This window comes from Streptomyces sp. NPDC085596 (assembly GCF_044541565.1).
Taxonomy (GTDB): domain Bacteria; phylum Actinomycetota; class Actinomycetes; order Streptomycetales; family Streptomycetaceae; genus Streptomyces.
In genome coordinates this window covers 221,041-448,816 of the sequence record NZ_JBITTC010000002.1, presented here as the reverse complement: position 1 = coordinate 448,816, position 227,776 = coordinate 221,041, and the positions used below count along the sequence as shown (strand labels likewise).

Below are 227,776 nucleotides of genomic sequence, written 5' to 3'. Positions count from 1 at the left end.
CCCGATCTTCGGGGCGCCCGTTTCGCCGGAGCGGAAGCGGAGGAGACGTGGGACGGCGAGCGCGCGGAACCCGTCCCCGACGCCGACGATCACCGCGCTGTGGCCCACGCCGTGGCAGACCTCGCCACCCTCCGCTCCGCGGGCCGCACCGGTGAAGCGCACATACTCCTGGCGGAAGCCGCCCGCTGGCCCGCCGTCCGGTTCCCGCTGCTCGCGGAGGCCCTGGCGCGGGCCGGCCGCGACGCCGACTGGGCCACCCTCCGATGGGAGGCGGCCGCGCTGCCCCCAGGGCAACTGGCGGCAGCAGCAGCCGCGTTGGAGGCGGCCGGCCACGCCCAGGAAGGCCACCGCCTGCTGCGCGAGGGTGCCGCCCGCCCGCCCGAGGAGACCGGCGCGGCCGTGGCACGACTCGACGCCGAGGGGCGTCACGGAGCGGCCCGCGCCCTCCTGGACGCCTGCGTCCGGGTCCGTACCCCTGAGGACGCGGCCCGTACCGCCGCCGGGGACCCCGACCGGCTCGCCCCCCTCCTCCTGGAAGCGGCCCGGCACGTCTCCGAGGAGCACCACCGGGACCTCGCGCACGCGCTCCGGGCCGCCGGGATCACCCCCTGACCGGCACCCCGCTCACCCGCAGGGGTGTGAAACGGGATCGAATCAGCGGGTTGGCGACGATGGTCTTGGCAAGGGCGTCCAAGAGGCTTACTTTCGTCCCTCTACGGCCTGTTTCTACGGGCGTAGAGGCTCGGACGCCGCGTCGAAGGAGCAGCTCATGGCCAACGTCGTACGTGCCGCACTGGTTCAGGCCACCTGGACCGGCGACACCGAGTCCATGATCGAGAAGCACGAGGAGTACGCCCGCGAGGCCGCGCGCCGGGGCGCGCAGATCATCGGGTTCCAGGAAGTCTTCAACGCCCCCTACTTCTGCCAGGTGCAGGAGCCGGAGCACTACCGCTGGGCGGAACCGGTGCCGGACGGCCCGACCGTACGCCGGATGCGAGAACTGGCGCGCGAGACCGGCATGGTGATCGTCGCCCCGGTCTTCGAGGTGGACGGCTCCGGCTTCTACTACAACACCGCCGCCGTGATCGACGCCGACGGCAGCTACCTCGGCAAGTACCGCAAGCACCACATCCCCCAGGTCAAGGGCTTCTGGGAGAAGTACTACTTCAAACCGGGCAACCTCGGCTGGCCCGTCTTCGACACGGCGGTCGGCAAGGTCGGCGTATACATCTGCTACGACCGGCACTTCCCGGAGGGCTGGCGCCAACTGGGTCTCAATGGAGCACAGTTGGTCTACAACCCGTCAGCCACCCACCGCGGCCTCTCCTCCCACCTCTGGCAGCTGGAGCAGCCCGCCGCGGCCGTCGCCAACGAGTACTTCGTCGCCGCCATCAACCGCGTCGGCCGGGAGGAGTACGGCGACAACGACTTCTACGGCACCTCGTACTTCGTGGACCCGCGCGGCCAGTTCGTCGGCGAGACGGGGGACGACAAGGCCGAGGAACTCCTCATCCGGGACCTGGACTTCGACCTCATCGACGAGGTCCGGCAGCAGTGGGCGTTCTACCGCGACCGCCGCCCCGACGCCTACGAGGGGCTGGTGAACCCGTGAACGACCTGTACGCCCGCCACCGCGGCGTCATGCCCGACTGGCTCGCCCTCTACTACGACGACCCGCTGGAGATCACCCACGGCGAGGGCCGCCACGTCTGGGACGCCCAGGGCAACCGCTACCTGGACTTCTTCGGCGGCATCCTCACCACCATGACCGCGCACGCCCTGCCCGAGGTCACCAAGGCGGTAGCTGAGCAGGCCGGCCGGATCATCCACTCCTCGACCCTCTATCTCAACCGGCCGATGGTCGAACTGGCCGAGCGCATCGCCATGTTGAGCGGCATTCCGGACGCGCGGGTCTTCTTCACCACCTCCGGCACCGAGGCCAACGACACGGCGATGCTGCTCGCCACCACCTACCGCCAGGGCAACACCGTCCTGGCGATGCGCAACAGCTACCACGGGCGCTCCTTCGGCGCGGTCGGCATCACCGGCAACCGCGCCTGGTCCCCGACCTCCCTCTCCCCGCTCCAGACCCTCTACGTGCACGGCGGGGTCCGCACCCGGGGCCCGTACGCGGACCTGGACGACCGCGCGTTCATCAACGCCTGCGTGGCCGACCTGCGCGACCTCCTCGGCCAGACCCGGCCCCCGGTCGCGCTGATCGCCGAACCCATCCAGGGCGTCGGCGGCTTCACCTCCCCGCCGGACGGCCTGTACGCGGCGTTCCGTGAAGTCCTCCACGAGCACGGCGTCCTGTGGATCTCCGACGAGGTCCAGACCGGCTGGGGCAGGACCGGCGAGCACTTCTGGGGCTGGCAGGCGCACGACCGCAGCGGCCCGCCGGACATCGTCACCTTCGCCAAGGGCATCGGCAACGGCATGTCCATCGGCGGGGTGATCGCCCGCGCCGAGATCATGAACTGCGTCGACGCCAACAGCATCTCCACCTTCGGCGGCACCCAGATCACCATGGCGGGCGGCCTCGCCAACCTCGCCTACCACCTCGAACACGACCTCCAGGGCAACGCCCGCCGGGTCGGCGGCCTGCTCATCGAGCTGCTGCGCGCCGTCACCGCCAGGCTTCCCGGTGTCCGCGAGGTGCGCGGCCGGGGGCTGATGATCGGCGTCGAACTGGTGAAGCCGGGCACCGACGAGGCCGACCCGATCGCGGCCGCCGCGGTCCTGGAGACGGCCCGCGAGAACGGCCTGCTCATCGGCAAGGGCGGCGGCCACAACACCAGCGTCCTGCGCATCGCCCCGCCGCTGACGCTCACCGTCGCGGAGGCCGAGGAAGGCGCGGCGATCCTCGAAAGCGCGCTGGGGAGCACGTACTAGAGAACGAGGTTCCATCGGATGACCACCACCTCGGATTCCCGGCACGCATCCTGGCGGCCGGAGGAACCGGCCCTGTCCGTCCGGCAGGTGCTCACGCTGGAACGGGTACTCGCCGGGGAGCCCGAGGTGGTGGCCGGGGCCGACGGGCTCGACCGGGCCGTGCGCTGGGTGCACGTGGCCGAGGCCGCCGACGTGGGCGTGATGCTCAGCGGCGGCGAGATGGTGCTCACCACCGGGGTGCTGCTCGCCGGTGACGAGGCCAAGCAGGCCGCGTACATCCAGTCGCTGCACCGGGCGGAGGCCGCCGCCGTCGTCCTCGGACTCGGCCGCGCCTTCCCCACGCCGCCCGAGGTGATGCGCCGGGCCGCCGAGCGGTGCGGGCTGCCGCTGGTCGTGCTGCACCGGCCCTTCCCCTTCGCCGAACTCACCGAAGAGGTCCAATCCCGGCTGGTGCGGAGGAAGTTCGCCGCCGTCAGCCTGTCCGAGGCCGTCCGCACCAGCCTCACCGCGCTGATCACCTCCGGCGCCCCGCTGCAACGGCTGCTGGACGAGGTCGCCCAGCACAGCGGGTGTCCCGTCGTCCTCACCAACCTCGCGCACCGCGTCCTCGCCACGGCGGGGGAACGGCCTGCCGTGGACGACGTGCTGCGTGACTGGGAGCGCATCGCCCGGCAGGCATGGGGGCACCACCCAGGCCTTTCAGGCACTGGGGGAGGCAGCGAGGGCGACGGCTGGGTCCGCGCGGAGCTGGGCGGCCGCGGGGAACGCTGGGGCAGGCTGCTGCTGTGCGGGTACCGGGGCGACACGGCCACCGGGCGCCTCCTCGCCGACCGGGCCGCCGAGGCGCTGGTACTGCACCGGATGCTCGGCGGCGCCTCCGGGCGCACCTGGGAGGAGCAGTCCGCGCACGGGCTGCTGACCGACCTCGCCTCCGGGACCGTACCCGCCCGCCACCTGCTGCCCAGGGCCCGCGCGGCCGGACTCCCCGTCAACCGGCGGACGTTCGTGCCGCTCGTCGTGCCCGGCGCCGAGCCCGAGCGGCTCGACCGGGTGCTGCGCACGCTCGGCCTGACCGGGCTCGTCGCGGAACTGGCCGACGGCGCAACCGCCGTACTGCTCAGCCTCGCCCGCGACCAGGACGCCGAGGCGCTCACCGCCCGCCTCGCCGCCCGGCTGCGCACCCCGGACCTGCCGGACGCGGTGATCGCCGCCGCCGACCCGCGCACCTGCTGGGACGACGTCCCCGCCGGGCTGCGCGAGGCCCGGCACGTCGCGGACGCCGTCGCCGGGGGAGCCCTCGACCCGCCCGCCGTGGTCCGGCTGCGGGACGTACATCTGCGCGGGCTGATCCGGCTGCTGCGCGACGACCCCCAGGTGCAGTCCTTCGCCGAACGCGAGCTGGACGGCCTGCTGTGCGGCGGTGAGGGGGAGCTGCTGGACGTCCTGCGCACCTACCTCGCGACCGGCCGCAACAAGTCCCGCACCGCCCAGCTCCACCACGTCTCCCGGCCCGCGCTGTACCGCCGGCTGGAGGTCATACAGACGCGGCTCGGGATCGACCTGGACGACTTCGAACAGGCGGCCTCCGTGCACATCGCACTCCTCGCACACGACGCGCAACAGGGCTGAAACATGCCACGACCTGGGAAAACGGCGGTGAAACATGGCCACGGCAAGACGTGACACGGTGGCACGCCCGCACCCCGCAGACGTGACACGCTGCCACTCAAACCGGCCGCGCAACCTTCTTAGGCTCCCCCTACGTCGAGCTATCCGGAGGTCCCGATGAGCCGAGTGATCCGCGCCGCCCTCTTCCAGACGGCCTGGACGGGCGACAAGGAATCCATGATCCAGGTGCATGAGCAGGCGGCCCGCGACGCCGCCGCCCAGGGCGCCCAGGTCCTCTGCTTCCAGGAGCTGTTCTACGGCCCCTACTTCTGCCAGGTCCAGGACAAGGCGTTCTACGAGTACGCCGAGCAGATCCCCGAGGGCCCCACCGTCCGCCGCTTCCAGGCGCTGGCGAAGGAACTGGGCATCGTCCTGGTGCTGCCCATGTACGAGGAGGAGCAGCCCGGGGTCCTGTACAACACCGCCGCCGTGATCGACGCGGACGGCTCCTACCTGGGCAAGTACCGCAAGACCCACATCCCCCAGGTCCAGGGATTCTGGGAGAAGTTCTACTTCCGTCCCGGCAACAGCGGCTGGCCCGTCTTCGACACCGCTGTCGGCCGGATCGGCGTCTACATCTGCTACGACCGCCACTTCCCGGAAGGCTGGCGGGCGTTGGGCCTCGCCGGAGCCGAGATCGTCTTCAACCCCTCGGCCACCTCACGCGGACTCTCCCGCTACCTCTGGCAGTTGGAGCAGCCGGCGGCCGCCGTCGCCAACGAGTACTTCGTCGGCGCGATCAACCGGGTCGGCGTGGAGGACCTGGGCGACAACGACTTCTACGGCACCACGTACTTCGTGGACCCGGAGGCCCAGTTCGTCGGCGAGGTCGCCAGCGACAAGGAGACCGAACTCGTCGTACGCGACCTGGACATGGCCAAGTTGCGCGAGGTCCGCGACCGCTGGCAGTTCTACCGGGACCGCGAGCCGGGCACGTACAGCCCGCTCACGGCGCCGTAGCCGACAGACCTTCCGCAGAAGGCCGTTCGATCCAGGAGTAGGAGCATGGGCACCCGTACCCTCATCCGCAACGGTCTCGTCATCACCGCCTCCGACGAGATCCACGCCGACGTACTCATCGAGGACGGCCGTATCGCCGCCCTCGCCGCCACCGGCACCCCCGCCGCCGAGGCGTTCACCGCCGAGCGGGTCCTCGACGCGACCGGGAAGTACGTCATCCCGGGCGGCGTCGACGGCCACACCCACATGGAGATGCCGTTCGGCGGCACCTACGCCGCCGACACCTTCGAGACCGGCACCCGCGCCGCCGCCTGGGGCGGCACCACCACCATCGTTGACTTCGCCATCCAGAGCGTCGGCGGCACCCTGCGCGAGGGCCTGGACGCCTGGCACCAGAAGGCCGAGGGCAACTGCGCCATCGACTACGGCTTCCACATGATCGTCTCCGATGTGAACCAGGAGACGCTCAAGGAGATGGACCTGCTGGTCGAGGAGGGCGTGACCTCGTTCAAGCAGTTCATGGCCTACCCCGGCGTCTTCTACTCCGACGACGGCCAGATCCTCCGCGCCATGCAGCGTGCCGCCGAGAACGGCGGGCTGATCATGATGCACGCCGAGAACGGCATCGCCATCGACGTCCTGGTCGAGCAGGCCCTCGCGCGCGGCGAGACCGACCCGCGCTATCACGGCGAGGTCCGCAAGGCCCTGCTGGAGGCCGAGGCCACCCACCGCGCGATCAAGCTGGCCCAGGTCGCCGGCGCGCCCCTGTACGTCGTGCACGTCTCGGCGCAGGAGGCGGTGGCGGAGCTGACACGGGCCCGCGACGAGGGGCTGAACGTCTTCGGCGAGACCTGCCCGCAGTACCTGTTCCTGTCCACCGACAACCTCGCCGAGCCGGACTTCGAGGGCGCCAAGTACGTCTGCAGCACCCCGCTGCGGCCCAGGGACCACCAGGCCGCCCTGTGGCGGGGTCTGCGCACCAACGACCTCCAGGTGGTCTCCACCGACCACTGCCCGTTCTGCTTCTCGGGCCAGAAGGAGCTGGGCCGGGGCGACTTCTCCAAGATCCCCAACGGGATGCCGGGCGTGGAGAACCGTATGGACCTCCTCCACCAGGCCGTGGTCGACGGCCACATCTCGCGCCGCCGCTGGATCGAGATCGCCTGCGCCACCCCGGCCCGCATGTTCGGCATGTACCCGAAGAAGGGCACCATCGCGCCCGGCGCCGACGCCGACGTGGTGATCTACGACCCGCACGCCGAGCAGGTGATCTCGGCCGAGACACACCACATGAACGTCGACTACTCGGCGTACGAGGGCAGGCGGATCACCGGCCGGGTCGAGACGGTCCTCTCGCGCGGCGTACCCGTGATCACCGACCGGGAGTACACCGGCCACGCCGGGCACGGCGTCTACACCCCGCGCTCCACCTGTCAGTACCTCAACTAGGACCGGTGCTCATGGACTTCGGACTCGTACTCCAGACCGACCCGCCCGCCTCCCGCGTCATCGACCTGATGAAGCGGGCCGAGCGCAACGGCTTCACCCACGGCTGGACCTTCGACTCGGCCGTGCTCTGGCAGGAACCGTTCGTCATCTACAGCCAGATCCTGGCGAACACCGACCGGCTGACCGTCGGACCGATGGTCACCAATCCGGGCACCCGCACCTGGGAGGTCACCGCCTCCACCTTCGCCACCCTCAACGACATGTACGGCAACCGCACGGTGTGCGGCATCGGCCGCGGCGACTCCGCCATGCGCGTCGCGGGCCGCAAGCCCAACACCCTCGCCCGGATCAGCGAGGCCATGAAGGTCATCCGCGCCCTCGGCCGGGGCGAGGAGACCGACCTCGGCGGCACCCCGATCCGTCTGCCGTGGGTGCGTCCGGGCGCTGAACTCCCCGTCTGGATGGCCGCGTACGGGCCCAAGGCGCTGAAGATGACCGGCGAGGAGGCCGACGGCTTCATCCTCCAGCTCGCCGACCTCTACCTCACCGAGTACATGGTGAAGGCCGTCAAGGACGCGGCCGTCGCCGCCGGCCGCGACCCTGACGAGGTCACCATCTGCGTGGCCGCCCCCGCCTACGTCACCGACGACGACTCGCCCGAGGCGCTCGCCCACGCCCGCGAACAGTGCCGCTGGTTCGGCGGCATGGTCGGCAACCACGTGGCCGACCTCGTCTCCCGCTACGGCGAGCACTCCGCGCAGATCCCCGACGAACTCACCGACTACATCAAGGCCCGCCAGGGCTACGACTACGCCCACCACGGGCGCAGCGGCAACCCCGACACCCAGTTCGTGCCCGACGAGATCGTCGACCGGTTCTGCCTGATCGGCCCGGTCGAGACCCACATCGAGAAGCTGAACGCCCTACGGGCCCTGGGCGTCGACCAGTTCGCGGTGTACGACATGCACGACGCGCAGGAGGCCACCATCGACGCCTACGGCTCGAAGGTGATCCCCGCCGTCAACGCCTGAGCACGGCAGGCGAATCGAACTCCCCCTTCCCGCCCCGCGCGGGAAGGGGGCCAGGACGCCCGTACGGAACCCTTACGGGACGCACCCCCCCGCACGGCCTGTCCCGACCCTCCCATCCGATTGGCCTGCACCATGACCGACACAGCACCCCCGGCCATACCACCGGCCGACCAAGTCACCCTCGCCGACGGCCGGGTGGAGATCGCCCCCGGCGCGCCGGTGCCCAGCGGCCCCTACGCCAACGAGGACCTGCTCCCCGTACCCGCCGCCAAGCGGACCTGGACGACGTACAACTTCTCCGCACTGTGGGTCGGCATGGCCCACAACACCGCCTCCTGGACGCTCGCTTCGGGTCTGATCGCGGTCGGCATGGACTGGAAACAGGCCGTGTTCACCATCGCCCTGGCCAACCTGATCGTGCTGGTGCCGATGCTGCTCACCGGGCACGCGGGCCCCAAGTACGGCATCCCCTTCCCGGTGTTCGCCCGCGCCTCCTTCGGCGTGCGCGGGGCCAACCTGCCAGCTGTGGTACGGGCGTTGGTGGCGTGCGGCTGGTTCGGCATCCAGACCTGGATCGGCGGCGAGGCCATCTTCTTCCTCGCCGGCAAGCTGATCGGCGACAGCTGGTCCGGCGCCTCGCACATCGGCGGCTACGCCTGGACCATGTGGCTCTCCTTCGCCATCTTCTGGGCGATCCAAGTGGCCATCATCCTGCGGGGCATGGAGACCATCCGCCGCTTCGAGAACTGGGCCGCGCCCTTCGTGCTGGTCGGCGCGTTCGTGATGCTGTGGTGGATGAGCGACCAGGCCGGGGGAGTCGGCCCGCTCTTCGACCAGCCGTCCAAGCTGGGCTGGGGCGGCGACTTCTGGAAGCTGTTCTGGCCCTCCCTGATGGGCATGATCGGCTTCTGGTCCACCCTCTCCCTGAACATTCCCGACTTCACCCGCTACGGCCGCAGCCAGCGCGCCCAGACGCTCGGCCAGGCTTTTGGTCTTCCCACGACGATGACCCTGTTCGCGTTCCTGTCGGTGCTGGTCACCTCGGGTTCGCAGGCGGTGTACGGCGAGCCGGTCTGGGACCCGGTCCAGCTCGCCGCCAAGACCGACAACGTGGTGGGCCTGATCTACGCCCTGGTCACCGTGCTGGTGGCGACCCTCTCCGTGAACATCGCGGCCAACCTGGTCTCGCCGGCCTTCGACTTCTCCAACGTCGCGCCGCGCAAGGTCAGTTTCCGCACCGGCGCCCTGATCACCGCCGTCCTCGCGGTGCTGATCTTCCCGTGGCGGCTGTACTCCGACCCGCAGGGCTACATCTTCACCTGGCTCGGCCTGGTCGGCGGTCTGCTCGGCACGGTCGCGGGCATCCTCGTCGCCGACTACTGGTTCCTGCGCCGCACCCGCCTCGACCTTGCCGACCTGTACCGCGCGGGCGGGCGTTACTGGTACTCGGGGGGCTGGAACTGGCGGGCCGTGGTGGCCTTCGTGGTGGGCGGTGTCCTCGCCGTCGGCGGCGCCGACTTCCACCCGCTGATCGACGGCCGCCCGATCCCGGCCCTCAGCCCGCTGGCGAACTACGGCTGGGCGGTCGGACTCGGCACGTCGCTGGTGCTGTACGTGGTGCTGACGCTGGTGAGCGGCAAGAGGACTGAGCCGGCGCCGAGTTGATGGCAGGAGCCCCGGCAGCCGTACACCGGTTGCCGGGGCTGCGTCGTCACTTGGCGCCGCTCCGCAGGGACGCCACCGCGTCCTTGGCCGCCTTGATGGCGCCCTTGTTGATCGTGGCGGTCTCCGGGGCCTTCTTGCTCTCGAAGTCGCTGCCGCTGTAGGTGACGACCACCAGGGCGTTGGCGACCCGGGCCAGCACCACACCCTCGCGGGTCTGCTGCTTGTCCTCGGTGGTGAGGTTCACGACGGAGTAGCCGCCGTCACCGAGACCGGGCACGGCTCCGCCGCCGCTCTTCTCGGTGACCCGCTGCTGGTACTCCTTCTCCGCGGCCTCGTCGGTGGCGGTCACCTCGTAGGACACGTCCAGCCAGCGGTAGTCGTAGCCCTTGAGGGCGTTCCAGGAACAGGTGCGGCGCAGCTGGGAGTCGGTGGACGGTATCTCCTTGCCCGCCGTCTTCGCGCCGGGCACCAGGGACTTGACGGTGGCCACGGGCACGCCGGTGCAGGGTGCGGGCGCGTCGTCGTACGTCTTGGCGGCGGGCGCGGCGGAGGACGCGGCCGGGGCGGCGGAGGCACCCGTGGACGCCTGACTTCCTTGTGCCGAACCGGAGTTGGCGGTGGCGGCGGGGCCCGAGCTGAGGGCCCAGCCCGCGACGGCCAGCACGACGACCGGAGACAGACGAGCGGTGAGGGCGAGCGGCAGAGGCAGAGAACTCACGGCGCACTTCTCGTGGGAGAGGGGGTGACGGAAGGGGGCTGCGGGGACGGGGGACGCCAGTCTCACACGAGGGGTACGCGACGCGGAAGCCCGAACTCGCTGTGTACTCGGCCGGTGACTCGGGGCGGGCGTCAACCGGCGGAACGGATGGCGTGTGATTGGCATGGACCTGTTGTGAAGGTGCCGCTAGGCTCTGCCCCGCACTGATGAGAGCGCTCTCAGAAATCGGCTGTTCCACCCCCACCTCGTTGGAACGACGAAGGGCAACTCCCCATGAGACGCAAGAGAGTCATGCGCGCCGCCGCGGCCGCACTCCTCATGCTCGGCGGCCTCTCCGCGGCGGGCACCCTCCCCGCCTCCGCGCAGAACGCCGGCGAAGCACCCGCCTCCAAGAGCCTGCTGACCGCCATGCAGCACGACTTCGGGCTCACCAAGACCCAGGCCGAGGCCCGCCTCAAGGCGGAGCGCGCGGCCACCAACCTTGACCCGAAGGCCCGCGCCACCGCCGGTGCCGCTTACGGCGGCTCCTGGTTCGACGCCAAGAGCGGCCGCCTGACCGTGGCCGTGACCGACGACGCCTCCGCGAGCGTCCGCCAGAAGCTCCGCGACGCCGGGGCCACCGTCCACACGGTGGAGCACAGCGCCCGCGAGCTGAACGCGGCCAAGGCTCGCGTCGACCGCCTCAAGGCCCCCAAGTCCGTGACCAGTTGGCGCGCCGACCCGAGTGCCGGGTCCGTCGTGATCGACGTGGTCCGCTCCAAGGCCGCCGACAACGATGTCCAGCGCTTCCTGGCGAGCGCCCGCCGGGCGGGTCCCGTCACCGTCAACAAGGTCGCCGAATCGGCGAGCACCCTCGCGGCAGGCACGGTCGGCGGAGACCCGTTCTACACGGGCAACGTCCGCTGTTCCATCGGCTTCTCGGTGTACGGCGGCTTCGTCACCGCCGGTCACTGCGGCCAGCCGTCCGCCGCCGTGTACGGCTGGGACCGGTCCTACGTCGGTAACTTCCAGGGCTCGTCGTTCCCCGACAACGACTACGCCTGGATCAACGTGGGCAGCGGCTGGTGGACCGTACCGGTCGTGCTCGGCTGGGGCACCGTCTCCGACCAGCTGGTGCGCGGCTCCAACGTGGCACCGCCCGGCACCTCCATCTGCCGCTCCGGCTCCACGACCCACTGGCACTGTGGCACCGTCCTCGCCCTCAACGAGACCGTCAACTACAGCCAGGGCGCGGTGCACCAGGTCACCAAGACCAACGTGTGCGCCGAACCCGGCGACTCCGGCGGCTCGTTCATCAGCGGCGACCAGGCCCAGGGCGTCACCTCCGGCGGCTGGGGCAACTGCTCCAGCGGCGGCGAGACCTGGTTCCAGCCGATCAACGAGATCCTGGGCCGCTACGGCCTGACCCTGCACACCGCCTGACCCTGCGCGCACCACGGGCTCCGCGGGCGACCTGCCTGCGGAGCCTTCGCGCCCTCTTGCGCCGGCCTCGGCAGAACACGTTTCATCCTGCATGAGTCCTCGGTCAGAGAGAGACCGTGCAGAGAAGAGGCCGCATGTTCACCACCCGTCCCACCCTCCAGGGCACCTTCGGCATGGTGTCCAGCACCCACTGGCTGGCCTCGCAGTCGGCCATGGCCGTGCTGGAGGACGGCGGCAACGCCTTCGACGCGGCCGTGGCCGGCGCGTTCGTCCTGCACGTCGTGGAACCGCACCTGAACGGCCCGGCGGGCGAGGTGCCCATCCTGCTCGCCCCGGCCGACGGCGAGGTGCGGGTCCTGTGCGGCCAGGGTGTCGCCCCGGCGGGCGCCACCGTCGCGCACTACCGGGGCCTCGGACTGGACCTCGTACCCGCCACCGGTCCCCTCGCGGCCGCCGTGCCCGGCGCCTTCGACGCCTGGCTGCTGCTTCTGCGCGACCACGGCACCAAACCTCTGGACGAGGTGCTGAAATACGCCATCGGGTACGCCGAGCACGGCCACCCGCCCGTGGAGAACGTCACCGCGACCGTGGAGAGGATGCGGGAGCTGTTCGAGACCGAGTGGGCCGGCTCGGCCGAGGTGTACCTGCCCGGCGGCCACGCACCCCGCCCCGGTGAGCTGCTCCGCAACCCGGCCCTCGCCGCCACCTGGAAGCGGCTGCTGGCGGAGACGTCCGGCGCGGGCGACCGGGAGGCCCGTATCGACGCCGCCCGCGCGGTGTGGCGTACGGGCTTCATCGCCGAAGCCCTGCTCCGCCAGTCCCGCCGCCCCACCCTCGACTCCACCGGCACTCACCACACCGGCACCCTCACCGAGGCCGACCTCGCGGACTGGACGGCGACGTACGAGGCTCCGGCCACCTACGACTGGAACGGCTGGACCCTCTGCAAGGCGGGCCCCTGGAGCCAGGGCCCGGCCCTCCTCCAGCAGCTCGCCCTGCTCCCGGCCGACCTCCCGGCCTACGGCAGCGCCGACTACGTCCACCTGCTGACCGAGGGCTGCAAGCTCGCCATGGCCGACCGCGAGGCGTGGTACGGCGACGCCGCCGAGGTACCGCTCACCGAGCTGCTGTCGCAGGAGTACAACACCGCCCGGCGGGACCTGATCGGCGACGACGCCTCCTGGGAGCTGAGGCCGGGGAGCCCCGGCGGGCGTACGCCCTGCCTGCCGAAGCAGGTGCACGCGCGCGTGCCGCTCGGCGCCATGGGGGTGGGCGAGCCCACCGTGGCCGTACCGGGCGAGCCCCGCGTGAGCGCCGACGGCACCACGCGTGGGGACACCTGCCACCTCGACGTGGTTGACCGCTGGGGCAACATGATCGCCGCCACGCCCAGCGGCGGCTGGCTCCAGTCCAACCCGGTCGTGCCCGAACTGGGCTTCCCCCTCGGCACCCGGCTCCAGATGACCTGGCTGGAGGACGGCCTGCCCAACACGCTGATGCCGGGCCGCCGCCCCCGTACGACTCTCTCCCCGTCCCTCGCCCTGCGCGACGGTGTGCCGGTGCTGGCCTTCGGCACCCCCGGCGGCGACCAGCAGGACCAGTGGCAGACGCACTTCTTCCTCGCGGCGGCGCTGCGCGCACCGGTCCGGGGCGGCCTCGACCTCCAGGGCGCCATCGACGCCCCGAACTGGCACAACGACGGCTTCCCCAGCTCCTTCTACCCGCGCGGTCAGCAGCCCGGCAGCGTGACCGTCGAGTCCCGCATGCCGGAGGAGGTCGTCGCCGAGCTGCGCCGCCGGGGACACGACGTGACCGTAGGACCCGCCTGGTCGGAGGGCCGCGTGTGCGCGGTCGCCCGCGACCCGGCCACCGGCGTCCTGTCCGCCGCGGCCAACCCGCGCGGCATGCAGGGGTACGCGGTCGGCCGCTGAGCACCCCGGCCGGCCGGGAGGTTATCCACAGCCGGGAGGGGGATGTCGGCGGAGCGTGGTCTCATGGACACATGATCGACGACACCGGAACCATCGAGGAGTTTCTCGCCCACCACTCCGCCGACGTGGAGGAGGCGATCCGCAAGGCCGCGGCCACCGAGATCCTGCCCCGCTTCCGCCGTCTGGCCGAGCACGAGGTGGACCAGAAGAGCGGGCCGCACGACCTGGTGACCGACGCCGACCGGCTCGCCGAGCGGTTTCTCACCGAGGAGCTGAGCGCTCTGCTGCCCGGCTCCGTCGTGGTCGGCGAGGAGGCCGTGCACGCGAACCCGGCGACGTACGACGCCATCCGGGGCGACGCACCGGTGTGGATCATCGACCCGGTCGACGGCACCCGCCAGTTCGTGCACGGCAACGACGGCTTCTGCACCCTGGTCGCGCTCGCCCACCGGGGCACCGTGCTGGCCTCCTGGACGTACGCGCCGGTCCGCGACCAGTTCGCCACCGCCGTGCGCGGCCAGGGCGCCTTCCTGGACGGGGAGCGGCTGTTCGCCGGGCCGCCCGAGCCCGGCCGGGACCTGGCCGTGGCCGTCTCCCACCCCGACTACACCACCGAGGAGCAGAAGCGCGCGCTGCGCGCCCTGTGGACCGACGGGGTGGCCCCGCGTTCCTGCGGCTCGGCGGGCCTGGAGTACCTGGCGATCGCCCGGGGCGAGACCGACGCCGTGGCCTTCTCCTGGGAGGCCGCCTGGGACCACGCGGCGGGCCTGCTGCTGGTGGAGGAGGCGGGCGGCGCCCACCTCACCCTCACCGGAGAGCCCTTCCGCATAACCGGGGGCAACGCGCTGCCGTTCACCGCCGCCCGCGACGCCACCACGGCCCGCAAGGTCGGGGAACTGCTGCGCACCGCGTCCTGAGCCGTCCGGGGCCGGGGAGTGCCGAGGGCCCCGGCCTATGCTGATCCGAGTTGCCATCGGCTGACGAGGGGGTCGGAAGGTGCCGTCGATGCTGGACGCGGTCGTGGTGGGAGCGGGGCCGAACGGGCTGACCGCCGCCGTGGAGCTGGCCCGCCGGGGCTTCTCCGTGGCCGTCTTCGAGGCGCGGTCCACCGTGGGCGGGGGCGCCCGCACCGAGGAACTGACGCTGCCCGGCTTCCGGCACGACCCTTGTTCGGCCGCGCATCCCCTCGGGGTCAACTCACCCGCGTTCCGCGCGATGCCGCTGGAGCGGTACGGGCTGCGGTGGCTGCACCCCGAGCTGCCCATGGCCCACCCGTTCCTGGACGGCAGCGCGGCGGTGCTGGCCCGCTCGGTCGCCGAGACCGCGGCCTCCTTCGGCCCGCGCGACGCGGGCGCGTACCGCAGGCTGATCACCCCCTTCCTGCACCGCTGGGACACGCTGCTGCGGGACTTCATGTCCCTGCCGCTGACCGCCCTGCCGCGCGACCCCCTCACGCTGGCCCGCTTCGGCCTGGCCGGCCTGCCGCCCGCAACGGCCCTGATGAGCCGCTTCCACGACGAGCGGTTCAAGGCCCTGTTCTCCGGGCTGGTCGCCCACGCCATCGCCCCGCTGAGCGGCTTCGGCACCGGAGCCATCGGTCTGGTCTTCGCGCTCGCCGCGCACGCGCGGGGCTGGCCGGTGCCGCTGGGCGGCTCCCAGTCGATCTCCGACGCGCTCACGGCCTACCTCGTCGACCTCGGAGGCACGGTGCACACCGACTACGAGGTCAAACGGCTGGACGACCTGCCGCCGGCCCGCGCCTACATCTTCGACACCTCACCCACCGCGCTGGCCCGCATCGCCGGCTTCGGCGGCTACTACGACGGATACCGCTACGGCCCCAGCGTCTTCAAGATCGACTACGCGCTGGACGGCCCGGTTCCGTGGACCGCCCCCGAGGCCCGCCGCGCGGGCACCGTGCAGCTCGGCGCGAACCGGGCCGAGATCGACCGGGCCCTGCGCGCCGCGTCCCGCGAGGACCGCGCCCCCGACCCGCCGTTCCTGATCACCGTGCAGCCCAGCGTGGCCGACCCCACCCGCGCACCCGAGGGCAAGCACGTCTTCTGGGTGTACGGCCACGTCCCGAACGGCTGGCAGGGCGACCTCACGGACGCGATCGAACGCCAACTGGAGCGCTTCGCCCCCGGCTTCCGTGACCGCGTCCTCGCCCGCGCCACGGCGGGCCCACCCGAACTGGCGGCCCGCAACGCCAACTACATCGGCGGCGACATCGCCTGCGGCGCGGTGGACGGCCTCCAACTCCTGTTGCGCCCCCGCCCCACGCTGTTTCCGTACCGCACCCCGCACCCCGCCGTGTTCCTCTGCTCCTCCGCCACTCCGCCCGGCGCTGGGGTACACGGCATGTCGGGCCACAACGCGGCGAAGGAAGTCTGGAGGAGGCTGAGGCAACGATGACCACGATCACGCTTGTGCAGGGGGACATCACCGAGCAGCGGGTGGACGCGATCGTCAACGCGGCGAACTCTTCTTTGCTGGGCGGGGGAGGGGTGGACGGGGCGATCCATCGGCGGGGCGGGGCTGCGATCCTGGCCGCCTGCCTCTCGGTACGGCGGCGGCCTCCCCACGGGCGAGGCGGTCGCCACGACGGCGGGGGATCTTCTGGCCGAGTGGGTTGTCCACACGGTGGGCCCGCGCCACTCCACCCAGGAGGATGGCTCCTCCCAACTGGCCTCCTGCTACCGGGAGTCGCTACGTATCGCCGACGAGCTGGGCGCCCGCACAGTGGCGTTCCCCGCCGTCTCGGCCGGCGTCTACGGCTGGCCGCTGGACGACGCGGCCCGCATCGCGGTGGAGACGGTACGGGGCACCGGGACGGGGGTGGAGGAGGTGCCTTCGTCCTCTTCGACGAGCGGGCGTACGAGGCGTTCGCCTCGCGGGTGGGAGGCGAGGGCGAGTAGGCGGGCGATCGGGTCTTTCCGGGCCGAACCCGGCGAGGTTCACAGGTCGAGGTATTCAGGTAGGCGGTGGCCGAGTTCGCGCAGGCGGAGGGCCACAGCTCGGGGCGTAGTCCCGACGCGCTCCGCGGCTTTGAGGAGATGGAACGGCAGCACCGGCTCGTCAAGATCGAGCCAGGGCAGCATGCTGTCTAGGTCGCGACTCATGATGCGCAAGTCATCCGGTCCGGATGGACGCGCCGCGTTCGCAGGCAGGTGATAACCGAGCTCCTCCAGACGGTCGGCGAGTTCGGCGAACGGGCGAAGAGTGTTCGCCTCGATGCGTGCGACGTGAGCGGGGGAGACCGCCTTATCCGGCGAGAGCCACGAAGGCTGGGCATCCCCGCCCTCGCTCATCAGGCGCAGGTCGATTACTCCGTGGCGCAGGGCCGGGCGCACCGGTGGTGTGTAGCCGAGCCGCGTCAGTCGGTCGCAGATGACTGTGACGCTCTCTCCTACCAGGTTGGCGGCGTACGTGAGGTGGGCCGGGTGCAGCGGTACCCCCTCGTCGATCCACGGCCCTTCCTCAGTGAGATACCGGCTCATGAGACGGAGGTCTCCCCGCCCGACCGAAGGCACCGCGGCTGTGTCAGAAGTGCGGAATCCGAACTGCCGCAGGCGTTCGACGACGTAGTCGGCCGACCACCCGGTCATGGTGACCGCCCGAGCGACGTGCAGGATGCCGACGGGGTGCCGGGGGTCGAGCCAGGGGGCCTGTGCGTCCAGGTTGAGGCTAACCAACTGCCGGTCGTCCGGCTTTCTCGTCAGATCATCCGGGCTCATGGGGGGCACTGGGTGCTCGGGCGTGCGGAAGCCGAGCCGACGCAGGCGCGCGGTCACGTCATCGGTTGTGAGCCCGGTCGCGGCGGCGGCCTGGAGGATGTCGCCCGGGTGCACCGGCTGTTCCGGGTCTCTCCACAGGCCCCCCACGGTGAAGTCATGCCTCATCAGCCGCAGATCGACCGGTTCCACCTCTGGGAACGGCAGGGAGGCGGTCCGGAAACCGAGTTGTTCCAGACGAATGATCACTTGTTCCGGGGATCGTCCGGTCTCCCGGGCCATTTGATTGATCAGTCCATGGCAGACCACAGACGCGGGGCCGGAGACGGCATCGGAACGGGTGACGGGAAGGATTCTGGATCCCCAGACCGGTCCGAGGATCTCGTTGTCCGAGGGTATGGGCAGGACGACCGGATCACCTACCACTGTCGTGATCCCGGAGAGGAGCCCCGCCCGAGTCAGAGCCTCGGCCCTGAAAGCCGCCACTTCTTGTTCCTCCGGCGACGAATAGTGCTCATACCTCGAGGCGTTGGGCACCAGGGTGCTGTCGCGGGGACTGTAGCCGCACTCGGTGATGTCCACCTCTCGCCCGGCTATGCGCCACGGAGTGAACCGGGCTTTCACCGCAGCGGCGAAGACTTCATCGGCGAGGACCAGACTGTATTCCAGCAGCTCTGCCAGCCAATGGTGTCTCAGGACGGTGTCCCCTGCCGCGAGCAGGCTGGGGATCTCCTGGCGAAGCAGCCGTTCCACCTCTGCGGTGACCGACCCGATGATGCTTCGGCGGTCGACCGTAAGTCGTGGTGTTTGCGCGCCAGTCAGGTTCACCACCGCACCGAAGAAGTGCGTGCCGGCCCACAGACCGTCCGCGAGTACCGCACCGTCGGTGTCGCACCACCAGACAGCGTGTGTCGAGGTCGGCACCACGGTCACGCCGTCGGTGCGGCTCGCCTGCGGCTGGTGAGGATCTTCGTCCCCGAGCGGTGCCGCGTCACTGAGTACGCGGGCCGCCCATTCGTGCTTCGCGCCGCGCTCGTCGGCAGCCGTGACGTCGAAGTCGGACAGCCACAGGATGCGCCGCAGCACGTCGACGCACGAGACGGTGTCCGCCGACCGCAATCGCAGTCGGACGCTGGTGTACGCGTCGGGGCACCGTTCTAGGCGCTGGATGCGGAACAGTGAGCCCGGACCGGCGATCTCCACTCGGAGGTGTTCACCGGGCAGCCCCTCCGGCGTGAGTCGGCAGGTGGTGACGGTGATGTCGTCCGCCAGCATGAAGTAGCTGAGGACGCCCACCCCGAACTGGCTGTTGGGGTGGAGCTCGATGTTCTCCTTCTTCCACTGCGCCATCTCCTCCACGAACTCCGGCAGGTCGGCGAAGCGCATGCCGGCGTGGGAGAAGACATCCCGGAGTTCCGTCTCGCCCATACCGATGCCGTTGTCGCGGCACTCCAGGTAGGGGCCGTTCTCGTCGACTCCCTGGGTGAAGGAGATCGCGCCCTTGTACGGCAGGGGCTGCGCACCGGTGGCACGCAGGTACGCGGTCCGGGCGTCGCGGTACCGGCAGGCGTCCAGAGCGTTCTGGTACAGCTCTCGGACGGCGAGTGCCGGATCACCGTAGAGCTGCTCGCCCATCAGCAGTTCCTGGACGCGGTCGTCGGCGAGCCGGAAGCGCAGTTCCGTCGACTCGTAGGCCGCCCGGCCGTCGGGTTCGGTCGCCGGTGCCACCTGGTCCGCGGTGGCGTGCAGGGGGACGTTCCGCAGCAGCGCGGGCCGTTCCTCCTCGCCGATGCGGATGTCGATCCGGGCCAGGAGGGTGTCGAGGGCGACGGCGTGCTGTCGCAGGCCCAGCTCGACGGCGAGATGCCGGCACGTGGCGTTGAGCACGCGGGTCCGCCCGTGCGACTGCCAGCGCACGCCGTCGAGGGTGCGGTGCAGCTCGGGCAAGTCCACGGCGTAGCCGATCCCGATGTGGTCGGCCACCACGTCGGGCAGCGCCACGGGGTCGACGGCGAAGAGGTGGGCGATGCGCAGGAGTTCGGCGAGCGGCTGGGTCCGCACCCGCTGCGCGGTCTCCGCCGCGCCCACGCTGCGCGGTGGCACCTGGGTCTCCTGCGAACGGCCGAGGAGCTGCGGCGCGCTCAGCAGGCGGGCGATGAGTGACGGGTCCAGGACATCCGCCACGAGCCGCTTCTCCCGTGGAGAGTGCTTGCCCAGGGGCACGGCGACGCCGTCCAGCAGTACTTCCACGGCGGCGGCCTCGTACAGTCCCGGCTGGCGGAGCAGCCAGCGGTGGAAGAGCCACCAGCCGATCGCGTCCGACGCGTCGACGTCGTCGGTACCGCGCAGGGCGCGGCGTACGAGACGGGAATGGCGCCTCAGGAACGACTCGTAGTTGGACCGGGCGCGGGAGGTGTTGCGGGCGTCGGCGAGGTTCGTCGGGTCGATCGTCCGGTAGAGGCCGGTGTTGTGCCGCCGGAACTGGGCGTGCAGATACGGATGGGTGACGAGCAGGAACACTTCGGCGGCGGAGAGTTCCAGCTCCTGAGGCCGCACGCTGCTGTCCAGGAGCAGGCTGTCGATCCACTCGGCCAGCCGGTCGGTGAAGGCGGGGGAGTGCCACGGATCGCCGTCGGGGGACCCGCCCTCCCGGGTCGCCCCGGTAGCGATCGCGGCGGCGAGCGAGGTGGCGACGTCACGCAGCAGGGGCAGCCCGCGCTCGTCGACGACGTAGTTCCACAGTGGGTGATCGCGTACTGCTACCACCCAGGGGTGTTCGTGGGCGGCGGTCGCCTCCTCGACCCCGACGGCCGTCTCCGGTGGGCCGGTGTAGGCGCGGTTGCGGGCGATCACGATCTGGTGCCCGAGATCCCGCGTGCTCATCCGGGGCTGCGGGACCCGCAGCCCCTCGACCGTCCGGTCCTGGAGGCGCGTGTGCAGGGCGTTGAAGACATCGGTCATGGTGAGGTCGGGCAGATGCTCACCCCGGCGACCGCCGCTGAGTTCGCCGCGCAGACCGTCTCGGAGCAGGGTGGCCAGTTCCACGGTGAACACACTGCCCTCGGGGAGGCACAGTGACCGCTCGGTCTCCGCCGCCGAGGTGAGGACGCAGGCACCGGTGATCTCCACATCGAGCTGCGTGGGTGCCTGCTCGTCCGACATGGCCAGCGCCCTGCCACTGAAGCAGCAGTCGATGACGACCACCTTGCGCTGCGCGGGGGACCGGGAGACGAGGTCGCGGATGTCGCTGTACTTCACCGAGTGGTAGGGGCGCTGCGCGCTGGAACCGCGCGTGGCGAGGAGGAACGCCCGGTCGTGGCCGCCGAAGTGCCCGTGACCCGCGTAGTAGATCAGGAGCAGGTCGGTGGCCTCCCGCGCCGCGTCGTGGATGGAGTCCAGCAGGTGCTGCTGGGTCCCGTCGGCCGGCACGACGGTGCAGTCCTCCGGCGCAAGAGCGCCCACGTCGTCGCTGGTGAGGAGATCGGACAGGGCGGAAACGTTGTGGCGGACGCCGTCGAGAGAGGGGAGTTCGTCGAAGTCGTGAACACCGAACAGGACGGCCCTCGACCGGCCGACCTCGGAGGTCACGTGTCCGTTCCCGTGGGCGCGGCGGTGTTCAACCGCCGCAGCAGTTCGCCCAGTTCCTCCACGGAGAGGTGGCCCACGTCCACAGTAGTGTCCCCGTGCATGAGGCGCTGTCCGCCCGGGCTTCCGGTCGCCGGGGCGGACACCGGCTGCCCGTCCTTCCGGACGGAACGCCATGTCACGTAGGCGAGGGCGAAGTTGGCGATCTCCGTCGCGCTGCCTACGATGACGTCCAGCGCCTCCAGCGCGCCCATGGTGGGCGCGCGGCCGGTGACGGGCGTAGTGACCAGCCCGACGGTACCCGGGTCGCTGGCCAGCCAGGTCTCGAGGTCGGCCACGGACTCCTCGTCCCCGTCCGCCAGAATCCGCAGTCTCATCCCCCACCGTCCCGCCGTACGAACGTACACGTGCCGAGGAGAGCTTAGCGAGCGTGGGCCGGGGCGCGCGCGGATCACGCGAGGTGAGGTGTCGCTTGCGGCTGCCACGGGTGGTTGTGATGGATGGGCAACTATCCACATTCTTCGTGCGCGGGGCGTGACCGCGAGAGTCGAGTCATCTCCGCCCTGGCCCACCACCGTTGCTGGCACCGCGGATTCGCCCCCTTCGTAAGGCGTTGTGGGGGTCAGCGATGGCGCGTCGGCTCGCGGGGAAGATCGCTGGACATAGTGCAGGCGCCGCCACCGCCCGCGTTCTGCTCAAGCAGGGCCACCACGTGGCCGTCACCGGACGTGACGCTGACAAGCTGGCGCCTTCACCACGTCGGCCGGAGCGGGTGAGCGGCTGCTGACGGTCACCGGCGACACCAGTGACGCGCACGATGTCGCCTCCGCGGTGCGCCACGTGGGGCCGACTGGACAATGTCATCGCCAATGCCTGTTTCTCGCTCCCTGGCAACCTGGAGAGCCACGCCCCCGAGTACATGCGCGCTATGGTCCTCACTAACGTCCTGGGACCAGCCCTGCTGGTGCAGGGGCGCTGCCGCAGCTCAGCGAGTCCAGGGGCCGGATCGTGATCATCGGTTCGGTCGCCGGGGTGCGCAACACGCCTGGCAAGAGCGCGGCGGTACCCCCGACGGGTCGTCGGCGATGACCCCCGAGGAGATCGCGAACACGATCGCCTTCGCCATTAACCACATCACCGTACGACTGACCGGCCAGCTCGGTTGACGCCGCGCTCCCAACGACCGTACGACAGGACACCTTCTGCCTGCGCTGCGAGGAACCCGGCGGAGACCGACGACGTTTCGGGGTGTGCGGCGGACGTGCGGCGTCAGGGGGTTGCAACGGATGCACCGGTAAGAACTCTCTCAGTCTGAAACGCCATAGCGACTCATCCGCCTCACTACATAAGACAAGATCCAATGCCATTAGGTCGGCTCGTTATTACCCGGCTCGTCGCTCTCGAGGGCAGTATCTGAACCCGAGCCGCCCGCGTCGTTGGCAAAGGCCGTGCTGATGCGCAGGCAGCCGTCCGTGCCGAACAGGTCGATCAACTGGGACAGGTGTGCTCGAGCCACGCTGCGGCCTGGGGTCTCGCCGGTGGTCACCCTCGCTCCTCCAAGGCCGTCACGAGGAACAGACCACGCCCGATCTCCTCGTCATCCTTCGGCGTGCACAGCGAGGGCGCTGTACGGGAGAAGTCCGCCACGGCCACGCGGACGGTGCACGGTGCGGTGCGTTCCACGATCACGCGGATGGATTCGCGACGGGCGTGCCGAACGGCGTTGGCCACCAGCTCGGAAACGACCAGGGCACTATCCTGGGCAAGCCGCTCCAGGCCCCACGCGGTACAAGCCGCGCGTACAAGGCGCCGAGCCGTGCCGGCGCTCTCCGGCTCGCGTGGCAGGGTCTCGCTGTAGCCGGGGTGCCCGGTTGGACGGGATGTGGTGGTCATGGTCACCGGGCGCCCCCGTCCGGGGCACTCCGAGGTCGATACGAGCAGGCAGCGGAGCATGGGAAAAGGCTCATGCTCTCAACCGTGACGGAACCACCGCTGGGGCTCAATGACAGTCTGGCGGGCCGTCAGATTGAAGTAGCAAAAGCGTAGTTCAGAGCGGTAGGCCCACCAGGTCGGCAAGTTGACGGGTCTCGTCGGTGAGGGTGCGCCGCCGGGCGATGGTGTCGGCCAGGGTGTCACGGGCGTAGGGCTGCTCAGCGATCCACTCCGGCGCCTCGGCAGCCACTTCCCCCAGTACCTCCAGCGCGCGGCCGTGCTGCCGCGTCATCGTGTACGCCTTCGCCACATCAAGCCGGTGGCGGTGGTACTCGGAACCCTTGCCGCCCTGCAGTCGGGAGGCGATCTCCAGTACCTCGTCCGGCCTGTCCGTCACGACGCCCTGCTCGGCGGCCTTGTAAGCCACCGTGGCGGGGCCCCAGGTGGCGATCCGTACGTCACCGTGGCCCAGCGGGCCGGTGGCGACCGCCGCCGACCGGGCGAGGCGCAGCATGTCGGCGGCCTCGCCTCCCCGGTTGTCCCGGAGCGCTGCCGCCTGTCCCTGGATGAGCAGCCATCCCCACGCCGCGATCTCCTCGGCAGTCGCACGGGACAAGCGAGGTTCGGTGTCGTCCGCCCACTTCACCGCCAAGTCACGAGCGGCGTCGAATCGTCCTTGCCGTACGAGCAGCCACGTCCAGGTGGTGACGACGCTCGCGGCCCGGAGACGATCCGGGGCCTCGTCAAGGGCTCGGCGCAACGCGGTCTCGGCGGCGGCGAACTGGCGGGCACCCGTCAGGGTTGATCCAGCGATCTGGAGAAGCTGGGCGCGGGCCGCCCGCACGGCCGGGGAGTCTCCGAGGGCTTCAGCATCCCTCAGGAGCGGGACCAGAAGGTCCACGGCTTCGCGCATCCGCTTGCTGAAGTGGGCTGCTCTGACGCCCTCCAGGCCGGCCAGGACACCTTGGATCGTCGGTTCTTCGTCGGGCTGATGGGCGGGGCGCTCCACAGCGCGCTGGAGAGCCTGCCACGGTTCGGGCGCGGGATGGGGCTCAGCAGGAGCCCGTGTCACCAGCGCTGATGTCGGCACCCGTAGGGCGGTGGCCAGTTTCCGGGCGGTCTCCATGCGCGTGTCGGTGACCACGCCCTGCTCGAGCTTGGTGATCAGTGAGTGGCTGACCTTCGAAGCTTGCGCCAGTTCGCGTTGCGAGAGACCGCGCCGCTTCCGGATTTCGCGTAGCCGGTCCCCGAGGCCGTGTTCGTCGGACATGGGCCCTCCTTCGGTGCTCACTCCCGACGGTACCTAGGCAGCGTGGATATGTGGTAACAACCGGGAGCCTGGCTCCTATCGGGGCCCTGGGTGCCTCGGCAGTACTCGAAATTGCGGCACCTGCCTTGAGGCGAGAAGACGGGGGAGCTTTGGGGCTTCGCTACCTGCTGAGGTCACCGTGAACTCACATGTATGAAGCCCCGGTTCACCGTGGCCGAGAAAGTGCGGGCTCGCCGTGGTCCGTGCCGTAGCAGCTTCAATCCGCTGACCATCGCAGACCGTGATCTACTTCCGGCCGTGACCACCCACTGCTGCGAGGCGATGAGCCGCCAGGTCAACGCGTCCTGCGACCAGCACGACGACCCCCACTCCTGCCCGGACGCGTTGATCGAGTTCAGCGCCAAGTTCCAGGAGTACGGGCTGATCATCCATGACGGCGGCACATCGAGCAGCACCATCGAGTTCTGCCCCTGGTGTGGACGGCGGCTGCCCGAGTCGCAGCGTGACCGTTGGTTCGACGAGCTGGAGCGTCGGGGGATCGAGCCGGGGGAGGGCGACGTTCCCGAGGAGTTCGAGGACGAGCGCTGGCTCGCGCTTCCGTCCCGATAACCCGGTTCAGCGCGCCTCCGCCGCCACGGCCCGGCGGTCCTCCCCGGCGGGCACCGGCCGGGCCTTCCGCGGCCCAAACCCGCTCAGCCCCGCACTCACCGCGAGCGCGACCACTGCCGCCGCCAGCGCCGCCCGCAGCCCCGTCAGGAAGTGCCCCGAGGGCGCCTGCCCCACGAGCAGCCCCATCACCGCCACCCCGATCAGCCCGCCCAGCTGACGTGAGGCGTTGAGGACGCCGGAGGCGATGCCCGCGTTGGCGGGGTCCACCGAGCCGAGCATGGCGTTGGTCATGGACGGCACGACCAGCCCGAGGCCGAACCCGGCGACCACGAACTGCGCGACCATCCGCACATACGCGTCCGAGCCGACGACCGGGATGGTGGCCAGGTAGCCGAGGGCGGCCAGGGTGTTGCCGGTGATCAGTACGGAACGGGCGCCGTACCGCTTGACCAGCGGGCCGCAGGACAGGTTGGCGATCATGATGGCGGCCGTCATCGGCAGGAACGCCAGACCCGCGGTGATCGGCGAGTAGTCCCACACCTGCTGGAAGAACAGGCTGAAGACGAAGATCAGGCCGTAGAACGCGAAGTTGAGCAGCGCGCCGATGAGCGAGGTGGCGGAGAACGCGTGCCGGCGGAACAGGTGCAGCGGCAGCATCGGGTCGTGGGCGCGGAGCTCGGCGGCGAAGAAGCCGGCCAGTGCCAGGACGCAGACGACCAGGCAGGTCAGCACGGTGGCCGAGGTCCAGCCCCGCGCGTTGGCCTCCACGATCGCGCCGGTCAGCGCGCCCAGTCCGACCACGGCGAGCAGCTGGCCCGGGAGGTCCAGCGAGCGGGCCACGGAGGCGTCACGGGCGGGCGCGGGGCGGGCGTAGGCCCGGACGAGGACGATGCCGAGGGCGGCGATCGGGACGTTGACGTAGAAGATCGAGCGCCAGCCGAGCGCGTCCACCAGCAGGCCGCCCACCACGGGGCCGAGGGCCAGGGCGAGGCCGCCCGCGGCCGCCCACAGGCTCACCGCGCGGGTGCGTTCGGCGGGTTCGGGGAAGTTGGTGTTCACGAGGGACAGCGACGACGGCACGATCATCGCGGCGCCCACGCCCTGGAGGACCCGGGCGGCGATCAGGGCGACCAGCGTGGGGGCGGCGCCGCAGATCAGTGAGGTCGCGGCGAAGAGCGCGAAGCCCCATATGTAGATCTGCCTGGGGTCGTAGCGGTCGCCCATGGCGCCGGCGGTCAGCAGGAAGGCCGCGAAGGTGAGGGTGTAGCCGTTGATCACCCACTCCAGGCCGGAGAGGCTGCCGCCGAACTCGGCGCCGAGCGCCTTGGTGGCGACGTTCACGACACTCACGTCGAGGATGACGACGACGAAGCCGAGGCACGCTGCGAACAGGGTCGGTCCTGGCCGGGCCTCGTGCGGTGGGGTCTGGGGCACGGGTCTTCCTTCCATGCGAGCGGGAGGGGGCGACGTGAGGTGCGGGAGCAGGGCGGTACGCCACCGGCTCCGGTAGACTGTTCGCCGCTGGACGAACAGTCGGAGTGTACGCAGATCATCGAACACTCTGCAATCCATACGCGCCCGGCGTGTACGGAGCGAGCGAGACGGAACGGAGCGATCGGCCATGGCGGCACAGACCCCTCGGCGGCAGGACGCGGCGAGCCACCGCACCCCGCCGGTCCACACACCCCCGGACGAAGTCGCGCTGGAGACGGCCCTGCTCGCCCTCGCCGACCCCGTCCGTCAGACCCTGGTGCGGGAGTTGGCCGGCGCCGGGGACTGGGAGCGGGCCTGTGGCAGCTTCGACGTGCCGGTCACAAAGGCGACCCTGAGCCGTCACTTCACCGTGCTGCGCGAAGCGGGGCTCCTGGAGCAGCGGGACGCGGGGCCCAAGCGCCTCAACCGGCTGCGCAAGCCGGAGTTCGACGCCCGGTTCCCCGGTCTGCTGGATCTGGTGCTCGGGCACGGAGGCGCCGTCTAGCGGGCCCGAACACCGCTCTGGTGCACCGGAGTTGCAAGCGTCGCACCGGCGCTCCCTACGCCTCCGGCGCGCCGCCCCGCCGGGCCGAGGTGTCTTCGCCCGCCGTGCGCGGAGCCGGGATCGCCGGGGCGAGACGGGCGTTCACGCGGGTACGGCGTTCGTCTGACTTGGCGCACAACTCCCGTACGGCCGAGGCGAATCGCTCGGGAGAGGGCGGGTCCTCCGGGCCGAGCAACTGCTCCTTGAGCTTGGCGCGGTCGGCCGCGTAGCGGTCCTGGCGCGGGTCGCGTACCGAGTCCAACAGGTACCGTACGGTCGCCGCGTCCGGGGTGAGTACGGTGCCGGCCGACACCGTGGGGAAGGCGGCCCGGAAGTCGTCCTCGGGCAGCCCCGAGGTGTTGGCGACGGCGTACGGCTTCTCGCTGCTCAGCCAGTCCGAGACCACGCTGGACACATCGCTGATCAGCAGGTCGGCCACGTTGAAGCAGGCGTAGAGCGCCGGGCGGGGGCCGGTCACGATCAGGTGCTCCCACTCGGGGAACGACGCCCAGTACGCCGTCTCCCAGGCGGCCGTGGCCCGTGCGATACGGGACTCGCGGTCGCCGTCCGGGGTGCCCTGGAGCATCATCCGCTCCAGTTCGTCCGCCGCGCCACGGAACACGGTCGAGGTGACACTGTCCAACTCCACCGTGCGGCGCACCAGTTCGTCTTGAGCTTCCTGGCTGGGCCGGGTGCCGGAGCGCCTCGCGTTCGCCTCGCGGATCAGCGTCCTGATGCGTTCGTCGGCCGCGCCCGCGCGCGGGTCCACCGAGCCGGTCATCGGATGCGGCTTGTAAAGCACGCGCACACGGGGGTCGTTGAGCAGCTGCCGCATGATGTGCTCGCCCGCGAGCACTACCGAGGTGTTGCCCGGATTGCCGTCCCAGCCTTCCCAGGTCGGGGCGTACAGCACGGTCGTGTACGCGCCGGCGGGCGGCCCCGAGTACGAGTGGATCGGGGCCAGTTGGGGGCGGCCGACCTCCACGACGTCCTTGTCCTCCACTCCGACGTCGGCGAGCGCGTACCGCTCACGCGCCGCCTGTCCCGCCACCCACACCTCGTCGTACGCCTTGGCGTAGGGGTTGCAGGAGGACAGTTTGTCGCTCTCGCCGTGGTTGATGAACGCGTGCTTGATGGCGGGAATGCGCAACACCTGGGACGTCTTGCCGGAGTTGGCCGGGTGCAGCATCGCCTTCAGCGTCGAGTTCTCCAGCGCGAACAGCGTGGCGACCTTGGGGAAGCAGAGGACGGGTACGTCCGTCGCGTCGATCTTCTGCACCATGAACCGCTCGCGCAGCACGATCAGCGGCCGCTCCAGCCCGGCCAGCGTGGCGAGCCACATGTTGGCCTGGTAGGCGGAGGATGCGCCGCCGGAGAAGTACATAGCCACGGTCGGCCGGTACCCGGCCAGCCAGTCGTCCACCCACTCCATCACCTGCGCGTCGCTCGACGCGCGCTTCTCCGGCAGCAGCCAGGTGGCCAGGCGGGCGACGCCCATGCCGATCAGGGTGAGGGAGGCGGCGAGTCCGACCGCGCCCCAACGGGCGTGCTCGGTAAGGGCGGTGGCCAGAAGCCCTGCCGTGGCCGGGGCGGAGAACGCCAGCAGGCGGTGACCGGCGCGGCGGGCCAGGATGCGCGGCGGTGCGACGGTCGGGTTCAGTGCCGAGACGTCGATGTTGCGTGTCACGACCGGCAGGGTCCGGGCGCGGCGCACCAGCAGGGAGACCGCCTGGCAGGCGAAGTGCAGGACGTAGAACACGCTCAGCGCGCCGAGCAGCGCGGGCATCTCCCGCTCCGGGTCGATCCCGTCGGTCCGCAGCAGCGCCACCATCAGCAGCATGTCGCGCAGCAACTGCCGTACGGTCACGTCCAGTCGGATTCTGCTCAGCGGGGACAGCAGCGCCGGTTGCCGGTGCAGGAGGCAGGCGTCGAGCGCGAGACCGGCCGCGCCGGAGGCGACGAGAAGCGGGGCGTTCGGCAGCAGCGCGCCGACCAGCTGCCCGGCGAACAGCACGAACAGCGTGAATATCGCGCACAGCGCGGGTAGCTGGGTCCAGATTCTGGGGAGGAGTCCGGCAAGGGGCACGGTGGGAGCTCCTGCTGTTCGTACGACGGGACACGCGGCACCGGAACGACCCCGGCCACCCGCGCCCGCCCCAGCCCCACGAACAGCCAACGACCGGCCATACCCCCGGTCACGTGACCCAAGGCTTTCGCCAGAGCTTCCGAATCCCCTCGGCCTCCGCGAGCAGCGGCCCATGGTCCGAGCCGCCCCGACCCCGTGGCATCATCGGCCGGGGTTTCGGCGGAGAAAGGGTCGCGGAGGGTGATGGAGAGGGTTCTCGGGGTGTCCGGGCGGGTCGCGGAGTTGCTCGACGGGGTCTCCCTGGAGATGACCGGCAAGGACGTGCCGCGGCTTCAGGAGGCGCGGGCGGCCATGGACGGCGGGACCCGGATCAACGTCACCTATCTCGCGGGGGAGGACCCCGGCATGCGGCTCGCGGCCGCGCGGGCGGTGCGGGAGTGCGGGTTCGTGCCGGTGCCGCATCTGTCGGCACGGCGGCTGCCGTCCAGCGCGGAGCTGGAACGTTTCCTCGCCGGGCTCGCCGAGGAAGGCGCCGTGGAGAACGTGTTCGTGGTCGGCGGCGACCCCGCCCGCCCCGAGGGACCGTACGAGGACGCGCTCTCCGTGATCCGCGGCGGGCTGCTCCAGCGGTACGGGGTCCGGCACGTCGGCATCTGCGGTTACCCGGAGGGGCACCCGGCGATCGGCGACGACACGCTGTGGTCCGCGCTCACCGACAAGGCGGCCGCGCTCGAGGCGGCCGGGCTCGCGGGCGACGTCATCACCCAGTTCGGCTTCGACGCCGACGCCGTCCTCACCTGGCTGGAGGACCTGCGCGGGCGCGGGGTGCACCTCCCGGTGCGGGTCGGCGTACCCGGCCCTGCGGGTGTGCGGCGGCTGCTCGGCTACGCGACCCGGTTCGGCGTCGGCACCGGCGCCACCGTCGCCCGCAAGTACGGCCTGTCGCTGACCAACCTCATGGGCACGGCCGGCCCGGACCGCTTCCTGGACGACCTGGCCGGCGGCTACGAACCCGCCCGCCACGGCGCCGTCAAGCTGCACTTCTACACCTTCGGCGGCCTCCGCCCGACCGCCGAGTGGATCACCCGGTACCGGCAGGGCCGAGGCTGACCCCGCTCGACGTGCATGTCGGAAACTCGCCAGCGACCGGTGCCGACCTGCCCGATGCTTGACCCATGCGGAAAGCGACCACGGGCACCCAGGCCCCACCCACGGCTCCCCCCGACCGGGAGCACTGCGTGCACGCCGTCCAGTCCAAGGACGCCCGGTTCGACGGCTGGTTCTTCACCGCCGTGCTCACCACCTGTATCTACTGCCGCCCGAGCTGCCCCGCGGTCCCGCCCAAGGCCGAGAACATGACCTTCTACCCGAGCGCCGCCGCCTGCCAGCGCGCCGGGTTCCGCGCCTGCAAGCGCTGCCGCCCCGACGCCACTCCCGGCTCCCCCGAGTGGAACCACCGCGCCGACCTGGTGGCCCGCGCCATGCGGCTCATCGCGGACGGCGTCGTGGACCGCGAGGGCGTGCCCGGACTCGCCGCCCGGCTCGGCTACTCCGCCCGCCAGATAGAGCGCCAGCTCCTCGCCGAACTCGGCGCCGGACCCCTCTCCCTGGCCCGCGCCCAGCGCGCCCAGACCGCGCGGCTGCTGATCGAGACCACCGCGCTGCCCATGGCGGAGATCGCCTTCGCCGCCGGGTTCTCCTCCATCCGCACCTTCAACGACACCGTCCGCGAGGTCTTCGCCCTCGCCCCCACCGACCTGCGCGCCCGCGCACCCCGCGCCCAGGCGACCGGGACCGCCGGCACGCTCACGCTCCGGCTGCCGTTCCGTGCCCCGCTGAACCCCGGCAACCTGTTCGGCCACCTCGCCGCCACCGCCGTACCCGGCGTGGAGGAGTGGCGGGACGGCGCCTACCGGCGCACGCTGCGGCTGCCGTACGGGCACGGCATCGTCGCCCTCACCCCCGAGGCCACCCACATCGGCTGCCGGATCAGCCTGAGTGACCTGCGGGACCTCACCGTCGCCATCAGCCGCTGCCGGAGGCTGCTCGACCTCGACGCCGACCCGGTCGCCGTGGACGAGCGGCTGCGCGCCGACCCGCTGCTCGCCCCGCTGGTGGACGCCGGACCGGGACGCCGGGTGCCGCGCACGGTCGACGAGGCGGAGTTCGCCGTACGCGCGGTGCTGGGCCAGCAGGTGTCCACCGCCGCCGCCCGCACCCACGCGGCCCGGCTGGTCACCGCGCACGGCAAACCGCTGGACGACCCCGAGGGCGGCCTCACCCATCTCTTCCCCGACCCCGACGCGCTGGCCGCCGTGGACCCCGAGACCCTCGCCATGCCGCGCAGCCGCCGCACCACCCTGACCACCCTCGTCGGCGCGCTCGCCGACGGCACCCTGAACCTGGGCGTCGAGACCGACCGGGCCGAGACCCGCGCCCGCCTGCTCGACCTGCCCGGCTTCGGCCCCTGGACCGCCGACGTCATCGCCATGCGCGCCCTGGGCGACCCCGACGCCTTCCTCCCCACCGACCTCGGCGTCCGGCGCGCCGCCGAGACCCTGGGCCTGCCCGCCACCCCGGCCGCGCTCACCGCCCGCGCCGAGGCATGGCGCCCCTGGCGGGCCTACGCCGTGCAGTACCTGTGGGCGACCGACAGCCACCCGATCAACTTCCTCCCGGCCTGACACGCCTCAGGGTGAACCAGTAAGGAATTTCCGTGCGACACCACACCGTGATCGACAGCCCCTACGGGCCGCTGACCCTCGTCGCGGACGCCGACGACGCTCTGTGCGGCCTGTACATGACCGACCAGCGGCACCGCCCGGCCGACGACACCTTCGGCCCGCGCGACGACAGCCCGCGCGTCTTCGCCGAGACCCAGGAGCAGTTGGCGGCCTACTTCGCCGGAGAGACCAAGCGGTTCACCGTCCGGCTCGGCCTGCACGGCACCCCGTTCCAGCGCCGGGTGTGGGACCAGCTGAGCGAGATCCCCTACGGGGAGACCCGGAGCTACGGCGAGCTGGCCCTCGCCCTCGGCGCCCCCGGCGCCTCCCGCGCGGTCGGCCTCGCCAACGGCCGCAACCCGGTCGGCATCATCGTCCCCTGCCACCGCGTCGTCGGCTCCGACGGCAGCCTCACCGGCTACGGCGGCGGCCTGGACCGCAAGCGGCGGCTACTGGCCTTCGAACGCGGCTCGGAGCGGGCCGAGGCGGGGGTGCTCTTCTAGAGCCTGCCTTCCGGATCTTGCCGGGGTCGCGCCGAAGGCCCCGTCGGCCCGAGCCGGCCAGACCCGGCCCTAGCCGTCGCCCACCGGGGCGAGCGTCCGCAGCAGCGCCGGCAGCGCCGTGCCGATCGGCTCGCGCACCACCTCGTCCGCGAGGTCGTCGTACGGGGTCGGCTCGGCGTTGACGATGACCAGCCGGGCGCCGTGGTCCGCCGCTACCCCGGCCAGCCCGGCGGCGGGCTGCACCCGCAGACTGCTGCCCACGGCCACGAACACCGAGCACGCCTTGCTGATCGCCAGCGCCTCACCGAGGACCAGCGGGTCGAGGCTCTCGCCGAACATCACCGTCGCCGACTTCAGGATGCCGCCGCACGCCAGGCACGGCGGGTCACTCTCGCCCGCCTCCACCCGCGCGAGCGCGTCCGCCATCGGGCCGCGCGCCTCGCACCTCGTGCACACCACGCTGCGCGCGCTGCCGTGCAGCTCCAGCACCTTGCGCTCCGGCATCCCGGCCCGCTGGTGCAGGCCGTCCACGTTCTGGGTGAGCACCCGTACGGGAACCCCCGAGCGCTCCAGCTCGGCCACCGCCAGATGGGCCGCGTTCGGCTCGGCGCGCAGGGTGCGGTTGGAGCGCCGCAGCTGCCAGGACCGCCGGCGGATCTCGGGGTCGCCCATGTAGTACCCGTAGGTGACGAGCTTCTCCGCCTCGGGGTCCCGGCGCCACAGCCCGTTGGGGCCCCGGTAGTCGGGGATGCCGGAGTCGGTGGAGATGCCCGCGCCGCTGAGCACGGCGACCAGAGGCTTGGTCATGGCATCGAGGGTAGGCCGGGTCCGTCCCACCCGGCCAACGGATATCGCACGGGCGTACGGCTGTCCCTCGGCGGGCGCTCTCAGCCGCCCGTCGCCCAGCGCACCGCGGCGACCGCCCCGAGAAGCAGCGCGGGCAGCACCCACCACCAGCCCATGACCCGCCGCACCGGCGGCAGCACCCACACCGCCCCCGCCGTGACGGCCGCCCCGATGGTCATCACGCACGACAGCACGATGCCCGCACAGGCGTCGTCGTCCCAGGCCCCCGACGGGCGGATCGTCAGCGCCGTCCAGCAGAAGTACCCGGCGACGAGCGTGAGCAGCACCACCGGCACGGCGAGCACCATGACGAGACAGCCGCGGTCGTCGGTGTCCACGTGGGGGGAATCGGTCATCAGCGCAGTCCTGGAGGGAATCCTCCACCACGTTGCGCTGCTGGTCGGTGAGGTTCTCGGGGTCGTAGCCCAGGACCTCGGCCCCCCGGCGCACCTGGATGGCGATGGGGCCCATGGACGTGTTGTCGGGATCGCCCGCGAGACGCCAGGGCAGGCTTTCCGGGGCGACCGGGCTGAGCGGGGAGTCGGCCTGTTCGCGGATCGTGTCCGTCAGGTCGTCGAGGATGCCTGGCTGCCCGCCGACCTCCTGCAAGGCGATGCCCGCGACCATCTCCGGCGGAAGTCCGGAGTTGCGTGCCGCCGCCCTGATGATCTCCTTGTTCGCCGAGATCCAGTCGGCGCGCTCCTTGGCGCTGTCGGGCGGGTCCCGGTAACTGTCCTGCCCACCGGGGAGGCCGGCGATCTGGAGGCGGATGTTCCGCAGCGTCGGGGAGACGGGTTCGTTCCCGGCGGTGGGGTAGTAGTCCTGCTTGGGCCCGCCCCCGGCGGTGCAGGCAGAGCTCGCGTGCCTCGCGCTCCGTGACCCTGGCCAGGTGGAAGTCACCGCCGGCCGCGTCGTGCAGCCGGTTCGCGTCGTCGCGGGTGTCGTCGACGTCCATGGTCAGCTCGGCCAGGAAGTCCAGGGCGCCCGTGGTGGCCCGCATGTCCTCCCACTGACGCATCGGCTCGGCCTCCTGGGCGTCACGGGTGATCGCCGTGCCCTTGGTGTGGATGAGCCCCGCGAGTGCCTGCTCGTTGGCCTTGCCGTTGGAGTAGTGCCCCTTGGCGACCTCCAGCGCGAGCGCGTAGTCGATCAGAGCGGTGGCGGCCTTCTCGTAGCCCTCCGCGAGCTGTGAGAGGCAGCACCTCCGTCAGCATCGCGTACAGGCGATGGAACTCCTGGGCGTTGCGCTCCACGAGGGGAGGGCTGCAACTCTCCAGGAACGCTCGATCTGCACGAAGTCGGTGCCCGCTGTGCGGAGGCAGGTCGACAGCGCCGCGAGCAGGGCGACGGTGTCCAGGTACTGGTCATCGGCGAACCTTCGCCACGAGCACCCGAGGACGTTGCCAAGCAGGTGGCACGCTTCGCGAGATTTCATCCAGCCGCCCGGTGGCCGTTCTCCAGTTCCGCCGGGCCCGTGCCGTCGGTGAGGGCGTCCAGGGCGGCGAGGACTCGGCGGCCCAGGGGAGGGGGGAGGAGGTCGGGGAGGTCGGCGCGGGGGACGAGGCGCCAGGACAGCAGCTCCTCCTCCTGAAGGCGGATCGCCTTGAGGTCGGCCTCGGTGAGGACGCCGCCGTCGTAGAGGTACGCCACCAGCGGCATGTGTCCGGGCACCGGCACCCAGTCCACCGCCAGCAGCCGGCCCGGCACCCGGTCGAGACCGATCTCCTCCAGCGTCTCGCGGCGCGCGCCCAGCCGGGGCGTCTCACCGTCGTCCGACTCGATCGTCCCGCCCGGCAGCCCCCACCCCGGCCGGTAGTTCGGCTCGACGAGCAGCACCCGCCCCTCCGCGTCCCGGAACAGGGTCGCGGCGGCGGACAGGACGCGCGGCAGGCCCGCGATGTACGTGGCGAAGTCGTCAGAGGTGGTCATCCAGGCAGGGTAACCAGGGCGGGCGGGCGCGGGACTCGCGCGGACCGGTGTCGTGGTGTTCGGGCCGGTCAGAGGCTTGTGGGGGAGAGGCCCTAGGGTGGCAGCCGCGCCGGCCCACAGGGCGGCGGACGAGCGGTCGAGGGGACGTGGAGTGGTGGACGGTGTGGGCCGCGGGGTGCTCGTCGCCCCGGACAAGTTCAAGGGGTCGTTGACGGCCGCGGAGGTCGCGGCGCATGTGGCGGCCGGGCTGCGACGGGCCGTACCGGACGTCGAGGTCGAGGTCCTGCCCGTGGCGGACGGCGGGGACGGCACGGTGGACGCGGCCCTCGCGGCCGGGTTCGAGCGCCGGGAGGTACGGGTCGCCGGGCCGCTCGGGCATGCGGTGACCGCCGCCTTCGCGGTACGCGGCGACACGGCGGTCGTGGAGATGGCCGAGGCGAGCGGACTGCGCCGGCTCCCGGCCGGGACCCTCGCCCCGCTCACCGCGTCCACCCACGGCTCCGGGGAGTTGCTGCGGGCCGCGCTGGACTCGGGCGCCCGGACCATCGTCCTCGGGGTCGGCGGCAGCGCCACGACGGACGGCGGCACCGGGATGCTGACGGCGCTCGGCGCGCGGTTCCTGGATGCGCGGGGCGAGCCGGTAGCGCCGGGCGGCGGAGGACTCGCCGACCTCGCTCATGCCGACCTGACCGGCCTCGACCCCCGGCTGGCCTCGGTCGACCTGGTCCTGGCCAGCGACGTGGACAACCCCCTCACCGGGCCGCACGGCGCCGCCGCCGTCTACGGCCCGCAGAAGGGTGCCTCCCCGGCCGACGTGACCCTCCTGGACGCGGCCCTGACCCACCTCGCGGCCGCCCTGGCGCCCGACCTCGCGGCTGCGCCCGGTGCGGGGGCGGCGGGCGGTGTCGGGTACGCGGCGCTGCTGCTGGGTGCCCGCTTCCGCGCCGGGATCGAGGTCATGCTCGACGTACTGGGCTTCGCCGAGGCCCTGGCCCGCGCCGAGCTGGTCATCACGGGCGAGGGCGCCCTGGACGAACAGACCCTGCGGGGCAAGGCCCCGGCCGGGGTGGCCGCGGCGGCCCGCGCCGCGGGCAAGGAGGCCATCGCGGTATGCGGCCGCCTGACCCTGCCCCCCGAGGCCCTGCACCGGGCCGGCATCACCGCGGCCTACCCCCTGACCACCCTGAACCCCGACCCCACCGCCTGCATCACCCAGGCCGGCCCCCTGCTCGAACGCCTCGCGGCCCGCATCGCCGAGCGGCACCTGCGCTGATCCTGACGCCTACGGGCAACGGGAAGGCACCCGGACCGCACAGGCTCCGGGCGCCCCAAGACCGAGAGACAGCCGGGCGGCGCAAGGCGTCCCCGGCGCCCCACCCGACCCCCCTCCCGCAGGCAAACCAAAGGGGCCCCGGACCAAGGCAAACCAAAGGGGCCCCGGACCAAGGCAAACCAAAGGGGCCCCGGACCAAAAGGTCCAGGGCCCCGGAGTAAAACCATCCGCCCTACGGCAGCTGTGCCGCGCGGGCCTCCCGGCGGTTGTCGCGGAAGTTGTTCACCCGGCGGGCCGTGGCGAACAGGGGGATCACCGCGCCCATGACCAGCTGGAGCGCGCAGCCCGCCTGAAGGAGGAGCTGTCCGCCCGGGGCGTCGAAGGCCCAGGCGGCCAGCAGGCCCATGGAGAGGACGATCCAGCCGAGCACGGCGCCGGCGAGGCGGCCGCGCGGCTTCGGGTACTCGACCCGGCTCACCATCAGCCATGCGGTGCCCAGGATGGCCAGCAGCGTGGCCGGGAACGGCAGCTCCAGCAGCACGATCGACACGACCGTCAGCGCGCCGAACGGCGAGGGCATGCCCTGGAACATGCCGTCCTTCAGCGTCACGCACGAGAACCGCGCGAGCCGCAGTACGACGGCGAGCAGCACCACGATCGCCCCGAGTGCCGCCACCCGCTGGTGCGCGTCGTCCGCGACCATGCCGTAGACCAGGACGAAGTACGCCGGGGCCAACCCGAAGCTGATCAGGTCGGAGAGGTTGTCCAGCTCCGCGCCCATCGGGGAGGAGCGCAGCTTGCGCGCCACCAGCCCGTCGAACAGGTCGAAGACCGCCGCGCAGAGCATGAGGATGACCGCCGTGGCCGCGCTGTGGCGGGCCATGCCGGATTCCTGGCTGCCGGTGAGGTGCGGGATGAGGATGCCGGTGGTGGTGAAGTACACCGCCATGAAGCCGCAGGTCGCGTTGCCGAGCGTGAGGGTGTCCGCTATCGACAGGCGCATAGAGAGGGGCATCTCCTCCTCGTCGCCCGCCTCATCGGCCTCGGGCACCCAGCCCGCCTGTGTCTCTGGATCAATCACGGTCAATGCGAGTCACCCCAGCCACGGTCTTCTGACCGACCTCGACCGCGACCTCCACGCCCTCCGGCAGGTAGAGGTCGACACGCGAGCCGAAGCGGATCAGGCCGATGCGGTCGCCCTGCTCGACCTTCGTGCCCTCAGGGATGTAGGGCACGATGCGGCGGGCCACCGCGCCCGCGATCTGGATCATCTCGATGTCGCCGAGTTCGGTGTCGAAATGCCAGACTACGCGCTCGTTGTTCTCGCTTTCCTTGTTGAAAGCCGGAACAAAGCCGCCGGGGATGTGCTCGACCGACGTCACGGTGCCCGAGAGGGGCGCGCGGTTGACGTGGACATTGAGCGGGCTCATGAAGATGGCTACGCGGGTGCGGCCGTCCTTCCAGGGCATGATGCTCTGCACCACACCGTCGGCGGGCGAGATGACGCGGCCCGTGGCGATCTCGCGCTCGGGGTCGCGGAAGAACCACAGCATGCCCGCCGCGAGAGCGGTGGCGGGCACGGCGACGGCCTTGGCGACGCCCGAGCGGCGGGCACGCGCCAGGCTGAGGGCTGCGGTGGCGACGGTCGGGAGGAGCCACGGCGATGCTCCGCGCGCGAGGCGTACGCCGCCGGCTCGGCTGTCGCTGGGTGCAGAGGTTTGGCTGTGGGGCATGGATGACCTTCGTAGCGGATGATGCCGCGCAATGACGGGGGACGGCGGCTTTCCGGGGATCGTACCGGGCGCGGGGCGCAACTGGGCAAGCCAGGAAGCCGAGTCGGCGGCCGAAGAGCGTCGACGGGGTGTGATCTTCTTCTCGGAGAAAACACCCCGTCCCGGTACAATCAGCCCTGGAATCGATACTCTTCGAGCAGTCGGCGGCCGATGATCATTTTCTGGATCTCGGCGGTACCCTCGCCGATCAGCAGCATCGGCGCCTCGCGGTACAGGCGCTCGATCTCGTACTCCTTGGAGAAGCCGTAGCCGCCGTGGATGCGGAAGGCGTCCTCCACGACCTCCTTGCAGTACTCGGAGGCGAGGTACTTGGCCATTCCCGCCTCCAGGTCGTTTCGCTGCCCGGAGTCCTTTTTGCGTGCCGCGTTGACCATCATCGCATGCGCGGCCTCGACCTTGGTGGCCATCTCGGCCAGCTTGAACTGGATGGCCTGGTGCTGGGCGATCTGCTTGCCGAAGGTGTGCCGCTGCTGGGCGTACCGCACACCCAGCTCGAACGCGCGCTGCGCGACACCGCAGCCACGGGCCGCCACATTGACGCGGCCGACCTCGACGCCGTCCATCATTTGGTAAAAACCCCGGCCCGTGACGCCGCCGAGCACCCGGTCCGCGGGCACCCGCAGACCGTCCATGATCAGCTCGGTGGTGTCGACGCCCTTGTAGCCCATCTTGTCGATCTTGCCGGGGATGGTGAGCCCGGGCCGGACCTCGCCGAAGCCGGGCTCCTTCTCCACCAGGAAGGTCGTCATGGACTTGTGGGGCGCGGTGCCCTCGGGGTGTCCTTCGTCACTGCGGACCAGAACGGCCACCAGCGAGGACGTGCCGCCGTTCGTCAGCCACATCTTCTGGCCGTTGAGGACGTACTCCTCGCCGTCCTTCACCGCCTTGGACGTGATGGCCGACACGTCCGAGCCGAGCGCCGGCTCCGACATCGAGAAGGCGCCCCGGATGTCGCCGAGGGCCATCTTCGGCAGGAAGTGGTCCTTCTGCTCCTGCGTGCCGTGCTGCTTGAGCATGTACGCAACGATGAAGTGCGTGTTGATGATCCCGGAGACCGACATCCAGCCGCGGGCGATCTCCTCCACACACAGCGCGTAGGTGAGCAGCGACTCGCCCAGGCCCCCGTACTCCTCGGGGATCATCAGACCGAAGAGGCCGAGTTCCTTGAGGCCGTCCACGATCGCTTGCGGGTACTCGTCGCGGTGCTCCAGCTCGGTGGCGACCGGGATGATCTCCTTGTCCACGAAGTCGCGGACGGTGGAGAGGATCTCCTGCTGGATGTCCGTCAGCCCTGCGGTCTGGGCGAGTCGGGCCATGGCCTACTTCTCCTGCTGCTTGAGTTCCGGGCGGCCCGGCTGCTCGCCGCCGCGCTCCTTGATGTACGTCTCGGTCGGCACCATGACCTTGCGGCGGAAGACGCACACCAGGGTGCCGTCCTGCTTGTAGCCCTTGGTCTCCACGTGCACGATCCCGCGGTCGTTCTTCGACTTCGACGGCCACTTGTCGAGCACGGTCGTCTCGCCGTAGATCGTGTCGCCGTGGAAGGTCGGCGCCACGTGCTTGAGCGACTCGATCTCCAGGTTGGCGATCGCCTTGCCGGACACGTCCGGCACCGACATGCCGAGCAGCAGGGAGTAGATGTAGTTGCCCACCACCACGTTCTTGCCGAAGTCGGTCGTGCTTTCGGCGTAGTTGGCGTCCATGTGGAGCGGGTGGTGGTTCATGGTGAGGAGGCAGAAGAGATGGTCGTCGTACTCGGTGACCGTCTTGCCGGGCCAGTGCTTGTAGACGGCCCCGACCTCGAACTCCTCGTAGGTGCGCCCGAACTGCATGCTCACGCCTCCGGAATCTCGAACTTGGTCGTCCGCCGCATCCCGGCCGCGCGGCCCTTGCCCGCGATGACCAGGGCCATCTTGCGGCTGGCCTCGTCGATCATCTCGTCGCCGAGCATCGCCGAACCCTTCTTGCCGCCCGCCTCGGAGGTGCAGTACTCGTAGGCGTCCAGGATCAGCTCGGCGTGGTCGTAGTCCTCCTGCGAGGGCGAGAACACCTCGTTGGCCGCGTCCACCTGGCCGGGGTGCAGCACCCACTTGCCGTCGAAGCCGAGCGCGGCGGCGCGGCCGGCGACCTCGCGGAAGCCGTCGACGTTGCGGATCTGGAGGTAGGGGCCGTCGATCGCCTGGAGGTCGTTGGCGCGGGCGGCCATCAGGATCTTCATCAGGATGTAGTGGTAGGCGTCCGCCGGGTAGCCGGGCGGCTGCTCGCCCACGACCAGGGTCTTCATGTTGATCGACGCCATGAAGTCGGCCGGACCGAAGATGATCGTCTCGATACGTTGACTGGCCTGAGCGATCTCATTGACGTTGTTGAGGCCCTGTGCGTTCTCGATCTGCGCCTCAATGCCGATGCGGCCGACCTCGAAGCCCATCGTCTTCTCGATCTGCGTCAACAGCAGATCAAGAGCGACGACCTGCTGGGCGTTCTGCACCTTGGGAAGCATGATGCAGTCAAGGTTCGGGCCGGCGCCCTCCACCACCGTCACGACATCCCGGTACGTCCACTCGGTCGTCCAGTCGTTGACCCGTACGACCCGCGTCTTGCCGGTCCAGTCGCCCTCGTTGAGGAACTTGACGATGGTGTGCCGCGCCTCCGGCTTGGCGAGCGGCGCGCACGCGTCCTCCAGGTCCAGGAAGACCTGGTCGGCCGGGAGACCCTGCGCCTTCTCCAGGAACCGCGGATTGCTCCCCGGCACCGCGAGACAGGAGCGGCGCGGGCGAAGGCGGTTGACAGGGGACGTCATGCGGGGACCTCCAGGGGGTCGAGCTTGTTCGCTTTGCGGATCTCGTCGACGATACGGCCGATGATTCCGGTGATGTCGAAGTCCTTCGGGGTGAACACGGCCGCCACACCGGCCGACTTCAGCAGTTCGGCGTCCGCGTTCGGGATGATCCCGCCCGCGATCACCGGGATGTCGTGCGCCCCGGCCTCGCGCAGCCGGTCCAGCACGTCCGGCACCAGCTGGGCGTGCGAGCCGGACAGGATGGACAGGCCGACCGCGTGCACGTCCTCCGCGAGGGCCGCGTCCACGATCTGCTCCGGGGTCAGCCGGATGCCCTGGTAGACCACCTCGAACCCGGCGTCCCGGGCGCGTACGGCGATCTGCTCGGCGCCGTTGGAGTGCCCGTCCAGGCCCGGCTTGCCGACCAGGAACCGCAGCTTGCCCACGCCCATGTCACGGGCGGTGGCGTCCACCCGCGCCCGCACCCCGGCCATCGCCGAACCCGCCTCGGCGGGGACCGCCACGGGGGCGGAGGAGACACCGGTCGGCGCCCGGTACTCGCCGAACACCTCGCGCAGCGCCCCCGCCCACTCGCCGGTCGTGACGCCGGCGCGGGCGCACTCCAGGGTGGCCTCCATGAGGTTGGCGGTGCCCTTGGCGGCCTCCTTCAGTTTCTCCAGCGCCTTGCAGGGGCGCGGGTGGTTGAAGGGCGGCTGGTAGCGGGTGTCCCGCCAGGTGCTCAAGCCGGTGATCACCCGGTTCTCGACGGCCGGGTCGACCGTCTGGATCGCGGTGTCCAGGTCGGCGGTGAGCGGGTTCGGCTCGGTGGTCTCGAAGATGTTGACGCCGATGATCTTCTCGTCGCCCGACTCGATCCGCGCCCGCCGCTCGGCGTGCGAGGCCACCAACTGGGCCTTGAGATAACCGGATTCGACGGCGGCCATCGCGCCGCCCATCTTCTCGATCCGGGCCATCTCCGCGAAGGAGTCGTCGACCAGGGAGGCCACCTTCTCCTCGATGACGTGCGAGCCGGCGAAGATGTCCTCGTACTCCAGCAGATCGCTCTCGTGCGCCAGCACCTGCTGGATGCGCAGCGACCACTGCTGGTCCCAGGGGCGGGGCAGGCCCAGCGCCTCGTTCCACGCGGGCAGCTGCACCGCACGCGCGCGTGCGTCCTTGGAGAGGGTGACGGCCAGCATCTCCAGCACGATCCGCTGGACGTTGTTCTCCGGCTGCGCCTCGGTCAGGCCGAGCGAGTTGACCTGGACGCCGTAGCGGAACCGGCGCTGCTTGGGATTCTCGATGCCGTACCGCTCGCGGGTGACCTGGTCCCAGATGCGGCCGAACGCCCGCATCTTGCACATCTCCTCGACGAAGCGGACGCCCGCGTTGACGAAGAAGGAGATCCGGGCCACCACGTCGCCCATGCGCTCCTCGGGCACCTGGCCCGAGTCGCGCACCGCGTCCAGCACCGCGATCGCGGTGGACATGGCGTACGCGATCTCCTGGACCGGCGTGGCCCCGGCCTCCTGCAGGTGGTAGCTGCAGATGTTGATCGGGTTCCACTTGGGGATGTGGGACACCGTGTACGCGATCATGTCGGTCGTCAGCCGGAGCGAGGGTCCCGGCGGGAAGACGTGCGTCCCGCGCGAGAGGTACTCCTTGACGATGTCGTTCTGGGTCGTGCCCTGGAGCCGGGTGATGTCCACACCCTGCTCCTCGGCGACGACCTGGTAGAGCGCCAGCATCCACATGGCGGTGGCGTTGATCGTCATCGAGGTGTTCATCTGGTCCAGCGGGATGTCCTGGAACAGCCTGCGCATGTCACCCAGATGCGAGACGGGCACGCCGACCCGGCCGACCTCGCCGCGGGCGAGGATGTGGTCGGCGTCGTAGCCGGTCTGGGTGGGCAGGTCGAACGCCACCGACAGACCGGTCTGGCCCTTGGCGAGGTTGCGCCGGTACAGCTCGTTGGACGCCTCCGCCGTCGAGTGCCCGGCGTAGGTCCGCATGAGCCACGGACGGTCCTTCTGGCGCGCCTGCGGCGCCTGACGCTCTGTCACTTGCGCTCCTCAGACGTTCCGGAAGCGGTTGATCGCGTCGATGTGCTCGGCGCGCAGCTCGGCGTCGCGCACGCCGAGTCCCTCCTCGGGGGACAGGCACAGCACGCCGACCTTGCCCTGGTGGAGGTTGCGGTGCACGTCGTACGCGGCCTGGCCGGTGTCCTCCAACGAGTACACCTTCGACAGCGTCGGGTGGATCTTGCCCTTGGCGATCAGGCGGTTGGCCTCCCACGCCTCGCGGTAGTTGGCGAAGTGGGAGCCGATGATGCGCTTGAGCGACATCCACAGGTAGCGGTTGTCGTACTCGTGCATGTAGCCCGAGGTCGAGGCGCAGGTGGTGATGGTGCCGCCCTTGCGGGTGACGAAGACGCTCGCGCCGAAGGTCTCGCGGCCGGGGTGCTCGAAGACGATGTCGATGTCCTCGCCGCCGGTCAGCTCGCGGATGCGCTTGCCGAAGCGCTTCCACTCCTTCGGGTCCTGGGTCCGCTCGTCCTTCCAGAACTTGTAGCCCTCGGCGTTGCGGTCGATGATCGCCTCGGCGCCCATCGAGCGGCAGATGTCCGCCTTCTGGTCGCTGGAGACGACGCAGACCGGGTTGGCGCCGCCGGCCAGCGCGAACTGGGTGGCGTACGAGCCGAGTCCGCCGCTCGCGCCCCAGATCAGCACGTTGTCGCCCTGCTTCATCCCGGCGCCGTTGCGGGAGACGAGCTGGCGGTAGGCGGTGGAGTTGACCAGACCGGGGGCGGCGGCCTCCTCCCAGCTCAGGTGGCCGGGCTTCGGCATCAGCTGGTTGGACTTGACGAGCGCTATCTCCGCCAGCCCGCCGAAGTTGGTCTCGAAGCCCCAGATGCGCTGCTCGGGGTCGAGCATCGTGTCGTTGTGGCCGTCCGAGGACTCCATCTCGACGGAGAGACAGTGCGCGACGACCTCGTCACCGGGCTTCCAGGCGTTCACGCCGGGACCGGTGCGCAGGACGACGCCCGCGAGGTCGGAGCCGATGATGTGGTACGGCAGGTCGTGCCGCTTGGCCAGCTCGTTCGTGCGGCCGTAGCGCTCCAGGAACCCGAAGGTGGACAGCGGCTCGAAGATCGAGGTCCACACCGAGTTGTAGTTCACCGAGGAGGCCATGACGGCCACCAGGGCCTCGCCGGGGCCCAGCTCGGGCAGCGGCACCTCGTCGAGGTGGGTGGACTTGCGCGGGTCCTTGTCACGGGTCTCCAGGCCCGCGAACATCTCCGTCTCGTCCTTGTGCACGGTGATGGCGCGGTACGACTCGGGCAGCGGGAGCGCGGCGAAGTCGGCGGACGTGGCGTCCTGCGACTGGATCGCGGCGAGGATGTCCTTCACGGTCACGGTATTGCCTCCGGCGGTGAACGCCCCTGAGGGAGGGGGCGCTGGGGTTTCGTCGGTGCGGGAAGTGCGCTCGGGGTGCGAGGGGTGTGCCGTCTGTTGGGCGGCTGATGCTTCGGCGGCGCTTTGTGGCGCGGGAGGTTGCCTGTGACGCAGGCGTCCGGACGCGCGAGCCGGGTGGCTTGCGGGGACAGCCGACGCGCGGGATTTCGCTACGCGCCGGCCGTCCGGACACTCTCAACGTATGACACCGCGTGTCAGGCTGCAAGGCACTGAGTGCCAGAACTTCCCCTCACATGAAATCTTTACGTAACAAATGAGCGATGATCGATCGAATGAGGTCGGAGAGCCCGGTCAAATCGGCCCCCGGAATGTCAAAACGGCCACCCCGGAGGGTGGCCGTCGTCGCAGGGGGAGAAAGCCGCTCAGCGCTCCTTGAGTGCCTGCTCGATGGTCCGCATGACCTCGTCCAACGGCGCGTCGGTACGGGCGACCGTCACCAGCACCTCGCCGTGCGCGGAGGCCGTCGCCGGGGCCGGGGTGGTACCGGCGGCCGTGCTCCGGCCGGCGCCGATGCCGGTGCCGAAGGTCCGGCGGACGATGGCGAAGGCGTGGTCGAGCTGCGCCTCCACCTCACCCTGGCCGTCGGCCCGCAGCCAGCGCCGCAGCACATGGTTGTGGGCGGTGACCACGGCGGACGCGGCGACCTCGGCCAGCAGCGGGTCGTCGTTGGCGTCGTCGGCGTGCGCCCGCTCGTCGAAGTGGCCCAGCAGATAGCGGGTGAACAGCCGCTCGTAGCGGGCCACGGAGGCGATCTCCGCCTCGCGCAGGGTCGGCACCTCGCGGGTCAGCCGGTAGCGGGCCACCGAGATCTCCGGCTGGGCCGCGTACATCTTCATGACTTCCTTGATCCCGCGGCACACGGTGTCGAGCGGATGCTCGTGCGCCGGGGCGGCGTTGAGCACCGCCTCGGCCCGGATCAGGGTGTCGTCGTGGTCCGGGAAGATCGCCTCTTCCTTGGAGCGGAAGTGGCGGAAGAAGGTGCGGCGGGCGACCCCGGCCGCCGCGGCGATCTCGTCGACGGTGGTCGCCTCGTACCCCTTGGCCGCGAAGAGTTCCATCGCGGCGGCCGCCAGTTCCCGGCGCATCTTCAGCCGCTGGGCGGCGGCGCGACCGCCCACGGCGCTCTCCGGTGCGTCGGAGGATGCGGATGTACGTGAGGACCTGACGGGCTGGGACATGACCCGAACGTACTGCATGGACGCCGTCGCACGCGCGGGTGCCTGGTGGCCGGAGCCCTCGCCCTCGGGGCGGGCGGGAGCCCGGCCGGGCGGGGTGAGGCCGCCCGGTTCGAGCAGCCCGCCCCACTCCGGCCGGTCCCGGAAACCGTCGCCGTCAGCGGCGGGCATACTCGCGGAAGCCCCGGCCGGTCTTGCGGCCCAGGCAGCCCGCCGCCACCAGGTGCTCCAGCAGCGGCGCGGGGGCGAGACCCGGATCGCGAAACTCGCGGTGCAGCACCTTCTCGATGGCCAGCGAGACGTCCAGCCCGACCACGTCCAGCAGTTCGAACGGGCCCATCGGGTAGCCGCCGCCCAGCCGCATCGCCGCGTCGATGTCGTCCAGGGTCGCGTAGTGCTCCTCGACCATCTTGATCGCGTTGTTCAGGTACGGGAACAGCAGCGCGTTCACGATGAAGCCGGCCCGGTCGCCGCAGTCCACGGGGTGCTTGCCCAGCCGGGCGCAGACCTCACGGACGGTGGCGTGCGTGTCGTCGGCGGTGAGCACCGTGCGCACCACCTCGACCAGCTTCATCGCCGGGGCCGGGTTGAAGAAGTGCATGCCGATCACGTCCTGCGGGCGCGAGGTGGCGCGGGCGCAGGCCACGACGGGCAGCGAGGAGGTGGTGGTGGCCAGGACCGCGCCCGGCTTGCAGACCTTGTCCAGCGCCTGGAACAGCTGCCGCTTGACGTCCAGGTCCTCCGCGACGGCCTCCACGGCCAGGTCGACGTCGGCGAACGCCTCGTAGCTGCCCGCCGGGGTGATCCGCTCCAGCATCCCGGCGGCCGACTCGGCGGTCAGGCGGCCCTTGGCGACCGACCGGTCCAGCGACTTGCCGACGCGCGCCTTGGCGGCCTGCGCCTTCTCCTCGCTGCGGGCGGCCAGGATCACCTCGAACCCAGCCTTGGCGAACACCTCCGCGATGCCCGACGCCATCGTGCCGGACCCGGCCACGCCCACCGAGCGCACCGTACGGCCCGTCGTCGCGGCGCTGCCGGACGCCGGGGTGAGGGCGTCCGGGACGGTCTCGGCGCTGCCGGGGGCCGCGTAGGTGTAGAAGCCGCGCCCCGCCTTGCGGCCGGTCAGGCCCGCCTGGCTGAGCTGCTTCAGGATCGGCGCCGGGGCGTGCAGCCGGTCGCGGGACTCGGCGTACATCGCCTCCAGGACCCGGCGGGCGGTGTCCACGCCGATCAGGTCCAGCAGGGCGAGCGGGCCCATCGGCAGACCGCAGCCCAGCCGCATCGCCGCATCGATGTCCTCGCGGGAGGCGTACCGCGCCTCGTACATCGCGGCGGCCTGGTTCAGATAGCCGAACAGCAGGCCGTCGGCGACGAATCCGGGGCGGTCGCCGACCCGGACCGGTTCCTTGCCCAGCTCGAACGCGAGGTCGGTGACGGCGGTGACCGCCTGCGGCGCGGTCAGCACCGAGGACACGACCTCGACCAGCTTCATCGCCTGCACCGGGTTGAAGAAGTGCAGGCCGAGGACGCGCTCGGGGTGGTCCGAGCCGGCGGCGAGCCGGGTGACCGACAGCGCGTTGGTGCCGGTGGCCAGGATCGTCTCCGGCCGCACCACCCGGTCCAGTTCGGAGAGGATCTGCTGCTTGATCTCGTACGACTCCGGGGCCACCTCGATCACGAGGTCGGCGTCGGCCGCCGCCGCGAGGTCGGTGGAGGTGGTGACCCGGTCCAGCACGGCGGCGCGCTCCGGCTCGGTGAGCCGGCCGCGCTCGACGGCGCGGGCGGTGGAGCTCTCCAGCGCCTTGACGCACTTGGCGGCCTGGACGGCGTCGATGTCGATGCCGACCACCTCGCGGCCGGCCCGTGCCAGGACCTCGGTGAGACCGGTGCCCATGGTGCCGAGGCCGACCACGGCGATCGTCCGGAGCGGGGAGGGAGGGGTGTGGGACAGGGGAGTGGCCATCGCGGAACTCCAGGAAGAGTGGTGACGACGAGGGAACGCGCCGGACGCGTGAAGACGCACACGCGACGGAGCGCGGGGATGCGGGTGTTGCCGGGCCGCGAAGCGCACACGCCCGGTGCCGTCATGTCGGGCGCGCACACGCCCTGGACGGTCCAACTTGCCGACCGGCCCTGTCCCGGAGCCGGGTCGTGCTCTCGACGGTTGCGTCACCAGACCGTCGCCAGCCGAAGCGCGAGTGGGTAACTCGCTCGTCTGAGCTTAACCAGTGAGTAACGAGCGCGCCAGTGGCGGGCGCCAACTCGGCTTTGTGATGTACCTCCCTCTACCGTCATCACGCGCCTACGCTGGGTGCGTGGACGAAGAGTTGCGAGTGCTCACCGAACGCTTACGGCAGGAGTCGCGGGGCGGGGCCGCGTACGAGAGGCTGGTGGGCACCGGGGATCACGACGAGCTGGCCGACGTGCTCACCGCGCCCGGACAGCCTTTGTGGGCCAGGGAGTTGGCCGCGTACCGGCTCGGAGTCGGCGGGGACCGGCGGGCGTTCGAGTCCCTGGTGCTGCTCCTCAACCACCGCGACCCGCCCCGCTGCGCCTCGGCCGCCGAAGCACTCGCCGCCCTCGGCGACCCACGCACCGCCCGCGCGGCCGCCGCCCTCGCCACCAACGAACTCCGCGTCGCCTACGCCCTGCACCCGGTACGGCTCCTCGTCCGCCTGCGCGCCCCCGAGTCCGTCCCCGCCCTCATCACCACCCTCGAACGCCGCCTCCGCCCCCACGACCCCTACCGCCGCGTCGCCCTCGCCTGCGTGGACGGCCTCGGCACCCTGGCCGACCCAAGAGCAAAGCGAGTCCTGACAGAGGCCCTGGCCCACCCGTCCCTGGCGGAGGCGGCGATGACGGCACTGGGCCGCATTCCACGTCAGCAGCGGCGGAGTTGAGATCTCGCGTACCGCACCTCCGGGACCGACGTGCCGTCCTCCTCGCCGTCCGGGCGGAAGCCCGCCCGCTCGTAGAAGCGCCGGGCGCGGGTGTTGTCCCGCAGGACCCAGAGCAGCATGCGCGGTTGGGCGGCACTGCGGGCGAGTGCCTCGGTGAGCAGGGCCCGTCCGACGCCGGTCCCGATGTGTGCGGGGTCGGCGTAGAGCGCGTACAACTCGGCTTCCTCGGTGTGGGTTTCACCGTCCCGGTACGGTCCCACCGAGGCCCAGCCGACGACCCGTCCCGCGCGTTCGGCGACCAGGTGGGTGGTGGGGTCGTCCGTGCGCGCGAAGTGGGCCCGGCGGCGCTCGGCGTCCGCCTCGACGCTCAGCTCGTCGAGGTCCGACTGCGGCATCAGTCCCTGGTAGGCGTGCCGCCAGCCTGTCACGCGGATCTCGGCCACGCGGTCGCAGTCGGAGAGGGCCATCGGGCGGATGCTGAGAGTGTCCATGGCGGGGAGCCTAGGGAGGGGCATTGGCCGGCGCCCCGGATTTTCCGGTGCCCGCCGGAGCGGCGGGCACCGGCGGGGCCTCAGCGACGGAAGCCCAGCAACCCGTGGAGGGTCGAGCCCTTGGAAGCGGCGGGAGCCGATTTCGCGGTCAGGGGTTTTGGGGCGGGGGACTTGTCGCAGACGGCGTCGATCTCCCCGCGGCCGCGGGGGACCGTGCCGTTGGTGAGGTAGGTGGCGAGGTGGTCGTCCAGGCAGGAGTTGCCGGTGAGGGTCAGGCCGTGGTTGCCGCCGCCCTGTTCGACGATCAGGCTGGAGTGGGCCAGGAGGCGGTGGGTCGTCAGACCGCCCGAGTAGGGGGTCGCGGCGTCGTCCGTCGCCTGGAAGAGGAGGGCCGGGGGGAGCTTGCCGTTGGCGATGTTGACCGGCTCGCGAGGGGGCGTCGGCCAGAACGCGCAGGGGGCGTTGTACCAGGTGTTGTTCCAGGTCATGAAGGGCGACTTGCGGTGTGCCGCCCAGGTGTCCCGCGACCAGCGCCGCCAGTCGCGCGGCCAGGCCGCGTCCCGGCACTGAACGGCCGTGTAGACGCTGTAGTTGTTGGCCCCGGCCGCGTCGACGGCGGCGAAGTTCTCGTACGCCTCCTCCAGCGGCCCGGTGTCCTTGTCGTGGACGTAGGAGGCGAGCGCCTCGGCGAGGTAGGGCCAGTAGCCGTCGTAGTAGCCGCCCGGCATATAAGTGTCCTCCAGCTCGGCGGCGCCCACCTTGCCGCCCGCCGGGTCCTTCGCCAGCGCGGCCCGCATCGCGTACCAGTCGGCCTCGATCCGCGCGGGGTCGGTGCCCAGGCCGTACGCCTCGTCGTGCCCGGCGATCCACGCCATCAGGGCCTTGTGCCGGGCGTCGAAGGCGTGGTCCTGGGTGAGGTTGTCCTCGTACCAGACGCCGGTCGGGTTCACGATCGAGTCCAGCACCAGGCGGTGCACCCGCGTGGGGAAGAGCTTGGCGTAGACCGCGCCGAGGTAGGTGCCGTAGGAGTAGCCGAGATAGCTGAGGCGCTCGGCGCCCAGGGCCTCGCGGACGGACTCCAGGTCGCGGGCGGCGGAGACGGTGTCGATGTACGGCAGTACATCCGCGTGCGCCTTGCCGCAGGCGGTGGCGAAGGACCGCACCCGGTCCAGGTTCCGCCGCTCCAGCTCGGGCGTTGCCGGGACGGTGTCGGGGCGTACCGGCGCGAAGTGGTCCGGGGCGCAGTTCAGCGCCGGGGTGCTCTTGCCGACGCCGCGCGGGTCGAACCCGATGACGTCGTACTGCGCGGCCACCTTCGCGGGCAGCGCGGAGGCGATGAAGCCGGCGAGGGTGAGACCGCTCCCGCCGGGGCCGCCGGGGTTGACCAGCAGCGGGCCCTGGGAGGTCGGCGCGGTGTGCGGGACGCGGGACAGGGCGAGCGTGATCTGCCGCCCGGCGGGCCGCGCGCGGTCCAGCGGGACCTTCAGGGACGCGCACTGGAGGGTCGGGTAGTCACCGGTGCCGCAGTCCTTCCAGGTCAGGCCCGGCGCGGCGGGGGCGGGGGCGGCCTGGACGGGCAGGGCGGTGGCCGAGGCGGCCAGCAGGACGGCCGTCGCGCCCAGTACGGCTGCGCGTGTTCTCATGCGTGGGTACTCCACGGGACGGAGGATGGCGCGGACCGCGAGGGCCGCGGTCCTCGCGGCATCGTCCCTGCAATCCACGTCTCCGGCGCACGTCCGCCCCGTACTTGACCCGAACGGGTCGCCCGATGCCCTCGAACGCCCTCACATGAGGGTGAGCTGCGTCGGCTCGGTCTCCGCCGGCCGCTCCTCCGGCCGCTCCGGGCGGATGCGCCGGGTGGCGCCCGCGCGGGTCGGCCCGATGCCGTACTCCCGCGCCAGCTCGTGCACCTGGCGGGTGACCCGGCGCTGGTACCAGGTGGGGGCGTAGGAGCCGCCCGCGTACAACCGCTCGTAGCGGGCCACCAGGTGCGGATGGTGCTGAGCGAGCCAGCTCATGAACCACTCCCGCGCGCCGGGCCGCAGATGCAGCACCAGCGGGGTCACCGAGGTGGCCCCGGACTCCGCGATGGCGCGCACGGTGTCGCGCAGCCGCTCGGGCTGGTCGCTGAGGAACGGGATCACCGGGGCCATCAGCACCGCGCAGCCGATGCCGTGTTCCCTGAGCGTGCGGACCACGTCGAGCCGCCGCTCGGGCGCCGGGGTGCCCGGCTCCACCGTGCGCCACAGCTCGGGGTCGGTGAAGCCCACGGAGACCGAGATGCCGACGTCGGTGACCTCGGCCGCGCGGACCAGCCGGTCCAGGTCGCGCAGGATCAGGGTGCCCTTGGTGAGGATGGAGAAGGGGTTGGCCCGCTCGGTGAGGGCGTCGATGATCCCCGGCATCAGCCGGTAGCGGCCCTCGGCGCGCTGGTAGCAGTCGACGTTGGTGCCCATCGCCACGTGCTCCCCGCCCCAGCGCGGCGAGGCCAGCTGGCGGCGCAGCACCTCGGGCGCGTTGACCTTGACCACGATCTGCGAGTCGAAGCCGAGACCGGTGTCCAGGTCCAGATAGCTGTGCGTCTTGCGGGCGAAGCAGTACACGCAGGCGTGCGAGCAGCCCCGGTAGGGGTTCACCGTCCATTCGAACGGCATCCGGGACGCGCCCGGCACCCGGTTCAGGATCGAGCGGGCCCGGACCTCGTGGAAGGTGATGCCCCGGAACTCGGGGGTGTCGAAGGTGCGGGTGACGACGGCGTCCGCGCCGAACAGCGCGCCGTCGGGGGTCCGGCCGTGACCACCGGACTCGTCGGTCAGGTTCTCCCAGCGCATGACGCCTCCTCGGTAGCTCGCACCCAGAATAGAACATCTGTTCCCATGATCGGGCGGACCCCGATTTGGGCGGCCGGACGCCGGGGTGGTTGGCTTGCCGAAACCCTGAGGAATGAGCTCGTGGAGGAAGCAATGGCGCAGGTCGAGGCCACTACGGAACGGGTCGTCGCGGCGGACGCGGAGAAGGTGTTCGACGCCCTCGCCGACTACCGGGGCACGCGTCAGCGGCTGCTCCCGGAGCACTTCAGCGAGTACGAGGTGCGCGAGGGCGGCGACGGCGCGGGCACCCTCGTCCACTGGAAGCTCCAGGCCACCAGCAAGCGTGTACGCGACTGCCTGCTGGAGGTCGGCGAGCCCACCGACGGCGAGCTGGTCGAGAAGGACCGCAACTCCACCATGGTCACCACCTGGCGCGTCACCCCGGCCGGAGAGGGCCGTTCCCGCGTCGTGGTCACCACCACCTGGAAGGGCGCCGGCGGCGTCGGCGGCTTCTTCGAGCGCACCTTCGCCCCCAAGGGCCTCGGCCGCATCTACGACTCGGTGCTCGACAAGCTCGCCGCCGAAGTCGAGAAGTAAGCCTCAAAAACCGGCCGGTGAGGGGCCGTTGTTCCCCTCACCGGTTCGAGTGATTGCCGCCGAGACCGGATTCATGCCGTAACTCGCCGTATGTGTTCGCAGTTGTCGCGTAACGCGGGATGTGCGACAGGTGTGAGCGAGGGGAGCGGTACGTGGGCGGAACGACGCTGGTGTGCGAGGAGCCGGCCGCCGAGGCGGCGCCGGTTCCGGTCGAACACCTGGACCCACCACCCGCCCCCGGACCCGAACTCGGCGCGCGCCAGGTGCGGTTGGTCTTCGTCGGGCTGATGCTCGCGCTGCTGCTGGCCGCGCTGGACCAGATGATCGTCGCCACCGCGCTGCCGAAGATCGTCGGCGAGCTGCACGGCCTGGACAAGATGTCCTGGGCGATCACCGCCTACCTGCTGACCTCCACCATCGGCCTGCCGCTCTACGGCAAGCTCGGCGACCTCTTCGGCCGCAAGGGCGTCTTCCAGTTCGCCATCCTGGTCTTCGTCATCGGCTCCGCCCTCGCCGGGCGCGCCCAGAGCATGGACCAGATGATCGCCTTCCGCGCGGTCCAGGGCATCGGCGCGGGCGGCCTGATGATCGGCGTGCAGGCGATCATCGCCGACATCGTGCCGCCCCGGGAACGCGGCCGCTACATGGGCCTGATCGGCGCCGCCTTCGGCCTCGCCTCCGTCGCCGGACCCCTGCTCGGCGGCTACTTCACCGACCACCTCTCCTGGCGCTGGTGCTTCTACATCAACGTCCCCTTCGGCCTGGTCACCCTCGCCGTCGTCGCCGCCGTGCTGAAGCTGCCCCGGCCCAGGACCCGCGCCCGGCTCGACGTACTCGGCGCGCTGCTGCTCGCCGCAGCCTCCACCTGCCTGGTGCTGCTGACCAGTTGGGGCGGCACCGAGTACGCCTGGGACTCCAAGGAGATCATCGGCCTCGGCGCGGGCGCGCTCGCCGCCGTCGTCCTCTTCGTCGCCGCCGAGCACTTCGCCGCCGAACCCCTCATCCCGCTCCGGCTGTTCCGGGACTCCGTCTTCAACATTACCGGCCTGGTCGGACTGGTCATCGGCGTCGCCCTGTTCGGCGCGGCCAGCTATCTGCCGACCTTCCTCCAGATGGTCGACGGGGCCAGCGCCACCGAGTCCGGGCTGCTGATGCTGCCCATGATGGCGGGCATCGTCGGCGCCTCCGTCATCGGCGGCCAGCTCATCAGCCGCACCGGCCGCTACAAGGTCTACCCGCTGCTCGGCAGCGCGCTGTCCGCGCTCGGCATGTGGCTGCTGTCCCGGCTGGAGGTCGACACCTCCCGGCTGGCCTACAGCGTCTGGATGGCCGTACTCGGCACCGGCATCGGCCTCGTCATGCCCGTCCTGGTGCTCGCCGTGCAGAACTCCGTGCGCCCCGCCGACCTCGGCACCGCCACCAGCGCAAACAACTACTTCCGTCAGATCGGCGGCAGCGTCGGCGCCGCCATCTTCGGCACCCTCTTCGCCGACCGGCTCACCGACGCCCTGCGCGAGGACCTCCCGCCGGACGCCTCGGCCGCGCTGCCCGACCCCGAGGCGATCACCCCGCAGCTGGTGCACGCGCTGCCCCCGGCGCTCCGCGACGCCTACATCCACGCCTACGCCGACGCGATGCCCCGGATCTTCCTGTACCTGGTGCCGGTGCTCGTCCTCGGTCTGATCATCGCCTTCTTCCTCAAGGAGAAACCCCTGGTGTCCCAGCACGCCCCCACCGCCACCGACCCGGACACCGTGCCGGTCAGCGTCCCCGTACCGCCCCAGGCCCGTTCGCCGCACGCCGCCGGGATCGCGGTCTGCGGCACCGTCCAGCACCCGGACGGCACCGTGGTGCCCCGCGCCGCGCTCACCCTCATCGACATCGCCGGAGTGCAGATCGGCCGGGGCGCCAGCGGCGACGACGGCCGCTACGCCCTCGCCACCCCCGGCTCCGGCTCGTACGTGCTGATCGCGGCGGCCGGCGGCCATCAGCCACAGGCCGTCTCCGTCACCGTCGGCGAACGGCCCGTCGAACTGGACGTGGTCCTCGGCGGCGCCGGACGCCTCGCGGGCGCCGTGCTCACCGCCGACGGCAGCCCCGTACGCGACGCGACCGTCACGCTCACCAATGTGCACGGCGAGGTCGTCGCCGCCACCCGCAGCGGCCGCGAGGGCGGGTACGTCATCACCGAGCTGGTCGCGGGGGAGTACACCCTCGCCGCCAGCGCGCCCGCCTTCCGGCCGGCCGCCCTGCCGGTCAGCGTCCAGGCGTCCCGCGAGACCCGTCAGGACGTCGAACTCGCGGGCGGAGCCGTGCTCAAGGGCACCGTCCGGGCCGGGGGAGGGCGGGCCGTGGAGGACGCCCGCGTGACCCTGCTCGACGCGGCCGGAAACGTCGTCGACACCCTCACCACGGGCGCCGACGGCACCTTCCGCTTCGTCGACCTCTCCTCCGGCGAGTACACCGTCATCGCCGCGGGCTACCCGCCGGTCGCCACCGTGCTCCAGGTCGCGGGCGGCGGCCGCACGGAGCGTGACCTGCAGCTGGGGCACGAGGACTGAGCGGTACGGGCCCTCTCGGGCACGGCGCGATCTCGGGGGACGGAATTCACGGATTGCCACACATGGCGACGTGACTCCCCCGTACGGTAGTGGCGGGCGGCATTGATCGTTCGCGTACAGCCGTGGGGAGAGAGGGCCTGGGCCATGGACCGTGGCAGCGAGCGGGACGCGTCTCCCGGCCGCGGTGCGGAGAACCCCGCGGCGGGCCGGATTCCGCTGGCCGTGGTGATCGTCGACCGCGCGGGCCTGGTGTCCCACTGGAGCAGCGGGGCCGGGCGGATGTTCGGCCCCGGCCGGGACGCGGCCGTCGGGCAGCCCGTCGCGGACCTGCTGCCCGTCTCCGGCGCTCTTCCGGACGACCTCCAGGACGACACGCCCGACGACGGTGCCGGCCCCGACCTGGAGACCTCCCTCGGCGGGCACACCGGCTACCCGACCGCGGGCCGTGCCCGGCTCACCCCGCCCGGGCGCGGGGAGGACGAGCGGATCGACGTGGTGTGGTGGGCCTACCCGCTGGTCGGGCCGGGGCCCTCCCGGCTGCTGGTGCTCGCCGCCGACGCCACCCGGCTGCGCGAGGCGCGTGGCCACCTCGACGAGGGCACCGAACGCATCGCGCCCGGCTTCGCCCGCCACACCGAACTGCCCACCGCCGCCGACCTGGAGCGCCGGCTGCCCGAGATCCTGCCCAACATGGGGCCCGGACTCAGCGCCCGCATCGTCTCCCAGGTCCTCGAACTCGGCTATCCGGTACTGGAGTTCAGCCAGTTCGAGCGGGTGCCCGTCACGCCGTACTGGGGTGTGCCCCGGCGCCCCGGCCGCTCTGACAGCGTTGTCCCGCATCCTCGTACCGAGCCCCTAATCCCGGCCGACGCGCTGGCCGACCTCGAGTACGCGGCCGTGCGGGAGCGGCTGGAGTTCCTCAACGAGGTCAGCTCCGGCATCGGCACCTCCCTCGACCTCGGCGAGACGATCCGCGAGGTCACCAGCGCGGCCGTACCCCGGTTCGCGGACTTCGCCGGCACCCATCTGCGGGCCGCCGTCCTCGCGGGCGAGGGCTTCCCCGACGGGCCGCCCGACGCCAGCACCGTGATGCACCGGGTCTGGGTCGAGCACAACGACGAACCCGGCCGCTGGGACGACACCGTGCCGGTCGGCGAGGCGTTCGCCTTCCCCGAGCACACGCCGTTCTACCAGTGCATGGTCACCGGCGAACCGGTGCTCATCCCGAGGATCAGCGAGGAGCTGGGCAACCGGATCTCCGGCGAGTTCGAGAAGCGGGACCTCAGGCCCCTCATCAACGGCCGCTCCCTGCTGATCGTCCCGCTCAAGGCGCGCAATGTGGTCCTCGGCTTCATGGTGCTGCTGCGCCGCGCGGACCGGCTCCCCTTCGACGGCATCGACCGCACCACCGGTGCCGAACTCGCCGCCCGCGCGGGGCTCGTGCTCGACAACGCGCGCATGTACACGTACCAGGAGAACGTCGCCGAGACCCTCCAGGACAGCATGCTGCCGCAGGTCGCCCCGCGCATGGCCGGGTGCGACGTGGCGACCCGCTATCTGCCCGGCACCCTGCTCGGCCGGATCGGCGGCGACTGGTTCGACACCGTCAAGCTGCCCGGCTCGCGTACGGCGCTGGTCGTCGGCGACGTGATGGGGCACGGGCTCAACTCGGCGGCGATGATGGGCCAGTTGCGCACCGCGGTCCAGACCATGGCCGTGCTGGAGACCCCGCCCGCCCAACTGCTGCGCAACCTGGACGACTTGGCGCGGCGGCTCGGCGAGAGCTACCTCGCCACCTGTCTCTACGCCGTCTACGACCCGATCCGCGGCGAGTTGCAGATCGCCAACGCAGGGCACATCCCGCCCGTGCTGGTGCGCGCGGCGGACGGCGGCAGCGAACTGCTCGAACTGCCCACCGGCGCGCCCATCGGCGTCGGCGGGGTGCCCTTCGAGGCGACCACGGTACGGGTCGCGCCCGGCGACCGGCTGGTGCTGTGCACGGACGGCCTGGTGGAGGTGCGCGGCTCCGACATCGGGGAGGGGCTGGCCGCGCTCTGCGAGTCCGCCGCGCATCCGGCCGCCTCGATGGACGCCGCCTGCGACACCATCATCCGCGCCCTCAACACCCGTGGCGGCCGCAAGGACGACGTGGCCCTGCTGATGGCCCGGCTCAACGGCATCCCCGACGACCATGTCGCCCAGTGGCGGCTGGACGCCGACCCGCGCGAGGTGTCCCGGGCCCGGCACCTGGTCCGCGAGCAACTGCTGAAGTGGGGCCTGCCGCAGGCGGTGGACACCGCGCGGCTGCTGGTCAGCGAGGTCGTCACCAACGCGGTACGGCACGGCGGGGGAGGCCCGGTCGGGCTCCGCGTGGTCCGCACCGAGGACCTGCTGTTCGAGGTCACGGACGAGGAGCCGGAGCTGCCCGACATGCGTACGGCCGGACCGGACGACGAGGCGGGCCGGGGCCTGCGCGTGGTCAGCCGGCTGGCGAAGGAGTGGGGCGCGACGGTGAGCGGGCACCACAAGACGGTGTGGTTCGAGCAGGCGCTGATCCCGTAAAGGTGCCGGTGGACCCCTTGCCTGGGCGCGTTCGGCGCGATATCCCGATCAAGGCACCGACCTTGGGGAGATCGCAGTGAACGTTTCCGACGACTACCGCTCCAACTGGGAGAGTTACTGGCGGGAGACCTCGGACGAGCGGGGGGACGCGATCTGGGACGCCGACCCCTCGCTGACCGCCGAGCCCCACAGCGAACTCCTCCTGCCGCACGCCGACGCCGGCCGCCTCATCGTGGACCTCGGCTGCGGCAACGGCACCCAGACCCGCTACCTCGCCACCCGGTTCGCCCGCGCGGTCGGCGTCGACCTCTCGCACGCCGCGATCGACCACGCCCGCCGTGCCACGGCCGGCGCCTCCGCCGAGTTCGAGCAGCTCGACCTGACCGACACCGACGCGGTACGCGCCCTGCACGCCCGCCTCGGCGACGCCAACGTCTACATGCGTGCCGTCATCCACCAGAGCGAACCCGCGGCCCGGCCCTTGGTCGCAGCCGCCGTGGCCGAACTTCTCGGGGAGTCGGGCCGTGCCTTTGTCGTCGAACTGACCTCCGCGTCCCGCGACGTCCTCCAGCGAGCGGCCACGGGCCCCGCCGGCCCACCCCCGAAACTCCGCCGCGTCTTCCACCATGACCTGAAGCCCGCGGCCGCCCCGGACGAGGAGATCCCCCGCCTCCTGACCGAAGCGGGCCTCAAGATCCTGGCCACCGGCGAAACCGCCCTCCCCCAGACCGAACACTTCCCGGACGGCACCCGCATCGACCTGCCGGCCAGGTGGTTCGTGCTGGCGCGGGAGTGAGAACAGCGCAGGCCGGGCGGCGGCCCAGGGCCGGGTCGTAGCCGCCGCCGGGCGGGGCGCGTAACCTGCGCGGCATGAAGATCCTCATCAGTGCCGACATGGAAGGCGCCACCGGGGTCACCTGGCCCGCCGATGTGCTGCCGGGGACTGCGGAGTGGGAGCGGTGCCGGGGGATGTTCACGTCCGATGTGAACGCCGCCGCGCTCGGCTTCTTCGACGGTGGGGCCGATCAGGTGCTCGTCAACGAGGCGCACTGGACCATGCGGAACCTGCTGCTGGAGCGGCTGGACGAGCGGGTCGAGATGCTGACCGGGCGGCACAAGGCGCTGTCGATGGTGGAGGGCGTCCAGCAGGGCGACATCGACGGCATCGCGTTCGTCGGCTATCACGCGGGCGCCGGCATGGAGGGCGTCCTCGCCCACACCTACCTCGCCAACCAGATCACCGGGGTCTGGCTGAACGACGTACGAGCCAGCGAGGGCCTGCTCAACGCGCATGTCGTCGCGGAGTACGGGGTGCCCGTGGTGCTGGTCACCGGGGACGACCTGGCCTGCGAGGACGCGCTCGGCTACGCGCCCGAGGCGCTGAAGGTCGCGGTGAAGGACCATGTCTCGCGGTACGCGGCCGTGTGCCGTACCCCGGCCCGCACCGCCGCCGACATCCGGGCGGCGGCCAAGGAGGCGGCCCGGCTGGCCGTACGGCAACAGCCTTCGCGGCAGGGGCCGTTCACCGTCGCCGTGGAGTTCGACGCCGAGCATCTGGCGATGGCCGTCACCGTGGTGCCGGGCGTCGCCAGGACCGGGGAGCGGAAGGTGGCGTACACCACCGACACGATGTACGAGGCAATTCGCACGTTCAAGGCGGTCACCACGATCGCCTCGGCCGCCGTGGAGGAGCAGTATGGCTGACCAGCGGGCGCTGGACGAGGTGGTCGAGTTCACCTCCGAGCTGATCCGGATCGACACCACCAACCGGGGCGGCGGCGACTGCCGGGAGCGGCCCGCCGCCGAGTACGCCGCCGAACGGCTGGCCGGCGCGGGCCTCGAACCGCTGCTGCTGGAGCGGACGCCGGGGCGCGGCAACGTCGTCGCCCGGGTCGCGGGCACCGACCCGTCCGCCGACGCGCTGCTGGTCCACGGGCATCTGGACGTGGTGCCCGCCGAGGCCGCCGACTGGAGCGTGCACCCCTTCTCCGGCGAGGTCCGCGACGGCGTGGTCTGGGGTCGCGGCGCCGTCGACATGAAGAACATGGACGCGATGATCCTGGCCGTGCTGCGCGGCTGGGCCCGGCAGGGCGTGCGGCCGCGCCGGGACCTCGTCATCGCGTTCACCGCCGACGAGGAGGCCAGCGCCGAGGACGGCTCCGGCTTCCTCGCCGACCGGCACCCCGAGCTGTTCGAGGGCTGCACGGAGGCCATCGGGGAGTCCGGCGCCTTCACCTTCCACGACGGCACCGGGCGCGAGATCTACCCCGTCGCGGCGGGGGAGCGGGGCACCGGCTGGCTGCGGCTCAGCGCCGGCGGGCGCGCCGGGCACGGCTCCAAGGTGAACCGGGAGAACGCGGTGACCCGGCTCGCCGCCGCCGTCACCCGTATCGGCGAGCACCAGTGGCCGCTGCGCATCACCCCGACCGTGCGGGCCGCGCTCACCGAACTCGCCGCGCTCTACGGGCTGGAGGCCGACTTCGACGACATGGAACTGCTGCTGGACAAGCTCGGCCCGGCCGCCAAGCTGGTCGAGGCGACCGTCCGCAACAGCGCCAACCCGACCATGCTGGAAGCCGGTTACAAGGTGAACGTCATCCCCGGCGAGGCCCACGCGCACATCGACGGACGCTTCCTGCCGGGCGGCGAGGAGGAGTTCGAGTCCACCCTGGACCGGCTCACCGGACCCGACGTGGACTGGGAGTACGTGCACCGCGAGGTCGCCCTCCAAGCCCCGCTCGACGTACCGCTGTTCGCACGGATGCGCTCGGCCGTGGAGGAGTTCGCGCCCGGCGCGCACGTCGTCCCGTACTGCATGTCCGGCGGCACCGACGCCAAGCAGTTCTCCCGGCTCGGCATCACCGGCTACGGCTTCGCCCCGCTGCGCCTGCCCGAAGGCTTCGACTACCAGGCGCTGTTCCACGGCGTCGACGAACGCGTGCCCGTGGAGGCGCTCCAGTTCGGTGTCCGCGTCCTCGACCGCTTCCTGCGGACGGCCTGACCGATGGGGGGAGAGATGGGGGAAGAGACGCGGGTCCAGCCGTACGGTTCGTGGCCCTCGCCCGTCGACGCGGTGCTCGCCGCCGCGCACGACGGACACCCCGAGTGGGTGGGGTTCGTCGCGGACGAGGTCTGGTGGACCGAGCCCCGGCCCGCCGAGGGCGGCCGCCGGGCCCTGGTGCGCCGGACGGCCGACGGCGCCGAGGAACCGGTGCTGCCGCCGCCGTGGAACGTGCGCAACCGCGTCATCGAGTACGGCGGCCGCCCCTGGACCGCCGCCCCCGGCACGGACCGGCCACTGGTCGTCTTCACCCACTTCGACGACCAGCGGCTCTACCGCTACGAACCCGGCGGCGGCGAGCCGGTCCCGCTGACCCCGCTGTCCCGGGTCGGCGGCGGACTGCGCTGGGCCGAACCGGAGTTGGACCTGGAGCGTGGGGAAGTCCGCTGCGTGCTGGAGGAGTTCACCGGCGAGGGAAGTGGCGACGTACGGCGCGTGCTTGCCGCCGTACCGCTGGACGGCTCGGCCGCCGACGACCGGTCGGCCGTACGCGAACTCATCGAGGAACGGCACCGGTTCGTCACCGGCGCACGTGTGTCCCCGGACGGGCGCAAGGCCGCGTGGCTCGCCTGGGACCATCCGCGCATGCCCTGGGACGGCACCGAGCTGCTTGTCGCGGAGATCGGCGACGACGGCCGCTTCCGGGACGTGCGCACGGTCGCCGGGGGTGACGACGAGGCCATCGCCCAGGTGGAGTGGGCGCCGGACGGGCGGCTGCTGTACGCGAGCGACCGGGGCGGCTGGTGGAACCTGTACCGGGACGGCGTACCGCTGTGCCCGCGCCAGGAGGAGTTCGGCGGGCCGCTGTGGAAGCTCGGCCAGCGCTGGTTCGCCCCCCTGGCGGACGGGCTGCTCGCGGTCCTGCACGGGCGTGGCGCCGCCGTGCTCGGGATACTCGACCCCGAGACCGGTGAGATCGCCGACGCGGCCGGTCCCTGGACCGAGTTCGCGTCCTCCCTCGCCGCCCACGGCAGCCGCGTCGCGGCCATCGGCGCGAGTCCCCGCACCGGGTACGAGGTGATCGAGCTGGACACCGGCACCGGCCGCGCCCGCACGGTCGGCGCCCGGCACCGGGACCCCGTCGACCCCGCGTACTACCCCGAGCCGGAGGTCCGCACCTTCACCGGGCCCGGCGGCCGCGCGGTGCACGCGCACGTCTATCCGCCGCGGCACCCCGAAATCACCGGTCCCGAGGACGAGTTGCCGCCCTACGTGATCTGGGCGCACGGCGGCCCCACCAGCCGGGTCCCGCTCGTGCTGGACCTCGCCATCGCCGCCTTCACCTCACGCGGCATCGGCGTCGCCGAGGTCAACTACGGCGGCTCCACCGGGTACGGCCGCGACTACCGCGAGCGGCTGCGCCACCAGTGGGGCGTGGTCGACGTGGAGGACTGCGCGACGGTGGCCCTCGCGCTCGCCGAGGAGGGCACGGCCGACCGGAACCGGCTCGCGATCCGGGGCGGCAGCGCGGGCGGCTGGACCACCGCGGCCTCCCTGACCAGCACCGATGTCTACGCCTGCGGCACGATCAGCTACCCCATCCTCGACCTCACCACCTGGGGCCCTGGCCGCACCCACGACTTCGAGTCCCGCTACCTGGAGTCCCTGGTCGGCCCCTTCGCGGAGGTCCCCGAACGCTACGCCCAGCGCTCGCCCACCACCCGCGCCGACCGGCTCACCGCCGCCTTCCTGCTCCTCCAGGGGCTGGACGACGTCATCTGCCCGCCCGAGCAGTGCGAGCGCTTCCTCGACCGCATCGCGGACCGGGGTGTCCCGCACGCCTACCTCACCTTCGCCGGCGAGGGCCACGGCTTCCGCCGCGCCGACACCATGGTCCGCGCACTGGAAGCCGAACTGTCCCTCTACGCCCAGGTGTTCGGCCTCGACCTGCCCGGCGTCCCGAAACTGGAGCTGGACACGTGAAGCAACTCCTGCGCCCCGCCCGGCTCGCCCCCGGCGCCCGTGTGGCCGTGGTCGCGCCCAGCGGGCCGGTGCCCGAGGAACGGCTGCGCGCGGGGCTCGACGTCCTGCGCGGCTGGGGCCTGGACCCGGTCGCCGCACCCCATGTGCTGGACCGGCACGGCGAGTTCGGCTACCTCGCCGGCACCGACGCCGCCCGCGCCGACGACCTCCAGCGGGCCTGGTGCGATCCGTCGGTGGACGCGGTGCTCTGCGCGCGCGGCGGCTACGGCGCCCAGCGGATGGCCGACCTGCTCGACTGGGAGGCGATGCGCGGGGCCGGACCGAAGGTGTTCGTCGGCTTCAGCGACATCACCGCCCTGCACGAGGCGTTCGCCACCCGCCTGGGCCTCGTCACCCTGCACGGCCCGATGGCCGCCGGACTCGACTTCATCGGCAGCGAACGCGCCCGCGACCACCTCCACGCGACCCTCTTCACCCCGGAGAAGGTCCAGGAGATCGCCACCGCAGGCAAACCCCTCGTCCCCGGCCGCGCCCGAGGCACCACCCTCGGCGGCTGCCTCTCCCTCCTCGCGGCGGAACTCGGCACCCCGCACGCCCGCCCCTCCGCCCGAGGCGGCCTCCTCTGCCTGGAGGACGTCGGCGAGGAGACCTACCGCCTGGACCGCTACCTCACCCAGCTCCTCCGCTCCGGCTGGCTGGACCGCGCCCACGGCATCCTCCTCGGCTCCTGGCACGACTGCGACCCCTACGACACCCTCCGCCCCATGCTCACCGACCGTCTGGCCCCCCTGAACATCCCCGTCCTGGAGAACGCCGGCTTCGGCCACTGCCCGGACGCCCTGACGATCCCCTTCGGAACAGTGGCGGAACTCGACGCGGACGCGGGCACGTTGACCCTGGAGGAGCCCGCCCTGCTGTGACGCGAGGGCCGGTGGCCGGGCGTACGCTGGGCCGATGCCCCACACCGCGCCCCACTACCTCGCCCAGGGCCCCCGTGTGGCCATCCGCCGGTTCCGGATGGAGGACGGGGGCGAGTTCACCGCCCGGGTCAGTCAGAGCAAGGATCTGCACCGGCCGTGGCTGGTGATGCCCGACAGCGATGAGGCGTACGCCACCTACGCGGGGCGGCTGATCGGGGACGTGGGGCGGGCCGGGTTCCTGGTGTGCGAGCGGGACACGGGGGACATCGCCGGGTTCGTCAACATCAACAACATCGTCCGGGGCGGCTTCCAGTGCGGGGCGCTCGGGTACGGGGCGTTCGCGCACGCGGCCGGGCGGGGGCTGATGCGGGAGGGGCTGGAGCTGGTCATCGGGTACGCCTTCGGACCGCTCGGGCTGCACCGGCTGGAGATCAACGTACAGCCCGGCAACACCGCGTCCATCGCACTCGCGCGCGGCGCCGGATTCCGGCTGGAAGGGTTCTCGCCCGCGATGATCCAGGTCGACGGCGAGTGGCGCGACCACGAACGCTGGGCCCTCACCACGGAGATGCGGGACCGGGACTGACCCGGCCCCGCACCCGGCTCAGGCCGTTTGGTCGGCGTACTCGAAGATCGTGCCGTCCGGGTGCATCACCAGCAGATTCCGGCCCACCGGCGTCGGCACCGGGCCCGCGATGATCTGCGCGCCCATGTCCGAGAGCAGCCGGTGCGCCTCCTCGACATCCTTCACGGCGATCGTCGCCGTCACCTTGCGCAACACCTCCAGCTCCGCCTCCGGCCCGCTCATCAGCAGGAACGAGCCGATCGCGGCGACCCGTACCCCACCGCGCTCGAAGCGCGCCGCGGTGCCGCCCGCCAGCCGCTCGTAGAACGGGATCGCGGTTTCGAGGTCGTCGACGCAGATGCGCAGTGTGGCGCCAAGAATCTCCATGCTGACGAGCCTAGTTGGGGCGGGCCGGAGCGCACAGGCCGTCGCCGCGCATCGAGAGCGTGCGCGGCGGCCGGGTGACGTGGAACGGGTTTGGGTGCCGTGACCCCGGTTACGCGGAAGACCTCGGACGAACCGCACCACCGGGGCGCCCACGGCCGGTCACTCACCGTGACGGGCCGGGGCCCGTCGGGGGCCGGGCAGCCCGCCCGGTGCGCCGAGGACCGTCCGAGTCGCCTCGGACACGCGGAAAGGAGACCCATGAACAACGACGAACTCGCCGAACTCGGGCAGCAGTTGCGGGTGGACAGCGTGCGGGCGGCGGATGCCGCGCAATCCGGACACCCGACCTCCTCGATGTCCGCCGCCGACCTGCTGGCCGTGCTGCTCGCCAACCATCTGCGCTACGACTTCGAGCGCCCCGAGCACCCCGCCAACGACCGCTTCGTCCTCTCCAAGGGACACGCGTCCCCGCTGATGTACTCCGTCTTCAAGGCGGCCGGCGCCATCGACGACGCCGAGCTGCTCACCTTCCGCAAGCTCGGCAGCCGCCTCGAAGGCCACCCGACCCCGCGCAGGCTGCCCTGGGTGGAGACCGCCACCGGCTCGCTCGGCCAGGGCCTGCCGGTCGGCGTCGGCATCGCGCTGGCCGGGAAGCGGCTGGACCACTCCGACTACCGCGTCTGGGTGGTGTGCGGCGACAGCGAGCTGGCCGAGGGCTCGATCTGGGAGGCCGCCGAGGCCGCCGCCTACGACAAGCTGGACAACCTCACCGCCATCGTCGACGTCAACCGGCTGGGCCAGCGCGGCCAGACCCGGCACGGCCACGACCTGGACGCCTACGCCCGCCGCTTCCAGGCGTTCGGCTGGCACACCATCGAGATCGACGGCCACGACGTCGCCGCCATCGACCGTGCCTACAGCGAGGCCGAGTCCACCAAGGACCGCCCCACCGCGATCATCGCCCGCACTCTCAAGGGCAAGGGCGTCGCCGCCGTGGAGGACAAGGAGGGCAAGCACGGCAAGCCGCTGCCCGACGCGAAGGAGGCCATCGAGGAGCTGGGCGGCCCCCGCGACATCCGCGTCCACGTCAGCGCGCCGCCCGCCGCGAACCCGGAGAAGCTCGCCCACGAGCCGCTGAGCCTGCCCCGCTTCGACAAGGGCGAAGAGGTCGCCACCCGGGACGCCTTCGGCAAGGCCCTCGCCGCGCTCGGCACCGCGCGTGGCGACGTCGTCGCCCTGGACGGCGAGGTCGGGGACTCCACCCGTACCGGGGTGTTCGCCGAGGAACACCCCGAGCGGTTCTTCGAGTCCTTCATCGCCGAGCAGCAGATGGTCGCCTCGGCCGTCGGCATGTCGTCGCGCGGCTGGCTGCCGTACGCGTCCACCTTCGCGGCCTTCTTCAGCCGCGCCTACGACTTCGTGCGCATGGCCTCGATCAGCGACGCCGGGATCAACCTGGTCGGCTCGCACGCCGGCGTGGCCATCGGGCAGGACGGGCCCTCGCAGATGGGCCTGGAGGACCTGGCCATGTTCCGGTCCGTGTACGGCTCCACCGTGCTCTACCCCTGCGACGCCAACCAGACCGCCCGCCTCGTCGCGTCCATGGCCGACCTGGACGGCGTCCGCTATCTGCGCACCTCGCGCGGCGAGAGCCCGGTGATCTACGACGCCGACGAGGAGTTCCCCATCGGCGGCAGCAAGGTGCTGCGCTCCAGCGAGGAGGACCGGCTGACCATCGTCGCGGCCGGAGTCACCGTGCAGGAGGCGCTGACGGCCGCCGACAAGCTCGCCGAGGACGGCATCCGGGTCCGGGTCATCGACCTCTACTCGGTCAAGCCCGTCGACGTGGAGACGCTGCGCCGGGCCGCCGACGACACCGGCTGTCTGGTGACGGTCGAGGACCACCACGAGGAGGGCGGTATCGGCGACGCGGTCGTGGAAGCCTTCACGGACGGCCGCCCGGTACCCCGCCTGGTCCGCCTCGCGGTACGGATCATGCCGGGCTCGGCCACGCCCGACGAGCAGCTGCACGCGGCCGGCATCGACGCCGCGAACATCGCGGCGACCGCCCGACTGCTGGTGGGCGAGGCCGTGGTCAGCTGAGGTCCTGAGCCGGCGGGCGCCCGCGAGAGCGGCGCCCGCCGGACGGGTTCAGGCGGGCTTGCGGCACAGGATCTCGCCGTGCAGGACCGCGAACCAGCCGTCCTCCCGCAGTCCCCACTCCCGCCACGCCCCGGACACCGCGCGCAGCTCCTCGGGCGTGGCGTGGCCACCCTCCACCGCGCGGTCGGCGTAGGCCGAGGCGAGCGTACGGTCCGCCCACAGGCCGCTCCACCAGGCGCGTTCCTCGGGGGTGGCGTACGTCCAGGTGCCCGAGGTGGCCGTGATGTCGCTCAGCCCGGCCGCCAGCGCCCAGCTCCGCAGCCGCCGCCCGGCGTCCGGTTCACCGCCGTTGGCCCGCGCCACCCGCTGGTACAGGTTCAGCCAGTCGTCCAGGCCGGGCACGGCCGGGTACCAGGTCATGGCCGCGAAGTCCGCGTCGCGCACCGCGATCAGCCCGCCGGGCCGGGTCACCCGGACCATCTCGCGCAGCGCCCCCACCGGGTCACCGACATGCTGAAGCACCTGGTGTGCGTGGACCACGTCGAAGGTGCCGTCGGGGTGGTCGAGGGCGTGCACGTCGGCGACCTCGAAGTCCACGTTGCCCAGACCCCGCCCGGCGGCGGTGGCGCGGGCCTGCTCCAGGACGGCGGGGGCGCGGTCGACGCCGGTCACCCGGCCGTCCGGGACCAGCACGGCGAGGTCGGCGGTGATGGTGCCGGGGCCGCAGCCGATGTCGAGGACGCGCATGTCCGGCGCGAGCGAACCGAGCAGATAGGCGGCCGAGTTGGCGGCCGTGCGCCAGGTGTGCGAACGCAGTACCGACTCGTGGTGCCCGTGCGTGTAGACGGCGGTCTCGCGCGATTCCGGCATGACGTCATCCCCTTCGACGGTCCGGCCGCGGCGCCCTGGAGGACACCGCGGCCGCAGTGGGTCGAACGGTACGCCCGCGAACCGGATGCTGAGACCAGCGGTCCGCGATACGGACTGACGAGGTGTCAGGAAAGGTTCGGGTGGGGGCTGTAGGCGGTCAGGACCTCCGGCAGCTTCTCCACCGTGACCGTGCCGGACACCGACGTGACCTCACCGTCGTACGCCAGCGGGGTGCCCGGCGCGAGGCCCGACAGCCGCAGCCGGCCGAGCTGTACCGCCGCGTGGCCCTGGGAGCGGGTGAGCGGACCCGCCACGGCCGCCGCCAGCAGACGCAGCGCGGGCCAGCCGCTGCCGTGCACCACCCGGACGTCCAGCGGCCCGTCCGACAGCTCCGTACGGCGCCCGGCACCCAGGCCGCTGCGGCGGTAGACGCCGTTGCCGACGAACAGCATCCACAGCGGATGCCGCTTGCCGCCCGCCTCGACCACCAGCGGATGCCGGTCGGCGCGCAGCACCTTCACCGCGCCCAGCACCCCGGCCGCCCAGCCGCCGATCCGGGGCGACCAGTGCTCGCGCTCGCGCACCAGCTCCGGGTAGACGCCGAGGCTCAGGGTGTTGAGGAAGACGCTGGAACGGCCGTCGGCGGTGAACTCACCGACGTCCACCTGCACCGCCTCGCCCGCGCGGACGGCGGCGGCCAGATCGGCCGCGTCCTCCACGCCGAGGTCGTACGCGAAGTGGTTCAGGGTGCCGCCGGGCAGCACCGCCAGCGGCAGCCTGTGCCGCAGGGCGACCTCCGCCGCCGCGTTCACCGTGCCGTCGCCGCCGCACACCCCGAGCACCCGCGCCCTGGCCGCCGCCTTGTCCAGCTCGGCCCGGATCTCGTCCGGCTCGCACTCCACGATCTCCGCCCGGGGCAGCGCGTCGTGCAGCGCGCTCACCCGGTCCGCGGTGCCCGAGGAACGGTTGGCGACCATCACCAGGCCCTCGCCCTCCGGCAGCGCCGGGGCGTCCGCCCGCGGCCGGGCGGTCGGGCGGGCCGCCGCCCGCGTCGGCACCAGCCGCCGCACCACGAACGCGGCGCCGACCCCGAGAGCCGCACCCGCCAGCACGTCGCTCGGGAAGTGCGCACCGGTGTACACCCGCGACGTCGCCACCGAGAACGCCACCGGCGCCACCACCGCGCCCCACGCCGGGGACTCCAGCGCGACCCCGGCCGCGAAGGCGGCGGCCGAGGCGGAGTGGCCGGACGGGAACGAGGTGGTGATCGGCTGCCGCTTGAGCTGCCGGGACAGCGGCACGGAGTCCAGCACCGGCCGGGTGCGGCGCACCGACCGCTTGCCGAGCGTGTTGACGGTCAGCGACGCCAGGCTCAGCGAGGCCAGCCCCCGTACGGCCGCCCGGCGGGCCCTCGGGGTGCGGGTCGCGGCGATCGCGCCGGCCGCCGCGAACCACAGCACGCCGTGGTTGGCGCTCCGGCTCAGGCGGGGCAGCACCTTCTGGGCGCCGGGCCACTTCCGCTCGGCGGCCGCCTCGAAGAGCCGGGCGTCGGCCGTGAGCAGCCGTCGCAGGACATTGCGGCCGGTGGCCGGGACAGCGGTGAGGTCGACATCTGCGCTCATGCTCGACCCCCTACCCCGAAGCGCGCCTTTCTTGTGCCGCCGCCCGGGTACGGACGCCGCCCGCGCCTGTGCGAGGACGCGCGGAGGCCGGGGGAGCGGGATCTTCGTACAGTGGACTCAGGACCGCGGACACCACGAGCGGGGGTACCACCATGACCGGAGTCGACCCCAGCCGACTGGACGACCAGCAGCTCATGAAAGAGCTGGAGACGATCCACCGCACACGCCACGACACCCTGCTGTACGGCTCGAACGACGCCCTGCGCGCCCACAACGAACGCATGGCGCAGCTGGAGGGCGAGTACCTCCGCCGCAACCCGCGCCGCCTGGTCAGCGCGGGCCGTACCCGCGAGGGCGCCCGTGAACGGGGCTGCGGGGAGACGGGGGAGGCATGAGGTCCGTGGAGCACCGGTTCCCGTCGGCTCCGAGGGCCGGTGTCACCCGTTGGGTGTCGTCCGTGTCCCGCGAATGGGGTCCGGCCGCGCGCGGGGCGGCGCCCGGGGGGCTCTGATGGCAGCGAGGGCACGGAACGCGTGCCCCGACCGCCGTACCGCCGAGGAGCCCGCCCCATGCGCCGCACCGTACGCGCCCTCTCCACCGCCGCCGCCCTGGCCTGCGCCACGCTCGCCATAGCCGGGCCCGCCGTCTCCGCCGAGCCCGGCGCCCCCTGCGAGGACCCCGCCGCGTCGGCGTCCCGGTCGCCCGGCAAGTCGTACGACGGCACCGGGACCGGCCAGGGGAACGGCCCGGCGCCCGGAGCGCCGTACCTGAGCGCGCCGCCCGAGCCCGGCGGCAAGGCCCCCACCGCCCCGGCGTGGAGCGGCGCGGAAGGCTGCGCGGGCGGGTCCGCCGGGAAGACCGGGCAGGGCGGCGACGACCCGGCCTGGGAGGGCGGGGACGAGGACGGTCAGGACTGGGACTCCGGCCCCGCGAAGGACGACGACTCCGGCCCCGCGAAGGACGACCCGCCCACGCTGGAGCACGGCGTGCAGGCCGGGGCCGGCGGCACCTTCACCGACTCGGTACCCGCCCTCGCCGCGGGCGGCGCGCTGATCGCCGCGGCGGCCGCCGGCGCCGGGTACCGGCTGTACGGGCGCGGGCGCGCGGCCGGGCGCTGACGGCGGGCACCGGAGGCCGCTGTGACCGGGAAGACGCCGGATGCGAGCCATGCCGGGCCGTTCGCCGGGTACACACCTTCCCGAGGGCACCACCAGCAGGCACCCTGCGCACCCGCCACACGGCACGAGACGCCGGGGACACAGGGGATTCGGCACACGGACCGCGCGGAGGCGGACATGCGGCGGAGGGAACCCGAGGGCCACGGCCCCGTCCGCTACGGCCCCCCGTTCCCCGCCGACGGCCTGCCCGTCCTCCCGGAACTCGCGGCCCGCCTGGCCGCCGCCGAACACCACGGCGAGGCCCAGCCGGCCGGTGGCACCCCGGCCCTGCTGGAGGCGGCCTGCGGCTACTGGACCCGGCGCGGACTGCCCTGCACCCCCGACCGCGTGACCCTCGCCCCCGGCGCGCCCCCGCTGCTGCTGGCACTGACCGCCGCGCTCGCCGGGGACCACGGCGACATCCTGGCGCCCCGCCCCCGCGCCGCCTGGTGGGCGCCCAGCGCCCGGCTGCTCGGCAGACGCCTCTTCCCGGTGCCCGCCCCGGCCGGGAGCGGCGGCATACCGGACCCCTACGCGCTGCTGGAGACCGTCCGCCGGGTCCGCGCCGAGGGCGGCGACCCCCGGCTGCTGGTGCTGTCCGTCGCGGACGACCCGACCGCCACCGTCCCGCCGCCCGAACTGCTGCACGAAACCGTGGAGGCGGCCGCCGCCGAGGGTCTGCACATCGTCAGCGACGAGACCTGGCGCGACACCCTGCACGACCCGCACGACACGGTCCTGGTCAGCCCGGCCGAGATGCTGCCCGACCACGTCACCGTCGTCGCCGACCTCGCCGGATCGCTGCTCCCGGCCGGCTGGCCCGCCGCCGTCGCCCGCTTCCCGGACAGCGAGGCGGGGGAGCGCACCCACGCCCGGGTGCTGGACGTGCTCACCGCGCTCGGCGCCCGCCTCGCCGCCCCCGTCGCGGCCGCCGCCCAGTACGCGCTGGACGAACCCGAGCCGGTCGCCGCCCGCCGCGAGGCCGCCGTACGGCTGCACGCCCGCCTGGCCGCCGCCGCGCACCGTACGGTCCTGGCGGGCGGCGCGCTCGCTTCGCCCCCGCAGGCCGGCCGCCACCTGTACGCCGATCTCGGCCCGCTGCGCGAGGCCCTCGCCGAGCGGGGTGTCGGCGACGCGCAGGAACTGGAGGACTTCCTCACCGCCCGGCTCGGCATGCCCGCGCCCGGCGGCCACCGCTTCGGCGACGACCTCGGCGCCCTGCGCGTACGGCTGTCCACCGCCCCGCTGCTGGGCGGCACGGACGAGGAGCGCGAGGCCGCGCTCGCCTCGCCCGAACCGACGGAACTGCCGTACACACGGGACGCGTTGCTCTCCCTGGGGTCGGTCTTCGACGAACTCCGTGACGAAGCCATGCGATGGGAGCCTCCTCGATGACGCAGCAGACGCATGAGTCCGGGTCCACCGCCACGACGACCACCACACCCCCGCCGAGCGCCCCCGGACCGGCGGACGCCGCGCCCGAGGTGGTCGTCCGCGCCCCGCTCGCGCCCGCGTCCCCGCCGCTGGCCGAGCCCCGCCCGCTGGGCGAGCACCGGGTGTGGCCGAGGACCTTCCACGACCGGCTCACCGCGCCGCTGCCCGGCTGGAGGGCCATGGCCCGCTTCGCCCGCGAGGGCGCCGTACGCCCCGATCCCGAGGGGCTCGCCGGTATCCCCCGACTCCCTTACGAACCCGGCCCGTTGCCCCGTGCAGGAGCCGACACCCTTGCCGTCACCTGGGCGGGGCACGCCAGTTGGGTGGTGCGGATCGGCGGGCTGACCGTACTCACCGACCCGGTGTGGTCGCGCCGCATCCTCGGCACCCCGGCCCGCGTCACCCCGGTCGGCGTCGCCTGGGACAGCCTGCCGCCCGTCGACGCGGTCGTGGTCAGCCACAACCACTACGACCATCTGGACGCTCCCACCCTGAGCAGACTCCCGCGCGACACACCGGTGTTCGCGCCCGCCGGACTCGGACGCTGGTTCCGGCGCAGGCGGTTCACGTGCGTCACCGAGCTGGACTGGTGGGAGGGCGCCCAACTCTCCGGTGTGCGCTTCGACTTCGTGCCCGCGCACCACTGGTCCAAGCGCACCCTGACCGACACCTGCCACAGCCTGTGGGGCGGCTGGGTGATGACCGCCCGGGACGGGCAGCGCCTCTATTTCGCGGGCGACACCGGCTACGGCCACTGGTTCGGCCGCATCGGCCGCCGCTACCCCGGCATCGACCTCGCCCTGATGCCCATCGGCGCCTACGACCCGCGCTGGTGGCTCAGCGACGTCCACTGCGACCCGGAGGAAGCCGTACAGGCCACCCTCGATCTCGGCGCCCGCCGGATGGCGCCCATGCACTGGGGGACGTTCGTGCTCTCCGCCGAACCGGTGCTGGAACCCCTCACCCGCGTCCGCGCGGCCTGGGAGAAGGCGGGCCTCGCCCGAGCCGACCTCTGGGACCTCCCGGTCGGCGCCTCCCGCGTACTTCAGCCGGACCCGCGGCCTACCGCTCCCCGCCCCGCACCCGGCGCACCAGCCCCGGAGCCACACTGACCAGCACGGTCACCACCACCACCGCCACCACGCCCTCCCACGGCCGGGCGAACAGCGAACCCCCGAGAATGCCGATCAGCTGATACGTCAGCGCCCAGGCCAGGCACGCCGGAAGGTTGCCCCGCGCGAAGCGGCGCAGCGGCCACTCGGCCAGCAGGCACGCCAGCATCACCGGAATCCGGCCCGCCGGCACGAGCCGGGACAGCACCAGCACCGTCACCCCGTGCTCGGCCAGCTTCCCCCGCGCCTGGTTCAGCCGGTCCTCCGGAGCCCGCGACCGCAGCGCCTCAAGCCAGCGCGACCCGCTCCGCGAGCCAAGACCGCGCCGCCCCAGCCAGTACAGCGCCGCGTCCCCCAGAAACGCCGCCAGCGACGCCGTCACGAACACCAGCGCCAGCGAGAACGGCGCCGTCCGATGGAACGCCACCACCGCGGCCGTACTCACCAGCGCCCCCGTCGGCACCACGGGTATCAGCGCCCCGATCAGCACCAGCAGGAACAGCGACGGATACCCGAACGCCTGCTGCGTCGGCTCCAGCGGCGCACCCGTCGGCACGGCGGCGGCCAGCACCACCGCGCCCCCCACCCATCTCACCGGGCGACCTCCAGCCGTACGCCCTCCCCGTGCCCCAGCCGGTGCACCGTCACCTTCGGCGCCGCCTCGGCCGCCAGCCGTACGAACTCCTCGCCCGGCGCGTGGAATTCGTGCGGGCGCACCGCGTCCATCCCGATCGGCCAGTACGTGCCGTAGTGCACCGGCACCGCCCAGCCCGGCGCCAGGCGGGCCAGCGCCCGAGCCGCCCGGCCCGCGTCCAGATGCCCCTCACCGAGATACGGCCCCCAGCCGCCCACCGGCAGCAGTGCCACGTCGACCGGGCCGACCTCCTCGGCCATCGCGTCGAACAGCCCGGTGTCACCGGCGAAGTAGGTGCGCGCCTCGCCCTCCACGACATAGCCGAGCGCGGGGCAGCGGTGCGGGCCGAACGGCAGCCGCCGTCCGTCGTGCAGCGCGGGCACCACCCGCACCCGCAGCTCCCCGAGCCGCACCTCGTCGCCGGGCGCCACCTCGGTGACGGTGAGCCCCCGCAGCCGGCGCAGTCCCGGCACCGCCCGCGGCGCGCCCCGCGGCACCAGCAGGCGCGTGCCCGGCGCCAGTTGGGCCAGCGAGGGCAGATGCAGATGGTCGGCGTGCAGATGGGAGACGAGCACCACGTCGGCGCGGTGGGCCCCGGCGGGCGGCGGAGCGCCCCGGCGGCGGCGCAGATGCGCCAGCCGCGAGGCGAACAGGGGGTCGGTGAGCACCCGCATGTCCGAGTCCTCGATCGTGCAGGTGGCGTGACCCCACCAGGTGACCTCCACCGGCACTACCCTCACCTCCGCCGCGCGACTCCCCCGAAGCCTACGGGCAGCGGTAGGGTCGGCGGCGAAACCCGGAGGTGAGGGGACGCCATGGGACCGTTACGAGGTGCCTCGGCCGCTGACGCGACGGTACGGATCACCGCCATCGCCAGCCTGACCCCGCTGGAGGAGCTGGAGGCTGACCCCTTCCTGGTCGACTCCCGCAGCCAGCACGCCATGTGCGCCCGCTGGGCCGCCGAGCAGGGCTATGTGATCGCGCGCGAACTCCTCGTCGGCGGGCTGCGCTTCGACCACGGCGCGCTGTGGGACGGGATGCGGCCCGGCGTGGACGTGTTCGTCGCCCCCAGCCGACGTGTCCTGGCACGCGCGCTGTCCTCGGTGGAGGAGTTCACCGCCGAGTGCGCCCGGCGCGGGGTCCGCGTGGAGACCGTCGGCAGCGCCGAACCCGCGTACGACGCCCGGATGAAGGCGCGCGTGCACCGGCGGCTCTCGATGCCGACGGCCGGGTACGACGGCAAGTGAGCCACCCCGTGCCACCCCCGGCCACCCCCGGCCACCCCGAGCCACCCCGGCCCGTACGGCCGGTGTGACAAGGTGGGGGCAGGCCCCGTGGGGCGGGCCGGGACGTGAGGTGCACGGGGCGTGCGGTGGCGGCGGGTTGCCGGTCAGATCGGTCGGAGCGTCACGGTGTGGGCGGTCTCCACGCTCACCATGCTCGTACTCGCCGGACTCCTCCCCGACTTCCGGCTCCAGTCCCCCGACGGTGACAGCGCCACCCGTATAGCCGTCACCGCGGCCTGCGGAGCCGGGGCGTTCGGCCTGCTGTCGGCCCTGGCCTGGCCGGTACTGGTGCGGATGCTGCTGCTCGTGCCCGCGCTCTTCCTCGGCCTGCTGGTCTTCTTCCTCAACGGCTCCCTGCTGCTGCTCGCCCTGCGCGTCAACCCCTCCGGGCGGGGCGAGGTGGCGCCCGAGACCGCCGTCATCGTCGCCGCCGTGATGTCCGCCGTCGCCTCCGCGACCGGCGGAGCGCTCGCCGTCCGCGACGACGACGCCTACCGGCGCCGCCTGCTCCGCCTGGCCGACCGCCGCCGAAGAGCCACCCTGCCCTGCGCGAGCACACCCGGACTGGTCTGCGTCCAGCTCGACGGCGTCGGCCACGACGTACTCACCGCCGCCGTCCGCGACGGCCTGATGCCCACCGTGGCCCGCTGGCTGGCCACCGACGGCATCATCCCGCCCACCCACCGGCTCACCTCCTGGCGCACCGACTGGTCCAGCCAGACCGGCGCCAGCCAGCTCGGCATCCTGCACGGCAGCACCTTCGACGTACCCGCCTTCCGCTGGTACGAGAAGGACCGCGGCGAGGTCATGGTCTGCAACCGGCCCACCTCGGCCGCCGAGTTGCAGCGCCGCGCCATGGCCCGCACCGGCGAGAGCGGACTGCTCGCCGTCGACGGCGCCAGCCGGGGCAACCTGTTCAGCGGCGGCGCCGGGGAACAGGCCCTCGTACTGTCCATCGCCACCCGCCGCCGGGGCCGGGAGAACCGTTCCCGCGCCGGCTACTTCGCCTACTTCTCCGACCCCGCCAACGCGGTGCGCACCGCCCTGTCCTTCTTCGCCGAGATCGGCCGCGAGATCGGCCAGTCCACCCGCGCCCGGTTCGCCGGACAGCACCCGCGCGTCGGCCGGGGCGGCCTCTACCCGTTCGTCCGCGCCTTCGCCACCGTCGTCGAACGGGACGTGGTCGTCGCCGCCGTGATGGGCGACCTGCTCGCCGGCCGCACCGCCGTCTACGCCGACCTCGTCGCCTACGACGAGGTCGCCCACCACTCCGGCCCCGACAGCCGCGACGCCCGCAAGGTCCTGAGGCGCCTGGACCGCTCCCTCGCCCTGATCGAGAAGGCCGCCGAGCACGCCCCGCGCCCCTACCGCCTGGTCGTCCTCTCCGACCACGGCCAGAGCCCCGGCGAGACCTTCCGCTCCCGCTACGGCCTCACCCTCACCGACCTCGTCCGCGCCGGCAGCGGACTGCCCGTCCCGCGCGGCGCCGGACGCACCCCCAGCGGCGCCGAGGCCCGCGCCGCCGTACGCGCCGCCCTGGGCCGGGCCGACGGTTCGGAAGGTGGGCCCGCCCCGCGCTCCGAGCCCGTCGTGCTCGCCTCCGGCAACCTCGGACTCGTCTCCTTCCCGGACGTCCCCCACCGGATGACCAAGGAGGAGATCGACGCCCGCCACCCGGCGCTGCTCCCCACCCTCGCCAACCACCCCGGCATCGGATTCCTGCTGGTCCGCAGTGCCGGGCACGACGGCGTGGTCCTCGGCCCGTGCGGCACCGAGATCCCGCTGGCCGAGCTGGACGAGCGGCCCGGACCGCTGGCCCGCTTCGGACCCGGCGCCGCCGACGCCGTACGCCGCGCCCACGCCTTTCCGCACACCGCCGACATCATGGTCAACTCCTGGCACGACCCGGCGAGCGGCCAAGTGCACGCCTTCGAGGAGCAGATCGGCTCCCACGGCGGCCTCGGCGGCGCCCAGTCCCGCCCCTTCCTGCTCTCCCCGCTCACCCTCTCCGTACCCGAGGAGGACGGCGAGGCGCTGTCCGGCGCCGAGCGCGTGCACGACGTACTGCGCCGCTGGCTCAGCGAGTTGAACGGCCCCGAGGTACCGCTCGACGTCGACCCGGAGCGCCGGGCGGCCTGAGCACGCGGGCCGGTCCTCACGGTGCCATGACCCCGGATGTGATCGGATGGGGGTAGGGCCCGCGACCCCGGCAAGATCCGGAAGACAGGCCCTACGGGGGCACCAGGACCCGGAATCACGGGAACACACGCGAAAGGAAACACCGTGGCTACCACGCGCACCGCACACACGGTCTGGGAAGGCGAACTGCTGTCGGGCAGCGGCACCGTCACGTTCGACTCCTCCGGCATCGGCTCCCAGCCGGTGTCGTGGCCGTCGCGCGCCGAGCAGGCGAACGGCCGCACCAGCCCCGAGGAGCTGATCGCCGCCGCACACTCCAGCTGCTTCTCCATGGCGCTGTCGCACGGCCTGACCGGCGCCGGCACGCCTCCCACCCGGCTGGAGACCAAGGCCGACGTGACCTTCCAGCCCGGCGAGGGCATCACCGGCATCCACCTCACCGTGCGCGGCGAGGTCCCCGGCCTGGACGCGGACGCCTTCCGCGCGGCCGCCGAGGACGCCAAGAAGAACTGCCCCGTCAGCCAGGCCCTGACCGGCACCGACATCAGCCTCACGGCCGAGCTGGCCTGAAGCCTGTGGCCTGACCTTGTGGGCCGCCGGTGCCGCGTCATGTGCGCGGCACCGGTCACAGGCTCTCGCGGAACTCCCGCAGCAGCTTCTGGGTGCGCTGCGCGGAGGCCGCCCGCGCCGTCATGTGGTCCAGCACCTCCAGGTGCGCGGCCACCTCCTCGCGCGAGTCGAGGTAGAGCGCGCCGGTCAGATACTCGGTGAACACCATGTCCGGCAGCTCCCGTTCGGCGAACCGGAACAGGGTGAAGGGGGCGTACGTCCCCGGATGCGGGCCCGCCGCGAACTCCGCGAGCTGGATGGTGATGCGGGCCCGGTCGGCGTACTCCAGCAGCCGGTCCAGCTGGTCGCGCATCACCTCGGAGCGGGTGCTCACCGGCCGCCGCAGCACCGTCTCGTCCATCACGAACCACAGGTGCGGGGCGTCCTCCCGCTCCAGCAGCCGCTGCCGCTCCAGGCGCAGCGCCACATGCCGCTCCACCGTCTCCGGGCCGTGCTGCCCGATCGTCCCGGCCTCCAGCACCGCCCGCGCGTACGCCTCGGTCTGGAGCAGGCCGGGGATGAAGTGCGGCTCGTAGGAGCGGATGAGGCGGGCGGCGCCCTCCAGGCTCACATACAGGCTGAACCAGTCCGGCAGCACGTCGTGGAAGCGCTGCCACCAGTCGGGCTGGTTGGCCTCCTCGGCCAGCCGCACGAACGTGGCGGACTCCTCCTCGCCCACCCCGTACGCGGCCAGCAGCGCCTGCACGTACGGGATCTTCAGCGCGACCTCGGCCGTCTCCATCCGCCGTACGGTCGCCGAGGCCACCCGCAGCACCCGCGCCGCCTCGTCCCGGCTCAGCCCGGTCGACTCCCGTAACTCCTGCAACCGCCTGCCGAGCACCACCTGACCCACGGTGGGAGCGGCCCGCCGCTCACTCACGCCTTAACCCTCCCCTGCCCACCGACGCATGCGGGCAGTGTGCCACGTGGAGGTTCACCGCACACGGGGGATCAATCAGCCACCGAACGCTCGGAGTTGGCCGAGCCGGGCAGGGTCAGGGCGGAGTCCGCGTGGAGGGTGAGCTGTACCGGGACGAACTCGGTGGCGTCCGCCGGGGGTTCGCCGGTGCCGGGGTTGCGGGCATAGCGGGGGTGGGCGCCGGCACTGATTTGCCAGCGGATGCGGTGGCCGGGGGCGAAACGGTGGGTAGTGGCGCTCATCGGGACGGTGATCCGCGTGGGCGTGTGCGGGGATGCCTTGAGCGTGCCCAGGCCGTCGCAGACGTTGGCGGAGCGGCCTTCGGCGTCCACGTCGCACAGGCGGGTGAAGACGTCGGCGTGGCCGGTGTCGGTGGAGACCGTCAGCCGTGCGGTGACCGGGCCGATGATGTCGACGGGTTCGGTCAGCGGGGGCCCGGTGAACGTCACGACGTCGGTACGGGACTCCAGCGGGCGGTTGTCGCGCGGGCCGGCGGCGGGGGAGAGGAGGGGGCCGCCCACGGCGGGGGTGGGGTCGGCCGGGTCGTAGCGGAACGTGGTCACCGGGGCGGAGCCGGTGGGCGGCTGCCGGGTGAGGTGGCCGTCTTTGGTGGGGTACCAGGGGGTGGCCGTGTCGGGGGTGGGCGGCCAGTCGGTGAGGTCTCGCCACATGTTGTCCCCGCCCGTGTGTACGCGTACCACTGTGGGGCGCAGTTCGGTGGGGTCGGCGCATATGTGGGCGCGCAGCCAGGCGAGGCTCTCGGCGAACACCTCGGGCCAGCCCTGCTGGAGGGCGGAGGTGTGGGTCCAGGGGCCGACGAGCAGCGCGGTCTCGCAGCCGGCCCGGCGCAGCCGCGCGTACTGCTCGAAGGTCTGGTCGGCCAGCGCGTCGTGCCATCCGGTGATCAGGCTCGTGGGCACGCGGAAGCTCTCCGCCGGGGCCATGGATGCGCCGTCCCAAAACGGGTCCTCGGCGTCCGGGTGGGTCAACACGTCGTCCAGCCAGGGCACTTCGCCGCCGAGTGCGAAGACGTACGCACCGCGCAGGGGCTGGGCCATGGTGACGGCACGCAGGTGGCGTCGAAGGCGCAGGGCCGCCCGCACGAAGGGCGCCATGCCCCGGTGCTGGTAGGTCATGCCCAGGCCGACCACGAGGGCGTTCTCCAGGCGCGGCGCGCCGCCCGTGTGGAAGAGGGCGTACGGGTCGTGCAGGCCCACCTGGACGACCATCGCCTTCAGTTCCGGCGGCGGTTCCAGGGCGAGGGCCCACTGCGCGTAGCCCAGGTAGCTGGGGCCGACGGTGCCCAACGTGCCGTTGAACCAGGGCTGTTCGCGCAGCCAGGCCACGGTGGCCAGGCCGTCGGGGGCCTCGTTGCGCCACAGGTCGAACGCGCCCTCGGAACCGCCGGTGCCCCGGCAGCTCTGGAGCACCACATGGAAGCCCTGTTCGGCGAAGAGCAGGCCGTACATCGGGGACCACGGCAGGCCCCGGCCGTAGGGCGAGCGGACCAGCAGGGTCGGGAAGTCGCCCTTGGCGCGCGGGAAGTAGTGGTCGGTGAGCAGTTTGCTGCCGTCGGCGCCGGGCACCGCGAGCCCCGGCTCCCAGCCGACGTCGTACCGCTTCGCCGGAAGGCCGCGCCAGGTCGCGCGCATCAGGCGTGAGGACAGTGGTGGCTTGCGGAACGACATGATTCCCCTCCGGTATTCCGTACGATGTACGAGAATAGGGGGTGCTTGGATGACCTTGGCAAGGGCGAACGGTCCACGAATCAAGGAAAGGGGTGCTGGAGCATGGCTCAGAACGAGGGAGCCGCGGGCGTCGACCCCGAGCGGCTCTGGCTGCGCCCCGCCGAACCCCGCAGGGGTCGTAAGCCCTCCTTCAGCCGGGAGGCGATCACGGTGGCGGCCGTCGCCCTGGCGGACGCGGAGGGGCTCGACGCGGTCAGCATGCGGCGGGTCGCCACGGCGGTCGGGGCCGGGGTCATGTCGCTCTACAGCTACGCCCCCGACAAGGAGACGCTGCTGGAGCTGATGGTCGACCACGTCAGCGCCGAACTGCCGGCCACCGGCCCGCTCACCGGCGACTGGCGGGCCGACCTGAAAACCATCGCCCACCGCCAGCGCGGCCACATGCTGCGCCACCCCTGGCTCCCCGCCGCCCTGGCCGCCCACCGCACCCCCGGCCCGAACGTCCTGGCCTTCCTCGAACACGCCCTGGCCGCCCTGCGCCCCTCCGGCCTCGACGGCGCCGCACGACTGGAGATCTTCGCCCAGCTCACCGCGTTCGTCGCCGGACATGTCAGCCATGAACTCGCCCGGGCCAGGGCCGCCCGAGCCCCCGAACGCGCCGCCGCCGAGGCCCGTTACCTCGCCGCGGTCGCCCACGACGGCCGCCACCCCGAACTGGCCGAAGCCCTCTCCGGCCCCCGCCGCCCCACCGACCCCGAAGCCACCTTCACCCGCTTCCTCGACCGCCTCGTCGACGGTCTGGACGCCGACTGATCCGGGTTCGGGCCGCCCTGCTGAGAAATAGTGAACTCCCCCTAGAATCAAGGGACATGGGCTTGCCGCGCGCGGGGCACATTGAAGTCTGTGCTCGACTATGACAAGGAAGCCGAGTCCTACGACAACCTCCGTGGCGGCGAGCCCCGCGCCCGCGCCGCCGCCGACACCGTCCTCGGGCTGATCCCGGACCACGAAGGCCGCCTGCTGGACAACGGCTGCGGCACCGGCATCGTCACCCGCCGCCTGGCCGGGGCGCGGCCCGCGCTGCGGGTCACCGGGGTGGATCTCACGCCCGCCATGGTTGACCGGGCCGCCGCCCGGCTGCCGGGCACCGTGGTGCGCGCCGACAGCCGCCGACTGCCCTTCCCTGAGCGCACGTTCGACGCCGTCACCAGCGTCTGGCTGCTGCATCTGCTGGACGACCCGGCCGATCTGCGCGCCGTGCTCGCCGAGTGCGCGCGGGTGCTCCGGCCGGGCGGCACCTACGTCACCACCGTCGACAAGTCGAAGGCGCACGACGTCGGCAGCGACATCGACGCCGTGCTCGGCCCGCGCCCCCGGCGGCCCGCCGCGGACGACCCGGCCAAGGTGGACGCGTACGCCGCCGAGGCCGGCCTCGTCCGGACCGGTCAGGCCCGCTTCACCGGTGTCGGACAGGGCCGCAGCCCGCGCCGGACCATCAAGGACCTCCGGCGCGGCTGGTTCACCCTGCTGCCGCCCGGCGAGCCCCGCACCGAGGAGTTCGCCGCCCGGCTGGCCCGCCTGCCCGACCAGGACCGCCCCCGCCCCGACCCCGTCTTCACCCTGCACGCCTATCGGCGGTCCGGGTAGGGGTGGTGTCCGGCCACACGTCCGGGCGCCGGGTCAGCACCGCCGTCACCGCGGAGCGGGACGACGCCAGTACGTCGGCCAGGAAGCGGGACCGGCTCACGCCCAGCGCCCGCAGGGCCCGGCCGTGGTCGGCGACGACGATCAGGCAGGCCCCGGCCAGCAGCCCGCGCCACAGCCCCATCAGCGGACGCCGTACCGCACGCGGCAGTTCGGCCACCGAGTCGTGCAGCCGGGCGCAGTGGAACGGTATGTGGCGCTCCTCGTCCGCGAGGATGCGTGCCGCCACCTCCGAGGTGAGGGCGTCGCTGGTGCCGTCGCGCAGGGCCCGGTAGTAGCGCAGGGCCACCAGCTCCGCGACCATCAGTACCAGCAGCTCCAGGCGCAGGCCCATCAGCCGGCGTACCCGGACGAAGGCCGTATCGGTCCAGTGCCCGGCCAGGGTCGGCATGCCGCCCGCCGTCAGCAACAGGGCGAGGAGACGGGCGTGGTTCTGCTCCTCGGCGATGAACAGCCGTACCGCGCGGGCGTATTCGGGGTCTCCCGCCTGCTCGGCCTTGGCGGTGAGGTTCGCGCCGTCGCCGTCCTCGCCGGTCTGGAAGCGCTGGACGCTCGCCCACACCGCCGGCTCCAGGCGCGCGATGCGCGTCCAGTCCGGGTCGGCCCGCGCGGCTCTCCGCTCCCGCTCCGCCTCGAAGCCGTCCGCCCACTGCCCGAAACCGCCGCCGCTCATCCCGGCCCCCTCCTCCGGCACGGCCCTCGTGCCCTGCTGTGCCAGGACGCGGACCGGTGCCGAGCCGTTCCGTCCTGCCGTGGCTTGCCGTACCGGCAACAGCGCTTGCCGTCGGACACCGCCCCGTCGCACGCTGGGCGCAGCCGGAGCAGAGCCGGGGAAGAGAGGCTGACCAGCATGGCGCACGACCACCACCACGCACCCGCCGGGCACGGACACGGGCACGCGCACGACACCGACATCGACTGGGCCGAGATGGGCCCGGTGCTGGAGTCCCAGGCGGAGCTGCTCGCGCCGCTGTACCGCGAGGCGATGGGCTGGCTCGCCGAGGAGGTCCCTGAGCCGGGGCTGATCGTGGACGCGGGCAGCGGGCCCGGCGTCGTCGCCTGCCTGTTCGCCGAGGAGTTCCCCGGCGCGCGGGTGACCGCCGTCGACGGCAGCGGACCCCTGCTGGAGCGCGCCCACGCCCGCGCCGCCCGCCTCGGCGTGGACGGCCGCTTCTCCACCGTCACCGGTGAACTCCCGGACGCACTGGATGAGTTGGACCGCCCGGCCGACCTGCTGTGGGCCAGCCGCAGCCTGCACCACCTCGGCGACCAGCGGGCCGGACTCGCCGCGTTCGCGGAACGGCTCGCACCCGGCGGCACGCTCGCCCTCCTCGAGGGCGGACTCCCCGCCCGCTATCTGCCCCGCGACATCGGCATCGGCCGCCCCGGCCTCCAGTCCCGGCTGAACGCGGCCGAGGAGGAGTGGTTCAGCCGGATGCGGGCCGAGCTGCCCGGCGCGGTCGCCGAGCCCGAGGACTGGCCCGCCCTGCTCACCTCGGCCGGCCTGAAGCCCACCCGCACCCGCACCTTCCTGCTGGACCTGCCCGCTCCCGCCGGCGAGGCGGCCCGCGACTACGCCGCCGCCTACTGCACCCGGCTGCGCGACGGCCTCGGTGACGCCCTGGACACCGACGACCGCGCCACCCTCGACCGGCTCCTCGACCGCGCCGACCCGGCGAGCGTGTACCACCGGGCCGACCTGTTCGTACTGGACGCGTACACCGTCTACACGGCCGTACGCCCCCGCTGAGATCAGTTCTCGGCGAGGAACTTCCGGGCCAGCCGGTCCCCGAGCGCGACCGCCGCGCCGTGGCTCTCGACGGGGGAGAGCCGGGAGTCCTTGAACAGGATGTACGTCACCCCGGACTCGGCGCCCCCGGTCGCCGGGTCCGGGTCGATGCCCAGGGCCTCGGCGGTGGCGTACGACGCCTCCCCGATGATCTCCTTCGGGCCGGTGTCCCCGACGACCGCGTACTCCACCTGGCCGCCATGGATGACGGCGACCACACCGCCACCCTCGATCCCGGCCGCCGCGTGGTCCCACCGGGCGCTCTTGCCGGGCACCACCACGTACGGCAGCGTGTCGGCGCGCAGGGGCTTGCCGTCGGACTGGTGGAAGGCGGTGTCGTCCTGGTACCAGGGGTCGCGGTCCTCGTTGCAGTCGGCCGTGCGCTGCCCGTCGCAGTCCACGTCCATGTCCGCCTTCCAGAACACCGCGCCGGTCAGCCCGCACACCGGGACGGTCGCGGCGCTCTCCGCGTCGGTGCGGTACAGGCCGTCGGAGATCCGTTCGCACGACTTCACCTTCGCCAGCAGGTCGGCCGCGCCGACCGTGCCCTCCCGCGCCCGCCTCGGGGAGTCGCCGTAGGCGGCGGCCAGGGCCGTGGCGCAGAGCAGGACGGTCCCGGCGGCGGTGGCGAGACCCAGTGGACGAAGACGCACGGCGCGGTGGCCCTTCGGTCGGCGAAGATCGGCGGTGCTCGGCGGCCCGGCCGCGCGCACAGGGCCGCCCGGCCCCGGGCGGGGACGGGCGACCCTGTGGCGTACGGGCGTCAGACCATGTCGAACGTGGCCGGGTCGGGACCCAGCCGCTTGTCCTCGTCCAGCGCGCTGATGGCGGCGAGGTCCTCGTCGTCCAGGCTGAAGTCGAACACCTCGATGTTCTCCTTGATCCGCGACGGCGTCACGGACTTCGGGATGACGATGTTGCCGAGCTGGATGTGCCAGCGCAGCACGACCTGCGCCGGCGTACGCCCGTGCTTCCGGGCGATGGCCACGATCGCCGGGACCTCCAGCAGGCCCTTGCCCTGGCCGAGCGGCGACCACGCCTCGGTGGCGATGCCCCGCTCCGCGTTGAACTCCCGCGCCGCGCGCTGCTGGAGCTGCGGGTGCAGCTCGATCTGGTCGACCGCCGGGACGACGGACGTCTCCGAGATCAGCCGCTGAAGGTGCTCCGGGAGGAAGTTGGACACGCCGATCGCGCGGACACGGCCGTCGGAGTACAGCTTCTCGAACGCCTTGTAGGTGTCGAGGTAGTTGTCCCGCGCGGGCAGCGGCCAGTGGATCAGATAGAGGTCGAGGTAGTCGAGACCGAGCTTCTCCAGCGAGGTGTCGAAGGCACGCAGGGTGGAGTCGTACCCCTGGTCGCTGTTCCAGAGCTTGGTGGTGACGAAGAGGTCCTCTCGGGGCAGGCCGGACGCCGCGATGGCCTTGCCGGTGCCCTCTTCGTTGCCGTAGATCGCCGCAGTGTCGATGCTGCGGTACCCGGTCTCCAGCGCCGTGGCGACCGCGCGCTCCGCCTCGTCGTCCGGAACCTGCCAGACGCCGAAGCCCAGCTGGGGCATCTCGACACCGTTGTTGAGGATGATCGGGGGGACCTTGCTGCTCACGAGCTCATGATCCTTCGGTTGTGGACAGGTGCTACACCCATCGTCAACGATCACGCGCCGGTATGCATTCCTGACCGGCGGATCAGCACCGGGAACGGACCGGTACCGGGAGTCAGGACCGGTAGAGCGCGTCGACCTCACGCTCGTACGCCTTCTCGATCGCCTTGCGCTTCAGCTTCAGCGACGGCGTCAGCAGCCCGTGCTCCTCGGTGAACGGCTGCGCCAGGATACGGAAGGTGCGGATCGACTCGGCCTGCGAGACCAGCGTGTTCGCCGCGACCACCGCCCGCCGCACCTCCGTCTCCAGATCCGCGTCCCGCACCAGTTCCGTCGGGGTCGGCCGGGGCTTGCCGCGCATCTGGAGCCAGTGGTCGACCGCGTCCTGGTCCAGGGTGACCAGCGCCGCGATGTACGGGCGGTCGTTGCCGACGACGATGCACTGGCTGACCAGCGGATGGTCCCGCACCCGCTCCTCCAGCACACCGGGGGAGACGCTCTTGCCGCCGGAGGTCACCAGGATCTCCTTCTTGCGGCCGGTGATCGTCAGATAGCCGTCCTCGTCCAGCGAACCCAGGTCACCGGTGGCCAGCCAGCCGTCGTGCAGGGTCTCGTCGGTCGCCTTGGGGTTGTTCAGATACCCCTGGAAGACGTTCCCGCCGTGCAGCCAGACCTCGCCGTCGTCGGCGACATGCACCGACACACCGGGGACGGCCTGGCCGACCGTGCCGTAGCGGGTGCGCTCGGGCGGGTTGGCGGTCGCGGCGGCCGTCGACTCGGTCAGGCCGTAGCCCTCGTAGATCTGCACGCCGGCGCCCGCGAAGAACAGGCCGAGGCGGCGGTCCATCGCCGAGCCGCCCGACATCGCGTTGCGGATACGGCCGCCCATCGCCGCGCGGACCTTGGAGTACACCAGCTTGTCGAAGAGCTGGTGCTGCATCCGCAGGCCCGCCGAGGGACCGGGGCCGAGGCCCCACGCCTTGGCCTCCAGCGCGTCGGCGTACTTCACGGCCACGTCGACCGCCTTCTCGAAGGGCGTCGCCCTGCCCTCCTTCTCCGCCTTGCGCCGGGCCGAGTTGAACACCTTCTCGAAGATGTACGGCACCGCCAGGATGAACGTCGGCCGGAACGCGGCCAGGTCCGGCAGCAGGGCGGCCGCGTGCAGCTGCGGCTGGTGCCCGAAGCGGACCCGGCCCCGGAGCGCGGCGACCTCCACCATGCGGCCGAAGACATGGGCCAGCGGCAGGAACAGCAGCGTGGACGCCTGGTCGCCCTTCTTGGAGTGGAACACCGACTCCCAGCGGCGGATCACGGTGTCCGCCTCGAACATGAAGTTGCCGTGCGAGAGGACGCAGCCCTTGGGGCGGCCCGTGGTGCCCGAGGTGTAGATGATGGTGGCGGTCGAGTCCGGGGTGACCGCCTCGCGGTGCCGGTGCACCACCTCGTCGTCCAGATGCGCGCCCGCGTCGTACAGCTCCCGCACGCAGTTCGCGTCCAGCTGCCAGAGCTGGCGCAGCCGGGGGAGACGGCCGATGACCGTGGCGATCGTCATCGCGTGGTCCTCGTGCTCCACCACGGCGGAGGTGACCTCGGCGTCGTGCAGCATCCAGAAGCACTGCTCGGCGGAGGAGGTCGGGTAGATGGGCACCACCTGGGCACCGATCGTCCACAGCGCGAAGTCGAACAGGGTCCACTCGTAGCGGGTGCGGGACATGATGGCGACCCGGTCGCCGAAGCGGACGCCCTGGGCGAGCAGACCCTTGGCGAGGGCGACGACCTCGTCACGGAACTCGGCGGCGGTCACGTCACGCCACTGCCCGCTGTCGTCCTTACGGCCGAGGGCGACGTGCCGCGGGTCGGTGCGCGCGTTGTCGAAGACGGTGTCGGCCAGACCGCCCACCGGCGGCTCCGACTCCATCACAGGGTTGGTGAACTCGCGCAAACCTCGCTCCCCCTTCCTCGCTCCTCCGTCACGCCCCCGCGACGCTCCGCACAGCGCCGTGAAAGCTACCCCACCGAATGGCCGGATGGGAGGGGTCGGGAATCCGGCCAAACCGCACGTATCTCGCGGACGGTAGCCGGAAAATCCCCCCACATGCGGAAGGGCCGGACACGATACTGACGGGTCGGTACGTACCCCGGTCGTAATCTCCACCGAATCTGTACGGGCCGGTCACGGCGACCGCCGGGGGAGGGGCCCGCTCTCAGCCGCCCCGGCGCCGCAGCCGCTCACCGCCCGCCAGCACCGCGTCCGCCAGGGCGTTCGCCGCCTCCTCCGCGGGGCCCCTGCGGTGGCCGTGGGTGAGTACGAAGTCGATGCGGCCGAGCTCCGGCAGGCCGGTGCGGTCCGGAACGCGGACCAGGCCCGGGGGGATCAGCCGGCGGGAGTGGGCCATCACGCCGAGGCCGGCGCGGGCGGCCGCGATGAGGCCGTTGAGGCTGCCGCTGGTGCAGACGATGCGCCAGGGGCAGCCCTGGGCCTCCAGGGCCTCCAGGGCGCGGGCCCGGGTGATGCCCGGCGGGGGGTAGACGATCAGGGGGACCGGGCGGTCCGGGTCCAGGCGGAGGCGTTCCGCGCCGATCCACACCAGGTCGTCCCGCCAGACCAGGCGGCCGCGCGGGTCCTCGGGGCGGCGCTTGGCCAGTACCAGGTCGAGCTTGCCCTCGGCCAGCCGTTCGTGCAGGGTGCCGGACAGCTCCACCGTCAGTTCGAGGTCGACCTCGGGGTGGTCGTACCGGAAGCCCTCCAGGATCTCCGGCAGCCGGGTCAGTACGAAGTCCTCCGACGCGCCGAACCGCAGCCGGCCCCGCACCCGCGTCCCGGAGAAGTACGCCGCCGCCTGCTCCTGCACCTCCAGCAGCCGCCGCGCGAACCCGAGCATCGCCTCGCCGTCCCCGGTCAGCTCCACCGAGTGGGTGTCCCGCGCGAACAGCTGCCGCCCGGCCGCCTCCTCCAGCCTGCGCACATGCTGGCTCACCGTCGACTGCCGCAGCCCCAGCCGCCGCGCGGCCTGCGTGAAGCTGAGCGTCTGCGCCACCGCGAGGAACGTACGCAGGTGCGTGGGGTCGTACATGAGGGCCAGGGTAGCCCGGTCATCATGAAGCGCGATCACAGTCAGAGCGGTATGCCGGATTCCGTGATCGGCGCAGGGGAGGCACGATGGAGATCGTCCGCCCGCACCGAGAAGCCACGGAGCCCTGTGAAACGCCGGCTGCCCATCGACCCGTACATCGCGCTGCTCCTCGGCACGGTGGGCCTGGCCGCGCTGCTGCCCGCGCGAGGCGTCGCCGCCGATGTGGCCTCCGGCGCCTCCACGGCCGCCATCGCCTTCCTGTTCTTCCTCTACGGCGCCCGCCTCTCCACCCGCGAGGCGATGGACGGGCTGCGCCACTGGCGGCTCCACCTCACCGTGCTGGCCTGCACCTTCGCCGTCTTCCCGCTGCTCGGGCTGGCCGCGCGCGGACTCGTCCCGGCGCTGCTGACCCAGCCGCTCTACCAGGGGCTGCTGTTCCTCACCCTGGTGCCGTCGACCATCCAGTCCTCGATCGCCTTCACCTCCATCGCGCGCGGAAACGTGCCCGCCGCCATCTGCGCGGGCTCCTTCTCCTCCCTCGTCGGCATCCTCGTCACCCCGCTGCTCGCCTCCGTACTGCTCGGCAACTCGGGCGGCGGCTTCTCCGCCGACTCCCTGGTGAAGATCGTGCTGCAACTGCTGGTGCCCTTCCTCGCCGGGCAGCTGCTACGGCGCTGGATCGGCGGCTTCGTCGGCCGGCACAAGAAGGTGCTCGGGCTGGTCGACCGGGGTGCGATCCTGCTGGTCGTCTACACCGCGTTCAGCGAGGGCATGGCCCAGGGCATCTGGCGCCAGGTGAGCGCCCCGCGGCTCGGCGCGCTGCTCCTCGTGGAGGCCGTCCTGCTCGCGGTGATGCTCGCGCTGACCTGGTACGGCGCGCGGGCGCTCGGCTTCGGCCGGGCCGACCGCGTCGCCATCCAGTTCGCCGGGTCGAAGAAGTCCCTCGCCGCCGGACTCCCCATGGCCAGTGTGCTGTTCGGCGCCCACGCCTCCCTCGCCGTGCTGCCGCTGATGCTCTTCCATCAGATGCAGCTCATGGTCTGCGCGGTCATCGCCAAACGCCGCGCCCGCGACCCCGAGGAACCCACCGCCCCGCCCGCCCAGGTGCCGCGCCCGCGCGTCCGGCCGGGTGGGCGCGCAGAGCCGTAGACGGCCGAACGCGTCTCGTTCACGGGCCCGTTGACCCGGATTTCCGGCACGGACAGCTCGCGACGGCTAACGTTCCGTCATGACCGCAGCCCCCGTACTCGACCCGCGGCGCACCGCCCTCGTCCTCGTCGACCTCATGGACCGCCTCGTCGCGCTGCCGCTGGAACCCCGCAAGGGAGCCGAAGTGCTCGCCGCCGGCGAGGAGTTGGCGAAGCGCTGCCGCGCCGAGGGCGCGCTCGTCGTACTCGTCCGGGTCGAACGGCCCACCGTCGCGGAACAGCCACCCGGCAGCGGTCTCGTCGCCGGACTCCTGCACGACGGCGACCTGGAGGTGGTCAAGCGGACCATCGGCGCGTTCCAGGGGACCGAGCTGGACGAGCGGCTGCGTGCCCATGGCGTCGACACCCTGGTCTTCGGCGGTATCGCCACCAACCTGGGGGTCGAGTCCACCGCCCGTGCCGCCGCCGACCTGGGCTACGAGCTGGTCTTCGTGGAGGACGCGATGGCCGCGTTCACGGCCGCCGAGCACGACGCGTCGGTACGGCTGGACTTCCCCCGGCTGGGCACCGTCACCACCGTCGGACGGCTGAGCTTCGAGGCCGGCCGGGACTGAGGGCGGACCTTTCCGGCCACCTCACCGACCGCCCGACGCACGGAGCCGACCGTTCACCGCAAACGCGCCGCGCCCCACCTTCTCAACCCACCCGCCCCCGACCTACCGTCCGGCCCCATGAGCAGCCCCCCTGTCGCGCCCCCGGGCTGGAGCCGCTGGCTCGTACCGCCCGCCGCGCTCTCCGTCCACCTCTCCATCGGCCAGGCGTACGCCTGGAGCGTGTTCAAGCCACCCCTGGAATCCGCGCTGCACCTCGACGGCACCCAGAGCGCGCTGCCGTTCCAGCTGGCCATCGTCATGCTCGGGCTGTCGGCCGCGTTCGGCGGCACCCTCGTCGAGCGCAACGGCCCGCGCTGGGCGATGACCGTGGCCCTGGTCTGCTTCTCCTCCGGGTTCCTGATCTCCGCGCTCGGCGCGCAGACCCAGCAGTACTGGCTGATCGTCCTCGGCTACGGCTTCGTCGGCGGTATCGGCCTCGGCATCGGCTACATCTCGCCCGTCTCCACCCTGATGAAGTGGTTCCCGGACCGGCCCGGCATGGCCACCGGCATCGCCATCATGGGCTTCGGCGGCGGCGCCCTGATCGCCTCGCCCTGGTCGGCCCAGATGCTGGAGACCTTCGGTGCGGACCACTCCGGGATCGCGCTGGCCTTCCTCGTCCACGGCCTCGCGTACGCCGTGTTCATGACGCTCGGAGTCCTGCTGGTCCGCGTGCCGCGACCGGCCGAGCGCACGGAGAGCGGTCCGAGCGCGGTCGCGGGCATCCAGGTCTCGGCCCGCAGCGCGCTGCGCACCCCGCAGTTCTGGTGCCTGTGGGTCGTGCTGTGCACCAACGTCACGGCCGGGATCGGCATCCTGGAGAAGGCCGCCCCGATGATCACGGACTTCTTCGCGGACAGCTCCACCCCGGTCTCCGTCTCGGCGGCGGCCGGTTTCGTCGCGCTGCTGTCGGCGGCCAACATGGCGGGCCGGATCGGCTGGTCCTCCACCTCCGACCTCATCGGCCGCAAGAACATCTACCGCGTCTACCTCGGCGTCGGTGCGGTGATGTACCTGCTCCTCGCCCTGTTCGGCGACACCTCCAAGCCGCTGTTCGTGCTGTGCGCGCTGGTCGTCCTCTCCTTCTACGGTGGCGGCTTCGCCACCATCCCGGCCTATCTGAAGGACCTCTTCGGCACCTACCAGGTCGGCGCCATCCACGGCCGGCTGCTCACCGCCTGGTCCACCGCCGGCGTACTCGGACCGCTGATCGTCAACTGGATCGCCGACCGGCAGGAGGCCGCCGGGAAGCATGGGGCCGCGCTGTACGGGCTGTCCTTCTCCATCATGATCGGCCTGCTCCTCGTCGGCTTCGTCGCCAACGAACTCGTCCGCCCCGTCAACGCCCGCCACCACGTCCCCGCCCCGAAGGAGGCCCCCGATGCCCAGCGAGAGCAGCCCGCCTGACCGGCGCGCCCTGATCGCCCTCTCCTGGCTCTGGGTGGGCGCGCCGCTCGCCTACGGGCTGTACGAACTGGTGCGGAAGGCGACGCAGCTTTTCACGGGGTGACGCGAGGGTGCCCGGACGCCGCGCCTTTGTGGGAGCGCCGTCCGGGCACCCGTTCGTACGAGCGAAACGCCGAGCGTATGAGCGGAATTCGGATGCCCGAGGGTCTGTGTCCGAGGGTCTGCAAGAAGCCGACAACTGGGATGCCCGATTCCTGTGGCTTCACGTACCCCCGTACCCGTGAGTCACTGCGCAGACTGGAGAGTCCCGCTACCCACGGCAGCAACGAGGGGACCCCGACATGCACGGCTCGCGTATCGCCGCGATCGGCCACTACCAGCCCGCCAGGGTGCTCACCAACGAGGACCTGGCGCGCATGGTCGACACCAGCGACGAGTGGATCACCAGCCGGGTCGGCATCCACACCCGGCACATCGCGGGCCCCGACGAGCCGGTCGACGAGCTGGCCGCGCACGCCGCCGCCAAGGCCCTGGCCACCGCCGGGCTCGCCCCCGGCGACATCGACCTGGTGCTGGTCGCCACCTCCACGGCGATCGACCGCTCCCCGAACACCGCCGCACGCGTCGCCGCCCGGCTCGGCATCCCCGAGCCCGCGGCGATGGACGTCAACGTGGTCTGCGCCGGGTTCACCCACGCGCTGGCCACCGCCGACCACACCGTCCGGGCGGGCGCCGCGACCCGCGCGCTGGTGATCGGCGCGGACAAGATGTCCGAGGTCACCGACTGGACCGACCGCACCACCTGCGTCCTGGTCGGCGACGGTGCGGGCGCGGCCGTGGTGGAGGCGTGCGCGCCGGGGGAGCAGGCGGGGATCGGGCCGGTGCTGTGGGGTTCGGTGCCGGAGATGGGCAACGCGGTACGGATCGAGGGCACGCCGCCGAGGTTCGCGCAGGAGGGGCAGAGCGTGTACCGCTGGGCCACCACCCAGCTGCCACCCATCGCCCGCCGGGCCTGCGAGAAGGCGGGCATCGCGCCGGCCGACCTCGCGGCGGTCGTCCTCCACCAGGCCAACCTGCGCATCATCGAACCGCTCGCGCAGAAGATCGGCGCGGTGAACGCGGTCGTCGCCCGCGATGTCACCGAGTCCGGCAACACCTCCGCCGCGAGCATCCCACTGGCCCTGTCCAAGCTGATCGAACAGGGCAAGGTCCGTACCGGCGACCCGGCCCTCCTCTTCGGCTTCGGCGGCAACCTGTCGTACGCGGGCCAGGTGATCCGCTGCCCGTGAGGGGGTGTGGGGCAGCGGGTAGCGACGCGGTCACCTTCTGCTCCCCGGGGTGCCGGAGGGCACAGATACGCAGGTGAAAGGCACTCCGAAACCTTGGTATTGTTGTCCATGTCGCCGCGGGGGAACGCCCCCGCCAAGGCGGCAGACACCTTGTCCGGGTGGCGGAATGGCAGACGCGCTAGCTTGAGGTGCTAGTGCCCTTTATCGGGCGTGGGGGTTCAAGTCCCCCCTCGGACACCAGCAGAGACCCCAGTGCACCTGGGGTTTTTCTGTTTCTCCGGCTGTGGCGTGACCAACCACGTGACCAACAGCCGAGCGAATCTCCTGGTCAGACCAGGGATGACAGGCCGAGTCGGCCCGCTCCGGAAGCGGCCAGCCGCCGCGCTCCATCCTTACGTGAGTGCCCGTACCGGGCCATGGTGTAGCCCGGCGAGTGGTGCCGGACGTTGGCGGAGACCTCGACGGGGTTCTCCCCGGCCTCCAGATCGTTCGTGACCTTGCTGTGCCGCCAGTCGTGGATGCGGAAGTGCTCGGGCAGGTGGAGCCGGGTGCGTAGGGTGCGCCACCGTGCCGACACCTTCTCGGGGTCCTGCGGTCCGCCCGCCTCACCCCGGTACAGCTTGAAGCCGTCACGGGCGAAGACGAGATCACTGTCCGCCCACGCGGAGCCGAGCCGTTCCCGCTCCGCGATCTGGCGTTCCCGCTGCCACTTCAGGACGTTCATCACGGACTGTTCCACGTAGATGACGGCGTTGTCGTCGCCGTCCTTGGTGCGCAGGCGGTAGGTGTTGCCCTCCTCGACCACGACCCAACCGAGTTCGATGGACCCCGCATCCCAGTTGATGAGGGACCACTTCATGCCGAGCGCCTCACTGCGGCGCACGCCGGTAGCGGCGTACACGGTCCACAGCGGGGCGTCCCGCAGACAGTGGTGGGTCAGGCCCCCGTCACAGGCCCGGTTGCCACACGGCTCCCACACCGTCCCCAGGAACCGGGTCGTCTGACCGTCGTCCAGCGTCGGATACCTCGACTCCTGCGCCCGGATCTGCCGGGCGGTGGGAGGGTGAGCCGTCGCGGCGGGGTTGACGGGTATCAGCTTGGGCACCGCCGCCCCCAACGCGCCGGACAGGATGTTGTGCACGTGGCGCACCGACTTGGCCCCGAGCGGCTTGCCCTTGTTGGTCGGGCACGGGGTCGTTTCCAGCAGCCGGTACAGGTCGTCAAGGGTGTCGTCGGTGACCTCGCACAGCTTCACGCCGCCGATGTGCGGCTTGATGTGCAGGCGGACTTTCGTCTCGTAACCGGCCATGGTCGTTACCTCCTTCCTGTGGTTGCTCAGCCACTTGTCCAGCCAGTCACCGAGTTTCATGTCCGAGCGGGCGGCGACTTTGCCTGCCTCGTAGTCGGTGATCCAGACCCGGAGTGCTCTCTCCGCCGCCGTCTTGTTCTTGTACTCCCGGCCTATCCAGTAGCGCTCCCGCTTCCCTGTCGCCTTGTTGAAGTGCAGGGGCGTACGTACACCCCAGGTGTTCGCTCTGCCTGTACGCGGGATCTCCACCGGAGTCCCGCCGAGCCCGTTGCCGCGCTTCGCCACTCGGCTGCTTCCCCCCTCTCGGTCGCGGTTGCTATCGGGCGTCCTCGGCGGTCACGTCGCCGGGCTGAACCCTCTTGAGAACGGCGTGAGCCTTGTCCGTGAGCTGGCCCCCGGCCCTGCCCTCGACCTTGGTCAGAAACCCGCGCTGGCGTGCGGCTCGGAGATGCCCTTTGAGGGTGGCCTGTTTGGTTCCGGTGACCTGTTCAAGGTCCTGGATCGGGGCGCGTTGCCCGACCTCCACCACCCGGACGTAGACGGCGGAGAGGAACGCCAGGTACTCGTCCGAGAGCCCCCTTGGCATCTGGCGCAGGGTGTCGGACAGGTCATCCAGTGCGGGTTCTTCGCTCGCCCGTCGCGCCAGCTCTCCGGGGGTTGCCGTGACGATCTGACGCAGGACGGTGGAGGAGATCCCGCGAGCGATCTCCTGGGGGTCGGCATCGCTGGCCGGTTCGACGCGGATCTCCTGTGGCCCTCCGGCAGCGAATCCGATGGGGCGATACATGGTGACGACCCAGGGGCCGATGCGCTGTGTCGTTGTGATGCCTTCGCGTGGCACGTCATCTGTCATGGTCAGCAACATACGGAAGCCGCCACCCATCAGGCAAGTCCAGATGTGACCCATCCGGCTTTGACTGGGCCAGACCGATAGCGCAGGATGGTCGAGCCGGAGGGAACCTCTCCCTCCGCCGACAGAGGAGAGCATCCGTTGGACAACGCCCGCCTGATGAGCGTCGCCGAGCTGGCCGAGTACCTGGGCGTCACGCCCGCGTGGGTCTACAACAACCACCGGCCGCTCAACATCCCCGCCCGCAAGATCGGCGGACACCTGCGCTTCCGCCTTACGGACGTGGACCGCTGGATCGACCGGGAGTGCCCGGCCGTCGCGTAGTCGAACCGTGCCCACCGCCTCACGAAGGGAGGCACATGTCCCGCCATCCGGCGGGGATCACTGGCGCACCTCGCGTGCGCCGCACAGGAAGGAGCCACGCTCGGTGGCTATCAGCTTCGGTCCCGGCCGCCCGTGGGGCGGCGTCTCCCAGCACGAGTACCGGCGCATGGCGCAAGACCCCAGGTACGACGGATACCTCCGCGTGCACTTCGCCGCTCTGGGGTGGGCGGACAGGGACGGGCGCGCGAGCTTCCGGCCGGGCGAACTGGCCGCCCTGCTGAGCGAAGGCAGCGAACCGCTGACCAAGCAGGGAGCGAACGCCAGAGTGAGCCACGCCAAACGACTCGGCCTCATCTCGCCCCGATCGGGAGTGCCGTGCCTCGTCCTGCCGGGGCACCTCTTCCAGAAGGGGAGCGGTGCATCCGTGCCCTGTCGCATCCACATAGGCCGGTAGGTAATCCCCACGCACGTATCCAGTAACTCCCTCACAGCTACCCATATGGCCGGTGAGCTGGAAAAACGTTCGCCGCCTCTCTATCTATTTGGCCTCACACCTGGGTCCCGGAGGGACCAATAACCCACGCCACGTACGTCTTCACGTGCAGCGCGGAAGGGAAGTCGGGGCGCGGAAGCGCCCCACTTGCACAAGTCGCAGCGGCGGAAGAGTCACCGGGGAGGGGGCGGCTCCGCCGCCACAGAGCGAAGACACTTCGACCGGTGCGGCCCCGCAGGGGCCGACATCAGGAAGACCGCGAAGCTACTCAGGCGGGGCGCTGCCGCGCCCCACGGAACGAAGCCATAAGGGCGAAGCGCTTCCTGCCGAGGGCCGCTACGCGGCCACAGAGCGAAGACACTTACGTCAAGCCTCGAAAGCCTCCAGTCTCGCGCAGGCTTCCCCCGCCGGCCGGAGCCTCACGGTTGCTCTGGCCTGCGCGTTTCCGTTTGCGCTCCCCTTCGCCATCGCCTTGGCGACCCTTGGAACCGTGGCATATTCCGAGCTGCCAAGACGTGGCGGTCGCCGTTGAAGGGCGTAAGGGGTCATCCCCCACCCCGGAGGGTCGGCCGACTCAGGGGGCTGGGTAGTCAAGTGTCCAAAATTCGGTACACGGTGGCTCGCCTTGCCAACACACTGGAAGGCATGGATGGACTGTATGTGGTCAGGCATGAGCCGACCTGGCGCGAGGAGTCGGAGCCTGAGCCGGACGACGAGTACGACAGCGGGACGGACCACAAGACCGTGTACGCCCTCTTCGGGCTGGCCATCTACAAGGCCAACTGCCTTGAACACTCGTTGGTCAACGCTCTGGCGCTCACCAAGATGATCACGGCGAGGGAGCAGGGAGAACAGCTCATCCGCGACCCTTGGACTCAAGGCTTCAAGGACATGATGGGCAAACTGATCAAGCGAGTTGAGCCGTACACCAGCGCCTATCCAGAGGTTGTCGACGACCTCACGAGGAGCCTTAAGCGGCGTAACGACCTGGTCCACAACTTCTGGCGCGAGCGCATTCAAGAAATGATCAGCGAGGCTGGAAGGACCAGGCTGTGCGCGGACCTGAAGTCGGACTGTCGGCTGCTCACGCAGACAGACGAACGCTTCAGTGAGAGGGTTTTGGACCCCATCATGGAGAGCATGGGCATCATGGCTGAGGCCGTTGAAGCCCAGTACGCGAAGGAACGCCGAGAGGCGATGGCGCGTTACGAGACCGAGGAGTTCACGACCGGGGGAGACTCGGCCTGACACACGTGTCGGCAAGCGACGACACACGGCCTCCCTTCGGCCGCCGTCGCCGTAGAGAGCCAGCCACGATCGGCACAGTGAGTGATGACCGAAGTGCGTCTCAATAACCATCGTTAGTGAGACGATTCGGCAACCGTCGGGCCGTGTCCATTTAGCCCCTGTCTGACCGTCTCGAAACTCGTCTCAAAAGATCCCGCTCCGACCTGGCTTTCGAGACGCGTTTATGAGACTGGTCATGCCGAAGAAGATCACCCCGGCCGAACAGGTCGAGCGTCACGACTGCCCCAAGTGCCAGGCCCCTGCCGGAAGCCCTTGCCGTACTGGTGCGGGCAAGGTGGCAGCCAGCTACCACACGGGGCGCTTCGCCCTCGTGCCCGCCTTGAAGGCGGAACTCACTGTGAAGACCCCGGCCGACCGCAACCCCGGCAAGCCGTGGACACAGGGCGATCCCCTGGCACAGGCACCCGAAGGGAAGCCAGGCGCAGGGATCCGGCTCGGCTATGCCCGGTGCTCCACGGTCGGGCAGGAACTCCAGTCCCAGTTGGACGCTCTTGCCGGGGCGCAGTGCACTCGCGTGTTCTCCGAGAAGATCAGTACCCGCGTGAAGGAGCGGCCGGAGCTGGAGAAGGCTCTCACCCTGGCGCGGGAGATCAGGCAGGCCGCACCCGGACAAGCCGTCATCCTGACCGTGGTCGAGATGAAGCGGCTTGCCCGCAACGCGGCAGAGCTGATGTCCCTGTCCGCCACCCTCCAAGCGGACGGCATCCAACTGGAACTCCTCTCCGGCCCCCTCACAGGCGTGTACGACCCGAACGGGGCGGGAGCCATCGTCTTCGCCGTACTCGCTGTCAGCGCGGAAGTCGAGCGAGAGGGCATCCGGGAGAAGACGTTGGAAGGTCTTGATGCTGCGGCCCGCAAGGGCAACCACGGGGGACGCCCCACCGTTGTGGACGACGACAGGCTAGCCGTAGCCCGTGCCAGGCACGCCAAGGGAGAAAGCGTCACCGCCATCGCCAAGGCTCTGGGAATCTCCCGAGCCACCTTGTACCGGCACATCGGTGAGAGCGCCTGAGACAGGCGCACAGGGGCGCAGTCAGGCGCTCACCTCGGAGTGCACCGGGACGGGCGGGCGCACTCCGGTGAGCGCCTCTGCACGGGCCACGAGGTGGGGTGCGAGGTTGGGGTACCAGCCACGGGCTACGGCTTGCAGCATCTCGGCCAGGGCTGCCAGTTCCCCAATTCGGCCGGCGGGGGTGTCGAGGACCGGCGCGAACTCCTTGCGGATGCGGGCGGCTACGTCGGGAACAAGCAGGCTGTTGGCGTGGAGGAGTCCCGCGTCGTAGCCGAAGGGCACCCGTCCCCATCGCTCCCAGTCCAGCAGGCACAGGGGTGCGGCGGTGAGGTTGCCCCAGTGCAGGTCACCGTGACCGGTCACCCGCTCCACGTTCGCGGGGGCCGGGACGCCGAGGAACTGGGGGAAGGCCCGTTCGATCCAGCCGCCCCGGACGGTGACCTTCACCCCCTCCGCTTCAGCGAGCAAGGCAAGGGCTTGGCGAAGGTCCGACCACCACTCGTCAGGCAAGCCGGGGTCGTGGTCGATGTCGGCTCGGTCCGGGGACACGATGGGTTGCGTGACGTAGTCAAGGACTTCCGCCTCGAAAGCCCACTCCCCGTCAATCCAGTCGTGCACCTCGTACAGGCGCGGGCGCGGGACAGCGTCGGGCACGAGCAGGGAGGCCCCGAGGACACCCTCCCCCTGCTTCCTGCCCGCGTTGCGCTTCGCCGTCCGGCTCACCCGTAGCCACCAGTCCCCCGCTTGGCGTCCGAGGGTGACGCCGAGGAACCCCCACGCCAGCGGACCCGTGCAGGCGAGGCCCAGCGCCTTGGCCGCCCGGTCGTGGGCGGCCTCCATCAGGGCCTGCACGTCCTTATTCAGCGGCGAGTTCATCGGTCACCCTCCTCAGTTCCTGGGCTGTCAGCGGGGCAGCCAGAGCCTTTGCCGCATCGTCCCAGTGTTCGCGGGTGCTCGCGGAAGTGAGGACAACATCGAGGCCAGGGCACGAGCCAGCAGCCAGCAGGGCAGCGGCTGCGGGCGACAGGCCGGGGCGGATGAGGTCCACCAGTTCGGGTGTCATGGCATCGAGGAGTTCGCCACCGTGCAGGGGAGCGGAGCCGAACGTGATCAGCCCGGCGTCCTTCGCCTGCACGAGCGGCCCACCGCCGTTCAGGGACTGTGTGATCGGGTCATCCATGACCAGGCTCACGGGCATCTGCAAGCCCGTGAAGTGATGCTCGGCGGAACCGGCCGCCTGCCGGGCGAGCGCGAGCATCTCGGGAACACTGAACGCTCCGGAGCGCAAGCCCGACCATGTGGCGACGCCGTACCCGCCGATCCTGCCCGCGTGGGCGAACTCCTCCAGCGCGGTGAAGGCTTCCCTCACACGCCAGTGCAGAGCGGCACGGTCAAGGCCGTGCCCGTGGTGCTCGGGGTTATGCACGAACACCAGGTCCACGCGACCGAGCGCGGCCAACGAGTGCTCCGTCTGCCAGCGAACGAAGCCCCGTTCAAGGCTGTGCCTACCGGCCGTCTCATCCCGGGTCAGCACACCCTCAGCGAGGGCGGTGCGGCCCTGCTCCGCTGTGAAGAACCCCGCCTTCGTGGCTACCCGTACGGTCGGGTACTCCCCGAGAACCGGGCGCAACTCCTCATGAGCCCGGCCATGGGCGTAGTTCGGTGCCGTGTCCACCCAGGGGCTACCGGCAGCCAGGGCGGTGCGTGCCGCCTGACTGACGGCACGCACGCGGTATGTCCCCAGGGAGAGAGCGGCGGTCACAGCGCGGTCCCCACGACTGCGACGGCATGGCCTTCGACGAGGGCGGAGACCAGTTCGGCCACGTCCTTGACCTCCAGTCCGGCGGAGTCGGCGAGTTCGCCGAGCGTGGTCGGCTGGTTGGTGAGCAGCGTGCCGAGCGCGGGTGCTGCGGACTCGGCGAAGTCCCACGCCGTACCGGCCGCCGAGAAGGTGACCGTGCCCTCTGCGCGGTTCGGCGTCAGGCGGCCCCTCGGAGTCGTGAGCTTGACGGTGATCTCCCTCCGCGCGGGGAGCCCGTCCACGTACGGCAGGGAAGGAATCGCGTGGCCCTGGTCGGTCGTGTCGATCGACTCCGCCCACCGCTCCACGAGGCGGGGGTCCGCCATCATGTCGGCCACCTCACGGCGTACGGCGTCGATGAAGTCCGACTGTTCCGCTGACGAGCCGAAGCGCGGAATGTCCCTGCGCAGCGCGAGGGACGCCCGAAGCTGATCCACGACCCAGAGCATCAGGTCAGCGCCCGTGTGCGGGACCATGCCGAACGTGAGGTGAAGGGATTCTGTCCCCTGGTCAGCGGTGACCGCGTGCCACCAACCGCGCGGCAGGTAAAGCACGTCACCCGGGGACAGAACGAGGTCAGCCACCGGGTCGCCCTCCGGCTCCTCCGGCGACTCCACGTCCCGAAAGGTGGGCGCCTCACGGGTCGTCCCCCACAGGCGCCACCGCTTCGAGCCGTGCAACTGGACCACGACGACATCATGGTCATCCCAGTGCCGGCCGAAGCCCTCCCGCTCGGTCCACGAGGCGTACACGTTGGCCTGCACGGAAGTCCCGAGGAAGCGCTCAAGCCCCTCCGCAGCCACCCCCACAGCGGGGTGGCTCTTCTCCACCGCGTCGAGGACCAGCGACGCCCCGTCCCTGAGCTGGGCGTGGAAGTCGGACGGCTGGATGCGGGACCAGGTGACCGCGCGGCGGTTCGTGGTGGGGATCGCATAGCGGTGCAGCGGGACCATCTCGCCGTCGACCGACAGGCGCAGCCGGGGCGGTTCCAGCCGTTGCGTGGCGATGATCCGGTTCAGGTCGTCCCAGGAGAACAGGCCCGCCGTGTCGGCGGCCCCGGGGAAGTGCGCGTAGGAGCGGTGGTACGTCTGGGCGAGGAACGTGTCCCCGCCCAGACGCCCCGCCCACGAGGCTGCATCAAGCAACGTGGGCGCTCCCGTCAGTCGTTGCCGTCGGAACGGCCACTGCTGACGTCAGACTCCTGCTCAGCGCGGGTGCGCGCGGCCACGATCTTCCGCTTCGCGACGAGCAGGCCACCCCCCTCGGGGGCCACCGAACCGGTGTTCTCTTCCACCATCGGACTACCTCTCTCTTCTCGGGGAACTCCCACCGGGAATCCGGCAGGAAGCAAAGGGGGACAGCGGCGAGCGCGGCCCCGCGTACCGGCCGAAGTGGCGCAACGCCCAGTCGGCAAGCCCCGCATCACGTCGTCTTCGGCTCCACCGCCACGGGCCGGAGAGCATTGGTGGACAACGAGCTGCGGCCCGTGCACCGAGGGCACCCGCACGGCGGGTACTTGGTCGGCGAACCGAGGATCACCGCAGTACGCGGCTCCACTTGCACCTCACGCACCGGGCCGTACGTTCGGCCGCCGTCGTGTGAGACCCGCAGAGTCATACGCCCGGTCACAAGCGCACCTCACCGTCAGGGCCGAACGTCTGCCGGTAGTCGAGCAACCGGCCCACGCCGTCGCGGTCTCGCTTCTCGTTTCGCTCGGTCGCTGCCATGGAGGAAATCATTGGCCCAGAAAGCGGCGGCTGTGTAGTTCTTTCCCGTCATGGACTAAAGATCATGAACGGCAGGCGGTAGACCATGACATCAAAAGAGCCCTTGCTTCCTCATCGAAAAGTGCATAGCCCTCCAACGTGGAGAACAAGTCCAGATGCATTTCGATGTCTCTCGGGTCTCTCAGGATCACGACACCGGTCGTGTTCTCCACGGTGGCCAGCCTGTTGTCATAGACGGTGAAGGTATCCATCGGAGCCATAGGCTTGTATCCCGCAATCGGGATTACCCCGAGCTTCACATTCGACAAGTGAGTGAGCGAGGTCAGCCGGTCAATCTGCATCGCCATTGCAGCCGGGGGCAGGAGTGGCCACCTGGCAGCCTGCTCGGTGAGGATGAAGGTGAACCGCTTCGTCGTATCGTAAAGGACTTCCTGCCGCTCCAGCTTCCTCGCTACCGTCTTGGTGATGTCGGCCGGAGAATGGGCGAGGCTGGCCCGGATGTACTCAGGGGTGGACAGCAGGCCAGTAATCATGGACAGCAGAAAGAACCGGAACTCCGTACACGAGGATTCCAACGCGGCAAGCTCGGTCTGCTTCTTTTCCAGCCCTCTCCGGCGAAGCGAGCGAAGGTCTTGCCACTCGGTGTTAGCCAGTCTAGCGAGAGCAATCACCTCTTCGATGACCTCGGGCGGAGCAACGACAGCCCGGAGGATTCTCTCCAGGTCGAGCAGGCTCGGCAGGATTTTCCCATTCTCGATCCGGCTGATCTTCGATTGGGACATGTTGCAACGCCGAGCGAGCCGGTCCCCAGTGAGGCCGGCTCGCTTGCGCAGTTCTTTCAGCAGGGCTGCCAGTTCCTGTTTTGGCTGCCCCAACTGTTCAGGGTCGAACGTCACCCGCTCACGTACTCCAGGAATGGAACCGACTCGGCCACGGCGATCCGCTTCAACTGTCGGTACGGCTCCGGGTCACCTTCGTACAGTTCCCGATTGATCTGTGTTCCGTCCGCCCGGTAATTCATCAGAACTACCTTGGACTCATCGAACATCCAAAAGTCCTGATCCGGCAGTCCGGGATTCTCGCGGTCGGTGAGATCGAGGATACGGATATCCTCGCCCGCCTTGACGTGATGCCGGTAGTAATACTCGAACTCGAACCGCAGGTAATCCGAAAGCGGGCGCGTCACGACATGCACCCGGCCAACGCTCTTTCCTTCCGAGGCCCATTGCCGGACCTCGTCCATCCACGCCGAGGTGTAATCATCCGGCGACTTCTCCCCGGCGAGAAAGCGCTTCAGCTTCTCCGCTTCCTGGGGCATGGTGTAGACGGGCAGCGTCTCCAGCCGCCACGCCTCCCGCTCCATGGAATCGAAGCAGTCATTCCACGCGTCACCATCCAAGTGCACGGAACGCCTCCCTGAGAACCGCCTCCGGGATTTCCACGAGCCCTTCCCCAGCAGGCGGGGTGAAGGCGGCGGACACGTCGCCCTGCACCACGAACGATCCGGTAGCCGTGCGGTACACGTTCGGACAGTCCTTCTCTCCGCACTCGCCGTTGCCGTTGCCCGTGAGCCGGGTGAGTGCCGAACGTTCGGCCATGCCAAACCCCCTTGCTCTGGCCCCGTTTGGGCCGCCTGGCCAACGACAGTAGAGGGGGTGGCGCTACGCGTCTATGCGTGAACGCGACTATGCGTGTCCTTGCATAAACAGGTCCCCGACCGCGCCAGCCCACCCCGGTACGCGGTCACGTACGCGACCGTGCAGAACGGGCGTAGCCCCGTGGCGCCGTCCGGGAAGCCTGACCAGGGAAGGACGCCTCGGAGGAGGGTTGGTCACATGACCAACGCGTGACCAACAGGGGCCCGAGAGGGCCTGAAACAGCAGGAAAGAACAGGAGAAGCGCCCGCCGAAATGAAGCCTGTCAGCGGGCGTTTCCCCAGGTCAGATCGGTTGTGGGCTGGTGCCCGAGTGGAGAGTTCAAGTCCCCCCTCGGACACCAGTAGGGACCCCTGTGATGCAGGGGTCTTTCTGCTTTTCCGGCCATCCGGCACGACCGGGTGGCCGGAAGCGGGACGGCTAGGAGTCCCAGCGGACCGGCAGTCGCTGTGGGCCGCGGATGAGCATCCCCTCGCGCCAGGTCAGGGCGGCCGGATGGGCGTCGAGGGTGAGCCGGGGGCAGCGCTCCAGCAGGGCGCTGATCGCGATCCGGGCCTCCAGGCGGGCCAGTGGCGCGCCGAGGCAGTAGTGGATGCCGTGGCCGAAGGCGACGTGGCCGCCCGCGGGGCGCCGGATGTCGAAGCGGCCGGGGTCGGGGAAGCGTGCCGGATCGTGGTCCGCGTCGGCCAGAGCCACGAGGACGAGCTGACCGTCTCCGGGGATGACCGTCCCGCCGATCTCGACCGGTTCGGTGGTGAACCGGTACGTCGGCGTCTCCACCGGCCCGTCGTAGCGCAGCATCTCCTCCACGGCGTTGGGCATCAGCGTCATGTCCGCGCGCAGCAGAGCCAGTTGGTCGGGGTGGGTGAGCAGCGCCAGTACGCCGTTGGAGATCAGGTTGACGGTGGTCTCGTGGCCGGCGACCAGCAACAGCCAGGCGGTGCCCAGCAGTTCCTCCTGGGACAGCCGGTCGCCGTCTTCGTCGGTGGTGCGGATCAGGCCGCTCATGAGGTCCTGGCCCGGCTCCAGCCGCTTGCGCTCCACCAGGTCGGCCAGGTACGCGGTCACCTCGTGCGTCGCCGCCTCACGTGCCCGTGGGTCGGGGTCGGTGAGGCCCGTGGCTGTCCAGTCGCGGAACGCGGTGCGGTCCAGCATCGGGACCCCGAGCAGTTCACAGATCACCGAGATCGGCAGGGGGAAGGAGAGCGCGTCCACCAGGTCGGCCCGCCCGTCGGGCAGTGCCGTCATCGAGTCGAGCAGTTCGTCGGTGATCTGCGCTACGCGTGGGGCGAGTTGCTCGATACGGCGTGCGGTGAACTCCCGCACGACCAGCTTGCGCAGCCGTCCGTGGTCCGGCGGGTCCTGATTGAGCATGTGCGGCCCGGCCGCCGGGCTGGAGAGCGGGAACGAGGGCGAGGCGTTCTTCCACTGCTTGGACAGCGCCGGGTCCATGAGCGCGGCCCGCCCGGCCTCGTACCCGACCACGAGCCACGCCTCCGCACCCTCCGGGATGCGCACCCTGTGCACGGGCCCGCGTCGGCGCAGCGCCGCGTACACCGGATAGGGATCGCGGACGAAGTCCTCGCCCAACGCCACCAGGTCGATCACTTCGGCCGTTGCCACAGTCCGCCCCCGTCTCGTGGATCATCTCGACGCTAGCAGTGGGTGGCGCGTCACCGAAGGTCGAATTCGGTCGTCCGGTAGTGCGGGAGCCCCGTTCGGAAGGAGATTGTGGAACCAACCGCTTCTTGTTATCGTCACTTCGACATTAACGGGAGGGGTGAGGACGGCATGGCTGTCCCGGACATACTCAGCAGCTTGATCGCGCCGCTGAACCATCAGTTGTTCCACCTGGGTCAGGACGCGGTCACCTGGTCCGAGCTGCTCGGCTTCGCCACCGGTGCGGTGTGCGTATGGCTGTGCGTACGGGCCAGCGTGTGGAACTTCCCCGTGGGGATCGCCAACAACCTGTTCTTCCTGGTGCTGTTCTGGAGCGCCCGCCTTTACGCGGACGCCTCGCTCCAAGTGGTGTACATGGTCCTCGCCGCCTACGGCTGGCTGACCTGGCTGCGCGGTGGCGAACGGCGCTCCCGCCGGCGCATGGGCCACGCGTCCCGCTCCACCCTGTGCGTCCTGCTGGTCCTGCTGGTGCCCGTCACCTGGGGGCTGACGGTGCTGCTGGCCCGTGCGCACGACTCCGCGCCCTTCTGGGACGCCCTGACCACGGCGTTGTCGCTGGCCGCCCAATGGCTGCTCAACGCCAAGCAGATCGAGAACTGGTACTTCTGGATCGCCGCCGACCTCGTCTACATCCCGCTCTACTTCAGCAAGGGACTGGACCTCACCGGCATCGTCTACGTGCTCTTCCTGGCGATGTGCGTGATCGGATGGCGGTCCTGGCGCCGCGAGCTGGCGACCGCCCGGTCCGTGACCGGAGCGCCCGACGCGGACCGGACGGTGACCGCGTGAGCGCCCGCTTCGCCCACGGGCTGGTCATCGGCAAGTTCTACCCGCCGCACTCCGGTCACCACTTCCTGATCCGCTCCGCCGCCGACGCCTGTGACGCCGTCACGGTCGTCGTGATGGCGGCCGGGCACGAGTCGATCCCTCTGGAGGAGCGCGTCGCCTGGATACGCGAACACTGGGCCGACGATCCTCATGTCGCGGTCGTGGGTGTGGTGGACGATCTGCCGGTCGACTACGACAGCGAGGCGGCCTGGGAGGGGCATGTCGCCCTGATGCGCCAAGCTCTGGCCCTCGGCCCGCACGCACCCGACGTGGACGCGGTGTTCAGCTCCGAGCCCTACGGCACCGAACTCGCCCGCCGCTTCGGCGCCGCCCCCGTGCTGCTGGACCTCGACCGGGGCACCTTCGCCGTCTCCGGTACGAAGGTCCGCGCGGACCCCGTCGTCCACTGGGCGGAGATCGAGCCGCCGGTCCGGGCCTGGCTGGCGCGCCGGGTCGTCGTGGTCGGCGCGGAGTCCACCGGCACCACCACCCTCTCCCGCGACCTCGCCACCGCCCTGCGCACCCGAGGCGGCCCGCACGCGCTGACCCGCTGGGTACCCGAGTACGGCCGCGAGCTGACCGTCGCCAAGCTCGCCCGCGCCCGAGCGCTGGCAGCCCCCGACCTGCCCCGCCCCGCCGTGGCGGACCTGGACTGGGACGACGCCGACTTCGAACTCGTCGCCCGCCGCCAGAACCGCACCGAACAGCAGGCCGCCCGTACCGGTGGCCCGGTGCTCGTCTGCGACACCGACGCCCTGGCCACCACCGTCTGGCAGGAGCGCTACCGAGGCCGCACCACCGCCCCGGTCCGGCACCTCGCGCAGGCGATGCCCCCACGCGCGCTCTACCTGCTCACCTCCGACAAGGACGTCCCCTTCGACGACGACGGCCTCCGTGACGGCGAGCACCTCCGGGGTTGGATGACCGACCGCTTCCGCGAGGTCCTCACCACCTCCGGCGTCCCCTGGCTGGAACTCCACGGCGACCGTCCGGCCCGCCTGACCGAGGCCCTCACGGCGGTGGAGCGCCTGCTGGCCGACGGCTGGAACCTGGCGGACCCCCTCGGCTGAGCTCAGCGGTAGTCCTCGGGATGCGACTGCATCGAAGATGCCGGGGCCGGAGATGCCGGGGCCGCGGGGGCCGAAGTGGGCGACGGGCCGGGTGACTTGGCCGAATCCCCGGCCGATGAGCACCCCGTCAGCAGTGCGGCGGTCAGCGGCAGTGGTCCCACACTGCGAGCGGTGAGCATCGTGGCGTCCCCCTGAAAGGCGTTCCGGTGAGGAACAGTTGACGGGTGATCTTCTCAGAACGCGAGACCCGCCCACTTACCCGTGCCGCATCCCTTGACGCACCCCCCTCCGCCGGATTAACTCACGTCCTAAATTAAGCCCTGAGGAGCCTGAGTGGTTTTCGGGGTGTCTACTCCCGGAAAGGGACAGCTGGAGCCATGCGCAGCATCCGAGCCGCGGCCACAGGCGCCGTCGTCATGTCTCTCGCCCTCGCGGCCACCGCATGCGGAGGAGGTACCGACAGTGGGGACGGGGCCGGTGGTTCGTCCAAGACGCTGACCTACTGGGCCTCCAACCAGGGTGCCAGCGTCGCCGTGGACAAGCAGGTACTCCAGCCCGAGCTGGACAAGTTCGAGCAGCAGACCGGCATCAAGGTCAAGGTCGAGGTCGTGCCCTGGTCCGACCTGCTCAACCGCATCCTCACCGCCACCACCTCCGGCCAGGGCCCCGACGTACTGAACATCGGCAACACCTGGAGCGCCTCCCTCCAGGCGACCGGCGCGCTGCTGCCCTGGGACGCCAAGAACTTCGCCAAGATCGGCGGACGGGACCGCTTCGTCGACCCCGCGCTCGGCTCCACCGGCGCCGAGGGCAAGGACCCGGCCGCCGTACCGCTGTACTCGATGTCGTACGCCCTCTACTACAACAAGCAGATCTTCGCCGACGCCGGCATAGACGGGCCCCCGGCCACCTGGGACGAACTCGTCGCGGACGGCGCCAAGATCAGGGCCAAGGGCAAGTCCGTGCTCGGCGCCGAGGGTTCCAACCTCTCCGAGAACATCCACCACGTCTTCGTCTTCGCCAAGCAGCACGACGCCGACTTCTTCTCCGCCGACGGCAAGCCCGACTTCACCAACCCCAAGGTGGTCGACGCGGTCAAGCAGTACGTCGACCTCATGGCCAAGGACAAGGCCATCCCGCCCGGCAACGCCGAGTACGCGCAGAACCAGTCCGTCAGCGACTTCGCCAAGGGCAAGCAGGCCATGCTGCTGTGGCAGTCCGCCGCCGCCAACCTCAAGTCCCAGGGCATGAAGGACGATGCCTACGGTGTCGCCCCCGTACCCGTCCAGAAGGGCACCCCCGGCCCCGGCGCCCAGGTCAACTCGATGGCCGCGGGCATCAACATCGCCGTCTTCAAGGACAGCCACAACCTCGACGGCGCCACCGAGTTCGTGAAGTTCATGACCAGCGACGCCGAGCAGAAGATCCTCAACAAGGCGTACAGCTCCATCCCGCCGGTCAAGGCCGCGCAGGCGGACCCCGCGTTCGACGGGGCGTCCACCGCCGTGCTGAAGGACACCCTCGCCAAGAGCGCCGCCGCGCTGCCGCAGGTCGCCACCGAGTCGCAGTTCGAGACCGCCGTCGGCACCGCCGTCAAGGACCTGTTCGCCGACGCCGCTGCCGGTCGCGCGGTCACCACCGCCTCCGTCAAGGCCAAGCTGGAGAAGGCCCAGCAGCAGATGCCGGCGGTCTGACGTCCATGACCTCCACCGTTCTCAAGGAACCGGTGCGCGAGGACACCCCCGGTGCGGCGCGCGGCCCGCGCCGCACCGGGCGGTCCCGCCGCACCGCGCTCCCGTATCTGCTCCTGCTGCCCGCCCTGGTCTTCGAACTTCTCGTCCATCTGGTCCCGATGGTCATCGGCACCCTGATGAGCTTCCGGGCGATCACCCGCTTCACCCTGCGCGACTGGAACAACGCCCCCTGGACCGGCCTGCGCAACTACCGCGTGGCCGTGGACTTCGACGCCCCGGCTGGCGAGGCGCTGCTGCGCTCGTTCGCCGTCACCGTCGGCTTCACCCTGCTCTCGGTCGCCCTGTGCTGGGCGCTCGGCACCGCCGCCGCCATCTTCATGCAGGACACCTTCCGCGGCCGGGGCATCCTGCGCGCCCTGTTCCTGGTGCCGTACGCGCTGCCCGTCTACGCGGCCGTCATCACCTGGGTGTTCATGTTCCAGCACGACAACGGCCTGGTGAACCACGTCCTGCACGACCAGCTCCACCTCACCGACAAGCCGTCCTTCTGGCTCATCGGCGACAACAGCTTCTACGCCCTGCTCACCGTCTCGGTGTGGAAGGGCTGGCCGTTCGCCTTCCTCATCGTGATGGCCGGCCTCCAGAACATCCCGCGCGAACTCTACGAAGCGGCCGCCCTGGACGGCGCCGGGATGTGGCAGCAGATCCGCCGCATCACCCTGCCGTCCCTGCGCCCGGTCAACCAGGTGCTGATCCTGGTGCTGTTCCTGTGGACGTTCAACGACTTCAACACGCCCTACGTCCTGTTCGGCCGGGCGGCGCCCGAAGCCGCCGACCTCGTCTCCGTGCACATCTACCAAACCACCTTCCTCACCTGGGACTTCGGCACCGGCTCCGCCATGTCCGTCCTGCTGCTGCTCTTCCTGCTGGCCGTGACCGGCGGATACCTGCTGTTCACCTCACGCGGAAGGAGGGCCGGAAATGGCTGACTCGCCCATGGCGCCCCCGCGTTCGTTCCTGTGGTCCCGCCGGATCTTCCTCACCCTGCTCACCGGCTTCGTCCTGCTGCCCGTCTACGTGATGGTCTCCAGCTCGCTCAAGCCGCTCGCCGACGTCACCGACAAGTTCCGCTGGCTGCCCAGTGAGTTGACGATCCGGCCGTACATCGACATCTGGTCCACGGTGCCGCTCGCCCGGTACTTCGTGAACTCGCTCATCGTCGCGGGTTCGGCCACCGTCTGCTCGGTCGTCATCGCGGTCTTCGCGGCCTACGCCGTCAGCCGCTACGACTTCCGGGGCAAGCGCGTCTTCACGGTCACCGTGCTGTCCACGCAGATGTTCCCCGGCATCCTCTTCCTGCTCCCGCTGTTCCTGATCTACATCAACATCGGCAACGCCACCGGGATCGCCCTGTTCGGCTCGCGCGGCGGGCTGATCCTGACGTATCTGACCTTCTCGCTGCCGTTCTCCATCTGGATGCTGATCGGGTACTTCGACTCGGTGCCGCGCGACCTCGACGAGGCGGCCCTCGTGGACGGCTGCGGCCCGCTCGGCGCCCTCTTCCGGGTCGTCGTGCCCGCCGCGGTCCCCGGCATCGTCGCCGTCGCCGTCTACGCCTTCATGACCGCGTGGGGAGAAGTGCTCTTCGCCTCCGTCATGACCAACGACACCACCCGCACCCTCGCCGTCGGGCTCCAGGGCTACTCCACCCTCTACAACGTCTACTGGAACCAGATCATGGCCGCCTCGCTCGTCGTCAGCGTCCCCGTGGTCGCAGGGTTCCTGCTGCTCCAGCGCTATCTCGTCACCGGACTGACGGCGGGCGCCGTCAAGTGACCGACTCCCCGCACCTCGAAGGGACTTCCATGTCCGAGCCCATCGACCTCGCCACCCTCCCGGCCGACTTCCGCTGGGGCACGGCCACTTCGGCCTACCAGATCGAGGGCGCCGTCGCCGAGGACGGCCGCTCACCGTCGATCTGGGACACCTTCTCGCACACCCCCGGCAAGATCGACGGCGACGACAACGGCGACACCGCCTGCGACCACTACCACCGTTGGCGCGAGGACATCGGCCTGATGCGTCAACTCGGCGTCGACACCTACCGGTTGTCGGTGGCCTGGCCACGCGTGATGCCCGACGGCGACGGCCCGGTCAACGTCAAGGGGCTCGCCTTCTACGACCAGTTGACGGACGCCCTGCTGGAGGCGGGCATCACCCCCTCCGTCACCCTCTACCACTGGGACCTGCCGCAGGTGCTCCAGGACCGGGGCGGCTGGCCGGAGCGGGACACCGCCGAGCACTTCGCCGCCTACGCCTCCGCCGTCGCCGAACGCCTCGGCGACCGCGTCACCCACTGGGCCACCCTCAACGAACCCCTCTGCTCGGCCTGGATCGGCCACCTCGAAGGCAAGATGGCCCCCGGCTGGACCGACCTCACCGCCGCCGTCCGCGCCTCCTACCACCTGCTCCTCGGCCACGGCCTCGCCACCCAGGCCATCCGCGCCGCCGCCCCCACCGCCGAGATCGGCATCGTCAACAACCTCTCCACCGTGTACGCCGCCACCGACAGCCCCGACGACGCGGCCGCCGCCCGCCGCCAGGACGGCCACGTCAACCGCTGGTGGCTCGACCCGGTGCACGGCCGCGGCTTCCCCGCCGACATGGTCGAGGTCTACGGCGTGGAACTCCCGCAGAAACCAGGCGACTTGGAGACCATTGCCGCCCCGCTGGACTGGCTGGGCCTGAACTACTACATGCCGGCCTACGTCGTCGACGACCCCAACGGCCCCGCTCCGTACGCCCGTTCCGTACGCCGTGAGGACGTACCGCGCACCGGCATGGACTGGGAGATCGACGCGAGCGGCATCGAGACCCTGCTGCTGCGCCTCACCGAGGAGTACGGCGCCCGCAAGCTCTACGTCACCGAGAACGGTTCGTCCTTCCCCGACCTGGTCGGCCCCGACGGCACCGTCGACGACCCCGAACGCCGGGACTACCTGGAGACCCACCTCGCCGCCTGCGCCTCCGCCGTCGCCAAGGGCGCCCCGCTCGCGGGCTACTTCGCCTGGTCCCTGATGGACAACTTCGAGTGGGCGTACGGCTACGCCAAGCGCTTCGGCCTCTTCCACGTGGACTACGCGACGCAGGCCCGCACGATCAAGGCCAGCGGGCGCCGGTACGCGGAGATCATCGACACCCACCGGAAGCTCGGGCGCCGCGCGGCCTGAGCCCCCTGGGGCGGGCGCGTCATCCGTGCCCGCCCCCCACCTTCCATGTGACACGCACCAGGCACAGAACTGTCCAGGCCCCGCACCGACGACAGATCCTCTCGAGGAGAGCCGCATGCCGTCACGCACCCCCCGCAACCTGCTCACCGCACTCGCCGCCGTCGCCCTGCTGACCGGGACCCCGGCCCTGACCGCCCCTGCCACCGCCGTACCGGCCGCCGCGGCCGCCACCTGGGACACCGACCGCGCCGCCACCGCCTACGCCGCCAACCCCGCCGCCGTCACCGCCTCGGGCAGCGAGAACGCCGGCACCGCCGCCGCGCTCGCCTTCGACGGCAACGGCACCACCCGCTGGTCCAGCAACTTCGCCGACGACGCCTGGGTCCGTATCGATCTCGGCAGCACCATCCGCGTCGACCGTGTGGTCCTCGACTGGGAGGCCGCGTACGGCAAGAGATACGTCCTGGAGGTCTCCCGCAACGGCACCGACTGGACGCCGTTCTACACCGAGACCGCGGGCACCGGCGGCTCCGTCACCGCGCACACCTACCCGCAGGAGGTGACCGGCCGCTACGTCCGCCTGCGCGGCCTCGAACGCGCCACGCCCTACGGCTACTCGCTCTACTCCTTCAAGGTCTACGGCGGCGAACCCGCGGCCGCCTCCACCACCCGCGCCAACCTCGCCCTCAACCACCCCGCGTACTCCAACCTCTACCAACACGCCGGGAACTCACCCGCGTTCGTCACCGACGGCGGCTGGCCCGCGAACCTGAAGGGGGACAGCACCCGCTGGTCCAGCGACTGGAACGCCGACCGCTGGGTGTCGGTCGACCTGGGTGCCAGATCCACCATCTCCTCCGTCGACCTCTACTGGGAGTCGGCCTACGCCGTCGACTACCTGCTCCAGGTCTCCGACGACAACCGCACCTGGCGCACCGTGTACCAGCCGTCCGCCGCCGACGTCTCCGCCCGCCGCGCCAACGTCCAGGCACCCGGCGACGCGGCCGGACTGCACGACGCCGTCACCCTGCCGTCCCCGGTCACCGGCCGCTACGTCCGCATGCTCGGCAAGGAGCGCCGCTCCTTCTACAACCCGGCGCCCTACACCGCCCAGTTCGGCTACTCCCTCTACGAGTTCCAGGTCTGGGGCACCGGCGGCAGTGCCTCGGCCACCTACCCGGCGCTACCCGCCGAGCAGCCGGGCGGCTACCAGACCACGTTCTTCGACGACTTCACCGGCCCGGCTCTCGACCGCTCCAAGTGGCGTGTCGTCCGCACCGGAACCGAGATGGGCTCGGTCAACGGCGAGTCCCAGGCGTACGTCGACTCCGCCGACAACATCCGCACCGAGAACGGTGAGTTGATCCTCAAGGCGAAGTACTGCAAGGGCTGCACCAAGGCGGGCGGCGGTACCTACGACTTCACCTCCGGCCGCGTCGACACCAACACCAAGTTCGACTTCAGCTACGGCAAGGTCAGCGCCCGGATGAAGCTGCCGGTCGGCGACGGCTTCTGGCCCGCGTTCTGGCTGCTGGGCAGCAACGTGGACGACCCGTCCGTCTCCTGGCCCGCGTCCGGCGAGACCGACATCATGGAGAACATCGGCTACGGCGACTGGACCAGCTCCGCCCTGCACGGCCCCGGCTACTCGGCCGACGGCAACATCGGCGCCCGCCAGACCTACCCGAACGGCGGCCGCGCCGACCAGTGGCACACCTACGCCGTGGAGTGGACCCCGACCGCGATGCGTTTCTACGTCGACGACAGCCTCGTCCAGGAGACCACCCGCAACAAGCTGGAATCGACGCGCGGGCAGTGGGTCTTCGACCACAACCAGTACGTCATCCTGAACCTGGCCCTGGGCGGCGCCTACCCGGCCGGCTGGAACCAGGTCACCTCCCCCTATTGGGGGCTGCCGCAGGCGAGCGTGGACCGGGTCGCCGGCGGGGGAGTGCAGGCGGAGGTGGACTGGGTGCGGGTGGAACAGAAGCGGTAGCCGTCCGGCGGATACCCTTTCGGCGCAGGCCAGTTCGGTGACTGCCGTGTTCTCGCGCCGGAGGAGTGTCCCGTGCAGATCGACACCAGTAAGCCCCATCCCGCCCGCGTCTACGACTGGCTGCTGGGCGGGAAGGACAACTACCCCGTCGACCAGCAGGTGGGCGAGACGCTGCCCGAGCAGTCGCGGCGCAGCGCGGCCCGCAACCGGGAGTTCATGCAGCGCGCCTCCGCGTGGCTCGCCGCGCAGGGCATCGACCAGTTCCTCGACATCGGCACCGGCATCCCCACCGAGCCGAACCTGCACCAGATCGTGCAGGCGATCCGGCCGGAGTCCCGGATCGTCTACGTCGACAACGACCCGATCGTGCTGCGGCACGCGGAGGCGCTGCTGGTCAGCACCCCGGAGGGCGCCACCGACTACATCCACGCCGACGTACGGCAGCCCGAGGCGATCCTCGCCCACGCCCGCGAGCGGCTCGACTTCGACCGCCCCGTCGCGCTGTCCCTCATCGCCCTGATGCACTTCCTGCCCGACACCGAGGACCCCTACGGCCTCACCCGCACCCTGCTCGACGCCCTCCCGTCCGGCAGCTGCCTGGTCCTCTCCCACGGCACCGCCGACCAGCACCCGGACCTGAGGCAACAGGTCGAGGACGCCTACAAGAAGGGCACGATCCCCCTGCGCATGCGCACCCGGGCGGAGGTGGAGCCCTTCTTCGCCGGCCTCGAACTGGTCGATCCAGGGCTGGTGTTCGCGACAGAGTGGCACCAGGAGGGACCGGCGCCGGTGCAGGAGCGGAGCGGGTTCTATGTGGGGGTGGGGCGGGTGCGCTGAGCGGGCCGCGGCGATCTGGTGCCGCGGCAGGCTTCCCACACGCACCCCGTCAGAAGTGCGTGTTCGCGTCGTACGTCCCACCCTTCTTCTCGCGGAGCATCTGGCGGACGCGCTGTAGCACGTCCGGGAAGTCGAGCGAGTCGGAACGGTCCACGGCCAGCTCGGCGCTGCTGGAGACACCCAGAGTGATCGCCGCCCGGTCGCCGCTGCTCACCACGATCTCCATCGTGCGCTCCGTGTCCAGCAGCCTGTAGTGCCCGGCCTGCGAGGGGCGGGGAACGAGGGGAATGCCGTGCCGGACCAGTGGCTTGGTCGCGGTTCGTACAGCCACTACGTCGGCGTAGTGGAACTCGTAGGTCTGCTCCGAACGCAGCCCGCCCGTGTACAGATCCAGTTCGCACCTGTACACGGCCAGCATGTGCGTGGTCGGGCAGATCACCATGAACTCGTACTTCGAATAGCGGATGCGGCCGTCGTTGCCGATGGCCGAGTGGCAGGGGAAGGCCGGCCCCCAAACGGCCAATTGGGAAGCTCCGGGAGGCTGGGGCGCCGACTCCGTGGGCGCCACGCTGTCCGCGAGCTGGTCGAAGCTGCTTCCTCCGGTCGCGGTGACCCCGCGAGGGGCGACGAGGTCGGAATGCGACAGGCCGAGTTGGGGCAGCGTTCGATTGAGGATCGACAGGGTGTCCGTGCCCAGCAGCTGGTCCATGTCCTGGTCACTGGGGCGGGGAATCGCGCGAGCGTAGTCCTGGTTGTACTTGCGCCTCTCGCTCATCCCGTTGACCGCGAGCACGATGCCGCCGACCAGGAACACGAAGCCGAGGAACGCGGTACTGCCACTGCCGGCCGTGAGCAGCAGGAGGCCGAGAACGAGTCCGATGCCGCCGAAGATTGCCTTCAGGTTGGCATTGCTGAGCCGCTGGGGGTCAGGCGGATCGATGAAGTAGCGCATGATCCAGTGAGCCGGTGGTCGGCTGTTGTTCAACGTGACCGTCCTTGTGTGTCTGTCTGCCTATCTCAGGTGCAGAGCGAGGTGCTGCCACACAGCGCTCTCCGGAACCGGTGTGTGAGAAAGAATCTCCCTGCCGATCGCCGGGTCGAGCGTGGCGATGAGGTGGCGGGTGTCCTCCGTGACTGCCCTTGATGCCCTGCCCGTACGGAGGAGGAGCCCCTCGTTGACGATCAGTGCGAGCACTTTCGTGTGTCCACAGCGCGGTTCGAGCCGGGTGGCCGCCACGAGCCTGCGGAGCACTTCATCGGTCCGGCGGGTGGGGTGGCGGTCAGGGTGCACGCCTCGGAGTGCGGCTAGGGCCGCGTAGAAATGAGCTGTGGCGTCGTCGGGCCGTACAGCCAGCGCGGCCGCCGCGTGACGAGCGACAGCCGCGTAGTCCCGCGCGGCCAGGGCCACTCGCGCACGCGCGCGGTGGCTGGCAGCCGATTCGGCGGCAGGCCCGAAGTTGTAGATGTTCTCCGCGTTCTGGATGGAGTCGGCCTGCTGGTCCCCGATGTGGAACTCGGTCACGTCAGATGCCCGGCAGCGAGGTGATCACCGCTTGCACCGAGCCGACCAGGGCTGACGCCGTTGCCACATCGGTCAGGACTTCGGTTGCCCTGCCCAGGGCACGGCGCACCCGGCCCGGGTTCGCCTCCGGTCTCGCGGCCTCGGCAGCAGCTTCTTCGACGGCCTCGATGGCCTGGCCGGCCAGAACCGGATTCAGGTGAGTGGCGTCGGCCTGCCTGCGCAGCTCCTCGAGGATCTGCAGCAGGGGCGCCTCGAGGTGACGAAGGTCCTGTATCGCGTTGGACTGCCCGACAGTGCCGTTGTTGATCGTGTCGGCCATCTGGATCTGTCCGCTCTGATTGCGGATGTTGAACGTTGCCACGGTTCTCCCCCGAGAGCCGCCGCGGCTCGATGAAGTGCCGCGGGTTGACCAGCATAAGCGTCGTGTAAGGCACGGCAAATAAATCATCACACCACCTGTCGGAGCAACTCTGTCCGCGGGCTCTGCGGACGGGCGTAGGGCCGGGGCGGATCCCACCTGCGGATATGGCGCCGTTGTGAGGGCTGTGTGATGTCGGAGTGTGCAGTTGATCTGGCGGGGTGTTCGAGATGACCGATCCGGTTGCTGCCCGTCGAGCGGCGATAGCCGCTGAAAAGGAGCGCTTGGCGCGCGAGCGCGAGCGTCGGCGGAGCCGCGGGGCGGTCGGCGCCAACGGATTCGCGCAGCGGAAGTGGCGCTGGCTCGGTGTCAATGGTGCCGAAGCCATCCAGGCCGTCACGGAGTTGCTCAAGGACATCGCCCAGCAGGCCGCCTTGACCGACGAACAGCGAGACATGATCGGTCAGGGGCTCGGCGGTGCCCCGGACCGAGAAGGACTGCTCCCCGCCGTCCGGGCGGGCCTGGCCCTCCTGGAGCCCGAGGCGGTGCTCCGGCATATGCGCGAACTCTGGTCGGCCGAAGTGCGATGGCTCAACGAACCGGGCCTGGAGCGGTGTCGGGTCCTGTGCTCGACGGCTCCGGGGGTCGAGATCCGGGCGATCTCAAGGGCGTACTGATGATCGGTGGCAGCAGCCAGATCCCCGCTGTTCGCGATGCCGTCTCCGAGGCACTCGACTGTGAGCTCGTGGGCTCGGATCTCTGTGATCCGAAGACGGCCGTCGCCGAAGGCGCCGCCATCAGCGCCGCCGCCATGACGGGCGAGCTGAAGAGCATCATCCGCGTGGTCTGCACGCACGCCCTGGGCACCGTGACCAAGGACCGGCAGGGCAGGAGGGAGTTCAGCGCGCTGATCCCGACAACGTCAAGCTCACCGAACTCGTCCTTGCCTACCCACAGCGGGCTCAGGCCGAGGACGTCGTGTTCGAGTTGGAGTACAGCTACAGCAAGGAAGGCCTGCTCGCGGTCAAGGCCGTGCCGCAGCGGACCGGCGAGGTCGTCCTCGACGGCGAGGTGAAGGTCTTCGGCGACAGCACCGTGCCGCCGGAGATCGAGCGCGAGCTCAAGGATCTGCTCGCCCTGCGGGTCACGGACCGTGGTGCGCCGCGCCCCACCCATCCCCAGGTCTCCGCCCCGTCGCCGGATCACGGGACCGGCTCACTGCCCGGTTCGGTGCGGGTACCGTCGCCCGCCTCCATGGCGAAGTCCCTGAACAGGCCGAAGGCCGAGCCCGAGCAGCCCGCGGCGGCTCTGGTGGTGGACGGTTCGAATCTCGCGTGGAACGGCCGGCCGCCACGGTCCGCGGGCGGGCGACCGAGTTTCCAGGCGCTCGAGGCGGCCATCAAGTCACTCAGGTTCAAGCACCCTGAACGGGACATCCATGTGGTCGTCGACGCCACGCTCCGGCACGGTGTCGAGCCCGGGGAGCGGCGGTTGGTGGAGGATGCCATCGCCGCGGGCATGGTGGTCCAGCCGCCCGCGGGAACCGAGGGGCGGGGGGACGCCCTGGTCATCAGCATCGCGGAGGAAGTGGACGGAATGATCGTCTCGAACGACAACTTCGCCCCCTTCCAGAGGACCAGCCCTTGGCTGCTGACCCCTGGGCGCGTGCTCGGGGCCACGCAGTCCCACGGAGTCCGGGTCTTCAACGCGAGGCGACCCAATGCCGCCTCGGCGGCCGGACGCCGGTCGTGACACAGCGTCCGGAGGTCAGCGCGTCGCCAGTTCCAGCACCGCCACCTGAGTGAGCGCCGCCTCCTGGGGCCGTACCTCGGGCGTGACCGCCGTCGGCCGCCCGTGCCGCCACAGCCACACCACATCCCGCCCGAACGACCACCCCAGCGACCCCAGCGCCAGCAGGACCACGCTGAGTTCCGCCGGGTGGGGGAGGAGGGAGGAGCCGGCTATGAGGAGGGCCATGCCCTGGAGGGCGGCGACGGTCTTGCGGGCGAAGGACGGGGGGAGGGGGGCGTTCAGCCAGGGGGCGAAGCGGGCCGCGGCTACGAAGAGGTAGCGCATCGCGCCTATCAGGAGGACCCAGGGGCCGAGCCGCGTGGCGACGTACACGCTCAGGACCAGGATGAGGAACGCGTCCACCTCCATGTCGAAGCGGGCGCCCAGCGCGCTGGAGGTGCCGGTGCGGCGGGCCACCTTGCCGTCGACGCCGTCCAGGAGGAGGGCCACGGCCGTCAGGCCGACCACGAGGGTGACCGGCGGGGTGCTCCGGAAGGAGTCCGCGACCAGCGCGGTGACCCCGCCGACCAGGGTGGCCCGGCCGAGCGTGACCCGGTTCGCCGGGCCGAAGGAGCGCAGCGCGGAGCGGTGCAGGGCGCGCGAGAGCACCGCCCAGGTGGCGAACGCGAAGGCGAGCCCCGTCAGCCAGCCGGCCACCCCCAAGCCGATGGCCGTGCCGAGCAGGGCGAGCAGCAGGATCTGTACGGCCGCTCCCACGGCCGTCTCCTGCTGAAGCCTCGCGTCATACGTGTTGTTCAGGGCCACCGCGCATCCTCCGGCCGAGTGACAGAGTCGATCAAGGCCGCGTACTGTGCGCGGCCTGTGCCCTTCTCGGTACGTGAGCAAGTTCCCGATCGTTCAGGAGGATGCCGATGAACCCCGCCGCCCGCGCGTTCTGGCTCAGCTCACCCGGCCACGGCGAGCTGCGCGAGGTCACCCTCCCGGAGCCCGGTGAGGGGGAGGTGCTGGTGCGTGCCCTGTACTCCGGGGTCAGCCGGGGCACCGAGACCCTGGTGTTCCGCGGCGGCGTTCCGGTGAGCCAACACGACGTGATGCGGGCGCCGTTCCAGGAGGGCGACTTCCCCGCCCCCGTGAAGTACGGCTATCTGAGCGTCGGCGTCGTCGAGCGAGGGCCCGATGCGCTGATCGGCCGTACGGTCTTCTGTCTCCACCCGCACCAGAGCCGTTACGTCGTTCCGGTGACCGCCGTGACCGTCGTACCCGAACAGGTGCCCGCCGCGCGGGCCGTGCTCGCCGGGACCGTGGAGACCGCCGTGAACGCCCTGTGGGACGCCGCCCCGCTGATCGGGGACCGGGTCACCGTGGTCGGCGGCGGCATGATCGGCTGCTCGGTCGCGGCCCTGCTCGCCCGCTTCCCCGGCATCCGGCTCCAGCTGGTCGACGCCGACCCGGCCCGCGCCGAGACCGCCAAGGCCCTCGGCGTCGACTTCGCCACCCCCGCCGACGCCACCGGCGAGCGCGACCTCGTCGTCCACGCCAGCGCCACCGAACAGGGCCTCACCCGCGCCCTGGAACTCCTCGCCCCCGAGGGCACCGTCGTGGAGCTGAGCTGGTACGGCGACCGGCGCGTCACCCTGCCGCTCGGCGAGGCGTTCCACTCCCGCCGGCTCACCCTGCGCGGCAGCCAGGTCGGCACCGTATCCCCGGCCGCCCGCCCCGGCCGGGGTTACGCCGAACGGATGGCCCTCGCCCTGGACCTGCTCGCCGACCCGGCACTGGACGCGCTCATCACCGGGGAGAGCGACTTCGAGGAACTCCCGGAGCTGATGCCCCGCCTGACGAGTGGCGAGATCCCCGCCCTGTGTCACCGCATCCGGTACCCCGACCCGGCCTGACCTGGACCTGACCTGGAAAAGAGTGAGAGAGGGCTGAACACGGGGAAGCGAAGAGCCGTACTAGTCGGCAACCCCCGGCAGGGAACCTCGGGGGACCAGACGCGCCGCACCTGGAGGGTCGTCCGTTGTTCAGCATCACCGTCCGCGATCACATCATGATCGCCCACAGCTTCCGCGGCGACGTGTTCGGACCCGCGCAGCGCCTGCACGGCGCCACGTTCCTGGTGGACGCCACCTTCCGCCGTGAGCAGCTGGACGAGGACAACATCGTGGTCGACATCGGCCTGGCCACGCGGGAACTCGGCGCCATCACCGCCGAGCTGAACTACCGCAACCTGGACGAGGACCCCGAGTTCGCCGGGGTCAACACCTCCACCGAGTTCCTGGCCAAGGTCGTCGCCGACCGCCTCGCCGAGCGCATCACCAAGGGCGCCCTCGGCGAGGGCGCGAAGGGCCTCGCCGCGCTCTCGGTGACCCTGCACGAGTCCCACATCGCCTGGGCGAGTTACGAGCGTGACCTGTGAGCGACCTGACCGTGGACCGGGCCCGCCTCGCCTACGTGCCCGCACAGCCCCTCGCCACCGAGAACTTCGGGATCATCCCCATGTCGCTGCGCACCGTGCACTTCGTCATGCCCGGCGGCGTCGACGACCCGGCCGCGCCCAGCGGCGGCAACGCCTACGACCGCCGGGTCTGCCTCGACCTGCCCGGCTTCGGCTGGCAGGTCGTACGGCACGCCGCCCCCGGCGCCTGGCCGGACCCGGACGCCGACGCCCGCGAGTCGCTCGCCCGCACCCTCGCCGGACTCCCCGACGACACCGTGGTCCTGCTGGACGGGCTGGTCGCCTGCGGAGTCCCCGAGATCGTCGTCCCCGAGGCCGAGCGGCTCCGGCTCGCCGTCCTCGTCCATCTGCCGCTCGGTGACGAGACCGGGCTCGACCCGGCCGTGGCCGCCGACCTCGACGCCCGCGAGCGCGCCGTACTGCGCGCGGTGCCCGCCACCATCGCCACCAGCGACTGGGCCGTACGCCGTCTGGTCTCCCACCACGGACTCGCCCCCGACCGCGTCCACCTCGCCGCCCCCGGCGCCGACATCGCGCCGCTCGCGCCCGGCACCGACGGCATCTCCCATCTGGTGTGCGTCGCCGCCGTCACCCCGCGCAAGGGCCAGCACCGCCTGGTCGAGGCCCTCGCCGCCGTACGGGACCTGCCCTGGACCTGCTCGCTGGTCGGCGGCCTCGGCACCGACCCCGAGTACGTGACCACGCTGCGCGCCCAGATCGAGCGGTACGGCCTCACCGACCGGCTGCACCTGACCGGCCCCCGCACCGGCGCCGACCTCGACGCCAGCTACGCCGCCGCCGACCTCATGGTGCTCACCTCCTACGCCGAGACCTACGGCATGGCCGTCACCGAGGCCCTCGCCCGGGGCATCCCGGTCATCGCCACCGACGTGGGCGGACTGCCCGAGGCGGTCGGCCGCGCCCCCGACGGCGGCGTGCCCGGCATCCTCGTACCCCCGGAGGACCCCGCCGCCATCGCCGCCGAACTGCGCGGCTGGTTCGGCGAGCCCGATGTGCGCCGCCGTCTCAAGGCCGCCGCGCGCGGCCGCCGCAGCGCGCTCGGCGGCTGGGCCGCCACCGCCCGCAGTCTCGCCGGGGTCCTCGGCAGGCTCCCCGGCGCCCCGAGGAGGGCCGCATGACCGACACAGCCGCACAGGAGGAGCACCGGGTGAACGACGCCACCGAGCACCCCGGCACCGACGTCATCGCCGGTGCCGGCCCCGTCGGCCGCCCCGGCGAGCGGGCCACCGTACGGCTGCGGGAGGGGGAGCCCGACGAGGCGCCCCGGTACGCGCCCGAGTGGCTCCAGCTGCGGGAACCGGCTGACGCGGACGCGCGGGCACTGGGCCTGCTGGAACCGCTGGGCAAGCGGCTGGCCGAACTCCCGCCCCAGGAAGGCGGGTCGGTGATCCACGACCTGGGCTGCGGCACCGGCTCCATGGGCCGCTGGCTCGCGGCCCGGCTGGACGGCGCCCAGCACTGGGTGCTGCACGACCGCGACCCCTACCTGCTGCACTTCGCGGCCGTCGCCTCCCCGCGCGTCGCCGCCGACGGCAGCCGGGTCACCGTCGAGACCCGGCGCGGCGACGTCGCCCGGCTCACCCCGGACGCGCTGTCCGGCGCCTCGCTGGTGACGGCGTCCGCGCTGCTGGACGTCCTCACCCGCGCCGAGATCGACACGCTGGCCGCCGCCTGCGCGGGCGCGGGCAGCCCCGCCCTGCTCACCCTCTCCGTCGCCGGACGCGTCGAGTTCGCGTCCCCCGACCCGCTGGACACCGAGCTGGCCGAGGCGTTCAACGCCCACCAGCGCCGGGGCGGACTGCTCGGCCCGGACGCGGTCACGGCGGCCGGCGAGGCGTTCGCCGAGCACGGCGCGACCGTACGGGTCAGCCCCAGCCCGTGGCGGCTCGGCCCGGAGCACGCCGCGCTGACCGCGCAGTGGCTGCGGGGCTGGGTCGGCGCGGCCGTCGAGGAGCGGCCCGGACTGCGGACGCGGGCCGAGGGCTATCTGCGCGACCGGCTGGCCGCGTGCGAGGCGGGCGAGCTGGAGGTCGTGGTGCACCACAGCGACCTGCTGGCCCTGCCCCGGCCGGTGGAGGCGTGATGAACGGGCGGACGGGGGAGGCCGGGCGGGCGATGGTGGAGGACCGCGCGTGCCCGGCCCCGGACACCGCCACGGCCCCGCCGGTGCCGTCCGAGCCCTCCCGGTCGCCCGACACCGCCGAAGGAAACGTCACTGCTCGCCGCGCGCTGCGCACCCACATCGGCACCGCCGTCGGCCTCGCCATCCTCGGCGTGCTGCTGTGGCGGCTCGGCACCGGCCCGTTGGTCGACGGGCTGCGCCGGATCGACACGGCGACCGTGCTGGCAGCCCTCGGGATCGGCGTGGTCACCACCGTGTTCAGCGCCTGGCGCTGGCAGTTGACGGCGCGCGGACTGGGCATCCGGCTGCCGCTGGGGCCCGCCGTCGCCGACTACTACCGGGCCCTGTTCCTCAACGCGGCCCTGCCCGGCGGCGTCCTCGGGGACGTGCACCGGGCGGTGCGGCACGGACAGAGCGCCGGGGACATCCGGCGCGCCGTCAAGGCGGTCGTGCTGGAGCGGGTCGCCGGACAGCTGGCGCTCGCCGTCTGCGGCGCGGCCCTGCTGCTGAGCCTGCCGTCCCCGGTCCGCGACGACCTGCGCACCTTCGCGGTGCCGGTGGCGCTCGCCGGGGCGGGCGCGCTCGCGGTCGTCCTCGCCGTCCGCATGAACCGGGCACCCGCCCGGCGTCCCGGCGCGCTGCCGGGGAGCGGACTGCTGCGGGAGGCGCGGCAGGGACTGCTGTCCCGGGAGAGCGGGCCGGGTGTCGCGCTGTCCTCGGCGGTCGTCCTGGCCGGACACCTCGGCATGTTCGTCGTCGCGGCCAGGATCGCCGGGAGCGGGGCGTCGGTGGCGGTGCTGCTGCCGCTCGCCGTGCTCGCCCTGGTCGCCATGGGACTGCCGCTCAACGTGGGCGGCTTCGGCCCCCGCGAGGGCGTCACCGCCTGGGCGTTCGCCGCCGCCGGACTCGGCGCGAGCAGCGGCGTCGCCGTCGCCGTCGTGTACGGCGTGCTCAGCTTCGTCGCCGCGCTGCCCGGCGCCGTCGTCCTGGTCGCCCGCTGGGCCACCGCCCTGCGCGACTACCCGCGCGGCGCGGCCGGTTCCCCGGCCGAGGTCAGCAGCCGGAAGTACGGCTCGAAGTTCTCCACCAGGCCGGCCAGCAGGCCCTTCCCCTTTTCCGCCGAGGCCAGGGACGGGCGGCCGATGACGCCCGATTCGGTATAGGCGGACATTCCCGTGGTGAGCAGATGGCGACGGTCGTCGGCGGTGAAATCGGCCGACTCATGGCCAGGGCGGAGGAATTCGGGATGAGCGTGCAGCAGAATGGACGCCTCGATTTCCCCGGCGTGCATGTCGGTGAGCAGCGAGGTGACCACACCGGCCCGCTCCCGTGCCTCCTCCCAGTCCTCGGCCGCCGGGTACAGCGCCATCGACTCGCCCCGCGCGGACGCCTCCTGGACGACGTTCCCCAGCACGTAGTTGCCGCCGTGCCCGTTGACCACGACGAGCGACTCCACGCCCGAGCGGCGCAGCGAGTCGGCGATGTCGCGCACCACCGCGTGCAGGGTGACGGAGGAGATACTGACGGTCCCCGGCCAGGCCGCGTGCTCGTGCGAGCACGAGAGGGTGACCGGTGGGAGGAGGTGCACCGGGTACGCGGCGGCGATCTCGCGTGCCACGGCACAGGCCACCAGCGTGTCGGTCGCCAACGGAAGGTAGGGACCGTGCTGTTCGAAGCTCCCCACGGGAAGGACGGCGACCTGACGTGACACACCCGCCCCCCGCGCCCGTACGTCCTCGGTGGTGTCCGCGGGCATCACCCCGTAGGCCGCCGCTCGCGCGCCCGAACCACTCATGTTTCCCACGGCCTTTCGTCTCTGCTTAGGAATCAGATCATGACAGAAAACATCGGCGTCTTCGGCGGGAAGACCCCGCGCCGTTCGGGCACGGAACGCGTCGTGAACACCCCGCTGCCCACGGTCTACGGGGAATTCCAGGCGATCGGCTACCTGGACCATGACCGCGGCGATGAACAAGTCGCCCTCGTGCACGGTGGCATCGGCACCGAGAATGTGCTGGTGCGGCTGCACTCGGAGTGCCTGACGGGGGACGCGTTCGGCTCCCAGCACTGCGAGTGCGGTGAGCAGCTGGCGGCCGCGATGCGCGCGGTGGTCGCCGAAGGCAGCGGCGTCGTCCTGTACTTGAGGGGTCACGAGGGCCGGGGCATCGGTCTGCTGGCCAAGCTGCGGGCGATGGCGCTCCAGGCGGAGGGTCTGGACACGGTCGAGGCCAACCTCGCGCTCGGTCTTCCGGTGGACGCCCGCGACTACCGGGTGGCGGCGGAGATGCTGCACGACCTCAAGGTGCGCTCGGTCCGGCTGATGTCCAACAACCCGCGCAAGCGTGAGGCGTTGACGCAGCACGGCATCGAGGTCGCCGAGCAGGTGCCGCTGCTGATCGAGCCGAGCGAGAACAACATCACGTATCTGCGTACCAAGCGCGAACGCCTCGACCACCACCTGCCCCACCTGGACGCGGTGGCCCACGGCTCCTGAGCACCGCCTTCCCCCATGCGAGAAGTCCGGCCGGATTCCACGGCCGGACTTCTCGTGTTCCCGCCGGGGTTCAGCCCGTGACCGCCTCGTGCACCAGGCGGCGCAGGTCGGGGAAGATCTTCAGGGTGCGCGGGCGCACCTGGGTCATGAACTGCACCGTGAGGTCCAGCGCCGGGGCCACCCAGAAGGCGGTGGTCGCCACGCCGGTCCAGCCGAAGGTGCCCGGCGTGGAGGGGGCGAGGGTGCGGGCGGGGTCGGTGACGACGGAGACGTTGAAGCCGAAGCCCAGCCCGTCGTTGGCCCGTTCCTGGTGCGCGGGGGCACCGAACTCGCGCAGGACCGCGTCGCCCGGGAGCTGGTTGCGGGTCATCAGGGCGAGCGTGGCGGGGGAGAGCAGCCGGACGCCGTCGAGTTCGCCGCCCCGGCGCAGCAGCTCCATGAAGCGGTGGTAGTCGCCCGCGCTGGACACCAGTCCGCCGCTCCCCGACAGGAACCGGGGCCGCCCGCGCACCGGCAGCCCCGGTACCGGGGTGATGCCGCCGTCCTCGGTCTCGCCGTACAACTCGGCCAGCCGGGGCTGCTGTTCGGGGGTGAGGTGGAAGCCGGTGTCGGTCATGCCGAGCGGGGTGAGGACGCGCTCGGCGAAGAACGCGTCCAGCGGGCGCCCCGAGACCACCTCGATGAGGCGGCCCAGCACATTGGTGGCGACCGAGTAGTTCCACTGCGTGCCCGGCTCGAACTGGAGCGGCAGGCCCGCGTACACCGCGATGGCCTCGGCGAGGTCCGCGCCGGAGGGCACGGACGACTCCAGCCCGGCCGCGCGGTACAGGGCGTCCACCGGGTGGTCGTGGTAGAAGGCGAAGGTCAGGCCCGCCGTGTGGGTGAGCAGATGCCGGACGAGGATGGGCCCGGCGGCCGGGCGGGTGCGTACGTCGTCCCCCGAACCATCCACGTACACGCGGGGGTCGGCGAACTCGGGCAGGTAGCGGTCGATCGGGTCGTCCAGGGTGAGCAGGCCCTCCTCGGCCAGCATCAGCACGGCGACCGCCGTCACCGGCTTGGTCATGGAGTAGATCCGCCACAGGGTGTCGGTCTCCACCGGCAGCCCGGCCGCGAGGTCGCGGTGGCCGTGGGTCGTCAGATGGGCCACCCGGCCGCCACGGGCCACCGACACCAGGAAGCCGGGCAGCCGGCCCTCGTCCACGAGCCGGGCGAGGTGCTCGTCGAGGCGGTCCAGCGCCTTCGCGTCCAGCCCCACGTCCTGCGGGGCGACTTCCTGTCGCAGCTGTGCCATGGCTCTCCTCGGGTCATGCCGTACCCATGTGCTGCCGGGCCGGCCTCATCGCTCATCGTGGCGCATGATCACCGTCAAGTACCCCGTCATCAGCGGATCTTGTGAGCGACACGACTCGGCGTCCGGGCAGCAGCCGGGCGAGCGGCACGGCCATGACCGCGACGGTGGCGAGCACGAGCAGCGCGGTACGCGGGCCCGCACCCATCAGCGCGGTGGCGGCCGCGACCCCCAGGACCGGGCCGATGTTCAGCGCCGTCTGCTGGAGACCGCCCGCCACCCCGGCCGCCGTCACCTCGGCCTGCCGTACGACGACATGGGTGGCCGCCACCATCACCGTGCCGAACCCCGCCCCCAGCAGCGCGAACCCGCAGCCCAGGGCGACCGTGCCCGTGGCCCACGACAGCACGAGCCCGCCCAGCGCGAGCAGGGCCGTGGCCGCCCCCACCGTCCACCGTGCGCCCACCCGGCGCAGCAGCACCGGGCACCAGGGCGCCGAGGCCACCATCATCACCGCCAACGGCACACCGCGCAGAGCGCTCTGGAACGGATCGAGACCCAAGTCCCGCTGCAATAGGTACGTTTCGACGAAGAGTGTGCCGAACAGCGCGGCCGACACGGCGACCAGGACACCCAGCGCGGCCGCGACCGGCGCCGAGCCGATCACACCGGGCGGCAGCAGCGGGCCCGCCGTGCGCCGCTCGCGCCGTACGAACGCCGCACCCGCCAGCGCCGCCACGCCCAGTCCCGCCGCCATGACCACACCGGAGGCGACCAGGCTGTGCACCAGGCAGGCCAGCGTCAGCGCGAGCAGCAGCGCGCCGGGCAGGTCCAGCGCGGGCCGCTCGGGCGGTGTGGCGGCGCCCTTCGCGCGCGCGTCACCCACCAGCGCGGCCGTGCCGAAGGCCAGCGCCGGGACGACGCCGAGGAGGAACACCGCCCGCCAGCCGGGCCCGCTCACCAGTGCCCCGCCGAGCAGCGGGCCCGCGGCCGCCGCCAGTCCGATCGCGCTGGTCCGCACCGCCAGCGGCATCGCGAGACGGTCCGGCGGGTACGCCAGCCGCAGCATGCCCAGCGTGGCGGGCTGGAGCAGCGCCCCGCACACCCCCTGCGCGACCCGGAGCCCGATGACCCAGCCGATGTCCGGTGCGAGCGCGATGCCCGCCGACGCGGCACCGAAGCCCAGCATCCCGAGGGCGAACATCCGCCGCTGCCCGTACCGGTCCCCGAGCCTGCCCGCGAACACCAACAGGCTTGCCACGGCGACGAGATAGGCCGTGCTGGTCCACTGCACCTGGACGAAGGAGGCGTCCAGCGAGCGCTGCAACGACGGCTGGGCCACCGTGAGGACCGTGCCGTCCAGCGCGACCAGCACCGCACCGGCCACACTGGACGCCAGCGTCAGGCGCCGGTTCACCGACCGCCCTCCGGACCCAGGTGCGCGGTGAGGCACGTCTCCAGCAGCGGGCCGAACTCCTCCTCACCGGTGGCGAGTTGCAGGCTTCCCCACCGCCACAGCTGGGCCAGGCCGTGAAGGTTGGCCCACAGGGCACCCGTCACCCGGCGCGCGTCGGCATCCGGGCGGGCCCGGCCGACCCGCTCCACCAGCAGCCCGAAGAGGGGCAGGCTGGTGTCCCGCAGCCCCAGATGCCCGCTCTCCAGCACATCGTGACGGAACATCAGCTCGTACATACCGGGGTTCTCCAGCGCGAACCGCAGATACGTGCGCGCCAGCGCCGCCACCTGTCCGCGCGGCCCCTCCTCGGTGGCCTCCAGGGTTGCCCGGGCCTGGGCGCCGAGGTCGGTGAAGCCGCGCCGGGCGATGGCGGACAGCAGCTCCAGGTGGGTCGGGAAGTAGCGGCGCGGTGCCCCGTGGGAGACGCCCGCACGGCGGGCGATCTCCCGCAGCGTGAGTGCCTGGGCGCCCTCTGCGGCCACCAGCGCCACCCCGGCGTCCACCAGGCGGTCGCGGAGACCGGCGTCGGATGCGTTCATGGACAGTGTCTACCAGGTGTGCGTAGACAGTGTCTACCGAGTGGCCGGGAATGCCGGCCGAGCCCGGACCGGTTGACGTGGATATGACTCAGGACACGACGCAGGACGCACTGCTGGCGCTGCTCTCCGAAGGGCACGGCGGGGTGCTCGTCACACTCAAGCGCGACGGCCGCCCCCAGCTGTCCAACGTCAGCCACGCCTACGACCCGGCCGGGCGGGTCATCCGGATCTCGGTCACCGACGACCGCGCCAAGACCCGCAACCTGCGCCGCGACCCCCGCGCCTCCTACTACGTCACCAGCGCCGACCGCTGGTCGTACACCGTCGCCGAGGGCGCGGCCGAGCTGACCCCGGTCGCCGCCGACCCGCACGACGAGACCGTCGAGGAGCTGGTGCGGCTCTACCGCGAGGTGCTGGGCGAGCACGACGACTGGGACGAGTACCGGGCGGCCATGGTCCGCGACAGGCGCCTGGTGGTCCGGCTGCGTGTGGACCGGGTGTACGGGGTGCCCCAGCGCTAGCGGGTGAGGTAGGAGCGCTAACGCGTGAGGTAGGCGAGCACCATGTCGGCGAGCATCGCGCGGTAGTGCTCGCGGCGGGCGGGGGCGGCCAGGTCGCGGTCGAAGAGGGCGCCGAAGGTGTGCCGGCCGGCGACCCGGTAGAAGCAGAACGCGCTGATCATCGCGTGCAGGTCGACCGCGTCCACGTCGGCGGTGAACACCCCGGACTCCCGCCCGGAGTCGAGCACGCGGCGGAGTGCGCCGAGGCCGGGGGAGTCGATGCGGCCGAACCGGCGGGCGGCGGCGAGGTGTTCGCCGCCGTGGATGTTCTCGATGCCGACCAGACGGACCAGGTCCGGGTGCCGCTCGTGGTGGTCGAAGGTGACTTCGGCCAGGTGCCGGACGGCGGCGACCGGGTCCAGATGCTCGACCTCCAGCAGTTCCTCGACCTCGTGCAGCGCGCCGTACGCCCGCTCCAGCACGGCCGCGAACAGCTGTTTCTTGCCGCCGAAATAGTAGTAGATCATCCGCTTGGTGGTGCGGGTGCGGGCGGCTATCTCCTCGATGCGGGCGCCGTCGTAGCCGGCGCGGGCGAACTCGCGGGTCGCCGCGTCGAGGATGTCGGACCGGGTGCGGGCGGCGTCCGGTAACCGCCTGTCGGGGTGTACCGGTTCGTCGACGCTGGTCATCGCGTTCCTTCGGGCCGTAGGGCGGGTCTTGTACCGGTCTGTCGCCGATTGTAGAAGCCCGGCCCGCCGGGCACGGAAACGGCCCGGAGCAACCATCGGGTCGCTTCGGGCCGTTCGGTGTCTCAGGGCTGCCGGTTCCACTCCGCGATCACGGGGCGTCCGTGCTCGGTGGACAGGCGGCTGACCGTGCCGGTGGCCAGCTGGAACAGCCGTCCCTCGCTGGGCGGCAGGCCCAGCCTGCGGGCCGTCAGCACCCGCAGGACATGGCCGTGCGCGACGAGCAGCACATCGCTGTTGTCCGCGTCGAGCGCCTTCTCCACGCGGGCCAGCACCCGGTCGACGCGCGCCCCGATCTGCTCGGGCGACTCACCCGGATGTCCCTCGGTGCCGGGCACCGCCCCGTCGGTCCACAGATCCCAGTCGGGCCGGGTGCGGTGGATGTCGACGGTGGTGATGCCCTCGTAGCCGCCGTAGTCCCACTCGCGCAGGTCGGGCTCGGTCTCGGTGCCGGTCAGTCCCGCCAGCTCGGCGGTGCGCCGGGCCCGGCCGAGGGGGCTCGTCAGGGTGAGTGCGAAGCTCCGGCCGGCGAGGAGCGGGGCGAGCGAACTCGCCTGCTCCTCGCCATGCTCGGTGAGGGGCAGGTCGGTCCAGCTGGTGTGCTGGCCCGACAGGCTCCACTCCGTCTCGCCGTGGCGGACCAGCAGGAGGTCCCCCACGGCGGGTCAGCCCTTCTTCTCGACCGCGTGGCCACCGAACTGGTTGCGCAGCGCGGCGATCATCTTCATCTGCGGCGAGTCGTCCTGACGGGAGGCGAAGCGCGCGAACAGCGAGGCGGTGATGGCCGGGAGCGGCACCGAGTTGTCGATGGCGGCCTCGACGGTCCACCGGCCCTCGCCGGAGTCCTCGGCGTAGCCGCGCAGCTCGTCCAGGTGCTCGTCGTCGCCCAGGGCGTTGACCGCGAGGTCGAGCAGCCAGGAACGGATGACGGTGCCCTCCTGCCAGGAGCGGAAGACCTCGCGGACGTTGTCCACGGAGTTCGCCTTCTCCAGCAGCTCCCAGCCCTCGGCGTACGCCTGCATCATGGCGTACTCGATGCCGTTGTGGACCATCTTGGAGAAGTGCCCGGCGCCGACGCGGCCCGCGTGGACGTAGCCGTACGGGCCTTCCGGCTTGAGGGCGTCGAAGATGGGCTGGAGGCGGTCGACGTTCTCCTTGTCGCCGCCGACCATCAGGGCGTAGCCGTTCTCCAGGCCCCAGACACCGCCGGAGACGCCCGCGTCCACGAAGCCGATGCCCTTGATGCCCAGCTCGGTGGCGTGCTTCTCGTCGTCCGTCCAGCGGGAGTTGCCGCCGTCCACCACGATGTCGCCGGGGGAGAGCAGGTCCTTCAGCTCGTCGACGACGACCTGGGTGGCGGTGCCGGCGGGGACCATCACCCAGATGGTGCGCGGCGCGTCGAGCTTCTCGACCAGTTCGGCGAGGTCCTTGACGTCGGTCAGTTCCGGGTTGCGGTCGTAGCCGATGACCTGGTGGCCCGCGCGGCGGATGCGCTCGCGCATGTTGCCGCCCATCTTGCCGAGGCCGATGAGTCCGAGCTGCATGTCAGTTCACTTCCTTGAGGGAGCGGTAGGCGGCGACGAGGGCCGTGGTGGAGGGGTCGAGGCCGGGGACGTCGGCGCCTTCGGTGAGGGCGGGTTCGATGCGCTTGGCGAGCACCTTGCCCAGCTCGACGCCCCACTGGTCGAAGGAGTCGATGTTCCAGATCGCGCCCTGCACGAACACCTTGTGCTCGTAGAGCGCGATCAGCTGGCCCAGCACGGACGGGGTGAGCTCGCGGGCCAGGATCGTGGTGGTCGGGTGGTTGCCGCGGAAGGTGCGGTGGGCCACCTGCGCCTCGGCGACGCCTTCCTCACGGACCTCTTCCTCGGTCTTGCCGAAGGCGAGGGCCTGGGTCTGGGCGAAGAAGTTGGCCATCAACAGGTCGTGCTGGGCCTTGAGTTCGTCACTCAGCTCGTCCACGGGACGGGCGAAGCCGATGAAGTCGGCCGGGATGAGCTTGGTGCCCTGATGGATCAACTGGTAGTAGGCGTGCTGCCCGTTGGTGCCGGGCGTACCCCACACCACCGGTCCGGTCTGCCACTCCACGGGAGTGCCGTCGCGCTGCACGGACTTGCCGTTGGACTCCATGTCCAGCTGCTGCAAGTACGCCGTGAACTTCGACAGATAGTGGCTGTACGGAAGAACCGCGTGCGACTGCGCGTCGAAGAAGTTGCCGTACCAGATCCCCAACAGGCCCAGCAGCAGCGGGGCGTTGGACTCGGCCGGGGCGGTGCGGAAGTGCTCGTCCACGGTGTGGAAACCGTCCAGCAGCTCCCGGAACCGGTCCGCACCGATGGCGATCATCAACGACAGGCCGATCGCGGAGTCGAAGGAGTACCGGCCGCCGACCCAGTCCCAGAACTCGAACATGTTGTCCACGTCGATACCGAACCCGGCGACCTTCTCCGCGTTCGTCGACAGCGCCACGAAATGCTTCGCCACGGCCTTGTCGTCACCGAGCGCGTCCAGCAGCCACTTACGGGCCGACGTCGCGTTCGTGATCGTCTCGATCGTCGTGAACGTCTTCGACGCCACGATGAACAACGTCTCCGCCGGGTCCAGATCCCGGATCGCCTCATGGAGATCCGCGCCGTCCACGTTGGACACGAACCGGACCGTCAGATCGCGGTCGGTGAAGGGGCGCAGGGCCTCGAACGCCATCGCGGGACCGAGGTCGGAACCGCCGATACCGATGTTGACGATGTTCCGGATGCGCTTGCCGGTGTGACCCGTCCACTCACCCGAACGGACCCGCTCGGCGAAGCCGGCCATCCTGTCCAGCACCGCGTGCACGGCCGGGACCACGTTCTCCCCGTCGACCTCGATGACCGCGTCCCGAGGGGCGCGCAGCGCGGTGTGCAGCACCGCCCGGTCCTCGGTCGTGTTGATCCGCTCACCCCGGAACATCGCGTCCCGCTGCCCGAACACATCGGTGGCGACGGCGAGTTCCTGGAGCAGGGCCAGGGTCTCGTCGGAGACCTGGTGCTTGCTGTAGTCGATGTGCAGGTCGCCCACCTGGACGACGTAGCGCTCGGCCCGGCCGGGGTCGGCGGCGAACAGCTCGCGCAGATGCGGCTGACCGCCGGCGCGGTGGTCGGACAGAGCCGTCCACTCGGGGCGCCGGGTGAGCTTGGGGGTGTCTGACGATGCGTCGGACATCAGGCGTTCTCCTTGGGTGCCTCGCCGGTCAGGGCGATGGCGTACATCTCGTCCGCGTCGAGGCGGCGCAGCTCCTCGGCGATCAGCTCCGAGGTCGGGCGGACCTTCAGGGCCAGGGTGCGCGGCGGCTGGCCCGGCAGGGTCAGCGTGGCGAGGGGGCCCTCCGGGCGGTCGATGACGATCTCGCCGTTCTCGGTACCGAGCCGCACGGCGGTGACCACCGGGCCGTCGGAGACCACACGGTCCACCTTCACGTGCAGACGGGCCTCCAGCCAGCGCGCGAGCAGCTCGGCGCTGGGGTTGTCCGCCTCCGCCTCCACGGCGGCCGAGGTCACCTTCACCCGCGCCTGGTCCAGCGCGGCCGCGAGCATCGAGCGCCACGGGGTGAGCCGGGTCCAGGCGAGGTCGGTGTCGCCGGGCGCGTAGGTGCGGGCCCGGGTCTCCAGGACCTCCTGCGGGTTGTCCACCGCGTACAGGTCGGTGATCCGGCGCTGGGCGAGCGCGCCCAGGGAGTCCTTCGAGGGCGCCTCGGGGGCGTCCACCGGCCACCAGACGACCACGGGGGCGTCGGGCAGCAGCAGCGGCAGCACCACGGAACCCGCGTGCTCGGACACCTCGCCGTAGGTGCGCAGGACGACCGTCTCACCGGCGCCTGCCTCGGAGCCGACCCGTACCTCGGCGTCGAGCCGGGAGGCGGTGCGGTCGCGCAGGTTGCGCCGGTGGCGCTTGATGACGACCAGGGTGCGCGAGGGGTGCTCGTGCGAGGCTTCCTCGGCCGCCTTGATGGCGTCGTAGGCGTTCTCCTCGTCCGTGACGATGACCATCGTCAGGACCATGCCCACGGCCGGGGTGCCGATGGCGCGGCGGCCCTCCACCAGCGCCTTGTTGATCTTGCTTGCCGTGGTGTCGGTCAGGTCGATCTTCATGGCCTGCGCCAGCTCCGTCCGTCTCGTGCGAGCATCTCGTCCGCTTCCTCGGGTCCCCAGCTTCCGGACGCGTACTGCGCCGGCGTGCCGTGCTCGTCCCAGTACCGCTCGACCGGGTCGAGGATCTTCCAGGACTCTTCCACTTCCTGGGTGCGCGGGAACAGGTTGGCGTCGCCGAGCAGCACATCGAGGATGAGCCGCTCGTACGCCTCGGGGCTGGACTCGGTGAAGGACTCGCCGTAGGCGAAGTCCATCGACACGTCCCGGATCTCCATGGAGGTGCCGGGCACCTTGGAGCCGAAGCGGACGGTCATGCCCTCGTCGGGCTGGACGCGGATGACGATCGCGTTCTGGCCCAGCTCCTCCGTCGCGGTGGAGTCGAACGGCGAGTGCGGGGCGCGCTTGAACACGACCGCGATCTCGGTGACGCGACGGCCGAGCCGCTTGCCCGTGCGCAGGTAGAACGGGACGCCCGCCCAGCGGCGGTTGTCGATCTCCAGCTTCAGGGCCGCGTAGGTGTCGGTCTTCGACTTGGGGTCGATGCCGTCCTCTTCGAGGTAGCCGACGACCTTCTCGCCGCCCTGCCAGCCGGTGGCGTACTGGCCGCGCACGGTGTGCTCGCCCAGCTCGTCCGGGAGGCGGACCGACTTCAGGACCTTCAGCTTCTCGGTGAGCAGCGAGTCCGCGTCGAACGCGATCGGCTCCTCCATGGCGGTGAGCGCCATGAGCTGGAGCAGGTGGTTCTGGATCACGTCACGGGCGGCGCCGATGCCGTCGTAGTAGCCCGCGCGGCCGCCGATGCCGATGTCCTCGGCCATCGTGATCTGCACGTGGTCCACGTAACTGCGGTTCCAGATGGGCTCGTACATCTGGTTGGCGAAGCGGAGCGCCATGATGTTCTGGACGGTCTCCTTGCCCAGATAGTGGTCGATCCGGAACACCTGGTCCGGCTCGAACACCTCGTGCACGACCTTGTTCAGCTCGTGCGCGCTCTCCAGGTCGTGGCCGAACGGCTTCTCGATGACCGCGCGCCGCCAGGAACCCTCGGGGGCGTCCGCCAGACCGTGCTTCTTGAGCTGCCGGACGACCTTCGGGAAGAACTTCGGCGGCACCGAGAGGTAGTACGCGAAGTTGCCGCCGGTGCCCCGGGAGGCGTCCAGCTCGTCGACCGCCTGCTTGAGCTGGTCGAAGGCGGTGTCGTCGTCGAAGTCGCCGGGGATGAAGCGCATGCCCTCGGCGAGCTGCTGCCACACCTCCTCGCGGAACGGCGTACGGGCGTGCTCCTTGACCGCGTCATGGACGACCTGCGCGAAGTCCTGGTCCTCCCAGTCGCGGCGGGCGAAGCCCACCAGGGAGAAGCCCGGGGGCAGCAGACCGCGGTTGGCGAGGTCGTAGACGGCCGGCATCAGCTTCTTGCGGGACAGGTCGCCCGTGACGCCGAAGATGACCAGGCCGGACGGGCCCGCGATGCGGGGCAGCCGGCGGTCCTGGGCGTCGCGCAGCGGGTTGTCCCACTCGGCGGCCGGCGTGACCGGGACACGGATGTCCTCGGCCTCGCGGACCGCGGCGGGCTTGGCCTTGGCCCTGGCCTTGCGCGCCTTGGGCTCGGCCTCGGCGGTGGCCGCCTCGGGTTCTGCCTCGGCGGCGGCCGCCTTCGCCGGCGCTGACTTGCTCGTCATTACGCGTCCACTCCCTTGCTCTTCAGGGACTCGGTCACGGCGTCCAGCAGCTCCAGCCAGGCCGCCTCGAACTTGGCGACGGCCTCGTCCTCGAGCTGCTGGACGACCTCGTCGTAGGAGATGCCCAGGCGCTCCACGGCGGCGAGGTCGGCACGGGCCTGCTCGTAGCGGCCGGTCACGGTGTCACCGGTGATGTCACCGTGGTCGGCGGTGGCCTTCAGCGTGCCTTCCGGCATGGTGTTGACGGTGCCGGGGGCGACCAGCTCGTCCACGTACAGGGTGTCCTTGTACGCGGGGTCCTTCACACCGGTGGAGGCCCACAGCGGGCGCTGCTTGTTGGCACCGGCGGTGGCGAGCGCCTGCCAGCGGGCGGAGGCGAAGACATCCTCGTACGCCTCGTAGGCCAGACGGGCGTTGGCGAGGGCGGCGCGGCCCTTCAGGCCGAGAGCCTCGTCGGTGCCGAGGGCGGTCAGGCGCTTGTCGATCTCGGAGTCCACGCGGGACACGAAGAAGGACGCCACCGAGTGGATCTGCGACAGGTCCAGGCCGCGCTCCTTGGCCTTCTCCAGGCCCGCCAGGTAGGCGTCCATGACGGCGCGGTAGCGCTCCAGGGAGAAGATCAGGGTCACGTTGACGCTGATGCCCAGGCCGATGACCTCGGTGATCGCCGGGAGGCCAGCCTCGGTGGCCGGGATCTTGATCATCACGTTGGGGCGGTCGACCAGCCAGAACAGCTGCTTGGCCTCGGCGACCGTGGCGACCGTGTCGTGGGCCAGACGGGGGTCGACCTCGATGGAGACCCGGCCGTCGCGGCCGTTCGTGGCGTCGTACACCTCGCGCAGCACGTCGGCGGCGTCGCGCACATCGGCGGTCGTCATCATCCGCACGGCCTCGTCGACCGTGACACCGCGCACCGCGAGGTCGGTGAGCTGCTCCTCGTAACCCTCGCCGGAGCCTATGGCGGCCTGGAAGATCGAGGGGTTGGTGGTGACGCCGACGACGCCGCCGTCCGTCACGAGGGCGGCCAGGCTGCCCGAGGTGATCCGCTTGCGCGACAGGTCGTCCAGCCACACCGACACGCCCTCGTCGGCGAGACGCTTGAGGGCTCCGGGGGTGCTGATTGCTTCGGTCACAGTGCTCATCTTTCTTCGTCGCGTAATTCTTTGTCGCGTGGGATCAGGCGCGCGCGGCGGCCAGCGAGGCGCGGGCGGCGGCGGCGACGTTCTCGGGGGTGAAGCCGTACTCGGCGAACAGGGCGTTCGCGTCGGCGGAGGCGCCGAAGTGCTCCAGGGAGACGATGCGGCCGGCGTCACCCACATAGCGGTACCAGGTCAGGCCGATGCCGGCCTCGACGGCGACGCGCGCCTTCACGGCGGCCGGCAGGACGCTCTCGCGGTAGGCGGCGGGCTGCTGGTCGAACCACTCGACGCACGGCATGGACACCACGCGCGTACCGGTGCCCTCGGCCTCCAGGGCGTCACGGGCGGCCACGGCGAGCTGGACCTCCGAGCCGGTCGCCATGATGATCACCTCCGGGACCTCGGTCGAGGAGTCGACGAGGACGTAGCCGCCCTTGGCCGCGTCCTCGTTCGGAGCGTACGTCGGCACGCCCTGACGGGTGAGCGCGAGTCCGTGCGGGGCCGGGTCGGTGGCGTGCCTCTTCAGGATCTCGGCCCAGGCGATCGCGGTCTCGTTGGCGTCCGCCGGGCGGACCACGTTCAGGCCCGGGATCGCGCGCAGCGAGGCCAGGTGCTCGACCGGCTGGTGGGTCGGGCCGTCCTCGCCCAGACCGATGGAGTCGTGGGTCCACACATAGGTGACCGGCAGCTGCATCAGGGCCGCCATACGGACGGCGTTGCGCATGTAGTCGGAGAACACCAGGAAGGTGCCGCCGTAGATGCGGGTGTTGCCGTGCAGCGCGATGCCGTTCATCTCCGCGGCCATGGAGAACTCACGGATACCGAAGTGGACGGTACGGCCGTACGGGTTCGCCTCGGGCAGCGGGTTGCCCTTCGGGAGGAAGGAGCTGGTCTTGTCGATCGTGGTGTTGTTGGAGCCGGCGAGGTCGGCCGAGCCGCCCCACAGCTCCGGCAGCACCGGGCCGAGCGCCTGGAGGATCTTGCCGGAGGCGGCGCGGGTGGCGACCGACTTGCCCTCCTCGAACACCGGGAGCGCGTCCTGCCAGCCCTCGGGCAGCTCGCCCTTGGAGACGCGGTCGAAGAGCTCGGCGCGCTCGGGCTGGGCGGTGCGCCACTCGGCGATCTTCTTGTCCCAGGCGGCGTGCGCCTCGGCACCCCGGTCCAGGGCGCGGCGGGCGTGGCGCAGGACCTCGTCGGAGACCTCGAAGGTCTGCTCCGGGTCGAAGCCGAGGACGCGCTTGGTGGCCGCGATCTCCTCGTCGCCGAGGGCGGAGCCGTGGGACGCCTCGGTGTTCTGCGCGGTCGGCGCGGGCCAGGCGATGATCGTGCGCATGGCGATGATGGAGGGGCGCCCGGTCTCGGCCTTGGCGGCCGCCAGCGCGGCGTGCAGCGCGGGGACGTCCACGTCGCCCTCGGCGGTGGGCTCGATGCGCTGGGTGTGCCAGCCGTACGCCTCGTACCGCTTCAGCACGTCCTCGGAGAAGGCGGTCTCGGTGTCGCCCTCGATGGAGATGTGGTTGTCGTCGTAGAGGAAGACGAGGTTGCCGAGCTTCTGGTGGCCGGCGAGCGAGGACGCCTCGGCGGAGACGCCCTCCTCCAGGTCGCCGTCGGAGACGATCGCCCAGATGGTGTGGTCGAAGGGGGAGGTGCCCTCGGGGGCCTCGGGGTCGAAGAGGCCGCGCTCGTAGCGGGCGGCCATCGCCATGCCCACCGCGTTGGCGGCGCCCTGGCCGAGCGGTCCGGTGGTGGTCTCCACACCGGCCGTGTGCCCGTACTCGGGGTGTCCAGGCGTCTTCGAGCCCTGGGTGCGGAACGCCTTGAGGTCATCCAGCTCCAGCTCGTACCCGGCGAGGAAGAGCTGGGTGTAGAGGGTCAGCGAGGTGTGACCGGGGGACAGTACGAAGCGGTCACGGCCGGTCCACTCCGGGTCGGCCGGGTCGTGCTTCATCACCTTCTGAAAGATCGTGTACGCGGCAGGCGCGAGGCTCATCGCGGTGCCGGGGTGGCCGTTGCCGACCTTCTGCACGGCGTCGGCCGCGAGAATGCGGGCCGTGTCGACGGCGCGGCGGTCGAGATCGGTCCACTCGAAGCTCTCGGGGGTCTGCGTGCTCATCTTCAAGAAGTCCTCGTTAGAAGCAGGGATGCTGACCAAACGCGTTCAAACTTAAAAGTCTGACTTTTTCGCGGAAAGGTCGGGGTGTGTCAGCCTGTGGTGAATCTGGGACACCGATCGCTTGATAGGAACGGCAAATCGAACATGGCGGACAGATCGCCTCAAGGTGTGGGCCGCGTCACGGACGGCGACGGGATCAGGACCTTCCCCTTCCCGGCCGAGCTGGCCGTCGGCGGTGTCGGTATGCAGGTCGGCGCCATGGGCGAAGACCGCACCTGGCATGCGGATGCCCCGCTGGACCGGGTCCATCGCATCGACTTCCATGTGGTGATGCTGTTCACCGAGGGCCCGGTCCGGCACATGATCGACTTCGCCGAGTACGAGGTCGGCGCCGGTGACCTGCTCTGGATTCGCCCGGGCCAGGTCCACCGTTTCTCCCGCACCAGTCAGTACCGGGGCACCGTCCTCACCATGCAGCCCGGCTTCCTGCCCCGCGCCACCGTCGAGGCGACCGGCCTGTACCGCTACGACCTGCCGCCGCTGCTGCGTCCCGGCCCGGCGCAGCTCGCCGCGCTGGAGAACTCCCTCGCCCAGCTCGGCCGCGAGTACGAGGACACCTCGACGCTGCCGCTCAGCCTGCACACGGCCGTCCTGCGGCACAGCCTCACCGCGTTCCTGCTCCGCCTCGCCCACCTCGCGGCCAGCTCGGCCGAGGCGAACCGGAGCCAGGCCGACACCACCTTCACCCTGTTCCGGGACGCGGTGGAGCGCGGCTTCCCCACCAACCACAGCGTCAACGCCTACGCCGACGCCCTCGGTTACTCCCGCCGCACCCTCGTCCGCGCGGTCCGCGCCGCCACCGGCCAGACCCCCAAGGGCTTCATCGACAAACGCGTCATCCTGGAGGCCAAACGCCTCCTCGCCCACACGGACATGCCCATCGGCCGGGTCGGCGCGGCGATCGGCTTCCCGGACGCGGCCAACTTCTCCAAGTTCTTCCATCTGCACACCGGGGTGACGCCGGTGGGGTTCCGGGCGGAGCTGCGCTGACGCCTGGCCGTCGCGCCCTTGTCACGTTCCGGTCTCGCTTCGGTTGTGAAGACAACCTCTCGGTTTCTTCACAGGTCTCGCACACGCACAGTGTGAGAGCAGCTCAGGGGGGACACATGAATCGTCCGGGACGACCGCAGGCGCCGGTTCGGGTCGCGCGCAAGGCGTGGCTCAAGGGAGTCGGGGCCGGGGTGCTGATATGCGCCCTCGTCACCGGGTGCGGCAGCGGGGGCGACGAGAAGCCGGTGGCCGCCAAGCCGCGGCCCACGGTGACGGTCACCGCGACCGTCACGGCCACGCCGGCCCTGCTGGAGAGTCAGGTGGACAGCACGGTCGCCGACGCGACCGGGGCCGCGGAGGAGCACGGCTATCGCGTCGCCGCGCACGACGCGAGCGAGAAGGACGCGTCTCCGGCGGACGACTGGAAGGTCTGCTTCGAGAAGTACGGGCGGGACAGCGTCGACTTCGGCGCGGTGGCGTCCGGGGCTCCGTGCCCCAAGGTGGACGGCCGTCCCATTCCCTGGCCGGCGATGCCCGGTGTGGTCGGCCGCACCTACTCCGCCGCTGCCACTGCCGTGGGCGGAGTGACGAAGGGCGAGATCTCCGTCAAGGCGTCCTACAAGGACGAGCGCGTCGCCGGGGAGCACGACGACTGGAAGGTGTGCTTCCAGTCGCCCGTCGCCGGGACGAAGGTCGTGGGGGACCGTGATGTCACGCTGTGGCTGACCAAGAGCGGGTGCCCGTCGGCGACGGGGACGTACAAGGACAAGACCAATGACCCGAACTACACGCCGCCGGTCGCGGCTGGTAGCGGTGGGTCGTCCAGCTCGTCCAGCTCGTCCAGCTCGTCCGGCTCTTCCGGCTCGTCCGGTGGGTCCTCCAGTTCGTCCAGCTCCTCCGGCGGCGGTGGTGGCAGCGCGGGCACCACCTGCGAGATCGTGTCGAACGCCGGGAACTGCTACAACGCGGGCCAGTTCTGCCGCAACGCCGATGTCGGCAGCTCCACCCACGCGGGGAACGGGCGGCTCATCTACTGCCGGAGCGACGGCAGCCGGAACCGCTGGAACTACTGATGGCGGGCGGCGCCGGACTCGACAGGTCCGGCGCCGCCACCTCCGTCAGCGGGCGAAGCTGAACCAGTTCACGTTCACGAAGTCGGCCGGCTGACCGCTGCTGAAGGTCAGATAGACGTCATGGGTGCCGGTGACCCCGCTGATGTTGGCCGGGATGGTCTGCCAGGTCTGCCAGCCGCCGGTGCCGGAGAGGGCGAAGCTGCCGATCGGGGCGTTGGAGCGGCTGTCGAGCCGTACCTCCACCAGCCCGCCCACCCCGGACGGCGCCCCGCTCGCCACCCGGGCCTTGAACTGGGTGGCGGGCGAGGAGCCGAAGTTGACGCCCTTGTACTGCGCCCAGTCACCGTTGGCCAGGTGGCTGAGGTTCTGGCCGCCGCCGGAGTCGGTGGTCGTCTCGGTGTTCACGCCGGACTGGCCGTCGTAGGACTCGGCCTGGATGGTGCCGTAGGCGTCGCGGTTGCCGGTGGGCGGGGGAGTGGTGCCGCCACCGCCGCCGGACTGGAGCACCTGGACGTAGTCCACGGTCATCGGGTGGCCCGGCACGGTGCCGCCGTCGGGGCCGCCGCCGAACGCGTCCGGGAAGCCGCCGCCCATCGCCACGTTGAGGATGATGAAGTAGCCGTGGTTGGTGGCGTTGGTCCAGGTCGCCGCGTCCACCTGATTGGCCCGCACGGTGTGGAAGTTGACGTTGTCGACGTAGAAGCGGATCTGCTCCGGGCTGGTCGAGCGGTCCCACTCCATCGCGTACGTGTGGAACCCGGACTGGCACGTACTGCCGGGACACGCGGTGGAGTTGCCGATGCCGGTGGTCTCGTTGCAGGGGCCGCCGGGGTTGGTGCCGCAGTGCATGGTGGACCACACGGTGTTCAGGCCCTGCACGTTCTCCATGATGTCCAGCTCACCGACGCCGGGCCAGTTCCAGTAGTTGCCCCGGAACGGCGAGCCCAGCATCCAGAAGGCCGGCCAGTAGCCCTTGGCGGCCGCGCCCGTGACATTGGGCATCTGCACCCGGGCCTGCACCCGCAGCTTGCCGCCCGCCGGGGGCTGGAAGTCGGTGCGGTTGGTCTCGATACGGCCCGAGGTCCAGCGGCCCGAGGAGTCGCGGCGCGGGGTGATCAGCAGATTGCCGTTGCCGTCGAGCGCGACATTGCTGGTGCTGTTGGTCATCGTCTCGATCTCGCCGGTGCCCCAGTTGGCGGCACCGCCCGGATACGAAGTACCGGTGGCGTACTGCCAGTTGGAGGTGCTCACACCGGAGCCCGCCGAGCCGTTGAAGTCGTCCAGGAACACCTGCGTCCAGCCGGACGGAGGCGTGGGCGCGGAGGCGTCGGCGGGGGCGATGGCCGCCAGGGCGGTCGCGGCCGCCAGACCCAGCGTGCCGAGGGCGGCGATCAACGCCCGCCGGACGGAACGCCGCTGTCTGCCGCCGGCCGGGGAGGTACCGGAGGTTTCACTCATGGGGGTGCCTTCCGGGGTACGGGATGAAGTGCGGGGGTATCCCTGAGAGCGCTCTCAGGGTGCGGTCAATGTGCTCTCCGCTCCTGCGGGCGTCAAGGGTTGAAGCAAGGAAAGTCCTTGCCCCGCACGGGAGTTCACCCAGTGAAGGCACCTTTGCGGGCGCAAGTCGCGTGTTCGGCAGGACACGCCGTCCCGTCTCCTCTCCGGACCGTCGTGCCATGATCGGACCAGGTGCGCCGGAAAGGATGAGACGTGAGGCTGACGATTCTGGGCGGCGGCGGATTCCGCGTGCCGCTCGTGTACGGCGCACTGCTGGCCGACCGCGGCGAGGGACGGGTGAGCGAGGTCGTCCTGTACGACGTGGACACCGCCCGGCTGGACGCGGTGACCCGGGTGCTGGCCGAGCAGGCGGCGGGGGTGCCGGACGCGCCCGTCGTACGGGCCACCGGCGACCTGGACGAGGCGCTGCGCGGGGCCGACTTCGTGTTCTCCGCGATCCGGGTCGGCGGGCTGCGCGGGCGGGCGGAGGACGAGCGGGTGGCGCTGGCCGAGGGGGTGCTCGGGCAGGAGACGGTGGGCGCCGGGGGTATCGCCTACGGGCTGCGGACCGTGCCCGTCGCCGTCGACATCGCCCGGCGGGTGGCCCGGCTCGCCCCCGACGCCTGGGTCATCAACTTCACCAACCCGGCCGGCCTGGTCACCGAGGCCATGTCCCGGTACCTCGGCGACCGGGTCATCGGCATCTGCGACTCCCCGGTCGGCCTCGGCCGCCGCGTCGCCCGCGCCCTGGGCGCCGACCCGCGCGAGGCGTTCGTCGACTACGTCGGCCTCAACCACCTCGGCTGGGTACGCGGCCTGCGCGTCGCCGGACGCGACGAACTGCCGCGCCTGCTGGCCGACACCGACCGGCTCGGCTCCTTCGAGGAGGGCCGGCTGTTCGGCCCCGAGTGGCTGCGCTCCCTCGGCGCGATCCCCAACGAGTACCTGCACTACTACTACTTCAACCGCGAGACCGTACGCGCCTACCAGGAGGCCGAGCGGACCCGAGGCGCATTCCTCCGCGACCAGCAGTCCCGTTTCTACGAGGATGCGCTGCGCCCCGGCGGCTCCGCGCTGCGCGCCTGGGAGGACACCCGCGCCGAGCGCGAGGCGACGTACATGGCGGAGAACCGGGAGAGCGCCGGGGCCGGGGAGCGCGAGGAGGAGGACCTGTCGGGCGGCTACGAGCAGGTGGCGCTCGCGCTGATGCGGGCCATCGCCCGCGACGAGCGCACCACCCTCATCCTCAATGTCCGCAACCGCTCCACACTTACCGCGCTCGACGCCGACGCGGTGATCGAGGTGCCCTGTCTGGTCGGCGCCGACGGAGCGCACCCACTGGCCACCGACCCGCTGCCCGGCCATGCCACCGGCCTGGTCTGCTCGGTGAAGGCGGTCGAGCGGGAGGTGCTGGCCGCCGCGGAGTCGGGGTCGCGGGCCACCGCTGTGAAGGCGTTCGCGCTGCATCCGCTCGTCGACTCGGTCAACGTGGCCCACAGGCTGGTCGACGGTTACACCGCTGCCCACCCGGAGCTGGCGTATCTCAAGTGAACGCGGGTGGGGGGCCGCTCCGCCGAGCGGCCCCCCACGCGTGTCGAACGGGGCTCAGCCGGTGAAGCCGGCCGTGATCGAGGTGAACTGCCAGTTGCTCTGGCTGATGCCGGAGCAGTTGCTCACCACGCCGCCACCCGGGCAGGGCCGGTCCCGGTTGACCGCCCAGTAGGCGAGCCGGGCGATGTGGTGCGAGTTGCTCCAGTCGCGGATCCTTGTCCAGATCTCAGGCGTGGTGTTCTCCTGCTGGTCGGAGAGGCCGTTCATGCCGGAGATCCCGATGTGCGCGTACGCGGTGGCGTCGTCCCAGCCGAAGGTCGACTTCAGCTTGTTCTTCAGCCCCTCGGCCGCGTTCACCGTGTTGCCGTACATGTCCGAGCCGCCGCCGAAGTCGAACGGCATGATCGTGAACACGTCGATGTCGGCGCCGATCGACTTGGCCTGCTCGATCAGCCGGTTGCCGTAGTACGTCGGGCCGGTGGTCGTGGTGCCGAAGGTGACGATGGTCTTCAGGCCGGGGTTGTTGGCCTTGACCGTCTTCAGCGCGGTGAGGATCTTCGCCTGCACGGCCTCGTTCTCGAACTCGTCCGTGTTCTCGATGTCCATGTCGATCGATTTCAGCGAGTAGGCGTCGATCACCTTCTGGATGGCGCCCGCCAGCGCGCCCGCCGAGGAGCAGTTCGCGCCGAGCTTGCTGCCCTGCCAGCCGCCGAACGACGGCACGATGTCACCGCCCGCCGAGCGGATCTGGTTGATCGCGGTCTGGTCCACCCCGCCGGTCAGCGGCCGGCTGCCGTCCCAGGACGGGTTGCAGCCGCCGGCATCCAGCACGAACGCCATGGTGAACCACTTCACCCCGGTCGCGTTCATCACCGTCGCCGGGTTCGGCGGCTCGCCCCAGCCCTCGTACAGATACGGCGCGGCCTGCTTGAAGCCGGTGCCGCCGCCCGAGCCCGCGCTGGTCGTCACGCTCACGGCATTGGACGCGCCGGAGGTGTTCCCGGCCGCGTCCCGCGCCTTCACGGTGAAGGTGTACGCCGTGCTCGCGGAGAGCCCGCTCACCGTGGCCGTGGTGCCGGACACGCTGAGCACCTGGTTGGAGCCGCTGTAGATGTCGTACGCGGTGACGCCCACGTTGTCGGTCGCCGCGTTCCACTTCAGCGAGACGCTGGAGGAGGTCTTGCCGGTCGAGGTGAGGCCGCCCGGAGTGCTCGGCGCCTGGGTGTCGCCGCCGCCCCCGCCGCCCGGCCCGTCCAGGCTGATGTCGTCGGCCTGGTAGGAGCCCTGCGCGTACCAGCCGTGCACATACACCGTTGCGCTGGTCTGCGAGGCGCCGGTGGTGAAGGAGACACTGAGCTGGCTGTACGCGGAGGGGGAGGAGGTCCAGGTGGAGGCGCCGCCGTCCACCCCGAGGTAGACGTACGAGCCGCGGACCCAGCCGCTGAGGGTGTACGCGGTGTTCGGCTTGACGGCGACGGTCTGCGCGCACTGCGCGTTGTCGCTCGAACTCACCGCGCCCTGAAGCGCCTTGGAGCCGCCGTGTACGGGGGAGGAGACGACCGAGCCGAGGTTGCCGGAGCAGGTCCAGGGGGACAGGCCGCCCGACTCGAAGCCGGGGTTGGTGAGCACGTTGGCCGCCTGGGCGGTGCCCGGCAGGGCGACGGCCCCGCCGAGTGCGAGAGCGGCGGAGCCGAGCAGGGCGAGAAGCCGGCGTCTGGGACGCCCGAGAATGTGTCGCACGCGATCTCCCTGATGGTATGGGGGTGTTCGGGAGTGCACCGGGGTGCGGGAAGTGCGGAACGAGCACGGAGAGAGTGCGCCCTCCAAAGTGGTATGGACCAATCCAACTGTCAAGGGACAGTGCGGGATTGGTCCATACCGGGATGGTGAAGCGCCGGGGTGCGGTCGCTACAGCGGCAGTGCGGCTCCGGCGGGGGCCGGTGCGGTGATCGGGGCGGCGGGCGCGGGCAGGCGCATCTCCGCCTCCTCGGGGTCCTGGTCCGGGAGGGTCGTCGGGCCCAGCGGGCGGGGCCCGGAGACGACCGCGTAGTCCTGGCCCAGGAACGGCGGCTCGATCGTGCCGGGGTCCTCGCCCAGCGCCAACTGCACAGCTGCCCAAGGGGCGTTGACGCCGCACAGGGAGAGCTGGTGCAGGCCGCCCGCCGCGCGGGTGTTGACGTCGAGCAGCACCGGCCGGTCGCCCAGCAGGCGGAACTGGATGTTGGACAGGTAGTGCAGCCCGAACCCCTCCGCGATCAGCCGGGCCGGAGCGAGCCAGCGCTCGTCCAGGGTGAAGCCGCGGCGCCGGCCGTTCTTGGTGCGGCCCACCATCAGCCGGGTCCGGTTGTCCGGGCCGGTCAGGCAGTCCACCGACACCTCCGGCTGCTCCAGCCTCGGCATCACCAGCAGGTTCACCGGCTCCTCGGCCCCCCGCAGCGCGGCCACGGCGAGGTCCAGCTGCACATACGGGCCCGGGAAGCCGCTCAGATGCGCCAGCGAGAACGGCGAACGGGTGATCATCCGGAAGCCGACCCCGCCCGCACCGGTGGCGGGCTTGAAGCACGCCCGGTGCCCAGCCTCCTCCAACTCCTCGACCGCAGCGATGAGTTCGTCCGCCGTGCGGACCCGGAACCACGGCGGCACCGGCACACCCACCGAGCGGACCGCCTCGTACGCGGTCACCTTGTCCTCGAACACCGCCACCGCTTCCGGCGTCGGCGCCAGCAGGGCCGTACCAGCCGCCGCGAAGTCGGCGCGGTGCGCCACGATCGCGGACTGGTGCAGCCGGGGCACGAAGACATCGATGCCACGCCGTGCGCACTGGTCGAGCGCGTACTCGACGTACCCGGCCGGGGACAGCCCCTCCGGCTCCAGCGCGGCGGTGTCGGCGGCGGCCAGCACGGGGGAGTCCGGGTCGCCGTGCGTCGCGTGGATCTCCACGGCGCGGTCGCTCGGGTTTCTCCGCAGCTGATCCATGAAGAACACGTTCTCCGCGTACGTGCGGTTGAGCCATACGCGTACGCGAGAGACCATGCGGGCCGCCTTTCGGGGGTTTTCGGGCAGGACTGAGTGGTCCGCGCCCGGACAGAAGGAAGGAAGGGACACCAAACCGCCCTCAGGAAAAGGGTGTTGGGCGGTGAGTGATGGGGCCGATCATACGGCCTGCGCGGAGCGGTTCGTGCAACGCGCGTGTTACGGATTCGCCGGGCGCGTCGACCCCCGCGGCACCCCGCGCGCACCGGCCGCTCTTGCCCGCGCCCCGGCCGATGTGCTGTCGTGGTGCCGCGCCGCACACTGTCGTGGGAGGTCGGGTACCGGTGATCGAGGAGCTGCTGCCTGACTCGGTGGTCGCCGTGGAGTCGTACGGCGTCCCGGACGACGACCCGGACACCGCGCTCTTCCCGGAGGAACGGGCGCTGGTGGCCCGTGCGGTCGCCAAGCGGCGCCGTGAGTTCACCTCCGCACGCGTCTGCGCGCGGCGCGCGATGGAGAAGCTGGGCCGGCCGCCCGCGCCGGTGCCGACCGGCGAGCGTGGCGCCCCGGTCTGGCCGGACGGCCTGCTCGGCAGCATGACCCACTGCGACGGCTACCGGGGCGCGGCGCTGGCCCGCTCGGGTGACCTGGCCTCCCTCGGCATCGACGCCGAGGTGCACGAAGCGCTGCCGGACGGCGTCCTCGATTCCGTGTCCCTGCCCGCCGAACGGGACCGCCACCGGGCGCTGGCCGCCACCCGGCCCGGCGTGCACTGGGACCGGCTGCTGTTCAGCGCCAAGGAGTCCGTGTACAAGGCGTGGTACCCGCTGGCCCGAGCGTGGCTGGACTTCTCCGAGGCGGACATCGAGCTGGTCCCGACGCACGGCGACCGCGGCACCTTCCACGCCCGCCTCCTCGTACCCGGCCCCCTGGTGGGCGGCACCCGTCTCACCGGGTTCGACGGCTACTGGCTCACCGGCGACGGACTGGTCCTCACGGCGGTGACCGTACCGGCGCCCTGAGGTCTATGGGCACCAGGCGCGCAGCAGCTCGAAGAACTCGTCCTCGTTGCCCGCCAACCCCGCGTCCGCCAGAGCATGTTCGGCCTCCGCCAGCACGGTCGGCGGCACCATGGCCGGGGCCGCTTCCGGCGGGCCGTCCAGGGTGGCGCGCACGGTGTGCAGCAGCCGCAGATACGCCTGGACGGCGGTGCGCTCACGGTCGGTCAGTACGGCGGTCGGCATCGGTCGGCTCCCCGGTCGGCGGCACGGTTCACGCACGCTGGCGCCACGCGCCGCCCCTCGCGGCACGCAGGGGTCCAGCTTGCCGTCCGCCACTGACAACGCCGCCGCTCCGGCCCGCGCAGGGTCGCCAGGGCGGCCCACGCCCGCGTCAGCCCTGCGGCCCCGGATACCCCAGCGACGTACCGATGCGCCCCGCCACGTCGTCCCGGCGTACCGGACCGCTCAGCGACGAACCCGTCATGCGGGTACGGCACTTGCTGGCCAGAAGCAGCCCGAACGTCTCCGCGTCGCGCTCCTCGTCCAGGTCGAACCGGGTGCGCGCGGCGACCCGGTGCACGGTCGCCTGCAAGGCGTCCCGGTCGGTGTCGTCCGTGAGCAGCCGGGTGGCCACGCCCATCCCCAGGCCGTCGACCCGGTGCGCGGTGTGGTCGGCCTGCATGTGCCACAGCTCATGGCCCAGGATCACCAACTGGTGGTCGGGGGCGGTGCGTTCCTCCACCACGACCAGATCGCGGTCGGTCATGTCCAGCCACAGTCCGCTGGCCGTACCGGGGGGGAAGGCCGCTGTACGGAAGTGCACCGGGCGGCCGCGTCTGCGGCTCATCGCCGAGCACAGCGACCGGTACAGCTCGTCGGGCGGCACCGGCGCGGGCCGCCGGTCCAGCTGTCCGACCAGCTCGGCGCACAGCCGCCGCATGCCCCTGCCGATGCCCACCGCCCTCATCCCGTTCACGACCCCGGCTGCCGGACGCTCTCCAGGAGCATGTCCAGCCACTCCGCGACCTTGTCCCGGTGCTGGTCGGTGGGGAGCTGGGCGGCCCGCCAGGCGATCCCGCGCACCCCGTGATCCTGGAGCAGCCGTTCCAGCGGGTCCTGTGCCGCGCCGGAGGCGGCCCGCTCCCGGTCCGCCAGCTTCTGGAGCAGCTCCTGCTCGATGTGCTGTAAAGCGCCGGCCAGCGCCTCGGGGTCCTCCGCCGTGAGGAAGCCGGCGTGCACATGGAAGAAGCGCTGGAGCGCGTCGCAGTGCTCCATCGTGGGCCGCCGGTCGCCGTTGATCAGGGCGCCCGCCTGCTGCCGGGACATGCCCGCGCCGTCCGCGATCTCCTGCTGGGTGTATCTGCGGCCGCCGGGCTTCAGGCGGGTGCGGCGCAGCAGGTCCAGGCGTTGCAGGAAGCGGGCCTGCACATCCGGTTCACCGGCCGGGCGGCCGCAGAGCAGCGCCTTGACCACCGGCTCCGGGACCCCGCTGCCGACCGAGAGCCGGGCGGTGTCGAAGACCTCGGTGTGCGGTACGCCGAGCCGGTCGGCGAGCGCGGTGACGCGGGCGACGACGGCCGGCAGCTGAGCGGTCGCCGTGGCGCCCGGATTCTCGTAGCCATCCGTCACCGACAGAACTCCTACGTCTCTCAAGGGCCGCGCGAGATCGGGCGCGCTTGTCACCCCCGGCCGCCATGAACATCCCGGAGAGTAGCCCGTGGTTCGAACTCGCATCCAGGTCTCGCCACAACTGTGGCGAATTTCAGCCGTCAACAGGCATGAAATGCCACGATAGTTGACACGGCTCTCGTCGGGGCAGCAGGATCGCAGCGCCGCGTGCAGGCGGCCAAGGCAAGAGGGGTGACCACCCGATGGCACATCAGGCGGGAGGGCGGCGGCCGGTACCCCGGTCCGTCCCCGAGAGCGGTGAGACGCGGGCGTATCTGGACGACTACGCCGCCGTGGTGGAGGCTGCCCCGTTCCCCTCGCTCGTCGTGGACCACCGCTGGAACGTCATTCTGGCCAACGACGCCTTCGCCACCCTCTTCGGGGAGGTGCGGCACCACCCCACCGCGATGCCCGGCGACAACTTCCTGCGCTTCGTCCTCTTCCACCCCGACGCGGACCGGGTGCTCGGCGAGCACGAGCCGGGCTGGTGCCTGCCGATGCTGGCCCAGCTGAAGACCGCGATGGAGGGGTACGGCCACGACCACGAACTCCAGGCGATACGCCGGGACGTGGCGCACGATCCGATCATGGACGCCGCCTACCGGCAGGGCCTGCCGTACTGGATACACGCGGTCGGCGAGAGAGCTGCCCGCCTCGACGGCGCCGTACGCCTCCTGCACCACCCGGACCCGCGCCGGGGCACCGCCGAGTGCCGTGTGGTGGACGAGACCCCGCCGTTCCTGCGCGACCTGGGTCACCAGCGCCTGACGATGATCCCCCGGCAGCCGTCCGCCTCCGGCCGGCGCGCCCACCTGATGATCGTCCCCACCTCCCAGATCTGACCCGGCCCCGTCGGTGTTCAGGTCATCGACGGCGCCGGGTCCTCCGCACCCAGGACGACGCCCACCGTTACGCAAGCTGCTTGCGTAACTTGCGCTACCCTTGCGCGCATGACGCGACGACTTGCGGAAGTGGCGAAGAAGGTCGGGGTCAGCGAGGCCACGGTCAGCCGGGTGCTCAACGGCAAGCCCGGGGTCTCCCAAGCCACCAGGCAGTCGGTCCTCACCGCCCTGGACGTCCTCGGCTACGAGCGGCCCACCCAGCTGCGCGGCGAACGCGCCCGCCTCGTCGGCCTCGTCCTGCCCGAGCTGCAGAACCCGATCTTCCCGGCGTTCGCCGAGGTCATCGGCGGCGCGCTCGCCCAGCTCGGGCTGACCCCGGTGCTGTGCACCCAGACCAAGGGCGGCGTCTCGGAGGCCGACTACGTCGAACTCCTCCTCCAGCAGCAGGTCTCCGGCGTCGTCTTCGCCGGCGGGCTGTACGCGCAGGCCGACGCCCCGCACGACCACTACCGCAGGCTCGCCGACCGCAGCATCCCGGTCGTGCTGGTCAACGCGGCCATAGACCACCTCGGCTTCCCCGCCGTCTCCTGTGACGACACGGTCGCCGTCGAGCAGGCGTGGCGCCACCTCGCCTCCCTCGGCCATGAGCGCATCGGCCTGGTCCTCGGCCCCGGGGACCACGTCCCCTCCGCCCGCAAGCTCGCCGCCGCCCGCGCACTGGCCCCCGGCCTGCCGGACGCCCATGTGGCCCGCGCCATCTTCTCCATCGAGGGCGGGCACGCCGCCGCCTCCCGGCTGATCGACCGGGGCGTCACCGGCATCATCTGTGCCAGTGACCCGCTCGCCCTCGGTGCTGTGCGGGCCGCCCGGCGCAAGGGACTTGACGTACCGGGCCGGATCTCCGTCGTCGGCTACGACGACTCGGCGTTCATGAACTGCACCGAGCCCCCGCTGACCACCGTGCGCCAGCCCATCGAGGCCATGGGCCGCGCCGCCGTGGAACTGCTGAACGCGCAGATCGGCGGCACCGCGGTCCCCGCCGAGGAGCTGCTGTTCGAACCCGAACTGGTGGTCCGGGGCTCCACCGCGCAAGCCCCGCGCGACTGAGACCGCCCGCAGCCGCAGGGCTGTCGAATAATTACAGATTACGCGCGACATCTTGCGACCCGGTGTCGTCGGTGCTTGAGTGTGCGGCGCCCACCGCTCCTGCCTTGAGGGGTCCACCGATGAGAAGCACCGGGTTCCGCCGTACCGTCGCCGCGATCGGCGTCTGTTCCTCGCTCGCCCTCACCGCAGCAGCCTGCGGCTCGGACGACGACAGCTCGGCGGGCGGCAAGACCCGCATCACCGTCAACTGCGAGCCGCCCAAGAGCGCCAAGGTCGACCGCCGGTTCTTCGACGAGGACATCGCCTCCTTCGAGAAGGCCCACCCCGACATCGACGTCGTCGCCCACGACGCCTTCCCCTGCCAGGACCCCAAGACCTTCGACGCCAAGCTCGCCGGCGGCCAGATGGAGGACGTGTTCTACACGTACTTCACCGACGCCCGGCACGTCGTGGACATCAAGCAGGCCGCGGACCTGACCCCGTACCTCAAGGACCTGAAGAGCTACGACAGCATCCAGAAGCAGCTACGGGACATCTACACCGTCGACGGCAAGGTCTACGGCATCCCGCGCACCGGCTACTCCATGGGGCTGATCTACAACCGCGCGCTCTTCCAGAAGGCCGGCCTCGACCCCGACAAGCCCCCGGCCACCTGGGAGGAGGTCCGGGCCGCAGCCAAGAAGATCGCCGGACTCGGCAACGGCACCGTCGGCTACGCCGACTACAGCGCGCAGAACCAGGGCGGCTGGCACTTCACCGCCGAGCTGTACTCCCAGGGCGGCGACGTCGTCAGCGCCGACGGCAAGAAGGCCACCGTCGACACCCCCGAGGGCAAGGCGGTCCTCCAGAACCTGCACGACATGCGCTGGGCGGACGACTCCATGGGCAGCAAGCAGCTCCTCGTCATCAACGACGCCCAGCAGCTGATGGGTTCGGGCAAGCTCGGCATGTACCTCTCCGCGCCGGACAACATCCCGATCCTCGTCAAGGAGAAGGGCGGCGACTACAAGGACCTCGCCCTCGCCCCCATGCCCGGCGGCAAGGGAACCCTCATCGGCGGCGACGGCTACATGTTCAACAAGAAGGCCAGCCCCGCCCAGATCCGCGCCGGCCTCAAGTGGCTCGACCACATGTTCCTCACCCCCGGAGACGGCTTCCTCGGCGACTACGCCCGCGCCAAGAAGAACGACGCACCCGTCGGCCTGCCCGAGCCCCGCCTGTTCACCGGCGCCGCCGACGCCAAGGACCAGCAGGTCAAGAAGGCCAACGCCAATGTCCCGGTGGAGAATTACCAGACCTTCCTGGACGGCAACCAGAGCCTGGACATGAAGATCGAGCCGCCGCACGCCCAGCAGATCTACTCGGTGCTCGACGGCGTCGTCTCCGCCGTCCTCACCAAGAAGGACGCGGACATCGACCAGCTCCTCAAGGACGCGTCCGGCAAGATCGACGGCATCCTGGCGCGGGGCTGACCGCCATGACGAAGACGGCCGAGCGGCTCCCCGCGGCCGCCGCTCTGGCCCCGCCCGCGCCCCCCGAGGGCGGCGGCCGGGGACGCCGGGTCGCCGCCGACCAGGTCCGCGCCTACGGCTTCCTCCTCGGCGGCCTGGCCTGCTTCGCCCTGTTCTCCTGGTACCCGGCGATCCGCGCCGTCGTCATCGCCTTCCAGCGCTACACCCCCGGCTCCGCGCCCGAGTGGGTCGGCACCGCCAACTTCCGCCGGGTCCTGCACGATCCGGAGTTCGGCGCCGCCTGGCGCAACACCCTCACCTTCACCGCGCTCGCCCTTCTCCTGGGCTTCGCCGTCCCCTTCGTCCTCGCCCTCGTCCTCAACGAACTCCGGCACGCCAAGGCGTTCTTCCGGGTCGTGGTCTATCTGCCGGTGATGATCCCGCCCGTGGTCAGCGCCTTGCTGTGGAAGTGGTTCTACGACCCCGGCGCCGGCCTCGCCAACGAGACGCTGCGCGCCCTGCACCTGTCCACCTCGAACTGGTCCAACGGCACCGACACCGCGCTGATCTCCCTGGTGATCGTGGCCACCTGGGCCAACCTGGGCGGCACCGTCCTCATCTACCTCGCCGCCCTCCAGTCCATCCCCGGCGAGCTGTACGAGGCCGCCGAACTCGACGGGGCCAACCTCCTCCAGCGCATCCGGCACGTCACGATCCCGCAGACCCGGTTCGTGATCCTCATGCTGATGCTCCTTCAGATCATCGCCACCATGCAGGTGTTCACCGAGCCCTTCGTGATCACTGGCGGCGGCCCGGAGAGCGCGACCGTCACCGTGCTCTACCTCATCTACAAGTACGCCTTCCTCTACAACGACTTCGGCGGGGCCTGCGCCCTCAGCGTCATGCTGCTCGCGCTGCTCGGAGCCTTCTCCGCCGTCTACCTCCGCCTCACCCGCACCGAGGGGGACGCATGAACACCCTTACCGAGGTGGGCACATGAGCACCCGTACCCTCATCTCCCCGGCCACCCTGGCCCGTCCGCGCGGAAAGGTCCTGTACTGGACGGTGTTCTGGGCCGTCGTCGTCCTCTTCGCGCTCGCCTTCCTGTTCCCCGTGTACTGGATGGCGTCCGGCGCGATGAAGTCCCCGGACGAGATCGCCCGTACCCCGCCCACCCTCGTCCCCGAGCACTGGCGTCTCAGCGGCTACACCGACGCGTGGGACCTGATGCAGCTCCCGCAGCACCTGTGGAACACGGTGGTGCAGGCGGCCGGTGCCTGGGCCTTCCAGCTGGTGTTCTGCACGGCCGCCGCGTATGCCCTGTCCAAGCTGAAGCCCGCCTTCGGTAACGTGGTCCTCGGCGGCATCCTCGCCACCCTGATGGTTCCCGCGCAGGCCCTGGTCGTGCCGAAGTACCTGACCGCGGCCGACCTCCCGCTGATCCACACCAGCCTGCTCAACGACCCGCTCGGCATCTGGCTGCCGGCCGTCGCCAACGCCTTCAACCTGTACCTGCTCAAGCGGTTCTTCGACCAGTTGCCCCGCGATGTGCTGGAGGCCGCGGAGATCGACGGCGCGGGGAAGCTGCGCACCCTGTGGTCGGTCGTGCTGCCCATGTCCCGGCCGGTGCTCGGAGTGGTGTCCATCTTCGCGCTGGTCGCCGTCTGGCAGGACTTCCTCTGGCCGCTGATGGTCTTCTCCGACACCGACAAGCAGCCGATCAGCGTGGCCCTGGTCCAGCTGTCGCAGAACATCCAGCTGACCGTGCTCGTTGCGGCGATGGTGATCGCCAGCATCCCCATGGTGGCGCTCTTCCTCGTCTTCCAGCGGCACATCATCGCCGGGATCAGCGCGGGCAGCACCAAGGGCTGACCCGGCCCCCCGACAGAAAGGCACGCACCGTGGCACAGCCCACCCATGCCCGCAGGCAGGCCGACTGGTGGCGCTCGGCCGTCATCTACCAGGTGTACGTGCGCAGCTTCGCGGACGGCGACGGCGACGGCACCGGAGACCTCGCCGGGGTCCGCGCCCGACTGCCGTACCTCGCCGAACTCGGCGTGGACGCCCTGTGGTTCAACCCCTGGTACCTGTCCCCGATGAAGGACGGCGGCTACGACGTCGCCGACTACCGCACCGTCGACCCCGCCTTCGGCACCCTCGCCGAGGCCGAGAAGCTCATCGCCGAGGCCCGTGAGCTGGGCATCCGCACCATCGTCGACATCGTGCCCAACCACGTCTCCGACCAGCATCCCTGGTTCCGGGCCGCGCTCGCCGCGGGGCCCGGCAGCCCCGAGCGCGAACTGTTCCACTTCCGTCCCGGACGTGGTGCGCACGGCGAACTCCCGCCCAACGACTGGCCGTCGCAGTTCGTCGGCTCCACCGAACCGGTGTGGACCCGGCTGCCCGACGGCGACTGGTACCTGCACCTGTTCACCCCCGAGCAGCCCGACCTCAACTGGGCCCACCCGGCCGTGCGCCGCGAGCACGAGGACATCCTGCGTTTTTGGTTCGAGCGCGGTGTCGCCGGCGTCCGCATCGACTCCGCCGCCCTGCTCGTCAAGGACCCCGACCTGCCCGACCTCGCCGGGGCCCCCGACCCGCACCCCTTCGTCGACCGCGACGAACTCCACGACATCTACCGCGCCTGGCGCGCGGTCGCCGACGAGTACGACGGCGTGTTCGTCGGCGAGGTCTGGCTCCCCGACGCCGAACGCTTCGCCCGCTACCTCCGCCCCGACGAACTGCACACCGCCTTCAACTTCGCCTTCCTGTCCTGTCCCTGGGACGCCGGACGGCTGCGCGCGGCCATCGACTCCACCCTCGCCGAGCACGCCCCGGTCGGCGCCCCCGCCACCTGGGTGCTGTGCAACCACGACATCACCCGCACCGTCACCCGCTACGGCCGCGCCGACACCGGCTTCGACTTCGCCGCCAAGGCGTTCGGCACCCCCACCGACCTCGCCCTCGGCACCCGCCGCGCCCGCGCCGCCGCCCTGCTCTCCCTCGCCCTGCCCGGGTCGGTCTACCTGTACCAGGGGGAGGAGCTGGGCCTGCCGGAGGCGGACATCCCGGTGGACCGGATCGAGGACCCGATGCACCACCGCTCGGGCGGTACCGACCCCGGCCGCGACGGCTGCCGGGTCCCGCTGCCCTGGACCGCCGACGCCCCGCACGCGGGCTTCGGCTCGCGCGAGGAGCCCTGGCTGCCGCAGCCGGCCGGCTGGGCGGCGTACGCGGCCGACCTGCAGGAACACGACCCGCACTCCATGCTCACTCTGTACCGCGAGGCCCTCGCCGCCCGTCCCGCCTTCGGCGATGGCCCGCTGACCTGGCTCCCCGCCCCCGAGGGCGTCCTCGCCTTCGCCCGCGCGGACGGCGCCCTGTGCGTGGTGAACCTCGCCGCCACGGCCGCCGAACTGCCCGCGCACTCCGCACTCCTGCTCGGCAGCGGCCCCCTGGACGAGTCGGGCCGGCTGCCGCAGGACACGGCGGTCTGGCTGCGCGCCTGAGCCGCCCCACCCCCGCACCACCTGCTATCCCCGGCACCCCCACCCTGAAGGGATCAGCACATGCGCACCAGCACCGCCAGACACTTGAGGCGCCTGCCCGCCGTAGGGGCCGTCGTCGCTCTCGCCGCGGGCATGACGGTCGCCCTCGCACCGGCCGCCCAGGCCGCCTCGGGCGCCACCCTCCCGTTCACCTCCGTCGAGGCCGAGTCCGCCACCACCACCGGCACCAAGGCCGGCCCCGACTACACCCAGGGCAGCCTCGCCTCCGAGGCGTCCGGACGGCAGGCCGTACGCCTCAACTCCGGGCAGCGCGTGGAGTTCACCGTGCCGCGCGCGGCCAACGCCGTGAACGTCGCCTACAGCGTCCCGGACGGCCAGTCCGGCTCGCTCGCTGTCTACGTCAACGGCACCCGGATCGCCAAGACGCTCCCGGTGACCTCCAAGTACAGCTATGTCGACACCGGTTGGATCGCCGGCGCGAAGACCCACCACTTCTTCGACAACGCCCGCCTCCTGCTCGGCCAGAACGTCCAGGCGGGCGACAAGGTCGCCTTCGAGTCCACCGGCACCCAAGTCACGGTGGACGTGGCCGACTTCGAGCAGGCGGCCGCGGCCGCCACCCAGCCCGCCGGTTCGGTGTCCGTCGTCTCCAAGGGCGCCGACCCCAGCGGCGGCGGCGACTCCACCCAGGCGTTCCGCGACGCCATCGCGGCCGCGCAGGGCGGCACGGTCTGGATTCCGCCGGGCGAGTACCGGATCACGTCCTCGCTCAGCGGCGTGCAGAACGTGACACTGCGCGGCGCCGGCCACTGGTACTCGGTCGTGCGCACCTCCCGCTTCATCGACCAGTCCAGCTCCTCCGGCAACGTCCACCTGAGGGACTTCGCCGTCATCGGCGAGGTGACCGAGCGCGTCGACTCCAGCCCGGACAACTTCGTCAACGGCTCGCTCGGCCCGGGCTCCTCGGTCTCCGGCATGTGGCTCCAGCACCTGAAGGTCGGCCTGTGGCTGACGGGCAACAACGACAACCTGGTCGTGGAGAACAACCGCATCCTCGACACCACCGCCGACGGACTCAACCTCAACGGCAACGCCCGCGGGGTGCGCGTCAGCAACAACTTTCTGCGCAACCAGGGCGACGACTCCCTCGCCATGTGGTCCCTGTACGCGCCCGACAGCAACTCCAGCTTCGAGAACAACACCATCTCGCAGCCCAACCTGGCCAACGGCATCGCCATCTACGGCGGCACCGACATCTCGGTGAAGAACAACCTGGTCTCCGACACCAACGCCCTCGGCAGCGGGATCGCCATCTCCAACCAGAAGTTCCTGGACCCGTTCTCCCCGCTGGCCGGCACCATCACGGTCAGCGGCAACACCCTGGTGCGCGCGGGGGCGATGAACCCCAACTGGAACCACCCGATGGGCGCGCTGCGCGTCGACTCCTACGACAGCGCCATCAACGCCACGGTCAATATCACCGACACCACCATCACCGACAGCCCGTACAGCGCCTTCGAGTTCGTGTCCGGCGGCGGCCAGGGCTACCCGGTGCGCAACGTCAACGTGACCGGCGCGACGGTGAAGAACACCGGGACCGTGGTCGTCCAGGCCGAGGCGCAGGGCGCGGCCACCTTCAAGAACGTCACCGCCACCCAGGTGGGCGTCGCCGGGATCTACAACTGCCCCTATCCCGCGAACTCCGGCGCCTTCGCGCTCACCGACGGCGGCGGCAACTCCGGCTGGAACAGCACCTGGTCGGACTGCTCCAGCTGGCCCCAGCCCGGCCAGGGCAACCCCGAGCCGGACCCGGGCCGCAACCTGGTCAAGGGCCGCCCGGCCACCGCCACCGGCTCCCAGGACGTCTACACCCCCGGCAAGGCGGCCGACGGCGACGCCAACACCTACTGGGAGTCGGCCAACAACGCCTTCCCACAGTCCTGGACGGCCGACCTCGGCTCCGCCTACCCGGTGCGCCGGCTGGTCCTCAAGCTGCCGCCCTCCTCGGCGTGGGGCGCCCGTACGCAGACCATCGCCGTGCAGGGCAGCACCGACGGCTCCTCGTACACCACCGTGTCCGGCGCACAGGGCTACCGCTTCGACCCGGCGAGCGGCAACACCGTCACCGTGTCCCTGCCGAGCGGCACCAGCCTGCGCCATCTGCGGCTGACCGTCAGCGGCAACACCGGCTGGCCGGCGGGCCAGTTCAGTGAGGTGGAGGCGTACCAGACCCCCTGACGAGAAGCCCGCACCGGCCCGCTCCTCATCCGGGGGAGCGGGTTCCGGTGTGCCCGACCGTGTCCGGAACCATGCCGATTGTCGTCCGAACGCCTATCGTCGTGTCGTGACCTACGCAGCATCACGGGGCGCGGACCCCGAGTCCGGCTGGCCGCCCGGCAGTTACCTCGGCAGACTGTCCGAGCCCGCGCTCGATGATCTGCTGGCGCTCGGGCGGCCGCGCCGCTTCGGTCCCAGGGACCTGCTGGTCCGGCAGGGCGACACCGACCGGCACACACTGCTGCTGCTCACCGGGTTCACCAAGGTCACCGCGAGCGCGCAGAACGGCCGGGAATCCCTGCTGGCGATCCGGCTGGGCGGGGACATCATCGGGGAGATGGCGGCGGTCGGTGCCATGCCCCGCACGGCGACCGTCACCGCGTGCGGACCGGTGACCGCGCGGGCCGTGCCCCATGAGGCCCTGCGCGCCTTCCTGCTGCGCCGCCCGGACGCCGCCGTGGAGCTGACCGGCATCGTCTCCGAGCGGCTGCGCTGGGCCAACAACCGGCGCCTGGAGTTCCGCGGCTACAACGTGAAGGAGCGGCTGGCCCGCATCCTGGTCGATCTCGCGGCCGGCCACGGACGGCCCGGCCGGGGCGGAGTGGAACTCGGATTCACCCTCACCCAGCCGGAGTTGGCCGCCCTCACCGGAGCGGCCGAGCCGACCGTGCACAAGGCGCTCAAAGAACTGCGGGACGCCGAGCTGATCGTCACCGGCTACCGCACCACGACCGTCCGCGACCTGGACCGGCTGCGCGAGGAGGCCCGGCTGCTGCCGTCGGACCTCGACTGAACGGCCATGAAGACAAAGGTCAGTTGGAGAACGCCCGCAGCAGCACACAGAGCCCGGCCGTGATGGCCATCGCGGCGGTACAGGCGATGGCGGCGGCGGCATAGCGGCACTTGGCCACGGTGATCGCCGCCATGAACCGGCACGCCTCCCACAGCTCCGCCCCCTCCGGTCCCGTCCGCGCGCCCGGCGAGGCCGAGGCGGCCGACAGGGCGTGGACGCTGAACCGGTTGAAGGACGCCGGCCGCCACAGCCGGGGGCGCAGGACCAGCGCCAGGCACCCCACCCCGGTCACGAAGGCCACCGCGAACAGCACGACCAGCGTGTCCAGCAGCACCCCGCTCACCGCTTGATGCGCCCAGGCCGAGCGTGCCGTACGGACCCAGGGCCCGAAGGAGACCACCAGCGCGGCCTGCACCCCGGCGAGCACCCCCGCCTTGCCGTCCGCGAGCTGGTGGGTGGTCTGAAGCGACGTCAGCATCACGGCCGCGTCCTGCGGTCCGCCCTGCGTCTGGTGCGTCATGCCGTCTCCTCGGTAACGCGCGAGCCCCGAGCCGGGGTGCGACCAGTAACGCGCGCCGGGGCGCGGGCGACCACCTAATTCCACGGGTTCCGGGAAAGGGTCCCGCATCCCGTATTTGTACGGGGTTCCGGGCCGCGCCGGCTGATACGACATATTCCGGTGCTGTCGAAACAACACCGGACCCGAGGTTGTTGTTGTCTCGTTTCCGCAACAGCGGCACCCGGAAGTGGGCGGGACTGTAATGCTGCTTGTCCCATCTCGATCGAGGCGTTCCGACGCGTGGGATTCGATCACGATTCCGAAGGAATAGAACATGAATCGAATGAAAGGATTCTCGCGCCGTCCCCTCTTCGCCGTGGACGCCGAGGGATACGGCCGGAGCCATCCGAGGCGCCAGCACTGGATGCAGGCCGCCATCGACCACGTGCTGACGCAGGCCGCCACCGAGGTCGGTTTCGACCGGGGGCGGTGGCAGACCCAGCTCGCGGGTGACTCCGCGTTCAGCGTGCTGGGCGCCGACGAGTCCGAGCCGCTGCTCGTGGACGACTTCGTCCGCCACCTCGACTCCGGGCTGCGCGAGGTCAACGACGGCCGCGAGTCCGGGGCCCGGCTGCGGCTGCGCGCCGCGCTCCACCACGGTGTGGCCGTCCCGGCGCGTGGCGGCTTCTCCGACCGGGGCGCGGTGGAGACCGCCCGCATCCTCGACTGCGCGCCGCTGCGCGCGGCACTGCGGCTCAGCCCGTCGGCGGTGCTGGCCACGGCGGTCTCCCGCGAGGTCTTCCACACCGTGATCGGCGGCGCGTACACCACCCTGCGCGCCGAGGAGTTCCGCGAGGTCAGGGTCCGCACCAAGGAGTTCGACGACGCGGTGTGGATCAGGGTCCTGGGCGGCGACGTCCACGGGATCGCGGCGCTGGACGGCGATGAATCCGAGACTCCGGCGGCCCCCGCGTCGATGCCCCAGCCGCCGGCCACCCCCGCGCTGGCGCCCGTTCCCACGCAGAAGTCCGAGCAGGTTTTCGAAGGCCCGGTGCACGGTTCCGTCATCGGCATCATGAATCAGTACCGCGTATGAACGGCGACACCCCGCTCCCCGGGATTCCACCGGCCGGACCGGAGCCGGACGGTGAAGTGAACCGCCCCGAACCGCCCGCGCCGGGAACATGGAAAACACCGGGAGCCGAGAAAGTCCCCGGAACGGATAAAGGGCCGGGGGCGGAGAAAAGGGAATCCGCCCGCCCGGTACGCGACGAAGAGACGACAGCCGGGAATTCCGCCACCGCTGGGACGCAGGGGGCGGGCGGGACGCCGCACGAGCCGGGAATCCCGGAATCCGGGCAGCGCGCCTCCGGGCCCGGCGCCCCGGAGGCGCCGGGCGGGGAACCCGTGCGCTCCCCGGAAGGCCCCCCTCCCGGCGAACGCGTCGCCGAGCCCACGGCCGCCAAGGCCGATGAGCAGGTGTCCGCCCTGCACTCCACCTACACCACCGTCAACCAGTACCTGTACGGCAACGTCGGCCGGGGCGGCGTGACCGGGGTCGCGGGCGCCGCCCCCGTCTCCCAGGGCCGGGCCACCGGGCCCATGCGGCACGAGGAGATCACCCTCCTGCTCGAACGCTACGCCGAGCCCGACGCGTTCGCGGACGCCCTCGCCGCCCTCCGCGCGGACCATGTGGTGACCCTGATCGGCGAGTCCGGCACCGGGAGGCGCTCGGGCGCCGTCGCCCTGCTGAAGAAGGCGATCAACGGAGGCGGCCGCGTGATCGTGCTGTCCCCGGACATCACCCTCGACCAGCTCGCCGACCGCCGCTTCGACGCGGGGAACGGCTATGTGGTCCTGGACCGGGTCTACGACGGCTCCCTCAACGACGCCCAGGCGGACTTCGCCTGGCGCCGCGTGCAGGAACGCGTCCACGACAGCGGGGCCCACCTCGTCGTCACCACCCGGCCCCGGATGGAACGCGCGCTGCCCACCTCGGTCGGCCACGTGGTCTGGACCGCCCCCTCCACCGAGCAGGTGCTGCGCCTGCGGCTGCGGCTCGGCGGCTGTACCGAGGAGACGATCGCCGAGGCGGTGAAGCTGATCCGGCTCAACTGCCCCGTCGCCAAGGCGGCCGAGGTGGCCGACGGCATCTGCGCGGGCGGCACTCCGGAGGAGGTGTGGAACGACTACGACACCGGTACCCACGACACCGTGCGGCGCTGGTTCCACGCATCGGGCCGCACCATGCGGGAGGTCCTCCAGGTCACCACGGTGGCGTTCGCCGCCGGCAACGGCATCAGGGCCTGCGAGGAACTGTTCGGGCTGCTCGACCTCCATGTGGGCCGGCAGTTCGCCCAGGGAACGGCCGGAGGCAGGTTCAACACCGTCTCCACCCCGGTCGCCTCCGCCGCCGGCCAGAAGGGCAAGGACCTCGGCGGGAAGCGGGACGGCGGGGCGGAGGCCGCGCTGTACGACCGCAGGCGGGCGATGCTGGACATCGAGCTGCTGGCCGTACGGCAGGTGCCGATGGGTGCGGTTGCCCGCGAGGTCGTGGAGTTCGCCACCCCCTCGCACCGGCGCTGGGTGTTCATCGAACTGTGCGGTCTCTTCGGCTCCGACTTCTGGGACGGCGTACAGCAGTGGCTCAGCGCCGTGCTCAGTGAGCCGGAGGCGCCCTGCCGTCCGGGCACCGTCGCCGGCGACGAGTTCGAGGTGTCCATGGCCGCCGGGCTTGCCATGCTCGCCACCAAGGACTTCGAGGAGGTCGTCACCAACTACCTCGTGCCATGGGCCCAGGGACAGGCGGGCCGTCGCGGGCAGGCCATGGCCGTCTATGTGCTCTGGTACATGTGCCAGAGCGACCTGGGCCTGGACACCACCGCCCTCGACATCGCCCGTGGCTGGGCGCGCTCCAACTCCCCCGAGCTGCGGGGCACCGCCGCGCTGGCCTTCAGCGGCTGGCTCGGAGTGCGCTTCCCCTCGGACACCGTGAAATGGCTGTGGCACCTCATCGCCAACGAGAGCGGCCAGGGCACCGCCGCCGCCGCGCTGGCGAAACTCTTCGCCCTGCTCGTCTACCACGACGAGGACCCGTCACGGGTGCTGGGCCTGCTCACCTACCGGCTGGGCAAGCACGCGGCCACATCCGGCCGCACCCCGCTGAAGTCGCTGACCTACCGGGTCGTGGTGATGATCCTCTGTATCCGGGACGCCTCCGGCAGGCCCGTCGCCCTGCGCCACTTCGTGCTGCACCCCGAGCGCGGGGGCGCGCTCGTGGACCTGTGGGCCCAAGCCTTCTGCTACCGGCCCCTGCGCGGTCTGGCCCTGAAGGCGTTCGCCGACCACCTCACCGCGCTGCCGACGCTCACCGAGGCCACCGTGGACATGGGCCGCGCCCTCGGCCGGGGGCTGCGTGACCGGGTGTCCGACCCGAGGGAGCGGTGTGCGCTGTGCACGGACCTGACGCGGCTCACCAGCGGCAAGCAACCGCAGGACGCCATCCGTGCCCTGCTGGACGAACTGTGCATGAAATGAAGGGTGTTCACATGAGCGACGCCTCGCGCGCACCGTACCCGGTCGTCTCGGCCCGGACCCTGGAACCACCGGCCGCCCGTGGCTGGCGCGGCATGGGCACCGCCCGGCGCGAGCGCTCGGAGCTGCCCCGGCTCGAACCGCACCAGGTCGCCGTGTACCGGGTGGGGGAGGACTGGGTCGAGAGCCACGGCGACCTCGACCCGCGCTCCGAGACGGCGGTGCGGGCCACCTCGGTCACCGTGGTCGACCGGCGCCGTGACGTCCCGGTGGAGGCCATGGTCACGGTGCCCTCGGCCGACGGCACCGACTGCGCCGTACGGGTCCGCTTCCGCTGCACCGCCGAGGACGCCGTGGAGCTGATGCGCGAGGGCGGCCCGGCCGACGTCTCCGCCGCCCTCGTCTCCTACCTCCAGGGGTGCCCGGCGCTCACCGGGGAGTACGTGCCCCACGGGGACGCGCAGCTCGCCGAGGTGAGCAAGCGGATCTGCGCGAACGTCACCGCCTACGCGCTCGCGCAGCCGCCCCGGCTGCCGGGCATGGGCGTCGAACTCGTCAGCGTGGACCTGCTCACCCCGGACCAACTGCGTGAACTCCAGCAGCGGTTGGCGGAGCTGGAGTTCCAGCGGCAGCGGGACGCGGTGGAGCAGGCCGTCGCCCAGGAGCGCACCAAGCGGGAGCAGGAGCACCAGCAGCAGCTCGCCCTGCTGAACCAGCAGCACCAGGAGGAAATCCAGCGCCGCGAGCAGGAGGCCGAACTCCACCTCTCCGAACAGCGGGCCGCCTACGAACGTGAGCAGGAGGCGCTCGACGCGGGCCAGGAGGAGCGGTTCGGCTCCCGCTTCGCCCTGTGGCGGGCCTACCGGCGCAAGGAGGTCACGGCCGAGCAGCTCGCCGACCGGCTGGGCGGCGCCGAGCGCGAGGTGCGCGAGGCCGAGGAGCGTCGGGACGAGACCGAACGGGCCCTGCTGGAAAGGCTGTCGAGCCTGTACCGCGAGGACGTGCGCACCGACACCGAGCGGGCCGACCGCCGCTGGGAGGTGGAGCGGCAGCAGAAGATCCGCGAGCTGGAGGCCGGCCGCGAGGAGCGCCAGCGCCGCGACCAGCAGCGCCGCGAGGACGCCCTGCGCAAGGAGCGCGACGACCGGACACGGGCCGACCGGCGCCAGGAGATGAAGTTCGAGCTGTACAAGAAGCTCGTCCAGGAGGGCCACACCGCGACGATGCCCATCGACATGCAGCGGCTGCTGGAGGAGCTGATCGGCGGCACCATCGGCAGCGGCGCGGACGACGTCCGCACGGAGGTCGAGGCCGGCGAACGCGTCGACGACTCCGGCCCGGCGCCGGCGGGCGGCACCGACGACGCGTCCCGCTCCGGCCCCGCGAACGCCGGTGCGCGCGCTGCCGGGGACGGCAAGCGCTACGAGGACGACGGCCAGGACCCGTTCGACATCGGCGATGTGGGGAGGGAGGAGAATGGCTACTGAACCGCCCGCCCCGGCACCCCGCGGCCCCGGGCGTCTGCTGCGCTCCGGGATAGGCGTGTACGAGCCGGTCCTCGACACCGTGCCGTCCGACCGCCCCGCCTACACCCGCTACGGCGGCATCGTCCTGGCCACCGCGCTGCTGGGCGGGGTCTCGGTGTGCGTGGCCCTGGACTCGGTGCTGCAAGGGGCGCCGGTGTGGGCCCTGGTGACGGCCGGGACGGTGTGGACGGTCTTCGTCTACCTCGTCGACAGCTGGCTGGTCTCCAGCACCCACGGCAAGGTCTCCCGGCGCCGCAACCGCGCCCTGATGCCGCGCTTCCTGCTGTCGGTCCTGCTCGGACTCGCCATGGCCGAGCCGCTGTTGTTCCAGGTGTTCGCCCCCGAGATGGACAAGCACCTGACCGAGGGCCGGGAGCACGCGGCGCGGACGTACTACGGGCAGCTGCTGGAGTGCAACCCGGTCGACGGCACCACCACCCTGGACCGCCCCGACTGCGAGAAGAACCAACTCCCGCTGCACGGAGCCCCGGTGGCGCTCAGGAACCAGATCACCGACGTCAAGGACCAGCTGACGCAGCTGAACACCCACATCGCCGATGTCGACCGGCAGCAGGCGAAGCTGGACACCACCTCCAACGAACTGTGCGCCAGGAAGAACTACAAGCGCGTCCCCGGAGGCTGGGACGTCACCGAGCAGTGCGAGATCGCCCGGAACCAGGCGGCCGCGTACCGCTCCGGGAACGACGTCGACCCGGACCGTGCCAAGGCGACGGCCCTGCGCAACCGGGTCGACACCCTCACCGGCCGGATGAAGAAGGCCACCGACGAGTACCGCGTCAAGGTGCTGGCGGCGGCACGCGCCGAACGCACCCGCAAGGCGGGGGACTTGCGCGCCACCGGCCTGCTGGACCGCGCGGAGGCCCTGTGGGCGGTCATGACCAGCGCGTTCTACCCGTGCTTCCTCGCCGTCGTCCTGCATCTGCTCCTGCTGGTGCTGGACTCCCTGCCGGTCCTGGTGAAGCTCATGACCGGGGTCAGCGCCTACGACCGGGCGCTGCACGCCCACTTGGGGCACGCCCTGCGCTCCGGCGAGGCCGATCTCCGCACGGCCGAGGAACGGGCGCGGGAGCGGCGGCGGGCCGAACTGGCCCTGCTGCGCGCGAAGACCACCGAGGAGCGGGAGGCCGCCGAGCACGAACTCGCCCAGTCCCGTGTTCGCCGTGAGAAGGAGCGCCGTGCCCTCATCGAGGACCTCACCCGCACCCTCCTGAGCGAGGAGCCCGACCGGAATATCGGGTTCCCGGAACAAAATGGTCAGGTACGGTTCAAGCCACGGTAGGGTGCCCCGGTGACCACGCAATCGAACATTCCTTCAGGCTCGTACCCCGACGCGAACGGTACGGACCGGACGCCCGGCGGCACCCTGTTCACCGAGCCCGTCCTCGTGGTGAACCAGAAGGCCAAGCTGATCGAGCTGACCAACGAGTACAAGGTCATGGACCAGAACGGCCGTGACCTCGGTTCCGTGGTCGAGGTCGGGCAGAGTGTGCTGCGCAAGATCCTGCGCTTCGTCTCCAGCCTGGACCAGTACCTCACGCACCGGCTGGAGATCCGGGACACCGAGGGCCGGCCGCAGCTGCTGCTCACCCGGCCCGCGAAGATCTTCAAGTCGCGGGTCCTGGTGGCCCGTCCGGACGGTTCGCAGGTCGGCGAGATCGTCCAGCAGAACATGATCGGGAAGATCAACTTCGCCATGAACGTGGACGGCCACCAGGTCGGCGCGATCAAGGCGGAGAACTGGCGGGCCTGGAACTTCGCCATCGTGGACCACGAGGGCACCGAGATCGCCCGCATCACCAAGACCTGGGAAGGTCTGGCCAAGACGCTGTTCACCACGGCGGACAACTACGTCCTCCAGATGCACCGTCCGCTGTCCGAGCCGCTGCTGAGCCTCGTCGTGGCGACGGCGCTCACCGTGGACACCGCGCTGAAGCAGGACGCGCGCGGCCTGGGCTGACGGTTGCCTCGGCAGACATGGGAAAGGGCGGCCGGCGCAGCAAGCGCCGGCCGCCCTTCTCCGTCTCCGGTTACAGCCGCGTCAGACGGCGGGGCCTCGACCGCCTCCGGGTCAGCCTCGGTTCCCGGGTCGCCGTGCCCGGCTCCAGCGCCAGCACCGCGGCCACCGGATGCTCGTCGTCGTCCGGTCCCGGCGCTGGCGGGGGTACGGCCGCCGCGGCCGGTGTCGCCCGGGTCAGCAGGACCACGCCCCGGGCCGCCAGGCCCGCTCCGGCGAGCGCCAGCAGGATGCCGACGGCGCCGCCGTTCAGGCCCTGGCCGAGCAGGGTCAGGCCGATGACCGAGGCGGCCAGCGGATTGGCCAGGGTGACCACCGCCAGCGGGGCGCCGAGCCCGCCCCGGTAGGCCGTCTGCGACAGCAGCAGCCCGCCGGTGGCGAACGCGGCCACCAGCACCGCGACCACGATCACCAGGGGGCTCAGCGCCGGCCCCGAGCCCTCGGTGGCCGCCACGGTCGCGGTCTGGGTGAGCGCGGAGGCGACACCCGAGGCGAACCCGGACGCGGTCGCGTGCCGCAGGCCCGGCCGGGCGCCGGGCCGGCTCAGGGTGCCGATCACGGCGGTGGTCGTGGCGGCGACCGCCAGCGCCGAGGGCAGGCTCAGCGCCCGCTCGGGCGCCGGGCCGGAGGCCGCCATCAGCAGCGCGCCCAGCCCGAACAGGGTCAGCGCCGTACCGCGCCACTCCAGGGCGGTGACCCGGCGTCCGGCCGCCCGCGCGCCGAGCGGTACGGCCGCGACCAGGGTGAGCGCGCCGAGCGGCTGGACCACGGTGAGCGGGCCGTACCGCAGGGCGACGACGTGCAGCAGGGCGGCGCCCGCGTTCAGGCCGACCGCGGACCACCAGGCGCCGGTGCCCAGCATCCGCAGCAGGCCCGCGCCCACGTCGCGGGAGGCGAGGCGCGCCTGCGCGACGGCCGCCGAGGCGTAGGCGACGGCCGATATCAGGGACAGGCCGATGGCGACCAGCAGCGCGCCGCTCATCGGGCCGGCCCCGCGAGCGCGGTGTCCTGGGGGAGGAGCCAGGCACTGGGCGGGGCGGTGCCCGGCGTGCGGTGCGGGGAGTGGACGACCGCGAGCGCGGTGACCAGCAGGGCCGCCGCCACGATCGAGTCCAGCCAGTAGTGGTTCGCCGTGCCCACGATCACCGCCAGGGTGACCAGCGGGTGCAGCAGCCACAGCCAGCGCCAGTGGGACCGGGTGGCGGCGATCAGGCCGACGGCCACCATCAGCGCCCAGCCGAAGTGCAGCGAGGGCATCGCCGCGAACTGGTTGGAGAGGTGGTCGCGGGCGGGCGGCCCGTACACCGAGGGGCCGTAGATGCGGGCCGTGTCCAGCAGGCCGGTGCCGCTCAGCATCCTCGGCGGGGCCAGCGGGAAGGTGAACGTCAGCACCAGCGCCGCGCTCGTCACCAGTGCCAGGACCCGGCGGGCCCAGATGTAGTGGGCGGGGCGGCGCAGATACAGCCAGACCAGGAAGGCGACGGTGGCCGGGAAGTGCACGGTCGCGTAGTAGGTGTTCGCGAGATGGACGAGGGCGTCGCCGTGCAGCAGCGCCGACTGGACGTCCGTCTCGGCGGGCAGATGGACGGCGCGCTCCAGATGCCACACGCGGTGGGCGTCGCGGAAGGCGTCCGAGGTGTGGCCGTCGGCGAGCCGGCGCCCGAGCTTGTAGACCAAGAAGAGCCCCGCGACGAGCAGGAACTCCCGCACGAGCGGTGGCCGGGCTGTCGCGTCCGGTGCCGCTTCGGCGGGCTCGGATCGGGCGTTCATCCCCCGGCCCCCTTCACTGACGGTGGTGCGTGCTGGGTCCGGACGGCTTCCGAACTCAGCGATACGTTTCCGTACCGATACGCCAGTGTACCGATACGGTCGAGTACCGGTACACTTCCGTATCGGTACAGTGCGACACACTGGGACCGGGCAGCACACGCCGAGGACGAATGAGCCGGGACGAGTGAGGGGAAGCCAGGTATGACGTCGCAGGCCGCGGACGAACCGGAGACGGTCGTCGCCTCGCGCCGCTCCAAGCTCACGCCGGAGCGTGAGCAGGAGTTCTTCGACGCCGTGCTCGACCAGATCCGCACCTGCGGGTACGACTCCGTCACCATGGAGGGCGTCGCCGCCAGCACCCGGTGCAGCAAGTCCACGCTCTACCGGCAGTGGAAGACCAAGCCCCAGTTCGTCGCCGCCGCGCTGCGCGCCAACCGCCGGGTGCGGTTCGCCGGCATCGACACCGGCTCCCTCACGGAGGACCTGCGGCAGGCGGCGCGGGCCGCGGGCGACTGGTCCGGCAAGGACACCCGGCTGCTCCAGTCGCTGGGGCACGCCGTCACCGACGACCGGGAACTGGCCGAGGCGCTGCGCGAGGCCCTGGTCCACCCGGAGATCGCCGCGCTCCAGGAGATGCTGGAGCGGGCCGTGGCGCGGGGCGAGGTCCCGGCGGGCCACCCCGCGCTGGAGTACGTACCGGCGATGATGTTCGGCGTCCTGCGCGTGCGTCCCGTGCTGTGCGGGCAGTATGCCGACGCGGACTACCTGGTCGGGTTCGTGGAGGCCGTCGTGCTTCCCGCTCTCGGCCTGACCCGGAATCCGGCCGAACAGGCCGGCACAGACACCAGGCCGCCGTTCACGGGATGACTGAACGGTGACCTGGTCGCGCCGCACCGTGGGGACGGGGGCGGCGCGTACCCAGGCCGGGCGGGGCTCCCCTTGAGCGGAGGGGAACCCCGCCCGGCCCGTACTTCTTCAGGGGCCGGGGCTCAGAAAGGGCAGGGACTCAGACGGGGCCGGGACTCAGACGTCCTGTCCGTTTCCGCCGCCGGACGACACCTTGACGCCCTTGAGGATCTCGTCCATCACGGCCGTGGACTGCCCCACGTCCAGGCCGAAGCGCACCACCAGCATGCGGCTGGGATCGGCGGGCGACGGGAACGCGGCCGACTCCACATAGCCGTCCGCGCCCTTGCTGGTGACCGCCTTCCAGCGCACCAGGTAGCCCTTCTGCCCGGCCACCGTCACCGCCCGCGACGCCAGCACCTGGTGCGAGGTGATGCCGCCGTACGAATTGCCGCCGTACGACTCCTCCGCATTGGCCGCGACATCGGCCTTGGCGACCGCCTCGGCCGTCTCGCCGCGCGTGCCCAGCGCGCGGGCCGGTGCCGAGTACGCGCCGCCCGCCGTGCAGTTCTTGGACGTGTCGCCGGGGCACTTGTAGGACTTGTCCGAGGTCACCTGCGCGCCGATGGCGAACGCCTGGCCCGTCCAGCCCTCGGGGACCGGCATGCTGATCCCGTTGACCGGGTCCGGCAGGGTCCCGCCGCCGCGCACCTTGGGCGCGGCCGAGGTGCCGGGGGACGGCGACTCCTGCGGGTCGCCCGGCCCCTCCTGGCGGCGCTCCTGCCCCTGCCTGGGGCGCGAGTCGGCGCGGTCGCCCCCGCCGGGGTCCTTGGCCAGCGCGTACACACCGATCCCGACGCACGCCAGCACGGCGGCCGCCGCCGCGACGGCTATGCCCGTACGCAGCCCGCGCCGGGACCCGGCCGGGGGCTGCGCGGGATGGCCCGCGTAGGCGTACGGAGGATAGGCGGGCGGGGGAGCGGACTGTGCGGTCCCGGACGGACGGACCTCGGCCGTCCAGGCGTTGCCGTCCCACCAGCGCTCGGTGGGCGGAGCGTCGTGCGTCTGTCCGGGGTCGGGATACCAGCCGGGAGGAGTCACCTGCGTCATGGGCATACCGTATGAGGAGTCGGTGAAAGCTGGATGAGAGCACCCGCCCTCGTTCGCGCCGACGGCTCGGCCCGCGGGCCGGTACCGATTCACAGGTTTATCTGATTCCCGGTCAATAAGTGGCATCTCAAACGGAGTTGACGGGCGACTATGCACAAACCGGCCGGTCGGGAGGGGTGTTCGTCAGCCGGGCCGCGACCCGGTTCACCCAGCGGGACAACACCTGCCCCGAGCGGGCGCCAACGGACCGTCCAGGCCGCTACGCTCGTGGTTCGTACGCTGTTCGGACGACCTGTGGAGGTAACGGGATGACGGAGGGACGGCCACAGGCGGCCGCCTCGGGCTACCTGTGGGAGCGGGAAGCGGAGATCGCCACCGTCACCGAGGCGATCGAGCTGCTGTGCGCCGACCGGACGTCCGCCGGCAGCCTCCTCCTCTTCCGCGGCGAGGCCGGACTCGGCAAGACCGCACTGCTCGCCGAGATACGCCGCATCGCCGAACGGCGCGGCTGCGTGGTCTGGTCGGCGCGTGCGGGCGAGACCCTGAAGTCCGTCCCGTTCCACGTCCTGCGGCAGCTCCTCCAGCCCGCGCTCGCCGCCCTCACCCCGGACGAGACCCGCGACTACCTCGCCTCCTGGTACGACATCTCCGGCCCCGCCCTCGGCATAGTGGAGCCCGGCGAGGGCAGCCCCGACCCGAGTTACGTCTGCGACGGACTCGTGTACGCGGTGAGCCGTCTCGCCTCCCGCGCCTACCCACTGGTCCTCGTGATCGACGACGCCCACTGGGCCGACCTGGAGACGCTGCGCTGGCTCGCCGCCTTCGCCCAGCGCCTGGCCGACCTGCCCGTGCTCGTCGTGGTCGCCCGCAGGCCCGGCGAGGCCCTTGGCGACAGCGCCCGCCTCCTGGACGAGATCGCCGCCGCGGGCCGTCCCGTCAGCAACCTCAGCGAGCTCACTCCGCAGGCCACCGCGGGACTCACCCGCGCCACCATTGGCCCGCAGGCCGACGACCCGTTCTGCCGCGAGGTCTGGGCCGTCACCGGCGGCAACGCCTACGACACCGTGGAACTCCTCGCCAAGGTCCGCGACCGCGAACTCCATCCCGTCGAGGGCCGCGCCGCCGAACTGCGCGACCTCAACCGCTCCGCGCGCGGCGGCGGACTCGTCGACCGGCTGCGCGAACTCGGCGTCGAACCCACCAAGTTCGCCTGGGCGGCCGCCATCCTCGGCACCGGCAGCCCCGTCGGACTCGTCGCCCGGCTCGCCATGATGGACGCCGACACCGCCGCACGCTGCGCCGAACGGCTCTGCGGCGCCCGTATCCTCGCCGAGGTCGCTCCCGACCCGACCGCGCCCCAACCCCAGGACGTCACCCTGGAGTTCGTGCACCCACTGATCGCCTCCGCCGTCTACGACTCCATCACGGACGGGATGCGCACCGCGATGCACGGCATCGCCGCGAACATCGTCACCGAGACCGGACGCAGCGCCGCCGAGGCCGCCCGGCATCTGCTGAAGGTGCACCCCGACGGCGACGAGAGCCTCGTCGAGCAACTGCGTGAGGCCGCCCGCGAACACCTCGCCGTCGGCGCCCCCGACGCCGCCTGCGCCTGTCTCGAACGCGCCCTGGAAGAACCTCCGTTGCCCCACGTACGGGCTCAGGTGCTGTACGAACTCGGCCGCGCCAGGCTGCTGTCGGCGCCCGCGCTCACCATCGAGCATCTGCGGGACGCCCTCGCCACCACCCCCGGACTCGACAGCGCCCAGCGCGTCGACGCCTCCATCCGGCTCTCCCAGGCCCTGCTCCACAACGACCAGTTGGAGGAGGCCGTCCGTACCATCGAGGCCGAGGTCAACCGGCATGAGCCGGGCCCGGTCCGGATGCGGCTCCAGGCCGTGCAGTTCACCTGGGAGGCCGTCCACGGCGAGACCGTGTCCCCGGAACGCTCCCGGCGCCTGGCCGAACTCGCCGCCACCTGCGCCGGGCGCGACAACTCCGAGCGCGCCCTGCTGATCCTGCGCGGCTTCGACGCCATGACCCACGGCGAGAACGCCGAGCAGGTGGTCGAGCTGTGCGACCGCGCCCTGGTCAACGGCCGTCTCGCGCCCGGCCTCGGCTGGACCGACGACGAGTGGGGCATCGAGCTGCTGATGATGCTCGGCAGCGCCTACGCCCACACCGACCGGCTGGACCGCGCCGAGAGCCTCTTCTCCGAGGCCCTGCGCGCCTACACCCGCGCCGGCTGGCACGGCGGCCACCTCTCCCTGGCCAACGCCTACCTCGGCCTCGCCTACCGCCGCCAGGGCAAGCTCCAGGACGCCGAGACCGCGCTGCGCGAGGCGGTCCGGCTTGCCGAGCGCGTCGGCCGGGGCCTGCCGCTGTACTGGTCGGCGACCTGCGGACTGGTCGAAACCCTGCTGGCCCGAGGCCATGTCACCCAGGCGTGGTCCGTCGCCGAGCGGTACGGCTTCGCCCCGCCCTACCCGTCCACCATCGTGCTGCCCGACATCCGCTCCGTACGCGGACGGCTGCTGCTCGCCGTGGGCCGCACCGAGGAGGGCATCAACGAACTGGAGGCCGCCGAGAAGGCCGCCGCCTCCCGGGGTGGCCACAACCCGGTCCTCGCGCCGTGGGCCGTCGACCTGGCCAGGGCGCTCGCCGTGCACGACCCGGAGCGGGCCCGCGCGCTCCTCACCGACGCCCGCCGCCAGGCCGAGCGGTTCGGCACGGACACCGCCATAGGAGAGGCCCTGCGCTGCGCCGCCGCCCTGGAGACCGGCCCGAGCGCGGAACGCCTCGCCGCCAAGGCCGTCGCCTATCTGGAGGCGTCCCCCTGCCAGTACGAGCACGCCGCCGCCCGCGTCGAACTCGGCATCCTCGCCCGCTCCAGGGCCGAACTCACCCGCGGCCTCGACCTCGCCCAGGCGTGCGGCGCGGACGGACTCGTGACCCGCGCGAGCGAGGCACTGGAGAACCTCGGCGGCTGAAGGGGACTCATACCTCCGGCGCGCCGCCCAGGATCTCCGCCAGGTCGTAGCGCACCGGCTCCTCCAGCTGGGCGAACGTACAGCTCTGCGGGGTGCGGTCCGGGCGCCAGCGGCGGAAGCGGGCGGTGTGCCGGAAGCGGCGGCCGTTCTCCATGTGGTCGTACGCCACCTCCGCGACCCGCTCCGGGCGCAGCGGCACCCAGGACAGGTCCTTCTTGCCCGACCAGCGGCTCGGCGCCCCCGGCAGCCGGGCCGTCTCATGCGCCGCCTCCTCCGCCCAGCGCGCCCACGGATGCCCGCTCACGTCGTCCATCCGCAGCGGCGCCAGCTCGTCCACCAGCTCCGCGCGCCGTTTCATCGAGAACGCGGCCGCCACCCCCACGTGCTGGAGCGCGCCCTCGTCGTCGTACAGCCCGAGCAGCAGCGAGCCCACCACGGGACCGCTCTTGTGCAGGCGGTACCCGGCGACCACCACGTCCGCCGTCCGCTCGTGCTTGACCTTGAACATGGCCCGCTCGTCCTGCAGATAGGGCACGGTGAGCGGCTTGGCGACCACTCCGTCGAGCCCGGCGCCCTCGTACTGCTCGAACCAGCGCTGCGCCTCCGCCGCGTCGGTCGTCGCGGGCGCCAGATGCACCGGCGGCGTCACCCCGGCCAGCGCCCCGTCCAGCAGCGCCCGCCGGTCGGTCAGCGGCACGTCCAGCAGGGAGTGGTCATCCAGCGCCAGCAGGTCGAAGGCGACGAAGGACGCCGGGGTCCGCTCGGCCAGCGTCCGCACCCGTGAGTCCGCCGGATGGATGCGCTCGGTCAGCGCGTCGAAGTCCAGATGCCCGTCCCGCGCGATCACGATCTCCCCGTCCACCACACACCGCTCGGGCAACCGCTCCCTCAGCGCCGCCACCAGCTCGGGGAAGTACCTGGTCAGCGGCTTGCCCGTGCGGCTGCCCAGCTCGATCTCGTCGCCGTCGCGGAACACGATCGCCCGGAAGCCGTCCCACTTCGCCTCGTAGTGCATGCCCGGCGGGATCTGCGCCACCGCCTTGGCGAGCATCGGCTTCACGGGCGGCATCACCGGCAGGTCCATACGCCGATTCTGCGCGCCCACACCCGCCACCGCCCGGTGTGCGGGCCGCGCGGGGTACGCCTACGGTGGCCGCATGGGCGATGCGGTGGAACTTCAGGTGGGCGGCCGGACCGTACGGCTGACCCACCCGGAGCGGGTGTTCTTCCCCGAGCACGGCTACACCAAGCTCGACATCGCCCAGTACTACGCGGCGGTCGCCCCCGGCGTCCTGCGCGCCCTGCGCGACCGCCCCACCACCCTCCAGCGCTACCCGGAGGGCCTGGAGGGGGAGTGGTTCTACCAGAAGCGCGCCCCCAAGAACATGCCGTCCTGGATTCCCACCGCCCACATCACCTTCCCCAGCGGTCGCAGCGCCGACGAGATGTGCCCCACCGAGGAGGCGGCCGCGGTGTGGGCCGCCCAGTACGGCACGCTCACCTTCCACCCCTGGCCGGTACGCCGCGACGACGTCGACCACCCCGACGAACTCCGCCTCGACCTCGACCCGCAGCCCGGCACCGGCTACGAGGACGCGGTCCGCGCCGCCTTCGAACTCCGGGCGGTCCTCGACGAGTTCGGGGGCCTGCGCGGCTGGCCCAAGACCTCCGGCGGCCGGGGCCTGCACGTCTTCGTACCCATCGAGCCGCGCTGGACCTTCACCCAGGTACGGCGCGCGGCCATCGCCGTCGGCCGCGAACTGGCCCGCCGGATGCCCGAGCACGTGACGGTGAAATGGTGGAAGGAAGAACGCGGCGAACGCATTTTCGTGGACTACAACCAGACCGCCCGCGACCGCACCATCGCCTCCGCCTACTCCGTCCGCCCGCTGCCCGACGCCACCGTCTCCGCGCCGCTGCGCTGGGACGAGGTCGCCGACGCCCGGCCGCGGGACTTCGACATCGTCACCATGCCGCGCCGCTTCGCCGAACTCGGCGACGTGCACGCCGACATGGACGACCACCGGTACTCCCTCGACGGCCTGCTGGACCTGGCCCGCCGCGACGAGGCCGAACACGGCCTGGGCGACCTGCCGTATCCGCCGGAGTACCCGAAGATGCCCGGCGAACCCAAGCGCGTGCAGCCGAGCCGGGCCCGCAAGGACCAGACGCCCTCCTGAGCCCCGAAGGGCACCGGGCCCCGCGGCTATCCTGATCACAGCCGCCGATGAGGAGCACCGAGTGACCGAGGCAGTGTCGCGTCCCACGCTGGAGGCAGTGGCCGCGCGGGCCGGGGTGTCCCGCGCCACCGTCTCACGCGTCGTCAACGGCGGCGACGGCGTACGCGACTCGCTCGTGGCCCGCGTCCGTCTGGCCGTCGACGAACTCGGCTACGTCCCCAACCAGGCCGCCCGCAGCCTCGTCACCAAGCGGCACGACGCTGTCGCGGTCGTCATCGCCGAACCCGGCACCCGCGTCTTCGCGGACCCCTTCTTCGCCGCCCAGCTGCGCGGCATCAGCAAGGAACTGACCGCCCACGACAACCAGTTGGTCCTGCTGCTCACCGAGGGCCGCGACGACCACGCGCGGGTCGCCCGCTATCTCGCCGGCGGCCATGTCGACGGTGCCCTCGTCTTCTCCCTCCACCTGGACGACCCGCTGCCCGGCCTGATCCGTGACGCGGGCGTCCGCACCGTCTTCGGCGGCCGCCCCGACTGGGACGAGGGGGACGCGGGCGGCGCGGTGTACGTCGACAGCGACAACCGGGGCGGAGCCCGCGAGGCGGTGCGGCACCTCGTCGGCCTCGGCCGGACCCGGATCGCGCACATCACCGGTGCCCTGGACCAGACCTCCGCCGTGGACCGCCTGGACGGCTACCGCGATGTGATGGGCGAGGCCGACCCCCGACTGGTCGTGGAGAGCGACTTCACCCCGGCCGGCGGCGAACACGCCATGCGCGAACTCCTCGCCCGCCGCCCCGACGTCGACGCCGTCTTCGCCGCCAACGACCTCACCGCCCTCGGCGCGCTGCGCGTCCTGCGCGAACACGGCCGACGCGTCCCCGAGGACGTCGCGGTGATCGGCTTCGACGACATGGCCCCGGTCGCCGAACAGACCGACCCACCACTCACCACGGTCCGCCAGGACATAGAGGAAATGGGCCGCCTCATGGCCCACCTGCTCCTCGGCGGCGGTCCTGCCCCCGGCGGAAACGGCGGCGTCATCCTCCCGACGACCCTCGTCCGCCGGGCGTCCGCCTAGATGATCGATGCCAAGGGGGCCCCTGTGCCGAGTCAGGTTCAGTGCCTCGGCCGTCGGCCGGTCACTTGATGACGGGCCAGCCGATGACCTGGTCGAGCTCAAGGTCTCGGAGGACGGCGTCGTCCAGCTTGATGCCGGTGGCGTCGGTCAGCCCGTGACGGGGGGTGCCGGTGCGGACCTGACCGATTCGCGCGCCGGTCAGGTCCGCCTCTCGGAGGTCGGCCCCGGTCAGATCGCAGCCCGCCAGAGAACTGCCGCGCAGGGAGGCGCCGCGGAGGTCGGCCCCGCGAAGATCGCACAGCTTGAAGTGGCAGCCGTCCAGGGTGGCGTGACGCAGATCGGCCCGGCGGAACGAGCACCGGGTGAACCACAACTGCCGCAGGGACACCGACGCGAGGTGCTCACCATCGAAGGACCGCCTCTGGAGTGCCGCGTTCCGGTGGCGTGACCCGAGGTCTTCCCTGGCCGTCACCGCTCTGTCCGCGTGGACATCGTGTCAGCCGGCGACGCCGTGTCCTGGCCGGTGCCGGGACCGTCGAGGAGGCGATGGAGTACGGCGGCCTCGGTACGGAGCCGCGCGGCCCGCTCGGCGTGTGCGGGCGCGGTCAACTGGGCTGCCACCTCCAGCCGTTCGGCGGCCTCGGCGCGCACGATGTCCACCACTTCGCGCTCGCTCAGTTCATGCCGCGCCGCTTCGGTGCTGCCGACACCGACCGGCGCATGCTCGAGGGCCACGCCCCGGAGCGTCACTTCGTCGACGGGCATCGCCTCAGCGTTGTCCAGCGCGGCAAGCGTCGCGCGCAGGGCGCTCACCGCGGGCTTGTCCCGGGCGCGCATCGCTTCGGGCAGTGCTTGACGCATACGGAGCCTCAGAGACATGCCGACGACCTTATGGCCGTACCGCCGCACCCACAACGCGATATACGTGCGCCCCCCATGCACGTGCGCTAGACGCCCTGCGAGGGGTCGCCCTTGATCAGCGCGAACTCGTACCCGTGCGGGTCGGCGAGGCGGGCCAGACGGCCGACGCCCGGCACGCTGGTCGCGGGCATCCGGACCGTGCCCCCCAACTCCTCGGCCCGTGCCACCAGGGCGTCGGTGTCGTCGGTGCCGAAGTACGGGAGCCAGTACGGGGCGGTGTCGGCGGGGTTGTCCAGGGAGGTGACGATGCCGCCGAACGAGGCTTCCTCATCGGCGTCCGCCGGGTACAGCGAGGTGTAGACACCGCCGGGGAAGACCACGCCGGAGGTCTCCACGCCCAGCACCCGGTGGTAGAAGGCGGCGGCCGCCGCCACGTCCGGGGTGTGCAGCTCGACCCAGCACAGGGCACCCGGCTCGGTCGCCGCGTCCAGGCCCTCGACCGGGTCCGGCTGCCAGACCCGGAACGCCGCCCCGGCCGGGTCCTTCAGGCCCGCCACCCGGCCAAGCCCCAGCAGCTCCGTCGGCCAGAACACCACCTTGCCGTGCGCCACCCCGGCCGCCTCCGCGGTGCCCAGCGCGTCCGCGCAGCGGAAGTACACCGTCCAGCCCGCCCGGCCCCGCTCCGGGTCGAGCGCCATCGCGCCGGCGACCGTACTGCCGTCGAGCCGGAGGAAGACGTAGCCGCCCGTCTCCGGGCCCGCCGGCACGGGCTGCCAGCCGAAGAGGCCGCCGTAGAACGCGAGGCTCGCCGCCAGGTCGGGGGAGCCGAGGTCGATCCAGTTCGCAGCGCCGTCGGGGAAACGGGTGGTGAGCATGCGCGCCCTCCTCGGGGACCGTCGGCCGTGCCGTCCTGGCACCGACGAGTCTGGCACCGGGCGAGGAGGATCACCCCGCGCGCCGCCGTGCGCGGGCGTGTCCGGCCGGAGGATCATCGGGACGGCCCACGGGGAGGCCGCCCGGACCGCTTGTTGACACGGCGTTGATCAAACGTTTTTCGGCGCGCGGCAGGATCCTGGCCATGCACATCGAGACGATCACACCGGCCGATTCCGCCTGGCAGGGGCAGGCCCTGTGCGCGCAGACCGGGGCGGACTTCTTCTTCCCCGAGCCCGGCAGTTCGGTGCGCGAGGCGAAACGGATCTGCGCGATGTGCGAGATCCGCCCCGCCTGCCTCGACTACGCCCTCGCCCACGACGAACGCTTCGGCGTCTGGGGCGGCCTGTCCGAACGCGAACGGCTCGCCCTGCGCCGTACGGCCCGCTGAACACGCGGGCCGTACGGCCTGGACAGGTCCTGAGTCCCGGTCAGCCGGCCGCGCGCGCCGCCAAGCGCGCCTTGCGGGCCGCGAGGCGCTCGTCGAACTTGGCGGCCTCCGAGTCCAGTGCGCCCATGAACACACCCAGCTCCTCCTGGGCCCGCAGCCCCTCCGGACCCAGGCCGTCGATCTCCATGACCTTCAGGAAGCGCAGCACCGGCTGGAGCACGTCGTCGTGGTGGATGCGCAGGTTGTAGACCTCCCCTATGGCCATCTGCGCGGCAGCGCGCTCGAAGCCGGGGATGCCGTGGCCCGGCATGCGGAAGTCGACCACGACATCGCGGACCGCCTGCATGGTCAGGTCGGGCGCGATCTCGAACGCGGCACCCAGCAGGTTCCGGTAGAAGACCATGTGCAGGTTCTCGTCGGTGGCGATGCGGGCCAGCATGCGGTCGCAGACCGGGTCGCCCGACTGGTGGCCGGTGTTGCGGTGCGAGATCCGGGTGGCCAGCTCCTGGAAGGCGACATAGGCGACCGAGTGCAGCATCGAGTGCCGGTTGTCGGACTCGAAGCCCTCGCTCATGTGCGACATCCGGAACCGCTCCAGCGCGTCCGGGTCGACCGCGCGCGAGGTCAGCAGGTAGTCGCGCATCACGATGCCGTGCCGGCCCTCCTCGGCGGTCCAGCGGTGCACCCAGGTGCCCCAGGCGCCGTCGCGGCCGAAGAGCGAGGCGATCTCGTGGTGATAGCTGGGCAGGTTGTCCTCGGTCAGCAGGTTCACCACCAGCGCGACCCGGCCGATCTCGGTGACCTTCGACTGCTCCTTGCCCCACGCCTCGCCGTCCTCGAAGAGGCCGGGGAAGTTACGCCCGTCGCTCCACGGCACGTACTCGTGCGGCATCCAGTCCTTGGCGACCTTCAGGTGCCGGTTCAGCTCCTTCTCGACCACTTCTTCCAGCGCGAACAGCAGTCGCGCGTCGGTCCAGGCGGACGGGCTGCCGAGGTGAGGGGAGGTGATCGTCACGGGAACTCCAGAAAACGGCCGAGCGGAGAAAAGGGAGATTCAATGACATACCCATCCTATGGGCGGCGCCATGAACCTACGGCTTCGTAGCCTACGTGTCCGTAGGTTACGAAGCCGTAGGTTAAGGGTGGCGTAAGGGTCGCCCGACCGGGTGGGCGTGCTGCTCCCCGCCTACCCGATTTCCTCCCGAGTCGCGTCCCGCAGCACCCCGTCGGCCACCAGCAGCCAGCGGGTGATCCCGATGGAGTCCAGGAACGGCAGGTCGTGCCCGGCGACGATCAGCGCGCCCTCGTACGACTCCAGCGCCGAGGTCAACTGGCGCACGCTCGCCATGTCCAGGTTGTTGGTCGGCTCGTCCAGCAGCAGCAGTTGCGGGGCGGGTTCGGCCAGCAGCAGCGCGGCCAGCGCCGCCCGGAACCGCTCGCCGCCGGAGAGGGTGCCCGCCAACTGGTCGGCCCGCTTGCCCCGGAACAGGAAGCGGGCCAGGCGGGCCCGGACCCGGTTGCGGGTGGCGCCCGGCGCGAACCGGGCCACGTTCTCCGCGACCGTCGCCTCGTCGTCCAGCACGTCCAGCCGCTGGGGGAGGAACCGCAGCGGCACATGGGCCTGGGCCAGCCCGGCCACCGGGGCCAGCTGCCCGGCGATCGTGCGCAGCAGCGTCGTCTTCCCGGTGCCGTTGCGGCCGACGAGCGCGATCCGCTCCGGGCCGCGCAGGTCCAACAGGCCCTCCACACGCGGCCCGTGGACCGTCTCCAGCTTCTCCAGCGTGAGTACCTGCCTGCCCGGTGGTACCGCCGTGTACGGCAGGTCGACGCGGATCTCGTCGTCGTCCCGGACCGCCTCCACCGCCTCGTCCAGGCGTTCCCTGGCGTCGGCGAGCCGCTCCTCGTGCATGATGCGGTGCTTGCCCGCGGACTCCTGGGCGGCGCGTTTGCGGGCCCCCATCACGATCTTCGGCTCGCGCTTGGAGTCGTACATCTTCTGCCCGTACCGCTTGCGGCGGGCCAGCTTCATGTGGGCGTCGGTCAGCTCCCTGCGCTGTTTGCGGACGTCGGCCTCGGCCGCGCGCACCATCCTTTCGGCCGCCTCCTGTTCGACGGCGAGGGCCTCCTCGTAGGCGGAGTAGTTGCCGCCGTACCAGGCGACCTCACCGGCGCGCAGGTCGGCGATCTGGTCGACCATGTCCAGCAGTTCGCGGTCGTGGCTGACCACGACGAGGACGCCCGGCCAGCCGGCCACGGCCGCGTACAGCCTGCGGCGGGCGTACAGGTCCAGGTTGTTGGTGGGCTCGTCCAGCAGCAGCACGTCGGGGCGGCGCAGCAGCAGCGCGGCCAGCCGGAGCAGCACCGACTCGCCGCCGGAGACCTCGCCCACCGTGCGGTCAAGGCCGATGTGGCCGAGGCCGAGTTCGCCGAGGGTGACCAGGGCGCGCTCCTCCACGTCCCAGTCCTCGTCGAGGGTCTCGAAGTGTTCCTCCGAGGCGTCGCCCGCCTCGATGGCGTGCAGCGCGGCCCGTTTGGCGGCGATGCCGAGGGCCGCCTCGACGCGGAGGGCGGTGTCGAGGGTGACGTTCTGCGGGAGCAGGCCGATCTCGCCGGACACCCTGATGGTGCCGTCGGTGGGGACGAGCGCGCCGGAGAGCAGCTTCAGCAGGGTGGACTTGCCCGAGCCGTTGGCGCCGACCAGGCCGGTGCGGCCGGGGCCGAAGGCGATGTCGAGGCCGTCCAGGACGGGCGTGCCGTCCGGCCAGGCGAAGGTCAGGGAGGTGGCGGAGAGAGAAGTCGCGGGTGATGACATACGGGCCTCACGGTTGCCGGGTGCGGTCTGGTCGGGGGAGCTGACGAGACACCGCGGGGCGGAAACCGGAAGCCTGGAGGCACAGGAGGCAAGGAAAGCCAAGAAAAAGGGCCTGCGCCTGAGGGACGGCTCGTACGCCGAGGTCGAACGCCACGCACACCTCACCGGTGTGAACGCGATGTCTCATGACCTCAGACGAGCAACGTCCTTCTCCTATCGACGGCAACAGAACCGCTGTACACGCTACGAACGGCTGTGAAGCCTGTCAACGCGATTAATGCCGGAGCGGGACGGGCCCCTGCCCGGGCCCGCTCAGCCGGAGTCCCGCATCAGCTCGGCCAGACCGTGGTCCAGATCGACCTGAAGGTGCTCCAGGCCCACCGGCACCAGCTCGCCGGCCGCCCGCAGGAAGCGCCGGATCTCCCCGGAGCGCACATGCACCACCGCGGTGCCCTCCGGCGCGTGGAACTCCAGCACCGTCCGGTCGTAGCCGTACGGCCGCACGCGTACGTCCCCCTGCCCCTGCGGCTCGTGCAGCCCGGCGGAGAGCAGCTCGCGGGAGAAGGTCCAGCACACCTCCACGCCCGCCAGCGTGGCCGGGGCGGGGAAGGTCATCCGGACGGCGTACGGGTCGCGCCGGTCGTAGTGCAGCGCGGCGGGAATGCTCGGCATGCGCGGCGCGGCGGCGACGAGACGCGCCTCCACGATTGCCTCGATCACGGTGGACAAAGCTGTGCTCCCTCGGGACGGCTGGACACTGCTCCTGCGCGGGTCGCGGCCCGACACCGGGAGAGACGACGGAACCCGCCGTTCCGTGCACACCCGACGGGAGTGACCTCGGTCACGATTGCGGGGTGCGAAACGGGCTCGAATCCGGGTACTCGGTTCGCTACCGGACAACACGAGAGGGCCCGCACGGCGACGAAGGGAGCGATGATGCCAGCCGGTTCCAGCCCCAAGCGTGAGCGGCAGTACGAGCACATCAAGGACAGCGAGCTGGAGCAGGGCGCGAGCGAGGACCGTGCCGAGGAGATCGCCGCGCGCACGGTCAACAAGGAACGCGCCCGCGCCGGGGAGTCCAAGACCGCCAGCCGTACCTCGACCGAGGACATGTCCTCCGGACGGCGCGGTGGGCAGCGCTCGGGGAAGGGCCCGCAGGGTCCGACCTACGACCAGCTGTACAACGAGGCGAAGCAGCGCGACATCCACGGCCGCTCCGACATGAACAAGGAGCAGCTCCGGCGCGCGCTGGACAAGAAGAAGTGAGCCGGCGCGGGCTCAGCCCGCGCTCTGCCGGTACCGCGCCAGCTCGGGCGCCGTCTTCGTGGCGGTGAACTCGGTGACGCGGTACTCGCACACCCCGGCCGTGACGAACGGGTCGCCCGCGACGACCGCCTCGATCTCGGCCCGGCTGTCCGCGACGGCCAGGATCACCCCGCCGTCGCGGGGGTTCTTGCGGCCGGAGGCCAGGAACAGCCCCTTGTCGTACTGCTCGTCCAACCAGGCCACATGAGCGGTCAGGGCGGCGTCGACGGCGTCGAGCGGGGCGGTGTACGTCAGCTCCAGTACGAACATGATCGCGAGCCTACCCCCGAGCCCCGTATCGTCATGGCCACCATGATCTCCGCACAGGTTCCCGCGGGCTGGCCCGCCACCGAGGAGGAGGCCCGCGCCGTCCAGGACGCGCTGCGCGGCCGTGTCGTCCGCGACGAGTCCGGCCCGCCGCCCGGCACCGGCCATGTCACCGGCGTGGACGTGGCCTACGACGACGAACGCGATCTGGTCGCGGCGGCGGCCGTCGTCCTGGACGCGGCGACGCTGGAGACGGTCGCGGAGTCGACGGCCGTGGGCCGGGTCGCCTTCCCCTACGTCCCCGGCCTGCTCGCCTTCCGTGAACTGCCCGCCGTGCGCGCGGCCCTGGAGGCGCTGCCCTGCCCGCCCGGCCTGGTCGTCTGCGACGGCTACGGCCTGGCCCACCCCCGCCGGTTCGGCCTCGCCAGCCATCTGGGCGTCCTGACCGGCCTGCCCACGCTGGGCGTGGCCAAGAACCCCTTCACCTTCACCCACACCGAACCCGCCCCGGCGCGGGGCAGCACCGCGTCACTGCTCGCGGACGACGGCGAGGAGGTGGGCGTCGCCCTGCGCACCCGGACCGGGGTCAAGCCGGTGTACGTCTCGGTGGGCCACAGGGTGACCCTCGCCGACGCCATCGCCCACACGCTCGCGCTGACCCCGCGGTACCGCCTCCCGGAGACGACCCGCAGAGCGGACGCCCTGTGCCGACGGGCGCTGCGGGAGGCGGTGGCGTCCTAGACGCTCCGCTCCGCCACCACCCGGAACCCGATCCCCGCCGCCCGCAGTCGTTCCAGCAGGGCGTCGCCCATCGCCGTGGCCGGGGTCAGCTGGCCGGAGCGGTCCGGGAGGGTGTCGGTCGCCAGGGACAGGGCCGCCTCCGCGAACATCTTCGCCGTCTCCCCGTAGCCGGGGTCGCCGCCCGTGACCTCGGTGAAGACACGCCGGCCGCCGCCCTCGCCGACGAAGCGGACACGGAACCAGCTCCGGGCGCGCTTCTCGGCGCTGGGGCCCTCGCCGGGCTGGAGCCGGCCGGAGAGCCAGGCGCGTACGGGGGAGAGCTGGGCCGCCAGCGCGAGCGCGCCCACGCCCGCCACCCCGGCCGCCGCGACCGGGAGGTGCTCGACCGCCGCGTAGTGGCGGTAGCGGAAGTCGGGGCCGTAGCGGTCCAGGGACTTGGCGGAGCGGCGCACGATCTGCGGGTCGATGGTGGGCAGCGGCAGCGCCCAGGCGCCGACCTCCCCGGCGTAGCGGGGCGCGCCCGTGGGTGCCGAGACCCGGCGGTCCATCAGGCGCGGCTCGTGCCGGGCCCGGTCGCGGGCCGCCGCCCACATGCTGCCGGCACGCGCGAACTGGTTCAGCGCGGAGGCGAGCGTGCCGCCGGACAGGGATGCGTCCGCCGAGACGAACCCGTCCACCCGCAGCGGCACCCCCTCGGGCAGCTGCCGCACCGTGAAGTAGGCGCCCAGGTCGTGCGGTACGGAGTCGAAACCGCAGGCGTGCACCAGGCGGGCCCCGGTCTCGCGGGCGCGGGCGTCGTGGCGTACGTACATCAGGTCCACGAACTCGGGCTCGCCGGTGAGGTCCAGGTAGTCCGTACCGGTGTCGGCGCAGGCGGCGACCAGCTCCTCGCCGTAGGTGATGTACGGGCCGACGGTCGTGGCCACCACACGGGCCTGTTCCGCGAGCGCCCGCAGGGTGGCGGGGTCGCTCACGTCGGCCCGGAGCACTCCGATGGCCGAGCCGCCGGGCAGTCGGTCGCGCAGCGCCTCCAGACGGGCGAGGTCCCGGCCCGCGACGGCCCAGCGCAGGCCCTTGGGGGCGTGCGCGGCGAGATACTCCGCCGTCAGCGTGCCGACGAAGCCGGTGGCGCCGAACAGCACGATGTCGTAGGGGCGGTCCGTCGATTTCAGCCTGCTCATGACACTCCTTGACCGTGCAGCCCGCGCAGCTGTCGGGGGCCGAGGCTAGCGTGAGCGGTACGGGGCCCGACGGGCGCCCCGGCGGTGTGCCCGGGGAAACGGGGCGCACCGGGGCACTTCGCTAAGCGCCCGCTCGTTCAGGTCTTGTGCCCGGTGGACGGTGTTCCTAGCATCACCGGTGTTACATCGTTTGTGTCATACGCGCTTGGGGGCATGACGGCATGACGACGGCAACGACGCCGGAACAGGGCCCGCTCAGCGGGGTGCGGGTGGTGGAGCTGGCCGGGATCGGGCCGGGCCCCTTCGCCGCGATGCTGCTGGCCGACCTGGGCGCCGACGTGGTCCGGGTGGACCGCCCCGACGGCCCCGGCCTCGGCATCGACCCCGCCCATGACGTGACCAACCGCAACAAGCGCTCCGTCGTGGTCGACCTCAAGGCCCCGGACGGCCCCGCGCGCGTGCTCGACCTCGCCGAGCGCGCCGACATCCTCATCGAGGGCTACCGCCCCGGCGTCGCCGAGCGCCTCGGCGTCGGCCCCGCCGACTGCCACGCCCGCAACCCCGCCCTGGTCTACGGCCGGATGACCGGCTGGGGCCAGGACGGCCCGCTCGCCGACCGCGCGGGGCACGACGTGGGCTACATCGCCGTCACCGGCACCCTCGGCATGATCGGCCGCCCCGGCGAACCCCCGGCCCTGCCCGCCAACCTCCTCGGGGACTACGCGGGCGGCTCCCTCTACCTCGTCGTGGGCGTCCTCGCCGCCCTGCACCACGCCCGCGCCACCGGCACCGGCCAGGTCGTGGACGCCGCCATCGTGGACGGCACCGCCCACCTCTCCGCCATGATCCACGGCATGCTCGCCGCGGGCGCCTGGCAGGACCGCCGCGCCGCCAACCTCCTGGACGGCGGCTGCCCGTACTACGGCACCTACGAGACCGCCGACGGCCGGTACATGGCGGTCGGCGCCCTGGAACCCCGCTTCTACGCCGAGTTCCTCCGCCTCCTCGACCTGGACGGCCTGGCCGACGCCCACCACGACCCGGCCCGCTGGCCCGAACTGCGCGAGAAGGCCGCCGCCCGCTTCAAGTCCCGTACCCGCGCCGAGTGGACGGCCCGTTTCGAGGGCACCGACGCCTGCGTGGCGCCCGTACTGAGCCTGCGCGAGGCCCCGCACCACCCCCACCTGGCCGCCCGCGCCACCTTCACCGAGCACGACGGGCTGGTCCAGCCCGCCCCCGCCCCGCGCTTCTCCGCCACCCCGACCGGCGTCCGCACCGGCCCCGCGCTGCCCGGCACCGGCGCAGCCGAGGTGGCCCGCGACTGGGACCTCCCGCAGACCACCGGCTGACCGCCCCGCCCACCCTCCCGAAAGGCACACCAGTGACCACCGAAGCGTTCGTGTACGACGCGATCCGCACCCCGCGCGGCCGAGGCAAGGCCAACGGCGCGCTGCACGGCACCAAGCCGATCGACCTGGTCGTCGGCCTGATCCACGAGATCCGCGCCCGCTTCCCCGGCCTGGACCCGGCCGCCATCGACGACATCGTGCTCGGCGTCGTCGGCCCCGTGGGCGACCAGGGCTCCGACATCGCCCGGATCGCCGCCGTCGCCGCCGGACTGCCGGACACCGTGGCGGGCGTACAGGAGAACCGCTTCTGCGCCTCGGGCCTGGAGGCCGTCAACACGGCCGCCGCCAAGGTCCGTTCCGGCTGGGAGGACCTGGTGCTGGCGGGCGGCGTCGAGTCGATGTCGCGCGTGCCGATGGCCTCGGACGGCGGCGCCTGGTTCAACGACCCGATGACCAACCTCGCCACCAACTTCGTCCCGCAGGGCATCGGCGCCGACCTCATCGCCACCATCGAGGGCTTCAGCCGCCGCGACGTCGACGAGTACGCGGCCCTGTCCCAGGAGCGCGCCGCCAACGCCTGGAAGGAGGGCCGCTTCGAGCGCTCGGTGGTCCCGGTCAAGGACCGCGCGGGCCTCACCGTCCTCGACCACGACGAGCACCCCCGCCCCGGCACCACCGCCGACTCCCTCGCCGGGCTCAAGCCGTCCTTCGCCGACATCGGCGAACTCGGCGGGTTCGACGCGGTCGCGCTGCAGAAGTACCACTGGGTGGAGAAGATCGACCACGTCCACCACGCGGGCAACTCCTCCGGCATCGTGGACGGCGCCTCCCTGGTCGCCATCGGCTCCCGCGAGGTGGGGGAGCGGTACGGGCTCACCCCCCGCGCCCGGATCGTCTCCGCCGCCGTCTCCGGCTCCGAGCCCACCATCATGCTCACCGGCCCCGCCCCCGCCACCCGCAAGGCGCTCGCCAAGGCCGGGCTGACCATCGACGACATCGACCTGGTCGAGATCAACGAGGCGTTCGCCGCCGTCGTCCTGCGCTTCGTCAAGGACATGGGCCTGTCCCTGGACAAGGTCAACGTCAACGGCGGCGCCATCGCGCTCGGCCACCCCCTCGGCGCCACCGGCGCGATGATCCTCGGCACCCTCGTGGACGAACTGGAGCGGCAGGACAAGCGCTACGGCCTGGCCACCCTGTGCGTCGGCGGTGGCATGGGTATCGCCACGATCATCGAACGCGTCTGAACTCCCAGCGGAATCAAGCGACTTCAACGGAGACGACTGTCATGACCGAGAGCACCACCATCCGCTGGGAACAGGACGACACCGGTGTCGTCACCCTCGTCCTGGACGACCCGGGCCAGTCCGCGAACACCATGAACCAGGCGTTCCGCGACTCCCTCGCCGTGATCACCGACCGGCTGGAGGCCGAGAAGGAGTCCATCCGGGGCATCATCTTCACCTCCGCCAAGAAGACCTTCTTCGCGGGCGGCGACCTGCGCGACCTGATCCGGGTCACCCCCGAGACCGCGCAGGACCTCTTCGACGGCGGCCTCGCCATCAAGCGGAACCTGCGCCGCATCGAGACCCTCGGCGTGCCCGTGGTCGCCGCCATCAACGGCGCGGCCCTCGGCGGCGGCTTCGAGATCGCCCTCGCCTGCCACCACCGGATCGCCCTCGACGCCCCCGGCTCCCGCATCGGCTGCCCCGAGGTCACCCTCGGCCTGCTTCCCGGCGGTGGCGGCGTCGCCCGTACCGTCCGGCTGCTCGGCATCACCGACGCGCTGCTGAAGGTGCTGCTCCAGGGCACCCAGTACAACCCGCGCCGCGCCCTCGACAACGGGCTCGTCCACGAGGTGGCCGGGACGCCGGAGGAGCTGACCGCCAAGGCCCGCGCCTTCATCGACGCCAACCCCGAGTCCAAGCAGCCCTGGGACCGGCCCGGCTACAAGATCCCCGGCGGCACCCCGGCCAACCCCAAGTTCGCCGCCAACCTGCCGGCCTTCCCGGCGTCGCTGCGCAAGCAGACCGCCGGCGCGCCCTACCCCGCGCCGCGCAACATCCTGGCCGCCGCCGTCGAGGGCGCCCAGGTCGACTTCGAGACCGCGCAGGTCATCGAGGCCCGCTACTTCGTGGAGCTGGCCGCCGGGCAGACCGCGAAGAACATGATCCAGGCGTTCTTCTTCGACCTCCAGGCCGTCAACTCCGGCCTCAGCCGGCCCCAGGGCATCGAACCCCGCAAGGTCCGCAAGGTCGCCGTGCTCGGCGCGGGCATGATGGGCGCGGGCATCGCCTACTCCTGTGCCCGCGCGGGGCTGGAGGTGGTCCTCAAGGACGTCTCCCTGGAGGCGGCCGCCAAGGGCAAGGGGTACTCCGAGAAGCTGTGCGCCAAGGCCGTCGCCAAGGGCCGTACCAGCCAGGAGAAGGCGGACGCCCTGCTGGCCCGGATCACCCCGGCCGCCGACGCGGCCGACCTCGCGGGCTGCGACGCGGTGATCGAGGCGGTCTTCGAGGACACCGCGCTCAAACACAAGGTGTTCCAGGAGATCCAGTCCGTCGTCGAGCCCGACGCGCTGCTCTGCTCCAACACCTCCACGCTGCCCATCACCGCGCTGGCCGAGGGTGTCGAGCGCCAGGGCGACTTCATCGGGCTGCACTTCTTCTCGCCGGTCGACAAGATGCCGCTGGTCGAGATCATCAAGGGCGAGCGCACCGGCGACGAGGCGCTGGCCCGCGCCTTCGACCTGGTCCGGCAGATCAACAAGACGCCGATCGTGGTCAACGACTCGCGCGGCTTCTTCACCTCACGGGTGATCGGCCACTTCATCAACGAGGGCGTCGCCATGGTCGGCGAGGGGCTGGAGCCGGCGTCGGTGGAGCAGGCGGCAGCACAGGCCGGCTACCCGGCGAAGGTGTTGTCGTTGATGGACGAGCTGACCCTGACCCTCCCGCGCAAGATCCGCGCCGAGACCCGGCGGGCCGTGGAGGAGGCGGGCGGCACCTGGACCGCGCACCCCGCCGACGAGGTCGTGGACCGCCTGGTCGACGAGTTCGACCGCCCCGGCCGCAGCGGCGGCGCCGGCTTCTACGACTACGAGGACGGCAAGCGCACCGCCCTCTGGCCGGGCCTGCGCGAACACTTCACCAAGCCCGGCCACGAGATCCCGTTCCGCGACATGCAGGAACGCATGCTCTTCGCCGAAGCCCTGGACACCGTACGGTTGTTGGAGGAAGGCGTCCTCACCTCCGTCGCCGACGCCAACATCGGCTCCATCCTCGGCATCGGCTTCCCCGGCTGGACCGGCGGCGTCCTCCAGTACATCAACGGCTACGAGGGCGGGTTGCCGGGCTTCGTAGCCCGCGCGCGGGAGCTGGCAGACCGTTACGGCGACCGCTTCACGCCTCCGGCACTGCTGGTGGAGAAGGCGGAGCGGGGCGAGACCTTCACGGACGCCCACTGACGTACCGCCACATGTGAGTGCCCCCGGTCGAATCGGTCCGCCGGGGGCGCCGCGTGTTGTGCGTCACGGACCAGGTCGCGGCCCCGCCGGGCGGTGAATACCGGCGGGCCGCTCCAGCAGCAGCTCATCCCCGGCGCGGAAGCGCTCAGTGCCACCTTCCTCCCACGTCACGACCACGAACAGGCCGCCCATCGCGCCGATGTCCGTCCTCGTCGCCTTGATCGTGCGCCACTGCCCCTCGTAGCCGATCCGGTCTCCGGGGTTGACGAGGGCGGCCACCTTGGTCGGCTTGGTCACCGCGAGTCCTCGACCTGCGTGATGCGCTCCAGCGTGTCCGGTCTCCCGCTCACTCCCGACCGCCGTCCCGTAGCGTGTCGGCCAGCCGTGCGGCCACGTCGGCGCGCACGCGCCCCAGCTCAACGAGCTTGAACGCGGGGGACGCGACGTCGACCCCGAGCGACGGTAGGACGATCCCCACCTCGGCCAGTGCTGCTCTGAGGGACTCCATCGCTGTGAACGGGTCGATGTCCCGCTGTTTCTCGGTCGCCATGAACAGGACGCTGGAACTGGGGTGTTGGGGGGAGTGCGCGTTTTTCTCGATTTTTCTCGCGTACTGGCTTGCCTAGCTCGTTTTTTCGCGTGAAGGTGGGCGGAACTCGTGGTGGAGCGACCCCCACCGGGCAATGCTGGGGCGATCAGCCTCCGGCGAAAGGATCTGGTCATGGCCCGACGACTGCGGTTCAACGGGACGGGCAGCGGCGAAGGTGGCTGCCCCGGCGATTCATGAAGACCTCGACACGGGTGAGGTCATCGTGCACGGGCCGCGCCTGACCGACCCGGACGTCCTCGCCCAGCTCCAGCACATCGGCGAGGACGAAATCCCGATCGTGATGCCCCGCAACACGCTGATCGACTTCGGCCCGAAGGACCGCGACGCCGAACCGCGCGTCTTCACCCCCGAGCAGTTCGCCCGACTCTTCGAGAACTTCCAGCACAGCGCGTGGCACCTGGAGATGCGCAAGCGCTACGCGGTCGATGAGGCCACGGACACCTACGCGCAATTCGCCAGGGGCGAGGCACCGACATGGGACGTCGACACCCCATGGAGCCAGGGCATTCGGGCCAAGACGGCGGATGGCGTGTACGTCGGCCGGGTGCGCATCGTGGACAACCCACCGACCGAGGGGCAGCGGTACCTGCTCGCGCACGCCGAGAAGAACGCCGCCTTGGGCGAGGATGTACGCAACATGTGGCGCGAGGACGCCAAGCGGGTCAACCTGCCCGACGAAGATTTCTGGATCTTCGACTCGCACATCGTCGCCGTGTGCATCTTCGATGATGACGACAACCTGACGGGTGCCGAGCTGATCACGGAACCGGCGCGCGTCAACCAGTACAACCGACTGCGGGACGTGGCCCAGCACCACGCCACCCCGTTCAGGAAGTTCGCGGCGGAGCTGGCCGCGAAGGAGGAGTAAAGCAGGTATGTGCCGGTGAGCACCGACTACCAGCAGGCCCGTGAAGCGCTCGGGGTTCGGCTCCGGGAGCTTCGGTTGTCCTGCCCTGACGGTCGGCTCACCGGCACTGCCTTGGCACGCAAGCTCGGGTGGCCCAACTCGAAGGTCTCGAAACTGGAGCTGGGCAAGCAGACGGCCACTCCCGAGGACCTGCAGCAGTGGGCCACCGCGTGCGGTCAGGTCGCGTCCTACGACGAGCTTCGGGCCAGGCTGGCGGGGTTCGAGTCGCACATCCGGTCATGGCGCAGGCAGCTCGTCGGCGGGCACAAGCCCGTGCAGGACGCCCACAACGACGCACAGGCCAACTCGAAGGTGCTGCGCACCTGGGAATCCTCATGGGTCGTGGGCGTTCTCCAGACCCCCGACTATGCGCGCGCCGTGCTGACCCGGTCCGTCGAGCTGCACCGGTCGCCGCGCGACGTTGAAGAAGCCGTCCGTGCCCGGATGAGGCGTCAGGAACTCCTGTACAGCGGGTGCAGGCGGTACCACATCATCCTCTGGGAACCGGTCCTGCGCTCGCTTGTCTGCTCGCCCTCGGTGCTGGCGGTCCAGCTCGACCGCCTTACCGGGGTCATCGGCATGGACACCGTGGAACTCGGCATCGTCCCGCTTACCGCGTCCTTGAAGGTCCCGCCCGGCCTGGGCTTCTGGATCTACGACGACCGCCAGGTCGTTACCGAGGCGTGGCACGCCGAGTTGTGGGTCGATGACGCCGACAGCGTCGCCCTGTACCTCCGGACATGGAAGACCTTGCGTGAGTCCGCCGTGTACGGGCCCGATGCCCACAACCTCATCAACGCGGCCCGCCGCGCCCTGAATGTTCGTTGACGTTTCGGGTGCACTCCGTGTTCGGCATCGGCTTCCCTGGCTGGACCGGCGGCGTCCTCCAGTACATCAACGGCTACGAGGACGGGTTGCCGGGCTTCGTAGCCCGCGCGCGGGAGCTGATGGAATCGGAAGCAGAAGCCCCCGCAGGGGACACCAGCGGGCACACTGCCTTACATGCGTGACGACGACCTGATGCCGGAAGCAATCATCGGCCTTCTGCGCAGTACTTGGGACGAGTTGCTCGAAGAGGTGTACGCCGCGGTGACCGGCGGCTGGCTGGCCAAGCACTTGGAGGAGACAGGAGACCCCGGCGACGCAGAGGTCTTCATGAACGAAAAGTCGCTGGACGAGGCCGTGTTCGCGCTTGCTCAGGCCGTAGAGAACACGTCAGGATTCCGTCTGCCCGGAGACAGCGACGCGTGGCACCGCTCCCGTGTGCACGCAGCCCTGGAAACCGCCAGCGACCTCATTTGTCAGTCCCAGGTGACGGCCGCCGCGAACGGCCTCGACCCCGTACCCCGCTCGACGGCCGCACACGCTCTCCTCGCCGGTGCTGTCTACCAACTGCGCCAGGCCCGTGCCGCCCGGCAATTCTGGAAGTACGAGAAAAGCCACTAGGTCCTGTCCGGCGGATCATATGACCGTCGGGCCGGTGGGTCGTTGTGCTCGGTATGGGGCGGGGTGATCTGACGAATGCGGAGTGGCTGCGCCTGGAGCCGCATCTGCCGTCTGTCGGGCGACGCGGCGGCCGTTGGAGCGATCACCGAAGAGTGGTCAACGGGATCCTTTTCCGCGTGCGGACCGGCATACCGTGGCGGGATCTTCCTGAGCGTTTCGGCAGTTGGAAGACCATCTACGAACGGCATCGCCGCTGGTCGGCGGATGGCACGTGGGGCAGGATCTTCCAGGGCCGACCGGAGAGGGGATACCTTCGCGTCTCGGTGTGGCGGTGCTTACGGTTTGTGGGTTACCCAGAGCAGTTCCGCCGGCCAGCGGTGTGCCCAGTCGGGCGGGTCGGTCTGGTTGTAGCCGTTGGGTGTTCCGGGGGCGGGTCGCGGCTCGATGAGGTCGTCGATGACGAGACCCGCGCCGCGCAGGACCCTGATCCAGTCGCCGTAGGTGAGCTGATAGCTGACCGCGTCCTGGCCTTCGGCGATCGTGTCCAGCCCGAAGTAGTCCTGCTGCAGCGTCGTGGTCACGCGGCTGGCGGCTTCGTCGTAGCAGGCTTCGAACCAGGGGCTGGCGACGTTGAACACCAGGCGCCCGCCTCGGCGCAGGATGCGTGCGGCCTGTGGGACGGCCAGGTGCGGGGGCGCCCAGCTGAGCCCACCGAAGTCGCAGAACACCAGGTCGAAGCTGTCGGCGGCGAAGGGGAGTTGTTCGGCGGCGCCTTGTACCAGCGGGTAGCGGGCCGCTCCCATCGCGCGGGCCGCTGCGGCGAGCTGGGCTTCGGACAGGTCGAGCCCGACCACGGTCGCGCCCTCGGCGGCGAGCGCCCTGGACCACTGGCCGGCGCCGCAGCCGAGTTCGAGGACGCGCTTGCCGGTGACGTCGCCCAGGGCGCCCAGGTGCGCGTCGGGGACGGAGTACATGCCCCACAGCCGGGGTGCGGCGCCGATCTGCGGGTCGTGCTCGTGCTGGTAGGCGCTGCTGATCCGGTTCCAGAGCCGCCGGTTGGCGGGGATGCTGTCCACGCGCCGACTCAAGCACTGCCTGTCGGAGGCGGTCAACGCGATTGTGCTGCGACCGGGAAGGTTCACCGGCTCACGGGTGTCCTGTCCGGCTGCCGATGCGATTGGGTGGATCGATCGACCCGATCCAGCGTCAGGAGGCTTGGTGGCAGCTCGGGTTCAAGTCCGCGGGATCGCCGACTGCGAGGGGCAGAAGCTGCAGCATCGTCCGGCGGAGCAGCACGAACAGCCCGCCGGACAGTGCCTAGTCGCCGGTCGTGCCGTCGAGCATCTCGCGCAGGATGTCCAGGTGGCCGTTGTGGCGGGCTGTCTCCTCGGTGAGGTGGAGGAGGATCCAGCGCAGGTCGACATGGAGACCGTCACGGATGGCTCGCTGGGCCTGCTTGTCCAGGCCGTTCCCGGCGACCAGCTCGCGGTAGCGGGCGCTGTGTTCCGCGTACTCGTCGAGCAACTGCGTGAGCGGGAAGTCGACGGCGATACGCATCTCGCGGTCGGGGTCCTCCTCGGTCCAGGGGCCCCGGTCCTCTTCGCCGAGGAAGACCACCTGGAACCAGTAGTACTCGACCCAGCGGAGGTGGTTGATCACTCCGCTCATGGTCATCAGGGGTGAGCCCGGCAGGAGCGCCCTGCGTGCGTTCTCCGCCGAGACGGCATCGCACTTGGCGCGGGCGGTGTCACGTGCGTAGTCGAGGAACGTGGTGAGCTGGGTGCGCTCGTCCCACGCGGGCGGCGTGTCATCGATTCTGGTCATCGCGCGAAGCGTCCCCGATCCCCGCGACCGATGTCGAGGCATTTAACGACGGGCCCGACCTGCCCCACCCAGCCGCCGGACAGGCCCTAGTCCTCCCGGCTGCGCCCCGCGTCCTCGCCTCCCAGCCACTCCCGCACCTCCTGCCGTAGCGACCGCTGGAACGTGGTCAGGAGGGCCTGGATGACCAGGGGCTGCATGTGGGCGGAGAGCGAGCGCACGTCGCGGGCGTCCCGTTCGGTGACCGCGTCGCGGAGGAGGGACGAGAGTTCCTGGGCGGCCGCGCGGGAGTGGTCGAGGAGGGTGGTGCGGGCGGCGAGGATGACCTCCTGGGAGAAGGGGAGGTCCAGGAGCTGTACGGCGAGGCGCAGCAGGCCGGAGTCGACGCGGTAGGTGTCGTCCGCCTCGGTGGGTGCCAGGACGTCCATCGCCGCCAGGCGCCGTACGTCGTCGTCGGTCAGGCGTCGGCCGGCCCGGCGGTCCAGCTCGGCGCGGCCGACCGTCTCCACCGCCTCCGGGGCCCAGGAGGAGACCACCGCCCGGTGCACCGCGAGGTCCTGCGCGGTCAGGTCGGCGGGCAGGCGGCTCAGGTAGCGCTCGATCGCCGCCAGCGTCATCCCCTGGAGCCGCAGCTCCTCGATCAGCGCGAGGCGGGCCAGGTGCTCACGGCCGTACCGGCCGACCCGGCGGGGGCCTATCTCGGGCGGTGGGAGCAGCCCGCGGGTGCCGTAGAAGCGGACCGTGCGCACGGTGACGCCGGACCGTGCGGCCAGCTCGTCGATGGTGAGGGTGGGGTCCTCGGCCTCGGTCGTCATCGCAGCAGTATCGCTGTCGCAGCAAGAGTGTGAAACCCGCGAAGGTCATGTGAGAAGTGCCGCTCTGTGACGTGGACCACCGCATATCGGGTGATCTCTCTGGGAAGCTGCTGCCTTGGTCTGTACCGCGACACGATCGTGCGGCGCGGGCCGCCCTGTAAGGAACCGGTCCCACGTGGCCCGGGAGTACCAGAGAGTGGAACGATCCGTGAGCAAGGACGCCGTTGACTCGGCCCCGGCCACTGCCGCAGCGCAGCAGGCCCAGACGCCCGCGGACGCGGGCGACGCCGGTTACAGCAAGGACCTGAAGCCCCGGCACGTCAACATGATCGCCATCGGCGGCGCCATCGGCACCGGCCTGTTCCTCGGAGCGGGTGGCCGCCTGCACAACGCGGGCCCCGCGCTCGCCCTGGCCTATCTGGTCTGCGGAGTCTTCGCCTTCTTCGTGGTCCGGGCGCTGGGCGAGCTGGTCCTGTACCGCCCGTCCTCCGGGTCCTTCGTGTCGTACGCGCGCGAGTTCCTCGGCGAGAAGGGCGCCTATGTCGCCGGCTGGATGTACTTCCTGAACTGGTCGACCACCGGCATCGCCGACATCACCGCGATCGCGCTCTACACGCACTACTGGAGCATGTTCACGTCCATACCGCAGTGGGTGCTGGCACTCGTCGCGCTGGCCGTGGTGCTCGCCGTGAACCTGATCTCGGTGAAGATCTTCGGCGAGATGGAGTTCTGGTTCGCCATCATCAAGGTCGCCACCTTGGTGGGCTTCATGCTCATCGGCATCTTCCTGCTGGCCACCCAGCACGACGTGGGCGGCCACCAGCCCGGCGTGAGCCTCATCACCGACCACGGCGGGATCTTCCCGCACGGCATGATGCCCGTCGTCCTCGTCATGCAGGGCGTGATCTTCGCGTACGCCGCGCTCGAGCTGGTCGGCGTCGCCGCCGGTGAGACCGAGCACCCCGAGAAGGTCGTCCCGCGCGCGGTGAACTCGATCATGTGGCGCGTCGGCGTGTTCTACGTCGGCTCCGTCGTGCTGCTCGCCCTGCTGCTGCCCGGATCGGTGTACTCCGCCGACCAGAGCCCCTTCGTGACCGTCCTGTCCAAGGTCGGCATCCCGGCGGCCGGCGACGTGATGAACCTGGTGGTGCTCACCGCCGCCATGTCCTCGCTGAACTCCGGCCTGTACTCCACCGGCCGCATCCTGCGCTCCATGGCCATGGCCGGTTCCGCGCCGAAGTTCACCGCCCGGATGAACCGCAGCCAGGTCCCGTACGGCGGCATCCTGCTGACCTGCGCGGTCTGCGTGCTCGGCGTCGGCCTGAACTACCTCGTGCCCAGCCAGGCGTTCGAGATCGTGCTGAACGTCGCCTCGCTCGGCATCATCAGCACCTGGGTGATCATCATGGTCTGCCACATGATCTTCGTCCGCCGTGCCCGCGAGGGCCGGGTCACCCGGCCGCGCTTCCAGCTGAAGTTCAGCCCGGTCACGGAGATCGTCACGATCGCCTTCCTGCTGGTCTGTCTCGGCATGATGTGGAACGACCCCGAGGTCGGCCGCCGCACCCTCTACCTGATCCCGCTGATCGCCGTCCTGCTGGTCGCGGGCTGGTTCGGCGTCCGCCGCCGGGTCAGCGCGAACACCGACCGGGAGCTGACCGACCTCACGAAGTAGCAGCTCAGGGCCACTGTCAGTGGCAGCCCTTACGGTGGCGTCATGTCGGAGATCACTTACATCCGGGGTGACGCCACCGCGCCATGTGCGGAGGGCGCCCGAGTGATCGCCCATGTCTGCAACGACATCGGCGGCTGGGGGAGGGGCTTCGTCTCCGCGCTGTCCAAACGGTGGCCGGGCTCGGCCGCCTCGCGGACCAGATGATCGAACTCGGTGCCTCCGTGCACATGCCCCGCATAGGCTGCGGTCTGGCGGGCGGCGAGTGGCCGCTCGTGGAGCCGCTCGTCAGCGGGCGGCTGGCGGGACGGGGCATCCCCGTCACCGTGTACGACCACGGGGAGGGCGCATGACGGACGTACTGGTGCTGGGCGGAGCCGGGGTGGACACCATCGTCCGCGTGCCCGAGCTGCCGCTGCCCTTCGCCGACAGCTATCACGTCGACTCCGGGGTGCACACCCGCGCCGGGCAGACCGGCGACTTCGTCGCACTGGGCCTGGCCACGCTGGGCCTCGACGTCCACCACCTCGACTTGATCGGCGACGACCCCGAGGGCGACCTCGTCCGCGCCCTGCACCGGGACCGGGGCATCGCCCTGACCGCGCTGCCACAGCCCGCCGGCACCAAGCGCGCCGTCAACCTGGTCGGCCCCGACGGCCGCCGCCTCTCCCTGTACGACACCAGCCGCGCCCGCCCCGGCGACCGCTTCCCGGACGACGTGCTGCGTTCCCTCGCGGCGGCCGCCCGGCATGTCCACGTGACCATCACCCAGCCCTGCGCCGAGGCCCTGCCGCTGCTGAGGGAGACCGGCGTGCCGCTCTCCACCGACCTGCACGACTGGGACGGCGAGAACCCGTACCACGAGCCGTACGCCCTCGCCGCGGACCTCGTCTTCCTCTCCGCGGCCGCCCTCACCGACCCCGAGCGCACCATGCGCCGGATCGCGGAGCACGGCCGCGCGCAGGTCGTCGTCGCCACGGCGGGCGCCGAGGGTGCCCATCTGCTGGCCGACGGCGAGCTGACCCACGTCCCGCCCGCGACCCCACCCGCCCCGGTGGTCGACTCCAACGGCGCGGGCGACGCCTTCGCCGCCGCCTTCCTCTACGGCCGCCTCACGGGGGAGGACCCCGAGTGCTGCGCCCGCTACGGCGCCCTCGCGGGCGCGTACGCCTGCACGGTCCCGGCCACCCGCACGGACGCGATAGGCCGTGACGGCCTCCTCGGGGAGGGAGCCGTCACGGCCGGGTGAGGCGGCGGTCAGTGCGCGTGCACGTCGTTCGTCGCCTCGATCTTCTTCCACGACTTCGGCTGAGCCGCCTTCGCCGTGAGGGACCTGGCCGATGAGGCCGAGCCCCGCGCGTCCGGCTTCGACGGCTGGAACAGCCAGGTGTCGAAGAGCGCGGCCAGCGGCTTGCCGGACACCTGCTCGGCGTACTTCTGGAAGTCGGCCACCGAGGCGTTGCCGTAGGCGTGCTTCTTCGGCCAGCCCTTCAGCACGGCGAAGAACGCGTCGTCGCCGATCTCCTCGCGCAGCGCCTGCACGGCGAGCGCGCCACGGTCGTAGACGGCCAGGTCGAACTGGGCGTCCGGGCCGGGGTCACCGGGCTTGACGGTCCAGAACGGGTCGTCGGCCGGGTGCGAGGCGTACACGTAGTCGGCCAGCTCGCGCGTGGTGCCCTCGCCCTCGTGCTCGGACCAGAGCCACTGCGCGTACCGGGCGAAGCCCTCGTTGATCCAGATGTCCTTCCAGCCCTTCAGCGACACGTCGTCGCCGTACCACTGGTGGGCGAGCTCGTGCACGACCACCGAGGTGTTGGAGCCGGCCGCGAACTGCTTCGGGCTGTAGTAGACGCGGGTCTGCGTCTCCAGCGCGTACCCGGTGGTGGTGTTGGGGACGTAGCCGCCCGCCGAGGAGAACGGATACGGCCCGAAATAGCCGCTCAGCCAGTCCACCAGCTCACCGGTGCGCTCCACGCTCGCCCGCGCCGCGCCGTCGTTCGCGCCGAGGTCCTTGCTGTAGGCGTTGATCACCGGCACCCCGCCCTCGGAGGTGGAGGTGGTGATGTCGAACCGGCCGAGCGCGAGCGTGGCCAGATAGGTCGCCTGCGGCTTGTCCTGGCGCCAGTTGTAGCGGGTCCAGCCCAGCTTCGAACTGGTCGACGCCAGCGTGCCGTTGGAGATCGCCTGGGTGCCGTCCGGCACCGCCACCGACACGTCGTAGGTGGCCTTGTCGCTGGGGTGGTCGTTGCTGGGGAACCACCACCAGGCCGCCTCGGGCTCGTCGGCCGCGATCGCGCCGTCCGGGGTGCGGTGCCAGGTGGAGAAGCCGTACGCGCTCTTCGTGGACGGCACCCCGCTGTAGCGGACGACCACGGTGACCTGCGTCCCCTTGGCCAGCGGGGTCTTCGGGGTGACGACCAGTTCATGCTCACCCGAAGTGGTGAACGCGGCCTTGGTGCCGTTGACCCGCACCTCGCTCACATCGAGCAGGAAGTCCAGGTCGAAGCTGGACAGGTCCTGCGTGGCCTTCGCCAGGATGGTCGCGGTGCCCTGCAGCTCATCGGTCTTCGGCTGGTACTGGAGCCTCAGGTCGTAGTGCGAGACGTCGTAGCCGCCGTTGCCGTACTGCGGGTAGTAGGGGTCGCCGATGCCCGGCGCGCCGGGGGCGAACGTCGCGGCCGATGCCGGGATCGCCAGCAGGAGGGAGGCCGCGGCCAGGGCGCCCGGCGCGATGATTCTGCGGTGCACGTCAGCTCCAAGTCTTCTGGACAGGAAGTCTGTTCGGAGCCTATTCAGTCCCGGCCGCTCCTGGCGTGTCCACGACCCCTGTTGTCACACGATCGCCATTCAGCCGTCACGCGTCCCGGTGACCGCCGAAAGGCCCTCTTCTGTACGGGTGTTGACGGGAGTAGCGTCCGCCCATGCCGAATCGCTCGCTCTGGAGAATGCTCGCGGTCCTGGCCGTCGGCGCACTGACGGCCGTCCTCCTCGCACCGTCCGCCGCGCAGGCGGCACCCCGCGAGAGCAGGCCCGTCTACTCGTACGCCGACGCCGTGCGCGAGTCCGTCTGGGTGGACACCGGCCTGGACGAGGACGGCGACGGCCACGCCGACCGCGTCGCCGCCGACATCGTCCGCCCCGCCGAAGCCGCCCGCGAGGGCCGCAAGGTGCCCGTCATCATGGACGCCAGCCCCTACTACTCCTGCTGCGGCCGAGGCAACGAGAGCCAGCTGAAGACGTACGACGCGCAGGGCCATGTGGTCCAGATGCCACTCTTTTATGACAATTTCTTCGTTCCCCGCGGGTACGCGTTCGTCGGCGTCGACCTCACCGGCACCAACCGCAGCGACGGCTGCGTGGACGTCGGCGGCCGCTCCGACATCCGCTCCGCCAAGGCCGTCGTCGACTGGCTCGGCGGCCGCGCCCGCGCCTACACCACCCGCACGGGCAGTACCCAGGCCAGAGCGAGCTGGACCAACGGCGCCACCGGCATGATCGGCAAGAGCTGGGACGCCACCATCGCCAACGGCGTCGCCGCCACCGGCGTCAAGAACCTCAAGACCATCGTCCCGATCAGCGGCATCTCCTCCTGGTACGACTACTACTTCGCCCAGGGCGCCCAGCTCTACGACGGCGGCCCCGACGAACTCGCCGGATACGTCGAGAGCGACCAGGCCCAGGCCCACTGCGCGGCCGTACAGAAGAAACTTGCCGACGGCAGCCCCGACTCCGGGGACTGGACCAGCCTGTGGACCGAGCGGGACTACGTGAAGGACGCGGGCAAGGTCCGCGCCAGCGTGTTCCTGGTGCACGGCATGCAGGACCTCAACGTCCGCACCAAGCACCTCGGCCAGTGGTGGGACGCGCTGGCGAAGCACGGCGTCGAGCGGAAGATCTGGCTCTCCCAGACCGGCCACGTCGACCCCTTCGACTACCGGCGCGGCGCCTGGGTCGACACCCTGCACCGCTGGTTCGACCACGAACTCCTCGGCTACGACAACGGCATCGACCGCGAGCCCATGGCCGACATCGAGCGGCACCCCGACCAGTGGGCCACCTCCGCAGTCTGGCCCCCGCGCGACACCCGGACCACCACGCTGTACCCGGCCCGTGGCAGCACCGCCGGCGTCGGCACCCTGGGCCTGCGCCGGGCCACCGGCACCGAGACCTTCACCGACGACCCGGGCCGGAGCGAGACCGACTGGGCGGCCGACCTGACCAGGCCGACCCCCGACAAGGCCGCCTTCATCACCCCGGCGCTCACGAGCCCGCTGCGGATCTCCGGCTCCTCCCGGGTGACCGTCACCGCCACCCCGAGCACCAGCAGCGCCCACCTGTCCGCCGTCCTGGTCGACCTCGGCCCGGACACCATCCGGGACTACGCCGACAGCGCCGAGGGCATCACCACCCTCACCGGGCGCACCTGCTGGGGCGAGAGCACGGCCGGGGACAGCGCCTGCTTCAAGACCACCGCTGCGAAGACGGCCGACGTGGGCGCCACCGTCGTCAGCCGGGGCTGGGCCGACCTCGGCCATCACGCCTCGCTCGCCAAGGGCGCCCCGCTCACCCCCGGCCGGGCCTACACCATGACCCTCGACCTCGCCGCCACCGACCACGTCGTACCTGAGGGCCACCGGCTGGCGCTGGTCGTCGCGGGCACCGACAAGGACCTCATCGAACCGCCCTCCACCCGCCCCACCCTCGCCCTCGACCTCGCCCGCACCACCGCCCGGCTCCCGCTGACCGGCGGCCCGGCCGCCCTGGACCGCGCGACGGCGGCAGTGCCCGCGCAGCGCACCCTCCCCGTCGTCGGCACCCCGAGCTGCCTGACCGGCCACGGCGACGGCTGCACCACCACCGGATCGGGAGGGCCCCAGCGGTAGGGGGGCGGCTGCAGGGGAGGGCGCGACTTCACGCCGTTCCGTCCAGCGCGGTACGACCCCATACGCCCTCGACCACGCGTACGCCCGCCGCCCGGCAGGGCCCGCTCCCGGCCCCCGCCGCAGGCCGGGGCCGGAAAACACCGGCCTGCGGCGGGCGCTGCGCGGGCGAGACGCGGGAACACTCATCTCATGTCACCCGCCTACGCCACCTTCGGCCTGGAACCGGCGACCCGCGTCGGCGCCGTTCTCGCCGACGGCGGCTACCAGGTCCACCGCGACTTCGTGGACTTCGTCGTCGACGGCAGCCCGCTGCTGTTCCGGCTCTCCGACCTGGACGCCGTGTCGCCGCTCGCCGCCGACCTCCCGCCCGCCGTCCTCGACGCGCAGGTGCGCGCCCTGCTGCTGGAGGACGAACCCCCGCTGCCCGGCGGCCGGTTCGTGCTCTACGGCTGCCCGGAGTGCGCCGACCTGGGCTGCGGCGCCGTCACCGTCGTCATCGAACGGGACGGCGACGACTTCCGCTGGCGGGACTTCGCCTGGCAGACCGGTGAGCACGTCGACCTCGAACGCGACGGCTATCACGGCACCGGCCCGTTCCGCTTCCACGGCCCCGCCTACCGCGCCACCCTCACCGCGCTGCTCGACGGCACCCACGACGCCGCTCCACCGCGCCGGGTGCTCCTCATCGGCCCCCGCGCCGGCCTCCTCGCCAAGCTCGCGGCCGCCCTGCGCGGCATCGGCATCGGCGCCGACATCACCCAGGACGCCGGCGCCGTCCCCGCAGAGGAACTCAGCTGCTACGGCGCCGCGTTGACCGGGCCCACGCTCCCGGAGGCCGAACGGGCCGCCCTGCGCGAGACGTTCAAGGACACCGACACCGCCCTCGTGGACGCGCCCGCCCCGGTCGTCCCGCTCCTCGTCGCCCAGCTCCAGCAGGCCCTGGACCGGGCTCCGGAAGGGCGCCGCCGCCTCACCGCGCTGACCGCGACCCCGTACGCCGCCGAGATCGAGGTGACCGCACCGGGCCGCGTCCAGCTCACCGCGTACCGCTTCGACCGGCTCCGCCGCACCCGCACCCACACCGTCCTGGACGCCGCCCTCGGCCCCGGCCACCACCGCCTGCCGCTCGACCCGAGGACGGTCAGGGGCGAGGCGTACCTCGTGGCCCGCACCTCCGGCGGCGTCCTGGTGGCACCGGTCCGGGGCGACCCGGCCCGCGACTAAAATCGGGGATCTGATGACTGCCACCCTCGTCGCCAAGAACCTCGCCGCCGGCCACGGCGACCGCTCCCTCTTCACCGGGCTCGACCTCGTCGTCGCACCCGGTGACGTGATCGGGCTGGTCGGTGCCAACGGCGCGGGCAAGTCCACGCTGCTCAAGATCCTCGCCGGACTCACCCCGCCCGAGGAGGGCGAGCTGCGGCTCTCCCCGCCGAGTGCGACCGTCGGCCACCTCCCGCAGGAGCCGGAGCGCCGGCCGGGCGAGTCCGTGGCTGAGTTCCTGGCCCGCCGCACCGGCGTCGCCGAAGCCCAGCGCACCATGGACGAGGCCACCCAGGCGCTGGTCGACGGCGCGCCCGGCGCCGACGACGCCTACGCCACCGCGCTGGACCGCTGGCTGAATCTGGGCGGCGCCGACCTGGACGAACGCGCCGAGGACGTGGCCGGCACCCTCGGCCTCGCCGTCGGTCTCGACCGGCCCATGACCTCTCTGTCCGGCGGCCAGGCCGCCCGCGCCGGACTCGCCTCCCTGCTGCTCTCCCGCTACGACGTCTTCCTGCTGGACGAGCCCACCAACGACCTCGACCTCGACGGCCTGGAGCGGCTGGAACGCTTCGTCACCGGCCTGCGCGCGGGCACCGTAGTCGTCAGCCACGACCGCGAGTTCCTCACCCGCACGGTCACCAAGGTCCTCGAACTCGACCTGGCCCAGCAGCAGATCAACCTCTACGGCGGCGGCTACGCGGCCTACCTGGAGGAGCGCGACGTGGCCCGCAGGCACGCCCGCGATGACTTCGAGGAGTACGCCGACAAGCGCGCCGCCCTCCAGGACCGGGCGCAGACCCAGCGTTCCTGGATGGACAAGGGCGTCAAGAACGCCCGGCGCAAGGCCGGCGCCGACAACGACAAGATCGGCCGCAAGTTCCGCAGCGAGGCCAGCGAGAAGCAGGCCGCCAAGGCCCGGCAGACCCAGCGGATGATCGAACGCCTGGACGTGGTCGAGGAGCCCCGCAAGGAGTGGGAACTGCGCATGGAGATCGCCGCCGCCCCGCGCTCCGGCGCGGTCGTGGCCACGCTCCGGGACGCCGAGGTCCGGCGTGACGGCTTCACCTTCGGCCCGGTCTCGCTCCAGGTCGACTGGGCCGACCGGATCGCGGTCACCGGCGCCAACGGCGCGGGCAAGTCCACCCTGCTCGGCGCGCTGCTCGGCCGGGTCCCGCTGGACTCCGGGGACGCCACGCTGGGCTCAGGAGTGCTGGTCGGCGAGGTCGACCAGGCCCGCAAGCTGTTCCACGGCTCCGAGTCGCTGCTCGACGCCTTCCAGGCGGCCGTCCCGGACACCGAGCCGGCGGAGGTACGTACCCTGCTCGCCAAGTTCCGCCTGAAGTCCGGCCACGTACTGCGCCCGGCCGTGTCCCTCTCGCCCGGCGAGCGCACCCGCGCCGCCCTCGCCCTGCTTCAGGGCCGGGGCGTCAACCTCCTGGTCCTGGACGAGCCGACCAACCATCTCGACCTGCCCGCCATCGAACAGCTGGAGTCGGCCCTCGACTCCTACGACGGAACCCTCCTGCTGGTCACCCACGACCGCCGCATGCTGGACGCGATCAAGGTGACCCGCCGCCTGGAGGTCGCGGACGGCAAGGTGACCGAACGCTGAACCCCGTCCTCGGCCCGGCCGGACAGCCGGGCCGAGGACGGGGAGCGGGTCAGCGGCGGCCCTTCTTCGGGTCGACCAGGCCCGCGCGGCGCAGCGCGTCGGCCATGGCGTCGTTGGCCGGTGCCGGGGCCGGACGGCCGCCCCGGTCCTTGCCGCCACCGTTGCCCCGGCCCTGGCCGCCCTGGCCCTGACCCTGGCGGCCCTGACCCTGCCCCTGCCCCTGCCGCTGCTGCGGCGGTCGGCTGCCGCCGCCCCGCTGCTGACGGGGAGCGCCCGGCTCCCGCGGGGCCGCCTCGTCGTCCAGCCGCAGCGTCAGCGCGATCCGCTTGCGCGGGATGTCCACGTCCAGGACCTTCACCTTGACGATGTCACCCGACTTGGCGACATCACGCGGGTCCTTGACGAACGTCTTCGACATCGCCGAGACATGGACCAGACCGTCCTGGTGGACGCCGATGTCCACGAACGCGCCGAAGGCGGCCACGTTCGTCACCACACCCTCCAGCACCATCCCCGCCGACAGGTCGGAGATCTTCTCCACACCCTCCTTGAAGGTCGCGGTCCTGAACGCCGGACGCGGGTCACGCCCCGGCTTCTCCAGCTCCTTCAGGATGTCGGAGACGGTCGGCAGACCGAAGGTGTCGTCCACGAAGTCGGCGGGCCTGAGCGAACGCAGCACCCCGGTGTTGCCGACCAGCGAGGCCACTTCCTGCCCCGCTGTCTTCACCATCCGCCGCACCACCGGGTACGCCTCCGGGTGCACGCTGGAGGAGTCCAGCGGGTCCGTGCCGCCCCGGATACGCAGGAAGCCCGCGCACTGCTCGTACGCCTTCGGGCCCAGGCGGGACACCTTCTTCAGCTCCACGCGGGAGGTGAACGGGCCGTTGGCGTCGCGGTGCGTCACGATGTTCTCGGCCAGCGTGGCGGAGATGCCGGACACCCGCGAAAGAAGCGGCACGGACGCGGTGTTGACGTCCACGCCGACACCGTTCACACAGTCCTCGACCACCGCGTCCAGCGAGCGGGACAGCTTCACCTCGGACAGGTCGTGCTGGTACTGGCCGACACCGATCGACTTCGGGTCGATCTTCACCAGCTCGGCCAGCGGGTCCTGCAGACGCCGGGCGATGGAGACCGCGCCGCGCAGCGACACGTCCATGCCGGGCAGCTCACGGGAGGCGTACTCCGACGCCGAGTACACCGACGCGCCCGCCTCGGACACCATCACCTTGGTGAGGTTCAACTCCGGGTGCCTGGCGATGAGTTCGGTCGCCAGCTTGTCCGTCTCGCGGGAGGCGGTGCCATTGCCGATGGCGACCAGGTCGACCGTGTGCTCCTTCGCCAGCCGTGCCAGCTTGGCGATCGCCTCGTCCCACTTGTTGGCGGGGACGTGCGGGTAGATCACATCGGTGGCGACGGCCTTGCCGGTCGCGTCGACCACGGCCACCTTCACCCCGGTGCGGAAACCGGGGTCCAGGCCCAGCGTGGCACGGGTGCCGGCCGGGGCGGCCAGCAGCAGATCGCGCAGGTTGGCGGCGAACACGTCGACCGCCTCGTCCTCGGCGGCCGTACGCAGCCGCAGCCGCAGGTCGATGCCGAGGTGTACGAGGACGCGGGTGCGCCAGGCCCAACGGACCGTGTCCGTGAGCCACTTGTCGCCGGGACGGCCCCGGTCCGCGATGCCGAAGCGCCCGGCGATGATGCCCTCGTACGACGACCGGCCCCCAGCCGGCTCCGTCGGCTCCTCCGGCTCCAGGACGAGGTCGAGGACCTCCTCCTTCTCGCCGCGCAGCATCGCCAGAACGCGGTGCGAGGGGAGTGCGGTGAACGGCTCGGTGAAGTCGAAGTAGTCGGCGAACTTGGCGCCCGCCTCCTCCTTGCCGTCCCGCACCTTGGCGGCCAGCCGGCCGCGCGTCCACATCCGCTCACGCAGCTCGCCGATCAGGTCGGCGTCCTCGGAGAACCGCTCCGTCAGGATCGCCCGCGCGCCGTCCAGGGCGGCCTGCGTGTCCGCGACGCCCTTGTCCGCGTCCACGAACGCGGCCGCGGCGGCCGCCGGTTCCACCGACGGGTCGGTCAGCAGACCCTCGGCCAGCGGTTCGAGACCGGCCTCGCGCGCGATCTGCGCCTTGGTGCGCCGCTTGGGCTTGTACGGCAGGTAGATGTCCTCCAGGCGCGCCTTGGTCTCGGCGCCCCGGATGCGCTCCTCCAGCTCGGCGGTGAGCTTGCCCTGCTCGCGTACCGACTCCAGGATCGCGCTCCGGCGCTCCTCCAGCTCGCGCAGATACCGCAGCCGCTCCTCGAGGGTGCGCAGCTGCGCGTCGTCGAGGAGTTCGGTGGCCTCCTTGCGGTAGCGGGCGATGAAGGGCACCGTCGAGCCGCCGTCCAGCAGCTCCACCGCGGCCTTCACCTGCCGCTCCCGTACGCCGAGTTCCCCGGCGATCCTGCTTTCGATGGACCCTGTGAGGGGTGTCGTCACGATCCCGTACCGCCTTCTCCGCTTAACGTTGCGCGGCAATTGTGGCAGGCGGCACGGGGATACGGACGACAGGGCACACCGGTCGCCCGCGTCAGGCCCGCCCGCTCGAAGCTCCGCCGAACAGCCGGGCGAGCGCCCGGAACGGCAGGGTGACGACGGTGGCGATGGCGCCGCCTATCTGGCGCAGCACATCGGCAATGGCACGGAACATGAGAGAACTCCAATCCACCCGGCGGTTGCCCGGTCCGCACCGGGTACCCCACGCTCGGCCCACCACGCCCGCCGCACCCCTGCCGGTTCACCTTGCCGTAGGCACGCTCCAGGTGAAGCGGGGCGCCCTGCGCTCCAGGAAGGCGGTCACGCCCTCTTCCGTGTCGGTCGAGGCGAGGGCCTGCGACGTCCAGTGGGTGTCGCGGTCGGTGTGGCCGTCGGCGTACTCCTTGGCGGCGGCCTGGGTGAGCTGGGAGCGGGTGGTCAGGGTGGCGGTCAGGGAGGTGATCCGTTCGTCCAGATCGCCGGCCGGGAGCACCTCGTCCACCAGGCCGGTGCGCAGGGCGCGGCTGGTGTCGATCAACTCGGCCGAGAAGAGGAGGTACTTGGCGGTGGCGGGGCCGACCAGGGAGACCAGGCGCCGGGTGGAGGAGGCGGGGTAGACGATGCCGAGCCTCGCCGGGGTCACGCCGAACAGCGCTCCCTCCTCCGCCAGCCGCAGATCGCAGGCGGCCGCGAGCTGGGCCCCGCCGCCCACGCAGTGGCCCCGGATCGCGGCGAGCGTCGGCTTGGGGAACGCGGCCAGCGCCTCCTCGGCGGCCACCGCGAGACCCTGCGCCTCGGCGGACGAACCCCGCAGCGTGGAGATGTCCGCGCCCGCGCAGAAGGTGCCCCCCTCCCCGGTGAGCACCAGCACCCGTACCCCGGGATCGGCGGCCAGGTCCGCCAGCAGCGGCGGCAGCGCCCGCCACATCGCGGCCGTCATGGCGTTGCGCTTGGCCGGGTGGCGGATGACGACGGTGGCGACGCGGTCGGTGACAACGTGCGACAGCTGGGGCTCCATGGGGCGGATGCTATCGACGCCGACCGGGCGAGTGCCGGTGCCGTCCGGGGCCCCGGTCCGGACCTGACCAACCCGTACAACCTGAATAGTTCTCGAACCGGACATCCGGACGACAAGAACGGTCGTCCAAGCGACCACACTGTGCGAGAGCGGTCGGAACCGTTCGATACTCGCTGACTTGTGTTCAGTCCTCCGGGGCGGACCCCATCGTTACCAACACTCGACGTGTGGTGACAATCGAGCGCGAGGGTGGCGACCGGACGATGGACAACCACGGGCGCGGGGGTGTGCCGCGGCCGCCGGAGGGCGCCGGGCTACCGCCCGAACCCCTGCCGTACGAGGGCGTGTGGCGGTTCACCGCCCCCGCCGTGGACGCCTCCGTCCCGCAGGCGCGGCACGCCGTGCGGGACCTGCTGATGCGCCAGGGCGTACCGGTCGCGGACGAAGTGGTGGACGGGCTGCTGCTGATCGTCTCCGAGCTGGTCACGAACGCCGTCAAGCACGCGGCGCTGCTCTCCCCGATGCTCGGGGTCGAAGTGGCCGTCGGCGCCGAGTGGGTCCGGGTCTCGGTGGAGGACAACCACCCCTACCGCCCGACCGCGCTGGAGGCCGACCACGCCCAGACCGGCGGCCGGGGCCTGCTGCTGGTGCGCGAGGTGGCACGGGAGGCGGGCGGCGCGGTCGACGTGGAGCACACGGCGAGCGGCGGCAAGGTGATCTGGGCCGCCCTGCCGCTCAAACCCGCGCTGTCCAGATGAGGGTCCGCGAGGCCAGGAGACGGCCCCGCGCGGGGCCTACCAGCCCGCGGACGACCCCGTCAGCTCCTTGATCGCCGGACGCGCCGCGTCCAGCACCGTCATGAACCACGCGGAGAACGGCTCCCGCGCGTGCCGCTCCGCCAGCTCGGCCGCCGTCACGAAGGCGGTCTCGCCCACCTCCTCCGGGTCCGGTGCCGGCGTCTGCTGGACCAGCCCGACGAAGAGGTGGTTGTACTCCTGCTCCACCAGGCCCGACGCCGGGTCCGGGTGGTTGTAGCGCACGGTGCCCGCCTGGGCCAGCAGCGAGGGCGAGACCCCCAGCTCCTCGTGCGTACGCCGGGCCGCCGCCGCGAACGGCGCCTCACCGGGGTACGGGTGGCCGCAGCAGGTGTTGGACCAGACACCGGGGGAGTGGTACTTGCCGAGCGCCCGCTGCTGGAGCAGCAGCCGGCCCCGTTCGTCGAAGAGGAACACCGAGAACGCCCGGTGCAGCTGCCCCGGTGGCTGGTGGGCGGCCAGCTTCTCCGCGGTGCCGATCGTCACGCCGTTCTCGTCCACGAGTTCCAGCAAGATCGACTCCGCGGTGCCGTTCGACGAGAGTTGCGTCTCGGTGGCAGGTGTGATCGGCATACCCATCCTTCGCGTCGGTCTTCGCGCTCCAAGTCTGCCGTACGAAACCGGCACTCCCGGCACTTCCCGGCACGTCCGCATGTCCTGAACCCGTACGAGTCACCCGTTCCGGACCACTACGTGTTCCTCAATGACAGAGCCGCGCCTCGTGCTCCGCGTGCCCGCTCGGCTCCAGCTGGAAGGTGCAGTGCTCCACGTCGAAGTGGTCGCCCAGGCAGCCCTGCAACTCGTGCAGCATCTTCTCGTGCCCGATGGCGTTCAGTACGTCCGTGTCCACCACCACATGCGCGGAGAGCACCGGCAGACCCGAGGTGATCGTCCACGCGTGCAGATCATGTACGTCCTCCACACCGTCCAGCGCCAGGATGTGTGTCCGTACCTCACTCATGTCGACGTCCTTGGGTGCCGCCTCCAGCAGCACGTCCAGCGTCTCGCGCAGCAGCCGCAGCGTCCTCGGTACGATCATCAGCCCGATGACCAGCGAGGCGATCGGGTCGGCGGCCTGCCAGCCGGTGGCCAGGATCACGGCCGCCGAGATGATCACCGCCACCGAGCCCAGCGCGTCCGCGGCGACCTCCAGGAAGGCGCCGCGCACGTTCAGGCTCTCCTTCTGCCCACGCATCAGCAGCAGGAGCGAGACGGAGTTCGCCACCAGGCCGATCGCACCGAACACGACCATCAGCCCGCCATGGGTCTCGGCCGGCCGCAGGAACCGCTCCACCGCCTCGACCAGCACATAGCCGCCCACGCCGAGCAGCAGCACACAGTTGGCGAGCGCCGCCAGGATCTCGGCGCGGGCGAAGCCGAAGGTGCGGTTGGTGCTGGGCGGCCGGGCCGCGAAGTGGATCGCCAGCAGCGCCATGACGAGGCCCACCGCGTCGGTCGCCATGTGGGCGGCGTCCGCGATCAGGGCCAGGGAGTCCGCGACGAGACCGCCGACGATCTCGACCACCATGATCGTGAGCGTGATGCCCAGTGCCGCGCGCAGCCTGCCCCGGTACGCGGCCGCGGCCGTACCCGTGGACGGCACATGGCTGTGCGCATGCCCGTGATCGTGCCCTGCCCCCATCGGAAAGACCGCCCTTCAGCGCCACGCGCCGGCTCGCGAAACGAACGCACCGGCTCACAGTCAACTACGGTCGGCTGCCACTGGGCAACGCGGCACTGAACACCGTTGTCATGTGCTCTGACCTGCGGAAACGATGCGCAGGTCAGAGCGGTACGACACCTCTCACAGGCCGTGGTGGCGCTGCCATCCCTCCCAGGCGGAGGCGACCATCTCCGGCACCCCGAGCCGCGCCCGCCAGCCCAGCTCGGCCGCCGCCCGCTCGGCGGAGGCGACCGCGCGCGGCGCGTCCCCCGGCCGCCGGTCCTCCACCACCGGCGCCCGCCGGTCCCCGGTGACCTCACCGATCACCGTGATCAGCTCCCGCACCGAGACACCCTCGCCCCGGCCGATGTTCAGCGTCAGATCGCCGGTCACCGAGCCGTCGGCCAGCCGCCGGGCCGCCGCGAGATGGGCCTCGGCGAGATCGGTCACATGGATGTAGTCGCGGACGCAGGTGCCGTCCGGCGTCGGATAGTCGGCACCGAAGATCCGGGGCGCCTCGTCACGGGTCAGCCGGTCGAAGACCATCGGGACGATGTTGAACACCCCGGTGTCCGCCAGCTCGGGCGCGGCCGCGCCCGCCACGTTGAAGTAGCGCAGGCACACCGTCGAGATGCCGTGCGCCTGCCCGGCCGCCCGGACCAGCCACTCACCGGCCAGCTTGGTCTCGCCGTACGGGTTCACCGGGGCGCACGGGGTGTCCTCGGTGATGAGGTCCACGTCCGGGTTGCCGTACACGGCCGCCGAGGAGGAGAAGACCAGCCGCCGTACGCCCGCGTCCGCGATCGCGTCCAGCAGGGTCGCCAGACCGCCGATGTTCTCCCGGTAGTAGCGGACGGGCTCCGCCACCGACTCCCCGACCTGCTTGCGCGCCGCGAGATGCACCACACCGGTCACCCCGTGCTCGGCGAACACCCGCTTCAGCAGGTCCCCGTCCAGCGTCGAGCCCTCGACCAGGGGCACGCCCTCGGGCAGTCGCTCGGGCACCGCCCCCGACAGGTCGTCCAGGACGACCACGTTCTCTCCGGCGTCGTTCATGGCTCGCGCCACGTGCGCCCCGATGTATCCGGCTCCGCCGGTGATCAGCCACGTCATGCCCGCAGACCCTACGCCGTTGCCGCCCGGTGTCCCCGATGCCCCGATTCCGTGCCGCTCGCCGGGGCGCGGTTTGTGGGGCGGCCCCCGCATCCCCGATGATGACCGCGGCACAGGCCGGGTGCGGCTCCCGGTGGACCGGGCCTTAACGCCCGGTGAACGTCCACCGCGGCCCATCCGATAGCCTCTGCCGACATGCCGCCCCGGCGAGCCGCAGGCGAGGGGCGCCCCCATCACGCAGCAGACCGGCGCCGACGCGCCGGACCCAGGGAGTGAATTCGGTTGCCGACCGCCATCGTCACCGGTCAGCCGGTCCCCGGATCGTCACTCGAAGGCGATCTGCGGTCCCTCGGCTTCGATGTGCGCATGGCCGCCGACACCGCCGAGGCCCGGAACCTGATCGCGGCCGCCCCCGAGGACGGGCGCGTGGCCCTGGTCGACGCCCGCTTCGTCGGCCACCCGCACGCCCTGCGTCTCGGCCTGACCGACCCCCGCTTCCCGCTCGCCGCCGTCCCCGGTGCCGTCACCGCCCAGGGCAGCGCCCGGCAGACGCTGGACCGGGCCCTGGACGGGCAGGGCGAGACGCAGAACGAGACCAGCGGCGGTACGGCGGTCGCCCTCGACAGCCTGCCCGACCGCCTGGTCACCGCGCTCGACGCCGACGGCACCCCGGTGCACCGCCCCGAGCTGGGCAGCCTGGTCGCCGCCGTACCCGCCGACCCGCAGGCCCGCAACGAGGCCCGGCAGGCCGTCCTCGCCGTCGACGAGGAGGACGTCCGCCTGAAGTCGGCCGTGAAGTCCCGCGACGGCTTCTTCACCACCTTCTGTATCAGCCCCTACTCGCGCTACCTCGCGCGCTGGTGCGCCCGCCGGGGCTTCACCCCGAACCAGATCACCACCGCCTCGCTACTCACCGCGCTCATAGCGGCGGCCTGCGCGGCCACCGGCACCCGCCCCGGCTTCATCGCGGCCGGCCTCCTGCTGATCGCCTCCTTCGTACTGGACTGCACCGACGGCCAGGTGGCCCGCTACTCGCTCCAGTACTCCACGCTCGGCGCCTGGCTGGACGCCACCTTCGACCGGGCCAAGGAGTACGCCTACTACGCGGGACTCGCCCTCGGCGCGGCCCGCGGCGGCGACGACGTATGGGCCCTCGCGCTCGGCGCGATGATCCTCCAGACCTGCCGGCACGTCGTGGACTTCTCCTTCAACGAGGCCAACCACGACGCCACCGCCAACACCAGCCCCACCGCCGCCCTCTCCGACAAGCTGGACAGCGTCGGCTGGACCGTCTGGGTCCGCCGGATGATCGTCCTGCCCATCGGCGAACGCTGGGCCATGATCGCCGTCCTCACCGCGGTCACCACCCCCCGCATCACCTTCTACGTGCTGCTCGTCGGCTGCGCCCTCGCCGCCACGTACACCACGGCCGGGCGCGTACTGCGCTCCCTGACCCGCAAGGCCCGCCGCACCGACCGTGCCGCCCGCGCGCTCGCCGACCTCGCGGACTCCGGCCCGCTCGCCGGCGTCCTGGGCCGGGTGTTCAAGCGGGGCCTGCCGGGCCTCGCCGTCCCGGCCGTCGCCCTCCTCGGCGGGGCCGCCGTGGTCGCCTGCTCGGCGCTGACCGGCTTCGGGGGCTGGCTGCCCGTCGTGGGCGCGGTGGTCTACGTCCTCACCTCGGCGCTCGCCGTGGCCCGCCCGCTCAAGGGCTCGCTGGACTGGCTCGTCCCGCCGTTCTTCCGCGCCGCCGAGTACGGCACGGTGCTCGCGCTGGCCGCCCGCGCCGACGTCCAGGGCGCCCTTCCGGCGGCGTTCGGGCTGGTCGCGGCGGTCGCCTACCATCACTACGACACGGTGTACCGCATCCGCGGCGACGCCGGAGCGCCGCCGGCCTGGCTGGTGCGCGCCATCGGGGGGCAGGAGGGGCGCACGCTGCTCGTCACCGTGCTTGCCGCGCTGCTCAACCCCTCCCAGTTCACTGTCGCGCTCACGGTCATCGCCGTGTGCGTCGCTCTGCTGGTGCTCGTCGAGAGCATCCGCTTCTGGGTGTCCGCAGGGGCGCCCGCCGTCCATGACGAAGGAGAAACCGCATGATCGGCCTTGTGCTGGCGGCCGGCGCCGGACGGCGTCTGCGCCCCTACACCGACACGCTGCCCAAGGCTCTGGTGCCGGTGGGCCCGGAGGGCGACGAGGAGTCGCTGACGGTGCTGGACCTGACGCTGGGGAACTTCGCGGAGGTCGGGCTGACCGAGGTCGGTGTGATCGTCGGCTACCGCAAGGAGGCCGTGTACGAGCGCCGGGCCGCTCTTGAGGCCAAGTACGGCGTCAAGATCACGCTGATCGACAACGACAAGGCCGAGGAGTGGAACAACGCCTACTCCCTGTGGTGCGGTCGCGATGCGCTGAAGGACGGCGTGATCCTCGCCAACGGTGACACCGTGCACCCGGTCTCCGTCGAGAAGACGCTCCTCGCGGCCCGTGGTGAGGGCAAGAAGATCATCCTCGCGCTGGACACGGTGAAGTCCCTGGCGGACGAGGAGATGAAGGTCGTCGTGGACCCCGAGAAGGGCGTCCAGAAGATCACCAAGCTGATGGACCCGGCCGAGGCGACCGGTGAGTACATCGGCGTCACGCTGATCGAGGGCGACGCCGCCGAGGAGCTGGCCGACGCCCTGCGTACGACGTTCGAGCGTGACCCGCAGCTGTACTACGAGGACGGTTACCAGGAGCTGGTCAACCGCGGCTTCAAGATCGACGTGCAGCCCATCGGTGACGTCTCCTGGGTCGAGATCGACAACCACGACGACCTCGCACGGGGACGGGAGATCGCGTGCCAGTACTGACGAGGCTCATTCCCTCGCCGGTCGTCGTGGACATCCGTCCGGGTGCCCTCGCCGACCTGGCCACCGTGCTCGCCGACGAACGCATCTCGCACTCCGGCCGCCTGGCCATCGCGGTCAGCGGCGGCTCCGGTGCCCGGCTGCGGGAGCGGGTCGCGCCGCAGCTGCCGGGTGCCACCTGGTACGAGGTCGGCGGCGGCACGCTGGACGACGCCGTACGGCTCGCCGACGACATCCGCGCCGGTCACTTCGACGCGCTCGTCGGCCTCGGCGGCGGCAAGATCATCGACTGCGCCAAGTACGCCGCCGCGCGGGTCGGCCTGCCCCTGGTCGCCGTGCCGACGAACCTCGCGCACGACGGCCTGTGCTCGCCGGTCGCCACCCTCGACAACGACGCGGGCCGGGGCTCCTACGGGGTGCCCAACCCGATCGCCGTCCTGATCGACCTCGACGTCATCCGGGCCGCCCCGGCGCGCTTCGTGCGCGCGGGCATCGGCGACGCGGTGTCCAACGTCTCCGCCATCGCGGACTGGGAGCTGGCCAACCGGGTCAACGGCGAGAAGATCGACGGTCTCGCCGCCGCCATGGCCCGCCAGGCCGGCGAGGCGGTGCTCAGGCACCCCGGCGGGATCGAGGACAACGACTTCCTCCAGGTCCTCGCCGAGGCGCTGGTGCTGTCCGGCATCGCCATGTCGGTGTCCGGTGACTCGCGGCCGTCCTCGGGCGCCTGCCACGAGATCAACCACGCCTTCGACCTGCTCTTCCCCAAGCGCGCCGCCAGCCACGGCGAGCAGTGCGGCCTCGGTGCCGCCTTCGCCATGTACCTGCGCGGGGCGCACGAGGAGTCGGCGCACATGGCCGACGTGCTGCGCCGCCACGGGCTGCCCGTGCTGCCCGAGGACATCGGCTTCACCGTGGACGAGTTCGTCCGCGTCGTGGAGTTCGCGCCGGAGACCCGGCCGGGCCGCTACACGATCCTCGAACACCTCGACCTCAAGACTGACCAGATCAAGGACATCTACGCCGACTATGTCAAGGCCATCGGTAGCTGAACTCCGCCCGGTCGTCCACCCCGCGGGGGTGAAGGACCGGCGCAGCGGTGAGCACTGGGCGGGACGCCTCTACATGCGCGAGGTGTCCCTGCGCATCGACCGCTACCTGGTGAACACCAGGATCACGCCCAACCAGCTCACGTACCTGATGACCGTCTGCGGTGTGCTCGCGGCCCCGGCCCTGCTGGTGCCGGGGATCACGGGCGCGGTGCTCGGCATCGTCGCCACCCAGCTGTATCTGCTGCTGGACTGCGTGGACGGCGAGATCGCCCGCTGGCGGAAGCAGTACTCGCTGGGCGGGGTCTACCTCGACCGGGTGGGCGCCTACCTCACCGACGCCGCCGTCCTGGTCGGCCTCGGGCTGCGCGCCGCCGACCTGTTCGGCAGCGGCCGTATCGACTGGCTGTGGGCGTTCCTCGGCACCCTGGCCGCCCTCGGCGCGATCCTCATCAAGGCGGAGACCGACCTCGTCGGGGTCGCCCGGCACCAGACCGGGCTGCCGCCGGTCAAGGAGGCGGCGTCCGAGCCGCGTTCCTCCGGCATGGCGCTGGCCCGGCGGGCCGCCGCCGCGCTCAAGTTCCACCGGCTGATCCTCGGCATCGAGGCGTCGCTGCTGATCCTGGTGCTCGCCATCGTGGACCAGGTGCGCGGCGACCTGTTCTTCACCCGGCTCGGCACCGCCGTGCTGGCCGGTATCGCCCTGCTGCAGACCCTGCTGCACCTGGTGTCCATTCTCGTGTCCAGCAGGCTGAGGTGAACGGCATGAAGGTCGGCGCGGTCATCATCACCATGGGCAACCGGCCCGAGGAGCTGCGGGCGCTCATCGACTCCGTCGCCAAGCAGGACGGCGAGAAGGTCGCGGTGGTCGTCGTCGGCAACGGCTCACCCGTGCCCGACGTGCCCGAGGGCGTGCGCACCGTCGAGCTGCCCGAGAACCTCGGCATCCCCGGCGGCCGCAACGTCGGCATCGAGGCGTTCGGCCCCGGCGGCGGCGACGTCGACATCCTGCTCTTCCTGGACGACGACGGCCTGCTCGCCCGGCAGGACACCGCCGAGCTGTGCCGGGCCGCGTTCGCCGCGGACCCGGAGCTGGGCATCATCAGCTTCCGCATCGCGGACCCCGAGACCGGTGAGACCCAGCGCCGGCACGTGCCCCGGCTGCGCGCCTCGGACCCGATGCGCTCCTCGCGCGTCACCACCTTCCTCGGCGGCGCCAACGCCGTCCGTACGAAGGTGCTCGGCGAGGTCGGCGGGCTGCCGGACGAGTTCTTCTACGCCCATGAGGAGACCGACCTCGCCTGGCGTGCGCTGGACGCGGGCTGGATGATCGACTACCGGTCGGACATGGTGCTGTACCACCCGACGACCGCCCCCTCGCGGCACGCGGTGTACCACCGCATGGTGGCCCGCAACCGCGTCTGGCTGGCCCGCCGCAACCTTCCCGTGCCGCTCGTCCCGGTCTACCTTGGCGTCTGGCTGCTGCTCACGCTGGCCCGCCGCCCCTCCGGACCGGCGCTGAAGGCGTGGTTCGGCGGCTTCAAGGAGGGCTGGGCCACTCCCTGCGGTCCCCGCCGCCCGATGCGCTGGCGTACGGTGTGGCGGCTGACCCGGCTGGGCCGTCCCCCGGTGATCTGAGAAGCTCGACGGTGCGGGGCACGCGGCCCGGCGCACGCGAAACAGACGACGCACTCGAAGACGAAAGTTTCCACCTGTGAGTGAGAGAACCCATGACGGCGGTGTCGCGGTGACCGCGCCTCCGTCGCCCGACGAGGGACTGCCGGCGGCAGATCTCGCCGCCAAGTACGGGCTCGCGGTGAGCGGTGCCCGCCCCTCGCTCGTCGAGTACGTACAGCAGCTGTGGAGCCGCCGCCACTTCATCCTCGCCTTCTCCCAGGCGAAGCTGACGGCCCAGTACAGCCAGGCCAAGCTGGGCCAGCTGTGGCAGGTGGCCACCCCGCTGCTGAACGCGGCCGTGTACTACGCGATCTTCGGCCTGATCCTCAAGGCCAGCCGGGGCATGTCGCACGACACGTACGTGCCGTTCCTGGTCACCGGCGTGTTCGTGTTCACCTTCACGCAGAGCTCGCTGATGTCGGGCGTCCGCGCGATCTCCGGCAACCTCGGCCTGGTGCGGGCCCTGCACTTCCCACGCGCCGCGCTGCCGATCTCGTTCTCGCTCCAGCAGCTCCAGCAGCTGCTGTTCTCCATGATCGTCGTGTTCGTGGTGGCGATCGGGTTCGGCAACTATCCGAGGCTGTCCTGGCTGCTGATCCTCCCGGCGCTGGTGCTCCAGTTCATGTTCAACACCGGGCTCGCGATGATCGTGGCCCGCATGGGCGCCAAGACGCCGGACCTTGCCCAGCTGATGCCGTTCATACTGCGGACCTGGATGTACGCCTCCGGCGTCATGTTCTCCATCAGCAACATGCTGGCGGGCAAGCCGGAGTGGATCGTCCGGGTGCTGCAGGCCAACCCGGCGGCCGTCTACATGGACCTGATGCGTTTCGCGCTGATCGACGACTACGGCGCCTCGAACCTGCCCCCGCACGTGTGGGCCCTCGCCCTGGGCTGGGCCGTGGTCGTCTGCTGCGGCGGCTTCGTGTACTTCTGGAAGGCAGAGGAGCGGTACGGCCGTGGCTGAGCAGAACACCGGCGATCGCCGTCCGACCGTCATCGCGGACGAGCTGCACATCGTCTACCGGGTCAACGGGGCCAAGACCGGCAAGGGCAGCGCCACCTCCGCCCTGAGCCGCATCGTCAAGCGAGGCGGCGAGCAGCGCGGTGTGCGCAAGGTGCACGCGGTGCGCGGGGTGTCCTTCACCGCCTACCGGGGCGAGGCCATCGGCCTGATCGGCTCCAACGGCTCCGGCAAGTCCACCCTGCTGCGGGCCATCGCCGGCCTGCTCCCGGCGGAGAAGGGCAAGGTCTACACCGACGGCCAGCCCTCGCTGCTGGGCGTCAACGCGGCCCTGATGAGCGACCTGACCGGTGAGCGGAACGTCATCCTGGGCGGTCTCGCCATGGGCATGTCCCGTGAGCAGATCAAGGACCGCTACCAGCGGATCGTCGACTTCTCCGGCATCAACGACAAGGGCGACTTCATCACGCTGCCGATGCGGACGTACTCCTCCGGCATGGCGGCCCGCCTGCGGTTCTCCATCGCCGCCGCCAAGGACCACGACGTCCTCATGATCGACGAGGCGCTGGCCACCGGTGACCGCGCCTTCCAGAAGCGCTCCGAGGAACGCATCCGGGAGCTGCGCAAGGAGGCCGGCACGGTCTTCCTGGTGAGCCACAACAACAAGTCCATCCGCGACACCTGCGACCGAGTCCTGTGGCTGGAACGCGGCGAACTCCGCATGGACGGCCCCACCGAAGAGGTCCTCAAGGAGTACGAGAAGTTCACGGGCAAGTAGCCCGCGCTGCGTCAGGGCCCTGCCGGATGTTCCTCCGGCGGGGCCCCGTGTCTGCAAAGGATGCGTCAACTCCGGTGGCGCAGCGGAATCTTGACGTCTGTCGGTGTGTTGTTGTGATGCGCCGGACACCCCGACGGACCATGTCGCGTTGTACAACGTAAGCTGTACCGGTGCCGGAAACCGGCAATCGGGGCGATAATGCGCGACACCCTCCGCCGGGACGCCCCCCGGAGGGTCGGCGGCGTGTCCGAAATAGTGTGTATCGGGTCGGCAGTGTAGAACGGGAGATGTGACGGCAATGGCTACGGAAACTCCCCAGCTCAACGCGAGCCGCGCCGTCCTTGCACCGGGCAGCGCGCAGTGACGGGAACCGACACGGCGACGGCACTGGAACGCGCCACGCTGGACAAGGCCGCGCGCGAGAACTTCCCCGTGGCCCCCTTCTTCCTGCCCCGCGCCTGGCGCACCGACCTCATGGCCGTCTACGGCTTCGCCCGCCTGGTCGACGACATCGGCGACGGCGATCTGGCCCCCGGCGGCGCCGACGCCCGCGTCCTCGGCGTACCCCCGGAGCAGGCCGACGACCGCCTCGCCGTCCTCGACGCCTTCGAGGCCGACCTGCGCCGCGTCTTCGGCGAAGGGCACGAGGGCCCGCACCACCCCCTGCTGCGCCGCCTGACGCCCACCGTGCGCCGCCGCGGCCTCACCCCCGAGCCCTTCCTCGGCCTGATCGCCGCCAACCGCCAGGACCAGCTCGTCACCCGCTACGAGACCTACGACGACCTGCGCGCCTACTGCGAACTCTCCGCCAACCCGGTCGGCCGCCTGGTGCTCGCCGTCACCGGCACCGCGACTCCCGAGCGAATCCGCCGCTCCGACGCCGTGTGCACCGCGCTGCAGATCGTCGAGCACCTCCAGGACGTCGCCGAGGACCTCGGCCGCGACCGCATCTACCTGCCCGCCCAGGACATGAAGCGTTTCCATGTCCAGGAGAGCGACCTCGCCGCGACGAGCGCCGGCGCGTCCGTGCGCGCCCTGGTCGCGTACGAAGCCCAGCGCGCGACGGATCTGCTGAATGAAGGCGCCCCCCTCGTGGGTAGCGTCCACGGCAGGCTGAAGCTGCTGCTCGCGGGATTCGTGGCGGGAGGAAAGGCGGCGGTCCGGGCGATCGCCGCCGCCGATCACGACGTACTTCCCGGCCCGCCCAGACCCAGCAGGCTCCAGCTGCTGCGCGAGGCGGCCACGACCCTGCGAGGAGAGGGGTGATCCGGGCAGTGGAGGCTTCGCAAGCCGTGTCCGCACCGGTACTCGCCGCCTACCGCTACTGCGAGACGGTCACCGGGCAGCAGGCCCGCAACTTCGCCTACGGCATCCGGCTGCTGCCGACGCCCGAGCGCCGTGCCATGTCGGCGCTCTACGCCTTCTCACGGCGCGTCGACGACATCGGCGACGGCGACCTGCCCGGCGACGTCAAGGTGGACCGCCTGGAGGACACCCGGGCGCTGCTCGCCCGCATCCAGGCGGGCGCGGTCGAGGAGGACGACACCGACCCGGTGGCCGTCGCCCTCACCCATGCCGCCCTCGCCTTCCCGATCCCGCTCGGCGGCCTGGACGAGCTGATCGACGGCGTCCAGATGGACCTGCGCGGCGCGACGTACGAGACCTGGGACGACCTCAAGGTCTACTGCCGCTGCGTGGCCGGCGCCATCGGCCGCCTCTCGCTCGGCGTCTTCGGCACCGAACCCGGCGCACACGGCGCCGAGCGCGCCTCCGAGTACGCCGACACCCTCGGCCTCGCCCTCCAGCTCACCAACATCCTGCGGGACGTGCGCGAGGACGCCGAGGGCGGCCGGACCTACCTGCCCGCCGACGACCTGGCCAAGTTCGGCTGCTCGGCCGGTTTCGCCGGACCCACCCCGCCCGAGGGCTCCGACTTCGCGGGCCTGGTCCACTTCGAGGTCCGCCGCGCCCGCGCCCTCTTCGCCGAGGGCTACCGGCTGCTGCCCATGCTGGACCGCCGCAGCGGCGCCTGCGTCGCCGCCATGGCCGGCATCTACCGCCGCCTGCTCGACCGCATCGAGCGCGACCCGGAGGCCGTGCTGCGCGGCCGGGTCTCGCTGCCCGGCCGAGAGAAGGCGTACGTCGCCGTGCGCGGCCTGTCCGGCTTCGACACCCGGCACGTCTCGCGGCACACGCTCAGGAGGCGTGCCTGATGACGGCGGTGGCCAAGGAGGCGGACCCGGCGGCCCGGCCGCGGCGGGCAACCCGCGGGCGCGGCGTGGCGTCCCTGACTGCGACGGCCGAACGTGCACGGTTCAACCAGCACGCGCGGCACGCAGGGAAGGACGCGAGATGAGCGAGGCCCCACGCCCGGCACGGGCGCACGCCGAACCCTTCGCACCGGCCGGCGGCACCGGCCGGGACGCCGTCGTGGTCGGCGGCGGACTCGCCGGGGTCACCGCGGCCCTCGCGCTCGCCGACGCGGGCGTGCGCGTCACCCTGCTCGAAGGCAGGCCGAGGCTCGGCGGACTCGCCTTCTCCTTCCAGCGCGGCGAGCTGACCGTGGACAACGGCCAGCATGTCTACCTGCGCTGCTGCACCGCCTACCGCTGGTTCCTCGACCGGATCGAGGGCACCGCGCTGGCACCGCTCCAGGACCGCCTCGACGTACCCGTGGTCGACCTCGCCAAGCCCGAGGGACGGCGGCTCGGCAGGCTGCGGCGCGACCCGCTGCCCGTCCCCCTGCACCTGGGGCGCAGCCTGGCCGCCTACCCGCACCTCTCGCTCGCCGAGCGCGCTTCCGTCGGGCGGGCCGCGCTCGCGCTCAAGGGGCTCGACCCCACCGACCCGGCGCTGGACGGCCAGGACTTCGGCTCCTGGCTGGCCCGGCACGGCCAGTCCGCGCGCGCCATCGAGGCCCTGTGGGACCTCGTCGGGGTCGCCACCCTCAACGCGGTCGCGGGCGACGCCTCGCTGGGACTCGCCGCGATGGTGTTCAAGACCGGTCTGCTGTCCGAGCCGGGCGCGGCCGACATCGGCTGGGCACACGTCCCGCTGGGCGAACTGCACGACCGGCTGGCCCGCAAGGCGCTCGACTCCGCGGGCGTCCGTACCGAGGTCCGTACACGCGTCACCTCCGTCTCCCAGAACGGGAACGGGCGCTGGAGCGTTCAGATCCCCGGCGAGACGATCGACGCCGACGCCGTCGTCCTCGCCGTACCCCAGCGCGAGACCCACGACCTGCTGCCCGCCGGTGCCCTCGACGACCCCGAGCGGCTGCTGCGCATCGGCACCGCGCCGATCCTCAATGTGCACGTGGTGTACGACCGCCCGGTGCTCGCCCGGCCCTTCTTCGCCGCGCTCGGCACGCCCGTGCAGTGGGTGTTCGACCGCACCGCCGCCTCCGGGCTGCGCGAGGGCCAGTACCTGGCGCTGTCCCAGTCGGCCGCGAGGGACGACATCGACGCCCCCGTCGCCGACCTGCGCGAGCGCTACCTGCCCGAGCTGGAACGGCTGATCCCCGGCACCCGCACCGCGCGGGTACGGGACTTCTTCGTGACTCGCGAGCGCACCGCGACGTTCGCCCCCGCCCCCGGCGTCGGGCGGCTGCGCCCCGGCGCCCGCACCAGGATTCCCGGCCTGTACCTGGCCGGAGCGTGGACCGCCACCGGCTGGCCCGCGACCATGGAGAGCGCGGTCCGCAGCGGCGTGAGCGCGGCCGACGCCGCGCTGGGCGCCCTGGGCCGGCCCCGCCCCCGCCACCTCTTCCATTTCGAGGAGGCGGCGTGATGCTCGATCAGCACAGCCCGGAGGGGCCCCGCACCCCCGGTACCGCAACAAGAGGAGAGACTGTGCCCACTGTGCCGCCCCCGGCCTCGACAGCCGCCGACGCGGTGGACGTGACCGCACTGCTGGAGCGCGGCCGGACCCTGGCCACCCCGGTCCTGCGCGCTGCCGTCGACCGGCTGGCGCCCCCCATGGACACCGTCGCCGCCTACCACTTCGGCTGGATCGACGCCGCCGGGAAGCCGGCGGCCGGTGACGGCGGCAAGGCCGTACGCCCCGCCCTCGCCGTGCTCTCCGCCGAGGTCGCCGGCGCCGCCCCCGAGGTGGGCGTGCCCGGCGCGGTCGCCGTCGAGCTGGTGCACAACTTCTCGCTGCTGCACGACGACCTGATGGACGGCGACGAGCAGCGCCGCCACCGCGACACCGTCTGGAAGGTGCACGGCCCCGCCCAGGCCATCCTGGTCGGCGACGCCCTGTTCGCCCTCGGCAACGAGGTCCTGCTGGAGCTGGGCACCGTCGAGGCCGGCCGTGCCACCCGCCGCCTGACCACCGCCACCCGCGCCCTGATCGACGGCCAGGCCCAGGACATCTCCTACGAGCACCGCGACCGCGTCAGCGTCGAGGAGTGCCTGGAGATGGAGGGCAACAAGACCGGCGCCCTGCTGGCCTGCGCCTCCTCCATCGGCGCGGTCCTCGGCGGCGCCGACGACGTCACCGCCGACGCGCTGGAGCGCTACGGCTACCACCTCGGCCTCGCCTTCCAGGCCGTCGACGACCTCCTCGGCATCTGGGGCGACCCGGAGTCCACCGGCAAGCAGACCTGGAGCGACCTGCGCCAGCGCAAGAAGTCCCTGCCCGTGGTGGCCGCCCTCGCGGCCGGCGGCCCCGCCTCCGAGCGGCTCGGCGAGATCCTCGCCGCCGACGCCAAGAGCAGCGACTTCGCCGCCTTCTCCGAGGCGGAGTTCGCGGCCCGCGCCGCCCTCATCGAGGAGGCCGGCGGCCGCGAGTGGACGGCGGACGAGGCGCGGCGCCAGCACACCGTCGCCATCGAGGCCCTGCACGCCGTCGACATGCCCGACCGGGTGCGGGCCGCCTTCACGGCGCTCGCCGACTTCGTCGTCGTGAGGAAGAGATGATCACTATCGGCCGAATAATCCTCGCGTAGTCGCCGGCCGGTGTGGCGCGATGAACCACACCGGCCGACGGCGGACCCACAGCAGCACGACTCGAACGACTGCGCAAAGGGGAAGCCATGACAGCGACGACCGACGGAAGCACCGGGGCCACGATCCCGCCCCGCGCTGCCGCGGCCAGCGACACCGACAGCACCAACCCCCTGGCGGCCGGGGTACCCGAGGCCGCCGAACACGCCATACTGCGCGCCACCGAGTTCCTGCTCGCCGGGCAGGACCCCGAGGGCTGGTGGAAGGGCGACCTGGAGACCAACGTCACCATGGACGCCGAGGACCTCCTGCTGCGCCAGTTCCTCGGCATCCGCGACGAGGCGACCACCCGCGCGGCCGCCCTGTTCATCCGGGGTGAGCAGCGCGCGGACGGCGCCTGGGCGACCTTCTACGGCGGCCCCGGCGAGCTGTCCGCCACCGTCGAGGCGTACGTGGCACTGAGACTCGCCGGTGACGCCCCCGACGCCCCCCACATGGCACGCGCCTCGGCCTGGGTGCGCGAACGCGGCGGCATCGCCTCCGCCCGCGTCTTCACCCGGATCTGGCTCGCCCTGTTCGGCTGGTGGAAGTGGGAGGACCTGCCCGAACTCCCCCCGGAACTCATCTGGTTCCCCACCTGGCTGCCGCTCAACATCTACGACTTCGGCTGCTGGGCCCGGCAGACCATCGTGCCGCTGACCATCGTCTCGGCCAAGCGCCCGGTCCGCCCGGCACCCTTCCCGCTCGACGAGCTGCACACCGACCCGGCCAATCCCAACCCGCCCAAGCCGCTCTCCCCGCTGGCCAGTTGGGACGGCGCCTTCGAGCGGCTCGACCGGATGGTGCACCGGCTGCGCAAGGCGGTACCGCCCCGGCTGCGCCGGGCCGCGATGAACTCCGCCGCCCGCTGGATCGTCGAACGCCAGGAGAACGACGGCTGCTGGGGAGGCATCCAGCCCCCGGCCGTGTACTCCGTCATCGCCCTCCATCTGCTCGGCTACGACCTCGAACACCCGGTGATGCGCGCCGGGTTGGAGTCGCTGGACCGGTTCGCCATCTGGCGCGAGGACGGGTCCCGGATGATCGAGGCGTGCCAGTCCCCGGTCTGGGACACCTGCCTCGCCGTCATCGCCCTGGCCGACGCCGGACTCCCCGCCGATCACCCCCAGTTGGTCAAGGCGGCCGACTGGATGCTGGGTGAGGAGATCCGCCGCCCCGGCGACTGGTCCGTCAAGCGTCCCCAACTCCCGCCGGGTGGCTGGGCGTTCGAGTTCCATAACGACAACTACCCCGACATTGACGACACCGCCGAGGTCGCCCTCGCGCTGCGCCGGGTCCGCCACCCCGACCTCGACCGGGTGGACGGGGCGATCGGGCGGGCGGTGCGCTGGAACTTCGGGATGCAGTCGAAGAACGGTGCCTGGGGCGCCTTCGACGTGGACAACACCAGCCCGTTCCCCAACCGGCTGCCGTTCTGCGACTTCGGCGAGGTCATCGACCCGCCGTCCGCCGACGTCACCGCGCACGTCGTGGAGATGCTCGCCGCCGAAGGGCTCGCCCACGACCCGCGCACCCGGCGCGGCATCACCTGGCTGCTCGCCGAACAGGAGGCGGACGGCTCCTGGTTCGGCCGCTGGGGCGTCAACTACGTCTACGGCACCGGCTCGGTGGTCCCCGCCCTGACCGCGGCCGGACTCCCCGTCTCCCACCCCGCGATCCGCCGCGCGGTGCACTGGCTGCAACGGGCCCAGAACGACGACGGCGGCTGGGGCGAGGACCTGCGCTCCTACAAGAACACCAAGGAGTGGAGCGGCCGAGGTGCCTCCACCGCCTCCCAGACCGCCTGGGCGCTGATGGCGCTGCTCGCGGCGGGGGAGCGGGACTCCAAGGCCGTCGAGCGCGGGGTGCGCTGGCTGGCCGAGACCCAGCGGGCGGACGGCTCCTGGGACGAGCCGTACTTCACCGGTACCGGCTTCCCCTGGGACTTCTCGATCAACTACCACCTCTACCGGCAGGTGTTCCCGCTCACCGCCCTCGGCCGGTATCTGCACGGCGACCCCTTCGACAAGGCGCCCCTGGCCGCCCGCAGAGGCCCGCGCGTCGCGGCCGGAGGGAGCTGAATGAGACCCCGGCCCGCCTCGGCACCGCTGCTGATCGTCTGCGCGCTCGGCATCGAGCAGCTCGCCCTGCGCACCGGCGACCGCGGCGGGGCCGGGGGACGGTTCAGCGTCCTGCGCACCGGCATGGGCCCCAGGGCGGCGGAGCGGTCCGTCACCGCGAGGCTCGCCGGTCCGGAGATGGCCGACGCCGCCGTGCTGGCCACCGGCTTCTGCGCCGGGCTGGCACCGGGCATGCACCCTGGCGACCTGGTGGTCGCCGAGGAGACCCGCGACCCGCACGGGACCGTCCCGTGCGTACGTACCGATCTGCTGGTGAAGGAATTGCGGCGCGCCGCCCCCGGCCGCACCGTCCACACCGGCCCCCTGACCGGCTCCGACCATGTGGTCCGGGGCCCGGAACGCGCCGATCTGCTGGCGACCGGCGCGATCGCGGTCGACATGGAGTCGGCGGCCACCCTGCGGAGCGCCGTCGGCGCGGGCGACCGCCCGGTTGCGGCCGTACGGGTGGTCGTGGACGCTCCTGAACATGAACTTGTCCGGATCGGAACGCTACGCGGTGGAATATCAGCCTTCCGCGTTCTTCGTTCCGTTCTTCCCGCTTTCTTCGAATGGCACCGTTCCTTGCCGCTCCCCCGGAGGTGAGTCAGATGGCCATGCCGTTGCGTCAGTCCATCAAGGTCGCTACATACCTGGCCGAACAGAAGATCCGCAGGCGGGACAAGTTTCCGCTGATCGTCGAGCTGGAACCGCTGTTCGCCTGCAATCTGAAGTGCGAGGGCTGCGGGAAGATCCAGCACCCGGCCGGCGTGCTCAAGCAGCGGATGCCGGTCGCCCAGGCCGTGGGCGCGGTGCTGGAGTCCGGCGCGCCGATGGTGTCCATCGCGGGTGGTGAGCCCTTGATGCACCCGCAGATCGACGAGATCGTGCGCCAGCTGGTCGCCAAGCGCAAGTACGTCTTCCTGTGCACCA

At 71.5% G+C, this 227,776-nt stretch carries 209 protein-coding genes, 1 tRNA gene and 5 pseudogenes (2 of these 215 running past the window's edge); 123 read left to right on the top strand and 92 right to left on the bottom strand.

What is annotated here, in order from left to right; all coding sequences use genetic code 11:
• From ACIGA3_RS07675 to ACIGA3_RS07640, 8 genes are all read left to right on the top strand, one after another.
• A protein-coding gene (locus ACIGA3_RS07675; protein WP_399711536.1) for a hypothetical protein crosses the window boundary here: on the top strand, positions 1-612 show its 3' end. It extends 828 nt beyond the left edge of the window; only the last 612 of its 1,440 coding nucleotides appear in the window; its start codon lies beyond the left edge, outside the window; the stop codon is at positions 610-612.
• Between the two features lie 157 nt (positions 613-769).
• A complete protein-coding gene (locus ACIGA3_RS07670) occupies positions 770-1,612 on the top strand; it encodes a nitrilase-related carbon-nitrogen hydrolase (protein ID WP_399711534.1) in 843 nt (280 codons plus the stop codon).
• Positions 1,609-2,892, top strand: a complete 1,284-nt coding sequence (locus ACIGA3_RS07665; protein ID WP_399711532.1) for an aspartate aminotransferase family protein — start codon at positions 1,609-1,611, stop codon at positions 2,890-2,892. Before ACIGA3_RS07670 ends, ACIGA3_RS07665 begins: the two co-directional genes overlap by 4 nt.
• A gap of 18 nt (positions 2,893-2,910) precedes the next feature.
• Positions 2,911-4,521, top strand: a complete 1,611-nt coding sequence (locus tag ACIGA3_RS07660) for a PucR family transcriptional regulator (protein ID WP_399711530.1) — start codon at positions 2,911-2,913, stop codon at positions 4,519-4,521.
• Positions 4,522-4,677: 156 nt separating this feature from the next.
• Complete coding sequence (locus ACIGA3_RS07655; RefSeq protein ID WP_399711528.1) at positions 4,678-5,520, top strand: nitrilase-related carbon-nitrogen hydrolase; 843 nt, start codon at positions 4,678-4,680, stop codon at positions 5,518-5,520.
• Between the two features lie 45 nt (positions 5,521-5,565).
• Positions 5,566-6,969, top strand: a complete 1,404-nt coding sequence (gene hydA / locus ACIGA3_RS07650) for a dihydropyrimidinase (protein ID WP_399711527.1) — start codon at positions 5,566-5,568, stop codon at positions 6,967-6,969.
• Positions 6,970-6,980: 11 nt separating this feature from the next.
• Positions 6,981-8,000, top strand: a complete 1,020-nt coding sequence (locus ACIGA3_RS07645) for a TIGR03842 family LLM class F420-dependent oxidoreductase (protein ID WP_399711525.1) — start codon at positions 6,981-6,983, stop codon at positions 7,998-8,000.
• Positions 8,001-8,132: 132 nt separating this feature from the next.
• Entirely contained in the window at positions 8,133-9,665 is a 1,533-nt protein-coding gene (locus ACIGA3_RS07640) for an NCS1 family nucleobase:cation symporter-1 (protein WP_399711524.1), read from the top strand.
• Positions 9,666-9,711: 46 nt separating this feature from the next.
• Here ACIGA3_RS07640 and ACIGA3_RS07635 read toward each other — a convergent pair whose 3' ends face one another.
• Entirely contained in the window at positions 9,712-10,383 is a 672-nt protein-coding gene (locus ACIGA3_RS07635; protein WP_399711522.1) for a hypothetical protein, read from the bottom strand.
• A 273-nt stretch (positions 10,384-10,656) separates the two neighbouring features.
• On the opposite strand from ACIGA3_RS07635, the gene ACIGA3_RS07630 reads away from it, so the two are divergent.
• The 5 genes and pseudogenes from ACIGA3_RS07630 to ACIGA3_RS07610 all read left to right on the top strand — a co-directional run bounded on the left by ACIGA3_RS07630 (position 10,657) and on the right by ACIGA3_RS07610 (position 16,654).
• Positions 10,657-11,805 (top strand): S1 family peptidase, encoded by a 1,149-nt coding sequence (locus ACIGA3_RS07630; RefSeq protein WP_399711520.1) that lies wholly within the window; start codon positions 10,657-10,659, stop codon positions 11,803-11,805.
• 134 nt (positions 11,806-11,939) lie between these two features.
• A complete protein-coding gene (locus ACIGA3_RS07625) occupies positions 11,940-13,736 on the top strand; it encodes a gamma-glutamyltransferase family protein (protein ID WP_399711518.1) in 1,797 nt (598 codons plus the stop codon).
• 71 nt (positions 13,737-13,807) lie between these two features.
• Positions 13,808-14,653: an inositol monophosphatase family protein gene (locus ACIGA3_RS07620; RefSeq protein WP_399711516.1), complete on the top strand. Its 846-nt coding sequence runs from the start codon at positions 13,808-13,810 to the stop codon at positions 14,651-14,653.
• Between the two features lie 79 nt (positions 14,654-14,732).
• On the top strand, positions 14,733-16,151 hold the full coding sequence (locus ACIGA3_RS07615; protein WP_399711514.1) for a phytoene desaturase family protein: 1,419 nt from the start codon (positions 14,733-14,735) through the stop codon (positions 16,149-16,151).
• Positions 16,148-16,654, top strand: a pseudogene (locus ACIGA3_RS07610) (O-acetyl-ADP-ribose deacetylase). The gene ACIGA3_RS07615 and the pseudogene ACIGA3_RS07610 overlap by 4 nt, the downstream one beginning before the upstream one ends.
• 39 nt (positions 16,655-16,693) lie before the next feature.
• Here the strand turns inward: ACIGA3_RS07610 and ACIGA3_RS07605 are convergent.
• The 5 genes from ACIGA3_RS07605 to ACIGA3_RS07585 all read right to left on the bottom strand — a co-directional run bounded on the left by ACIGA3_RS07605 (position 16,694) and on the right by ACIGA3_RS07585 (position 24,257).
• Complete coding sequence (locus ACIGA3_RS07605) at positions 16,694-21,058, bottom strand: caspase family protein (RefSeq protein ID WP_399711513.1); 4,365 nt, start codon at positions 21,056-21,058, stop codon at positions 16,694-16,696.
• Positions 21,055-21,432 (bottom strand): hypothetical protein, encoded by a 378-nt coding sequence (locus ACIGA3_RS07600; RefSeq protein WP_399711511.1) that lies wholly within the window; start codon positions 21,430-21,432, stop codon positions 21,055-21,057. Before ACIGA3_RS07600 ends, ACIGA3_RS07605 begins: the two co-directional genes overlap by 4 nt.
• Positions 21,433-22,421: 989 nt before the next feature.
• The gene (locus tag ACIGA3_RS07595; protein ID WP_399711509.1) at positions 22,422-22,601 is read right to left on the bottom strand and encodes a hypothetical protein; all 180 of its coding nucleotides are present in this window, start codon (positions 22,599-22,601) and stop codon (positions 22,422-22,424) included.
• A complete protein-coding gene (locus tag ACIGA3_RS07590; protein WP_399712488.1) occupies positions 22,598-22,948 on the bottom strand; it encodes an ATP-binding protein in 351 nt (116 codons plus the stop codon). Before ACIGA3_RS07590 ends, ACIGA3_RS07595 begins: the two co-directional genes overlap by 4 nt.
• Positions 22,949-23,102: 154 nt before the next feature.
• Positions 23,103-24,257, bottom strand: coding sequence for a helix-turn-helix domain-containing protein (locus ACIGA3_RS07585; RefSeq protein ID WP_399711507.1), 1,155 nt, complete (start codon positions 24,255-24,257; stop codon positions 23,103-23,105).
• A 297-nt stretch (positions 24,258-24,554) separates the two neighbouring features.
• Here ACIGA3_RS07585 and ACIGA3_RS07580 point away from each other — a divergent pair, with 297 nt between their 5' ends.
• Positions 24,555-24,866 (top strand): DUF6980 family protein, encoded by a 312-nt coding sequence (locus ACIGA3_RS07580; RefSeq protein ID WP_399711505.1) that lies wholly within the window; start codon positions 24,555-24,557, stop codon positions 24,864-24,866.
• Between the two features lie 6 nt (positions 24,867-24,872).
• Here ACIGA3_RS07580 and ACIGA3_RS07575 read toward each other — a convergent pair whose 3' ends face one another.
• Positions 24,873-26,300, bottom strand: a complete 1,428-nt coding sequence (locus ACIGA3_RS07575) for an MFS transporter (protein ID WP_399711503.1) — start codon at positions 26,298-26,300, stop codon at positions 24,873-24,875.
• A 187-nt stretch (positions 26,301-26,487) separates the two neighbouring features.
• On the opposite strand from ACIGA3_RS07575, the gene ACIGA3_RS07570 reads away from it, so the two are divergent.
• Positions 26,488-26,844: an ArsR/SmtB family transcription factor gene (locus tag ACIGA3_RS07570; RefSeq protein WP_399711501.1), complete on the top strand. Its 357-nt coding sequence runs from the start codon at positions 26,488-26,490 to the stop codon at positions 26,842-26,844.
• A gap of 55 nt (positions 26,845-26,899) precedes the next feature.
• Here ACIGA3_RS07570 and ACIGA3_RS07565 read toward each other — a convergent pair whose 3' ends face one another.
• A complete protein-coding gene (locus ACIGA3_RS07565) occupies positions 26,900-28,969 on the bottom strand; it encodes a hypothetical protein (RefSeq protein ID WP_399711499.1) in 2,070 nt (689 codons plus the stop codon).
• Between the two features lie 243 nt (positions 28,970-29,212).
• Between ACIGA3_RS07565 and ACIGA3_RS07560 the strand changes: the two genes are divergently transcribed.
• From ACIGA3_RS07560 to ACIGA3_RS07550, 3 genes are all read left to right on the top strand, one after another.
• On the top strand, positions 29,213-30,079 hold the full coding sequence (locus ACIGA3_RS07560) for a methylenetetrahydrofolate reductase (RefSeq protein ID WP_399711497.1): 867 nt from the start codon (positions 29,213-29,215) through the stop codon (positions 30,077-30,079).
• Between the two features lie 65 nt (positions 30,080-30,144).
• Complete coding sequence (locus ACIGA3_RS07555; protein WP_399711495.1) at positions 30,145-31,653, top strand: DNA-3-methyladenine glycosylase 2 family protein; 1,509 nt, start codon at positions 30,145-30,147, stop codon at positions 31,651-31,653.
• 32 nt (positions 31,654-31,685) lie between these two features.
• The gene (locus ACIGA3_RS07550; protein ID WP_399711493.1) at positions 31,686-32,195 is read left to right on the top strand and encodes a methylated-DNA--[protein]-cysteine S-methyltransferase; all 510 of its coding nucleotides are present in this window, start codon (positions 31,686-31,688) and stop codon (positions 32,193-32,195) included.
• A gap of 69 nt (positions 32,196-32,264) precedes the next feature.
• On the opposite strand, the gene ACIGA3_RS07545 is transcribed toward ACIGA3_RS07550, so the two are convergent.
• The gene (locus ACIGA3_RS07545; protein ID WP_399711491.1) at positions 32,265-33,002 is read right to left on the bottom strand and encodes an SIR2 family NAD-dependent protein deacylase; all 738 of its coding nucleotides are present in this window, start codon (positions 33,000-33,002) and stop codon (positions 32,265-32,267) included.
• Between the two features lie 80 nt (positions 33,003-33,082).
• The gene (locus ACIGA3_RS07540) at positions 33,083-33,397 is read right to left on the bottom strand and encodes a hypothetical protein (protein WP_399711489.1); all 315 of its coding nucleotides are present in this window, start codon (positions 33,395-33,397) and stop codon (positions 33,083-33,085) included.
• 533 nt (positions 33,398-33,930) lie between these two features.
• Between ACIGA3_RS07540 and ACIGA3_RS07535 the strand changes: the two genes are divergently transcribed.
• The gene (locus ACIGA3_RS07535; protein WP_399711487.1) at positions 33,931-34,233 is read left to right on the top strand and encodes a hypothetical protein; all 303 of its coding nucleotides are present in this window, start codon (positions 33,931-33,933) and stop codon (positions 34,231-34,233) included.
• 239 nt (positions 34,234-34,472) lie between these two features.
• On the opposite strand, the gene ACIGA3_RS07530 is transcribed toward ACIGA3_RS07535, so the two are convergent.
• A complete protein-coding gene (locus ACIGA3_RS07530; protein WP_399711485.1) occupies positions 34,473-34,970 on the bottom strand; it encodes an NUDIX domain-containing protein in 498 nt (165 codons plus the stop codon).
• A gap of 154 nt (positions 34,971-35,124) precedes the next feature.
• On the opposite strand from ACIGA3_RS07530, the gene ACIGA3_RS07525 reads away from it, so the two are divergent.
• The gene (locus ACIGA3_RS07525; RefSeq protein WP_399712486.1) at positions 35,125-36,243 is read left to right on the top strand and encodes a glycerate kinase; all 1,119 of its coding nucleotides are present in this window, start codon (positions 35,125-35,127) and stop codon (positions 36,241-36,243) included.
• A 232-nt stretch (positions 36,244-36,475) separates the two neighbouring features.
• Here the strand turns inward: ACIGA3_RS07525 and pssA are convergent, their stop codons facing one another.
• From pssA to ACIGA3_RS07480, 9 genes are all read right to left on the bottom strand, one after another.
• The gene (gene pssA, locus ACIGA3_RS07520) at positions 36,476-37,294 is read right to left on the bottom strand and encodes a CDP-diacylglycerol--serine O-phosphatidyltransferase (RefSeq protein WP_399711483.1); all 819 of its coding nucleotides are present in this window, start codon (positions 37,292-37,294) and stop codon (positions 36,476-36,478) included.
• Between the two features lie 22 nt (positions 37,295-37,316).
• A complete protein-coding gene (locus ACIGA3_RS07515) occupies positions 37,317-37,976 on the bottom strand; it encodes a phosphatidylserine decarboxylase (RefSeq protein ID WP_399711481.1) in 660 nt (219 codons plus the stop codon).
• A 170-nt stretch (positions 37,977-38,146) separates the two neighbouring features.
• Positions 38,147-39,352, bottom strand: coding sequence for an acyl-CoA dehydrogenase family protein (locus ACIGA3_RS07510; RefSeq protein WP_399711479.1), 1,206 nt, complete (start codon positions 39,350-39,352; stop codon positions 38,147-38,149).
• 3 nt (positions 39,353-39,355) lie between these two features.
• Entirely contained in the window at positions 39,356-39,868 is a 513-nt protein-coding gene (locus ACIGA3_RS07505) for a MaoC family dehydratase (RefSeq protein ID WP_361113603.1), read from the bottom strand.
• Between the two features lie 2 nt (positions 39,869-39,870).
• On the bottom strand, positions 39,871-40,836 hold the full coding sequence (locus ACIGA3_RS07500) for an HpcH/HpaI aldolase/citrate lyase family protein (protein ID WP_399711478.1): 966 nt from the start codon (positions 40,834-40,836) through the stop codon (positions 39,871-39,873).
• Positions 40,833-42,878, bottom strand: coding sequence for a protein meaA (locus ACIGA3_RS07495; protein WP_399711476.1), 2,046 nt, complete (start codon positions 42,876-42,878; stop codon positions 40,833-40,835). The genes ACIGA3_RS07500 and ACIGA3_RS07495 overlap by 4 nt, the downstream gene beginning before the upstream one ends.
• 9 nt (positions 42,879-42,887) lie before the next feature.
• On the bottom strand, positions 42,888-44,231 hold the full coding sequence (gene ccrA / locus ACIGA3_RS07490; protein WP_399711474.1) for a crotonyl-CoA carboxylase/reductase: 1,344 nt from the start codon (positions 44,229-44,231) through the stop codon (positions 42,888-42,890).
• Between the two features lie 422 nt (positions 44,232-44,653).
• Entirely contained in the window at positions 44,654-45,469 is an 816-nt protein-coding gene (locus tag ACIGA3_RS07485; protein ID WP_399712484.1) for a TetR family transcriptional regulator, read from the bottom strand.
• Between the two features lie 154 nt (positions 45,470-45,623).
• The gene (locus ACIGA3_RS07480) at positions 45,624-47,429 is read right to left on the bottom strand and encodes a 3-hydroxyacyl-CoA dehydrogenase family protein (RefSeq protein WP_399711472.1); all 1,806 of its coding nucleotides are present in this window, start codon (positions 47,427-47,429) and stop codon (positions 45,624-45,626) included.
• A gap of 352 nt (positions 47,430-47,781) precedes the next feature.
• On the opposite strand from ACIGA3_RS07480, the gene ACIGA3_RS07475 reads away from it, so the two are divergent.
• Positions 47,782-48,366 carry an adenylosuccinate lyase gene (locus tag ACIGA3_RS07475; RefSeq protein ID WP_399711471.1) on the top strand — a complete coding sequence of 195 codons (585 nt, stop codon included), beginning with the start codon at positions 47,782-47,784 and terminating at the stop codon, positions 48,364-48,366.
• Here the strand turns inward: ACIGA3_RS07475 and ACIGA3_RS07470 are convergent.
• The 3 genes from ACIGA3_RS07470 to ACIGA3_RS07460 form a co-directional block, all read right to left on the bottom strand.
• A complete protein-coding gene (locus ACIGA3_RS07470) occupies positions 48,348-48,857 on the bottom strand; it encodes a GNAT family N-acetyltransferase (RefSeq protein ID WP_399711469.1) in 510 nt (169 codons plus the stop codon). The two genes, ACIGA3_RS07475 and ACIGA3_RS07470, sit on opposite strands and share 19 nt — an antisense overlap.
• Positions 48,858-48,937: 80 nt before the next feature.
• Positions 48,938-50,500: an alpha/beta hydrolase gene (locus ACIGA3_RS07465; RefSeq protein ID WP_399711467.1), complete on the bottom strand. Its 1,563-nt coding sequence runs from the start codon at positions 50,498-50,500 to the stop codon at positions 48,938-48,940.
• Positions 50,501-50,641: 141 nt separating this feature from the next.
• Positions 50,642-51,688, bottom strand: coding sequence for an Rv2578c family radical SAM protein (locus ACIGA3_RS07460; protein WP_399711465.1), 1,047 nt, complete (start codon positions 51,686-51,688; stop codon positions 50,642-50,644).
• A gap of 132 nt (positions 51,689-51,820) precedes the next feature.
• On the opposite strand from ACIGA3_RS07460, the gene ACIGA3_RS07455 reads away from it, so the two are divergent.
• The 9 genes from ACIGA3_RS07455 (at position 51,821) to ACIGA3_RS07415 (ending at position 63,877) form a co-directional block, all read left to right on the top strand.
• Positions 51,821-52,264, top strand: a complete 444-nt coding sequence (locus ACIGA3_RS07455) for an SRPBCC family protein (RefSeq protein ID WP_399712481.1) — start codon at positions 51,821-51,823, stop codon at positions 52,262-52,264.
• Positions 52,265-52,416: 152 nt separating this feature from the next.
• Entirely contained in the window at positions 52,417-54,825 is a 2,409-nt protein-coding gene (locus tag ACIGA3_RS07450; protein WP_399711463.1) for an MFS transporter, read from the top strand.
• 144 nt (positions 54,826-54,969) lie between these two features.
• Positions 54,970-57,387: a SpoIIE family protein phosphatase gene (locus tag ACIGA3_RS07445; protein WP_399711461.1), complete on the top strand. Its 2,418-nt coding sequence runs from the start codon at positions 54,970-54,972 to the stop codon at positions 57,385-57,387.
• 76 nt (positions 57,388-57,463) lie between these two features.
• Entirely contained in the window at positions 57,464-58,183 is a 720-nt protein-coding gene (locus tag ACIGA3_RS07440; RefSeq protein ID WP_399711459.1) for a class I SAM-dependent methyltransferase, read from the top strand.
• Between the two features lie 74 nt (positions 58,184-58,257).
• The gene (locus ACIGA3_RS07435; RefSeq protein WP_399711458.1) at positions 58,258-59,091 is read left to right on the top strand and encodes a M55 family metallopeptidase; all 834 of its coding nucleotides are present in this window, start codon (positions 58,258-58,260) and stop codon (positions 59,089-59,091) included.
• Positions 59,084-60,388, top strand: coding sequence for a M20/M25/M40 family metallo-hydrolase (locus tag ACIGA3_RS07430; protein WP_399711456.1), 1,305 nt, complete (start codon positions 59,084-59,086; stop codon positions 60,386-60,388). The genes ACIGA3_RS07435 and ACIGA3_RS07430 overlap by 8 nt, the downstream gene beginning before the upstream one ends.
• A gap of 15 nt (positions 60,389-60,403) precedes the next feature.
• Entirely contained in the window at positions 60,404-62,371 is a 1,968-nt protein-coding gene (locus ACIGA3_RS07425; protein ID WP_399711454.1) for a prolyl oligopeptidase family serine peptidase, read from the top strand.
• Positions 62,368-63,291: an LD-carboxypeptidase gene (locus tag ACIGA3_RS07420; RefSeq protein ID WP_399711452.1), complete on the top strand. Its 924-nt coding sequence runs from the start codon at positions 62,368-62,370 to the stop codon at positions 63,289-63,291. The genes ACIGA3_RS07425 and ACIGA3_RS07420 overlap by 4 nt, the downstream gene beginning before the upstream one ends.
• Positions 63,292-63,325: 34 nt before the next feature.
• Positions 63,326-63,877 (top strand): GNAT family N-acetyltransferase, encoded by a 552-nt coding sequence (locus ACIGA3_RS07415; protein WP_399711450.1) that lies wholly within the window; start codon positions 63,326-63,328, stop codon positions 63,875-63,877.
• Positions 63,878-63,895: 18 nt separating this feature from the next.
• Here the strand turns inward: ACIGA3_RS07415 and ACIGA3_RS07410 are convergent, their stop codons facing one another.
• Complete coding sequence (locus tag ACIGA3_RS07410) at positions 63,896-64,243, bottom strand: VOC family protein (RefSeq protein WP_399711448.1); 348 nt, start codon at positions 64,241-64,243, stop codon at positions 63,896-63,898.
• Between the two features lie 258 nt (positions 64,244-64,501).
• Between ACIGA3_RS07410 and ACIGA3_RS07405 the strand changes: the two genes are divergently transcribed.
• On the top strand, positions 64,502-66,346 hold the full coding sequence (locus ACIGA3_RS07405) for a transketolase (protein ID WP_399711446.1): 1,845 nt from the start codon (positions 64,502-64,504) through the stop codon (positions 66,344-66,346).
• A 48-nt stretch (positions 66,347-66,394) separates the two neighbouring features.
• Here ACIGA3_RS07405 and ACIGA3_RS07400 read toward each other — a convergent pair whose 3' ends face one another.
• Positions 66,395-67,216, bottom strand: coding sequence for a class I SAM-dependent methyltransferase (locus ACIGA3_RS07400; RefSeq protein WP_399711444.1), 822 nt, complete (start codon positions 67,214-67,216; stop codon positions 66,395-66,397).
• A 125-nt stretch (positions 67,217-67,341) separates the two neighbouring features.
• Entirely contained in the window at positions 67,342-68,838 is a 1,497-nt protein-coding gene (locus ACIGA3_RS07395; protein ID WP_399711442.1) for a bifunctional phosphatase PAP2/diacylglycerol kinase family protein, read from the bottom strand.
• A 152-nt stretch (positions 68,839-68,990) separates the two neighbouring features.
• Between ACIGA3_RS07395 and ACIGA3_RS07390 the strand changes: the two genes are divergently transcribed.
• The 4 genes from ACIGA3_RS07390 (at position 68,991) to ACIGA3_RS07375 (ending at position 72,541) form a co-directional block, all read left to right on the top strand.
• A complete protein-coding gene (locus tag ACIGA3_RS07390; protein ID WP_399711440.1) occupies positions 68,991-69,233 on the top strand; it encodes a DUF6158 family protein in 243 nt (80 codons plus the stop codon).
• A gap of 174 nt (positions 69,234-69,407) precedes the next feature.
• Positions 69,408-69,956, top strand: coding sequence for a hypothetical protein (locus ACIGA3_RS07385; RefSeq protein ID WP_399711438.1), 549 nt, complete (start codon positions 69,408-69,410; stop codon positions 69,954-69,956).
• A 177-nt stretch (positions 69,957-70,133) separates the two neighbouring features.
• A complete protein-coding gene (locus ACIGA3_RS07380; protein ID WP_399711436.1) occupies positions 70,134-71,390 on the top strand; it encodes an aminotransferase class I/II-fold pyridoxal phosphate-dependent enzyme in 1,257 nt (418 codons plus the stop codon).
• A complete protein-coding gene (locus ACIGA3_RS07375) occupies positions 71,387-72,541 on the top strand; it encodes an MBL fold metallo-hydrolase (protein WP_399711434.1) in 1,155 nt (384 codons plus the stop codon). The genes ACIGA3_RS07380 and ACIGA3_RS07375 overlap by 4 nt, the downstream gene beginning before the upstream one ends.
• Here the strand turns inward: ACIGA3_RS07375 and ACIGA3_RS07370 are convergent.
• Both ACIGA3_RS07370 and ACIGA3_RS07365 read right to left on the bottom strand, forming a co-directional pair.
• Positions 72,492-73,136 (bottom strand): DedA family protein, encoded by a 645-nt coding sequence (locus tag ACIGA3_RS07370; protein ID WP_399711432.1) that lies wholly within the window; start codon positions 73,134-73,136, stop codon positions 72,492-72,494. The two genes, ACIGA3_RS07375 and ACIGA3_RS07370, sit on opposite strands and share 50 nt — an antisense overlap.
• Positions 73,133-73,906, bottom strand: a complete 774-nt coding sequence (locus ACIGA3_RS07365; RefSeq protein ID WP_399711430.1) for an MBL fold metallo-hydrolase — start codon at positions 73,904-73,906, stop codon at positions 73,133-73,135. Before ACIGA3_RS07365 ends, ACIGA3_RS07370 begins: the two co-directional genes overlap by 4 nt.
• A gap of 84 nt (positions 73,907-73,990) precedes the next feature.
• Between ACIGA3_RS07365 and ACIGA3_RS07360 the strand changes: the two genes are divergently transcribed.
• The 3 genes from ACIGA3_RS07360 (at position 73,991) to ACIGA3_RS07350 (ending at position 77,170) form a co-directional block, all read left to right on the top strand.
• Positions 73,991-74,422, top strand: coding sequence for a hypothetical protein (locus ACIGA3_RS07360; RefSeq protein WP_399711428.1), 432 nt, complete (start codon positions 73,991-73,993; stop codon positions 74,420-74,422).
• Positions 74,423-74,587: 165 nt separating this feature from the next.
• The gene (locus tag ACIGA3_RS07355) at positions 74,588-76,600 is read left to right on the top strand and encodes a phage holin family protein (protein ID WP_399711426.1); all 2,013 of its coding nucleotides are present in this window, start codon (positions 74,588-74,590) and stop codon (positions 76,598-76,600) included.
• Between the two features lie 144 nt (positions 76,601-76,744).
• Positions 76,745-77,170 carry an OsmC family protein gene (locus tag ACIGA3_RS07350; protein ID WP_399711424.1) on the top strand — a complete coding sequence of 142 codons (426 nt, stop codon included), beginning with the start codon at positions 76,745-76,747 and terminating at the stop codon, positions 77,168-77,170.
• Positions 77,171-77,225: 55 nt separating this feature from the next.
• Here ACIGA3_RS07350 and ACIGA3_RS07345 read toward each other — a convergent pair whose 3' ends face one another.
• Positions 77,226-78,089 (bottom strand): helix-turn-helix domain-containing protein, encoded by an 864-nt coding sequence (locus ACIGA3_RS07345; protein ID WP_399711422.1) that lies wholly within the window; start codon positions 78,087-78,089, stop codon positions 77,226-77,228.
• A 71-nt stretch (positions 78,090-78,160) separates the two neighbouring features.
• The gene (locus tag ACIGA3_RS07340; protein WP_399711420.1) at positions 78,161-79,816 is read right to left on the bottom strand and encodes a CocE/NonD family hydrolase; all 1,656 of its coding nucleotides are present in this window, start codon (positions 79,814-79,816) and stop codon (positions 78,161-78,163) included.
• Positions 79,817-79,918: 102 nt separating this feature from the next.
• Between ACIGA3_RS07340 and ACIGA3_RS07335 the strand changes: the two genes are divergently transcribed.
• Both ACIGA3_RS07335 and ACIGA3_RS07330 read left to right on the top strand, forming a co-directional pair.
• Complete coding sequence (locus tag ACIGA3_RS07335; RefSeq protein ID WP_399711418.1) at positions 79,919-80,629, top strand: TetR/AcrR family transcriptional regulator; 711 nt, start codon at positions 79,919-79,921, stop codon at positions 80,627-80,629.
• Between the two features lie 90 nt (positions 80,630-80,719).
• Positions 80,720-81,463, top strand: a complete 744-nt coding sequence (locus tag ACIGA3_RS07330; protein WP_399711416.1) for a class I SAM-dependent methyltransferase — start codon at positions 80,720-80,722, stop codon at positions 81,461-81,463.
• Here the strand turns inward: ACIGA3_RS07330 and ACIGA3_RS07325 are convergent.
• On the bottom strand, positions 81,432-82,193 hold the full coding sequence (locus ACIGA3_RS07325) for a ferritin-like domain-containing protein (RefSeq protein ID WP_399711414.1): 762 nt from the start codon (positions 82,191-82,193) through the stop codon (positions 81,432-81,434). The two genes, ACIGA3_RS07330 and ACIGA3_RS07325, sit on opposite strands and share 32 nt — an antisense overlap.
• 177 nt (positions 82,194-82,370) lie before the next feature.
• Here ACIGA3_RS07325 and ACIGA3_RS07320 point away from each other — a divergent pair, with 177 nt between their 5' ends.
• Positions 82,371-83,270 (top strand): class I SAM-dependent methyltransferase, encoded by a 900-nt coding sequence (locus tag ACIGA3_RS07320; RefSeq protein ID WP_399711412.1) that lies wholly within the window; start codon positions 82,371-82,373, stop codon positions 83,268-83,270.
• A 2-nt stretch (positions 83,271-83,272) separates the two neighbouring features.
• On the opposite strand, the gene ACIGA3_RS07315 is transcribed toward ACIGA3_RS07320, so the two are convergent.
• The 4 genes from ACIGA3_RS07315 to ACIGA3_RS07300 all read right to left on the bottom strand — a co-directional run bounded on the left by ACIGA3_RS07315 (position 83,273) and on the right by ACIGA3_RS07300 (position 87,980).
• Entirely contained in the window at positions 83,273-83,962 is a 690-nt protein-coding gene (locus ACIGA3_RS07315; RefSeq protein WP_399711410.1) for a glycoside hydrolase family 75 protein, read from the bottom strand.
• A 110-nt stretch (positions 83,963-84,072) separates the two neighbouring features.
• Complete coding sequence (locus ACIGA3_RS07310; RefSeq protein ID WP_399711408.1) at positions 84,073-84,909, bottom strand: aldo/keto reductase; 837 nt, start codon at positions 84,907-84,909, stop codon at positions 84,073-84,075.
• A 112-nt stretch (positions 84,910-85,021) separates the two neighbouring features.
• A complete protein-coding gene (locus tag ACIGA3_RS07305) occupies positions 85,022-86,848 on the bottom strand; it encodes an AMP-dependent synthetase/ligase (RefSeq protein WP_399711406.1) in 1,827 nt (608 codons plus the stop codon).
• Between the two features lie 262 nt (positions 86,849-87,110).
• Positions 87,111-87,980, bottom strand: coding sequence for a LysR substrate-binding domain-containing protein (locus tag ACIGA3_RS07300; RefSeq protein WP_399711404.1), 870 nt, complete (start codon positions 87,978-87,980; stop codon positions 87,111-87,113).
• Between the two features lie 138 nt (positions 87,981-88,118).
• Here ACIGA3_RS07300 and ACIGA3_RS07295 point away from each other — a divergent pair, with 138 nt between their 5' ends.
• From ACIGA3_RS07295 to ACIGA3_RS07270, 6 genes are all read left to right on the top strand, one after another.
• The gene (locus tag ACIGA3_RS07295) at positions 88,119-89,129 is read left to right on the top strand and encodes a bile acid:sodium symporter family protein (RefSeq protein WP_399712478.1); all 1,011 of its coding nucleotides are present in this window, start codon (positions 88,119-88,121) and stop codon (positions 89,127-89,129) included.
• Positions 89,130-89,208: 79 nt separating this feature from the next.
• Entirely contained in the window at positions 89,209-89,742 is a 534-nt protein-coding gene (locus tag ACIGA3_RS07290) for an isochorismatase family protein (RefSeq protein ID WP_399711402.1), read from the top strand.
• A 117-nt stretch (positions 89,743-89,859) separates the two neighbouring features.
• On the top strand, positions 89,860-91,188 hold the full coding sequence (locus ACIGA3_RS07285) for an OFA family MFS transporter (RefSeq protein ID WP_399711401.1): 1,329 nt from the start codon (positions 89,860-89,862) through the stop codon (positions 91,186-91,188).
• The gene (locus ACIGA3_RS07280) at positions 91,163-91,291 is read left to right on the top strand and encodes a hypothetical protein (protein WP_267881266.1); all 129 of its coding nucleotides are present in this window, start codon (positions 91,163-91,165) and stop codon (positions 91,289-91,291) included. The genes ACIGA3_RS07285 and ACIGA3_RS07280 overlap by 26 nt, the downstream gene beginning before the upstream one ends.
• Before the next feature lie 238 nt (positions 91,292-91,529).
• A complete protein-coding gene (locus ACIGA3_RS07275) occupies positions 91,530-92,477 on the top strand; it encodes a beta-ketoacyl-ACP synthase III (RefSeq protein WP_393591888.1) in 948 nt (315 codons plus the stop codon).
• A 152-nt stretch (positions 92,478-92,629) separates the two neighbouring features.
• A tRNA-Leu gene (locus ACIGA3_RS07270) sits at positions 92,630-92,717 on the top strand.
• Positions 92,718-92,805: 88 nt separating this feature from the next.
• Here the strand turns inward: ACIGA3_RS07270 and ACIGA3_RS07265 are convergent.
• Positions 92,806-94,071 (bottom strand): tyrosine-type recombinase/integrase, encoded by a 1,266-nt coding sequence (locus ACIGA3_RS07265; RefSeq protein ID WP_399711398.1) that lies wholly within the window; start codon positions 94,069-94,071, stop codon positions 92,806-92,808.
• Between the two features lie 31 nt (positions 94,072-94,102).
• Positions 94,103-94,639: a hypothetical protein gene (locus tag ACIGA3_RS07260; protein WP_399711396.1), complete on the bottom strand. Its 537-nt coding sequence runs from the start codon at positions 94,637-94,639 to the stop codon at positions 94,103-94,105.
• Between the two features lie 138 nt (positions 94,640-94,777).
• Between ACIGA3_RS07260 and ACIGA3_RS07255 the strand changes: the two genes are divergently transcribed.
• From ACIGA3_RS07255 to ACIGA3_RS07240, 4 genes are all read left to right on the top strand, one after another.
• Entirely contained in the window at positions 94,778-94,960 is a 183-nt protein-coding gene (locus ACIGA3_RS07255) for a helix-turn-helix domain-containing protein (RefSeq protein WP_265293945.1), read from the top strand.
• A 103-nt stretch (positions 94,961-95,063) separates the two neighbouring features.
• Entirely contained in the window at positions 95,064-95,414 is a 351-nt protein-coding gene (locus tag ACIGA3_RS07250) for a hypothetical protein (protein WP_399711394.1), read from the top strand.
• Positions 95,415-96,098: 684 nt separating this feature from the next.
• Positions 96,099-96,701 (top strand): hypothetical protein, encoded by a 603-nt coding sequence (locus ACIGA3_RS07245; protein WP_399711392.1) that lies wholly within the window; start codon positions 96,099-96,101, stop codon positions 96,699-96,701.
• A gap of 235 nt (positions 96,702-96,936) precedes the next feature.
• Entirely contained in the window at positions 96,937-97,773 is an 837-nt protein-coding gene (locus tag ACIGA3_RS07240; protein ID WP_365744664.1) for a recombinase family protein, read from the top strand.
• A 21-nt stretch (positions 97,774-97,794) separates the two neighbouring features.
• On the opposite strand, the gene ACIGA3_RS07235 is transcribed toward ACIGA3_RS07240, so the two are convergent.
• The 8 genes from ACIGA3_RS07235 to ACIGA3_RS07200 all read right to left on the bottom strand — a co-directional run bounded on the left by ACIGA3_RS07235 (position 97,795) and on the right by ACIGA3_RS07200 (position 104,579).
• On the bottom strand, positions 97,795-98,649 hold the full coding sequence (locus ACIGA3_RS07235) for a hypothetical protein (RefSeq protein WP_399711389.1): 855 nt from the start codon (positions 98,647-98,649) through the stop codon (positions 97,795-97,797).
• Positions 98,630-99,502 (bottom strand): aldo/keto reductase, encoded by an 873-nt coding sequence (locus ACIGA3_RS07230; RefSeq protein ID WP_399711387.1) that lies wholly within the window; start codon positions 99,500-99,502, stop codon positions 98,630-98,632. Before ACIGA3_RS07230 ends, ACIGA3_RS07235 begins: the two co-directional genes overlap by 20 nt.
• A 29-nt stretch (positions 99,503-99,531) precedes the next feature.
• The gene (locus tag ACIGA3_RS07225) at positions 99,532-100,719 is read right to left on the bottom strand and encodes a cupin domain-containing protein (protein ID WP_266808652.1); all 1,188 of its coding nucleotides are present in this window, start codon (positions 100,717-100,719) and stop codon (positions 99,532-99,534) included.
• Positions 100,720-100,733: 14 nt separating this feature from the next.
• Positions 100,734-100,871: a hypothetical protein gene (locus ACIGA3_RS07220; RefSeq protein ID WP_169435287.1), complete on the bottom strand. Its 138-nt coding sequence runs from the start codon at positions 100,869-100,871 to the stop codon at positions 100,734-100,736.
• A 492-nt stretch (positions 100,872-101,363) separates the two neighbouring features.
• A complete protein-coding gene (locus tag ACIGA3_RS07215) occupies positions 101,364-102,197 on the bottom strand; it encodes a helix-turn-helix domain-containing protein (protein ID WP_399711384.1) in 834 nt (277 codons plus the stop codon).
• Complete coding sequence (locus ACIGA3_RS07210) at positions 102,194-102,706, bottom strand: DUF6879 family protein (protein ID WP_266808648.1); 513 nt, start codon at positions 102,704-102,706, stop codon at positions 102,194-102,196. The genes ACIGA3_RS07215 and ACIGA3_RS07210 overlap by 4 nt, the downstream gene beginning before the upstream one ends.
• Positions 102,690-102,899, bottom strand: a complete 210-nt coding sequence (locus ACIGA3_RS07205; RefSeq protein ID WP_129768018.1) for a hypothetical protein — start codon at positions 102,897-102,899, stop codon at positions 102,690-102,692. Before ACIGA3_RS07205 ends, ACIGA3_RS07210 begins: the two co-directional genes overlap by 17 nt.
• A 477-nt stretch (positions 102,900-103,376) precedes the next feature.
• The gene (locus ACIGA3_RS07200) at positions 103,377-104,579 is read right to left on the bottom strand and encodes a cytochrome P450 (protein ID WP_399711382.1); all 1,203 of its coding nucleotides are present in this window, start codon (positions 104,577-104,579) and stop codon (positions 103,377-103,379) included.
• Between the two features lie 168 nt (positions 104,580-104,747).
• Here ACIGA3_RS07200 and pnuC point away from each other — a divergent pair, with 168 nt between their 5' ends.
• The 8 genes from pnuC to ACIGA3_RS07160 all read left to right on the top strand — a co-directional run bounded on the left by pnuC (position 104,748) and on the right by ACIGA3_RS07160 (position 114,291).
• The gene (gene pnuC, locus ACIGA3_RS07195; protein ID WP_399711380.1) at positions 104,748-105,425 is read left to right on the top strand and encodes a nicotinamide riboside transporter PnuC; all 678 of its coding nucleotides are present in this window, start codon (positions 104,748-104,750) and stop codon (positions 105,423-105,425) included.
• A complete protein-coding gene (locus tag ACIGA3_RS07190; RefSeq protein WP_399711378.1) occupies positions 105,422-106,534 on the top strand; it encodes an AAA family ATPase in 1,113 nt (370 codons plus the stop codon). The genes pnuC and ACIGA3_RS07190 overlap by 4 nt, the downstream gene beginning before the upstream one ends.
• A 377-nt stretch (positions 106,535-106,911) precedes the next feature.
• Positions 106,912-108,228, top strand: coding sequence for an ABC transporter substrate-binding protein (locus ACIGA3_RS07185; RefSeq protein WP_399711376.1), 1,317 nt, complete (start codon positions 106,912-106,914; stop codon positions 108,226-108,228).
• Between the two features lie 5 nt (positions 108,229-108,233).
• Positions 108,234-109,217, top strand: a complete 984-nt coding sequence (locus tag ACIGA3_RS07180) for a carbohydrate ABC transporter permease (RefSeq protein WP_399711374.1) — start codon at positions 108,234-108,236, stop codon at positions 109,215-109,217.
• 7 nt (positions 109,218-109,224) lie between these two features.
• The gene (locus ACIGA3_RS07175) at positions 109,225-110,064 is read left to right on the top strand and encodes a carbohydrate ABC transporter permease (RefSeq protein ID WP_399712475.1); all 840 of its coding nucleotides are present in this window, start codon (positions 109,225-109,227) and stop codon (positions 110,062-110,064) included.
• 29 nt (positions 110,065-110,093) lie between these two features.
• Positions 110,094-111,458 carry a GH1 family beta-glucosidase gene (locus tag ACIGA3_RS07170; RefSeq protein ID WP_399711372.1) on the top strand — a complete coding sequence of 455 codons (1,365 nt, stop codon included), beginning with the start codon at positions 110,094-110,096 and terminating at the stop codon, positions 111,456-111,458.
• Positions 111,459-111,573: 115 nt separating this feature from the next.
• The gene (locus ACIGA3_RS07165; RefSeq protein ID WP_399711370.1) at positions 111,574-113,454 is read left to right on the top strand and encodes a discoidin domain-containing protein; all 1,881 of its coding nucleotides are present in this window, start codon (positions 111,574-111,576) and stop codon (positions 113,452-113,454) included.
• A gap of 72 nt (positions 113,455-113,526) precedes the next feature.
• Positions 113,527-114,291, top strand: coding sequence for an SAM-dependent methyltransferase (locus ACIGA3_RS07160; RefSeq protein WP_399711368.1), 765 nt, complete (start codon positions 113,527-113,529; stop codon positions 114,289-114,291).
• Positions 114,292-114,340: 49 nt separating this feature from the next.
• On the opposite strand, the gene ACIGA3_RS07155 is transcribed toward ACIGA3_RS07160, so the two are convergent.
• The 3 genes from ACIGA3_RS07155 to ACIGA3_RS07145 are packed head-to-tail and all read right to left on the bottom strand — an operon-like array spanning position 114,341 to position 116,174.
• On the bottom strand, positions 114,341-115,243 hold the full coding sequence (locus tag ACIGA3_RS07155; protein WP_399711367.1) for a hypothetical protein: 903 nt from the start codon (positions 115,241-115,243) through the stop codon (positions 114,341-114,343).
• Positions 115,244-115,303: 60 nt separating this feature from the next.
• Positions 115,304-115,813, bottom strand: a complete 510-nt coding sequence (locus ACIGA3_RS07150; protein WP_399711365.1) for a hypothetical protein — start codon at positions 115,811-115,813, stop codon at positions 115,304-115,306.
• A 1-nt stretch (position 115,814) separates the two neighbouring features.
• Entirely contained in the window at positions 115,815-116,174 is a 360-nt protein-coding gene (locus ACIGA3_RS07145; protein WP_399711363.1) for a hypothetical protein, read from the bottom strand.
• A gap of 218 nt (positions 116,175-116,392) precedes the next feature.
• On the opposite strand from ACIGA3_RS07145, the gene ACIGA3_RS07140 reads away from it, so the two are divergent.
• From ACIGA3_RS07140 to ACIGA3_RS07130, 3 genes are read left to right on the top strand one after another with little or no spacing between them, the layout of a single operon-like run.
• Positions 116,393-116,848, top strand: a complete 456-nt coding sequence (locus ACIGA3_RS07140; RefSeq protein ID WP_399711362.1) for a hypothetical protein — start codon at positions 116,393-116,395, stop codon at positions 116,846-116,848.
• On the top strand, positions 116,758-117,246 hold the full coding sequence (locus ACIGA3_RS07135; protein ID WP_399711360.1) for an Hsp70 family protein: 489 nt from the start codon (positions 116,758-116,760) through the stop codon (positions 117,244-117,246). The genes ACIGA3_RS07140 and ACIGA3_RS07135 overlap by 91 nt, the downstream gene beginning before the upstream one ends.
• Positions 117,150-117,923, top strand: coding sequence for a hypothetical protein (locus tag ACIGA3_RS07130; protein ID WP_399711358.1), 774 nt, complete (start codon positions 117,150-117,152; stop codon positions 117,921-117,923). The genes ACIGA3_RS07135 and ACIGA3_RS07130 overlap by 97 nt, the downstream gene beginning before the upstream one ends.
• A gap of 15 nt (positions 117,924-117,938) precedes the next feature.
• On the opposite strand, the gene ACIGA3_RS07125 is transcribed toward ACIGA3_RS07130, so the two are convergent.
• A complete protein-coding gene (locus ACIGA3_RS07125; protein WP_399711356.1) occupies positions 117,939-118,727 on the bottom strand; it encodes a CDP-alcohol phosphatidyltransferase family protein in 789 nt (262 codons plus the stop codon).
• A 107-nt stretch (positions 118,728-118,834) separates the two neighbouring features.
• Here ACIGA3_RS07125 and ACIGA3_RS07120 point away from each other — a divergent pair, with 107 nt between their 5' ends.
• The 5 genes and pseudogenes from ACIGA3_RS07120 to ACIGA3_RS07100 form a co-directional block, all read left to right on the top strand.
• Entirely contained in the window at positions 118,835-119,818 is a 984-nt protein-coding gene (locus tag ACIGA3_RS07120) for a dehydrogenase (RefSeq protein ID WP_399711354.1), read from the top strand.
• Positions 119,819-119,943: 125 nt separating this feature from the next.
• Entirely contained in the window at positions 119,944-120,342 is a 399-nt protein-coding gene (locus tag ACIGA3_RS07115; RefSeq protein ID WP_399711353.1) for a 6-pyruvoyl trahydropterin synthase family protein, read from the top strand.
• Positions 120,339-121,520, top strand: coding sequence for a glycosyltransferase family 4 protein (locus ACIGA3_RS07110; protein ID WP_399711351.1), 1,182 nt, complete (start codon positions 120,339-120,341; stop codon positions 121,518-121,520). The genes ACIGA3_RS07115 and ACIGA3_RS07110 overlap by 4 nt, the downstream gene beginning before the upstream one ends.
• The gene (locus ACIGA3_RS07105; RefSeq protein ID WP_399711349.1) at positions 121,517-122,485 is read left to right on the top strand and encodes a methyltransferase domain-containing protein; all 969 of its coding nucleotides are present in this window, start codon (positions 121,517-121,519) and stop codon (positions 122,483-122,485) included. Before ACIGA3_RS07110 ends, ACIGA3_RS07105 begins: the two co-directional genes overlap by 4 nt.
• Positions 122,485-123,489 (top strand): annotated as a pseudogene (locus tag ACIGA3_RS07100) (lysylphosphatidylglycerol synthase transmembrane domain-containing protein); the annotation flags it as partial. The gene ACIGA3_RS07105 and the pseudogene ACIGA3_RS07100, both read left to right, overlap by 1 nt.
• 53 nt (positions 123,490-123,542) lie before the next feature.
• Here ACIGA3_RS07100 and ACIGA3_RS07095 read toward each other — a convergent pair.
• Entirely contained in the window at positions 123,543-124,319 is a 777-nt protein-coding gene (locus ACIGA3_RS07095; protein WP_399711347.1) for a creatininase family protein, read from the bottom strand.
• Between the two features lie 39 nt (positions 124,320-124,358).
• On the opposite strand from ACIGA3_RS07095, the gene ribA reads away from it, so the two are divergent.
• A complete protein-coding gene (ribA, locus tag ACIGA3_RS07090) occupies positions 124,359-125,018 on the top strand; it encodes a GTP cyclohydrolase II (protein WP_399711345.1) in 660 nt (219 codons plus the stop codon).
• Positions 125,019-125,088: 70 nt separating this feature from the next.
• Here the strand turns inward: ribA and ACIGA3_RS07085 are convergent, their stop codons facing one another.
• From ACIGA3_RS07085 to ACIGA3_RS07075, 3 genes are read right to left on the bottom strand one after another with little or no spacing between them, the layout of a single operon-like run.
• Positions 125,089-126,312: a serine hydrolase domain-containing protein gene (locus tag ACIGA3_RS07085; RefSeq protein ID WP_399711343.1), complete on the bottom strand. Its 1,224-nt coding sequence runs from the start codon at positions 126,310-126,312 to the stop codon at positions 125,089-125,091.
• 52 nt (positions 126,313-126,364) lie between these two features.
• Complete coding sequence (locus ACIGA3_RS07080; RefSeq protein ID WP_399711341.1) at positions 126,365-127,726, bottom strand: MFS transporter; 1,362 nt, start codon at positions 127,724-127,726, stop codon at positions 126,365-126,367.
• On the bottom strand, positions 127,723-128,304 hold the full coding sequence (locus tag ACIGA3_RS07075; protein WP_399711340.1) for a TetR/AcrR family transcriptional regulator: 582 nt from the start codon (positions 128,302-128,304) through the stop codon (positions 127,723-127,725). The genes ACIGA3_RS07080 and ACIGA3_RS07075 overlap by 4 nt, the downstream gene beginning before the upstream one ends.
• Positions 128,305-128,387: 83 nt before the next feature.
• On the opposite strand from ACIGA3_RS07075, the gene ACIGA3_RS07070 reads away from it, so the two are divergent.
• Positions 128,388-128,825, top strand: coding sequence for a PPOX class F420-dependent oxidoreductase (locus ACIGA3_RS07070; protein WP_399712472.1), 438 nt, complete (start codon positions 128,388-128,390; stop codon positions 128,823-128,825).
• Positions 128,826-128,842: 17 nt separating this feature from the next.
• Here ACIGA3_RS07070 and ACIGA3_RS07065 read toward each other — a convergent pair whose 3' ends face one another.
• The 8 genes from ACIGA3_RS07065 to tkt all read right to left on the bottom strand — a co-directional run bounded on the left by ACIGA3_RS07065 (position 128,843) and on the right by tkt (position 138,608).
• Complete coding sequence (locus ACIGA3_RS07065; protein WP_399711338.1) at positions 128,843-129,493, bottom strand: TetR/AcrR family transcriptional regulator; 651 nt, start codon at positions 129,491-129,493, stop codon at positions 128,843-128,845.
• Between the two features lie 122 nt (positions 129,494-129,615).
• The gene (locus ACIGA3_RS07060) at positions 129,616-130,209 is read right to left on the bottom strand and encodes a histidine phosphatase family protein (RefSeq protein WP_399711336.1); all 594 of its coding nucleotides are present in this window, start codon (positions 130,207-130,209) and stop codon (positions 129,616-129,618) included.
• A gap of 6 nt (positions 130,210-130,215) precedes the next feature.
• Positions 130,216-131,094, bottom strand: coding sequence for a phosphogluconate dehydrogenase (NAD(+)-dependent, decarboxylating) (gnd, locus tag ACIGA3_RS07055; protein WP_399711334.1), 879 nt, complete (start codon positions 131,092-131,094; stop codon positions 130,216-130,218).
• Position 131,095: 1 nt separating this feature from the next.
• Positions 131,096-132,751, bottom strand: coding sequence for a glucose-6-phosphate isomerase (gene pgi / locus ACIGA3_RS07050; protein WP_399711332.1), 1,656 nt, complete (start codon positions 132,749-132,751; stop codon positions 131,096-131,098).
• Positions 132,751-133,677 carry a glucose-6-phosphate dehydrogenase assembly protein OpcA gene (gene opcA / locus ACIGA3_RS07045; protein WP_399711330.1) on the bottom strand — a complete coding sequence of 309 codons (927 nt, stop codon included), beginning with the start codon at positions 133,675-133,677 and terminating at the stop codon, positions 132,751-132,753. The genes pgi and opcA overlap by 1 nt, the downstream gene beginning before the upstream one ends.
• The gene (zwf, locus tag ACIGA3_RS07040) at positions 133,674-135,356 is read right to left on the bottom strand and encodes a glucose-6-phosphate dehydrogenase (protein WP_399711328.1); all 1,683 of its coding nucleotides are present in this window, start codon (positions 135,354-135,356) and stop codon (positions 133,674-133,676) included. Before zwf ends, opcA begins: the two co-directional genes overlap by 4 nt.
• Positions 135,356-136,498, bottom strand: a complete 1,143-nt coding sequence (gene tal, locus ACIGA3_RS07035; protein WP_399711326.1) for a transaldolase — start codon at positions 136,496-136,498, stop codon at positions 135,356-135,358. The genes zwf and tal overlap by 1 nt, the downstream gene beginning before the upstream one ends.
• Positions 136,499-136,532: 34 nt before the next feature.
• The gene (tkt, locus tag ACIGA3_RS07030; RefSeq protein ID WP_399711324.1) at positions 136,533-138,608 is read right to left on the bottom strand and encodes a transketolase; all 2,076 of its coding nucleotides are present in this window, start codon (positions 138,606-138,608) and stop codon (positions 136,533-136,535) included.
• A gap of 144 nt (positions 138,609-138,752) precedes the next feature.
• Here tkt and ACIGA3_RS07025 point away from each other — a divergent pair, with 144 nt between their 5' ends.
• Positions 138,753-139,658: a helix-turn-helix domain-containing protein gene (locus ACIGA3_RS07025; RefSeq protein ID WP_399711323.1), complete on the top strand. Its 906-nt coding sequence runs from the start codon at positions 138,753-138,755 to the stop codon at positions 139,656-139,658.
• 116 nt (positions 139,659-139,774) lie between these two features.
• The gene (locus ACIGA3_RS07020) at positions 139,775-140,731 is read left to right on the top strand and encodes a PASTA domain-containing protein (RefSeq protein WP_399711322.1); all 957 of its coding nucleotides are present in this window, start codon (positions 139,775-139,777) and stop codon (positions 140,729-140,731) included.
• Positions 140,732-140,776: 45 nt separating this feature from the next.
• Here the strand turns inward: ACIGA3_RS07020 and ACIGA3_RS07015 are convergent, their stop codons facing one another.
• Complete coding sequence (locus ACIGA3_RS07015) at positions 140,777-142,189, bottom strand: glycoside hydrolase family 16 protein (protein WP_399711321.1); 1,413 nt, start codon at positions 142,187-142,189, stop codon at positions 140,777-140,779.
• Positions 142,190-142,441: 252 nt separating this feature from the next.
• On the opposite strand from ACIGA3_RS07015, the gene ACIGA3_RS07010 reads away from it, so the two are divergent.
• Positions 142,442-143,779: a 6-phospho-beta-glucosidase gene (locus tag ACIGA3_RS07010; RefSeq protein ID WP_399711319.1), complete on the top strand. Its 1,338-nt coding sequence runs from the start codon at positions 142,442-142,444 to the stop codon at positions 143,777-143,779.
• 54 nt (positions 143,780-143,833) lie between these two features.
• Here ACIGA3_RS07010 and ACIGA3_RS07005 read toward each other — a convergent pair whose 3' ends face one another.
• Positions 143,834-145,519, bottom strand: coding sequence for a carbohydrate binding domain-containing protein (locus ACIGA3_RS07005; RefSeq protein ID WP_399711318.1), 1,686 nt, complete (start codon positions 145,517-145,519; stop codon positions 143,834-143,836).
• Between the two features lie 168 nt (positions 145,520-145,687).
• The gene (locus tag ACIGA3_RS07000) at positions 145,688-146,812 is read right to left on the bottom strand and encodes an ATP-grasp domain-containing protein (RefSeq protein ID WP_399711316.1); all 1,125 of its coding nucleotides are present in this window, start codon (positions 146,810-146,812) and stop codon (positions 145,688-145,690) included.
• Positions 146,813-147,096: 284 nt separating this feature from the next.
• On the opposite strand from ACIGA3_RS07000, the gene ACIGA3_RS06995 reads away from it, so the two are divergent.
• On the top strand, positions 147,097-147,774 hold the full coding sequence (locus ACIGA3_RS06995) for a 4'-phosphopantetheinyl transferase (RefSeq protein ID WP_399712469.1): 678 nt from the start codon (positions 147,097-147,099) through the stop codon (positions 147,772-147,774).
• A gap of 3 nt (positions 147,775-147,777) precedes the next feature.
• Here ACIGA3_RS06995 and ACIGA3_RS06990 read toward each other — a convergent pair whose 3' ends face one another.
• The 3 genes from ACIGA3_RS06990 to ACIGA3_RS06980 form a co-directional block, all read right to left on the bottom strand.
• Positions 147,778-147,996, bottom strand: coding sequence for a hypothetical protein (locus ACIGA3_RS06990; RefSeq protein ID WP_399711314.1), 219 nt, complete (start codon positions 147,994-147,996; stop codon positions 147,778-147,780).
• Between the two features lie 148 nt (positions 147,997-148,144).
• Positions 148,145-148,693, bottom strand: a complete 549-nt coding sequence (locus ACIGA3_RS06985) for a toxin-antitoxin system, toxin component (protein WP_399712466.1) — start codon at positions 148,691-148,693, stop codon at positions 148,145-148,147.
• A 32-nt stretch (positions 148,694-148,725) separates the two neighbouring features.
• Entirely contained in the window at positions 148,726-149,382 is a 657-nt protein-coding gene (locus tag ACIGA3_RS06980) for a helix-turn-helix domain-containing protein (protein ID WP_399711312.1), read from the bottom strand.
• Between the two features lie 242 nt (positions 149,383-149,624).
• Here ACIGA3_RS06980 and ACIGA3_RS06975 point away from each other — a divergent pair, with 242 nt between their 5' ends.
• The 8 genes from ACIGA3_RS06975 to ACIGA3_RS06940 all read left to right on the top strand — a co-directional run bounded on the left by ACIGA3_RS06975 (position 149,625) and on the right by ACIGA3_RS06940 (position 159,400).
• Positions 149,625-150,263, top strand: coding sequence for a PAS domain-containing protein (locus ACIGA3_RS06975; RefSeq protein ID WP_399711310.1), 639 nt, complete (start codon positions 149,625-149,627; stop codon positions 150,261-150,263).
• A gap of 108 nt (positions 150,264-150,371) precedes the next feature.
• On the top strand, positions 150,372-151,370 hold the full coding sequence (locus ACIGA3_RS06970; RefSeq protein WP_399711308.1) for a LacI family DNA-binding transcriptional regulator: 999 nt from the start codon (positions 150,372-150,374) through the stop codon (positions 151,368-151,370).
• Positions 151,371-151,489: 119 nt separating this feature from the next.
• Positions 151,490-152,842 carry an ABC transporter substrate-binding protein gene (locus tag ACIGA3_RS06965; protein ID WP_399711306.1) on the top strand — a complete coding sequence of 451 codons (1,353 nt, stop codon included), beginning with the start codon at positions 151,490-151,492 and terminating at the stop codon, positions 152,840-152,842.
• A 5-nt stretch (positions 152,843-152,847) separates the two neighbouring features.
• Positions 152,848-153,795 (top strand): carbohydrate ABC transporter permease, encoded by a 948-nt coding sequence (locus ACIGA3_RS06960; RefSeq protein WP_399711305.1) that lies wholly within the window; start codon positions 152,848-152,850, stop codon positions 153,793-153,795.
• Positions 153,796-153,817: 22 nt separating this feature from the next.
• Positions 153,818-154,693: a carbohydrate ABC transporter permease gene (locus ACIGA3_RS06955; protein ID WP_399711303.1), complete on the top strand. Its 876-nt coding sequence runs from the start codon at positions 153,818-153,820 to the stop codon at positions 154,691-154,693.
• A gap of 29 nt (positions 154,694-154,722) precedes the next feature.
• The gene (locus ACIGA3_RS06950; protein ID WP_399711301.1) at positions 154,723-156,330 is read left to right on the top strand and encodes a glycoside hydrolase family 13 protein; all 1,608 of its coding nucleotides are present in this window, start codon (positions 154,723-154,725) and stop codon (positions 156,328-156,330) included.
• Positions 156,331-156,390: 60 nt separating this feature from the next.
• A complete protein-coding gene (locus ACIGA3_RS06945; protein WP_399711300.1) occupies positions 156,391-158,568 on the top strand; it encodes a discoidin domain-containing protein in 2,178 nt (725 codons plus the stop codon).
• Positions 158,569-158,674: 106 nt separating this feature from the next.
• Positions 158,675-159,400, top strand: a complete 726-nt coding sequence (locus ACIGA3_RS06940) for a Crp/Fnr family transcriptional regulator (protein ID WP_399711298.1) — start codon at positions 158,675-158,677, stop codon at positions 159,398-159,400.
• Between the two features lie 19 nt (positions 159,401-159,419).
• Here the strand turns inward: ACIGA3_RS06940 and ACIGA3_RS06935 are convergent, their stop codons facing one another.
• On the bottom strand, positions 159,420-159,920 hold the full coding sequence (locus ACIGA3_RS06935) for a hypothetical protein (protein WP_399711296.1): 501 nt from the start codon (positions 159,918-159,920) through the stop codon (positions 159,420-159,422).
• A 313-nt stretch (positions 159,921-160,233) separates the two neighbouring features.
• On the opposite strand from ACIGA3_RS06935, the gene ACIGA3_RS06930 reads away from it, so the two are divergent.
• The 5 genes from ACIGA3_RS06930 (at position 160,234) to ACIGA3_RS06910 (ending at position 166,937) form a co-directional block, all read left to right on the top strand.
• A complete protein-coding gene (locus tag ACIGA3_RS06930; protein WP_399711294.1) occupies positions 160,234-160,995 on the top strand; it encodes a hypothetical protein in 762 nt (253 codons plus the stop codon).
• 311 nt (positions 160,996-161,306) lie between these two features.
• On the top strand, positions 161,307-163,436 hold the full coding sequence (locus ACIGA3_RS06925; RefSeq protein WP_399711293.1) for a hypothetical protein: 2,130 nt from the start codon (positions 161,307-161,309) through the stop codon (positions 163,434-163,436).
• Positions 163,437-163,447: 11 nt separating this feature from the next.
• A complete protein-coding gene (locus tag ACIGA3_RS06920) occupies positions 163,448-164,920 on the top strand; it encodes a hypothetical protein (protein ID WP_399711291.1) in 1,473 nt (490 codons plus the stop codon).
• Positions 164,910-166,259, top strand: a complete 1,350-nt coding sequence (locus ACIGA3_RS06915) for a DUF4407 domain-containing protein (RefSeq protein ID WP_399711289.1) — start codon at positions 164,910-164,912, stop codon at positions 166,257-166,259. Before ACIGA3_RS06920 ends, ACIGA3_RS06915 begins: the two co-directional genes overlap by 11 nt.
• 27 nt (positions 166,260-166,286) lie before the next feature.
• Entirely contained in the window at positions 166,287-166,937 is a 651-nt protein-coding gene (locus ACIGA3_RS06910) for an LURP-one-related/scramblase family protein (protein ID WP_399712464.1), read from the top strand.
• A gap of 70 nt (positions 166,938-167,007) precedes the next feature.
• Here the strand turns inward: ACIGA3_RS06910 and ACIGA3_RS06905 are convergent, their stop codons facing one another.
• Entirely contained in the window at positions 167,008-167,976 is a 969-nt protein-coding gene (locus tag ACIGA3_RS06905) for a hypothetical protein (protein WP_399711287.1), read from the bottom strand.
• On the bottom strand, positions 167,973-168,764 hold the full coding sequence (locus tag ACIGA3_RS06900) for a phosphatase PAP2 family protein (RefSeq protein ID WP_399711285.1): 792 nt from the start codon (positions 168,762-168,764) through the stop codon (positions 167,973-167,975). The genes ACIGA3_RS06905 and ACIGA3_RS06900 overlap by 4 nt, the downstream gene beginning before the upstream one ends.
• A gap of 201 nt (positions 168,765-168,965) precedes the next feature.
• Here ACIGA3_RS06900 and ACIGA3_RS06895 point away from each other — a divergent pair, with 201 nt between their 5' ends.
• A complete protein-coding gene (locus tag ACIGA3_RS06895; protein WP_399711283.1) occupies positions 168,966-169,631 on the top strand; it encodes a TetR/AcrR family transcriptional regulator C-terminal ligand-binding domain-containing protein in 666 nt (221 codons plus the stop codon).
• 156 nt (positions 169,632-169,787) lie between these two features.
• Here the strand turns inward: ACIGA3_RS06895 and ACIGA3_RS06890 are convergent, their stop codons facing one another.
• On the bottom strand, positions 169,788-170,720 hold the full coding sequence (locus ACIGA3_RS06890) for a DUF2510 domain-containing protein (protein WP_399711281.1): 933 nt from the start codon (positions 170,718-170,720) through the stop codon (positions 169,788-169,790).
• Between the two features lie 308 nt (positions 170,721-171,028).
• On the opposite strand from ACIGA3_RS06890, the gene ACIGA3_RS06885 reads away from it, so the two are divergent.
• Complete coding sequence (locus ACIGA3_RS06885) at positions 171,029-173,710, top strand: ATP-binding protein (protein WP_399711279.1); 2,682 nt, start codon at positions 171,029-171,031, stop codon at positions 173,708-173,710.
• Between the two features lie 7 nt (positions 173,711-173,717).
• Here ACIGA3_RS06885 and ACIGA3_RS06880 read toward each other — a convergent pair whose 3' ends face one another.
• On the bottom strand, positions 173,718-174,794 hold the full coding sequence (locus ACIGA3_RS06880) for an ATP-dependent DNA ligase (protein WP_399711277.1): 1,077 nt from the start codon (positions 174,792-174,794) through the stop codon (positions 173,718-173,720).
• 73 nt (positions 174,795-174,867) lie between these two features.
• Here ACIGA3_RS06880 and ligD point away from each other — a divergent pair, with 73 nt between their 5' ends.
• Positions 174,868-175,890, top strand: coding sequence for a non-homologous end-joining DNA ligase (ligD, locus tag ACIGA3_RS06875; protein ID WP_399711275.1), 1,023 nt, complete (start codon positions 174,868-174,870; stop codon positions 175,888-175,890).
• 61 nt (positions 175,891-175,951) lie between these two features.
• Positions 175,952-176,971, top strand: coding sequence for a LacI family DNA-binding transcriptional regulator (locus ACIGA3_RS06870; protein ID WP_399711273.1), 1,020 nt, complete (start codon positions 175,952-175,954; stop codon positions 176,969-176,971).
• 61 nt (positions 176,972-177,032) lie between these two features.
• On the opposite strand, the gene ACIGA3_RS06865 is transcribed toward ACIGA3_RS06870, so the two are convergent.
• The 3 genes from ACIGA3_RS06865 to ACIGA3_RS06855 form a co-directional block, all read right to left on the bottom strand.
• Entirely contained in the window at positions 177,033-177,359 is a 327-nt protein-coding gene (locus ACIGA3_RS06865; RefSeq protein WP_399711271.1) for a pentapeptide repeat-containing protein, read from the bottom strand.
• A gap of 80 nt (positions 177,360-177,439) precedes the next feature.
• Positions 177,440-177,808 (bottom strand): hypothetical protein, encoded by a 369-nt coding sequence (locus ACIGA3_RS06860; RefSeq protein WP_399712461.1) that lies wholly within the window; start codon positions 177,806-177,808, stop codon positions 177,440-177,442.
• Positions 177,809-177,918: 110 nt separating this feature from the next.
• Positions 177,919-178,707, bottom strand: a complete 789-nt coding sequence (locus tag ACIGA3_RS06855; RefSeq protein WP_399711269.1) for a VOC family protein — start codon at positions 178,705-178,707, stop codon at positions 177,919-177,921.
• Between the two features lie 203 nt (positions 178,708-178,910).
• Between ACIGA3_RS06855 and ACIGA3_RS06850 the strand changes: the two genes are divergently transcribed.
• Positions 178,911-179,156, top strand: a complete 246-nt coding sequence (locus tag ACIGA3_RS06850) for a WhiB family transcriptional regulator (RefSeq protein ID WP_161148549.1) — start codon at positions 178,911-178,913, stop codon at positions 179,154-179,156.
• 40 nt (positions 179,157-179,196) lie between these two features.
• Here the strand turns inward: ACIGA3_RS06850 and ACIGA3_RS06845 are convergent, their stop codons facing one another.
• The 3 genes from ACIGA3_RS06845 to ACIGA3_RS06835 all read right to left on the bottom strand — a co-directional run bounded on the left by ACIGA3_RS06845 (position 179,197) and on the right by ACIGA3_RS06835 (position 182,697).
• On the bottom strand, positions 179,197-180,171 hold the full coding sequence (locus ACIGA3_RS06845) for an acyl-ACP desaturase (protein WP_399711267.1): 975 nt from the start codon (positions 180,169-180,171) through the stop codon (positions 179,197-179,199).
• Between the two features lie 171 nt (positions 180,172-180,342).
• Positions 180,343-181,968 carry an ABC-F family ATP-binding cassette domain-containing protein gene (locus tag ACIGA3_RS06840; protein WP_399711265.1) on the bottom strand — a complete coding sequence of 542 codons (1,626 nt, stop codon included), beginning with the start codon at positions 181,966-181,968 and terminating at the stop codon, positions 180,343-180,345.
• A gap of 312 nt (positions 181,969-182,280) precedes the next feature.
• Positions 182,281-182,697 (bottom strand): SsgA family sporulation/cell division regulator, encoded by a 417-nt coding sequence (locus tag ACIGA3_RS06835; RefSeq protein WP_399711263.1) that lies wholly within the window; start codon positions 182,695-182,697, stop codon positions 182,281-182,283.
• A 207-nt stretch (positions 182,698-182,904) separates the two neighbouring features.
• On the opposite strand from ACIGA3_RS06835, the gene ACIGA3_RS06830 reads away from it, so the two are divergent.
• Positions 182,905-183,234: a plasmid stabilization protein gene (locus ACIGA3_RS06830; protein ID WP_399712459.1), complete on the top strand. Its 330-nt coding sequence runs from the start codon at positions 182,905-182,907 to the stop codon at positions 183,232-183,234.
• A 12-nt stretch (positions 183,235-183,246) separates the two neighbouring features.
• Here ACIGA3_RS06830 and ACIGA3_RS06825 read toward each other — a convergent pair whose 3' ends face one another.
• Positions 183,247-183,543 carry a YciI family protein gene (locus ACIGA3_RS06825; protein WP_399711261.1) on the bottom strand — a complete coding sequence of 99 codons (297 nt, stop codon included), beginning with the start codon at positions 183,541-183,543 and terminating at the stop codon, positions 183,247-183,249.
• 33 nt (positions 183,544-183,576) lie between these two features.
• Between ACIGA3_RS06825 and ACIGA3_RS06820 the strand changes: the two genes are divergently transcribed.
• Positions 183,577-184,281 carry an endonuclease V gene (locus ACIGA3_RS06820; RefSeq protein ID WP_399711260.1) on the top strand — a complete coding sequence of 235 codons (705 nt, stop codon included), beginning with the start codon at positions 183,577-183,579 and terminating at the stop codon, positions 184,279-184,281.
• Here ACIGA3_RS06820 and ACIGA3_RS06815 read toward each other — a convergent pair.
• The gene (locus tag ACIGA3_RS06815) at positions 184,278-185,462 is read right to left on the bottom strand and encodes a saccharopine dehydrogenase family protein (RefSeq protein ID WP_399711258.1); all 1,185 of its coding nucleotides are present in this window, start codon (positions 185,460-185,462) and stop codon (positions 184,278-184,280) included. The genes ACIGA3_RS06820 and ACIGA3_RS06815 overlap by 4 nt on opposite strands.
• 221 nt (positions 185,463-185,683) lie before the next feature.
• Between ACIGA3_RS06815 and ACIGA3_RS06810 the strand changes: the two genes are divergently transcribed.
• The 3 genes from ACIGA3_RS06810 to ACIGA3_RS06800 are packed head-to-tail and all read left to right on the top strand — an operon-like array spanning position 185,684 to position 190,274.
• Positions 185,684-186,811 carry a CaiB/BaiF CoA transferase family protein gene (locus ACIGA3_RS06810; RefSeq protein ID WP_399711256.1) on the top strand — a complete coding sequence of 376 codons (1,128 nt, stop codon included), beginning with the start codon at positions 185,684-185,686 and terminating at the stop codon, positions 186,809-186,811.
• 32 nt (positions 186,812-186,843) lie between these two features.
• Positions 186,844-188,058, top strand: coding sequence for an acetyl-CoA C-acetyltransferase (locus tag ACIGA3_RS06805; protein ID WP_130329048.1), 1,215 nt, complete (start codon positions 186,844-186,846; stop codon positions 188,056-188,058).
• A 41-nt stretch (positions 188,059-188,099) separates the two neighbouring features.
• Positions 188,100-190,274, top strand: coding sequence for a 3-hydroxyacyl-CoA dehydrogenase NAD-binding domain-containing protein (locus ACIGA3_RS06800; protein WP_399711254.1), 2,175 nt, complete (start codon positions 188,100-188,102; stop codon positions 190,272-190,274).
• 63 nt (positions 190,275-190,337) lie between these two features.
• On the opposite strand, the gene ACIGA3_RS06795 is transcribed toward ACIGA3_RS06800, so the two are convergent.
• The gene (locus ACIGA3_RS06795; protein ID WP_399711252.1) at positions 190,338-190,571 is read right to left on the bottom strand and encodes a hypothetical protein; all 234 of its coding nucleotides are present in this window, start codon (positions 190,569-190,571) and stop codon (positions 190,338-190,340) included.
• A gap of 49 nt (positions 190,572-190,620) precedes the next feature.
• Positions 190,621-190,824, bottom strand: a complete 204-nt coding sequence (locus tag ACIGA3_RS06790; RefSeq protein WP_399711250.1) for a hypothetical protein — start codon at positions 190,822-190,824, stop codon at positions 190,621-190,623.
• Positions 190,825-190,995: 171 nt separating this feature from the next.
• Between ACIGA3_RS06790 and ACIGA3_RS06785 the strand changes: the two are divergent.
• The 5 genes and pseudogenes from ACIGA3_RS06785 to ACIGA3_RS06765 form a co-directional block, all read left to right on the top strand.
• Positions 190,996-191,752, top strand: a pseudogene (locus ACIGA3_RS06785) (DUF6879 family protein).
• A 15-nt stretch (positions 191,753-191,767) separates the two neighbouring features.
• Positions 191,768-192,619: a Scr1 family TA system antitoxin-like transcriptional regulator gene (locus ACIGA3_RS06780; RefSeq protein WP_399711248.1), complete on the top strand. Its 852-nt coding sequence runs from the start codon at positions 191,768-191,770 to the stop codon at positions 192,617-192,619.
• Positions 192,620-192,636: 17 nt separating this feature from the next.
• Positions 192,637-192,801: a hypothetical protein gene (locus ACIGA3_RS06775; RefSeq protein WP_399712545.1), complete on the top strand. Its 165-nt coding sequence runs from the start codon at positions 192,637-192,639 to the stop codon at positions 192,799-192,801.
• Positions 192,794-193,237: a hypothetical protein gene (locus ACIGA3_RS06770; protein ID WP_399711247.1), complete on the top strand. Its 444-nt coding sequence runs from the start codon at positions 192,794-192,796 to the stop codon at positions 193,235-193,237. Before ACIGA3_RS06775 ends, ACIGA3_RS06770 begins: the two co-directional genes overlap by 8 nt.
• Positions 193,238-193,290: 53 nt before the next feature.
• Positions 193,291-193,527: pseudogene (locus ACIGA3_RS06765) on the top strand (transposase); the annotation flags it as partial.
• A 45-nt stretch (positions 193,528-193,572) separates the two neighbouring features.
• Here the strand turns inward: ACIGA3_RS06765 and ACIGA3_RS06760 are convergent.
• The 3 genes from ACIGA3_RS06760 to ACIGA3_RS06750 form a co-directional block, all read right to left on the bottom strand.
• On the bottom strand, positions 193,573-194,313 hold the full coding sequence (locus ACIGA3_RS06760; RefSeq protein WP_399711245.1) for a class I SAM-dependent methyltransferase: 741 nt from the start codon (positions 194,311-194,313) through the stop codon (positions 193,573-193,575).
• A gap of 241 nt (positions 194,314-194,554) precedes the next feature.
• Positions 194,555-195,061 carry a DinB family protein gene (locus ACIGA3_RS06755; protein ID WP_399711243.1) on the bottom strand — a complete coding sequence of 169 codons (507 nt, stop codon included), beginning with the start codon at positions 195,059-195,061 and terminating at the stop codon, positions 194,555-194,557.
• An 86-nt stretch (positions 195,062-195,147) separates the two neighbouring features.
• A complete protein-coding gene (locus ACIGA3_RS06750) occupies positions 195,148-195,873 on the bottom strand; it encodes a MerR family transcriptional regulator (RefSeq protein ID WP_399711242.1) in 726 nt (241 codons plus the stop codon).
• A 208-nt stretch (positions 195,874-196,081) separates the two neighbouring features.
• Here ACIGA3_RS06750 and ACIGA3_RS06745 point away from each other — a divergent pair, with 208 nt between their 5' ends.
• The 3 genes and pseudogenes from ACIGA3_RS06745 to ACIGA3_RS06735 all read left to right on the top strand — a co-directional run bounded on the left by ACIGA3_RS06745 (position 196,082) and on the right by ACIGA3_RS06735 (position 198,794).
• A complete protein-coding gene (locus ACIGA3_RS06745; RefSeq protein ID WP_399711240.1) occupies positions 196,082-197,548 on the top strand; it encodes an amino acid permease in 1,467 nt (488 codons plus the stop codon).
• 42 nt (positions 197,549-197,590) lie between these two features.
• Positions 197,591-197,898, top strand: a pseudogene (locus tag ACIGA3_RS06740) (hypothetical protein).
• Positions 197,895-198,794 (top strand): PfkB family carbohydrate kinase, encoded by a 900-nt coding sequence (locus ACIGA3_RS06735; protein ID WP_399711238.1) that lies wholly within the window; start codon positions 197,895-197,897, stop codon positions 198,792-198,794. The pseudogene ACIGA3_RS06740 and the gene ACIGA3_RS06735 overlap by 4 nt, the downstream one beginning before the upstream one ends.
• Positions 198,795-198,802: 8 nt before the next feature.
• Here ACIGA3_RS06735 and ACIGA3_RS06730 read toward each other — a convergent pair whose 3' ends face one another.
• The gene (locus ACIGA3_RS06730) at positions 198,803-200,293 is read right to left on the bottom strand and encodes a M1 family metallopeptidase (RefSeq protein ID WP_399711236.1); all 1,491 of its coding nucleotides are present in this window, start codon (positions 200,291-200,293) and stop codon (positions 198,803-198,805) included.
• A gap of 173 nt (positions 200,294-200,466) precedes the next feature.
• On the opposite strand from ACIGA3_RS06730, the gene ACIGA3_RS06725 reads away from it, so the two are divergent.
• The 3 genes from ACIGA3_RS06725 (at position 200,467) to ACIGA3_RS06715 (ending at position 205,306) form a co-directional block, all read left to right on the top strand.
• Complete coding sequence (locus ACIGA3_RS06725) at positions 200,467-202,428, top strand: Xaa-Pro dipeptidyl-peptidase (RefSeq protein ID WP_399711234.1); 1,962 nt, start codon at positions 200,467-200,469, stop codon at positions 202,426-202,428.
• Positions 202,429-202,617: 189 nt separating this feature from the next.
• Positions 202,618-203,652 carry an oxidoreductase gene (locus ACIGA3_RS06720; RefSeq protein ID WP_399711232.1) on the top strand — a complete coding sequence of 345 codons (1,035 nt, stop codon included), beginning with the start codon at positions 202,618-202,620 and terminating at the stop codon, positions 203,650-203,652.
• A 13-nt stretch (positions 203,653-203,665) separates the two neighbouring features.
• Positions 203,666-205,306, top strand: a complete 1,641-nt coding sequence (locus ACIGA3_RS06715) for an ABC-F family ATP-binding cassette domain-containing protein (protein WP_399711230.1) — start codon at positions 203,666-203,668, stop codon at positions 205,304-205,306.
• A gap of 49 nt (positions 205,307-205,355) precedes the next feature.
• On the opposite strand, the gene ACIGA3_RS06710 is transcribed toward ACIGA3_RS06715, so the two are convergent.
• The 3 genes from ACIGA3_RS06710 to ACIGA3_RS06700 form a co-directional block, all read right to left on the bottom strand.
• The gene (locus ACIGA3_RS06710; protein WP_399711229.1) at positions 205,356-207,785 is read right to left on the bottom strand and encodes a Tex family protein; all 2,430 of its coding nucleotides are present in this window, start codon (positions 207,783-207,785) and stop codon (positions 205,356-205,358) included.
• A 91-nt stretch (positions 207,786-207,876) separates the two neighbouring features.
• Positions 207,877-207,996 carry an LPFR motif small protein gene (locus tag ACIGA3_RS06705; RefSeq protein WP_254641675.1) on the bottom strand — a complete coding sequence of 40 codons (120 nt, stop codon included), beginning with the start codon at positions 207,994-207,996 and terminating at the stop codon, positions 207,877-207,879.
• Between the two features lie 87 nt (positions 207,997-208,083).
• The gene (locus tag ACIGA3_RS06700) at positions 208,084-208,839 is read right to left on the bottom strand and encodes an enoyl-CoA hydratase/isomerase family protein (RefSeq protein WP_399711227.1); all 756 of its coding nucleotides are present in this window, start codon (positions 208,837-208,839) and stop codon (positions 208,084-208,086) included.
• A 263-nt stretch (positions 208,840-209,102) separates the two neighbouring features.
• Here ACIGA3_RS06700 and ACIGA3_RS06695 point away from each other — a divergent pair, with 263 nt between their 5' ends.
• Complete coding sequence (locus ACIGA3_RS06695; RefSeq protein ID WP_399712456.1) at positions 209,103-209,597, top strand: ATP-binding protein; 495 nt, start codon at positions 209,103-209,105, stop codon at positions 209,595-209,597.
• Positions 209,598-209,633: 36 nt separating this feature from the next.
• Here the strand turns inward: ACIGA3_RS06695 and idi are convergent, their stop codons facing one another.
• The 3 genes from idi to galE all read right to left on the bottom strand — a co-directional run bounded on the left by idi (position 209,634) and on the right by galE (position 212,430).
• Positions 209,634-210,227 carry an isopentenyl-diphosphate Delta-isomerase gene (gene idi, locus ACIGA3_RS06690; protein ID WP_399711225.1) on the bottom strand — a complete coding sequence of 198 codons (594 nt, stop codon included), beginning with the start codon at positions 210,225-210,227 and terminating at the stop codon, positions 209,634-209,636.
• 127 nt (positions 210,228-210,354) lie between these two features.
• Positions 210,355-211,296, bottom strand: a complete 942-nt coding sequence (locus ACIGA3_RS06685) for a cation diffusion facilitator family transporter (protein ID WP_399711223.1) — start codon at positions 211,294-211,296, stop codon at positions 210,355-210,357.
• Between the two features lie 162 nt (positions 211,297-211,458).
• Entirely contained in the window at positions 211,459-212,430 is a 972-nt protein-coding gene (gene galE / locus ACIGA3_RS06680; RefSeq protein WP_399711221.1) for a UDP-glucose 4-epimerase GalE, read from the bottom strand.
• A gap of 282 nt (positions 212,431-212,712) precedes the next feature.
• Here galE and ACIGA3_RS06675 point away from each other — a divergent pair, with 282 nt between their 5' ends.
• The 15 genes from ACIGA3_RS06675 to hpnH all read left to right on the top strand — a co-directional run.
• The gene (locus ACIGA3_RS06675; RefSeq protein ID WP_399711219.1) at positions 212,713-214,524 is read left to right on the top strand and encodes a DUF5941 domain-containing protein; all 1,812 of its coding nucleotides are present in this window, start codon (positions 212,713-212,715) and stop codon (positions 214,522-214,524) included.
• Positions 214,521-215,273, top strand: coding sequence for a sugar phosphate nucleotidyltransferase (locus ACIGA3_RS06670; protein WP_399711217.1), 753 nt, complete (start codon positions 214,521-214,523; stop codon positions 215,271-215,273). Before ACIGA3_RS06675 ends, ACIGA3_RS06670 begins: the two co-directional genes overlap by 4 nt.
• Positions 215,261-216,322: an iron-containing alcohol dehydrogenase family protein gene (locus tag ACIGA3_RS06665; protein ID WP_399711215.1), complete on the top strand. Its 1,062-nt coding sequence runs from the start codon at positions 215,261-215,263 to the stop codon at positions 216,320-216,322. Before ACIGA3_RS06670 ends, ACIGA3_RS06665 begins: the two co-directional genes overlap by 13 nt.
• Positions 216,300-217,079 (top strand): CDP-alcohol phosphatidyltransferase family protein, encoded by a 780-nt coding sequence (locus tag ACIGA3_RS06660; RefSeq protein ID WP_399711213.1) that lies wholly within the window; start codon positions 216,300-216,302, stop codon positions 217,077-217,079. Before ACIGA3_RS06665 ends, ACIGA3_RS06660 begins: the two co-directional genes overlap by 23 nt.
• Positions 217,080-217,084: 5 nt before the next feature.
• Positions 217,085-217,957 carry a glycosyltransferase family 2 protein gene (locus ACIGA3_RS06655; protein ID WP_399711212.1) on the top strand — a complete coding sequence of 291 codons (873 nt, stop codon included), beginning with the start codon at positions 217,085-217,087 and terminating at the stop codon, positions 217,955-217,957.
• 76 nt (positions 217,958-218,033) lie between these two features.
• The gene (locus ACIGA3_RS06650; protein ID WP_399711210.1) at positions 218,034-218,963 is read left to right on the top strand and encodes an ABC transporter permease; all 930 of its coding nucleotides are present in this window, start codon (positions 218,034-218,036) and stop codon (positions 218,961-218,963) included.
• On the top strand, positions 218,956-219,738 hold the full coding sequence (locus ACIGA3_RS06645; protein WP_399711208.1) for an ABC transporter ATP-binding protein: 783 nt from the start codon (positions 218,956-218,958) through the stop codon (positions 219,736-219,738). The genes ACIGA3_RS06650 and ACIGA3_RS06645 overlap by 8 nt, the downstream gene beginning before the upstream one ends.
• 360 nt (positions 219,739-220,098) lie before the next feature.
• Positions 220,099-221,004, top strand: a complete 906-nt coding sequence (gene hpnC / locus ACIGA3_RS06640; protein WP_399711206.1) for a squalene synthase HpnC — start codon at positions 220,099-220,101, stop codon at positions 221,002-221,004.
• A complete protein-coding gene (gene hpnD, locus ACIGA3_RS06635) occupies positions 221,001-221,951 on the top strand; it encodes a presqualene diphosphate synthase HpnD (RefSeq protein ID WP_399711204.1) in 951 nt (316 codons plus the stop codon). Before hpnC ends, hpnD begins: the two co-directional genes overlap by 4 nt.
• Positions 221,951-222,094: a DUF6380 family protein gene (locus ACIGA3_RS06630; RefSeq protein WP_399711202.1), complete on the top strand. Its 144-nt coding sequence runs from the start codon at positions 221,951-221,953 to the stop codon at positions 222,092-222,094. The genes hpnD and ACIGA3_RS06630 overlap by 1 nt, the downstream gene beginning before the upstream one ends.
• Complete coding sequence (gene hpnE / locus ACIGA3_RS06625) at positions 222,091-223,527, top strand: hydroxysqualene dehydroxylase HpnE (protein ID WP_399711200.1); 1,437 nt, start codon at positions 222,091-222,093, stop codon at positions 223,525-223,527. The genes ACIGA3_RS06630 and hpnE overlap by 4 nt, the downstream gene beginning before the upstream one ends.
• The gene (locus ACIGA3_RS06620; RefSeq protein ID WP_399712453.1) at positions 223,527-224,660 is read left to right on the top strand and encodes a polyprenyl synthetase family protein; all 1,134 of its coding nucleotides are present in this window, start codon (positions 223,527-223,529) and stop codon (positions 224,658-224,660) included. Before hpnE ends, ACIGA3_RS06620 begins: the two co-directional genes overlap by 1 nt.
• A 116-nt stretch (positions 224,661-224,776) precedes the next feature.
• On the top strand, positions 224,777-226,807 hold the full coding sequence (gene shc, locus ACIGA3_RS06615) for a squalene--hopene cyclase (RefSeq protein WP_399711198.1): 2,031 nt from the start codon (positions 224,777-224,779) through the stop codon (positions 226,805-226,807).
• Entirely contained in the window at positions 226,808-227,449 is a 642-nt protein-coding gene (locus ACIGA3_RS06610) for a 1-hydroxy-2-methyl-2-butenyl 4-diphosphate reductase (protein WP_399711196.1), read from the top strand.
• Positions 227,450-227,454: 5 nt separating this feature from the next.
• Positions 227,455-227,776, top strand: partial view of an adenosyl-hopene transferase HpnH gene (hpnH, locus tag ACIGA3_RS06605; RefSeq protein WP_399711194.1) — the beginning only. The gene runs 701 nt beyond the window's last position; 322 of the gene's 1,023 nt are visible here — the first part of the coding sequence; the start codon lies at positions 227,455-227,457; its stop codon lies beyond the right edge, outside the window.

Coding starts and splice junctions, on each gene's coding strand:
- ACIGA3_RS07205 (WP_129768018.1), bottom strand. CDS start 102,899: ATGGCCGAACGTTCGGCACTCACCCGGCTCACGGGCAACGGCAACGGC.
- ACIGA3_RS07105 (WP_399711349.1), top strand. CDS start 121,517: ATGACCGACACAGCCGCACAGGAGGAGCACCGGGTGAACGACGCCACC.
- ACIGA3_RS06820 (WP_399711260.1), top strand. CDS start 183,577: ATGGCCACCATGATCTCCGCACAGGTTCCCGCGGGCTGGCCCGCCACC.
- ACIGA3_RS07460 (WP_399711465.1), bottom strand. CDS start 51,688: ATGCGCTGGGAGAACCTGACCGACGAGTCCGGTGGTCACGGCCGGACC.
- ACIGA3_RS07120 (WP_399711354.1), top strand. CDS start 118,835: ATGAACCCCGCCGCCCGCGCGTTCTGGCTCAGCTCACCCGGCCACGGC.
- ACIGA3_RS06970 (WP_399711308.1), top strand. CDS start 150,372: ATGACGCGACGACTTGCGGAAGTGGCGAAGAAGGTCGGGGTCAGCGAG.
- ACIGA3_RS06990 (WP_399711314.1), bottom strand. CDS start 147,996: ATGCCGACCGCCGTACTGACCGACCGTGAGCGCACCGCCGTCCAGGCG.
- ACIGA3_RS06610 (WP_399711196.1), top strand. CDS start 226,808: ATGAGACCCCGGCCCGCCTCGGCACCGCTGCTGATCGTCTGCGCGCTC.
- ACIGA3_RS07620 (WP_399711516.1), top strand. CDS start 13,808: ATGATCGACGACACCGGAACCATCGAGGAGTTTCTCGCCCACCACTCC.
- ACIGA3_RS07540 (WP_399711489.1), bottom strand. CDS start 33,397: ATGACCGATTCCCCCCACGTGGACACCGACGACCGCGGCTGTCTCGTC.
- ACIGA3_RS06750 (WP_399711242.1), bottom strand. CDS start 195,873: ATGACGACCGAGGCCGAGGACCCCACCCTCACCATCGACGAGCTGGCC.
- ACIGA3_RS07430 (WP_399711456.1), top strand. CDS start 59,084: ATGGCTGACCAGCGGGCGCTGGACGAGGTGGTCGAGTTCACCTCCGAG.
- ligD (WP_399711275.1), top strand. CDS start 174,868: ATGGGCGATGCGGTGGAACTTCAGGTGGGCGGCCGGACCGTACGGCTG.
- ACIGA3_RS07275 (WP_393591888.1), top strand. CDS start 91,530: ATGCACGGCTCGCGTATCGCCGCGATCGGCCACTACCAGCCCGCCAGG.
- hpnE (WP_399711200.1), top strand. CDS start 222,091: ATGAGCGAGGCCCCACGCCCGGCACGGGCGCACGCCGAACCCTTCGCA.
- ACIGA3_RS07385 (WP_399711438.1), top strand. CDS start 69,408: ATGCGCCGCACCGTACGCGCCCTCTCCACCGCCGCCGCCCTGGCCTGC.
- ACIGA3_RS07170 (WP_399711372.1), top strand. CDS start 110,094: ATGTCCGAGCCCATCGACCTCGCCACCCTCCCGGCCGACTTCCGCTGG.
- ACIGA3_RS07095 (WP_399711347.1), bottom strand. CDS start 124,319: ATGAGTGGTTCGGGCGCGCGAGCGGCGGCCTACGGGGTGATGCCCGCG.
- ACIGA3_RS07600 (WP_399711511.1), bottom strand. CDS start 21,432: ATGAGACTGCGGATTCTGGCGGACGGGGACGAGGAGTCCGTGGCCGAC.
- ACIGA3_RS07400 (WP_399711444.1), bottom strand. CDS start 67,216: ATGCCGGAATCGCGCGAGACCGCCGTCTACACGCACGGGCACCACGAG.
- ACIGA3_RS06770 (WP_399711247.1), top strand. CDS start 192,794: ATGCGTGACGACGACCTGATGCCGGAAGCAATCATCGGCCTTCTGCGC.
- ACIGA3_RS07640 (WP_399711524.1), top strand. CDS start 8,133: ATGACCGACACAGCACCCCCGGCCATACCACCGGCCGACCAAGTCACC.
- ACIGA3_RS07390 (WP_399711440.1), top strand. CDS start 68,991: ATGACCGGAGTCGACCCCAGCCGACTGGACGACCAGCAGCTCATGAAA.
- ACIGA3_RS06890 (WP_399711281.1), bottom strand. CDS start 170,720: ATGACGCAGGTGACTCCTCCCGGCTGGTATCCCGACCCCGGACAGACG.
- ACIGA3_RS06825 (WP_399711261.1), bottom strand. CDS start 183,543: ATGTTCGTACTGGAGCTGACGTACACCGCCCCGCTCGACGCCGTCGAC.
- ACIGA3_RS07165 (WP_399711370.1), top strand. CDS start 111,574: ATGCCGTCACGCACCCCCCGCAACCTGCTCACCGCACTCGCCGCCGTC.
- ACIGA3_RS07175 (WP_399712475.1), top strand. CDS start 109,225: ATGGCGCCCCCGCGTTCGTTCCTGTGGTCCCGCCGGATCTTCCTCACC.
- ACIGA3_RS06670 (WP_399711217.1), top strand. CDS start 214,521: ATGATCGGCCTTGTGCTGGCGGCCGGCGCCGGACGGCGTCTGCGCCCC.
- pgi (WP_399711332.1), bottom strand. CDS start 132,751: ATGTCCGACGCATCGTCAGACACCCCCAAGCTCACCCGGCGCCCCGAG.
- ACIGA3_RS07325 (WP_399711414.1), bottom strand. CDS start 82,193: ATGAGCGGCGGCGGTTTCGGGCAGTGGGCGGACGGCTTCGAGGCGGAG.
- ACIGA3_RS07530 (WP_399711485.1), bottom strand. CDS start 34,970: ATGACCACCTCTGACGACTTCGCCACGTACATCGCGGGCCTGCCGCGC.
- ACIGA3_RS07375 (WP_399711434.1), top strand. CDS start 71,387: ATGACGCAGCAGACGCATGAGTCCGGGTCCACCGCCACGACGACCACC.
- ACIGA3_RS06620 (WP_399712453.1), top strand. CDS start 223,527: ATGCTCGATCAGCACAGCCCGGAGGGGCCCCGCACCCCCGGTACCGCA.
- ACIGA3_RS07245 (WP_399711392.1), top strand. CDS start 96,099: ATGGATGGACTGTATGTGGTCAGGCATGAGCCGACCTGGCGCGAGGAG.
- ACIGA3_RS06660 (WP_399711213.1), top strand. CDS start 216,300: ATGTCAAGGCCATCGGTAGCTGAACTCCGCCCGGTCGTCCACCCCGCG.
- ACIGA3_RS06850 (WP_161148549.1), top strand. CDS start 178,911: ATGCACATCGAGACGATCACACCGGCCGATTCCGCCTGGCAGGGGCAG.
- ACIGA3_RS07340 (WP_399711420.1), bottom strand. CDS start 79,816: ATGTCGTTCCGCAAGCCACCACTGTCCTCACGCCTGATGCGCGCGACC.
- galE (WP_399711221.1), bottom strand. CDS start 212,430: ATGACGTGGCTGATCACCGGCGGAGCCGGATACATCGGGGCGCACGTG.
- ACIGA3_RS07405 (WP_399711446.1), top strand. CDS start 64,502: ATGAACAACGACGAACTCGCCGAACTCGGGCAGCAGTTGCGGGTGGAC.
- ACIGA3_RS07485 (WP_399712484.1), bottom strand. CDS start 45,469: ATGTCCCAGCCCGTCAGGTCCTCACGTACATCCGCATCCTCCGACGCA.
- ACIGA3_RS07240 (WP_365744664.1), top strand. CDS start 96,937: ATGCCGAAGAAGATCACCCCGGCCGAACAGGTCGAGCGTCACGACTGC.
- ACIGA3_RS07075 (WP_399711340.1), bottom strand. CDS start 128,304: ATGAACGCATCCGACGCCGGTCTCCGCGACCGCCTGGTGGACGCCGGG.
- ACIGA3_RS07560 (WP_399711497.1), top strand. CDS start 29,213: ATGGAGAGGGTTCTCGGGGTGTCCGGGCGGGTCGCGGAGTTGCTCGAC.
- ACIGA3_RS06975 (WP_399711310.1), top strand. CDS start 149,625: ATGGCACATCAGGCGGGAGGGCGGCGGCCGGTACCCCGGTCCGTCCCC.
- ACIGA3_RS07395 (WP_399711442.1), bottom strand. CDS start 68,838: ATGAGCGCAGATGTCGACCTCACCGCTGTCCCGGCCACCGGCCGCAAT.
- ACIGA3_RS07020 (WP_399711322.1), top strand. CDS start 139,775: ATGAATCGTCCGGGACGACCGCAGGCGCCGGTTCGGGTCGCGCGCAAG.
- ACIGA3_RS06965 (WP_399711306.1), top strand. CDS start 151,490: ATGAGAAGCACCGGGTTCCGCCGTACCGTCGCCGCGATCGGCGTCTGT.
- tal (WP_399711326.1), bottom strand. CDS start 136,498: ATGAGCACTGTGACCGAAGCAATCAGCACCCCCGGAGCCCTCAAGCGT.
- ACIGA3_RS06840 (WP_399711265.1), bottom strand. CDS start 181,968: ATGTCATCACCCGCGACTTCTCTCTCCGCCACCTCCCTGACCTTCGCC.
- ACIGA3_RS07630 (WP_399711520.1), top strand. CDS start 10,657: ATGAGACGCAAGAGAGTCATGCGCGCCGCCGCGGCCGCACTCCTCATG.
- pnuC (WP_399711380.1), top strand. CDS start 104,748: ATGGCTGTCCCGGACATACTCAGCAGCTTGATCGCGCCGCTGAACCAT.
- ACIGA3_RS07555 (WP_399711495.1), top strand. CDS start 30,145: ATGCGGAAAGCGACCACGGGCACCCAGGCCCCACCCACGGCTCCCCCC.
- ACIGA3_RS07285 (WP_399711401.1), top strand. CDS start 89,860: ATGAGCAGCCCCCCTGTCGCGCCCCCGGGCTGGAGCCGCTGGCTCGTA.
- ACIGA3_RS07415 (WP_399711450.1), top strand. CDS start 63,326: ATGCCCCACACCGCGCCCCACTACCTCGCCCAGGGCCCCCGTGTGGCC.
- ACIGA3_RS06920 (WP_399711291.1), top strand. CDS start 163,448: ATGAGCGACGCCTCGCGCGCACCGTACCCGGTCGTCTCGGCCCGGACC.
- ACIGA3_RS07480 (WP_399711472.1), bottom strand. CDS start 47,429: ATGGCCACTCCCCTGTCCCACACCCCTCCCTCCCCGCTCCGGACGATC.
- ACIGA3_RS06790 (WP_399711250.1), bottom strand. CDS start 190,824: ATGGCGACCGAGAAACAGCGGGACATCGACCCGTTCACAGCGATGGAG.
- ACIGA3_RS06725 (WP_399711234.1), top strand. CDS start 200,467: ATGCCGAATCGCTCGCTCTGGAGAATGCTCGCGGTCCTGGCCGTCGGC.
- ACIGA3_RS07185 (WP_399711376.1), top strand. CDS start 106,912: ATGCGCAGCATCCGAGCCGCGGCCACAGGCGCCGTCGTCATGTCTCTC.
- ACIGA3_RS07335 (WP_399711418.1), top strand. CDS start 79,919: ATGGCTCAGAACGAGGGAGCCGCGGGCGTCGACCCCGAGCGGCTCTGG.
- ACIGA3_RS07380 (WP_399711436.1), top strand. CDS start 70,134: ATGCGGCGGAGGGAACCCGAGGGCCACGGCCCCGTCCGCTACGGCCCC.
- ribA (WP_399711345.1), top strand. CDS start 124,359: ATGACAGAAAACATCGGCGTCTTCGGCGGGAAGACCCCGCGCCGTTCG.
- ACIGA3_RS06810 (WP_399711256.1), top strand. CDS start 185,684: ATGACGACGGCAACGACGCCGGAACAGGGCCCGCTCAGCGGGGTGCGG.
- ACIGA3_RS07260 (WP_399711396.1), bottom strand. CDS start 94,639: ATGACAGATGACGTGCCACGCGAAGGCATCACAACGACACAGCGCATC.
- ACIGA3_RS07015 (WP_399711321.1), bottom strand. CDS start 142,189: ATGAGTGAAACCTCCGGTACCTCCCCGGCCGGCGGCAGACAGCGGCGT.
- ACIGA3_RS07455 (WP_399712481.1), top strand. CDS start 51,821: ATGGCGCAGGTCGAGGCCACTACGGAACGGGTCGTCGCGGCGGACGCG.
- ACIGA3_RS06695 (WP_399712456.1), top strand. CDS start 209,103: ATGGACAACCACGGGCGCGGGGGTGTGCCGCGGCCGCCGGAGGGCGCC.
- ACIGA3_RS07000 (WP_399711316.1), bottom strand. CDS start 146,812: ATGGTCTCTCGCGTACGCGTATGGCTCAACCGCACGTACGCGGAGAAC.
- ACIGA3_RS06880 (WP_399711277.1), bottom strand. CDS start 174,794: ATGGACCTGCCGGTGATGCCGCCCGTGAAGCCGATGCTCGCCAAGGCG.
- ACIGA3_RS06705 (WP_254641675.1), bottom strand. CDS start 207,996: ATGTTCCGTGCCATTGCCGATGTGCTGCGCCAGATAGGCGGCGCCATC.
- ACIGA3_RS06895 (WP_399711283.1), top strand. CDS start 168,966: ATGACGTCGCAGGCCGCGGACGAACCGGAGACGGTCGTCGCCTCGCGC.
- ACIGA3_RS06860 (WP_399712461.1), bottom strand. CDS start 177,808: ATGCGCGCCCGGGACAAGCCCGCGGTGAGCGCCCTGCGCGCGACGCTT.
- ACIGA3_RS07655 (WP_399711528.1), top strand. CDS start 4,678: ATGAGCCGAGTGATCCGCGCCGCCCTCTTCCAGACGGCCTGGACGGGC.
- ACIGA3_RS06905 (WP_399711287.1), bottom strand. CDS start 167,976: ATGAGCGGCGCGCTGCTGGTCGCCATCGGCCTGTCCCTGATATCGGCC.
- ACIGA3_RS06815 (WP_399711258.1), bottom strand. CDS start 185,462: ATGAGCAGGCTGAAATCGACGGACCGCCCCTACGACATCGTGCTGTTC.
- ACIGA3_RS07155 (WP_399711367.1), bottom strand. CDS start 115,243: ATGCGCTACTTCATCGATCCGCCTGACCCCCAGCGGCTCAGCAATGCC.
- ACIGA3_RS07470 (WP_399711469.1), bottom strand. CDS start 48,857: ATGGACACTCTCAGCATCCGCCCGATGGCCCTCTCCGACTGCGACCGC.
- ACIGA3_RS06985 (WP_399712466.1), bottom strand. CDS start 148,693: ATGCGGCGGCTGTGCGCCGAGCTGGTCGGACAGCTGGACCGGCGGCCC.
- ACIGA3_RS06945 (WP_399711300.1), top strand. CDS start 156,391: ATGCGCACCAGCACCGCCAGACACTTGAGGCGCCTGCCCGCCGTAGGG.
- ACIGA3_RS06935 (WP_399711296.1), bottom strand. CDS start 159,920: ATGACGCACCAGACGCAGGGCGGACCGCAGGACGCGGCCGTGATGCTG.
- ACIGA3_RS06685 (WP_399711223.1), bottom strand. CDS start 211,296: ATGGGGGCAGGGCACGATCACGGGCATGCGCACAGCCATGTGCCGTCC.
- ACIGA3_RS07290 (WP_399711402.1), top strand. CDS start 89,209: ATGACCGCAGCCCCCGTACTCGACCCGCGGCGCACCGCCCTCGTCCTC.
- ACIGA3_RS06960 (WP_399711305.1), top strand. CDS start 152,848: ATGACGAAGACGGCCGAGCGGCTCCCCGCGGCCGCCGCTCTGGCCCCG.
- ACIGA3_RS07025 (WP_399711323.1), top strand. CDS start 138,753: ATGGCGGACAGATCGCCTCAAGGTGTGGGCCGCGTCACGGACGGCGAC.
- ACIGA3_RS07510 (WP_399711479.1), bottom strand. CDS start 39,352: ATGGCCCGACTCGCCCAGACCGCAGGGCTGACGGACATCCAGCAGGAG.
- ACIGA3_RS07660 (WP_399711530.1), top strand. CDS start 2,911: ATGACCACCACCTCGGATTCCCGGCACGCATCCTGGCGGCCGGAGGAA.
- ACIGA3_RS07445 (WP_399711461.1), top strand. CDS start 54,970: ATGGACCGTGGCAGCGAGCGGGACGCGTCTCCCGGCCGCGGTGCGGAG.
- ACIGA3_RS06955 (WP_399711303.1), top strand. CDS start 153,818: ATGAGCACCCGTACCCTCATCTCCCCGGCCACCCTGGCCCGTCCGCGC.
- ACIGA3_RS06655 (WP_399711212.1), top strand. CDS start 217,085: ATGAAGGTCGGCGCGGTCATCATCACCATGGGCAACCGGCCCGAGGAG.
- idi (WP_399711225.1), bottom strand. CDS start 210,227: ATGCCGATCACACCTGCCACCGAGACGCAACTCTCGTCGAACGGCACC.
- ACIGA3_RS07235 (WP_399711389.1), bottom strand. CDS start 98,649: ATGAACTCGCCGCTGAATAAGGACGTGCAGGCCCTGATGGAGGCCGCC.
- ACIGA3_RS06915 (WP_399711289.1), top strand. CDS start 164,910: ATGGCTACTGAACCGCCCGCCCCGGCACCCCGCGGCCCCGGGCGTCTG.
- ACIGA3_RS07465 (WP_399711467.1), bottom strand. CDS start 50,500: ATGAGAACACGCGCAGCCGTACTGGGCGCGACGGCCGTCCTGCTGGCC.
- ACIGA3_RS06700 (WP_399711227.1), bottom strand. CDS start 208,839: ATGGAGCCCCAGCTGTCGCACGTTGTCACCGACCGCGTCGCCACCGTC.
- ACIGA3_RS06715 (WP_399711230.1), top strand. CDS start 203,666: ATGACTGCCACCCTCGTCGCCAAGAACCTCGCCGCCGGCCACGGCGAC.
- ACIGA3_RS07625 (WP_399711518.1), top strand. CDS start 11,940: ATGTTCACCACCCGTCCCACCCTCCAGGGCACCTTCGGCATGGTGTCC.
- ACIGA3_RS06930 (WP_399711294.1), top strand. CDS start 160,234: ATGAATCGAATGAAAGGATTCTCGCGCCGTCCCCTCTTCGCCGTGGAC.
- ACIGA3_RS07065 (WP_399711338.1), bottom strand. CDS start 129,493: ATGACCAGCGTCGACGAACCGGTACACCCCGACAGGCGGTTACCGGAC.
- ACIGA3_RS07645 (WP_399711525.1), top strand. CDS start 6,981: ATGGACTTCGGACTCGTACTCCAGACCGACCCGCCCGCCTCCCGCGTC.
- ACIGA3_RS07670 (WP_399711534.1), top strand. CDS start 770: ATGGCCAACGTCGTACGTGCCGCACTGGTTCAGGCCACCTGGACCGGC.
- ACIGA3_RS07410 (WP_399711448.1), bottom strand. CDS start 64,243: ATGGAGATTCTTGGCGCCACACTGCGCATCTGCGTCGACGACCTCGAA.
- ACIGA3_RS07545 (WP_399711491.1), bottom strand. CDS start 33,002: ATGACCAAGCCTCTGGTCGCCGTGCTCAGCGGCGCGGGCATCTCCACC.
- ACIGA3_RS06885 (WP_399711279.1), top strand. CDS start 171,029: ATGACGGAGGGACGGCCACAGGCGGCCGCCTCGGGCTACCTGTGGGAG.
- ACIGA3_RS07280 (WP_267881266.1), top strand. CDS start 91,163: ATGCCCAGCGAGAGCAGCCCGCCTGACCGGCGCGCCCTGATCGCCCTC.
- ACIGA3_RS07220 (WP_169435287.1), bottom strand. CDS start 100,871: ATGGTGGAAGAGAACACCGGTTCGGTGGCCCCCGAGGGGGGTGGCCTG.
- gnd (WP_399711334.1), bottom strand. CDS start 131,094: ATGCAGCTCGGACTCATCGGCCTCGGCAAGATGGGCGGCAACATGCGC.
- ACIGA3_RS07515 (WP_399711481.1), bottom strand. CDS start 37,976: ATGCCCCACAGCCAAACCTCTGCACCCAGCGACAGCCGAGCCGGCGGC.
- ACIGA3_RS06800 (WP_399711254.1), top strand. CDS start 188,100: ATGACCGAGAGCACCACCATCCGCTGGGAACAGGACGACACCGGTGTC.
- ACIGA3_RS07590 (WP_399712488.1), bottom strand. CDS start 22,948: ATGACCACCACATCCCGTCCAACCGGGCACCCCGGCTACAGCGAGACC.
- ACIGA3_RS07320 (WP_399711412.1), top strand. CDS start 82,371: ATGGCGCACGACCACCACCACGCACCCGCCGGGCACGGACACGGGCAC.
- ACIGA3_RS07180 (WP_399711374.1), top strand. CDS start 108,234: ATGACCTCCACCGTTCTCAAGGAACCGGTGCGCGAGGACACCCCCGGT.
- ACIGA3_RS07070 (WP_399712472.1), top strand. CDS start 128,388: ATGACTCAGGACACGACGCAGGACGCACTGCTGGCGCTGCTCTCCGAA.
- ACIGA3_RS07360 (WP_399711428.1), top strand. CDS start 73,991: ATGGGACCGTTACGAGGTGCCTCGGCCGCTGACGCGACGGTACGGATC.
- ACIGA3_RS07500 (WP_399711478.1), bottom strand. CDS start 40,836: ATGACGTCCCCTGTCAACCGCCTTCGCCCGCGCCGCTCCTGTCTCGCG.
- opcA (WP_399711330.1), bottom strand. CDS start 133,677: ATGAAGATCGACCTGACCGACACCACGGCAAGCAAGATCAACAAGGCG.
- hydA (WP_399711527.1), top strand. CDS start 5,566: ATGGGCACCCGTACCCTCATCCGCAACGGTCTCGTCATCACCGCCTCC.
- ACIGA3_RS07085 (WP_399711343.1), bottom strand. CDS start 126,312: ATGGCACAGCTGCGACAGGAAGTCGCCCCGCAGGACGTGGGGCTGGAC.
- ACIGA3_RS06755 (WP_399711243.1), bottom strand. CDS start 195,061: ATGACCAGAATCGATGACACGCCGCCCGCGTGGGACGAGCGCACCCAG.
- ACIGA3_RS06630 (WP_399711202.1), top strand. CDS start 221,951: ATGACGGCGGTGGCCAAGGAGGCGGACCCGGCGGCCCGGCCGCGGCGG.
- ACIGA3_RS07135 (WP_399711360.1), top strand. CDS start 116,758: ATGGCTCAACGAACCGGGCCTGGAGCGGTGTCGGGTCCTGTGCTCGAC.
- zwf (WP_399711328.1), bottom strand. CDS start 135,356: ATGACGAGCAAGTCAGCGCCGGCGAAGGCGGCCGCCGCCGAGGCAGAA.
- ACIGA3_RS07425 (WP_399711454.1), top strand. CDS start 60,404: ATGGGGGAAGAGACGCGGGTCCAGCCGTACGGTTCGTGGCCCTCGCCC.
- ACIGA3_RS06900 (WP_399711285.1), bottom strand. CDS start 168,764: ATGAACGCCCGATCCGAGCCCGCCGAAGCGGCACCGGACGCGACAGCC.
- ACIGA3_RS07435 (WP_399711458.1), top strand. CDS start 58,258: ATGAAGATCCTCATCAGTGCCGACATGGAAGGCGCCACCGGGGTCACC.
- ACIGA3_RS06720 (WP_399711232.1), top strand. CDS start 202,618: ATGTCACCCGCCTACGCCACCTTCGGCCTGGAACCGGCGACCCGCGTC.
- ACIGA3_RS06735 (WP_399711238.1), top strand. CDS start 197,895: ATGACGGACGTACTGGTGCTGGGCGGAGCCGGGGTGGACACCATCGTC.
- ACIGA3_RS07570 (WP_399711501.1), top strand. CDS start 26,488: ATGGCGGCACAGACCCCTCGGCGGCAGGACGCGGCGAGCCACCGCACC.
- ACIGA3_RS06830 (WP_399712459.1), top strand. CDS start 182,905: ATGCCAGCCGGTTCCAGCCCCAAGCGTGAGCGGCAGTACGAGCACATC.
- ACIGA3_RS07585 (WP_399711507.1), bottom strand. CDS start 24,257: ATGTCCGACGAACACGGCCTCGGGGACCGGCTACGCGAAATCCGGAAG.
- ACIGA3_RS07505 (WP_361113603.1), bottom strand. CDS start 39,868: ATGCAGTTCGGGCGCACCTACGAGGAGTTCGAGGTCGGGGCCGTCTAC.
- ACIGA3_RS06855 (WP_399711269.1), bottom strand. CDS start 178,707: ATGCTCACCACCCGTTTCCCCGACGGCGCTGCGAACTGGATCGACCTC.
- tkt (WP_399711324.1), bottom strand. CDS start 138,608: ATGAGCACGCAGACCCCCGAGAGCTTCGAGTGGACCGATCTCGACCGC.
- shc (WP_399711198.1), top strand. CDS start 224,777: ATGACAGCGACGACCGACGGAAGCACCGGGGCCACGATCCCGCCCCGC.
- ACIGA3_RS07300 (WP_399711404.1), bottom strand. CDS start 87,980: ATGTACGACCCCACGCACCTGCGTACGTTCCTCGCGGTGGCGCAGACG.